Source organism: Hydrogenophaga sp. GW101-3F08 (assembly GCF_059424585.1).
In genome coordinates this window covers 1-226217 of the sequence record NZ_JBWKZP010000008.1, presented here as the reverse complement: position 1 = coordinate 226217, position 226217 = coordinate 1, and the positions used below count along the sequence as shown (strand labels likewise).

Below are 226217 nucleotides of genomic sequence, written 5' to 3'. Positions count from 1 at the left end.
ACTTTAGCGAAACCTGGTCCCGGCCAAAATCAGACAGTCGAATGAGAAAGGCGAACGTCATTTTTCAGCCGGCAGTGTGCCGTGTAATATGACACAAGAGATTCTGGATCTTTGCCGTGCGTGGTAGTTTTCCTTGAGCCGAAAATGTGTTATCCCGATCCGATGCGGGCACATAAGGTTCTCGCCTCATACTTGGGTGGCTAATGATGTTCTTGAACTCAGGAAAGAAAATAGCGGAACAAATTCAGGTTCTCATCAATGGAGAGGTCACTGATCCAGTTAGGTTGGCTGTCGCTTTCTGGGGTGCTGGCGCGGACTATAAGCTACAAGGTGCTTGTCAAGTAATTTGCGACTTGGAGTCAGGCGCATGCAATCCCGAAGTGATACGCAAAATTCGCAAACGCAACAATTGCGTAGTTCTGAAGCTATCAGGGCTTCATGCAAAGGTGGTAATTAGCTCTGCTGGTGCGGTGGTTTCGTCGGCAAACATGTCATCCAATGGCCTGGGTGCAGAGGGCGCCGATCCAAGCGGAACAATTGAGGCGGGATATTTTGTGTCAGCAACTCAGCCAGACTACAAGGAAATTGTTGCGTGGTTTGATGAAATTTGGAGAATGGCAACCGAAATAACAGAACTTGATCTTGCTCGGGCAAAGAAAAAATGGGATTTCCGAATCCAAGATGTACCTATCTCATTCTCGGTGAAGCCGGAGCCAGAAATCTCCACTTTTGATATTGATCCATACAGTTTGTTAGAGGAAAGGATCGACGTCAACGATAGGCTTCGTGCGGTAAAGCAAGATGTATTTAGTCGACTTAAAGGTGCACTCCCTGATGTTGAGCATCGTCGGCTGGGGAAGATTGCGACTTGGGCATGTCATCTTCTTCTTAACCGTGCAGGCATTTTGTTAGAACACTCTGCCGGAGACAGGGAAGGATCGGGGTTGGCGACAGATCAATGGATTGTGGATAGGTTTGGAAAACAGAGAAAGAATGAAACTGTTGTGAAGGTTGAAATACTTTTGACTGCAATTTTTCGGGATCCATTCTTCTCTGCCGACGTTAGGCGCGCCGCGAATCAAGTGCTGTCAGCCCCTCCCTGGACTGAAACCAATTTACCCTGTGGCAAGGAATGAAGGGCAACTTCACCGTATAACAAACGTTAACGAAGTCCAACTGGCCGACCGCAAAAGGTTGGTACCACCAGTCGCGCTGCAGGGAAACAGTCGTCGGAGTATCGAGACAACTCGGCAGCGACCCGAGGTCAGCTGTACCTCGCATAGCTGCCGCCCGGGCCAGCGCTGGGGGCCGAATCGAGCGTCGGCTTGATGGGGATGCCGAGAGCGCGCCTGACGGCGGCGACCGGCTCCAATCGCTGCATTTCAGACACGTTGGTCGCACGCCTAACCTCCTGAAACTGGAGAGACAAGAAACTCGTGGTAGCAGCCGCGCAACCGCACTTCAGCCCAAATCACCAAAGTTGCACTACAACTTTGGTGATTTGTTAGCCTAACTTTGAATGTGCCCACCGGGTGAAATCTCGCTGGCGCACCACGGCGTGCTGTTTCTGGATGAATTGCCGGAATTTCCCCGCGCCGCGCTGGAGGCCCTGCGCGAACCGCTGGAAAGTGGCCACATCCGCATCTCGCGGGCCGCCATGCAGAGCGAGTTCCCGGCGCGCTTCCAGCTCGTGGCCGCCATGAACCCCTGCCCCTGCGGCTTTCTGGGCCACCCCACCCGGGCCTGCCGCGACACGCCCGACCAGATCTCGCGCTACCAGGGCAAGCTCAGCGGCCCGCTGCTCGACCGCATCGACCTGCACGTGGAAGTGCCGGCCCTGCCCTCCGACGACCTGCTGCACGGCGCGCTGGGCGAGAGCAGCGAAACGGTGCGCGAACGGGTGCAGACCGCGCGCGACCGCGCCCAGCAGCGCCAGGGCCACACCAACCAGGCGCTGGCGGGCGCGGCGCTGGACGAACACCTGCAGGCCGACGCCACCGCCCTCAAGTTCCTCAACACCGCCGCCGCCCGGCTGGGCTGGAGCGCACGCAGCACCCACCGCGCCCTGCGCGTGGCGCGCACCATCGCCGACCTGGCGGGCAGCGATCTGGTGGGGGTGGGCCACGTGGCCGAAGCGGTGCAGTACCGGCGGGCGCTGCGGTCAGGGGGTTGAGGGCCCCGCGTCCGGCGCCACGAGCGCCACCCTCGGCGTTGCCGGCGCGGCTTTCTCGCGGTTCGTGCCGAACCACCAGCCGCCCGCCGCCGCACTCGCCAGCACGAGGCCCACCAACACGAGCCGGCCGGCGTTCGGCCCCCGGGCCACGGGCGCGGCCTTGCGGCTGGGCGTCGCCAGCGCGGGGAGCAGGGAGGCGCGGCAGGTCCGGCAGGCCGTGGCGGCCAGCGGGTTCTTGGACTGGCAGGCCGGGCAGGTCTGCAACAGCCCCGCGGCCTGGGTGGGGGCCTGGGGCTCGTGGCGTGGGGCCGAGGGCTTGGCCCCCAGCGGGGTCCCGCAACCTTGGCAGAACCGCGCTCTGTCCCCGTTTTCAGCCCCACATGCTGCACACACCGCCATGAATCACCTGTCGTTTGAACCGTTCCTGCAGGGTTTCTAGCACCGCCCGGCGCCGCGGCCCGCCGCCGGCCCGCAAGCGGGCGTGGCGCCGGGATGGGCGGTTGAAACGCCCGCGGACGGCGCCAAAAAGGAGAACCAAAGCGGGATACTCGGAACCCGCACGCCACCCGGACCCGACCACCATGAGCATCGAACTCTCCAAAGAAGCCCGCCAGCAGGCCACCACCTCCATCGAGCGCTATTTCCGCGAACACATGGACGAGCCCATCGGCAACGTGGCCGCGGGCGGGCTGCTGAACTTCTTCCTGAAGGAGATCGGCCCGAGCATCTACAACCGGGCCGTGGCCGACGCGCAGGAGCGCCTGCTGGGCCGGGTGCAGGAGCTGGACATCGAGGTGCACGAAGACGAGTTCGGCTACTGGAAGGCGGCCAGCCGCCCGCCCCGCGGCCGCGGCTGACGCCCAACGGCGGCGCCTGGGCACCGAGCGGGCGCCCGCACTGCCCATACTTCACCCCCGAGACCCTATCCCCAACCACAACAACGGAGACAACCCGATGAAGCCCTCCTCCCTGCTCCAGCTGATACTGGCCACGGCGCTGCTCGCCGCCACCAGCGTTTCCGGCGCGGCCACCGCCTTTGAAAAAACCACCACCCTGGCGGGCAGCACGCTGGTGATGAACGGCACCGGCACGCGCTACAAGGCGATCTTCAAGGTGTACGACATGGCGATGTACCTGCCCGCCACCGCAAAGACCTCCGAGGCGGTGCTGGCGCTGCCCGGCCCGAAGAAACTGAGCTTCGTGGCGCAGCGCAAGGTCTCGGGCACCGACCTGGGCCTGGCTTTCCTGCGCGGCCTGAAGGACAACAACCCGCCCGAGCTGATGCGCAAGCACACGCTCTCGACCACGCGCCTGATCGACATCTTTTCGGGCAAGAGCCATGTGGACGAGGGCCACACCTTTGCCATGGAGTTCGTCCCGGGCAAGGGCACGCAGTTCTTCATCCAGGGTGTGGCCCAGGGCGATGCCATCGACGACGCGGAGTTTTTCCAGATGGTGCTGCGCATCTGGCTGGGCAACGACCCGGTCGACATGCGTCTGAAGGAAGGCCTGCTCGGCAACTGAGCGCCAGCTTCGAGCGGTGGCGCATGCCGGCCGCTTCCGCCCCCCAGGGACTCCCATGACACTCGACCACCTGAACGCCGCCCACGCCATCCCCGATCAACTGGCCTTCATCGCCGGGCCAGGCGGCCTGCCGCTGATCGAGGTCCACAACGCGCACGCCAGCGCGCAGGTGTCCCTGCACGGCGGCCAGGTGCTGCGGTTCCGCCCGCACACGGCCAGCGCCGACCTGCTGTTTGTGAGCGAGCGCGCCAGGTACCAGGTGGGCACGGCGATCCGGGGCGGCGTCCCGGTGTGCTGGCCCTGGTTTGGCCCCGACCCCGAGGGCCTGGGCCGGCCCAACCACGGTTTCGCGCGCACAAGGCTGTGGTCGGTCGCTGGCACCACCGCCCTGCCCGACGGCGCCACGCGCATCGCGCTGGCGCTGACGGACACACCCGACACCCGGGCGATCTGGCCGCACGGTTTCCAGCTGATGCTGGAGATCACCGTCGGCCCGAGCCTGCGGCTGGCACTGCTGACCCGCAACACCGGCGGCCAGCCGTTCACCACCACCCAGGCGCTGCACAGCTACCTGGCGGTGGGCGAACTGGCGCGGACCGCCGTGGCCGGGCTGGACGACTGCCCCTACCTCGACAAGGCGGCCGGCGCCTCGGGCGCGTTGCGGCAGCAGCTGGGCGCGGTCACGTTCACGGCCGAGGTGGACCGCATCTACACCGGCGCCCCCGCCGCTTTGAGCGTGCAGGACGGTGCCGGGCAACGCACGCTGCGCATCCGCAGCGAAGGCAGCCGCAGCGCCGTGGTGTGGAACCCCGGGGCCACCCTGGCGGCCGGCATGGCCGATCTGGCGGACGACGAATACCAGCGCTTCGTCTGCGTGGAAACCGCCAACGTGGCGGACGACGCGGTGACGGTGCTCCCGGGTGGCGAACACCGGCTGGTGACAGAGATCGGCTGGCAGGCCGGCCTGGGCTGAACGCGGCGGTGCAAGGAATCGGAGGCGGAACGAAGGCCTTCCAGCCCCCTCAATTCACCCCGTCCAGGGCCTTGTTCAGATCGGTGCTGATGTCGAGCCGGGCCGGCCACCACTGGCCGTCGCTGCTCTTGTAGAAATAGGCGCTCCAGATCAGCGGCGTCTGCGGGTATTTGCCCAGGTACATCAGGCGCATGAGGGAGGGGGCGAGGCTCCATTCCCGCACCTTCTCGAAACCGCTCGCGGTGCCCAGCGTGGGCAGCACGGTCTTGAGCTGTTGCTGCATCATCAAAATCTGCGGCATGGCCACGCTGGCCCCCGGGCTGGGCCGGAAAAACGCCTGCACCGCCGGCTCCACCCCCTGTTGCTCCAGCTGGAGCAGGAAACCTTCCATCTGCTCCGTGGGCGTGGCCGCGCGGGCCACCGCCGCGAACCACAGCAACGCGGCCCCGATCACCATGCTTTTTTTCATCGCTTGACCTCCCTGGTCTTGTCCGTTGTGGACAGCTGCATGGTAGCGATTCGGGCCCACACCACAAGCCCAATCGGGGCGCCCGCCCCGGGGAGGGACGTCACGGACCCGTTCAGCGCGAACGGCCCGCGCCGCCAGCCGCGCTTTGCAGGGCGATCAGTTGTCCAGCTTGCGGCGGCTCGCTTCTTCCATTTCGCGGAACCGGACGCAGATCGGGTCGCGGGCGAAAGACGGTTTGCGGCACTCGCGGATGCGGCACAGGTCGCGCGCGAAGAAGTTGGTGCTGCCGGCGCAGGCCAGCTCCACCGTGGCGGCGGACGCCGCGGGCGGCGGAGTGGTTTCGGTTTTCGCCTCGGCCGGTGTCGCCGTGGCGGGTTGCGGCGACGGTGCCGGCGCAGGCGTCGGGGACGCGGCCGCCGCCGCGGTGGCTTCGGCGCGGCGCCGGGCCTGCTCGGCGCGCCGCCGCTGTTCCGCCGCCATGGCCGCTCGCTGCTGCTCCAGCGCGGCGGAGCGGGCCTGGTCCTCGCGCTCCAGGCGCTCCAGCGACAGGCGCAGGCGCTCGGCCTCCGAGAGATGCGTCTCGCTGCCCGGCGCCGTTGAGGCCGTGGCGAGGTCCGGCACGGCCGGTTCGGGGGCGGGCACCGGGGCGGGCGGCGCCGGTTCGTTCGCGGAAGCGGCGGGCACTGTGGCCTCGGGCGTGGCGGCCAGCGAGGCCGGGTCGCTGGTGTTGCTCAGTTTCCACCAGGTCCCAAGGCTCGCCAGCACCAGCACGACCCCCACCAGCAGAACGCCTGCGCGCTGGCGGGTGCCGCTCCCGGGAAGCTCGGGCATGGGGTGGTAGGCCACCGACGGCGGAACCAGGGGCACGCCGCAGGCCTGGCAGAACCGGGCTTTGGCCGGGTTGCGCACCTTGCAGGTCGGGCAGATGTGTTCTGGAAGCGCGCCGCCGCGCGTCGACGCGGCCTCTGGCGGCAATGGCGCAGCGCAGCCCCTGCAGAACTTCGCCTTGTTCCTGTTTTCTGTTCCGCAAGCCTTGCACACCGCCATGATCTACCCGTCACTTGAAGTCTGGGCACTTTCTAGCACAGTGCGCCGATGCTGTGTCCCCGCAGGTGGTCGAGCGGGGGAATCTCCCATACAAACGGTTACAAGTTGGGCCCGAGCCAGCGCCGCAGTTCGCTGGCGGCCACGCCGCTGCGCTCGGCCAGGTCCTGCACCTGGTCTTCCCCGATCTTGCCGACGTTGAAGTAGCTGCTGTCCGGGTGGCTCAGGTAGAAGCCGCTCACGCTGGCCGCGGGCGTCATGGCCAGGCTTTCGGTCAGCGCCATGCCGATCTCGTCGGCCTGCAGCAGCGCGAACATGGCGCGCTTGACCGAATGGTCGGGGCAGGCCGGGTAGCCCGGTGCGGGGCGGATGCCCTGGTATTTCTCTTTGATGAGGTCTTCGCTGCTGAGCGCCTCGTCGGCCGCGTAGCCCCAGAGGTCGGTGCGCACGCGGTGGTGCAGGCACTCGGCGAAGGCTTCGGCCAGGCGGTCGGCGAGCGACTTGAACAGGATGGCCGAGTAGTCGTCGTTGGCGTCCAGGAACTGCCGCTCCTTCTTGTCGGCGCCCAGGCCGGCGGTGACGGCGAACAGGCCCACATAGTCGTCGGCCACCCCCTTGGGCGCCACGAAATCGGCCAGGCAGCGGCTGGGGCGCAGCACGCCGTCCACCTCCTGCTTCTCCGTCTGCTGGCGCAGGCCGTGCCAGGTGAGCGCCACCTGGCTGCGGCTCTCGTCGGTGTAGAGCTCGATGTCGTCGTCGTTGACCGTGTTGGCCGGGTACAGGCCGATCACGCCGTTGGCGCTGAGCCAGCGGCCTTCGATGATCTTCTTGAGCATGGCCTGCGCGTCGGCGAACACCTTGGTGGCCTGCTCGCCCACCACCTCGTCGCTCAGGATCGCGGGGTAGGGGCCGGCGAGGTCCCAGGTCTGGAAGAACGGGCCCCAGTCGATGTATTTCGCGATCTCGGCGAGATCGAAGTTCTTGAACTGGCGCTTGCCGATGAATTTCGGCTGGGTGGGTTGGTGGCTGGCCCAGGCGGATTCGGGAGAGCCCTCACCCCTGCCCTCTCCCGCCTGCGGGAGAGGGGGCAAGGCGGGGAGCCACTTGTTGGCGCGCGCCTTTTCCAGCGGCCACAGCGGCACCTGCTTCTTGTTGGCGTGCTGGGTGCGCACCCGGTGGTAGTCGGCGTTGAGCTCGGCGATGTACTTCACCCGGCTGTCGCCGATCAGGCTCTGCGCCACGCTCACGCTGCGCGAGGCGTCGGGCACATAGACCACCGGGCCTTCGTAGTGCGGCGAAATCTTCACCGCCGTGTGCACGCGGCTGGTGGTGGCGCCGCCGATCAGCAGCGGAATGCCCTTCTCGCGGAAGTGCGGGTCCTTCTGCATCTCGCCGGCCACATACTGCATCTCTTCCAGGCTGGGCGTGATCAGGCCGGACAGGCCCACGATGTCGGCGCCCTCTTCCTTGGCCTTGGCCAGGATCTCGTGGCAGGGCACCATCACGCCCATGTTCACCACCTCGAAGTTGTTGCACTGGAGCACGACGGTGACGATGTTCTTGCCGATGTCGTGCACGTCGCCCTTCACGGTGGCGATCACGATCTTGCCCTTGGGTTTCACGTCCGCGCCCGCGGCCTGCTGCGCCAGTTTCTCGGCTTCGATGTAGGGCAACAGGTGGGCCACGGCCTGCTTCATCACACGCGCGCTCTTCACCACCTGCGGCAGGAACATCTTGCCCTGGCCAAACAGGTCGCCGACCACGTTCATGCCGTCCATCAGCGGGCCTTCGATCACGTTGAGCGGGCGGCCACCCTCGCGCTCGATCTCGCGCCACATCTCTTCGGTGTCTTCGCTGATGAACTCGTTCATGCCGCGCACCAGCGCGTGGCTGAGGCGCTCGCGGATCGGCAGCGCACGCCACTCGTTCTTCTTGCTCTCGTCCTTGGCACCGCTCTTGGCGGTCTCGGCCACCTCCACCAGGCGCTCGCCGGCGTCTGGGCGGCGGTTCAGCACCACGTCCTCAACACGCTCGCGCAGTTCAGGCTCCAGCTCGTCGTACACGCCCACCATGCCCGCATTGACGATGCCCATGTCCATGCCGGCTTTGATCGCGTGGTACAGGAACACGGTGTGGATCGCCTCGCGCACCGGGTCGTTGCCGCGGAAGCTGAACGACACGTTGGACACGCCGCCGCTCACCTTGGCGCCCGGCAGGTGCTGCTTGATCCAGCGCGTGGCGTTGATGAAATCGACCGCGTAGTTGTTGTGTTCTTCGATGCCGGTGGCGATGGCGAAGATGTTGGGGTCGAAGATGATGTCTTCGGGCGGGAAGCCCACCTCGTCCACCAGGATGCGGTAGGCGCGCTCGCAGATCTCGACCTTGCGTTCGTAGGTGTCGGCCTGACCCTTTTCGTCGAAGGCCATCACCACGGCCGCCGCGCCGTAGCGCTTCACCAGCCGCGCCTGGCGCTTGAACTCGTCCACGCCCTCTTTCATGCTGATGGAGTTGACGACGCCCTTGCCCTGCACACAGCGCAGGCCGGCCTCAATCACCTCCCACTTGGAGCTGTCCACCATCACCGGCACGCGCGCGATGTCGGGCTCGCCCGCGATGAGGTTCAGGAACTTCACCATCGCGGCCTTGCTGTCGAGCATGGCCTCGTCCATGTTGATGTCGATCACCTGCGCGCCGTTTTCCACCTGCTGGCGCGCCACGGCCAGCGCCTGCTCGTACTCGCCGTTCAGGATCATGCGGGCGAAAGCCTTGGAGCCGGTCACGTTGGTGCGCTCGCCCACGTTGACGAACAGGCTGCCCTCGCCGATGCGCAACGGCTCCAGGCCGGACAGCAGCATGGGCGGCACGGCGGCGGCGTGGGACGGGGCGGAAGCGGTGGAATCGGAAACAACGGACATGAGGCTCACCAGGGTTGCGGGCAAAAACTGGTGAGCGCCGTTGGGGGTCTGTACGACCAGCCAGGGCCGTGTGGCCCCGACGTCTCAAGCCTGACACCGGGTGCGGGCATCTGGCCGATGCCCCCGGCGCTGCAGCGCTCCTTGAGAGGGGGTGATTTTAGCCGCCAACGGCGCCAGGCACGGCGCTGGTGCGATGTTTGCTTGTGCTCCCGCCAACCCCTCCCACGCCCATGCCACCCCACCGCACCGACCCCGACACCCCCGGCACCGACTGGCACGCCCAGGAGCTGCTGCTCATGCGCGAGGTCATGAAACTGGTGGGCCGCAGCCTGGCGCCGGCCTTCGTGTTGCGCGAAATGCTGCACCTGATGAGCGAGCTGCTGGGCCTGAACCGGGGGCGCATGGTGCTGGCCGACGAGGCGGCGCCGGGCGCGGAGCGCTCCGCGTCCATCCGCCACGCCTATGGCCTCACCGCCGACGAGGCGGCGCGCGGCGTGTTCCGCTGGGGCGAGGGCATCACCGGCCGGGTGCTGGCCAGCGGCTTGCCCGCCATCGTGCAGGACGTGGACGCCGAGCCACTGTTCCTCTTTCGCACCGTGGCGCGCGCCCAGCTGCCGCCGCAGACCGTGGCCTTCATCGCGCTGCCGATCGAAGTGAACGGCGCCACCGTGGGCGTGCTGGCCTGCCACCGCATCCGCAGCCGCCAGCGGCACCTGAACGACGACCTGGCGCTGCTGCGCATCCTGGCCACGCTGGCCGGCCAGTTGCTGCAGCTGGAGCAGTTGGTGGCCGAAGAGCGGCGCCAGCTGGCCGCGCGCAACGAGGCGCTGGAGCGCGCGATCGACCTGGGCAGCGCGCGCTACGGGCTGATCGGCCGCTCGCCCGCGCTGCTGCGGGCGCTGGGCGAGCTGGAGCGCGTGTCGCAGTCGCAGGCCACGGTGCTGCTGCTGGGCGAGTCGGGCACCGGAAAGGAGCTGTTTGCCCGCGCGGTGCACCTGGCCAGCGGCCGGCGCGACCAGCCGTTCATCAAGGTCAACTGCTCGGCGATTCCCGATACGCTGTTCGAGTCCGAACTGTTCGGCTACGAGCGCGGCGCCTTCACCGGCGCGAGCACGGCGCGTGCGGGCTGGTTTGAGCAGGCCAACAGCGGCACCATTTTTCTGGACGAGATCGGCGAGCTGCCGCTGGCCATGCAGAGCAAGCTGCTGCGCACCCTGCAGGAAGGCACGCTGGTGCGCCTGGGCGGCACGCGCGAGATCCGCATCGACGTGCGACTGGTCGCGGCCACCAACCGCGACCTGGCGCGCGAGGTGCAGGCCGGCGGCTTCCGGCAGGATTTGTATTACCGGCTCAACGTGATCCCGATCCGCCTGCCCAGCCTGCGCGAGCGGCGCGAAGACGTGCGCGCGCTGGCCCTGCATTTCGTGAGCCGCGCCAACCAGGCGCACCAGCGCAACGTCAACCTCGCGCCCGACGCGCTGGCGCGGCTGGAGGCGCACGACTGGCCCGGCAACATCCGCGAGCTGGGCAACCTGATCGAGCGCCTGGTGCTGCTGGCCGACCACACGCTGGTGACGGCCGCGGCGCTGGAGCGCTTCATGCCCGAGGCGCTGGCGGGCGCCCGGCCCGCGCCCGCCTCGGCCCCGATACCGCCGGCCCTGCCCGCAGGCGCCGGGCTGGTGCGCGACTACCAGAGCGCCACGTCACACGACCCACAGACCTTGCAGGACGCGCTGACCCGCCACCAGGGCAACCAGTCGCGGGCGGCGCAGAGCCTGGGGTTGACGCTGCGGCAGTTCGGCTACCGGCTGCGCAAGGCGGGGTTGCGGTGAAGGGCCGACGTGAAAGATGACCGTGAAAGCCCGCGCTCGGGATGTGTGACAGCATCAGCGCTGTTCCCCCAGACTTGACCGAAGCCACCATGAAAACCATTGACGAGATGCTGAACCTGGCATTGCTGACCCCCGATGAGCATCAACAAATCAGCAGCTGGATCGCACAGGCCGACACGCCCGACGAGATTTTGAAGATGCCGCCCTTGCTGTGGCGGGCCGTCGAACGGGCCAGCGCCGTCATGGGCATCGACGAAGACCTGATGCGTCCGCCTGCGCTGGATGCGGATGACCTGGTTTGCCGATAGACGAAGTGCCGAACGGGTTGCGGGACGATTCATCTGCCAAGACGACTGGGGCGAACATGTCACTCATCAGCCAGGAGCGGTCTGTGGACCAAGAACAAGCAATCACTCATGTCCTTCGGTTAATCGACTGTTTACCGTAGTTCCGTCACGGCCACTGAGCGACGGTTATTGCTGGAACCAAAGTTATTCAACGCAAATATTGGGCGAGCTTCGTAGTCGCCGCCCACCCCGATATATGGCGGTGCGGACTTATGAATTCTGTCTGAGCGAACAAGCTGGCTAGTAGCCTGCCACATCTGCAGCCTCTCATGCCTTTAAGCTCGGTGTGGCAGAGCTAGGAGGGCCATACGGAACTTCTGATCTTCTGCAACTCTGGACACATGAGGTAAGTGGAAGGGTACAAGATCTTCGCCTGTTTCTTCAACTCCTTGTGGAGCAAAGACTTGAGTTCGTTGAAGACGATCTTCCCTCTGCGCCACGTCACAGGATCACTGTCATAGTCCTTGAAGGCCGCAGTAGCGAGCTCCCCGGCGTTGTGAGCCGGTCCGCCGTTTCGGGCTCTGATCGCTGCCTCGGTTCTAATATTAACTAGAGCGTTGATCGATTTTTCTCTCGTTGCGGATGTCGCCTCATCGATCAGCTCCTGTGCTCGCGCAGTAGTTAGTTCGGGATTAAGATGTGCAATATGGTTTGCATTGAGAAAATAGCTTTCGACATCGCTTAAGGCTGTAACAAAAGCGTGAGCATCTATCTTGGCGAGATCCTCTTCGATCTTTGCAATAGCGATATCATCCAAGTAGTCACGATCTCGGTGAAGTACAAACCTTACGTTTGGCGCTTTATCCAATAGGAAACTTCGCAAAACCTTGGCAGCGTCGATTTTCGAACAACCTGCATACGGGCGGACATCAATTTTTTGAAGTGGAAAGCTGTTACTGCTCAACACCGCTTTCAGTGCATCCAAAGACTCCTTCTTGCTATCCTCTGTCGCCACTAAACATGTGAATTGACCGTTCGCAAAGTAGTCCACAGAATCCAGCGCGCCTAGCTCCATTAGCATGGCGGGTGTGGATACTGCGTCATAGGCCACCTTCTTACCATTGCTAACCCAAATGACTTGCGCTCTATCTTTAAGTGCGTCCAATACATGTCGGGAGTGCGTGCTGAACAACGCCCGAAATCCTCGATCCTCTGCAAGGGTCGTAATTAGTTCACAAAGCGCTCGCTGGTTGTTTGGATGCAGATGCGAGTCCGGCTCGTCGAGAATAAGGACCTCCGGACGAAAAAGTGTGATGTAAGCCAGGATCTGACTGGCCTGCAAAATCGACGTCCCTGCAGCATCTATCGGTAGACGTGGCATTCCTGGTTGCGTGAAAAACACCTGGATATTTTCGTCGCGTTCTCTGTCAAAATGAATTTCGAATGAGATACCAGGAAACAGCGCTTGCATGTCCTGTTGGAAACGTTTAAGTGGACCTCGAAATCTGGAAAATTCGTAGCCCCAATATGGGACAGGCTTTCCTTCCACCTTTTTCTTTTCGTAATTTTCCCTCAGTCTCTTTTGTAGCTCCGCCCTCTCACGTAAGTCAGCCTCAGAGATCATTAGCAGAACATTCCGGAGCACTAAGTTTGCATCTCCTCGGGCAACAATCCGCCGAACCACACCGGGGGACATATACCGCTCTTCCTTGGCGATCCCGGCGAGTCCAGGCGCATACACGGTAAATGGACGGTCCAAATTCATCAGCCGCTCGCCCACAAGTTTCCCTGAGAGAGACACTGCGATATTTCGGTTTCTGCCCCGCCGAACGGCGACGCGGCACATGCTCCCATCGGACATTACGACCTCTACCTCAATCTGCCCAGCGGCCGCCTCGTACAGCTGCCCTCCGTGCGCTAGTGCGAGCACGTCCGCAATTGGCGAGTAGAGGAGTTGCGAGGGGTTGAAAGACAGTTCGAATTTGTCAGCCCCCCATTTGACGCCTTCCCCAACAAGCTTGGCAGTCTGTGCCACTGAGACAGCGAAATGCAATGCCTGAAGCACACTACTTTTGCCAGAGTTGTTCGCACCAATTAGCACGGCCGTATCGGAAAGGTCAAGCTCGAAGTCTTTTAATTGTTTAAACCGCTTCAAAGCAACCTTAGCAATGTTTGTCACTGGCATCCTCACTTTGTCTTTTGTACGACGGGTATGCGTCGCGCAAATTTCGACCGTGCCTAACAAACGCGCGGCAGCGTTGCAAGGTTGTTTAAGATCATCCGGCCACTTTATCAGCAATGCCCCCAAGTGCTGGAGTGCATCCCTATACAACGTGCATAGGCAGAGGTGCGATCCTACAACGTCGCTCAAATCTGGAGAACGTTCACCTCGCCAGTTTGCACACATAAACCTACCGACCGTTCCTGACACGTTGACCACGCCCGAATGGCTGTAACTTTGCAGGGACCGTGAGCTTGAACGCTGCCACCGCCGACCCAAACCGCTACTTACCAGTTAGTGATCCGGCGCATTGAATACCCGCACCGAGTCGAACCCGGCCTTGACCTCCCATTTGCCACCCAGGTCCACTGCAAACCGCAATACCGCCACTGTGTTGACATTGTGTCAACACAGTGGCAATCGCCCGCAGCGGCGATCCTCAGCGCAATCTTGCGAAAACCCCCATAAAACCAGCAAAATCAACGGCTTGCGCACGTTGACCCCACCGCCCGCCACCCTGGCACGACCGTTGCAAAAGAGCACCCAGGCCATCCTGCCTTTGCCCTTTTCAAGAGGTCCCCATGAGCATTGAAGCCACCCTGATCGCACCCGATCAACTCGCCACGCTGCAAGCCGCCGAACCGGTGGTGATCATCGACACGCGCGACGCCGACACCTTTGCCGCTGGCCACATCCCCGGCGCGGTGAACCTGCGCGAGGTGTTCACCTTTCTCGCCACCTCCACGCCCGAGGGCCTGCAGGCGCTGAAGGCCACCTTCGCCGAAGCGCTGGGCAAGGCCGGTCTCTCGGGCGCCGAGACGGCCGTGTTCTACGAAGACGCGATGAACAGCGGCTACGGCCAGTCGTGCCGCGGCTACTACCTGTTGACCTGGCTGGGCTACCCCAAGATCAAGGTGCTCAACGGCGGCTTCAGCGCCTGGAAGGCCGCCGGTCTGCCGGTGTCGACCGCAGCGGCCACGCCCGTGCCCGCCACCTTCCCCGAGCTGCCGATGAGCGACGTGATGCTGACGCAGGCCGATGTGCAGGCCGCGCTGGGCACCAGCACCGTGTTGCTCGACGTGCGCGACGTGGACGAGTGGATCGGCGACAGCTCTTCGCCCTACGGCAAAGACTTCGCGCCGCGCAAGGGCCGCCTGCCGGGCGCGAAGTGGATCGAGTGGTACCGCTTCATGAAACCCTCGGCGCAGGGCCCGGTATTCAAGACGCCGGACGAGGTGAAGGCCGAGTGCGCCACCGCCGGCATCGCGCCCGACGACACGGTCTACCTGTATTGCTTCAAGGGCGCGCGTGCGTCCAACAGCTTCCTCGCGCTCAAGCAGGCCGGCTTCTCCGACGTGCGCATGTACTTCGGCTCCTGGAACGAGTGGTCGCGCGACGAGAGCCTGCCCATCGAGACCGGTCTGCCGGTGGCCAAGTCCAGCAAGCCCGCCAGCCTGGCGCTGGCGGCCTGAACCGCTTTCTTTTCAACCCGTTTTTCACCTTTCTGGAAACCCCATGTCTTCCACCGACACCCTCGACCCCACCGCGCCCGTGACCACCGTCAAGGCCTACCTGCGCCCCATCGACGCCAAGGGCCTGGCCGACTTCGCCGCGGGCGGCAAGGCCAACCCGGCGCGGCGCGGCACCAACAAGGTCCACACCGTGATGGAGGGGCAGTACCGCTCGCTGTCGCACGTGGGCGAGAAACACGTGGTGGTGGTGGACGAGCCGCTGCACCTGTTCGGCGAAGACACGGCGCCCGCGCCGGGCGAGATCGTGCTCTCGGGCCTGGGCGGCTGCATCGCCGTGGGCGTGACGGCCGTGGCCACCTGGAAGGGCGTGAAGCTGAGCAAGCTGGAGGTGTTTCTGGAAGGCGACATCGGCAACCCGGCCGCCTGGGGCGCCGGTGGTGCGCTGCAGATGACGCCGCCGCAGATGGGCTTTCAGGCCATTCGCGTGAAGGTGCTGGTGGAAGGCGACGCGCCGCGCGAGGTGCTGGACGAGATCGTGCAACACGCGAACTTCTATTCGCCGGTGGCCAACACGATGCGCAACCCGATTCCGTTTGAGATCTCGATGGCTTGAAGTTTTTAGCTCCCTCCTCCTCTGGGGGAGGGTGGGGGTGGGGGCATGCATGAAGCGGCGTTGCCGGCGCGCGGGCCCCCATCCCCGCCTTCCCCCAGAGGGGGAAGGAGCGAACTCCCCCGTTCGCCCTGAGCCCTTCGACGGGCTCAGGACAGGCCCTGTCGAAGGGCCCCCACCCACTGGACCCGCCATGAACCCCGCCGACCTGCCCCCCGAACTCGCCACCCCACCCGCTGGTCTCATCGACGCGGTGCGCGCCATCGCGCAGGGCCCGCTGGCCGAGCAGGCCTACGCCATCGACCGGGGCGCCTACCCGGTGGACGTGATGCAGCAACTGGCCGCAGCCGGCGCGATGAGCGCGCACCTGCCGCAGCCGGATGGCACGCCGGGCGACTACGGCCTGGCCATCCTGGCCATGGCCGAGGCGGCCAAGGTCTGCGGCGCCACGGGCTTCATGATGTGGTGCCAGTGCGTGGCGGGGCTGTACATGCAGGCCTCGGGCAACCCGGCGCTCACCGGCGAGCGGCTGGCGCGCCACGTGCGCGGCGAGACGCTGGGCGGCACCGGCCTGTCGAACCCGATGAAGAGCTTTGCGCAAATCGAAAGCCTGCTGCTCAAGGCCACACCGGTCGAAGGCGGTTACCGCGTCAACGGCACCCTGCCCTGGGTCAGCAACCTCGGGCCCGACCACTACTTCGGCGCCATCGCCTCGGTGCAGATCGACGGCGCCTGCGCCGGCCGCGAGATGATGTTCATGCTGCGCTGCGACGCGCCCGGCGTCACGCTCAAGGCCTGCCCCGAGTTCTCGGGCATGGAAGGCACGGGCACCTACAGCGTGCACTGCAAAGACCTGTTCGTGGGCATGGACGACGTGGTGGCCGACCCGGCCAAGCCGACCATCGCGCGCATCCGCGGCGGCTTCGTGCTGCTGCAGTGCGGCATTGCGGCCGGCATCATCCAGGGCGCGATCGACAGCATGTGGGCGGTGGAGGGCCAGCTCGGCCATGTGAACCAGTACCTGGAAGACCGGCCCGCCGAACTGCAGGCCGAGTTCGACGCGCTGGTGGCCCGCATCATGAAGCTGGCACAGACGCCGTTCGACACCTCGACCGACTACTTCATCGACGTGCTCGACGCGCGCGCCCACGGCGCCGAGCTCTGCCTGCGCGCCGCCAACTCCGCGCTGATGCACCAGGGCGCGCGCGGCTACCTGATGAGCAGCGAGGTGCAGCGCCGCGTGCGCGAAGCGCAGTTCGTCGCCATCGTCACACCGGCCATCAAGCACTTGCGCAAAGAGATCGCGCGGCTGAGCGCCGAGGAGATGCCGGCATGAGCGCAGGCGCCTCCATGAACGCCGCGCCCGCCAACGCAACGCCCCTTGCCGCAGCGGCCGCCGCCCTGCAAGCGCTCGCCCCCGCTGCAGCGCATGAAGTGGCCAGCGTGGGGGCTCCATTCAACAAATACATCTGCCACGCCTGCGGCTACATCTACGACGAGGCCGAGGGCGACCCCGACAGCGGCCTGGCCGCCGGCACGCGCTTCGAAGACATCCCCGACGACTGGGCCTGCCCGCTCTGCGGCGTGACCAAGAGCGACTTCGAACCCTACAGCGCGCCCAGCCTGGACGAGCTGCGGGCGCGCGCCGCCGGCGCGGCCCCGGTGGCGATGCGCGGCGGCACACCGGGCGTGGTCATCGTCGGTGGCGGCCGCGCCGGCTGGCAGATGGCCGAAGCCCTGCGCGCGCTCGACGCCGCCCTGCCCATCACCCTGGTGAGCGCCTGCGCCGCCGATGTGTACGACAAGCCCCTGCTCTCGGTGGCCGTGGCGCGGCAGATGGACCCCGGCAAGCTGGTGAAAGAGACCGGCACCGACGCCGCCAAGCGCCTGGGCGTGCGCCTGCTCGCCCACACCGACGCCGTGCGCATCTGCCCCGACACGCGAAGCCTGCGCACCACACGCGGCACGCTGCGCTACGACCAACTCGTACTGGCCCACGGCGCGCAGGCCGCGCTGCCACCCGCGCTGCCCGCTGCGTACTGCTGGCGCATCAACCACCTGGGCGCGTACCAGCGCCTGCGCGCCGCGCTGGGCGACACGGCGAAAGACGTGGTCATCGTCGGCGCCGGCCTGATCGGCAGCGAGCTCGCCAACGACCTCGCGCTCGGCGGCCACCGCATCACCCTGCTCGACGTGATGGCCCAGCCGCTCGCGCGCTGGCCGGGTGAGCAGGCGGGCGCTCCCCTGCTGGAAGCCTGGAAAGACCTGCCGATCCGCTTCGTCGGTGGCGTGCAGGTGGCCGGCGTGGAGAAGCTGGGCGGCGGCTACCGCATCACCACCGCCTGCGGCCAGAAGTTCGCAGCCGACCAGGTGATCGCCGCCGCCGGCCTCACGACCCCGCCGCGCCTGGCGCACAGCGCCGCACTGGCCTGGAACAACGGCATCGCCGTGGACGCGGCCACGCTGCGCACCAGCGACGAGCGCATCCACGCCCTGGGCGACTGCATCACCATCAACGGCCAGGCCAGCCGCTTCATCGAGCCCATTGCACGGCAGGCGCGGGCGATTGCGGCGCACATCTGCGGGGGTGAGCCGGTGCCTTACGAGGCGAAGCCCGCGGTGGTGCGGGTAAAAACCACCTCGCACCCGATGACGCTGCACTGATTCGAAACACCCCCGCAGCGCTTCGCGCTACCCCCTTCACAGGGGGTGGGGAAAAGCCGGCCCGGCGGTGCCCTGGGCGGCTCCGTTTCATGCCGCGGGGCGTGGTATTCAAGGCCGCCGAAAGCGCCCACCCCGCCACAGCGGCCAGCCGTATTCAAGCAACGTTGAATGTGAAGCCAACGTTTTAAAGCCAGCTTTAAAACGCGCCTTCAAGACTCCGGCGCCGCATGCGCCTTCGCGAACGCCAGGATCACCTCGCGCACGATCTTGCGTTGCGGGGCCGGCAGCTTCAGGAAGGCTTCGAAGGCCTCGCGCTCCTGGTAGCCCACGCCCTCGTCCCAGCGCTGGCGGCGCTCCTGCACCGAGTGGCGCACGGTCACGCCAAAGCGCAGCACCTCGGGCTCCAACCCCAGCCAGTCGGCCAGCACCTGCAGCTTTTCCTGCGACGGGATGGCCTCGCCGCGCAGCCAGCGGCGCACCCCCTGCAGCGTGACCGAACGCCCCCAGTAGCGCGTGTTGAATTCGCGTTCCAGCACCACTGGGCGCAGCGCATAGCCCGCCTGGGTCATGGCATCGCGCAGGCGCTGGGCAAACTCCGCTTTTTCGTTCATGAACAGGAAAGTAAGTTTCGAGCAACCTCCTGAACACCTTTTGGTTGTTGTTTTGTTAAACTTTTTGTTCACACCAGGGGGAACAAAAAGCCATGAAGAAGTCACTGCTCCTGCGGCTGCCCGACATCGTTGCCCACGGGCACCGGCAGGCCAGCCACTTTCTGGACGGTCTGGACGACCGGCAGCGCATCGCATGGCACCCGCGGCACCGGGCATTGTCCGCCCACGGCGCCGCGCACCACCTCGACCACCCGGACCACCCCAGCCGCGACCACCGCGATCACCTGGTGTGTGGCGACGATCTGGCGGTGCTGGCCGCGCTGCTGGCCGGCCACCCCGCCCTGCCCCGGCTGCGTGGCCGGGTGGGTCTGATTTGTTTTGACCCTGGCCCGGACGCCCCGGCGGCGCGCGCCGGCAGCGCGGCACAGGCCGACAAGGAGCGCCTGACCGGGCTCACGCTGCGGCTGCTGCTCATGCGCGCGCTGCTCGCGGACACCGGCTTCATCCGCGTGCGGCTCGGGCAAGACCCGGCGGGTTGCGCCCGGCTCGTGGTGGACACGGTGTTCGGCTCGGAAAACAGCGCGCAGGACATCCTCTGGCACACCCCGCCCTCGCCGCGCATGGCCAGCGCCGCCCTGCGCCATGGCCTGGTGCATGTCTACGCCAAACACCGGCGCCGCGTCGAGCCCGTCCTGCCCGGCCCGACGGTGCCCTGGGGCCCGTCGTCCAGCCCGGCAGAGGCCATGCTGCGCCACTTGCTGGCCGTGTCCACCGCGCCGGGCGACACCGTGGTGGCGTTCAACGCCGGAGCCGAGATCGCCGCGGTGGCCGCGCCCTCGGCGCGCCAGTGGGTCATCACCGCGCCGGACGCGTCGGCTTGCGATGCCCTGCACCAGCGCCTGAGCGCCCGGGGTGCGCGGCCGTTTTTGCGGCAGGCCGTGTGGTGAAGCCCCCCGGCGGCGCTCAAGGCGGTCTGGAACCTGGAGACGCTCAGGGCGCTGACGCCAAAGGGCCCATCCCGTACCGGGTCGTCAGCAGCACCTGGATCCTTGCGGCAATGGCCACACATTCACCGGGCTCCAGCCCCCTGAACTGCGCGCACCAAGCGTCCGACTGGGCAAACGCCGGAAACCGGGGCGGCTCGCCCCATTGCCAATCGGGATGCGTCGCCTGCGGGCTTCGTCCAAACACATGCAGGTGCATCTTGCGATGGAGCCGAGGGGTTTTGGGGCCCACGGGCTGGGCCAGCGCATTGAGCGCGTTGTTGCCGGCCTCCCAATAGTTCAGGCACCCGCCGTCGAGCTGCGGCAAGGTGTCCAGCATGGCCTTTCCGGTGGCGGCCACCAGACAGGCCCAACGGGCCAGCTCATCGGGCGTCAACTCGCTTCGTTCCCAGACCGGTCGGGGCGGGTTGACCAGCAGGTGCCCGCCGTCCCTGCCATGGTTCATCGGGCGCTTCGGCAGACCCACGGTGCCGCCCGCGCACACAACCAGGGTGTGATGCATGTCCAATTCAAAGTCTCCAAAAAAAGGTGGATGAAAAAACCGGAACCGGTTTTCCATGGCGGCGGGGGTGGTTCGTCTCAATCGCTGCGCCGCTTGACGCAGGCCAGTGCCGTGCCCGCCAGCAGCAGCGCCGCACCGCCATAGATCCACTGCGCCGGCGCAATGGGCAACAGCAGGCCCGCGAGCACGGGGCCGCCGCCCGCCCCCATGTCCCGCCAGACCGACCGCGTGGCCAGGGCCTGTATGCGCCCAGGCCCCGGTGTGCGAAGCGCGACCAGCGGTGGCAGCAGCGGCAGCAAGAGGGCGCGCAGGATCACGATGGCCAGTGCGCAGGTCCACAACCAGCCGAAACCAAAGCCCACGAGGGCGACGGACGTCAGCACCGAGAAGACCACCAGCAGGACTTCCGGGCCGTGCCTTTCCGCCATGTGCCCGCCCGCCGAACTCAGCACGATTTCCGCCAGGTAACGGACCGACAACAGCAGGCCCGCCACGACGACCGGATGGCCCGGCAGCAGGTCGCGGCCCAGGTACGACAGGCCGATGATGAACAGGCCGTCCAGCACCAGGCCTTCAACAAAAGAAAAACTGTCCAGGCTGCCCGGGCGCCTGGCCCACTTTTTCCCCGACGGCGGTTCGGCGTGGGGGACGGTGGGCAGCTGGCGCGCCACCCGCACCCCAGCCAGCGCGGCGATCGCGAACAGGAAAAAGATCGCTTTGGGACCCAGCCACAGCGCACACACACCGCCCAAGGGCAGCGCCAGCATCGGCCCCAGGGCCGTCACCGCGCGGGAACGCCCGGCCCGGCGCGCGGCGCCCGCCGGTTCGGCCGTGGCCAAGGCCTGTGTGGTCAGGTTCAGCGCGGCGAACGCCAGCCCCCACAGCAGCCGAAGGCACAACAAGGCGACGAAGCCGGTGACCGTGGCATACCCCAGCGCGCACACCGCAGCGGCCAGCGCCGCCAGCGTGCAGGTGCGCCGCTCACCGTGGCGGGCGTAGAACCGCGCCACCGCCCCATACCCGGCGATGCGCACCAGGCGGTTCGCGGCCAGCAGCATCCCCGCTTCGGGCAGGCTGACACCAAACGCGGGCGCGAACATGGGCAAGAGCAGGTAGAGCACCGTGTCTCCCGGCAGTGACAACCCGAGCACCCAGGCCGCATGGCGCGAGTCGCGGTCAGAGCTTGAAGGGAGGGTGGGCGCTGGCATGGGTGCATGGTGCGCAACACCACCACGCTCGACAAACGGTATTCCTGCGCGGTATGCGTGAGAAAATCGCACACATGTTGCCCCGCCTGCCTCCGTTGAACGCGGTCCGTGCTTTTGCGGCGGCCGCGCGCCATCTGAGCTTCACCCGGGCCGCGCTGGAACTGCACGTGACGCACAGCGCGATCAGCCGCCAGATCCAGGCGTTGGAGGCCCACCTGGGCGTGGCCCTGTTCGAGCGCAAAACCCGGCAGGTGCTTCTCACGGCCGCCGGCCACCAGTTCCATGCGCAGATCGGCCCCGCCCTGGAGCAGATTGGCTCGGCCGCCGAATCGCTCAGGGGCAGCGCGCCACCGCGCACCGTGAAGATCAACGTCCGGCCCACGTTCGCGGTGCGTTGGCTGATCCCGCGGTTGCCGGGGTTTGTGGCCCTGCACCCGGACATCGAGCCGCAGGTGATGACCAGCACCCTGCCGCCCGACAAGGCGCAGGACGCGTTCGACCTGGCCATCCGGCGCGGCACCCGGGGGTGGCCGGCCGCGATGCAGATCCACCCGTGCCTGGAAGACGAGGCCCTTGTCGTGGGATCGCCCGCGCTGTTTGCCCGGTCTCCGGTCACTGACCCCGCGTCGCTGGCGTCCCATGTTCTGCTGCTGTCCAGATCGCGCAGCAACGACTGGGAGCACTGGAAACAGCGGGCGAACGTGCCCGGGTTGAAGCCCGCCGGTTGCCTGCAGTTCGAGCACCTGCACTTTGTGCTTCAGGCCGCCGTGGATGGGCTGGGCTTCGCCTTGGCGCCGACATCCCTGATCGCCCATGACGTGGCGTCGGGGCGTCTGGTCTGCCCTTTGCCCGATGTGCGGATGGCACTGAGCAGCCACTGCGTCGGTGTGGCCCCGAACGCGAGCCCGCAGACCCAGCGGTTTGTCCAGTGGCTTTTGGAAGAGATGAAGAGATGAAGAGATGAAGACGAAGGCCCCGTCGGGATGAGCTGAGAGCGATCATCCACGACACCGATCTGGCTGCAAAGCGACCCCGCCGCAGCCCTGGCCTCTGGCTCCGGCTCAGCTTCCGACGGGAACGATGGGAATGTTCCGCCGCGCCGGCCGCTCCGCCCGCGCCCGCAACTGTCCGCACCCCCCATCCACGTCCTGCCCGGCCGACTGGCGCAGCTTGGTCAGGATGCCGCGGCGGTGCAGGTGGCGGGCGATGGCCGCCGCCTTCTCCCAGCTCGGGCGCGTGAACGGCATGCCCTCGACGCTGTTGAACGGGATCATGTTGAGGATGGCGTACTTGCCCGTGAGCAGGCGCACGATGCCGTCGAGCTCTTCATCCGTGTCGTTGATGCCGCCCAGCAGCGTCCACTGGTATTGAATGGGGTAGTCGGTGGCGCGGGCGTAGACCTCGCCCGCTTCCACCAGCTCGTCCGGCGTCATGCGCGGCGCGCGCGGCAGCAGCCGCTCGCGCAGGTCGGCCCGGGTGGTGTGCAGCGAGAGCGCGAGCGCCGGCTTGACCGGGCCTTTGGGCAGGGTTTCGAACACGCGCGGGTCGCCCACGGTGGAGAACACCAGGTTCTTGTGGCCGATGTTGCCAGCCGTGCCCAGCAGCTCGATCGCCTCCATCACGTTGTCCAGGTTGTGCGCGGGCTCTCCCATGCCCATGAACACCACCTTCTTCACCGGCCGCAGGCTGCGCGCCAGCGCCACCTGCGCCACGATCTCGGCGCTGCCCACCTGGCGGATCAGGCCGGTGGTGCCGGTCATGCAGAACACGCAGCCCACCGCGCAACCGATCTGTGTCGAGACGCAGACGCCGTCGCGCGGCAGCAGCACGGTCTCGACCATCTGGCCGTCGCCCAGCTTCACCAGCAGGCGCGCCGAGCCGTCTTCGCCGGGGTGTTGTGATTCGAGCCTGGCGAGCGCGGCCAGGTCGGCCTCGATGGCGGGCAGTTCAGCGCGCAAGGTAGCGGGCAGGAAGTGTTCGATCTGGCGCTTGCCCGCCGTCTGCGGCAGGGCCAGGCTCCACAGGCGGAGCACGCGGTGTTCGTGTTTGGGCAGGGCGCCGAGCGCTCGGAGTCGCTCGCGCAAGGTCTGGATGCGCATGGAGGGTATTGTCCCCCCGCGCCGTCTTCGGCATGTGCTGGGTAACTGCCCTGCGCTCGCTGGGTTTACGGCTTCGGCAGACAATCCTTTTTCAAAGGAGACCCCCACGATGAAATCCGTGTCCCACATCCAGCGCAACCCGCACGGCCATTGGGTCGGCGACGGCTTTCCGGTGCGCAGCATCTTTTCGTACGACCACAACCCGGCCGCGTTCTCGCCCTTCCTGCTGCTCGACTTCGGCGGCCCCACCAGCTTCGACCCGACCCCGAAACGCCGCGGCGTGGGCGCGCACCCGCACCGCGGCTTCGAGACCGTGACCATCGTCTACGACGGTGAGGTCTCGCACCGCGACTCCACCGGCGCGGGCGGCACCATCGGCCCGGGCGACGTGCAGTGGATGACGGCCGCGGCCGGCATCGTGCACGAGGAGTTCCACAGCGAAGCCTTCGCCCGCAGCGGCGGGCCGTTCCAGATGGTGCAGCTGTGGGTCAACCTGCCCGCGCGCCACAAGATGGCGCCGCCCGGTTACCAGGGCATCACCGCGGCGCAGACGCCCACGGTGGACCTGCCCGACGTGAACGGCCAGGGCGCCGGCACGGCGCGCCTGATCGCGGGCTCGCTGCTCGGCGCGCAAGGCCCGGCCAGGACCTTCACGCCCATGCAGGTGTGGGACGTTCAGATCAAAGCCGGCCACACCGTGACGCTGCCAGCGCCCGAGGGCCACACCACGGTGCCGCTGGTGCTCAAGGGCCGGGTGAAGACGCAAAGCGGCGCCGAAGCCACCGACGCCGAGATGATCGTCTACGAACGCGCGGGCGAAGGCGTGACGCTCACCGCCGTGACCGACACCACCCTGCTCTGGCTGGCCGGCGAACCGATCGACGAACCGGTGGTGGGCTATGGACCGTTCGTGATGAACAGTGAGGCGGAAATCCACCAGGCTTTTTCTGATTTCCAGAGCGGCCGGATGGGCAAGTTGTGATACCCCCTGCGCCGCCTGCGGCGTCACCCCCCAGGGGGCGCACCTGGCGGCCCGGCAAAGCCGGTTCCGCGGGTGCCTGGGCAATACCCTCCGGCGCCCGCTCTTTGAATATCGGGAAATGCCTTGAAGCCCTGACACGAAGGAGAACACGATGCTTGAAATGGTGATCAACGCCCGCGCGGCCGACCTCGGCCACGGCCTCCAGGTGCGGCGCGTTCTGCCGTTCGCGAAACGCCGACAGGTCGGCCCCTTCGTCTTCCTGGACCACGCCGGCCCGGTGCCGCTGCCGCCGCAGTACGACCGCGCCGCCGACGTGCGCCCGCACCCGCACATCGGCCTCTCGACCGTGAGCTATTTGCTCAGCGGCCAGATCACGCACCGCGACAGCCTGGGCGTGCTGCAGGTGATCCGCCCCGGCGAGGTGAACTGGATGACGGCCGGGCGCGGCATCTCGCACAGCGAGCGCTTCACCCACCCCGACTCCTACGCCGACGGCGGGCTGGAGCTGATGCAGCTCTGGGTGGCGCTGCCCGAGGCCGACGAAGAGTGCGAACCGGCCTTCACCCACTACCCCGCCAGCGACCTGCCGGTGATCGAATCGGAGGGCGTGTGGATGCGCCTGGTCGCCGGCAGCGCCTACGGCGAAAGCAGCCCGGTGCGCACGCACTCGCCGCTGTTCTACCTGCACACCGAGTGGCAGGACGGCGCCAGCAAGGCCCTGCCCGGCGGCCACCGCGAACAGGCGGTGTACGTGGCCAAAGGCGAAATTGAGCACGCGGGCGAGGTCTACCAGCCAGGCCAGCTGCTGGTGTTCGGCGACGACGTGGACGCGGTGATCACCGCCCGCACGCCCGCCACGCTGATGCTCTTCGGCGGCGAGCCATTGGGCGAGCGCCACATCTTCTGGAACTTCGTGTCGTCGCGCAAAGAGCGCATTGAGCAGGCCAAGGCCGACTGGGCTGCCGGCCGCATCCCGCTGCCGCCGGACGACAAGGACGAGTGGATTCCGTTGCCCGGCTGACTTTCCGTTTGAAGGTGTTTGAGGTATTCTTACCAAACCACCATCGATCGTGATAGAGCCAGAAAATGCCGACGACCGCCACCCTCTCCAGCAAGTTCCAGATATCCATTCCCAAAGCCGTTCGCGAAGAACTGCATTGGAAAGCCGGGCAGGAATTCGTGTTCATCCCCAAAGACAAGGGCGTTCTCATGATGCCGGTGCCACAGCTTGAAGAGCTGGCCGGCATCGCCAAAGGCGCGCGCAAAGAAGACTACCGCGACCGCAAGGACCGCTACTGATGGCGGCACCCTTGCGCGTGGTCGATACCTCGGCGTGGATCGAGTGGCTGGTGGCTTCGTCCGTTGGGAAAAAACTGGCCAAAGAGTTTCCCGACAAGGCCCTCTGCATCGTGCCCACCATCGTGCAGCTGGAGCTGTCCAAATGGCTGTGGCGCGAGCTCGGTGAAGCGCAAGCCGATCAGGTGATCGCCTACACCCTGAAATGCCGGGTGGCATCACTGGACACGGCGACGGCGCTGCTCGCAGCCGATCTGCACCGCCAGCACAAACTCGCCACAGCCGACGCCATCGTCTACGCCACTGCCGTGCAACACGGCGCCGAACTGTTGACCTGCGACGCGCATTTCAAAGGCTTGCCGGGCGTGGTGCTGTTCCCCAAATCGGCTGCTCGTTAAGACCCGTGCTGGCAGTGCCCCGATGCTTCCGTGCATCCCGCCAGCGCAGCGCGCCATCAAAGACCCAGCTCGGTCAACCCGGGGTGATCGTCGGGGCGGCGCCCCAATGGCCAGTGAAACAAGCGCTCACTCTCATGGATCGGGCGGTCGTTGATGCTGGCGTGGCGCTGCTCCATGTAGCCCAGTTCGTTGAACTGCCAGTTCTCGTTGCCGTGCGAGCGGAACCACTGCCCCGAATCGTCGCGCCATTCGTAGACGAAGCGGACCGCGATGCGGTTGCCGCCAAACGCCCACAGCTCCTTGATGAGCCGGTAGTCGAGTTCCTTCGCCCACTTGCGCACCAGGAAGGCGTGCACCTCGGCCCGGCCCACCGGGAACTCCGCGCGGTTGCGCCAGCGCGTGTCCTCGGTGTAGACCTTGACCACACGGTCAGGGTCTCGCGAATTCCACGCGTCCTCGGCCCCGCGCACCTTTTGCGCGGCGGTCTCGGCGGTGAAGGGTGGCAGCGGCGGGCGCGGGTCCATCAGTACTGCTTGTAGGGGAGGAATTTCCCGGACATCACGATGTTCACGCGGTCGCCGTTCGGGTCGGCCTGGCGCTGCAGGTCCATCTTGAAGTCAATGGCGCTCATGATGCCGTCGCCGAACTCTTCGTGGATCAGCTCCTTGAAGGTGGTGCCGTACACGCTCACCAGTTCGTAGAAGCGGTAGATCAGCGGATCGGTCGGCACGCTGGTGGGCAGCGAGCCCTTGTAGGGCACGACCATCAACCACTTCTGCTCTTCGACGCTCAGGCCGAAGAGCTTGCCCAGCGCCTTGGCCTGCGCCGGCGTGGCCGTCATCTGGCCCAGGCACAGGGCCGTGGTCCATTCCTTGGACTGGCCCACCTTCTTGGCCACGTCGGCCCAGCTCAGGCCTTTGCTGACTTTGGTGGAGATGATCTTTTCGGTGACGTCGAGTCGGCTCATGTGTTGCCTCTTGAAGTGATGGAAGTGAAGGAAAGAAAACGTCAGTGGGCTTTCGCTCGGGAAACCAGAAAGTCCACGATGTGGTTGCGCAAGTCGTAGTAGCCATCCAGGTGGTGCAACTGCGCCCGCGTGCGGCTGCGTGGCAGCGGGTTGACCACCACCTCGGCCATGCCGCCGGGCACATACCCCTGCCCGGTTTCCTGGCCGTTGGTCATGAGCAGGATGCGATCGGCCAGCAGGATGGCTTCGTCCACGTCGTGCGTGATCATGAAGACGGTCTGGTGCGTCTCGCGCACGATGGCCATCAGCTCGTCCTGGATGGTGCCGCGCGTGAGTGCGTCCAACGCGCCGAAGGGCTCGTCAAGCAGCAGCATCTTGGGCTGGATGGCAAACGCACGCGCAATGCCCACGCGCTGCTTCATGCCGCCCGAGAGCTGGCTCGGCTTCTTGTCGATGGCGGGCAGCAGGCCGACCATGGCCACGTGCTTTTCCACCTGTTGATTGATCTGCGTCTTGTCCCACTCAGGCCAGCGCGACTTGACGGCAAAGGCAATGTTCTGCCGCACGGTGAGCCAGGGCATGAGCGCGTGGCTCTGGAACACCACGCCGCGCTCCAGGCTGGGGCCGTTGATCTCCCGGCCGTCCATGAAACAGTGGCCGCTGGTGGCGGTGTCCAGCCCCGCGAGCACGTTGAGGATGGTGGTCTTGCCGCAGCCGCTGTGGCCGATGATGCAGACGAACTCGCCTTTGTCGATGGCGAAAGACACGTCGGCAAACACCGGCTTGTCCGCCTGGTAGGCCTTGGCGAGCTGTTCGACTTTCAGGAAACCGGACATCGGGGCAACCTTTTGAATGGGGTCGTTCACAGGAACCGCGAGGACCGCGCTCTCGCGCACGCTGGTGTCACTCCACATAGGTCACCGCCTTCTGCAGTTGCGCAAACACCAGGTCGAGCAACATGCCGACCACGCCGATCAGCAGCACGGCGAAGATCACGTTGGTGAGCGAGAGGTTGTTCCACTCGTTCCACACGAAGTAGCCGATGCCCGTGCCGCCCACCAGCATCTCGGCCGCCACGATCACCAGCCAGGCGATGCCCATGCTGATGCGCATGCCGGTGAGGATGGTGGGCGCCGCGGCCGGCAGGATCACCTGGAAAGCCTTGCGCAGCGGGTTCACCTCCAGCGTGCTGGCCACGTTGAGCCAGTCGCGCTTGACCCCAGCCACGCCAAACGCGGTGTTGATCAGCATCGGCCAGATCGAGCAGATGAAGATCACGAAGATGCCGCTCACGTCGGAGTCCTTCAGCGTGTAGAGCGCCAGCGGCATCCAGGCCAGGGGGCTGATGGGTTTGAGCACCTGCACGAAAGGGTTGAAGGCCTTCTGCATCAGCGGCGACATGCCGATCAGGAAACCCATCGGCAGCGCCACCGCCATCGCGAGCAGGAAGCCCAGGCCGACACGGCCCAGCGAGTGCGCGAGCTGGATGCCGATGCCCTTGTCGTTCGGCCCCTTGTCGTAGAACGGGTCGGACAGGTGCGCCCAGCTCGCCCTGGCCACCTCGATGGGCGGCGGGAAGCCGCTGCTCTTCTCTGCCCCCGGGTCCTTGCCCATCATCTTGGCGTACTCGATCTCTTCGGCCGTCATGCCGGCCGAAGAACCGCCGATGGATGGCCCGGAGGTCGCGAGCTGCCAGGCGCCGATGAAGCACGCGAAGATCAGCAGCGAGACCACCGCCGCGCGCAGGTTGAGGCTCGTGGTCTTCATGTCAAGCCTTCGAAATCGGGAAGCTCTTCAAATACGCGTCGGCCTTGGCGGGGTCGAACTCCTTGCCCATGATGGTGTGCTTGGCGTAGGTGGGGCCGGCCTTGAACTCGATGCCCAGGTCCTTCATGTGCTTGCGCGCATCGGTGATCAGGAACACCTTCTCGGCGATCTGCTGGTAGTTCACATCCCCCTTCACATAACCCCAACGCTTCATCTGCGTGAGCATCCACACGGCCATGCTCTGCCAGGGCATGGGGTCGAAGTCGGCGCGATCGGGCACGTTCTGGATCTTGCCCAGGCCGTCGGCGAACTTGCCGCTGAGCACCTGGTTCAACACGGCCTCCGGCTGGTTCAGGTACTGGCTGGGCGCGATCACCTTGGCGATGAGTTCGCGGTTCTTCGGCTGGCGCGCCATGGCCGCAGCGGTGAGCACCGCGCGGTACAGCGCGGCGAAGGTGTTGGGGTTCTTCTGGATGAACTCGGTGCTGGTGCCGAAGGCGCAGCAGGGGTGGCCGTTCCAGAGGTCCTTGGTCAGCACGTGGATGAAACCCACCTCGTCAAACACCGCGCGCTGGTTGAAGGGATCGGGGCCGAGGAAGCCGTCGATGTTGCCGGCGCGCAGGTTGGCCACCATCTCGGCCGGCGGGATCACGCGCAGCTGCACGTCGGTATCGGGGTTCAGGCCGTTCTCGGCCAGGTAGTAGCGCAGCAGGAAGTTGTGCATCGAGTAGTCGAACGGGATGCCGAACTTGAAGCCCTTCCAGTTCTTCGGGTCGCGGTTGTCCTTGTGTTTCAGGGCCAGCGTGATGGCCTGGCCGTTGATGTTCTGGATCGTGGCCACGTTCATCGGCGTGGCGTTGCTGCCCAGCCCCATGCTGATGGCCAGCGGCATGGGCGAGAGGAAGTGCGAAGCGTCGTATTCCTTGTTGATCATCTTGTCGCGCACCAGCGCCCAGCCCGCGGTCTTGGTGACCGAGACATTCAGGCCCTGCTTCTGGTAGAAGCCCAGCGGGTGCGCCATGATCAGCGGCGTGGCACAGGTGATCGGGATGAAGCCGATCTTCAGGTCGGTCTTCTCCAGCGCACCCTGCTTCTCCTGCGCCATGGCCTGCATGCTGGCGACAGGCAGCACGCTGGCAATCGCCGCCATGGCCGTTCCCTTGCCCACCGCGCGCAGGAAGCGGCGGCGCTCTTCGTCGTGCGGGAACAGCGCCTTCACCAGCGTGGCTTCGATGAACCCATGGCTGTAGGCCTCGAACTCGGCGCTCTCGCTGCGGCGGCGCAGCTCAATGGCCGCGCTGTCGGCCGCCACCTCGGCGTGGTGGTCGGCCACGCTGTGGTCGCGCCCACAGCTGCACTTCATCATGAGCGGTCGATCGGCGTTGTAGGGATCGAAGAATTCGGACATGGCGCACCTCGTGAGTTGATGACGGGGTGTGCATTGCAAGCGACGGGCCAGAACCCATGCCAGACGGGGCCGATCGCCGCCCCTTGCCGCATTTCGCAGACGCCGCACCGACTCGATGTAGGGCCAGCCCTACAAGAGCGGCCGTTTCAGGGCGTTTTGGGCGAGCGCGCGTGGCGCTCGGCGTACAGCGCGAGCTCCACATCGTTCTTGGTGCCGGTCTTTTCCAGGATGCGCGCCCGGTAGGTGCTCACCGTGTTGGGCGCCAACCCGAGCTGCGCACCAATTTCGCTCACGGTCTGCCCTTGCGTGAGCAGGCGGTAGACCTGGTGTTCGCGGTGCGAGAGCGCTTCGGGCCCGGCCTGGGCACCGACCTGGCCCACGGCGGCGGCCAGCGCCTCGGCCGTGGCCTGCGTGAGGAACACCCCGCCGGCGGCCACCTTGCGCACCGCGGCAAGCATGTCGTCGGGGTCGGCGCTCTTGTTGAGATAGCCCGAGGCGCCCATGCGGATGCAGCGCACCGCGTACTGTTTCTCGGGGTAGGTGCTGAGCATGAGCACCGGCAACCTGGGGTGCTCGCGCTTGAGCGCCTGCAGCACGTCGAGCCCGTCGATGCCGGGCATGGCGATGTCGAGCAGCACCAGGTCGATCCCGGCACGCGCCTGCAGCGCGGCCACCTGGGCCAGCACCTCGGGGCCGCTCTGCGCCTCGGACACCACCAGCACGTCGGGCGCCTCGGCCAGCACCTGCTTGAGCCCTTCGCGCACGATGCGGTGGTCGTCACCGATCAGCACGCGGATGGTCTCGACGATCACGGTGGGTTCTGCGTTCATTCGGTCACCTTTGTGTTGGGCACCGCGGCGCGGGCTGGCCTGGAGCGGCCCGGCGCGGTGTTCATGAAACGTTTTCTGGGGGCAGCGCCAGCGTGAGGCACATGCGCGTGCCCCGACCTGGTGCGCTGTGGATGTCGATGCGCCCGCCGAAGTGCCGCGCGCGCTCGCGCATGCCCATCACCCCGTAGGCGTCCGCCGCCTCGAAGGCCTGGGCCGGCGCGCCCACGCCGTCGTCCTGCACCGCAAGGCTCAGCTCCGCGCCGCTGCGCGCGATGGCCACGCCCAGGTGCCGCGCCCGCGCGTGGCGCCCCACGTTGCTGAGCATTTCCTGGAAGATGCGGAACACCGCCATGGCCAGCGGCTCGGGCAGTTCCAGGCGTTCGTCCACCGCCATGCGCCAGTCCAGCGCCAGCTCGGCCGAGGCCACGAACTCCTGCGCCTGCCACTCCAACGCTGCCCACAGGCCCTGGTGGTCCAGGATGCTGGGGCGCAGGTCGGTGATGATGCGGCCCACGTTGTCCACCGCGTTCTCGATCAGGCGGCTCATGTTCTGGCACTTGCAGCGCATGCGGCTGCGCATGTCTTCGGCCGCGTCGGGGCTGCGCTGCTGCTGCTCGGACAGGCGCTTGTCCATCCAGTTCACGTCCATCTTCAGCGCCACCAGCAGGCTGCCCAGCTCGTCGTGCACCTCGCGCGCGATGCGCGTGCGCTCGTCCTCGCGCACGGTTTCGGACCAGGCCGCGAGCTCGCGCACCTGGCGCAGCGCGGTCTCCAGCGCCTGGGTGCGCTCGCGCACGCGGCCCTCCAGCTCGTCCTTGGCGCGGCGCAGCGCGTCGGCGGCGCGCTTGCGCTCGGTGATGTCCACAAAGGTGATCACCGCACCGCGCACTTGGCCGTCTTCCACGATGGGGTGGCTGGAGTACTCCACCGGAAAGGCCGTGCCGTCGCGGCGCCAGAACACCTCGCTGTCGATGCGGCAGGGCAGGCCCTGGCGAAACGCGTTGAAGATCGGGCACTCGGCCTCGGGGTAGTGGCCGCCGTCGGCGCGCGAGTGGTGGGTCAGCCCGTGCATGTTGAGCCCCAGCAGCTCCTGCGGTTCGTAGCCGATCATGCGCGCGCCCGCCTCATTGATGAAGACGCAGGCGCCGTCCAGGTCCACGCCGTAGATGCCCTCGCCGGTGGACGCCAGCAGCAGGGCCAGCGGGTCGCGCCAGGCGTCGGCGGCGACCGGACGCGGATGCAGGAAGGGGGCTTCGACGGGCATGGCGCAGCGGGTTGGAGGTTGGAGAAGGCCTAGCAATGGATATGCCACACACACGCGGCCGCTGCGGCGGTTCACAATAGGCGCCTTTGCGCTCCGGCGCCCCTCCCTTCATCGCGGCCCCGCAGCCGCCCTCCATGGCCCTGTTCGACAAACTGTTCGCTGCCCGTCGCAAATACGACGCCCCCGAGTCGCGGCTGCCCGAAGAGCGGCAGGCGCTGGTGGCCGGCTCCGACATCGCGCACGAGGCCGCGCGCATGCTGCGCGCGCCCACGGCGCTGATGCAGCTCAGCGAGGCCGAGGCCATGACCGTGGTGGGCTTCATGCGCCCGCGCCGCTTTCACAGCGGCACCACGTTCATCCACCAGGGCGACGCGAGCGACACCGGCTTCATGGTGCTGGTGCTTGACGGCGAGGTGACGGTGGAGTCGCTCACGGTCAGCCGCACCGAGCCGGTCACGCTGCGGGTGCTGGGGCCGGGCAGCCTGATCGGCGAGATGGCGCTGGTCGACGGCGCCGCGCGCTCGGCCTCGTGCGTCGCCAGCACCGACGTCCGCTGCGCCGTGCTCACACGCGATGCGCTCGAAACCCTGATCCGGGAACAGCCCGCCACCGGCGCCAAACTCATGGCCGCCGTGGCCCAGCGCCTGAGCGAGCGCCTGCGCGAGAGCGGCGACAAGCTCAGGCTCTACACCCAGATGGTGCAGGCCATGCAGGAAGAGATCGAGCGGCTCCTGCCGGAGGACTGAGCCCCATCGGGGCCGGGCTGTCTCAGGTGTTCGGCGCCGTCTTGTGGCTCCAGACCATGGTGATCGCCAGGATGCCCAACACCACACCCAGCGACACCGCCACCGGGATCTTGAACACGTCGATCAGCACCATCTTGCCGCCGATGAACACCAGGATCACGGCCAGGCCATAGTTCAGCAGGTGGAAGCGGCTGGCCGCCGCCTGCAACAGGAAGAACATCGCGCGCAGGCCCAGGATGGCGAACACGTTGCTGGTCAGCACGATGAACGGATCGGCGGTGATGGCGAAGATCGCCGGGATCGAGTCCACCGCGAAGATCACGTCGGTCAGCGCCACCATGGCGATCACCATCAGCAGCGGCGTGGCGATCTTCCTGCCGTTCTCCAGCGTCCAGAACCGCTCGCCGTCGTAGTGCCGGCTCACCGGCAACAGTTTGCGCAGCAGCTTCAGGGCCGGGTTGTCGTTCAGGTCGGGCTCCTGGCCGGCGGCCAGCCACATCTTCACACCCGTGAGCACCAGGAAAGCACCGAACAGGTACAGCAGCCAGTGGAACTCCGCCAGCAGCCAGCCGCCCACCAGGATCATCCCCGTGCGCAGCACGATGGCGCCCACGATGCCGATCATCAGCACCCGCTTCTGGTAGGCCGCGGGCACCGCGAAGTAGCTGAAGATCAGCAGGAAGACAAAGATGTTGTCCACCGCCAGGCTTTTCTCGATCAGGTAGCCGGTCAGGAACTCCAGCGACTTCTCGTTCGCCAACGCGGTCGAGCCGGTGCTGTCCTTCACCGCCCACCACAGCAGGCCATTGAACAGAAAACTCAAGCCCACCCAGATCAGCGACCAGTTGACCGCTTCCTTCACGCCCACGGCGTGGGCGCCCTGCTTCTTGAGCACGACGAAATCGACAAACAGCGCCGCCAGCACGAAGCCGACGAACACCAGCCAGAGCCACAGGGGCGCGATGGTTTCCATGAATGACAAGACCTTTTCTGAACGGACGGTGTTGATGAACAAACACCCTCCAAGGTCTGGCCGGAGCCGGGCGTGGCGCCCGACCCGGGGTTTCCGGTGGCCTAAATCGCAAGCGATCAGGCCACGTATTGACGGAAACCCCACCCGCCGGGGCCGGGCTGTGCGTCCGGAGGCGGGTTGGTTACTCCCCTTGATGGGAAGCCGCGATTGTGGGGGGCCGAGGCGTGTGCGGCAAGGTGAAGGACCTTCAGAAATCTCCTGAAGGTCGGCTTCGGCGGGCGCTGTCCACGCAAGATGCGCACGCGAAGGGAGCAACGTCTACTCCCTCCATGTTTCGATTGCTGACAATTTGACGCTTCATTTCTTCTGCCAGGTGGCGATGACTCTCTGGAGTCCAGGTTCGTCACATGGAGGTTCTGAAATGAGTTTCACAGACGACATTGAAGCGTGGTTGCTGGAGGTTGACCTCTGGACCCCGCGTGAAACGGAAGACCTGGTCGCTGCGCTGCGGCAGGGCCACACCGTGGGCATGTTCGAGTTCACTTCCAGTCGCCACGGCCAGCGGTGCTTCATCAAGACGGCCCACGTCGACCGCATCCTCGTGCTGGCGACCAGCCAGGCCCGGTCCGACATGGTTGTGCTGCTCACCCGGTCCCTGGACGGGGCCAACGACGGAAGCAAACCCATGGCGCACTGGTTCGCCCCATCCACCTTCGCGGCTCAAACCGGTACGGCATCCCGGCTGATGTAGGCGCGACAGCTTCCGTCCGCACCCGTTCAGGCGGCTGCGGTGGCCTCTCGGTAGAAAGGGGAACGACCTTGCGCCAGGTGGCGTGGCGCCTGACTCGCCACCGCCTCATGGATCGCCCCGATGTGCTGCGGCGTGGTCCCGCAGCAGCCGCCCACGATGTTCACCAGCCCCTCGGCGGCGAACTCGCGCAGCAGGCGGCTGGTCACGTCCGGCGTTTCGTCGAAGCCGGTGTCGCTCATGGGGTTGGGCAGGCCGGCGTTGGGGTAGCAGCTGATGAAGGTGTCGCCCGCGACCTTGGCCAGTTCCTGGATATAGGGGCGCATCAGCGTGGCGCCCAGGGCGCAGTTCAGGCCCACGGCCAGGGGCTGGATGTGGCGCACGCTGGCCCAGAAGGCGGTGACGGTCTGGCCGCTCAGGATGCGGCCGGAGGCATCGGTCACGGTGCCGCTGATGATGACGGGCAGGCGCTCACCACTGTTTTCAAAATACTCGTCGATGGCGAACAGCGCGGCCTTGGCGTTGAGGGTGTCGAAGATGGTTTCCACCAGCAGCAGGTCGGCCCCGCCTTCGACCAGCGCTTCCACCTGCTCGTAGTACGCGGCACGCAGTTGCTCGAAACTGACGTTGCGGGCACCGGCGTCGTTCACGTCGGGACTGATGCTGGCGGTCTTGGGCGTGGGGCCCAGGGCGCCGGCGACGAAGCGCGGCTTGTCGGGCGTGCTGAACTTGTCGCAGGCCTCGCGGGCGATGCGGGCCGAGGCCAGGTTCATCTCGCGCGCCAGACCCGCCATGTCGTAGTCCTCCTGCGCGATGGTGGTCGCGCCGAAGGTGTTGGTCTCGATGATGTCGGCGCCGGCGGCCAGGTAGCCCTCGTGGATGTCGCGGATCACGTCCGGGCGCGTCAGGCTCAGCAGCTCGTTGTTGCCTTTGACGTCCTTGTGGAAGTCCTTGAAGCGCTCGCCGCGGTACTGCGCCTCGCCCAGTTTGAAGCGCTGGATCATGGTGCCCATGGCACCGTCGAGGATGGCGATGCGTTGCTGGAGGATGTCGGGCAGCGCCTGGGCGCGGGTGTAGGCGGTCGGTTTCATGCCCCGATTGTAGGAAGACACCGGCACACCCGCGAGGCCTGCGGGCTTTGGCTGTGCCGTCAAGGCCCGGCCAACACGCCGATGCGGTAGGTGGTGAGCAACTGGGTCGCCTCGGGCGAATGCGGCCGGCCCTTGGTTTTGGTCTTGTAGGCCTCCGATGCTTCTTTGCCGCACCAGGGCACGATGACGCTGGGCCGGGTCGGGTGCTCGGGCAGGTAGGCGGTGAGGTCGTAGACCGCGCCGTCGATGGCCATCCAGCAGTCCGTCTCCACCGCATGTCGGGCCACGTCGGCGAGCGCGTAGCGCTTCTCGGCCACCACCGACGCTTTGGCGGGCGCGGGGGCGGTGGATGTGCCCGTGGCGGCGAACACCGTGATGGCGATCCAGAAGAGAGCGGTGGCCAGCAGAACCAGTTTGCGCATGATGTTTCACCTGAAGTCAAAGCACTCGAAATGAACGTGGGACGCGGCCACGCCGCGCTCGCGCAGCCGCTGAACGGCCGCGCCCAGCAGGCCGGGGGGGCCGCACAGGAAACAATGCATCCCACGCAGTTCATCCGCATCGGGCAAGAGCTGGCCGAGGTCCGGCGTGGTGTCGCCGGTGTCGACGATCTGCAACCGGAGCCGGGGTTGTGTCGCGGCCAGCGAGGCGAGTTCGGCCGCGTAGGGCGCGCCCGCATGGTCGCGGTGCAGGTAGATCAGGTGCACCGGGTGCGCCAGGGGGCCGTTGCGCAGCGCGGCGACAAAAGGCGTGATGCCGATGCCCCCCGCCAACCACAGGCTGGGCCCTGCGCCATCGGCAAGGAAACGGCCAAACGGTCCCTGCACGCGGGCTTCGGTGCCGGGCTGCGCCTGCTGCAGCCGCTGCGTGCAGTCGCCCAGGGCCTTGATGCCCAGCACCAAGCGGCCATCGGCGCCCATGGCGCTGATCGTGAAGGGGTGGTATTCGCCGCAACCCTGGAAGCGCGGGCCGGCCAAGAAAGCGGCCAACACGAACTGCCCGGGCTGTGCGCCCAAGGGGCGCGCCAAGGGCTGCAGCGTCACTTCGACGGTCGACGGCGAGAGCTGTTCGACGCCCCGCACCACGTAGGGCAGCGCACCCAGCCCCTGGTCGGCGCGGAACACCCGCCACAGCAGCAAGGCCAGCACCAGCACCGGCACCGCCAGCAGCACGCCATCCAACCCCAGCAGCACCAGATGCGCCGCGCCCACGACGACGGACAGCGAGAGCAGGTGGTGCAGCTTGCGCCAGACGGCGTACGGCAAGCCAGGCCACAGCGCGATCAGCAGGCCGGCCATCATGCACAGCAGCGACACCCACCCCGACCAGACCGGCCAACCCTGTTGCCACGGCGCGAGCGTGGCCCAGGCCACCGCGGGCGATTCGGCCCAGGCGCTGGCCGCCAGGGCCAGCGGGTGCGCCAGCAGCGCCAGGTAGGCCCACACACCCAGCCGGTGGTGCCAGCGGTACATGGGTTCCAGGCCACCCAGCCACCGCGCCAGCCGCGGCTCGCGGACCATGAGCAGCAGGCTGGCGAGCAGCAGGCCACAGCCCACCCACCCCGCGACGATGCCGCCGGCGCGCAGCCGCGGCACATCGGACGGGAAGGCCCAGAACACCAGCGTGCCGACCCCCATCGCCCCGATCAGGGGGTTCCACAGGGACGAGGGGCGAACCGGGTTGCGCATCGGTGGGCTCTAGGGTTGGGTGGCCGGCGGGCGCAGGTGTTCGCAGATGTCGCGGCGGCCCGGCTGCAGCGTCTGTCCACCGGCGCGGGCCCGGGCCTCCATCTGCGCGTGGTGGCGCAACTGGTAGGCGCGGCACTCGGCGAGGTTGGTGAAGGCGCGCACCGCGGCCTGGTGTTCGAGCCGCTCTTTGGGGGTCATGAGCGCCCACCCACGGGTGTTGCCCTCGCTCGCACGCCATGGCCCGGCAGCGCTGGCCGTGCCGACACAGATCAGAAGCAGGAAAAAGAACTGGCGCATGGTTCCGCTTTCAACGGAACCAGCATCGCAGACGCCGGGATTCCGATCTTGACGCGGCTCAAGAAAACGCCAGAAGCGCCTCCGACGCCGGCCTCACGGCCGATCCGCTCCGACGGATGAGCCCGGCGATGGTGGACGGGGCATGCCCGACAATAGGCGCCATGAAACACCTGCTCCCGAAGGAAGCCTGGGCCTGGCTGCAAGCCGAGACCGAGCGCCGCGCCGCGCTGGGCCAGGAACCGCCGCTGTTCCTCGACGTGCGCATGGAGATCGAGTCGCTCTACGTGGGCCGCCCGCCCGGCGTGGAGAACATCCCCTGGTACGAGTACCCCGACCTCACGCCCGACCCGGTGCGCTTCGCCGCGGCCGTGGCCGCCGAAGCGGGCGCCAAGGACCGGCCGATCCTGCTGATCTGCCGCAGCGGCAAGCGCACGCTGGACGCGGGCGTCGCGCTGGTGGCGGCCGGCTTCACCGACGTGACGCACGTGGTGCACGGCTTCGAGGGAGACCTGAACGACACCTTCAAGCGCTCCAGCCTGAACGGCTGGCGGTACGACGGCCTGCCCTGGGAACAAATGTGACCGCTGCCTTGGGATCACCCGCTGGCGTTGTTGCCACCGCTTGCCGTGCTGAAGCACTGTCTGCGCGCTGGCGCCTAGCCATCGGGTGCCCCAAGCCACCGGTTTCGCACCGCACTTCACATGATTGACATCTCCGAAAACGGCGAAACCCTCGAAGCCTGCGCCGGTGTGCTGCAGGAGGTGTTTGGCTACGACGCCTTCCGGGGCCCGCAGGCCGACATCGTGCGCCACGTGAGCGAGGGCGGCGACGCGCTGGTGCTCATGCCCACGGGCGGCGGCAAGTCGCTCTGTTACCAGATTCCGGCGATCGCGCGAGAGCGCGCCGGCCACGGGCTCACGGTGGTGGTCTCGCCGCTGATCGCGCTGATGCACGACCAGGTGGGCGCCCTGATCGAGGCCGGCGTGTCCGCCGCCTTCCTCAACTCCAGCCTCACGGGCGAGCAGGCCCAGCAGATCGAAAAGCAGATGCTGCGCGGCGAGCTGACCCTGCTCTACGCCGCGCCCGAACGCCTGACCACGCCGCGCTTCCTGGCGCTGCTCGATTCGCTGCACGAGCGCGGCAAGCTCAGCCTGTTCGCCATCGACGAGGCGCACTGCGTGAGCCAGTGGGGCCACGACTTCCGGCCCGAGTACCGTGCGCTGGTGGTGCTGCACGAGCGCTTCGCCGGCGTGCCGCGCGTGGCGCTCACCGCCACCGCCGACGACCTGACGCGCGAGGACATCGTGACGCACCTGCAGCTGCAGGACGCGCGCCGCTTCGTCAGCAGCTTCGACCGACCCAACATCCGCTACACCATCGTCGAGAAGAAGGACGGCTCCGCGCAGCTGATGCGCTTCATCCGCGACGAACACACCAGCGCGCAGGGCCACGACGCGGGCATCGTCTACTGCCAGTCGCGCAAGCGGGTGGAGGAAGTGGCGGGCATGCTGAACGACGCGGGCTTCAACGCCCTGCCCTACCACGCCGGCCTGGACGCGGCCCTGCGGCAACGCCACCAGGACCGTTTCCTGCGCGAAGAAGGCCTGATCATGGTCGCCACCATCGCCTTCGGCATGGGCATCGACAAGCCCGACGTGCGCTTCGTGGCCCACCTGGACATGCCCAAGAACATCGAGGGCTATTACCAGGAGACCGGCCGCGCCGGGCGCGACGGCGAGGCGGCCAACGCCTGGATGGTCTACGGCCTGCAGGACGTGGTGAACCAGCGCCGCATGATCGACGAAAGCCCAGCGGCCGACGAGTTCAAACAGGTGCTGCGCGGCAAGCTCGACGCCCTGCTCACGCTGGCCGAGGCCAGCGACTGCCGACGCACGCGCCTGCTGGCCTATTTCGGTGAAGCCAGCACGCCCTGCGGCAATTGCGACAACTGCATCAGCCCGCCCGCATTGGACGACGCCACCGAGTCCGCGCGCAAGCTGCTCTCGTGCATCTACCGCGTGCAGCAGTCCAGCGGCATGGCGTTTGGCGCCGGCCACATCATGGACATCCTGCGCGGCAAGGTCACCGAGAAGGTGACGCAGTACGGCCACGACAAGCTCAGCACCTTCGGCATCGGCGCCGACCTGGGCGAAACGCAGTGGCGCGCGCTGATGCGCCAGCTGATCGCACGCGAAGCGATTCACGTCGACTCGGCCCACTTCAACACCCTGCACCTGGCCGACGCGGCGCGCGCCATCCTCAAGGGTGAGAGCCAGGTCTGGCTGCGCCAGCTGAGCGAGAAGAAGGCCTCGTCGCGCAGCAAGAGCGCGCGCGCCAGCCAGACCGCGCGGGCGCCGGACGGCCAGCCGCTCAGCCTGTCCGAACGCGACTGCCTGGACGCGCTCAAGGCCTGGCGCGCCGAGGTGGCGCGCGAGCACAACCTGCCGGCCTTCGTGATCTTTCACGACAGCACGCTGCGCGCCATCGCCGCGCAGAAGCCCCGCACGCTGGCCGATCTGGACGGCATCGCCGGCCTGGGTCAGAAAAAGCGCGAAGCCTACGGCGCGGACGTGCTGCGGGTGGTGAGTGCTTTCGATTGAGTGGTGGCGGCCCATGGCGGCCGTTGTGTCAACCATCGTCTGACGCCCGGAAAACGGCCCGACCACTCGTCGGGCAAGTAGATGTGTTTGGGCTGCGCAGGGTCAAGGCGGGGCGCCGTTTGCCGATGTCTACTGTGAGCCCGGAACCACCATTTCGGGGCCCGTGAACATCACGCGATGGAGCCCATCATGTTTTTCAAACTGCCCTGGTTCAACAGCCTCAAGGCCAGACACGACGAGAAGTACCGCGACACGCAAGTGCTCGAAATGGACTTTCTCGTGGACGAGTTTCACGACGCGATGGCCGACATCCAGGACCCGATGCGCACCCGGCTGCACGCAGCGCTGATCTCGTGCGAGAACCCCAAGGACCTGTGGTTCCTGCGCGGCAAGCTGTTCAACCTGATTTCCAAACACCACTGCGAGTTCGTGGCGAACGAGCGTGTGGCCCGCCTCGACCAGAAGCTGCGCTTCTTCGTGGGCCACCACCCGGACCACTCGCCGGAAGAGCTGCCGTCGGGGCCGATGGCGTTGATGCACTGAGCCCGCGCACCGGCTTTCGAACGTCTCCGCCGCCCGGTTTCCCGGGCGGTTTTTTTTCGCCCTTGCTAAAGGTCCAGCACCAGCCGGGCGCTGCGGGCGCGTGAGCAGCAGGGCAGAAACTGGTCGTTGGCGGCCTGCTCTTCGGGCGTGAGGTAGTGGTCGCGGTGGTCGGGCTGGCCGCTTTTCACCCGCGTGAGGCAGGTGCCGCACACGCCCTGTTCGCACGACATGGGAATGTCCAGGCCGGCGTCGAGCAGGGCCTGCAGGGCGGTGGTGCCGGCCCGCACCGGAATCACCCGCCCGCTGCTGGCGATCTCGATGTCAAAGGCCGCGTCCTGGTCGCTCGCCACCGGAGCGGCGCCAAAGAACTCGTAATGCAGGCGCTCCTCGGGCCAGCCCTGGGCGCGCGCGGTGCCGAGCACCGCGTCCATGAAGCCCTGCGGCCCGCACACGTAGAGGTGGGTGCCGGCATCGCAGGCGCTCAGCAGGGCGGCGATGTCCAGCTTCTGCGCGGCGTCGCCGTCGTCGTGGTGCAGCCGCACCTGGCCGGCGTAGGCCGCCGCACCCAGGCGCTCGACGAACGCGGTTCGCTCGCGCGAGCGGGTGCAGTAGTGCAGCTCGAACGCCGCGCCCTGCGCGCTCAGCGCCTCGGCCATGGCCAGCATGGGGGTGACGCCGATGCCACCGGCCAGCAGCAGATGCCGTTGCGCCTGGGCGGCCAGCGGGAAGTGGTTCTTGGGCGCGCTGATGCTCAACACGTCGCCCTCGTGCACGGCCTCGTGCACGGCCTGCGAGCCGCCACGCGACTGGGCGTCGCGCAGCACCGCGATCTGGTAGCGCCGCGTGTCGCCCGGCGTGTTGCACAGCGAGTACTGGCGCACCAGGCCGCCGGGCAGGTGCATGTCGAGGTGTGCCCCCGCGGTGAACGCTGGCAGGGGCAGGCCCTGGGGGTGCTCCAGTTCGAGGCTGCAAATGTCCTGGGCTTCCTGGCGCTTGCGCGCCACGCGCACCGTGAGCGTGTCGCCGGCGGTGGTCATGGGGATACCTGGCTTTCGGCGGCAATCACCCGGTCGATCACGCGGCGCGACTGCACGCCACCGGTGTCGATGTTGAGCTTGAGCAGCCCGCGCTGCGGCCAGGTCAGCAGGTTGGCCTGCTGGCGCTCCAGCATCTCCAGGTCTTCCGCGAAGATCTTGCCCTGCCCCTCGCGGATCTGCGCGGTGAGCGCCTTGTCCTGCGGGTTGAACTGGCGCGCCATGCCCCAGAAGTAGTGCATCGAGGTGTCGGTCTCGGGGGTGATGAAGTCGATCACCTGGCTGTAGACCTTGTGCTCCTTGGGCGCGTTGTAGCCGCCGTGGCCGGCGTGGGCCACGCCCACCTCGATGATCACGTGGCTCGGCGGCGTGAAGCGGCAGATCTGCCAGCGGTCCACCGGCACGTCGTCGGCCAGGTGGTTGGCGCGCAGGGCCATCTTCCAGAACGGCGGCGCCATGATGTTTTCCATGTAGCGGCTGGTGATCACCGTGTCGCCCTCGACCACGGTCTTGCAGGGCGTCTCGTCGATCTCTTTCTGGCCGATGCTGGTGGAGTGCACATAGGTCTCGTGCGTCAGGTCCATCAGGTTGTCGACCATCAGCCGGTAGTCGGCCTTGACGTGGTAGAGGCCACCGCCGTAGGCCCACTCGGGGTTGTCGTACCACGCCATGTGGGGGATCAGGGCCGGGTCGGCGAGCGCGGCGTCGCCGGGCCAGACCCAGATGAAGCCGTAGCGCTCCTGCACCGGGTAGCTCTTGATGGCCGGAAAGCCGCCCACGCGCTGGCCGGGCATGGCCACCGTCTTGCCGTTGCAGCCCATTTCCAGGCCGTGGTAACCGCAGACCAGCTTGCCTTCGCTGACGTAGCCCAGCGAGAGCGGCGCGCCGCGGTGCGGGCAGAAGTCTTCCACCGCCGCGACCTCGTTGGCGGCCACGCGGTAGAACGCGATGCGCTCGTTGCAGATGGTGCGGCCCAGCGGTTTCACGTCGATCTCGTCGGGCGTGCAGGCCACGTACCAGGTGTTTTTCGGGAACATGATGGCGTCTCCTTGTTCAGTATGCTGAATGTGATTCATTGTACTGAATGAAAGACCGCAAAAACAAGCGGCCCGATCCCGGGTTAACCCTGATCCGGGCCGCCGTCCGTCGGGTCGTTGAGATGCACGAACTTGCGCAGCAGGCGCAGGAATTCGACCTGTTCACCGGGCGTGAGCGAGCCCAGCAATTGGCTGTACATGGGGTTGACCTTGGGCAGCATGGCGTCGAGCACCGCCTGGCCTTCGGGCGTGAGCAGCAGGCGCCGCTGGCGCCGCGCCATGAGCTCGCGCACGATCCAGCCCTTGCCTTCGAGGCGCGCGGCGATGTCGGCGGTGGTGGAGGTGTCCAGGGCCACGCGCTGCGCCAGCGTGACCTGGTCGATGCCCGGCTCGTGCTGCAGGGCGCGCAGGATGGCGTATTGCACCGGCGTGATCTGGCGCCCGTGCGTTTCGTGAAAGGTGGACACCGCGATCTGGTGCGCGCGGCGCATCAGGTGACCGGGCTCGTTGAAGAGCTCGATGACCTCGGTGGGTGTTCTGGCATTCATGGCGGCGGCAGGGGGTCGAGACGGGTCGGCGGACTATAAACCCGCGCCGCGCGGCGCCCGGCGGGCGCGTGGGGTTTCAACTGTCGAGAAAGCCGATGCCGCGCGCCTCGCGCACCTCGGGTTTGATGCGGTGCTCGGCTTCGAGCTGGGCCATGAATTCGTCCGGGGCAAGCTCGGCCGCCAGGATCTCCATCTGGCGTTTGACGGCCGCGAAATCGCCCGGGCAGAGCTGGTCGAGCCGGGCCAGCCGCGTGGCCAGCGCCGCGTCCAGCCGCGACGCATCGCCGCCCAGCGCCTCGACCACGAACATGGTCTCGCGCTGCGCCGCCGTGAGCGGCTTGAAGCGGATCTTGAAAGTGAAGCGCCGCAGCGCCGCCTGGTCGATGCTGTCCATCAGGTTGGTGGTGCAGATGAAGACACCGGCGAAGCGCTCCATGCCCTGCAGCATCTCGTTGACCTCGGTCACCTCGTAGGTGCGCTGAGCACCACGACGGTCCTGCAGGAAGCTGTCGGCCTCGTCGAGCAGCAGCACGGCCTTTTCGGCCTCGGCCTCGCGGAACATGGCGGCCATCTGCTGCTCGGTCTCGCCCACGAACTTGCTCACCAGATCGCTGGCGCGGCGGACCATGAGCGGGCGCTCCAGCTGCTGGGCGATGTACTCGGCCAGCGCGGTCTTGCCGGTGCCGGGCGCGCCGTGGAAACACAGGCAGCCATGGCCGCGCGCCTTGAGCGCGCCGATGATGCGCGCCGGCTCGTAGCGCGACTCGACGTTGAGCATGTCCAGGCTGTACTGCGTCACGCTGGGGCGCTGCACCGTGTCGGGCGCGCGGCCCAGCGCGAGGTCGGCGTTCTTGAGCTGGCGCTCGATCAGGTCGTCGAGCAGGGCCGGGCCCGCGCCTCGCGCCGGGGCCTTGGCCGAACGCCGGGCCGCCGCCTTGGCCGGGTGCGCCGCCAGCTGGGCGAAGCGCACCGCGGTGCGGATCTGCGCGGGCGTGAGGCCCTTGCGCTCGGCCAGCCGACCCACCAGGGCGTCGGACACCGGCACGTCTTCCAGCGTCTTGCGCACCAGCTGCTCGCGCGCGCCGGGCGGCGGGCTCTTGAGTTCGAGGTGGTAGGCGAAGCGGCGGCGGAACGCCGGGTCGATCTGCTCGATGCGGTTGGTGACCCACAGGGTGGGCACGGCGTTGGTCTCCAGGATCTGGTTGACCCAGGCCTTGCCGCTGACGCTGCCGGTGTGGGGCGCGCTCACGTGCTCGGCCCGCGCCATGATCTGCGCCGCCTCGCTGGAGATCGGCGGGAACACGTCTTCCACCTCGTCGAACAGCAGCGCCGAGTGCGCCGTGCCCTTGAGGAACACCTGGGCGATCTGCAGCGAGCGGTAGCGGTCGCGGCCCGAGAGCGCGTTGCCGTCGCGGTCGGCGTACTCCACCTCGAACAGCTCCAGCCCCGCGGCCTGAGCCACCACGCGCGCCAGCTCGGTCTTGCCGGTGCCGGGCGGCCCGTAGAGCAGGATGTTGACGCCCGGCTCCTTGCGCGCCACAGCCTCGCGCAGCAGGCCCGAGAGCAGGCGCACGTCTTCGCCCACGAACTCGAAGTCTTTCTCGCTCAGCGTCGAGCGCGCGGCCGGCCGCGTGAACACCGCCATCAGCTCACTCTGCGTGCGGTACTCGCGCATCAGCACCGGGGGCAGCTTTTCGCTGACCTTCATGAGGTCGGCCAGGTCGGTGATGTTGTGCTCGGAGATCAGGTTCTCCACCATGCCGATGCGCTCCAGCCGCGAGCCCGCGCGCAACGCCTCGCCGACCTCGCTGGCCTTCACGCCGGCCACGTCGGCGATCGCCGCGTAGGCCTCGGGCGCGTTGTTCACCTTGAACTCGACCAGGATGGAGCGCAGGTCGCGCTGGTAGCGCGCCAGCGTGCCGTACAGCAGCAGGGCGCGCTCGGCGCGGTTGAGCTGCAGCAGGCCGGCCAGGGCGTCGATGTTCTTTTCCACCAGGGTGGACTGCTTCTTCAGCGCGTGGCTCAGCCACTCGCCCGTGACCGCCAGCACCGCGAGCAGGTCCTTGGGCGACTCCTTGGCGTATTCGTCGAGGTAGAAGAACAGCGTGCCTTCTTCATAGGGGCCGCGCCAGACACCGTAGCGCTCCATGAAGGCGCCCATGGTCAGGTGGTCGTGTCCGCTCCAGAGCTCGTTGTCCTTGCAGCGGCGCTCCAGGAATTCGCGCAAGCGCGTGAGCACGGTCAGCGGCCAGACCAGGTGCCGCCCCGCCAGCGACAGCAGGGTGTTGAGGTCCCGGCGCACGTTGAAGCGCGGCCCCTGGCGCGCGGCCAGGGTGAGCACGAAATGCGAACACATGAGGTCGAGCACCGGCGCCTGGCGCAGGCCATGCGGCACAAACACGCGCCCCTCGCGGGCATCGGGCAGGCCGCGCACCAGCGACGCGGCGTGCTCCCCCGTGCGTTTGTTCATCCGGTCACCTCCAGACGGCGTTCCATTCCAGCGATGCGACGCCGGGGCCCCCCGGCATTCAAGCGGACCATAACCCAGCTTGATCAATCATGGAAGAGCGTGATGGAGCGCGTCCGTGCAATTTATCGGGCTTTCCCCAAACCCATTTCGCGCGACAGACAGGCCACAATCGCAGCATGCTGGAACGACACGATATCGAAGCCGCCGCGCAACGGCTGACCGGGCAGGTGCTGGACACCCCCTGCGTCGAATCGCGCACCCTTTCGCAGCTCACCGGCTGCCAGGTGTTCCTGAAATTCGAGAACCTGCAGTACACGGCCTCGTTCAAGGAACGCGGCGCCTGCAACAAGCTCGTGCAGCTCAGCGCCGAGGAGCGCGCTCGCGGCGTGGTGGCCATGAGCGCGGGCAACCACGCCCAGGGCGTGGCCTACCACGCGCAGCGCCTGGGCCTGCGCGCGGTCATCGTCATGCCGCGTTTCACGCCCGGCGTGAAGGTCGAGCGCACGCGCGGCTTCGGCGCCGAGGTGGTGCTGCACGGCGACACGCTCGACGAAGCCCGCGCCCACGCCCGGGAGCTCTCCGCCAACGAGGGCCTGGTGTTCGTGCACCCCTACGACGACGAGGCCATCATCGCCGGCCAGGGCACGGTGGCGCTGGAAATGCTGCGCGCCCAGCCCGACCTGGACTGCCTGGTGGTCGCCATCGGTGGCGGCGGCTTGATCGCGGGCATGGCCACGGCCGCCAAGGCGATCCGGCCCGGCATCGAGGTCATCGGCGTGCAGACCGAACGTTTCCCCTCCATGTACAACGCCATCAAGGGCACGCACCTGCCCATGGGCGTGAGCACCATCGCCGAGGGTATCGCCGTGGCCTCGCCCGGCCAGATCACGCAAGCCATCGTGCGGAGCCTGGTGGACGACCTGCTGCTGGTCGACGAGGGCGACATCGAGCAGGCGATTGTGATGCTGCTCGAAATCGAAAAGACCCTGGTCGAGGGCGCGGGTTCGGCCGGGCTGGCCGCGCTCATCAAACACCCGCAGCGGTTCGCGGGCAAGAAGGTGGGCCTGGTGCTCAGCGGCGGCAACATCGACCCGCTGCTGCTGGCCTCCATCATCGAACGCGGCATGGTGCGCGCCGGCCGGCTCGCGCGCATCCAGGTCAACGCGCGCGACGTGCCGGGCAACCTGGCGCGCATCACCGCCATCGTGGCCGAGGCCGGCGCCAACATCGACGAAGTGCACCACCAGCGCGCCTTCACCCTGCTGGCGGCGCAGAACGTGGCGGTCGAACTGGTGCTGCAGACCCGCGGGCGCGAGCACATCGCCGAGGTGATCCGGCAGCTGCAGGCGCACGGCTTCGAAGCGTCGCTGGTCTGACGTTGATCAGGCGCTGACACCCCTCGTCAGGCGCGCTGCAAGGCGCCCTGCGCCATCTGGGGCGGCCGTTCCGCCACCGATGCCCATCGCTGATTTGCTCGCATCTTGGACGCGAGCCGCGACATCCACCGCACACCACGGCCCATCCACAACACATCCGCCAACGACGGTGTAACGAGATGTGGGGCCGCCCTCCAGAGGTTGACGCTGGGCCTGGCTCACTTGCATCATGGGCGCCCCGACCGGGGTCAACCAACGGAGGAGTTTCATGAACATGAATGCCTTGTGGGATTCGCTGCAGAGCACGCTCGGGACCCACATCCCGCAGCTGCTGGGCGCACTGGCCATCTTCATTCTGGGCTGGCTGATCGCGGTGGTGGTGCGCGCGGCGGTGCGCAAGAGCCTGGGCTTCGTCGGTGTGAACCACCGCTTCGGCAAGCTCACCGGCACTGGGGTGGACATCGAGGGCGCGGTCGCGCTGGGTCTGTTCTGGATCGTGATCCTGCTCACGCTGGTGGCGGTGTTCAATTCGCTGAACCTGGCGATCGTCTCCGGCCCCTTCTCGGCCTTCACCACCCAGCTCTTCGAATACGCGCCGCGCATGCTCGGCGGCCTGGTGCTGGCCCTGGTGGGCTGGCTGGCGGCGAGCGTGGTTCGCGCCGTGACGCAAAAGCTGCTCGACAAGACCTCGCTGGACGAAGCGCTGTCCGAACACGCCGACATGTCACCCATGAGCGAGAGCCTGGCGGGAGCGCTGTTCTGGCTGGTGATCCTGCTGTTCGTGCCCGCCATCCTGGGCGCGCTGCAGATGGAGGGCCTGCTCGACCCGCTGCGCGCCATGGTGGCCAAGACGCTGGACATGCTGCCCAACGCCGTGGCCGCCTTCGTCATCGGCGGCGTGGGCTGGATCGTGGCCACGGTGCTGCGCAACCTCACCACCAACCTCTCGCGCACCGCCGGGGTGGACAAACTGGGCGGCCGGGCCGGGCTGGCCGACACCGTGCGGCTCTCAAGCGTGATCGGTCTGCTGGTGTTCGTGGCGGTGTTCCTGCCCTCGCTGATCGCGGCGCTGGACGCCCTCAAGATCGAGGCCATCTCCCGGCCCGCCACCAATATGCTGGGGCTGATCATGGACGCGGTGCCGCACATCATCGCGGCCGGCCTGATCCTGGTCGTCACCTGGCTGGTGGCGTCCTTCGCCAGCAAGCTGCTCGCCAGCCTGCTGGCCACGCTGGGTTTTGACACCCTGCCCGCGCGCGTCGGCCTGGCGCACGCCTTCGTGAACACCAGCGCCTCCACCGCCGTGGGCCGTGTCGCGCTGTTTTTCGCCATGCTGTTCGCCACCGTCGAGGCGGCCGCGCAGCTCGGCTTCGCGCAGGTCAGCGACATCGTGTCCACCTTCATCCGTTTCGGCGGCGACGTGCTGCTGGGCTCGGCCGTGCTGGTCATCGGCTTCTGGCTGGCCAATCTGGCCCACGACGCGATCGACCGCGCCAGCGGCCCCGGCACCCAGGGTCTGGCCCGCGTCGGCCGCTTCGCCATCCTGGCGCTGGTGATCGCCATGGGGCTGCGCGCCATGGGCATCGCCGACGACATCGTGAACCTGGCCTTCGGCCTCACGCTCGGCGCGGTGGCGGTGGCGGTGGCGCTCTCCTTCGGCCTGGGCGGGCGCGAGGCCGCCGGCAAGCTGATGGAGCACTGGCTGGCCCGATTCCGGCGGGGAGAATGAGGGCATGACCGAACCCCACGCCCCCGCTCTCACCACCGAGGCCCTGCAGCAACGCCTGTCCGACTGGTTCGCGCCCTGGGTCCAGGCGCTGGGCCTGCGGGTGGAGTCGTTCGCCGACGGCGAGGTGACGCTTCGCCTGCCGCAGAACGAGCAGCTCAGCCGCGTGGGCGGCATGTTGTGCGGGCAGGCCATGATGTCGGCCGCCGACACCGCCATGGTGCTGGCCATCGTCACCCAGCTGGGGGACCAGCGCCCCATGACCACGGTGCAGCAGAACACCAGCTTTCTCAAGCCCCTGTCGGGGCAGGACGCGCGGGTCACGGCGCGCGTGGTCCGCGCGGGCAAGAGCCTGGTGTTCGGCGAAATCGACATCAGCGGCGCCAGCGACGGCCGCAGCGTGTGCCGCGCCAGCACCACCTATGCCCTGCTGTAGTCCCCGGATCCCCCTGAAAACGCCCCGAACGCCGCCGCTCGCCGGCATCTGCCTATAAAATCGGCGTTGATCTAGATCAAACCTTCCGGAGATTCCATGTCGCACCCCGATCACGCCAGCCCCACCGACCAGCCGCAGGATGTGGTCGAGTCCATCGTTCCCATGATGCCGCTCGTGCTGCCCGTGGCCGGCGCCGTGTTGATTTTCCTGCTGGCTTTCATTGCCGTCTTCATGGCCTGAGCCCCTGGCCAGCCCATCAGGCCGAACGCCCCCCGGGGCCTTCGGCCTTTTTCTTGGCCGCACGGCCAAGAAAAAGGCCCCGGATGTGCCGCAACGGCACGTCAATCCATGCATCAGGTTATGCGGGTTTTGCATGTAACTTGCCGGTAACTGACCGGGTGCTTTCATAAAATTGGGGCACAGGCCGACACGCGGAACAAACACCGGGTCCACAGACCCCCTTTTTGCCCTTCGCGCTGCACCCGCAATCCGCACGCAGCCCCGAGCGCCGACCGCCCTTCTCGCACGAGAGACCTTCTCTACAGCCGCCCGCCTACTTTGCTGTGGCCCGCGGCTGTTGCCGTCTCTTGTGCCTGCCGATTGACAAACTTCTGGAGCCATTCCCATGAACTCTCCCGCGATGCAGGGCCTCAACCTCAACCAACCCGCCTACGTCAAGAACGCCCGCCTGGTCGCCTGGGTCGCCGACATGGCCGCCCTGTGCAAGCCCGACACCATCCACTGGTGCGACGGCAGCGACGCCGAATACAACCGCCTGTGCCAGCAACTGGTGGACGCCGGTACCTTCAAGAAACTCAACCCGGCCAAGCGCCCCAACAGCTTCCTGGCCTGCTCCGACCCCTCGGACGTGGCCCGCGTGGAAGACCGCACCTACATCTGCGCCGAGAAGAAGGAAGACGCCGGCCCGACCAACAACTGGATGGCCCCGGCCGAGATGCGCCAGACGCTGCAGCCGCTGTTTGACGGCTGCATGAAGGGCCGCACCATGTACGTGGTGCCGTTCAGCATGGGCCCGCTGGGCTCGCACATCGCCCACATCGGCGTGGAACTGACCGACAGCGCCTACGTGGCGGTGAACCAGAAGCTCATGACCCGCATGGGCAAGGCCGTGTACGACGTGCTCGGCACCGACGGCGAGTTCGTGCCGTGCATGCACACCGTGGGCGCGCCGCTGGCCGAAGGCCAAAAGGACACCACCAGCTGGCCTTGCAACCCCACCGTCAAATACATCGTCCACTACCCCGAAACCCGCGAAATCTGGTCGTATGGCTCGGGCTACGGCGGCAACGCCTTGCTAGGCAAGAAGTGCCTGGCGCTGCGCATCGCCTCCAACATGGGCCGCGACCAGGGCTGGCTGGCCGAACACATGCTCATCCTGGGTGTGACCAATCCCCAGGGCAAGAAATACCACGTGGCCGCTGCCTTCCCCAGCGCCTGCGGCAAGACCAACTTCTCCATGCTGGTGCCGCCCGAGGCCGGTTTCGCCGGCTGGAAGGTCACCACCATCGGCGACGACATCGCCTGGATCAAGCCCCACGCCGACGGCAAGATGTACGCCATCAACCCCGAAGCGGGTTATTTCGGCGTCGCCCCCGGCACCAACATGCACACCAACCCGAACTGCATGCGCTCGCTGGACAAGGACGTGATCTTCACCAACGTGGCGCTGACCGACGACGGCGACGTGTGGTGGGAAGGCATGGAAAAAGACACCGGCACGCTGCCCGACCACCTGATCGACTGGCAGGGCAAGGACTGGACGCCGGCCATCGCCAAGGCAACCGGCGCCAAGGCCGCGCACCCCAACTCGCGCTTCACCGTGGCCGCCACCAACAACCCGGCCCTGGACCCGCAGTGGGACGATGCCAACGGCGTGGCCATCGACGCGTTCATCTTCGGCGGGCGCCGCTCCACCACCGTGCCGCTGGTGACCGAGGCCCGCAACTGGATGGAAGGCGTGTACATGGCCGCCACCATGGGCAGCGAAACCACCGCCGCCGCCTTCGGCGCCCAGGGCGTGGTGCGCCGCGACCCGTTCGCCATGCTGCCCTTCTGCGGCTACAACATGAGCGACTACTTCCAGCACTGGCTCGACATGGAGCACAAGCTGGAGGAATCGGGCCACACCCTGCCCAAGATCTTCTGCGTGAACTGGTTCCGCAAGAACGCCGAAGGCAAGTTCGTCTGGCCGGGTTACGGCGACAACATGCGCGTGCTCAAGTGGATGATCGACCGCCTCGAAGGCCAGGCCCAGGGCACGGACACCATGTTCGGCATTGCCCCGAACTACGCCGAACTGAACTGGACCGGCCTGGACTTCAGCGCCGAACAATTCAAGACCGTGACCAGCATCGACAAGGCCGCCTGGGTGGAAGAGCTCAAACTGCACGACGCGCACTTCGAGCAGCTGGCCTACCACCTGCCCCAGGCGCTGGTGGACACCAAGGCGGAGCTGCAGAAGCGCCTGGCTTCGCTCGCCTGATCACGCCCCCGCCCGCAGCGCTTCGCGCTACCCCCAAGGGGGCGACACCGGCCAGCCGTCCTGAGCTTGTCGAAGGGTGGCCCGGGCTGGACCGTTTCATGCGGACGCACGTGCCACAGGCAACAAAAAAGCCACCGGGTTCCGGTGGCTTTTTTGTTGCGGGTCGGTGCCCGGGCCGGCGGCTCGCCGGCTGGAGGGTCAGACGTAGTACAGATGGACGTTGCGGCTGCGCTGCTCGATCAGGCGGCTCACGAAACGGTCCCAGGCCCCGCCTTGCGGGGCGGCGGGTGCGGCGTCGGCCTCCATGCCCAGCGGCGCCAGGGCTTCGCTGAAACCGGCGGGTTCGGCCACCACCTCGGTGCTGGCTTCTTCGGCACGCATGCGGGCACACAGCAGATCGTTCATCACGCGCGGGTCCTGGCGGGCGATTTCCCACATGCGGGCCTCGGCGCGGGCTTCGGCCAGCGCCTGGGACCAGCCGTCGAGCGAACGCAGGGCGCTGCGCGCCAGGTTGCGTGCGGCGCCGGCGAACAGGGCCAGCCCGGCAAAGACCACCACCCACAGGAACACCCAGGCCAGCAACAGGTGGCCGTCGGCCCAGGTGCTGATCAGGCGGTCGGCGAGCACCACCATCGCCGCCACGGCGGCGGCGAGCAAGAGGGCGGCCAGACCGCGCGAACCGTCGAAATGGCGGCGGGCCTGGTAGGTGCCCGTGTTGGTGCCGGCACCGGATGAGGGCCGACCCAGGGAAACAGAAGAAGAGGTTGCAATGCTGCTCATGGAAGACTCCTTGAAAAGGAAAGTGTCTTGTGGACAGGGAGAATTTAGGGTAAACCCTCATGTCACGCCAATTTATTTTTGTGATGTATTACATTCACATTCATGATGAATGAGCGAAACTTCCGCACCCTGGACCTGAACCTGCTGCGCGTCTTCGACGAGGTGATGACCGAGCGCAACCTCACCCGGGCCGCCCACAACCTGGCCATGACGCAGCCGGCGGTGAGCAACGCGCTCAAGCGGCTGCGCGAGACGCTGGGCGACGAACTGGTGCGGCGCTCGGGCTACGGCGTGGAACCCACACCGCTGGCCACGGCCCTGTGGCCCACGGTGCGCGACGCCCTGCAACAGCTGCGCGAGGTGCTCGCCCCGGGCACCTTCGACCCGGCCACCGCGCACAACGCCTTCGTGCTGGCCATGGCCGACGCCACCGCCGCCAAGCTCGTGCCCGGGCTGGTCGACATCCTGGAAAACGAGGCCCCGGGGGTAAACCTGCGCATACTGCCCCTGACCACGCGCGACCCACGCGACCTGCTGGAGTCCGGTTCGGCCGACCTGGCCATCGGCCATTTCCCCGGGGTGCTGGCCGAACTCGGGGCGCTGCACCTGCAGGAGAACAGCCCGCGCTTTCTGCACCAGCGCCTGTACGACGGCGAGTACGTGGTGGTGATGCGCCGCGACCACCCCCTGTCCCAGGGGCCGCTGAGCCTGGACGACTACTGCCAGGCGCGCCACCTGCTGGTGAGCTTCTCGGGCCGGCCGTTCGGTTTTGTGGACGAGGCCCTGGCCGGGCTGTCGCGCCAGCGGCGCGTGGTGCTCACGGTCAACCAGTTCTTCACCGCGGGCCGGGTCGTGGCCACCACCGACCTGCTCACCGTGCTGCCGCGCCATTTCGTGGGCGCCACCGGCATGGAGCACGAACTGGCGCTGCGCGAGCTGCCACTGCCGGTGCCGGCGGTGCACGTGGACGCGCTCTGGCACCGCCAGGCCTCGCACAGCAGCGCCCACCGCTGGCTGCGGCAGACCGTGGAGCGGGCGTCGATCCTGGGTTTCCGTGCCGATCATCCGCCCACCTATCCGACAATGGGCCCATGAACATCCAGCTGCTGAGCGACCTGCACCTCGAAGCCAACCCAGGCTTCGTCGCCACCCCGGCGCCCGGCGCCGACCTGCTGGTGCTCGCGGGCGACGTCGGTTCGTACCAGACGCGCCGCGACGGCAGCATGATGGCCGAACCCGACTGGGGGCTGCAGCGCTTTTCCCCGCTGCCCCAGTACGCGGGCTGGCCGGTGCCGGTGCTGTTCCTGCCCGGTAACCACGAATACGACGCGCTCGACGTGGACGACGCGCACCGCGAACTGCGCCGCAGCTGCGAGCGGCTGGGCATGGTCTGGCTGGAGCGCGAGACCCTGGTGCTGGACGGCATCCGGTTTGTCGGCACCACGCTCTGGAGCGACTACGACGCGCTGGGCAAGACGGTGACACCCTCCGGCAACGGGGATCTGGAACAGCGCGAGAAGGCGTTTCGCGCCGCCAACTTCTACCTCAGCAAGATGGCCGGCCAGCGCCATGGCCGGCTGTTTGACGCCCAGGCCATGCGCGAACTCGGGCTGGAATGCCAGCGCTGGCTGCGCGAGGCCCTGGCCCAGCCGTTTGACGGCCCCACCGTGGCGGTGACGCACTTCGCGCCCACGCTGCACAGCGTGGACCCGCGCTACGGCCTGAGCCCGGGCACGGCGGGTTTCTGCAACGCGCTCGACGAGCTCCTGCCGCTGGCCGACGTCTGGCTGCACGGCCACCTGCACCACGCGATGGACCAACAGGTGGGCCGCTGCCGCATCGTGGCCAACCCGCTGGGCTACGCGCACAAGAACGAGCAGGACGGCTTCCAGCCCACGGGCCTGATCCGGGTGCCTGGGGCCGCGTCGTCCGAGGCGGCACCGTCGGAAAGTACCTACGCCGGCCCGGCCCCATGACCCTACACTCGACCCAGTTCAACTGACAAGGAGACCCCGATGAAAGTCCTGCTCGCGGTGGATGGCAGCCTCTACACCAAAAAAATGCTGGCCTACCTGACCACGCACGACGAGGTGTTCAGCGCCAAAAACGAGTTCACCATCCTGACCGTGCAAGCGGCGCTGCCCCCGCGCGCGCGCGCCGCCGTGGGGGCCGAAATCGCCAACAGCTACTACGCCGACGAAGCCACCAAGGTCACGGCCCCGGTGGTCAAGTTCCTGCAGCGGCACGGCATCGAACCCAAGGTGGTGCACAAGGTGGGCTCGGCGGGCGAGCTGATCGCCAAGACCGCCACCACCGGCAAGTTCGACATGGTGGTGATGGGATCACACGGCCACAGCGCTTTGGGCAACCTCGTCATGGGATCGGTCACCACCCAGGTGCTGGCCCATTGCTTGGTGCCGGTTCTTCTGATCCGTTAACCCCCCCCCCCCGCGCCGCCTGCGGCGTCACCCCCCAAAGGGGGCGGCACTGGCGGCCCGGCAAAGCCGGTTCCGCGGTGCCCTGGGATGAGCTCCCCCTCGGCGCACACAGGGTCTCTCCGGAGCGCGTGCCCTGACCCAGGATGCGGTGGAACCGGCTTTGCCGGGCCACTCGCATCGCCCCCTGGGGGGTGACGCCGCAGGCGGCGCGGGGGGAGTCGAATCGGGGTCACCTCCTGCGCAGTCCGTCGAAACAGGTGCTCAGCACCATCTCGATGATCTGCTCGTGGCTGTACAGCCCGGACCCTTTGAGGAAGCCGAGCACCGGGTCGCAGGCGCGGGCGTACAAGGTGTAGAGCACCGCGATCGGTGGCAGCGCCGGGTTGAGGCTGCCATCGGCCTGGGCCGCGCCGATCCAGGCGCCCAGCCGTTCGCTCACCTCCATCAGCCCGTCCACGTAGCCCTTGTGGGTGGTCAGGGTCGCGCGCAGGCTGGAGTTTTCGCTTGGCAGGGACGGCATTTCGCCGGCGAGCTGCACCTCCATGGTCCAGCGCGCCGCGTCGCGCAGCAGCGCCAGCGGCGCACGCGAGGCATCGAGCCCTTCCAGAAACGCACGGGCCCGCTCCATCACGCGCGCCATGGCCGCGGCGGCCAGGTCTTCCTTGCTCGGGAAATGTTTGTAGAGGCTGGCCTTGGCGATGCCGACCTCGACCGCCACTTCGTCCACCGTCATGGCGTCGAACCCCTTCTCGGCCAGCAGCCGGTTCACGGCCGCGACGATGGCGTCTTCGCGCGCGATGTGCATCTGCTCGCGGAAACTGCGTTTGGGCGGGGTGCCGGGGCGGGGAGTGGGGACGGCGCTGGCCATGGGGGTCCTCTGGATGGAGCGGGGATTCAGAGCCCCCCGACTCGACGGTGAGGTCGATTATCCGACCAGGAAGTACCTTTGCAGCCGAACGGGTCTATTTCGATACCCGATGAATCAGGCTTTGCCGACCCGCAGGCTGTGGGCCGCCGCCTGCCGCAGGGCGCTGCTCAGGGCGTCCAGCACGTCCGAACTCAGGTTCCAGCAGTGCCAGTACAGCCCCACGCCCAGCCGGTGGCGCGGGGCCAGGTTGACCAGCTCACCGCTGGCGATGAGCTCGCGCACCCGCAGCTCGGGCAACACGCTCACGCCCCAGCCGGCCTGCACCGCTCGCACCTGGCCTTCGCTGGACGGCACGAAGAGCTGCTTGAGCATGACGCGCGGCAGGCCGAAGGACTGGGTCACGAACTCGTGCTGCAGGTGGTCCTTGCGGTTGAAGGCCACGAACGGCACCTTGTGGAAGTTGTGGGCGTTCAGCCCCTTGGGACAGTGGCTCGCGGCGTAGTCGGCCCGCGCCACCACCACATAGTCCATCGCGCCCAGCGGCTCCATCTTGCAGCCGCGCAGCGCCTGGCCCAGCGAAGTGACGCAGCCCAGCACCTGGCCTTCGCGCAGCCACTCGTGGGTGAACTCCTGGTCGTCGGTGATGATCTCGATCGGCAGGCCGCCCTGGGCCAGGGCGTCCAGCGCGGGCAGCGCCCAGGTGGCGATGCTGTCGGCGTTGATGGCGACCGAGATGCGCTCTTCCTCGCGCCCGTTGCCGGTGGAGCTCGGTGCGAGCTCCTTGAGGTCTTTTTCCAGGTCGGCGCGCAGCAGCCGCATCATCTTGGCGTGCTTGAGCATGAGCTGCCCGGCCGAAGTGGGCTTCAGGGGCCGGCTGCGCACGATCAGCACCGTGCCCACCTGCGCTTCGAGCGCGCGCAGCCGCTGCGAGACCGCCGACTGGGTGATGGACAAGCGCTGCGCGGCGCGCTCGAACCCCCCTTCTTCAATGATGGCGGCCAGGCATTCCAGGGCGTCGGGATCAAAAGTGCTCATGCGGTGAAAGGGGTGTGGAGGCGATCGGTCTTCATTAGCAGATCTGATGACAAAAATTTTAGGTTAATTTCGCTTCACTTGCGTCGGGGTTTTTCCCATACTCGCGTCCAGTTGTCCCATTATTTTTCTGGAGCGGATCATGCAAGTCGTCGTCTTGGGTGCAGGCATCATTGGTGTGAGCACCGCGTGGCATCTGCTGCAGCGGGGCCACGCGGTCACACTGGTGGATCGCCAGGCCGATGCCGCGCTGGAAACCAGCTTTGGCAACGCGGCACAGATTTCGGTGAGCTATTGCGAGCCCTGGGCCAACCGCGAAGCGCCCCTGAAGGCGCTGAAGTGGCTGTTCGACCCCGAAGGCCCGCTCAAATTTCGCCCGCAGCTGGACCCGGCGCAGTGGCTCTGGGGCATGCAATTCCTGGGCCAGTGCAACGACGCCGCCTTCGAACGCAACGTGGCGCAGCTGGTGGCGCTGGGCAGCTACAGCCACGCGGCGCTGAAAGACGTGGTGGCCACCACCGGCCTGCAGTACAACCGCCTGACCAAGGGCATCGCCCACTACTACACCAGCCAGAAGTCGTTTGACGAGGCGGGCAGCGCCGCCGAGCTGATGCGCCGCCACGGCGTGAACCGCAAGGTGGTCAGCAAGGACGAGCTGCTGAAGATCGAACCCGCGCTGCGCGGTTTTGCCGACCGCATCGTGGGCGGCACCTACACCGAGAGCGACGAGTCCGGCGACTGCCTGCTCTTCACCCAGAAGCTCGCCCAGCTGTGCCGCGACAAGGGCATGCAGTCCCTGATGGGCCACGACATCCTGCGCATCCAGTCGCGGGGCAACGAGGTGGACGCGGTGAGCGTGCGCGACCGCGCCACCGGCCAGACGCGGGAGCTCAAGGCCGACGCCTTCGTGGTCGCCGCCGGCTCCTACTCCACCGCGCTGCTGCAGCAGGTGGGTGTGCGCGTGCCGATCTACCCCGGCAAGGGGTACAGCGCCACGCTCAAACTGCTCAAGCCGGAAGCGGCGTCCCAGGTCAGCCTGCTGGACGACCAGCTCAAGATCGCCATCTCGCGCCTGGGCAACCAGCTGCGCGTGGCCGGCACCATCGAGCTCGGCGGCTTCGACCTCTCGCTGGACACGCCGCTGGCGCGCACCCGCGCGCAGATGCTGGTCAAGCGCATCGAGCAGGTGTTCCCCGGCGTGGCCGACACCCGCACGCCCGAAGAAGGCGGCGACCCGCAGTTCTGGTGCGGCCTGCGCCCGGCCACCCCGACCAACATCCCGCTGATCGGCCGCACCAAGGTGGGCAAGCTCTGGGTCAACGCCGGCCACGGCACCCTGGGCTGGACGCACGGCGCCGGCTCGGGCAAGGCCCTGGCCGAACTCATCAGCGGCGAAGTGCCGGCGATGAACTTCGGCTTCTACGGCGTGGCACCGCGCAGCGCCCCGGTCCAGGCCACCAGCGCCCCCGCGGGGCTGCCCAGCCAGGCCTGAGGGAGCCCGGTCCCGGCCGGTGACGGCCCCTCACCCAAGGAAAAGCCCGCGACGCGGGCTTTTTTGCGTGTGAAAGCGCCCGGCCCCTCAACCGGTCTTCTTCGCCTTCACCGGCACCACCTGGCCGGCCGGCTCTCCGGGCACGATGCGCTCGCTCATCCAGCGCAGCAGGTCCAGCCACATCTGGCGGACTTCCGCGTCCAGCGGGGTGCGCAACGCGCTGGGCAGCTCGATGGTGACGACCGGCATGCCTTTGTGCACGCCGCCGTAGTTGCCCAGGCTGCCGGGGAAGATGCCGACCTGGTCCAGGTAGAGCCGCCCGAGCTGGGGCGGGGGCACGCCCGGGCCGTCGAAATCGAGCACGCCGTAGGGCGCGTGGATGCTGACGATCAGGTCGGGCTGGAAGCGCTCCATCTCGTCGTGCAGGTAGCGCGACTCGGGCTCCGACAAGGGGCTGGGCCCGGGCCAGCGGCGCGGGTCTTTGCGGGTGCGTTTTTCCCAGTAGACCTTGGCGTCGCGCGCCCAGTTCGGCGTGGGAAAGTTGCGGTTCAGGTCGACGCCGCGCGCGTTCATGCGGGTCGCGGGCCGGACCATCAGGCCGTCGGGGTTGAGCGCCGGGATGAAGCGCCAGTGGGCGTTGGACGGCGTCTCCAGCGCGCGCTGGATCCAGTGCAGCGCCACCGAGGCGGACGAGAGTTCGTCGCCGTGCATGGCCCCGATCACCAGCACGCGGATGCGCGCCTCGGGCGCGACCACGTCGCGCGCGTACAGGGTGCGGCCCTGGAAGGACCGCCCCACCGTGGGCTTGAGCTGGGCGGCCGCGCACAGCGGCGCCTTGACGTTGGGCAGCCGGGCCACGAACTCGGTGCAGGGGTCCTGGCCGCCGGTGCTCGCAGCCGGTGGCTGCCCGGGGCCGCTGCGGGCGCCGGCCGCGGCCATGGCAACGGCCGGCAGCCACAACAGGCCCAGGGCCAAGCCCCGCCAAGGCAGGCCACGCAGGGGTCGGGGCGGGAGGGGAAATCGCATCCGGGCATTCTAGGGAGCGCCCCGCCCGGCCGGGGGGCCCGGGGCAATGGCCCCGGGCTCACCCGCCCTTTTCACGGGTTCTTTTCACTCGTCCTTTTCGCCGGCTTCGTACAGCGTCTCGCGGCCCATGCGGTCGAGGATCAGTTCGGCCGTCCAGGGCAGCATGAGCGCGCCGCAGCGGCTGTCGCGGTACAGGCGCTCCAGCGGCAGGTGCTTGAGCATGCTCTGGCCGCCGCAGGTACGGATCGCGAGGCGCGCGATGTCGTTGGCGCCTTCCATCACGCTGTAGTGCGCGGCGTACAGGCGCATCTTCTCGTCTTTGCTAGGGTTGGGTTTCGCTTCGGCGATGGCGCGGGCGAAGATGCTCTTCATGTTCTCCAGCTGGATGCGCATCTGCGCCACCGCGATCTGTTTGGTGGGGAACTGGCGGCGCTTCACGGGTGGCTCGCCAGGCACCTCGCCGCGCAGGTACATCACCGTGAAGTCGTAGGCGGCGTTGGCCACGCCCAGGTAGGTGGGCGAGAGCGTGAAGAACATGGCGGGCCAGGTCTGCGCGCCCTTGAAGTAGATGCCGCGCGGCATGAGCTGTTCGGCGTCGCTCACGAACACGTCCTTGAACGCCAGGTTGCGGCTGACCGTGCCGCGCATGCCGAGCGGGTCCCAGTCGCCGCTGATGGAAAAGCCCTCGGACTTCGCGGGCACGCTGATGTAGAGCGTGTCGCGCGCGTCGGGGTGGTGGTCGCCCTTGTCTTCGGTGCAGAGCACGCCGTAGTAGTCGGCCGCGCCGGAGAGGCTGGCCCAGATCTTTTTGCCGTTGATGAGCCAGCCGCCCTCGACCTTCTTCGCCGTGGTGCCGAAGGGCGCGCGCCCGGCGGCGGCGGCCGTGCCTTCGCTGAAGGGCTGGGCGTAGAGCGCGCCCTGGTTGACGATGCGGCCGAAGTGCAGCTCGCGCCGGGCCGCGTGTTCGCGGCGTTGATCGTCGGTCATGGGGATGCCGTCGGCCAGCACGCCGGTCCACATGGTCGAGCAGATGTGCATGTTCCAGGTGAGCGCGGTGGCGCCGCAGAAGCGGCCGATCTCGGCAGCCACCATCATGTAGGTGGTGTAGTCCGCGCCCAGGCCGCCGTGCGACGTGGGCACGCAGAGCTTGAGGAAACCCGCCTCGCGCAGGTCGTCGTAGTTGGCGAACGGGAAGCTGGCTTCGGTGTCCCACTGCGGGGCGCGCGCGGCGAACTTGTCGCGGCCCAGCGCGTGGGCCTTGGCCAGCAGCTCGCGCTGCAGCGGCGTGAAGGCCATGTCGCCCACGGCGGGGGTGAAGTCCAGGCCGGTGTGGGGGTTGACGGGGTTGTTCATGGGTCTTGTCTCCTCTTCGGGTGGGTCGTGTTCAGTGCAGATCGGGCCGCGACTTCGGCGGCCGCTCGCGCAGGAAGTCCAGCAGGATGCGGTCGAACTCGTCGGGGGCTTCGAGGTTCATCAGGTGGCCGATGCCGGCCATCTCCACGTAGCGCGCGTTCGGAATCTGCTGCGCCATCCGCTTCATCACCGACGGTGCGGCCACGCGGTCGAACTCGCCGCCGATCAGCAGCGTGGGCACGCCGATGTGGGCCAGCGCGGCCTGCCGGTCGAAGGTGACGATGCAGTCCAGCGCGCGCCGGTAGGTGGCGGCCGGCACGCGCGCCATGCACTGCTCGGCCAGGCGCACGCCTTCGGGCAGCGAACCCGGGCCGACCATCTGCGGCACCAGCCTCAAAGCCATGTCGGCCATGGACTGGCCGGCGTCCAGCGGCGCGGTGCGCTGGCCGATGAACTGCCGCGCCCAGGCCTCGGCGTCGCGGCCGTCGTTCCGTTTGCCGAAGGCCGCCGAGGTGCCGCAGAGCACCAGCTTGCTGATGCGATCGGGTCGCCGCGCGATCACCTCCTGCGCCACCATGCCGCCCATGCTGTGGCCGACGAGCACCACGGAGCCCCCACGCTCCGCCGCTGCGCGGGTCGCTGCCCCAGAACGGGGAAGGGCCCCGGTCTTCGCCAGGTCCGGGGGCTGATCCGGCTTGGGGCGGCCCTGCGCCGGATCGTCCCGCTCGCCCACCAGCGCATCGATCAGCCTGATGCACGCCTCAGCGAGGCCCTTGAAGGTGTAGGGCTCGATGGGCGCGCTGTGGCCGTAGCCCGGCATGTCCCAGGCCACGGCGCGGTAGCCGACCTCGCCCAGGGTCTCGACCTGCGGCGCAAACGCCAGGTGCCCGCCGCCGATGCCGTGCAACATGAGCACGGTGGTGGCGCCGTCGCCCAGGGTGGTGAATCGGGGAATGCTGTTCACGCCACGACCTTTCCGGCGTCGACCACCACGGTGCCGTCCAGCGCCACGCTGCAGTTCCGCATGGGCCAGTCGAAATGGCCTCGCGTGTAGCGCCCGGCGGTTTCGTTGGCCCCCGTGCTGTAGAGGAAGTTGCCGGCGAAAGCGCGCAGTTCGGTGCCGTTGAAGTCGCGTTTGTCGTAAAGCGCCATGCTGTCCCAGCGAGCGGCGTCGTTCAGGCCGTAGCCGACGTGGCTCACCGCATACGCAGGACCGGGGGCCCCCACGCTCCGCCGCTGCGCGGGTCGCTGCCCCCCGAGGGGGCGCGTTTCGCCTTGGGGCGGCCCGGCGGCAAAACCATCCGCCTCGCCCCATGCGGCAAAGTACGACCGCAGCAGCTCGGCATCGACCCCCGTGCCCTCGATGCGCGTCACGTGGTCGTTTTCAATGGTCAGCGTGATCGGCCGCTCGATGTAGCGCTTGAAGGTCAGGTTCACGTCGCCCTCGGCGAGCACCAGCGTGCCGTTCACGCTGCCCGCCGCCGGGAACGCCAGCACCAGGCCGCCGGGCCAGTGGGTCAGCGTGCCCGGGCGGGTGGTGCTGCCCCAGTTGCCGCCGGCCACCGCGCCTTGCAGCGAGATGGCGAGATCGGTGCCCGCGGATGAGGTCACGCGCATGGCCTTCGCGCCCCGCAGGCGCTTGACGTGGTCTTTCACCCGCGCTTCGGTCGCGTCGTCGGGCAACAGGCGCGCCAGCGCCTCGGGGTGTTCGTTGCTCACGTAGACGATGCGCGGCTGGGTGCTGCCGTTGCCCCGCAGGATGGCGGGCAGCTCGGGCGCGTGCATCAGGCCTTCGACGGTGCAGTCCACCACCAGGGTGCAGGCCTGCAGCGCCGCGATCACCGGGCCCAGTTGCTGGATGGCGGGTGTGGCGCCGGTGGAGCGCGCCACCGGCTCGCCGCGGGTGAACACCGACGGCAGGGTGAGCGTGAAGGCATCGGCACCGATGCGGGCCGCCGCCAGCCGCGCCAATTCCAGCAGCACCGGGCGGCTTTGGGTTTCGCCGAGAATGGCCACCGTGTCACCGGCTTGCAGCGCGCAGCGCCGCAACACGGTTTCGAAAGCGTCGATCCAGGCGGGTTCGGTCCGCTCCTGAAGCATGAGGTCTCCCCCGCGCCGCCTTCGGCGTCACCCCCTCGGGGGGCGATGCCTGTGGCCCGGCGGAGCCGGTTCCACGGCATCCTTGACGAAGGCACGTGCGCTGAAAAATGGTTTGATCAACCCTGAGCTCTTAAGGTTGAGACAGGTCCGAAGCGCATTATTCATGAATTTTCATATAAATTCCACGTATGTCCCCTGCCCGCTCCGCCGGCCACCAGGCACGGCCTCCCGACTTTTCCCCGCGCGACTTCCGCACGGCGCTGGGCATGTTCGCCACGGGCGTGACCATCGTGACCGCGCGCACCGCGTCCGGTGAACTCGCGGGGCTGACCGCCAGCTCGTTCAACTCGGTCTCGCTGGACCCGCCGCTGGTGCTCTGGAGCCTGGGGCGCGCGGCCGGCTCGATGGCGGTGTTTGCCAACGGCCAGCACTACGCCATCAACGTGCTCGCGGCCGACCAGCAGGCGCTGGCCGAGCGCTTCGCCGCGCGCGACGTGGACCGCTGGCAGGGCGTGGATTTCGTCGAAGGCGTCAGCGGCGCGCCGCTGCTCACCGGCTGCGTCGCCACCTTCGAGTGCTTCAACCGCAGCCAGTACACCGAGGGCGATCATGTGATCTTCGTCGGCGAGGTCGAGCGCTGCACGCGCCGCGCCTCCGCCTCACCCCTGCTCTACCACGGCGGGCGCTTCTACACCGAGCACCCGCTGCAGGCCGACCCCAGCGCGCCGCAGCCCACCGACGGCCGCTTCGTCGGCAGCTACCTGGGCTACCTGCTCGGCCAGGCCAACCACGCCGTGTACCGCGACTTTGAGAACGCGATCACGGCCCAGGGCCTGACCCACATCGCCTGGCGCGTGCTGGCCGTGCTGCACGACGCGGCGCTCGCGCCCGGTGCCGCCGGCCTGCAGGGCAGCCTGCCCCTGGGCCAGCTCGCGCACGACGTGCTCGCCAAACAACCCACCGTCACCAAGCTGGTCCAGCGCATGGCCGAGGACGGGCTGGTCGAGCTGCTGGCCGATCCGGCCGACCAGCGCCGCACCCTGGTGGCCACCACCGCCAACGGACGGCGCATCGCCGCCGCGCTGATCGAACAGGCCCGCCAGCAGGAAACCACCCTGCTCTCGCGCTGGTCGCCCGGCGAAGCCGAGACGCTCAAAAGACATCTGCAGCGCCTGGCCGAAGGGCGCTGAACGCCCCTTGCCCGTGCGACAGCGCCAGCGCGGCGTGCGCCCCAACCCTCCCGATCCATGACCCCCGTCCAGCGCAAAGACCACCTCGACACCCTCGCCATCACCCTGCTCGTGGCCTGCTGCGCCTTCTGGGGTTTCCAGCAGATCCTGATCAAGTTCGCCTCGCGCGAGATCCCGCCGCTGTGGCAGGCCTCGGTGCGCATGTGGGGCGCCACCGCCCTGCTCTGGCTGTGGTGCCAACTGCGCGGCGTGCCGCTGTTCAAACGCGACGGCTCCTTGTGGGGCGGGCTGATCGTGGGTCTGCTGTTCGCGGGCGAGTTCTGTTTCATCTATATCGGGCTCACCCACACCAGCGCCTCGCGCCTCACTGTGTTCCTCTACACCAGCCCGTTCTGGGTGGCGCTGCTGCTGCCGCGCTTCGTGAAAAGCGAACGGCTGCGGCGCATCCAGTGGATCGGCCTGACGCTGGCCTTTGCCGCCGTGGCGGTGGCTTTCAGCGAGGCCTTCCTCCATGGCTCGATACCGATGGACCCCCACGCTCCACCGCTGCGCGGGTCGCTGCCCCCCGGGGGGGCTGGCCCGGCTTGGGGCGGCCCGGCGCCGGTCCCCGGCCAATGGATCGGCGACGCCATGGGCCTGGCCGCCGGCATGCTCTGGGGCCTGACCACGCTGGCGATCCGCACCACCCGGGTGGCCACGGTGGTGGCCGAAAAATCGCTGTTCTACCAACTGGGCGTGACCGCCGCGGTGGCCCCGCTGCTCTCGCTCGCGCTGGGCGAGACCTGGAGTTTCGAGTACTCGGCCCTGGCCTGGGGCTCGGTGTTCCTGCAGACCGCCGTGGGCGCCTTCGCCAGCTACCTGACCTGGATGTGGATGCTGCGCCACTACCCCGCCACGCAGATGTCCACCTTCACCTTCCTCACCCCCGTGTTCGCGCTGGTGTTCGGCGTGGTGCTGCTGGGCGAGCCGTTGACGCTGCAGCTGGTGCTGGCGCTGCTGGGTGTGGCGGCGGGGATTGTGTTGGTGAGCCGCAAGGGATGATCACCCTGATACTTCCGCCGCGAAGTCATTGTGATTACCACAGGCCAACGGACGAACACGACTGTCCATCGATGGCGCCATCTGGGAACAAAAATGTAAGCCTTTAGAATCCGTGCCTTTTCAGAGTAACAAGTTTTAACAAGTGAAAACAAGGCATGGGGGAGGCCCACTGAGGAGGGCTATGGGGTGGGTTGCGTGCAGCTTGGTCATGGGAACCACCTGGGCGCAAGCCCAGGAGGGGTTGCCGGATCCATCCATCGAGTTGCGCCGTCAGCAGGAAAGCGAAGCGGCCCGACGCGCATTGGCCACACCGGAAGCTGCACAGGCGCCCAAAGACCTGAGCACACAGGACGAACAACGCCTGCCTTCGGGTGAGCAGCCCTGCTTCCAGATTCAAGAAGTACGGCTCAGCGGGCCAGACGCCGGCACTTTTGCCTGGGCCACCAATGGCATCAACGGCGCCACGGGGGACGACTCTCCGCTCGGTCGCTGTCTGGGCGTCGAGGGCATCAACCTGATCCAGAAGCGCCTGCAGAACACCATCATTGCCCGGGGCTACGTCACCACGCGGGTGATCGTGGAAAACCAGAACATCGCCAGCGGCGTGCTCAACTTTCACCCCATCGGGGGGCGACTCGGGGAGCTGGAGGTGTCCGAGTCCGCGCGCGGGCATATCCGTGCGACAACGGTGCTGTCCGCGCAGCCTGGTGACCTGCTCAACCTGCGCGATGTGGAGCAGGCTCTGGAGAACCTGCAGCGCGTGCCCACGGTCAACGCAGACCTGCAGATTGCACCTGGAAAAGAAGCCGGCCAGAGCAATCTGCAGCTGAACTGGACCCAGGCACGCCAGTGGCGCCTGAGCACGTCGCTCGACGATGCCGGCAGCGACAGCACCGGCAAATTCCAGGGCAACGCCACGGTCTCGGCAGACAACCTGCTGGGGCTGAGCGATCTGGCCTATGTCAGCCTCACCCGGGGTTTCGGTGGCAGAGAGGGTCCGTCGCCCAAGGGCAGCCAGGCCCTGGCCGCGCACTACTCGGTGCCATGGGGCTACTGGCTCTACAGCGTCAACCTGAGCCGCAACGACTACCACCAGACCATTGAGGGCGCCTTCGACACCTACCGCTACTCGGGCCAGAGCGACAACATCGAGTTCAACGTCGACCGGGTGCTCTGGCGCACCAACCGACATGTGACGACCACCCACGCCAGCCTGCAGCGCCGGACCTCGAACAACTTCATTGACGACACCGAGGTGCTTGTCCAGCGAAGGGCCGTTGCCTCTCTGGCCTGGGGCTTGTCTCACCGCTTGTACTGGGGCCCGTCCACCATCGACGGCAATTTGACGCTCAAACAAGGCCTCAAGGGCCTGGGCAGTCTGCCGGCCCCGGAAGAAGCCTTTGACGAGGGCACCAGCCGCTACCGCCTGACGACCGCCAGCCTGAGTGTTCTGGTGCCGTGGAAGGCGCAAGCCGACGCCTGGAACTACCGCAGCACCGTGCGCCTGCAAAAACACCACACGCGTCTGACGCCACAGGATCGCTTCAGCATCGGTGGGCGCTACACCGTGCGCGGCTTCGACAACGAAGCCTCGCTGGTGGCCGAAAGCGGGGTGCTCTGGCGCAACGAACTGAACTGGTCACCGGCCTGGGCACCTGGGCATTCACCCTATCTGGGCTGGGACATGGGACGTGTCTCCGGCCCGTCGACCGTCAACCTGCCAGGTACCCGCCTGTCCGGCGCGGTTGTGGGCATCAAGGGCCTGCTCGGTGGATTCCAGTACGACGTCTTCTGGGGCAAGCCCATCAGCAAACCCGCCGAACTCAAGGCGGCGTCCAGCACCTGGGGCTTCATGTTGCACCGCTCGTTCTGACGAGACGGCGCCAGTCGCCGGAAACGTCCGGCACACAACGAAATCGATTGAGGGAGTGAGCACGTGAACAAACACTGTGGACGCTGGGTATTCAGCAAGATCCGGGGTTGCCTGATGGTCGTGGCCGAAGCGGCCAGGGGACAAGGCAAAGGGAGCCACAACCGCGGCGAGCGACGCGGCCCTGCCGTCGGCGGCGCCAGCGGCACCGTTCGCCTCGTCAATACCCTGGCCCTGTCAGCCATGCTCACCCAGAGCCTGCTGCAACCCTTGCAGGCCATGGCGCAGATCCGCGCCGACAACACCGCCCCCGGCGCTCAGCGCCCCACCGTGCTGACCACCGGCAACGGGCTGCCGCAGATCAACATCACCACGCCCAGCACCGCCGGTGTCTCGCGCAACCGCCTGTCGCAGCTGGACGTGGACCGCCAGGGCGCCGTGGTCAACAACAGCCGCACCAACGCCCCCACGCAGATCGGCGGCTGGGTCCAGGGCAACCCCTGGCTGGCCACCGGCGAAGCACGTGTGATCCTGCTGGAGGTCAACAGCAACAACCCCAGCCACCTCAACGGCTTCATCGAGATCGCCGGCCAGCGTTCCGAGATCGTGATCGCCAACCCTGCGGGCCTGCAGGTCAACGGCAGCGGGTTCATCAACGCCAGCCGCGCCACGCTGACCACGGGTGAGGTGAACGTCCAGGAAGGCCGCCTCGACGGATTCACGGTGCGCGGCGGCACGATCCAGATCGGTGACCGGGGCTTCGACGCCAGCCTGACGGACTACACCGGCATCCTGGCGCGCGCCGTGCAGGTCGACGGCCCCCTGCACGCCCAGGAACTGCAGATCGTCACCGGCGCCAACGACATCGACGCCCTGCAACAAAACCACCAGACCATTGCCGCCAGCGGATCGCGCCCTGCTTTCGCGCTGGACGTGTCCCGTCTGGGCGGCATGTACGCGGGCAAGATCACGCTCATCGGCACCGAAGCCGGCGTGGGCGTGCGCAACGCCGGCGCCATCCAGGCCGGGTCTTCCGGCCTCACCCTCAATGCCCAGGGCGACCTGATCAACCCCGGCCATATCGGCTCGCAAGGCAACGCGCAGATCGACAACAACGGCCGCTTCGACAACCGTGGCACCCTGGCGGTGGCCGGCCATGCCCAGCTGAGGCCCACCGCGGGCCTGGACAACAGCGGCCAGATCCAGAGCCGCGGATCGCTCAGCGTCCAGACCAGCGGCAACATCACCAACAGTGGCGGGATGTCCGCCGGGCAGAACACCACCCTGAGCGCCCGCGACATCGGCAACACCGGGCAGATCTCGGCCGGTGCCGATGCGCACATCAACGCCAGCGGCCAGCTCGACAACAGCGGCTCCATCAGCGCCGCCAACAACCTGGACCTCAACGCCACCCAGGTGAACAACCGTGGCCAGTTCAACGCCGGCAACCTGCTGCAGCTGAGCTCCGCCTCGCGCTTTGACAACGCGGGTTCCATCGTCGTGAACGGGTCCGTGCAGGTCCAGGCTCCGCAGGGCATCGGCAACACCGGCGCCATCATGAGCGAACACAGCGTGCTGCTCAACACCTCGGCCGGCATCCGCAACGAAGGCCAGATCCTGGCCGACGGCGCCGTGCAGCTCCAGGCCGGTGGCGCGGTCGACAACAGCGGCAGCATCTTGGGCGACACCGGCGTGACGCTCGACGGCGCCACCACCTTCAACAACAGCGGCGAGATCTTCAGCGGCGCGCACAACCGCATCAACGCCAGCGAATACATCGACAACAGCGGTCGGGTGGTGGCCGATGGCGACCTGCGCTGGCAAAGCACCCAGGGCATCGACAACACCGGCCAGGTCTATGCCGGCGGCCAGCTGCAGATGCTCACCGGGCAAGCCATCGACAACCAGGGCCTGATCGCAGCCCGCGGGCATGTGGACCTCTCCACGTCCGCCAGCGACGGCCGCATTCACAGCGGCAATGCATCCGTGATCGCCGCCGGCATGGCGCCCGACGGGTTCGTCGGCCCTGGCCAGGGCAACCTGACCCTGCAAGGGGGGCAGGACAGCACCGGCAGCGTGAGCCTGCAGGGCCAGACCCTGGCCGGTGGCCAACTCAAGGCCACGGCCGGTGGCATCGACCTGCGTGGGCAAGACATCCTGTCGCAAGACATCGACCTGCGCGCCACCGGCGCGGACATCCAGGCACAGGGCGCCAGCCTGCAGGCCATCAACCGCCTGAGCCTGGACGCCCAGGGCCAGCTCAAGACCACCGACGGCACCCTCAGCGCCAGCCAGGTCAACATCGGCGCCGCCCAGTGGCAACACGAACGCGGCACGCTGCTGCAAACCGGCACCGGGGCCGACCTGGCCATCGCGGTGGATGGACCGGTCAACGCCCAGGGCGCCACCCTCCTGGGCAACGCACAAGACCTCCAGATCGCCGCCCAGAGCATCGACCTGCGCGACGCCACCGTCGTGCACGCGGGTGCTGGCGAACTCGCGCTGCGCAGCCAGGGGCAAACCCAGCTCGACCGCGCCGCGGTGGCCACCGGCGGTCAGCTGAGCCTGAGCGGCGCGCAAGTCTCGGCCACCCAGGCACAGATCACCGCCACCGGCCAGAGCCAGCTGCAGGCCGGTGGCGCCGTGCTGGCCTCGCAGGCGCTGCTGAGCGCCGGCCAAGGCATGCGGATCACCGCCGCCAGCCTGGAGGCCGACGCCGCCGCCTTCAGCGCGCAGGACGACCTGCAACTGCAGGTGCAGGGCGACGTGCAGGCCGACGACACCGTCATGGCGGCCAACGGCGCCCTGTCGCTGAGCGCTGCCAACCTGTCCAGCGAGCGCAGCCAGATGGCCGGCGTCAGCGGCCCGGTGACGATTCAGGTCACGGGCACCTTCAACAACCGCGAAGGCAACATCCAGAGCCTGAGCACGGTGGACATCCAGTCCCGAGGCCTGGACAACACCCAGGGCCTCATCGCTGGAGAGTCCATCACCATCGACGCCCAGGATGGCGCGCTGGGCAACAGCGACGGCGCCATCCTGGCCAACGCGGGCCTGAGCCTGACCAGCGGCGCCATCGACAACCAGCGCGGCGTGCTGCAAGGCGGTGCCGACGTGAGCATCACCGTGGGTGGCAGCGCCGCCACCGGCCTGGACAACCGCGCAGGCCAGGTGCTGGCCGGCGGCAGCCTGAGCGTGACCAGCAGCGGCGCGTTGGACAACCGCGCCGTGACGGGCACTTCGGGCACCACCCGCTCCACCGTCGCCGCCGGTGGCAACACCAGCCTGCACACCGGCGGCATCCTCAACCAGGGCAGCGACATCAAGTCCGCCCAGGACCTGGACATCCGCACCGGCGCCGGCGCGCTCGACAACCGCCAGATGGGCCTGGTGGCGGCCAGCGGCCAGCTCACGATCCAGACCGCCCGTCTGGACAACAGCGACACCCAGCAAACCGTCAACGGCACCCTGAGCGTGCAGGGCGTGCAGGGCCAGACCGTCGAAGTTCAGGCCACCGACGTGATCAACACCCGAGGCGCCCTGCTGGCTGTGGACGATCTGCGCATCACCGCCTCGGGCCAGATGGAGAGCACCGGCGGCCTGCTCTCCAGCACCCACACCCTCAGCATCAAAGACCCCCTGACCCAGGACGGCCTGAACGCCAGCGGCAAGACCCTGTCCGTCGTCAACGGAGCGGGTGGCCTGATCGTCGCCAACGGCCAGCTCACGCTGGACGCGCGCAGCCTGGACAACGGCGGCACCATCGCCAACGCCGGGCGTGCGCAAACCCAGCCCGACGGCAGCACCGCCACGGTCGATGGCGACGTGCACGTCACGCTCAGCGCGGGGCTGAACAACCGCAGCGGCGCGGTCATGCAAGCCGCCAACGACATGGCACTGGCCACCGCGGCCACGCTCACCAACGCGGGCACCATCGAAGCGGCCCAGGTGCTCAACGTCGTGGCCCCCGACATCCACAACCAGAGCACCGGCGCCCTGCGCGCGGGCCTGATCGACCTGCAGACCGGCACCCTGAACAACCAGGGCCTGGTCAATGGCAGCTTCACCCTCATCCAGGCCGGCACCGTCAACAACACCGGCGCCGGGCGCATCTACGGCGACCAGATCTCCATCGCGGCCAACAGCCTGAACAACCTCGGCGGCGCGGGCACCGACCCCGTCATCGCCAGCCGGGGCGACATGGACCTGGGCGTGGGCAGCGTCACCAACAAAGACGGCGCCCTCTTGCTCACCGTGGGCGACCTGCGCGTGGGCGGCGCGCTCGACGGCGCCGGACAAGCCACCGGCAGCGCCGGCGCCTTCGTCAACAGCAGCGCCGAAGTCGACGTGTTTGGCAACCTCACCCTCCACGCCGGCAGCCTGCAGAACGTGGACGGCCACGGCCAGAGCTACTCCAGCAGCACCACCGAACACATCAAGGAATACCTGCCGGTCGACCCGGGCCACCCGCAGTACCAGCAGCCCCTGGGCGAGGCCACCGGCCAGATGGACTGGCGCCTGGAATACGACGAGCAGTACCGCGCCGACTACGTGCCCGACGACGGCAGCCCCGTGATCGCGGCCAACCAGTGGCTGATCGACGAATACGACCGCACCACCACCACAAGCGGCAACACCGGCAGCGCCCCGGCGCGCATCAGCGTGGGCGGCAACATGACGGTCAACGCCAGCAACACCGTCAACGACAAGAGCACGATCCTGGTGGGTGGCAACTTCTCCCTCACGGGCTCCAGCCTGCAGAACATCGACGGGTTCCGCTCCATCACCGTCACCGAAGACAACGGCACATCCCAGCTGTCCTACACCGAAGAGCGCTGGTACGACTGGCACCACCGCCAGCGCCGCTTCTTCAGTGATGCGGTCGAGCGCGAGTTCTCCCAGCAGACCCAGTACGAAGAACTCTCCGCCACGCTGGCGGTGCACACCAACCCCAACCACGGTGCGCGCCGCGCCGGCGCGGCCGAGGGGGTGAGCGTGGCCAGCCAGACCAGCGCCCAGACCGCCAGCACGGGCAGCACGCTCAACACCAACGGCAGCACGCCCACCCCCCAGCTGGGCCAAAGCGGCCCGGGCGTGGTGGTGCGCACCCTGCCCGGCGGCGTGGCCAACCCCGGCGCGGTCAGCGGCGCGGGCGCCACCGCCGCCCAGCAGGTCAACGCCCCCGCCGTGCGCGTTCCCCTGCCCAGCAACGCCCTGTTCCAGCTGCGCATCGGCGCGCCCGCGGGCTACCTGGTGGAGACCGACCCGGAGTTCGTGCAGCAGCGGCGCTGGATCGGCTCGGACTTCATGCTCACGCAGCTGGATCACGACCCCGCCACCCAGACCCAGCGCCTGGGCGACGGCTTCTACGAACAGAAGCTGGTGCGCGAGCAGGTGGCCCAGCTCACCGGGCGGCGCTTCCTGGGCAGCTTCACCAACGACGAAGAGCAGTACCGCGCGCTCATGAACGCGGGCGTGGCCTTTGCCCAGGCCCATGCGCTCAAGCCCGGCATCGCGCTCACCCGCGAGCAGATGGCCCAGCTCACCAGCGACATCGTCTGGCTGGTCGAGCAAGAGGTGCAGCTGCCCGACGGGCGGGTGCAGCGTGTGCTGGTGCCCCAGCTCTACGCGCTGGTCGAGCACGACACGCCGACCCTGCGGCCCGGCCTGATCTCGGCCAAGGGCATGGACATCAACCTCACGGGCGGCCTGTTCAACTCGGGCACCCTGGCCGCGCGCGAGAACCTGGCCATCAACGCCGCGGACATCACCAACGTGCTGGGCACGCTGCAGGGTCAGAACGTCAACCTGCGCGCCTCGGGCGGCATCACCAGCATCCTGGGCCAGATCGCCGCGCGCCAGAACCTCACCATGAAGGCCGGGGGCGACATGGTGTTCGTGGGCGGGGGCATCAAGGCCGGGGGCAACGCCCGGCTCAGCGCTGGCGGTGACTTGTTGCTGCTGGCCTACGACACGGGCAAACAGGTGCGCGCGCAGTCCCCGCGCGATGAGGACGGCAAGCCCGTGGGCAAGGGCCCCGAGTGGAGCTACGAGCGCAGCACCTACAACCAGACCGGGGTGGACATCAACGTCGGCGGCAGCCTCAAGGCCAGCGCCGGCAAGAACCTGGTGGCCCAGGGGGTCAACGCCCAGGTCGGTGGCAGCACCAGCCTCAGGGCGGGCGGTGACATGCAGCTGACCACCGCGCAGCGCGGGCATGTGGACAGCTACAGCTTCTTCAACCGCTACAAGTCCTCGGGCGACTTCATCAAGATCGAGCAGCGCATCGAGAACCGAGACATCGAGCTGACCAACAGCGGCAACAGCTGGAGCAGCGGGGGCGGCATGAACCTCAAGGCCGGGGGCAACCTCAGCCTGGTGGGCGCGCAGATCAAAGCCCAGGGCTACAGCGCCAGCGCGGGCAAGAACTACGAGGAGCGCGCGGCCTACGACGTCAAGGAGCGGGTGAGCGTCCAGTCCATCGAGCGCAGCGGGCCGGGGGTGTACCTGGCGGACTTCAACAACAACATGCTGGCGCTGGCGACCCTGGGAGACCGCGGCGGCAGGACCGAGAAGGACCGCACCGAGACCCACATCGACTCCACCCGCACGGCCATCGTGACCGACATCAACGCCGGCTCGGGCACCGTCAGCCGCAACGTGGGCGGCGATGCCCTGATTGAAGGCTCGGTGATCCGGGGTGGGCGGATCAACCCGCTGAGCGCCGGCGGCAAGGTCACGGCCGTGGCGGCCATGGACACGCGCCACGTGGAGGACAGCGTGTTCACCAGCACCATCCGCTGGCAGAGCACGAAGAGCAAGGGCAGCATTGAGCAGACGCTGCACATGCCCGAGATCCACGGCACGATCCCGCCGGGGGTGAGCCCGTACCAGGGCGCCGGTGGGGTCTCGGTGCAGTTGCCCAAGGGCGCCAAGGTCAGGCAAGCCATCGAGACGCTGTCCCAGGAGCCGGGCCAGGCGTACCTCAAGGCGCTGGGGGAGAGGAGCGACATCGACTGGCAGCGCGTGGAGGCGCTCAACAAGAGTCTGGACTTCTCCAAGTCGGGCCTGACGCAAGAAGCCACCATCGTGGTGATCATCGTGGTGTCCATCCTGACCTATGGTGCGGCCAGCAGTGCGGGCGGAGCCGCCGCCACCACAGTGGGCGCTTCTTCCACCGGCGCCGTGGCCGCAGGCTTTACCGCTGGCTTCTCCTCCCTGGCCTCCACCGCGGCGGTGAGCCTGATCAACAACAAGGGCGACATCGGCGCGGTGCTCAAGGAGCTGGGCAGCTCGGACAACGCCAAGGGCCTGCTGCTGACCATGGCCACGGCCGGGCTGACGCAGGGCATCCTCTCCGGGACCGGGCTGGACACGGTCAACGCCAATTCCAGTGTCGGCCAGCTTCTCGCCAAGAACACGGTGCAGGGCATCACCAGCGCGGTGCTGGAGAGCGCGGTGATGGGCACCAGCCTGGAGGATGCGCTCAAGAACAACTTGCAGGGCGCGCTGATCAACACCCTGGCGGCCAAGGGGGCGGACGAGATTGGCGACGCGGCGCAGGCCGGGCAGATCGACGCGCTGGGCAAGAAGCTGGCGCACGCGCTCTTGGGCTGTGCCGTGGGCACGGCCACGGCCGGCAGCAGCAGCGGCTGCGCCCCCGGGGCCACGGGCGCGGTGATCGGGGAGATGGTGGCCAGTTGGTATGGCGACGGTCAGGGCCTGGGCGATCTGGAAGACAAGCTCGCCAAGGACCCGAACAACGCACAGCTCAAGGCCCAGGTCGATCAGATCCGCAACACCGTCACCGAGCTGGCCAAGCTCTCGGGCGCGGGTGCTGCATTGCTCATCGGCGGCGATGCCTCCACCATGCAGACCGCCATGGGCACCGCGCAGAACGCGGCGGTGAACAACTACTTGAATCACAACAAGCCCAGCCGGTTGGCGCTTTCGGAGGTTGAGAAATACGATCGCGCTGTGGCCGAGTGCAATGCAGGAGACCCGGCCGCATGCGGCCGGCGTGACGATCTGGCCAACCTTTCGCGCCAGAGAGATCGGGAACTCCAGCAGGCATGTGGTGGCGCCGGAGCCAGCGAAGCGGCCTGCGCAATCAAGGTGCAGGAAGCCCAATCAATGGGCAATGTGGTGAGCGGCAGCTACGGTGGGCTGGTCTACGCCAACAGCACCAACGGCGCCACGGCGCTGAACACATCAACGATTGGACCGGTCACACGCCCGGACAACCTGCAGGATCAGTTGGGACAGAGCACGGCTGATGGGCTGCTGCTGGCGATGCCTGGGCCAGAGGACTTGCTGATCGGGAGCATGATCACCTTGGGTAGCAAGGTCGCCACGGTCGTGGTCGAGAATGGGCAGAAGCTGCTTCGGTTTGCTGATGGATCGTCGGTCAAGGCTAGCCCCTTGATTGGAAGCGGGGCAAATGGGGGAGTGGGTTCGGCTGATGGATTAGCCTTCCGCACTGATTTGCAAAGCCACCTGATTGGTCCTGATGGATTTACTAAGTCCGGTCAACTGAGTGGCACCCACAACCTTACCAATGCGACAAACGCGTTGGACACTATGGGAGCCACATACACATTGAAACCAACCGGTACTGCGGGTGTTTATGAACTTCCATATACCTACACCAATCCAGCAACAGGAAAGGTGGTTTCTGGCAGTAAGACCGTATATGACCCCGCTGTGTTTAGCGATCAAACGTTAATCAATAACGCGCAGCAAGCGGGCCAACAGGCATGGACGCAATACTTGCAAAATCCAACAGTCAGGGTTATTGATGGTTCGGTAGGCGGGATCAATTTCCGCTCCTACATCAACGTTGATAAAAATGGAAATGCGTTTATCGGCAACGTACATCCAATCAAGTAAGGAGCTTCAGCATGGACTATTTGCAACAGGCTTTTGGAGGCCTAAATCCACAGACAGATCAAGATGCCGCAGTCAAGCTTGCCCTAAACGTCATTCTGATGGATGGGCGACTGCGCGAGTTGTCGTGCTTACTGATCGATGGTCACGATATCGGTGGAATTGAAGGAGAACCAGGGTGGATGATTGAGCGTCGTGATACCGGTCCCGCTGGAGAGCTTCCATATTATTCAGAGTGGCCCATAGATGCGCGATTCCATGTGCACGTAGAGCCGACAGCATTTGAGCTTGCTTGCCCGGATATGTTTATGGCCACACATGACTTCAATAACTACGTTGGAAGGGCGATAGAAGCATATTTATCGAGAAACCCCACAGAAACAGAGATGGCGCAATTGATCATTTCGCAGCTAAAAACGTCAAGGTCAATCTGAAATTCAAAATCAATGGATTCTATCTCGGCATCCCTGCCTATTATTGTGAGACAATTCGTCTTGAATCTTGCAGGACTGGTGCGCGTGATAATGATTTCGCACAAAACTTGTGCATTGCGGGCAAATAAACATGAATGCTCGCAAGTTCTTTGAAAACGCGGGTAGTACACGCAATACAGCCGATATTCAAATCGAACTCAGCGGATGGTTGGTCATTGTTGATAATGATCCATATTTACTAAAGAAGCAATTACCTAAGGATTACAAGCAGGCAGTGAAGATAAAGCTCTCAGATAGAAATATTGTCTATGCTGTGCGTCAAGCAATCCTCTCTCTTGGTGGTGGCGAGAGTTTTGTTTTTCATAGGGCAAAAGTGATTGGTCTTTTGGCTGCTGGGATTTCGCCTGAAATTACTGCGGCCAGTTTGTACATCCAGGAACGTGGGCATGATGAATTGGCTTTTGTAGATATCACGCCAGCCGCAGTAGGTGCGGTAAAGACGCGCTATGAAGCAGCAATTGATTTTGATTTTTTCAAGGAGATGGGTGATACCTAAATAGCCGCTGCTTTGGGTGTGGAAACAACAACATCCATGACCACGCCCTTGGGCGTGGCCTCCGAGTTTGGCGGCAACCCGGTGACGGTGTTGGAGGCGTCTTCGGCATACGCCTTCAAGCGAGCGTGGCCAGCCAGAGCAGTGCCCATACCGCCAGCACGGGCAGCACGGGCAGCACGGGCAGCATGCTCAATACAGTGGGCGGAGTGGACATTGCCAAGACCGAGATTGCACCAGGTGTCTGGGAGCGACAGTACAACACACCAGATCGGATTGCCGCGGGCAAAGCCCCGCTAACCAAGACAACCTACGACATACGATGGAGTGACCAGCAAATCTTGGATATGTCCAAGCAGGCATCGTCACAAGTGTGGACAGAATTTCAAAAACTGGCGTTCAACCGTCTTCGAATGGCGTGACAACGCACATCAATGGCATACCGTTCGTAACCCTACTTAGCAAAGACAAGGCCGGCAACATCTCCGTGTACTCCCACCCTGGAAGGACGAAACCATGAGTCATGATTTGGATGGCGATCCAATTCGCTACCCCGGTCTATCGGTGCAACATCGTCTACCACCAAATGGCCCCTTTGGAGTCGCCACAATGCTTGTGCTTGGCGGGGTGGATAGTCGTTTTCGCGCTGGGCAGGTGTTGAGCACCGTTACGGAGCTGGTTTGTGGGAGGACGACTCTGGATGGTGCTGAACCAGCCGGCTACGAAATCGGCCAGTGGAAGCATCGGTTCATGTGCGATGAGGAACCTGAAAGCGAAGTGCCGGAAGATGCCTACTTCGCTTGGGTATCCCCGATGTTCTGGGACTACGACCCGCCTTTGGTGATCTACAACAAGGCGGAGTTCATGACACTGTTTGAAGATTGCTGCCGCAACTTCGTCACCGCGCATCCGGAGCGACGCGACGAGTTCGCCGCCGCCTTGGCGGCCAACGGAATGTCACTTTTCCCCACGGCAGATCGACCTTGAGTTCATGCCAGGACATGCAGCTGACCACCGCGCAGCGCGGGCATGTGGACAGCTACAGCTTCTTCAACCGCTACAAGTCCTCGGGCGATCTGATCAAGATCGAGCAGCGCATCGACAACCGCGATATCGAGCTGACCAACAGCGGCAACAGCTGGAGCAGCGGTGGGGGCATGAACCTCAAGGCCGGGGGCAGCCATAGGCGCCTTCCTGTTTCCAGTACATGCCGCCTTCGTACTGGCGAGCGAGCGCCTTCACACGGGTCAGCTCGGCCAGGATGGTCTGGGCGTCGATGACCTGGCGGGCGGCCTCGTCGGGTAGGGGGAGGTAGTTCATTCACCTGTCAGAAATAAAAAATGCGATCTAGCAGATGAATCATTTCAAATCAACAACCTACGGAAGCCAGTCACGGCCTTCCAGCCGTCCTTGAGCACGAGCAGGCCAGCCATCCGAGCACAAACTCTCGTCGATCCCCGCGTGATGACGGGAACCCGCTCAGGCGCGATGCAAGTTGGGGCAAACCTCACCGCAGGGGTTTTACGCCGAGACACCCAGCAGGGAAGCCAGCTTCAGCGTCGTGCCCCAGTTGCGGGTCGTGATCCCCCGACCGGCCTTGCCCAGCAGGGCCTCACCCGCCCTGCTCTCCAGGAGCCCGCCCGCGCAGTGCAGATACGCGGCGTGCTCCGTGACGGCGAGGCGCTCGCCGGGTTGCAGCAGCGGTCGCAGGGCATCGAGTTCCGCCAGCCGGGCCCGGTCCATCGCGAAGGCCACGAGGAAGCGTGGGTGCTCGGCTTCCGGTGGCGTCATCGGGTTGTCGGCCACGATGGCGGCGAACTCGGCCGTGGTCTTGACGATGACCAGCGTCGCGACACCGAAGCGCGCCTGAAGGGCGGACGCCACGTCTGCCGCCAGTCTGACCGGGCTGCGGCTCTTGGACGAGAACACCGCGTTGCCGCTGTTCAGAAGGGTCTGCACCTCGGTGTGACCCTGTTCCTCCAGCATGGCGCGAAAGTCGGCCATCGGCACGCGGTTGCCTTTGCCGACATTGACGCCACGGAGCAGAACGACGAAGCGGGGCATGGGTGTGGTCTCCCGCTCACGTCATCTCACGCGCCCTGCGGCCCCGCCAGGTAGTCCACCTTGCCCAGGTCCACCCCGTTGTGGCGCAGCAGCGCATAGGCGGTGACGACGTGGAAGAACATGTTGGGCAGGGCGTAGTGCTTCAGGTAGGCCTCGCCGGGCATGCTGCGGGTCTTGTCGCGGCCCACCGGGAACACGATCTCGGCGGCTTCGCGGCCGTCGATGGCCGTGGCGGGCACGGTGGCCAGCCAGTCCAGGGTTTTGGCGATGCGCGCCTTGAGTTCGGGGAAGGTGGTTTCGTTGTCCTCGAACTTCGGCGCCTCGATGCCGGCCAGGCGCGCGGTGCCGTTCTTGGCCGCGTCGCAGGCGATGCGGATCTGCGCGGTGAAGGGCAGCATGTCGGGTGCCAGGCGGGCGGCGCACAGCACGTTGACGTCGAACTTGCGCGCCGTGGCGCTGGCCTCGGCCTTCTCCAGGCAGTGCAACAGGTTGGTCAGTGCGGTCTGGAAGACGGGCAGGCTGGCGGACGAGAGTGTGATGGCCATGGGGGTTCCTGAAAGGGATGAAAGGGTCGGGAGCGCATGCTACGCGCCCCCGCGATCCCTTGCAGGCGGCGGGGCTCAGCCGTTCACACGAGAGCGTCGTCCGCCACCGTGGACCACCGCCGAAAGCGTTCCTGCAGGCGCTGCACCACCGGGGCCGCGGGCGGTGGGACGCTGGCGTAGGCGTCGCGGCCGTGCGGGGGCATGGCCCAGCGGGTGCTCAGCCAGGCGCCGCGCGCCGTGCCTTCGACTTCGTCCTGGCTGCGCACCACCGCCAGGGGCGCGAGCAGTGCGCTGAGCGCGGCCGCGTAGGCCGGGTTGTCGGCCAGCGGCCCTTCGAGGATCACCACGGACGAGGCATCGCCCTGTGGGGCGCGCGCCCGCAGCGCGGGGGGCAGCAGGTCGAGCAGGATGCGGGTGGTCATCATGGCGCAGTAGAGCGCGGCCAGGGCCGGCCGCAGGTGCAGGGGCACCACCTGGGGCGCGACGCCCATGGGCTGGTCGCCGCGCAGGATCTCGCCGGCCTGGCCGAAGAGGGTGTTGGGCCCGGCGTCGCTGCCGGGCAAGGCCAGCCACCCGGCTTCCAGCACCTCGTGCAGGGCGCGCTCGGTGGCCAGCGCCGGGTCGGCGCCGTGGCAGAGGTGGGCGAACTCGCGCCCGCCCATGAAGCGCGCGGTGGGCACGGGTTTGCCTTCGATGGACTGGTTGAAGAGCTGGTCGCGCAGCGGGTCGAGCGTGAGCGTGTCGGCGGGCACGCCGGGCGCCATGATGACCGTCCAGGTGCCGGTGGAGACGACGCTGGCGCCGGGCAGCGCGTGCAGGTGGCGCGCCAGGCAGGCGTTGCTGTCGTGCAGGCCGACGTGCACCTGGCAGCCGGCGGGCAGGCCGAGCGCGGTGGCGAGTTCGGGGCGCATCGGGCCCAGCGTTTCGTGCGCGAGGCGCAGCGGCGCGAAGCGCTCGGTCAGCCCCTGACGCACGGCCCAGGGGGCGAAGGCGTTGCGCGCCGGTTGCCACAGGTGGGTGTGGCAGCCCAGCGAGGTGGCTTCGTTGGCGACCGCGCCGGTGAGCCACCAGGCCCAGTACTGCGGATACGGCAGCCAGTGGCGCACGCGCGCCCAGTCCTGCGGCCGGTTCTGCTGCAGCCAGTAGAGCTGCAGGCCGGCGTTCAGGCCCAGCGGCAGCAGCGGCGAGCCGGTGACGTCGAAGCCGTCGAGCAGCGCGGTGTAGCGTTCGCGCCAGGGGCCGTAGCCGTCCCATTCGTAGTCCATGGGCGGCAGGGCCAGGCCGTGTTCGCCGATGGCGCAGAAGGCGGCGCCGTGGGTGGTGATGCCGATGCGGCCGATCTGCCGGCGCTCGGGCAGCGTGGGCATGGCGTCGAGCAGCCAGGCCCGCAGGGCTTCGGTGCCGAGCGCGGTGTAGCCGTCGGCCTCGACCGACGCGTTGGCCTGCACGCGGCGGGCCAGCACGTCGCCCTCGGCGTTGAACAGCACCAGCTTGGCGTTGCTCTTGCCGATGTCGAGCACCAGGGTGTGTGTGCCGCTGTCCATGGTCAATCGAGATGGAACAGGCACGGCAGGTCCTCGGCCACGGGCGAGCCGTCGGGGTGGCACCGCATGAGGTCCTTCATGTGCTGCCACCAGCGCTGCATCACCGGGTGCTGCGGCAGGCTGGCCATGGTGTGGCCCTGGCGGCGGCGCAACACGGCGAACAGCACCCCGTGTTCTTCGTCGAGGTAGATGCTGTAGTCCTCGATGCCCGCGTCCTTGAGCAGGGCCACCAGCTCGGGCCAGATGGCGTCGTGGCGGCGGCGGTATTCGGCCACACAGCCGGGGTTGAGGAACATGCGGAAAGCGTGTTTTTCGGTGGGCATGTCAGGCACTCCCTGCGGCCGGTGGCTTCTGGAAACGCGGGGCCAGGCGGCGCAGGTACTGGGGCAGCACCATGGCCACGATCAGCAGGCCGCCCACCACCATGGAGACCACGATGCCGGTGACGTTGAGCATGCCCATGGCAAAGGTGAAGCTGCCCAGCAGCACGGCCGCCAGCAGGGTGCCGACCACGCTGCCGCGCCCGCCCTGGATGGACACGCCGCCCAGGATCACGATGGTCACGGCGTCAAGCTCCCAGCCCATGGCCAGGTTGGGCCGCGTGCTGCCGATGCGCCCGGTCAGCAGCACCGCCGCCAGCGCCGCCATGATGCCGGCGAACACGAACAGGCCCAGGCGGTAGCGGTCCACCGCGATGCCGGAGAAGCGCGCGGTCACCGGGTTGGCGCCGATGGCGTAGATGCGCCGGCCGTGCACGGTGGCGTGCAGGAACAGGCCCACCAGCAGCGCCGCGACCAGCATGACGACAAACTCGATCGGCACGATGAGCCACGGCATATCGAGCAGGTCGCCCAGGTAGCCGTTGCCCCAGGTGACCAGGGTCTCGGGGTAGCCGGTGATGGCCTGGTCGCCCAACACCACCTGCGCCAGCCCCCGGTACAGCGAGAGCGTGCCGATGGTGACGACGATGGCGGGCAGTTTCCAGCGCGTGACCAGCCAGCCGTTGAGCGCGCCGCAGGCCGCGCCGGTGACCAGGGCCGCCAGCACCATGGTGCCGACGCCCGCGCCGGCCTGCATGGCAAAGCCCATGGCCATCGAGGCCAGGGCCATGGTGGCGGCGATGGACAGGTCGATCTCGCCGCCGATCACCAGCAGGGCCATGGCCAGCGCGATCAGCGCCTTCTCGGAAAAGTTGTAGGTGGTGTCGGCCAGCGCATAAGGCGTGAAGAAGCCTTCGATGCCCAGGCCGAAGCCCAGGTACACCAGCACGATCAGCGCGATGAGGATGCGCTCCCAGGTGTCCAGCGCCTTCATGCTTGGGCTCCTTGCGGGGTTTCGAGAATCTGGCGCCCCTGCGTGCGGTCGGCCCGCGCGTTGAGCACCACCGAGATCAGGATCACCGCGCCGGCAATGGCCTGCTGCCAGAACGGCGAGACCTGGATCACCGGCAGCGCGCCGTTGATGACGCCGATGAACAGCACGCCGAGCAGCGCGCCGGCAATCGTCCCGACGCCGCCGCCAATGCTCACGCCACCGATCACGCAGGCCGCGATCACCGTGAGCTCGTAGCCCGAGGCCAGTTCGGTGAAGGCGATCGAATAGCGCCCCACCCAGAGCAGGCCCGCGAGGCCGGCCAGCAGGCCCGAGAAGGTGTAGGCCATGACCAGGCGCTGGCGCACCGGGATGCCGGCGTACAGCGCCGCGTGCGGGTTGCCGCCGTAGGCGTAGAGCTCGCGCCCTTCGCGGCGCCAGCGCAGCAGGTAGGCGCTGACCAGCAACACGCCCAGCGCAAACCAGATCAGCGCGGGCAGGCCCAGCCAGTCCTCGCGCGGCAGGCCCTTGATGAGCGGGTGGATTTCGTGGTCGGAGATCCAGGCCCCGCCGCTGGCCACGAAGGTGGCGCCGCGGTAGGCCGAGAGCGTGCCCAGCGTGACCACGATGGGTGGCAGCGAGAACCGCATGATCAGCCAGCCGTTGACGGCGCCCAGCAGCGCGCCCACCACGCAGGCCATGAGCAGCAGCGCCGGCAGCGGCATGCCCGGCCAGGCGCGCGCGGCCAGCGCGCAGAGCATGCCGGTGAGCGCCAGGTTGGAGGCGACCGACAGGTCGACCCCACGGGTGAGCAGCACCAGCATCTGGCCCATGACCAGGATCACGAGGATGGCCGAATCGTTGCCGATGTCGAGCACGTTGCGCCAGCTCAGGAACACCGGCGCGCGCCAGCCCACGGCCAGCACGATGAGGACGATGATGGCCGCGAGCAGCCACTCGCGGCGGCGCGTATGGAAATGGGAAGACAGGCTCATGCGGCCATCTCCAGCACGTGTTGGTGGAGCGCCTCGGGCTCGATGCCCGAGGCCGCGGCCACGATGGTTTCGGCGTCGGCCTGGCCCTGTTCGTAGGTGGCCACCATGCGGCCCCGGCGCATGACCACGGTGCGGTGTGCCAGGTGCATCACCTCGGGCAGCTCGCTGGAGACCAGGATCACCGCCAGGCCCTGCGCCACCATCTCGGCGATCAGCTGGTAGACCGCCTGCTTGGCGCCCACGTCGATGCCCTTGGTGGGCTCGTCCAGGATCACGATGCGCGGGTTCAGCCCCAGCCACTTGGCGATCACCACCTTCTGCTGGTTGCCGCCCGACAGGCCCGACAGCGGCGTGTCCTGGCTCTCGGTCTTGATGCGCAGGCGCGCGATCATGGACTCGGCCAGCGCGGACTCGCGGACCCGGGACAACCAGGGTCCACGCGCGAGCGAGGCGGCGTTCGTGACCGGGCCGGCCAGGCCGGCAAGCGTGATGTTGTGGCGCACCGAAAAGTCCAGGATGCCGCCCTGGCGCTGACGCTCTTCGGGCACGTAGGCCAGGCCGGCGGCGATGGCGTCGGCGGGCTCGCGCACCTTCAGCGCCTTGCCGCCGACGCGGATCTGTCCACGCGCCAGCGGGTTCAGGCCCATCAGCGCGAGCATGGCTTCGCTGCGGCCCGCGCCCACCAGGCCATAAAAGCCCAGTATCTCGCCGGCGCGCAGCGAGAAGCCCAGGCCGTCGAATTCGGTGGGGTGCGAGAGGCCTTGCACCTCCAGCACCACGTCGCCCGCGCGGCGCGGGATGTGGGGGTAGATCTTCTCGATATCGCGCCCGGCCATGAGCTTGACCAGCTCGCCCTCGCGCGCGTCGGCGATGCGCCCGTGGCCCACCGAGGCGCCGTCGCGCAGCACCACGTAGCGGTCGGCGACGGCGAAGATTTCGTCGAACTTGTGGGTGATGAAGAGCACGGCCACGCCCTGCGCCTTCAGGCCCCGCACCAGGCCGTAGAAGTCGCGGATCTCGGCCTGCGAGAGCGCGGCGGTCGGTTCGTCCAGGATCACCACGCGCGCTTTTTGCGACAGCGCGCGGGCGATCTCGATCAGGTGGCGCTGCGCCAGGCTCAGCTGCTTGACCGGGGTGGTGGCGGCAAAGCCGGCGCCCACCTGGTCGAGCACGGTCTGGGCTTCGGTGTTCATGCGCGCCCAGTCGATGAACGACAGCGGCCCCAGCCGGCGCATGGGCTGGCGGCCGATGAAGATGTTCTCGGCCGCGCTCAGCTCCTCGAACATCACGGTTTCCTGGTGCACGGCCACGATGCCGGCGGCCTGTGCGTCCTGCGCGCGGGCAAAGCGCACCGGCTGGCCCCCCAGCTCGATGCGGCCTTCGTCGGGCTGGTAAACACCCGTCAGTGTCTTGACCAGCGTGGACTTGCCGGCGCCGTTTTCGCCGATGAGCGCGAGCACCTCGCCGCCCACCAGTTCCAGGTCCACGCCCTTGAGGGCGTGGGTGGGGCCGAAGCGTTTGTGAATGCCTTGTAGCCGGAGCCAGGCGGAGGGGTTCTCAGAGGTCATGGAGGCACATTGGAGCAAGAAACGACGACCTCAGGGCACCGAGGAACCGGCTTTGCCGGGCCTCTGGTGCCGTCCCCCTCCCGCCGAAGGCGAGAAGGGGGAAGACGCGAAGCGGCGCAGGGGGTTCCTCAAAAGATTTTCGCGAATTTGTCCACGTTGGTCGCGTCGTAGGTAAACGGCTCGGCCATGGCGGCTTCGCCGTTTTCGTCCAGCGTGGCCTTGCCCACGCGGCCCAGCGAAATCACCTCGCCCTTGCTGCCCTTGGCCGTGCCCTTCATGAAGGCGTGCACGGCGTGGATGGACGAGTAGCCCAGGTCGATCGGGTTCCAGATCGCGAACGACTTCACCGCGCCGCTCTGCACGTGGCCGGCCATCTCGGAGGGCAGGCCCAGGCCGGTCACGAAGATCTGGCCGACCTTCTTCTCGTCCTGCACGGCCTTGGCGGCCGCGGCGATGCCGACCGTGGTCGGGGCGACGATGGCCTTGAGGTTGGGGTAGCTCTTGAACAGGCCCTGCGCTTCGCGGTAGCTCTTGTCGGTCTGGTCGTCGCCGTAGACCACGTTGACCAGCTTCAGGCCGCTGTACTCGGGCTTGGCCAGCACCTTCTTCATCTCACCGATCCAGATGTTCTGGTTGGTGGCCTGCGCGGTGGCCGAGAGCACGGCGATCTCGCCCGTCTTGCCCACCACCTGCTCGCTCATCTTCACCAGCTTCTCGCCGATCAGCGCGCTGTTCGAGGGGTTGAGCTGCATCAGGCGGCCTTCCTTCTTCACACCCGAGTCGAACGAGATGACCTTGATGCCGCGGGCCATGGCCTTCTTGAGCGAGGGCACCAGCGCGTCGGGGTCGTTGGCGGAAATCACGATGGCCTTGACGTTCTGCGCGATCAGCGAGTTGACGATCTCGATCTGCCCTTCGGCGGTCGCCTTGGCCGGGCCGGTGTAGATGATCTCCACGTCCTTGAGCTCCTTGGCGGCTTCGAGCGCGCCCTGGTGGGCGGCGTCGAAGAAGCCGTTGCCCAGGCTCTTGACCACCAGGGCGATCTTGTCGGCGGCGAAGGCGGGCTGGGCCAGGGCAAGCGCCAGGGCGGCTGCGGTCAGTGCGAAGCGGGATTTTTTCATGTATGTCTCCAAAGGATGTCGTCGCGGTTGAAAAAGGCCGACCTGTCGGGGTCGATGTCCTGCCGTTGGTGATGGGAAACGCCAGCGGTCAAGATGGGTGGCCGGCCGGGGCGTCTCGCGCGCAGCCCCGGCCGGGGAATGGGTTCACACGATGCCGCCGCCACCGCCCACGGCGGCCGGGCGCTCGCCGGCCACCCGCTGGCGGTAGCCACTGGCGCGGTAGGCGGCCACCGGGTCGATGGCGCCACCGGCGTCCAGCCGCACGCGCTGCAGCAGCGGGGTCACGTCGGTCTGGAAGGCCTGCTTGAGCAGGTGGGTGGCGGTGAGCGCGTCGTTGGCGTCCTGCGCGGCGTCGAGCGCGGCGCGGTCCACCAGCAGGGCCTGCGCGTAACTGCGCTGCACCTGGATGGCGCTGGTCATCAGGCTCTCGATGGGATCGGTCACGTTGTGGCTCTGGTCCAGCATGTAGGCCGGGTCGAAGGCGACGCCTTCGTGCGCCGCGGCCACCAGTTCGTTGAACACCAGGAACAGGCGATACGGCGAGACGCTGCCCGCGTCCAGATCGTCGTCGCCGTACTTGCTGTCGTTGAAGTGGAAGCCCGCGAGCTTGCCGGCGGCGATCAGCCGCGCGACGATGAGTTCGATGTTCACGTTGGGCGCGTGGTGGCCCAGGTCCACCAGGCACTGCGCCTTCGGGCCCAGGGTCTGCGCGGCCAGGAAGCTGGAGCCCCAGTCCTGGATCACGGTGGCGTAGAAAGCCGGCTCGCAGATCTTGTGCTCCAGCAGCATGCGCCAGTCGCCCGGCAGCGCGGCGTAGATCTGCTGCGCGCTCTCCAGGTAGCGGTCAAAGGCGCGGCGGAAGTGCTGCTGGCCGGGGAAGTTGCTGCCGTCGCCGACCCACACCGTCAGCGCCTTGGAGCCCAGCGCCTGGCCGATGGCGATGCATTCCAGGTTGTGCGCCACGGCCTGGGCGCGGGTGGCGGCGTTGGTGTGGCTGAGGCTGCCGAACTTGTAACTGTGGGCCTGGCCGGGCTGGTCGCTGAAGGTGTTGGAGTTCATGGCGTCGAAGGCGAGGCCGGCGCTGGCCGCGGCTTGGCGCAGCTCGCTCCAGTCGCTGCACTTGTCCCAGGGGATGTGCAGGCTGACGGTGGGCGTGGCACGCGCCAGCTGCTGGATCACGCCGCAGTCCTGCAGCTTGTCGAACACATTGCGCGGCTCGCCCTGGCCAGGGAAGCGGGCGAAGCGCGTGCCGCCGGTGCCCACGCCCCAGCTGGGAATGGCGACGCCGAAGGCCGCGACCTGCTGGCGCACGGTCTCGATGTCGATCTGGCGCCGGGCCAGCTGTTCGCCCAGGTGCTCGTAGTCGCTCTGCACATGGCGCAACTGGGGTTCGTTGTGCGCCTCCAGCAATCCGTTGTCGATGGTCTTCATGTTGTCTCCTTGTTGAGCGGGTGCCTGAGCGCCCATCTCGTCCAGTGGACGCCGCGGAACCGGCTTTGCCCGGCCGCTGGTGTCGCCCCCTGGGGGGAAGCGCCGGCAGGCGCCTCGGGGGGTTATCTTGTAAATGCGGCGAGGTTGCCGGCGTCCACGTTGAGGATGTTGCCGGTGCTCTTGGCGCTGAGGTCTTCGCAGGCGAAGAAGTAGGTGGCCTCGGCGATGTCTTCGGGGAACACGCTGCGCTTGAGCATGGAGCGGTCGCGGTAGAAGGCTTCGAGGTCGTCTTCGCCGATCTTGTTGGCCTGGGCACGCTCCGCGCTCCACTGGCCGGTCCAGATCTTGGAACCGCGAATGACGGCGTCGGGGTTGACCACGTTGGAGCGGATGCCCAGCGGCGCGCCTTCGAGCGCGAAGCTGCGGGACAGCTGGATCTCGGCGGCCTTGGCCGCGCAGTAGGCGGTGGCCTGGTTGCTCGCGACCATGCCGTTTTTGCTGGCGATCATGACGATGGAGCCGCCCGTGCCCTGCGCCTTCATCAGCCTGAAGGCTTCGCGCGCCACCAGGAAGTAACCCGTGGCCAGGATGCTCTGGTTGCGGTTCCACAGTGCCAGCGTGGTTTCGTCGATGGGCGCGGCCGAGGCGATGCCGGCGTTGCTCACCAGGATGTCCACCCCGCCAAACGCCAGGGCGGCGCGGCCGTAGGCGGCGATCACGCTGGCCTCGTCGGTCACGTCGCAGCGCACGCCACGCACGTGGTCTTTGCCGTGGGCCTTGGCCAGGTCGGCGGTGACGCTGGCCAGCGCGTCCTCGTCGATGTCGGCCAGCACCACGCAGGCGCCCTCGGCCAGCATGCGCCGGGCAATGGCCTGGCCGATGCCGCCGGCCCCGCCGGTGACCAGGGCGACCTTGCCCACCAGTGGCTTGGGCTTGGGCATGCGCTGCAGCTTGGCTTCTTCGAGCAGCCAGTATTCGATGTCGAAGGCCTCCTGCTCGGGCAGGCCCACGTACTGGTCCACCGCATTGGCCTCGCGCATCACGTTGATGGCGTTCACGTAGAACTCACCGGCGATGCGGGCCGTGGCCTTGTCCTTGGCAATCGTCACCATGCCGATGCGCGGCAGCAGGATCACCACCGGGTTGGGGTCGCGCAACGCCGGGCTGTTGGCGCGCCGGCAGCGCTCGTAATAGGCGGCGTAGTCGGCGCGGTAGGCGGCCAGCAGGCCGTCCAGCGCGGTCTTGAGCGCCGGGCCTTCGAGCGTGTAGACCGCCTCGGGCACGATCAGCGGGCGGATCTTGGTGCGCAGGAAGTGGTCGGGGCACGAGGTGCCCAGCGCGGCCAGCGGTTCGAGTTCGGCCGAGTTGACGAACTGCATCACCTCGGGCGAGGTGTTCACGTGCAGCAGCTTGGGGCTGCCCTGGGCGGCCAGGCCGCGCAGCACGGGCAGCACACGCGCCAGCGTGGCCTCGCTCGCCTCGGTGGCCAGCGTGTCGAAGCGCGTGCCGCCGAACACCTGCACCTGGCGGCGCTCGCGTTCCCGCGACAACCAGGCCTGCGCGCGCTCGATCAGGTCCACCGTGTTTTCGTAGCAGGCGCGGGACGACTCGCCCCAGCTGAACAGACCATGGCCGCCGAGCACGATGCCGCGCAGGCCGGGGTGTGCGGCGTTGTAGGCGGCCAGGCGCTGGCCCAGCTCATAACCCGGGCGCAGCCAAGGTAGCCAGCCCACGGTGCCCTCGTACACCTGCCGGGTGATGGCTTCGCCGTTGGCCATGGCCGCGATCGCGATCACGGCGTCCGGGTGCATGTGGTCCACGTGCGCATAGGGCAGCGAAGAATGCAGCGGGGTGTCGATGGAGGCCGCGCGGGTATTGAGGTTGAAGGTGCAGTGCGGCAGGTAGGCCACCATCTCGTCTTCGTGCGCCAGGCCGCGGTACAGGCCCTTGAGCGCGCGCAGCTTGTCCATGTAGAGCGTGGAGAAGCCGTCGAGCTTCATGGAGCCCACGTCACCGCCCGAGCCCTTGACCCAGAGCACTTCCACGTCGGCGCCACTCAGGGGGTCGCGCTGCCAGATCTTGGCCGAGGTGTTGCCACCGCCGTAGTTGGTGATGCGCAGGTCCGAACCGAGCAGGTTGGAGCGGTACAGAAGCAGGTGGGGCTGGTCCATGCCGGCGGTCGCGGCGTCGTCCCACTGGGGAAAGGCTGGGGGGGTGGCTGTGTTCATGGGACGGGATGCTAGGCCGCGCCCCCAGTCCCGGCTATTGATGGAAATTGATCAAATCGATAACGAAGTCTTATATTCCAGCCCTGGCCGCGTCGGCAGCCGGGTGACGGCCAGCAGGGGCGCTGCTTTTATCCGGGAATGTCCTGAGGAGAAATCGAGATGATGGAATTGAAGGTCCGCCACTTGCGGGTGTTCGAGGCGGTGGCCAGCTGTGGCAGCTTCTCGCGCGCGGCCGAGCAGCTGGCGCTGACGCAGCCCGCTGTCTCGATGGTGGTGCGCCAGCTGGAGCAGGAACTGGGCACCGCCCTGTTCGACCCGACCGACCGCAAGCGCCTGAGCGACGCCGGGCAGGAGCTGCTGGGGCACGCCCGCATCATCCTGGCGCAGGTGCGCGCGGCCGAAGAAGCCATGGCCTTCTACACCGAGAGCGGCAGCACCGAGGCCTCGCGTGGCCTGCGCGGGCTGCTGCACCTGGGCGTGGTGCAGACCGCCAACTACTTCGCGCCGCGCCTGCTCAGTGAATTCCACCGGCGCCACCCCGACGTGCACCTCAAGCTCACGGTGGGCAAGCGCTCGGAGATCCTGGCCATGCTGGCCGAGCGGCGGCTGGACATCGCCATCACCGGTTACCCGCCGTCCGAGGCCGACGTGGAAGCGCACAGCTTCGCCCGGCATCCGCACTGCATCGTGGCGCCGGTGAACCACCCGCTGGCGCGGCGCGGCGCGCTGGAATGGACCGACCTGCGGCAGGAAGACTTCATCTTCCGCGAGCCCGGTTCGTCGACCCGGCTGTTCCTCGAACAACTGCTGCAGGCGCAATCGATCCAGGTGCGCCAGCGGCTGGAACTCTCGGGCAACGAGACGGTGAAACACGCGGTGATGGAGGGCCTGGGCATCAGCTTCCTGTCGGCCCACGTGTTCCAGGTGGAGCTGGAAGCCGGCCGCATCGCCGTGCTCGACCTCGCCGACATGCCCAAGTACATCGACTGGTGCTTCATCCACCGGCGCGACGTCACGCTCAACGGCGTGAACCAGGCCTTCAAGGACTTCGTGTTCGCGGAGGGGACGCGGATCGCGGCGTGTCTGGTGCGGGGATGAGCAAGGCCAATATCCAGGCAACAGTGGGCGCACACCCCAGAGTTACAAGGTCGGAACAATGTCCCACAACATGTGCGCGAACACGGGTGGCCAGAGGTCTTTGCGCCACACGTAGGCCATGGTGAAGACCAGGCCGAAGGTGAGGACCCACACGACACCCAGCGGGCCCTGGTAGAGGTGATACAACACCCGCGCCAGCAGCGGCAATCCCACGGCCACCGACAGGCCAAATCCACGCAGGCCACGCACCAGGACACCCAGCAGGAACACCTCCTCGAACGCGCCATTGACCATGGCGAGCGCAATGCGCGAGATCAACGACGTGTCATCGAAGCTGAAGCCAATGGCGTCCGTCGCACTGGCTGCGTTGAACAAGGTTGTGACGATGGCCCCGGACAGCCAGCACGCCAGAAACAGCCCCACACCGACCGTCGTGCCGCGCATGGTCGGATGCGGATACAGGGGTCCCAGATCGAAGCTTCGCGAACGCAGATACAGCAACGTGACCGAAGCCAACACCAATTCGATGAAAACCATCGCCCAGTTGCCGTCTTCCGAGAAGTTGGCGTCGGGGAACCCGGCCAACAAGGCCTGAAACGACCAGAGAATGAAGAGCCCGAAACAGAGGGTTGTGACCGTTGAGGCCTCCGGGAGCGAAAGGGTGGTCTTCTTGTCAGTGGGCATGGACGGTCAGGAGCATCTGACACGGCCTTCGGGACACGGCCTTTGGTCAGCTTGCACGGTGGTTGGAGCTCGCGCAAGCATAGGTCAAATGCCAGCAGAGGGCTTCCCTGCCCGCAGTCACCACCTCAGGCCCGGCTCACGAAAGCGCGGCCTCGTAGATGGCCAAGTCGGATTTGGAAAAGCAGCAGAAGATGACGGACTGCACCGGGCAGCCCGCTGCCAGCACCTGACGAACCGTCGCGACTGCCACCGTCGACGCTTCTTCGATGGGGTAGCCGAAGATGCCCGTGCTGATGCTGGGAAACGCCAACGATGCCACCCCGGCGGCAGCGGCCACCTCCAGCGACCGCCGGTAGCACGAGGCGAGCATTGGTGGCTCTCCATGCGCGCCGCCACGCCACACGGGCCCGACCGTGTGCACGATGAACCGGGCGGGCAGCCGATAGCCCTTGGTCAGTTTGGCGTCGCCCGTCTTGCAGCCCCCGAGCAGGCGGCATTCGTGCAGCAGCTCGGGCCCCGCGGCCCGGTGGATGGCCCCGTCCACCCCGCCGCCACCGAGCAGCGAGGAGTTGGCGGCGTTGACGATGGCGTCGACGCGCAGCTGGGTGATGTCGCCCTGGATGGCCTTCAGAAACATCGGTGGAAAAGCTGTCTTCAATCAGACCTTCTTCGCCAGCCCCAGCCGCTCGATGGTGGCCTTCTCGGCCTTGAAGGTGCGCTCGCCGTAGGCCGTGTAATCGGCGCTGTTCATGTAGATCACGGGCTGGAAGAACTTGTCGAGCGTGGCGAGTACGGCCGGGTCTTCCAGCGTCTTCTTGAAGGCGTCGTGCAGCACCTTCACCACCGCCGGGGCCATGCCCTTGGGGCCGCCGATGCCGAAGGGCGATTCGTTGATGGTGTCCCAGCCGCTTTCCTTGACGGTCGGCACGTCGGGGAAGGCCTTGTTGCGGTTGCTGCCCAGCGTGGCCAGCAGGCGCAGCTTGCCGCTCTGCACATGCGGCGCGAACTCGGTGGTGCCGCTCATCATGCGGATGTGGCCACCCAGGATGGCCTGCATGATCTCGGCCGAACCCTTGAACGGAACCGGGTTGAGCCGGATGCCCGCCTTTTCGCTGAACTCTTCGATGGCCAGGTGCGGCGTGGTGCCCGTTCCGGTGTGGCCGTACTCCAGCTGGCCGGGGTTGGCCTTGGCGTAGGCCACCATCTCCTTGAGCGTCTTGAACGGCGCGTCGGCCGTGCAGGCGATGCCGAAGGTGTAGCCGGTGAGGCAGACGATGTGGGTGAGGTCGGCCACCGGGTCGAAGGGCATCTTCTGCATGTGCGGCAGGCGGTAGATGCCCAGCGGCAGCTGCGTGAGCGTGTAGCCGTCGGGAACGGCGCCCACCATGGCGGCCGCGCCCAGCGTGCCGCCCACACCGGGTTTGTTCTCGATGATCACGGGCACACCCAGCGTCTTGCTGGCGCTGTCGGCGAAGGCGCGCATGACGCCGTCGCTGCTGCCCCCGGCGGGCCAGGGCGCGATCAGCTTGATGGGGCGTGAGGGGTACTTGTCCTGCGCAAACACATGGCTGGGCAGCAGGGCCGGCGCGGCGATGGCGGCCGCGGTGGTCAGCACTTGGCGGCGGTTGAAGGTGGCGGGGCGATGGGTGCTCATGGGTGTCTCCTGCGGGATGGAATGGACAGCCCCACAACATAGCCCGCCACGCCTGCGCCGTGAACCGGGGCCGCCCCATGGCATGCCGATTTTGGGTCACACACGCGACTGGAGGCCGCCCACCGACGCGGGCTGGCCATCCCAGGGAGGAACCGCGCGGATCTGCATGGCCGCAGGCGTTAGCATGGATGCCTCATGTTGATGCGCCACACCCCCCACCTGTCGTTGAGCCTGCTAGCGCAGGGCCGGGGTTTGTTCGCGCGCCAGGTGTGGCCTTCCGCCACACCCTGATCTCCCCGAACCCCGGCCCCACAACGGTCACCATCCCGGTGGGCCGCAGGGCGTTGTGCGCGTTTTCTCCCCCTCCATCACCCGGCACCGACCAGGTGCGACGCTTGCCCATTGCACAAACATGAACGAACACCTTCTTCGCGAACCTGCACCCATCCCCGCCCTCTGGGCCGACACCCGCGCCACCGGCTTCACCATGGCGTCCGATCCGTTGACCTGCAGCCTGCTGCGCACACTGGCCGCCGCGAAGCCCGGCGGCCGCTTGCTGGAGCTGGGCGCCGGCACGGGCCTGTCCACCGCCTGGCTGCTCGACGGCATGGACGCGGGGGCACACCTCACCACGGTGGACAACGACCCCTTTCTGCTCGCGGTGCTGCACCGCCACCTGGGCCACGACCCGCGGCTCACCGCCGTCTGCGCCGATGGCGATCCCTTCCTGTGTTCGTTGCCGGTCGCTTCGTTCGATCTCGTCTTTGCCGACACCTGGTCGGGCAAATACCGCCTGCTCGACGAAGCGCTGGCCTTGCTCAAGCCGGGAGGCATCTATGTCATCGACGACATGCTGCCGCAAGCCAACTGGCCCGAGGGCCACGCCGAGAAGGTCCGGCAACTGCTGGACACGCTGGACGGGCGCACCGACTTCCACACCACGCAACTGGCCTGGGCCAGTGGCATGGTGCTGGCCACACGGCGCGCCTGACCGGCACAGCGCCGACGGATGGAACGGTGGGTGGATGGTGTCGGGTTCTCCCCGATTCGGCCATTGACTTGGTTATCTAGAGTAACTATTCTGCGGAACGGTTCGAACCGCCCACAAGAACCCAGGAGACCTGCATGCACACACGCCCCCACCCTCGCGGCCCCTGGGCCTCGGTCGCGCTCACCGCGCTGACGATCACCACGCTCGCGGCCTGTTCGACCGCACCCCACCTGGCCCCCGGCGCCGCACTGGCGCCGGCCCGGCCGGCGAGCATGGCCGGTTGTGAGGCCCTGGCGGGCCGGCTCGCCGGGCTGGCCCACACCCGCATCCAGAGCGTCACGGCGGTGGCCGCGGGTGCGCTCAAGGCCGGCGCGCAGGACGTGGCCGCGCACTGCGTGGTGCTGGGCGCGATGCACGAGCGCATGGGCGCCGACGGCAAGACGCCCTACGCCATCGGCTTCGAGATGCGCCTGCCGCTGCGCTGGAACGGGCGCTTCCTGTACCAAGGCAACGGTGGCATCGACGGCTCGGTGCAGCCCGCGCTGGGCGCCTTCGGCGGCGGCCCGATCACCTCCGCCCTGCACCAGGGTTTCGCCGTGATCAGCTCGGACGCCGGCCACGACAACCAGCTCACGCGCGGCCCCGGCTTCGGCCTGGACCCGCAGGCGCGGCTCGACTACGGCTACCAGGCGGCAAGCTCACCCCCATGGCCAAGGAAGTGGTGCGCCGGGCCTACGGCAAGGCGCCCGACCGCTCCTACATCGCCGGCTGCTCCAACGGCGGTCGCCATGTGCTGGTGGCCGCCGCGCGTTACCCCGACATGTTCGACGGCTTCCTGGCCGGCGCGCCGGGCTACAACCTGCCCAAGGCGGCCGTGGCCAACATCTGGGGCGCGCAGCAGTACAAGAAGGTCGCCACCAACCCCAAGGACCTCGGCAGCGCCTTCACCCAGCCCGAACGCCAGACCGTGGCGAAGGCCGTGCTGGACCGCTGCGACGCGCTCGACGGCGCCCGCGACGGCATGGTGCAACACCCCACCGCCTGCCAGGCCGCGTTCAACCTGGCCCGCGACGTGCCCACCTGCAACGGCGAGCGCAACGGCAGCTGCCTGAGCAGCGCGCAGAAGGCGGCGATCGCGCCCATCTTCAGCGGCGCCACCACGCGCGACGGAAAACCCTTCTACGCCAGCTTCCCCTACGACGCCGGCCTGGCCAGCCCCGGTGTGGCCAACTGGGAGTTCAGCGCGCCGATCCAGCGCGACTCGGGCGCCGTGGGCCTCATCTTCGGCGCACCGCCGCAGAACCCGGCCAGCTTCAACGGCGAGGCCTTCGCGCTCAACGGCGACGTGGACGCGATGCTCGCTTCGGTGCAGGCCACGGCCGGGCCGTTCACCGAATCGGCCATGGACTTCATGACCCCGCCCGACGCCACCGACCTGGGCCGCGTGAAGGCCAGGGGCGGCAAGCTGCTGGTCTACCACGGCATGAGCGACGCGATCTTCTCGCCGCACGACACGCAGGCCTGGTACGAGGGCCTGGACCGGCGCACCGGCGGCGACCCGTCGGGCTTCGCGCGCTTCTTCCGCGTGCCGGGCATGGACCACTGCCGCGCCGGCCCGTCCACCGACCAGTTCGACGCGCTCGGCCCGCTGGTGCAGTGGGTGGAGCAAGGCATCGCGCCCGACCAGATCATCGCCACCGCGCGCGGCCCGGGTAACGCCGGCGAGCTCAACCCCGATGTGCCCGCCAGCTGGGCGCCCAACCGCTCACGGCCGCTGTGCGCCTACCCCAAGGTCGCCACCTACAAGGGCTCGGGCAGCCTCGAAGAGGCCAGCAGCTTCGCCTGCCGCTGAACGCCCGACTTCACACCGCCGCTTGCCGGGCGGCGAAGTCCACGTACCAGTCCAGGCAGCCCGGGTTGGCCATGGCTTCCTTGTTGATCACCTTCTCCAGCGGCTGGCCCAGCAGCAGCTTCTTGATCGGCAGCTCCTGCTTCTTGCCCGAGAGGGTGCGCGGGATTTCGGCCACCTGGAACACGGCGTTGGGCACGAAGCGCGGCGAGAGCGCGGTGCGGATGGCGGCGTTGATCTTCTCGCGCATCGCATCGTCCAGCGCCAACCCCGGGCGCAGCACCACGAACAGCGGCATGTAGCTCTCGCGACCGAGGTATTCGAGGTCCACCACCATCGAGTCCAGCACCTCGGGCAGCGCCTCGACCGCGCTGTACAGCTCGCTCGTGCCCATGCGCAGGCCGTGGCGGTTGATGGTGGCGTCGGAGCGGCCGTAGATCACGCAGGAGCCGTCGGGGTGGATGCGCAGCCAGTCGCCGTGGCGCCAGACGGCGCCGGCTTCGGCGGGCAAGTCACCACCACCGGGCTTGCGGCCGTGGCCGGGCGGGTACATGTCGAAGTAGCTGCCGAGCAGGCGCTGGTTGTCTTTGTCGCCCACGAAATACAACGGCATGGAGGGGATGGGTTGTGCGCAGACCAGTTCACCCACCTCGTCGATCACCGGCTGGCCCTGCTCGTTCCAGGCCTCGACCGCGCAGCCCAGCAGGCGGCACTGCATGCGGCCCGGGGTTTGTGGCAGCTCCCTGTTGCCGCCAATGAAGGCACCGGCGAAGTCGGTGCCGCCGGAGATGTTGCACCACCAGATGTCGCCGGCTTCATTTCCCTCTCCCTCTGGGAGAGGGTCAGGGTGAGGGCTGGGCGCGGCGAGGCCCTCACCCCCGCCCTCTCCCAGAGGGAGAGGGAGTGAACTTCCTCGCAGCTTGCGAAACTGCGCCGTGCCCCAGTTCTGCGCGTCCTCGGACAGCGGCGATCCCGTCGTGCCCAGCGCCCGCACCTTGGACAGGTCCCCACACGCCGCCAGGTCCACACCCGCCTTCATGCAGTTCGCGAAAAACGCCGCGCCAGCGCCGAAGAAGCTCACGCCGAGCTCGGAGGCGAAGCGCCAGAGCACGGTCCAGTCGGGCTTGTCTTTCGAGCCGCCCGGATTGCCGTCGTAGATGACGCAGGTGGTGCCGTTGAGCAGGCCGCTGGTCTGCGCGTTCCACATCACCCAGCCGGTGGAGCTGTACCAGTGGTAGCGCTCGCCCCAGCTGTTGGGCGCGTAGCTGCAGCCCACGTCGTTGTGCAGGGTCTTGAGCGCCAGCGCGACGATCATGGTGCCGCCGTGGCCGTGCACGATGGGCTTGGGCAGGCCGGTGGTGCCGCTGCTGTAGACGATCCACAGCGGGTGGTCGAAGGGCAGCCACAGCGGCTCGAAGGCGGTGGTGGCGGCGTCGTTGCGCGCCGTCGCTTCGGCGAAGCTGGCGCAGGGTGCGGACACGGCCAGGGCCTTCGCCACCGCGTCCGGGCCCTCGGCCAGGTTGGTGTGCAGGATCACATGGCGCAGCGTGGGCAGGGCCGCGCGCAGCTCGGCCACCACGCCCAGGCGATCGAAGTCCCGTCCGCCGTAGGTCACGCCATCGCAGGCGATCAGCGCCACCGGCTCGATCTGTTTGAAGCGGTCCAGCACCGCGTTGGTGCCCATGTCGGGCGCGCACACGCTCCACACCGCGCCGATGCTGACCACCGCGAGAAAGGCGACCATGGTCTCGGGAATGTTGGGCAGGTAGGCCGCCACGCGGTCGCCGGGCCGCACGCCCTGGGCCTGCAGGTGCAGCGCGAGCGAAGCCACCTGGCGCCGCAGCTCGGGCCACGACAGCTCGACGCGCCGGCCCTTCTCGTTGCGGCTCTCGATGGCCATGAAGCCCGCCGCGTGCGCGGGCGCCACGTGGCGGAACACCTGCTGCGCGTAGTTCACCCGCGCGCCCGGGAACCACTGCGCGCCGGGCATCACGTTCTTCGCCAGCACGGCCGTGTGCGGCGTGGGTGAGCACAGTTCAAAGTGGTCCCAGATGCTCTGCCAGAAGGCGTCGAGCTCGGTGGTGGACCAGCGCCAGAGCGCGTCGTAGCTGTCGAACCGCAGGCCGCGGTGTTCGGCCAGCCATTGCTGGTAGAGGCGGATCTGGGGGATGTGGGGCGCGGTGGGGTTCATGCGGACGGCTTCCTAGGGTGCGCCATTCTGGTTCGTGGCCTGCCGCAGCCGCACAAGGGTTTGTACGGATGTTCAATGTTTTTGTACAACCGTTCAATACCGGCCATGGTCACCGGCCCCGCCCCCACCCGCTCCAGACCCGCGCCCTCGCGCGGCGCCCCCCGGCCCGACCGCCAGCAGGCCATCCTGCTGGCGGCCGAGAAGCTGTTCGCGCAACGCGGCTACCACGGCGTGACGATCCGGCAGATCGCCGAAGAAGCCGGCGTGCCGCTGGCACTGGTGGGCTACTACTACGGCCCCAAACACGAGCTGTTCCACGCCATCTTTGCGCACTGGAACCAGACCATCGAGGAACGCCTGGCCGCACTGGACGCGGCGGCGGCGAACCCGCAAGACCCGCAGACGCTGACCCGCATCGTCGAGGCCTTCGTGAAGCCCGTGATCCGGCTGCGCAACAGCGAAGAGGGTTTCTATTACGCGCAACTGGTCGGCCGCGAGCTGGCCTACGGCAGCGCCGAAGCCGACCGCGTGCTGCGCGAGTTCTTCGACCCGATGGCGCACCGCTTCATCGCCGCCATGCACGCCGCCCTGCCGCACGCCCGCCTGGCCGACGTGGCCTGGGGCTACCAGTTCGCGCTCGGCGCCCTGCTGCACCACCTGGTCGACGACCGGGTGACGCGGCTGTCGCAGAACCAGAGCCGGGCCGGCGACCCCGAAGCCGCGGACCGGCTCGTGCGATTCATCGTGGGCGGCCTGCAGGCCGCCCTGCCCGCCCCCACTTTCCCCGTCCCGAAAAAAACCACCCCACCATCCCGTAGGAGACCCGCATGAAACGACGCACCGCCTTGGCCGCACTGGCCGCTCTCCCCGCCGCCGCGAGCCTGCCGGCGCTCGGCCAGACCATGCCCAAGGTGGTGTTCGGCTACACCGCCGTGACCGACTTCGCCTCGGTGTTCGTGGCGCTGGAACAGGGCTTCTTCAAGAAGCGCGGCCTGGAGGTCGAGGCCAAGTTCATCCCGATCAATTCCACCATCCCCGCCGCGGTGCAGGCCGACTCGCTGCAGATCGGCGGCCCCACGCCCAGCGTATTCCTGCAGTCGGTGGACGGCGGCCTGGACCACGTGGTCGTGGCCGGCGGCGGCGCCACTTCCAAGACCATCACCGGCTTCGGCCTGGTGGCCAAGGCCGGCAGCGGCATCCGCACCGCGCAGGACTGCCTGGGCAAGAAGATCGGCGTGCCCGGCCTGGGCGCCTTCCTGCACGTGACCTTCCGCGCCTGGCTCAAGACGCAGGGTGTGGACTTCAGGAAGGTGAACTTCGTCGAGGCCTCGTTCCCGCAGCACGGCGACCTGCTGCGCGGCGGCTCGGTCGACGCCGTGGTCAGCGCGGACCCGTTCATGAGCCGCATCACCGACACCGGCGTGGGCTATGTGGCGAGCTACTACTCGACCTTCCTGCCCGAAAACCAGCCGACCATCATCCACACCGCGCGCCGCGACTGGGCCGAGAAGAACCCGGCCGCCGTCAAGGCCTTCCGCGAAGGCGTGCAGGAAGGTGCGGCCTTCATGCTGCAGCCCAAGAACAACGAGGCGGTGCGCGCGGCCGTCGGCAAGTACATCAAGCTGCCGCCCGAGGTGCTGGCCAAGGTTCAGATCTCACCGCCCTCGCCCATGGTCACGGAAAAGCAGCTGAACTACTGGGTCGGCCTGATGAAGGACCAGGAAATGCTCAAGACCACACCCGATGTGGCGCGGCTGATCGTGAAGTGAGGCCCGGGTGTCCGAAACCGTCCTGCATTTCGATCAGGTCGCCATCACCCTCGGCGGCCGTGAGATCCTCTCGCCCACCGAGCTGAGCGTGCGACGCGGCGAGTTCGTCTGCGTGATCGGCCCCTCGGGCTGCGGCAAGACCACGCTGCTGCGCGCCGCGGCCGGTTTCGTGGCGCCCAGCAGCGGTGCCGTGATGCGCCAGGGCAAGCCGATCACCGGCCCCAGCCGCGAGGTGGCCTTCGTCTTCCAGGACTACGGCCGCGCCCTGCTGCCCTGGCGCACGGTGGCGGCCAACGTGAGCCTGGCCCTGGAAGCGGCGAAGGTGCCCGAGGCCGAGCGGCCGGCGCGCATCGCGAAGGTGCTGGACACCGTGGGCCTGGGTGCGCACGCCAGCAAGTACCCGGCCCAGCTCTCGGGCGGGATGCAGCAGCGGGTGCAGATCGCGCGCTGCCTGGCGCAGCGGCCCGACGTGATGATGATGGACGAGCCCTTCGGCGCGCTCGACGCGATGACGCGCGAGACGCTGCAGGACGAGCTGGCGCGGCTGGTGCGCGAGGAAGGCCTGACGGTCATGTTCGTCACGCACGACCTGGAGGAAGCGCTGTACCTGGGCGACCGCGTGATCGCGTTGCGCGCCAACCCGACCCCGGAGCGCCCCAGCCTCGCGGCGGTGATCGACGTGCCGCTGCCGCAGCCGCGCGACCAGATCGGCACCAAGGAACACCCGGAGTTCCTGCGGCTGCGGCGCGAGCTCTACCACTACCTGGGGCATGCATGAAGGCCCTCGTTTTCCCCGCCGTGCTGATCGGCGCGCTGGAGCTGTGGACCCGCACCGCGGGCCAGGGCAGCGACGCCATCGCGCCGCCGAGCGCGGCGCTCCAGGCGCTGGCGGGTGCGGCCACCGACGGTTCGCTCTGGAGCGCGACCGCGTTCACGCTGGGCAGCGCCGCCCTGGGCCTGCTGATCGGCGCGCTCGGCGGGCTGCTGCTGGGCACACTGCTGGGCCTGTCGCGCCGGGCGGCACGGGCGGCCTACCTGAGCGTCGAGGTGGCGCGGCCCATTCCCTCGGTGGCGCTGATCCCGCTGGCCATGCTGGTGTTCGGCTTCGGCCTGCGCATGGAGGTGAGCGTGATCGCCTTTGCCTGCCTCTGGCCCATGCTGGTGCTCACGCAGGCGGCGGTGCAGCAGGTCGAGCCCCGGCTGCTGGAGGTGGCGCGGGCGCTGCAGCTCACGCCGCTGCAACGCTTTGCCTGGATCGTCGGCCCGGCCATCGTGCCGCGCCTCTTTGTGGCGCTGCGCCTGGGCGTGGCGATCGCGCTGGTGGTGGCGGTCACGGTGGAGATCGCGGCCAACCCCAACGGCATGGGCTACGCGATGATGATTGCGCAGCAGAGCCTGGACCCCGCCCTGATGCTGGGCTGGCTGGCCTGGATCGGCGTGGTCGGCTACGCCATCAACGCCGGTGCGCTCGCGCTGCAGCAGCGGGTGGCTCGCCGCATGGGGGAGACGGCCGCATGAGCTCTCAAACCTTCAGACGGGTCAACGCCCTGGGCAGCGCGGCGGGCGCCATCGCCGTACTCGGCGGCTTCGTGGCCCTGTGGTGGCTGGCCAGCCGCAGCGGCTGGGTCAACCGCGCCTTCCTGCCCTCGCCGGCCGCCACGGCGGGCAGCCTGGTGCAGGGCCTGGCCGGCGGCGACCTGCTGGCCTACACCTGGGCCACGCTCAACCGCATGCTGCTCGGCTGGGTGCTCGCCAGCGCCCTGGGCATCGCGCTGGGCGCGCTGATCGGCAGCTCGCGAACGGCACGCGAGTGGATCGCGCCCACGCTCGAATTCATCCGCCCGCTGCCGGCCTCGGCGGTGATGCCGCTGGCCATCGCGCTGTTCGGCCTCTCGGGCGGCATGGTGCTGGCGGTGGTGGCCTTCGGCTCCATGTGGCCGGTGCTGCTGGCCACCCTGCACGGCCTGGCACAGGTGCATGTGCGGCTGCGCGAGGTGTCGCAGGCGCTGCAGCTGGGCCGCCTCGAATTCATCGCCAAGATCGGCCTGCCCAACGCGATGCCCGACATCCTCTCGGGCATGCGGCTGTCGATGACGGTCTCGCTGATCGTCTCGGTGGTCGGCGAGATGATCGCCTCGCAGGCCGGCCTGGGCCAGGCCATCCTGCTGGCCGCGCGCTCGTTCCAGGCCAGCGAGCTGTTCGCCGGCATCGTGCTGCTGGGCGCCATCGGCTTCGCGAGCAACGCCGCGCTGGCCCTGGCCGAACGGCGCCTGCTGCGCTGGCAGCGCCCCTGACTGTCCACCCGTTTTCAAGGAGTCCCCCATGCCCCGCAAATTCGTCGACCTCTCGATCTTTCTGGAAAACGACGTGCTCAGCGATCCGCCGGCCTTCGCGCCCAAGATCCAGTACTTCACCCACGAGCACACCTTCGAGCAGATCGAACCCTTCTTCCCCGGCCTGAAAAAGGAAGACCTGCCCGACGGCGAAGGCTGGGCGGTGGAGCTGGTGCAGCTCTCCACCCACAACGGCACCCACCTCGACGCGCCCTACCACTTCCACTCCACCATGGACAAGGCGCTGGGTGAGAAGAAGCCCGCCATCGCCATCCACGACGTGCCGCTGGAGTGGTGTTTCCAGCCCGGCGTGAAACTGGACTTCCGCCACTTCGCCGACGGCTACGTGGTCACGGCCGACGACGTGGAGGCCGAGCTCAAGCGCATCGGCCACACGCTCTCGCCGCTGGAGATCGTGGTGGTCAACACCCGCGCGGGCTCGCGCTACGGCCACCCGGACTACGTGGCCGCCGGCTGCGGCATGGGCTACGAGGCCACCATGTACCTGCTGGAGCGCGGCGTGCGCCTGACCGGCACCGACGCCTGGAGCTGGGACGCGCCCTTCGTGCACACCGCGAAGAAGTACGGCGAGACGCACGACGCCAGCCTGATCTGGGAAGGCCACAAGGCCGGGCGCGACATCGGCTACTGCCACATCGAGAAGCTGCACAACCTCGAAGCGCTGCCGCCCACGGGCTTCATCATCAGCTGCTTCCCGCACAAGATCCGTGGGGCCAGCGCGGGCTGGACCCGCGCCGTGGCCATCTTCGACGAGAAGCTGTGACCCCCCTGCGCCGCCTTCGGCGTCACCCCCCAGGGGGCGATGCCAGCCGACCGGCAAAGCCGGCTCGGCGGCATCCCCGGTTGGGCCTCTCCATGCGAGGTGAGTGGTGCTGCGGCAGCGTGAACAACTGACAGGAATCACCCCATGGAACTCAACCACACCCACGACGCCCAAGCCCGCAGCTGGCTGGCCTCGGCCAACGAAGCCGGCACCGACTTTCCCATCCAGAACCTGCCGTTCGGCGTGTTCCGCCGCGCGGGCTCGGACGAGGCCTTTCGTGGCTGCGTGGCCATTGGCGACCAGATCGTCGATCTCGCCGCCGCGGCCCGGGCCGGGGTGTTCGAAGGCCTGCCGCAACTCGCCGCGCAGGCCTGCTCGGACACCGCGCTCAACCCCTTCCTGGCCATGGGCCCGGTGGCCTGGCGCGCGCTGCGCCACGCGCTGTTCGCCGCGCTGCGCCATGACGCCGACGCCCAGGTGGTGGGCCTGTTGCACGGCTGCCTGCTGCCGCAGGCCGAGGCGGAACACGGCGTGCCCACGCACATCGCCAACTACACCGACTTCTACACCTCGATCCACCACGCCCGCAACGTGGGCCGCGTGATCCGGCCCGACGACCCGCTCACGCCCAACTTCCAGTGGCTGCCCATCGCGTACCACGGCCGCGCGTCGAGCGTGGTGGTCAGCGGCACACCGTTCCACCGCCCCATGGGCCAGGCCCTGCCCCCGGGCGCCAAGGCGCCCGTCTATGGGCCCTGCGCGCGGCTGGACTTCGAGCTGGAACTGGGCTTCTACATCGGCCCGGGCAACGCCCTGGGCGAGCCGATCCCGCTGGAGAAGGCGGAAGACCACATCTTCGGCGTGAGCCTGCTCAACGACTGGTCGGCGCGCGACCACCAGTTCTGGGAAATGGCGCCGCTCGGCCCCTTCCTGGGCAAGAACTTCTGCACCAGCGTCTCGCCCTGGGTCGTCACCCTGGAGGCGCTCGCGCCCTACCGCGTGCCCTTCGCCCACCCGGCCGACGAGCCCCAGCCCCTGCCCTACCTGGACGGCGCGGCCAACCGCGACCACGGCGGCCTGGACGTGCAGCTCGAAGTGCGGCTGGAAACCGCGTTGCACCGCGCCAAGGGCGTGGCCCCCGACCGCCTCTCGGCCACCAGCTTCCGCCACCAGTACTGGACCCTGGGCCAGATGGTGACGCAGCACACCGTGGGCGGCTGCAACCTGCAGACCGGCGACCTGCTGGGCACGGGCACCATCTCCGGCCCCACGCCGCCCGAGGCCGGCGCCATCGTCGAGCTCAGCCGCGGCGGCACGGTGGCCATCGATCTGCCCGGCACCGGCGAACAGCGCCGTTTCCTGGAAGACGGCGACAACGTGATCCTGCGCGGCTGGTGCGAGAAGCCGGGTGCGGCGCGCATCGGCTTTGGCGACTGCCGGGGTGAGGTGCTGCCGGCGCTCGCCTGATCGCGTGGAATTGCGTTTCTTCCGCGTGGCCTGACGCGGATCAAGGCCCGCGCACCGGCCGTGGCGCCATGATCGCCGCAGCCCTGTCCCGCCCGCGTCACGCCCGCCCCGCGCCTGCTGCAACGCAGCGTGCGGGCCTTCGGGCCACCCGGCAGAATCGCGGCCACCCGACACCCGGTTTCACCACCACAACAAGGAGTTTTCATGGGTCTGTTCCACTGGACGGAAAAATCATCGGCCACGCTCACGGGCGGCGGCGTCATCGGCCCCGACGAGCGCCTGCCCTGGCCGCAGACCGCCGTGATGGGCGTGCAGCATTTGATCGCCATGTTCGGCGCCACCGTGCTCGCCCCCATCCTGATGGGCTTCGACCCCAACGTCGCCATCCTCATGAGCGGCATCGGCACCCTGATCTTCTTCGTCATGACCGGCGGCAAGGTGCCGAGCTACCTCGGGTCGAGCTTCGCCTTCATCGGCGTGGTGATCGCGGCCAGCGGCTACGCCGGCCCGGGCCCGAACGCCAACATCGGCGTGGCGCTGGGCGGCATCGTCGCCTGCGGCGTCGTCTACACGCTCATCGGTGCGCTGGTGCAGGCCATCGGCACGGGCTGGATCGAACGCCTGATGCCCCCGGTGGTGACCGGCTCGGTGGTGGCCGTGATCGGCCTGAACCTGGCCGGCATCCCGATCAAGAACATGGCGCCCACCGGCTTCGACGCCTGGATGCAGGGCGTGACCTTCGTCTGCGTGGCGCTGGTGGCGGTGTTCAGCAGCGGCATGCTGCAGCGCCTGCTGATCCTCATGGGCCTGATCATCGCCAGCGTCATCTACGCCGTGCTCACCAACGGCCTGGGGCTGGGCAAACCGCTGGACCTGAGCGGCATCGCCAGCGCCGCCTGGTTCGGCCTGCCCAACTTCAGCGCGCCGGTCTTCAGCGGCAACGCCATGCTGCTGATCGCACCGGTGGCCATCATCCTGGTGGCGGAAAACCTGGGCCACATCAAGGCCGTGACCGCCATGACCGGCAAGAACCTGGACCGCTACATGGGCCGCGCCTTCATGGGCGACGGCGTGGCCACCATCGTGGCCGGCAGCGCGGGCGGCACCGGCGTGACCACCTACGCCGAAAACATCGGCGTCATGGCCGCCACCAAGATCTACTCCACCGCCATCTTCTTCGTGGCAGGCATCATGGCCATCCTGCTCGGTTTCAGCCCCAAGTTCGGCGCGCTGATCCAGGCGATTCCGCTGGCCGTGATGGGCGGCGTGTCCATCGTGGTGTTCGGCCTGATCGCCGTGGCCGGCGCCAAGATCTGGGTCGACAACAAGGTCGATTTCTCGAACAACAAGAACCTGCTCGTGGCCGCCATCACCCTGGTGCTGGGCACCGGCGACTACACGCTGCGCTTCGGCGAATTCGCCCTCGGCGGCATCGGTACCGCCACCTTCGGCGCCATCGGGCTCTACGCCCTGCTCAACCGCAAGGGCTGAGCGCCGCACGGCACCTCACGGCCTGTCCGCCCGCCGGGGCGGCAGGCCTTTTTTTCGCCGGCTCGCCGGCCCCGATGCGGGCAAACCCTCAGCCCTGCAGCAACGGGCTGTTACCCCAGCCGCCACCCACCGCCCAACAATCGAAGCCCGAACCCGTTTTCCAAGGAGACTCCCATGGGCAAGAAACTGTTGATGATCTGCGGTGATTACTGCGAAGACTACGAAACCATGGTGCCGTTTCAGGCGCTGCAGGCGGTGGGCCACACGGTGCACGCGGTCGCACCCGACAAGAAGGCCGGCGACTGGATCCACACCGCCATCCACGATTTCGAAGGCGCGCAGACCTACAGCGAAAAACCCGGCCACCGCTTCACGCTCAACGCCAGCTTCGCCGACGTGAAGCCCGAGGCCTACGACGGTCTGGTGATTCCCGGCGGGCGCGGCCCCGAGTACCTGCGCATGCACGCCAGCGTGGTGGCGCTGGTGAAACACTTCACCACCAGCGGCAAACCGGTGGCCGCCATCTGCCACGGCGCGCAGCTGCTGGCAGCCACGGGCGACATCAAGGGCCGCACCATCTCGGCCTACCCCGCCTGCCAGGTGGAGGTGGAGCTCGCGGGCGCCATCTACGCCCCCATCGCGGTGGACCAGGCCGTGACCGACGGCCCCTTCGTCACCGCACCCGCCTGGCCGGCCCACCCGGCCTGGATCGCGCAGTTCCTGGCGGTGCTGGGCACCCGCATCACGCATTGATGCGCATCCCCCGTGCGAAGCCGCCGACAATGCGGTTTCGTCCGCCCAACGCAGGAGTGTCACCATGTGTGAAGTCTTCATCAGCGCCGACCCCGAGAGCTACGCCAGCCGCACCCGCTCGGTGCGGCTGCACGGTGTGGTCACCAGCATCCGGCTGGAGAACCTGTACTGGGACGTGCTCACCGAGATCGGCGAGCGCGACGGCATGGCGGTGGTGCAGCTGATCGAGAAGCTGTACGACGAGCTGGTGGCCGCACGCGGCGGGGTGGGCAACTTCGCGTCCTTCCTGCGCGTGAGCGCGCTGCGCTACATGGCGCTGCAGGCGCACGACCGCATTCCCATGGACAACGCGGTGCCGATCCGCTCGCTGGACGCGCGCGCCGTGCTGCATGCGCTGCCGGCGCACTGGGCGCTGCCGCCCGCGGCGGCGTCGGGCAAGGTGGTGGCGCTGCGCCGCAAGGGCTGACACTGCCACGGCGCGGGCGCAGGCGACACCCGGCGCTGTGCGAGCCGGCGGGAGGCCGCTACAGTGTGGCGATTCGTCTCCCAACCCACCGCCCGTTCAGCCCCCCATGACCCTCTGGAAAAAACCCCTCTCCGTCGAAGAACTCACCGCCATCCACGTGGGCACCGCCGTGCAACACCTGGGCATCGAATTCCTGGAGGTCGGCGACGACTTCATCCGCGCACGGGTGCCGGTGGACACCCGCACCAAGCAGCCCTACGGCCTGCTGCACGGCGGCGTGAGCGTGGTGCTGGCCGAGACGCTGGGCAGCTGCGGCGCCGCCTACAGCTGCCCCGAAGGCCACCGCGCCGTGGGCCTGGACATCAACGCCAACCACCTCAAGGGCGCCACCAGCGGCTGGGTCACCGGCGTCACGCGGCCGGTGCACATCGGCCGCACCACCCAGGTCTGGCAGATCGACCTGACAAACGACGCGGGCGAGCTGACCTGCGTCTCGCGCATCACCATGGCGGTGCTGGCGCCGCGATGATCATGCATCGGTCTTTCGTTTCCACACGGGTCTCGGGCCTGAAAACCGGCGCTGTCGCGCTCTGCGCCGCCCTGTTGCTGGCGCTGTCCGCCTGCGGCGGAGGCAGCAGCGCAAGTACCGACAGCGGCACGGGCGGCGCGGGCACCGGCACCAGCAGCGCCCTGCCCTCGCAGTGCACCGGTTCGTGCAACGCGGCCACGCCGGTGCCGCCCACCGTCTCCAGCACCGGGGGCGAGGGCAATGTCACCCTGTACAGCACGGGCCCGAGCAACGGCGGCGCCTGCGGCTACGGTTCAACGAACATCCAGTCCTACGCCGCCATCCACGCCAACGTGGCGCCCGGCGATGGCCAGGGGCCGTGGCAGCACGGCAAGGTCTGCGGCCAGTGCGCCGAAGTCACCGTGCTCACCTCGCAGGGCCTCAAGACCACCACCGTGCGCATCGTGGACAAATGCCCCGACGGCAACTGCGGCATCGACCTTGGGGGCACCGCCCCCAGCGCGGTGATGGCCGACGGCTTTGGGCGCTACGCGGGCCAGTGGCGCTTCGTGGCCTGCGGCGGCCACCCCGGCGTGTCCGACGGCGCGCCCACGCTGAACGTGAAGGACGGCAGCAACCCCTGGTGGTCGCGCGTGCGCGTGCACAACCCCGCCACCGGGGTGGCCTCGATCGACTACCAGGACACCGGCAGTTCAGCGCACGGCAGCTTCGCCTTCGACACCACCAACGTCGAGAACGCGTACGAGGTTCCCATCGGCGCGGTGCTGCAGTCCAGCGCCGCGAAGTTCCTGATCACGGTGAACTACGTGGACGGCACGAAGGCGACCGTGCAGCTCAGCCCCGCGCAACTCGGCGCGGCGAGCGCGAGCTACCCGCTCCACTGAACCCCGCCAGCGCCACGCCATCCCGATGACCCGGCCGCCGGTGCGCAGCGGCCGCACCGACGACCCGGCCCAGCGGATGACACGGGCGCGCTGGGCTGCAAGGGTTGACATTTTTTCTGGTTCGTGCCGATATGCAGGGCGTACAGTCCGGCTTACCTCACAGCTCCCGCCATGGACCCCACCCCAGCCTCCCACAACGACGATCTCGGCCACTACCTGTCGATCATGGTGGATCAGGGGGCGTCCGACCTGTTCCTCTCCAGCGGCGCCGCGCCTTCGATCAAGGTGCAGGGCGTGGTCAAGCGCCTGTCCGAAACCGAGCTTGACGCCTCCCGCGTGCAGCGGCTGGCCTATTCGGTCATGCGCGAGACGCAGATCCGCGACTTCGAGTCCACGCTTGAATGCGATCTGGCCATCGCCATCGAGGGCCTGGGCCGCTTCCGCGTGAACGTCTACCGCCAGCGCGGCGACGTGGCGGTGGTGGTGCGCCACATCAACGCCCAGATTCCCACGCTGGACGCGCTCAAGCTGCCGGCGGTGCTCAAGAAGCTGTCCATGCTCAAGCGCGGGCTGGTGCTGGTGGTGGGGGCCGCGGGGTCGGGCAAATCCACCACGCTGGCGGCGATGATCAACCACCGCAACCAGTCCACCAGCGGTCACATCCTGACGGTGGAAGACCCGATGGAGTTCGAACACGCCCACGGCAAGTCCATCGTCGATCAGCGCGAGGTCGGGCTGGACACCCAGTCGTTCGACGAAGCGCTGCGCCACGCCATGCGCGAGGCGCCCGACGTGATCATGATCGGCGAGATCCGCGACCGCGAGACCATGCAGCACGCCATGGCCTACGCCGAAACCGGGCACCTGTGCGTGTCCACCCTGCACGCGAACAACGCCAACCAGGCGGTGCAGCGCGTGCTGAACTTCTTCCCCGAAGCGGCCCACCGCCAGGTGCTGATGGACCTGTCGCTCAACCTCAAGGGCGTGGTGGGCCAGCGCTTGATCCGTGGCGCGGTGGGCAAGCTGGTGCCGGCGGTGGAGGTGATGCTGCTCTCGCCCTACATCGCCGATCTGATCCAGAAGGGCCAAACCGACGAGATCAAGGAAGCGATGGCCAAGAGCAACGAGCTGGGCATGGCCACCTTCGACCAGTCGCTCTACGACCTCTACCAGCAGGGCGAGATCACCGCCGAGCAGGCAGTGGACAACGCCGACTCGCGCACCGACCTGTCGCTGCGCATCCGGCTGAACGCGGGCAAGCGGCCGGACACGCAGGGCCTTCGCATCGACTGATCGCTCAGTCGATCTTCACGTACTCGTAGTCCACCGGCTGCTGGTTGATGCCCATGCGCGGGGGTGCGATCCAGCTGGCGTATTCGCCGGCCCGGAGGCAGGGCTTCATGAGCGAGTGGATGAAGGCCATGTCGTCGCCATTGGGCAACCACTCGTCTTTCAGCGCGGCCCAGCTCTCGGCGCCCAGCAGCTCGCCAGCGGGGCTGATGGCGTGGCCGGCGAACTCGCCGATCTTGCGGTTGAAGCCCTTGTGCGGCTGGGTGAAGCGGAAGTCGATGCCCGCTTTCTCGATCGCCTTGTTCCAGCGGTCGATGCCGCCCTGGCAGTCGGCGATGTAGTCGTCGAGCAGGCGGCTGTTGATGGCGCGCAGCGCGGGCACGTCTTCCCACACCAGCTCGCCATCGACCACGCGTTGCACCTTGTAGGTGGCATCCTGCAACTGGTGGTCGTCGCCCGCGAGCTTGGCTTCGTTGAAGCGGCCCTTGAGGCCGGCGCTGAAGGCGTCGGCGGCGTTGGACGAGATTTCGGAGCCGAACAGGTCGCGCGTCACGCTCATGTGGAAGTTGGCCTTGCGCTGCAGCAACGGCAGGTCCACCACGCCCAGCGCGCGGATGCGCTCGGTGTCAAAGGGGTCGGTGATGCCGGCCTTGTTCATGGCGGCGCAGGTGGCCTCGATGGTGCGGCCCACGCCGGTCTCGCCCACGAAGAGGTGGTGCGCCTCTTCGGTCAGCATGAAGCGGCAGCTGCGGCTCAGCGGGTCGAAGCCGCTTTCGGCCAGCGCGGCCAACTGCATCTTGCCGTCGCGGTCGGTGAAGTAGGTGAACATGAAGAAGCTCAGCCAGTCCGGCGTGCGCTCGTTGAAGGCGCCGAGGATGCGCGGGTTGTCCTGCTGGCCGCTGCGGCGCTCCAGCAGGGCCTGCGATTCCTCGCGGCCGTCCTTGCCGAAGTACTTCACCAGCAGGTAGACCATGGCCCAGAGGTGGCGACCTTCTTCCACGTTCACCTGGAACAGGTTGCGCATGTCGTACAGGCTGGGCGCGGTCTTGCCCAGGTAGCGCTGCTGCTCCACCGAGGCCGGCTCGGTGTCGGCCTGCACCACGATCAGCCGCTTGAGCAGCGCGCGGTACTCGCCCGGCACCTCTTGCCAGACCGGCTCGCCCTTGTGCTTGCCGTGGGGAATGGTGCGGCCTTCCACCTGGGGGGCCAGCAGGATGCCCCAGCGGTACTCGGGCATCTTCACGTAGCCGAACTTGGCCCAGCCGGCCGGGTCCACGCCCACGGCGGTGCGCAGGTACACGTCGGCCTCCTGGAAACCCTCGGGCCCCATGTCCTGCCACCAGTCCAGGTAGCCGGGGTGCCAGCTCTCCAGCGCGCGCAGCAGGGTGCGGTCGGACGACAGATCCACGTTGTTGGGGATGGCGTCGTCGTAGCTGACTTCCACGAAACGGTCGCTGTTCACCGATTCCGGGGCTTCGATCAAGGTGTCTTCTGAGCTCATGGGGTCTCCTGGGTGGATGTGATGCACTTTAATGCCTGTTTTGAAACAAGCGATGCGTACTATCCTGCTTATCGCCAGGCACAGATTTGCGCCAGATCAAATACAGCCCAGAAATGGAGGTCGGGCCTCGGGCGCCCACCCCAGCGGCCAACCGGTCGTGAAGGTGGGGCCTCAGCGGGCCCGTTCGCAGCGCCCTTGCGCCGTCGCCAGGCCCCGGAAATCGCTGGTCCAGGTCTGGGTGGCGGTGTCGATCTGGATGCGCTCGTTGTCCAGCGCCGTGAGGACCAGCGTGCCCTGGACCGTGAACGTGTAGACCGGTATGCCGTCGATGTGCACGCTGCGCACGCGCCGCTGGTCGTAGCCGATGTCCACGGTGCGCACCCAGGGCGTGCGCGCGGGCAGGTAGACCGCCTCGCATACAAGGCCGACGCGCTGCGCGTCGCCTCCAGGGCGTTCCAGCGGGCCCGCGGCGCTGGCCGGCGCCTGGGTGCCGGCCAGCGCCAGCGCGGCCCACAGCACCGGGGCCATGGGTGGGCGGCGCACCGCGTTCACTCGGCGGCCCCGCGCGCCAGGCGCTCGCTTTTCCAGTACACGTCGTCGCCGCCGTTCATGCGGTTGAGCACGCGCGCGAGCACGAACATCAGGTCCGAGAGCCGGTTGAGGTACTGGCGCGGGGCTTCCTTGATCGCTTCTTCATTGCCCAGCGCCACCACCGCGCGCTCGGCGCGGCGCGCCACGGTGCGGCACACATGGGCCTGGGCCGCTGCGCGGTTGCCCGCGGGCAGGATGAACTCCTGCAGGCGCGGCAGCTGTTCGTTGTAGGTGGCCAGCGCTTCGTCCAGCGCGAGCACCGCGTCGGGCTTGAGCAACTCATAGCCCGGGATGGAGAGCTCACCACCGAGGTTGAACAGCTGGTGCTGGATCTCCACCAGCAGCGCGCGCACGTCGTCGGCCATGGCTTCGCACAGCAGCACGCCGATGTGCGAGTTGAGCTCGTCCACATCGCCCATGGCATGCACGCGCAGGCTGTGTTTGGACACCCGGGTGTTGTCGCCCAGGCCGGTGGTGCCGGCGTCCCCGGTGCGGGTGGCGATCTGTGTCAGGCGATTGCCCATGGGGGTCTCCTTGGTCGATGGGGTGGTGCGAATCCACGCATTGTGGAGGGGATTCGGGTGCGGTTACAGCAGGCAGGGAAATGTGTCTGAGGCAAGCAAGCTGTCAGTGAGGCAACCGCAGGCAAAACCATTGGCCCCACAGGCCCGTTTCCCTTGAAATGGACTGCCCCGCCACCTCGACGGCGGGTTCACGTTCAACACCCAAGGAGAAAGACCCCATGTTTGACCGCAAACGAATCGACCTGTTTGAAGCCCGCAGCGTCATGCTGTTCGCCACCCTCACCCTGGGCACGGCCGGCGCCACGTTCGCCCAGTCCTCCATGCCCGAGGCCCCGGTGAGCAACAGCGAAATCAGCGCCGCGTTCGCCACCGCCGACAAGGACGCCAGCGGATCGCTCAGCCGCGAAGAGGCCAAGAGCCTGCCCGCCGTGGCGGAGAGCTTCGCGCAGATCGATGTCAACAAGGATGGCGCCATTTCCATGGCCGAGTTCATGCGCGCCATGAAAGACAGCAAAGGCTGATGGCCTGAACCATCGGGGCACCATGCAGGCCATCGGGGGCTCTGCGCGGTGCCTGTGTCGGTGCACAACCCCGGCGGTAAACTGGGCGGCCCCAGGACTGGCCCAGAACGGAGACCGCCATGAACGCCCCCGAACACCTCGCCCATCTGACCCCGGAGATCCGGCAACGTGCGGTACCGGCCGCGTTGATGGCGGCCCTGCAGGACCGCTTCAAGGCCCAGTGCTCCACCGCACAGGCCGTGCGTGAACAGCACGGTCGCGACGAGTCGGTGTACGACGTGCCACCGCCCGCCGCCGTGGTGTTTGCCCAGAACACGCAGGACGTGGCCGACGCCGTGAAACTGGCCGCCGCACACCGCGTGCCGGTGATCCCGTTCGGCGTGGGCTCCTCGCTCGAAGGCCATTTGCTCGCGGTGCAGGGCGGCATCAGCATTGACGTGAGCCGCATGGACCAGGTCTTGTCGATCAACGCCGAAGACCTGACCGTGACGGTGCAGCCCGGCGTGACGCGCAAGGCCGTGAACGAAGCGGTGAAGAGCGAGGGCCTGTTCTTCCCCATCGACCCAGGCGCCGACGCCTCCATCGGCGGCATGGCCGCCACGCGCGCCAGCGGTACCAACGCCGTGCGCTACGGCACCATGCGCGAAAACGTGCTGGCGCTCGAAGTGGTCACCGCCAGCGGTGAGGTGATCCGCACCGGCACCCGCGCCAAGAAGAGCAGCGCCGGCTACGACCTCACGCGCCTGATGGTGGGCAGCGAAGGCACGCTGGGCGTGATCACCGAAGTGACGCTCAAGCTCTACCCGCTGCCCGAAGCGATCTCGGCCGCGACCTGCTCCTTCCCCACCATCGAGGCCGCGGTGCGCACCGTGATCCAGGTGATCCAGCTCGGCGTGCCGATCGCGCGCTGCGAGCTGATCGACGCCAACACCGTGCGCATGGTCAACGCGCACAGCAAGCTCGGCCTGCGCGAAGAACACATGCTGCTGATGGAGTTCCACGGCTCGCCCGCGAGCGTGAAGGAACAGGCCGAGACGGTGCAGGAAATCGCCGCCGACTTCGAGGGCAAGGCCTTCCAGTGGGCGACCACGCCCGAAGAACGCACGCGCCTGTGGACCGCGCGGCACAACGCCTACTTCGCGGCCATCCAGAGCAAACCCGGCTGCCGCGCCATCAGCACCGACACCTGCGTGCCGATCAGCCGCCTGGCCGACTGCCTGCTCGACTCGGTGGCCGAGGCCGATGCCTCCGGCATCCCCTACTTCCTGGTCGGCCATGTGGGCGACGGCAACTTCCACTTCGGCTATTTGATCGACCCGGCCATCCCCGAAGAGCGCGAACGCGCCGAGCAGCTGAATCACCAGTTGGTGGCGCGCGCGCTCAGACTGGAAGGCACCTGCACCGGCGAACACGGCGTGGGCCTGCACAAGATGGACTTCCTGCTCACCGAGGCCGGCACGGGCGCGGTGGACATGATGCGCAGCATCAAGCGTGCGCTCGACCCGGACAACATCCTGAACCCTGGCAAAATCTTCGCGCTCTGAGCGGCGCTTGCTGCACCGCGACTTGCAGGCGTCCTCCGAATGGGGTATCAGAGCAGCTTCGTCGCCGTCTGCGGCGGCCTGTTCCCGGGCCCTGGCACGACGCGGGTGGCTATACTTGAATACCAAATGTGTACCCAAAACACAGGGAGGTTACCTGCCATGAACCGTTTGCTGTTTTCCCTGCTGCTGATTGCTGTCACGGCCAGCGCACAGACGCCCGAACCGGGCGCCACCATCCGCATCTGCGACGCATCGGGCTGCTCCGACCGTCCGCGCAACTCGTCCACCTTCCGGGTGGAGCCCAACGACCCCGTCGCCGAACAGCGTCTGGCCGCCCTCACCCTGCTGGCCGACAAAGACCCTCGTGCGGCCTTCGACCTCGGCCTGCGCTATTTCCGCGGCGATGGCGTGGAGAAGAACAGCTACCAGGCCCTGCAGTGGATGCGCAGCGCGGGCGAGCGCGGCGTGGTGGGCGCTCAACTGGCGCTCGGGCGTTTCTATCTGATGGGGCTGGAGGAGATGGGCTCCGACCCCGCGGAGGCCGAAACCTGGCTCACCATGGCCGCGGCCAAGGGCAGCAAGGAGGCCAAAAAACTGCTCGCCGAGGCCACGGCCGCCAAAAAGGACGAGCAGCGGTACTACCAGTGGCGCGAGGCGCACCGCAAATCCTGGGCCGGCTACTGGTACACAGGCTACACCTACTACTGGCATTGGGGCCCCAGCGGCTGGTACGACCGCTGAAGTCCTGCAGATTCACGAACCCGTTCATCAAGAGAGAAAGTAGCTTCATATGACCTCGACCTCGACAACCCTCCGCTGGGCCGCTCTGGCCACCTCGCTGGCCCTGGCCGGCTGCGTCACCCCGGGTGGCGGCACCGTCTCCACCGGTGGTGGTGGTACCGCCACCACCGGCGCCGCCGCAGGCGGCACCAGCGTGGGCGCCAACAGCGGCCTGGAGCGCTGCGATTCGCCGCTGGGCACGCTGGCGGTGGACGACGGCCGTGGCAAGGAGTGGTACGCCAGCTTCGGCGAGGCCACCAAGGTCACCACCATCGAGCCGCTGATCCGTCTGGCGGTGCAGCAGTCGAACTGCTTCGTGATCACCTCGATCGGCAACAACCGCACCGAAAGCAAGATTTCGGCGATCACCGACAAGCAGCGCAACTCGGGCGAGTTCCGCGCCGGCTCCAAGCAGCAAAAGGGCCAGCGTGTCGCCGCCGACTACTACCTGGAACCCGCCGTGATCATCGACGACGAGTCCACCGGCCAGATCGCCGGCGCGCTCGGCGGCCTGCTGGGCGGGCGCAACCGCAACCTGGGCGTGCTGGCCGGCTCGCTGGAGAGCAAGGCCTCGGTGGTCACCATGACCCTGCTGGACATCCGCTCGGGCGTGCAGATCGCCATCTCCGAAGGCAACGCCACGGCCACCAACTACGGTGCCGCGCTCGGCGCCTTCGGCCCCAGCGCGGGCGGCGCCCTCAGCGGCTTCTCGCGCACCCCGGCCGGCAAAGCCACCGTGGCCGCCTTCACCGACGCCTACAACAACATGGTGATTTCGCTGCGCAACTACAAGGCGCAGGAAGTCAAGGGCGGCCTGGGCCGCGGTGGTCAGCTCAAAGTCGGTAACTGAGGTCCCCCCTGCGCCGCTTTGCGGCTTCCCCCCTAGGGGGACGATGCCCTTGGGCCGGCAGAGCCGGACCTTCGGCATCTGCTGAGGGACTGCCCCTCCTTCGAACAAGGCTTCCTTCAGGAGGCCTTTGTTTTTTGGGGCCCGATGACAGGCAGCGCAACCGGCGCGCCAATACCCCAAACCCAGAGGCGCCGAAGATCCGGCTCCGCCGGTCAAAGGGCGCCGTCCCCCTGGGGGGAAGCCGCGCAGCGGCGCAGGGGGAGTCAGCCCCTCCTGAGCTTATCGATCAAGCCGTTGAGCTCGTCCAGCGAGCCGAACTGGATCGCCAGTTCGCCCTGCTCTTCCACCCGGCCGTGGCGCTTGACGCGCTTTTTCACCCGCACCTCCACCTCGGCGGTCAGCAGGTCCGACAGCTCTTCTTCGACGCGCTTGATGTCGCGCGACTTCTCTTTCTTGAGCTTCTGCGGCGCCAGTTCAAACTCGGCGCTGAGTTTTTTCACCAGACTCTCGGCTTCGCGCACCGACATCTTTTTCGCCGCGATCTGGTTGCCGGCCGTGATCTGGGTCGCTTTGTCCAGCGTCAGCAGCGCGCGCGCATGCCCCATGTCCAGGTCGCCCGCCATCAGCATGGTCTGCACCGGCTCGGCCAGCTGCAGCAGGCGCAGCAGGTTGCTGGCCGCGCTGCGCGAGCGGCCCACGGCTTGGGCCGCCTGTTCGTGAGTGAGCCCAAACTCCTTCACCAGACGTTGTAAACCCTGGGCTTCTTCCAGTGGGTTGAGGTCTTCGCGCTGGATGTTCTCGATCAGCGCCATGGCCGCGGCGGCCTCGTTCGGCACGTCGCGCACCAGCACCGGCACGCTGTCCAGCCCCGCCAGCCGGGAGGCGCGGAAGCGCCGCTCGCCCGCGATGATTTCGTACTTGCCAGCGTTCGGGCCATCGATCAGCTTGCGCACCAGGATGGGCTGCATGATGCCCTGGGCCTTGATCGACTCGGCCAGTTCGTACAGCGCGCCCTCGTCCATGCGCGTGCGCGGCTGGTAGACACCCGGGACCAGTTCGGTCAGCGACAGGCTGGTCGGCGTCTGGTTGCGCTCGTTTTCCTGTGCGTCGGGCGAAGCGGCTTCCGCCACTTTGGGGCCCAGCAGGGCTTCGAGTCCGCGGCCTAGGCCTTTGGGTTTTTTGGTGACCATGGCATTCCTGAGCGTCAGTGTTTGTTCTGTTGAGCTTGTGCGTGCAAGGCAGGTTGTCGGGCAAACCACCGACGGAACCAGGCACGCTGCAAGAAATAGGCGACACCAACCGCCAGCAAGACCAGCAGCCAGTTGGTTTGTGAGAAGTCCGGTTGATCGGTGCGCACCGGCAGCTTGGTGGCCTCGACCAGGAACGCCACCTCCACCACGGACAGCCCCAACAGCCCGGGGCTGCTCCACAGGGGCAGGCGACGGGTTGTGTCGGCCTGTGTGGCTGGGCGCCTGCGCCGCAGGCGCAACACCACACCGCACACGACGCCGGCCAGGATGGCTGCCAGGAACAGTTTGCCAAAAAACAGGGCGACCGGAATACCGGCCAAAGACAGCATGCCGGCGAAAGCGTCGGCCACGACGGACGCGATCCCGAGGGTCGTTCCGAAGATTCCTGAACGCGTCGAATCCACGCCTGGGTGCGCCGGTGTCTTGTCGGACCACAGCTTCAAGCGCATGCGCCACCCTTTAACCCGGCCAGCAGTGCTTGCCCCTCGTCCCAGTCCCCCAAGCCCGATTCGGCATTGATGTGCCCCCGCTCGCCCAGGTCGATGAAACGTGATCCCCAGCTGTCGGCCAGCGACTGGGCCTTGTCGAACGTGCAGTACGGGTCGTTGCGGCTGCCCACCAGGATGCTGGGAAACGGCAGGCGCTGGCGGACGATGGGCGACCAGCTGGGCAACAGGCCGCGCAACTCTTCGCGTTCCGGATCGCCCGGCGCCACCAGCAGCGCGCCCTGCACCCGCCCCGTGCTGCGCGACACCTGGCCCCAAGCGGCGGTCAGGATGCAGCCCAGGCTGTGGGCCACGAGCAGCACCGGGCCATCGATGCCCAGGATCACGTCTTCCAGCCGCGCGATCCAGTCGCCGCGTCTTGGGGTCATCCAGTCGTGCTGCTCCACGCGGCGGTAGCCGTGCAGGGCCTCCCAGCGGCTCTGCCAATGGTCGGGCCCGCTGTTTTGCCAGCCGGGCAGGATGAGGACGTTGTCGGGTTTCACGTGAAACAGTTGCGGGCTAGAGCTTGCGGATGCGCTCGACCATTTCGGAGGCAAAGGACACGAAGGCCTGGCTGCCGCGCGCCGCCGGGTCGAACACCACGCCGGGCAGACCGTAGCTGGGCGCTTCGGCCAGGCGCACGTTGCGGGGGATCACGGAGTCGAACACCTTGTCGCCGAAGTGGGCCTTGAGCTGGTCGCTCACCTGCTGCTGCAGGGTGATGCGCGGGTCGAACATGACGCGCAGCAGGCCGATGATCTGCAGGTCGGGGTTGAGGTTGGCGTGCACCTGCTTGATGGTGTTGACCAGATCGGTCAGGCCTTCGAGCGCGAAGTATTCGCACTGCATGGGCACGATCACGCCGTGTGCGGCGCACAGGCCGTTGAGCGTGAGCATGCTCAGGGAGGGCGGGCAGTCGACCAGCACGAAGTCGTAGTCGGTGTCGACCGCCGCGAGCGCGGCCTTCAGGCGTTTGTCGCGCCGCTCCAGCTCGACCAGCTCGACCTCGGCCCCGGCCAGCTCGCGGTTGGCCCCGAGCACGTGGTAGCCGCATTTTTCCGACAGCACCGCCGCCTCCGCCACGCTGGCCGACTCCAGCAGCACGTCGTACACCGTCAACGCCAGGCTGCGTTTGTCCACGCCCGAGCCCATGGTGGCGTTGCCCTGCGGGTCCAGGTCCACCATCAGCACGCGCTGCCCCACCTTGGCCAGGCCGGCGGCGAGGTTGACGGTGGTGGTGGTCTTGCCGACGCCGCCCTTCTGGTTGGCGACACAGAAAATCTTAGCCATGCAAGGCCCCCAGGCAGGTCACTTCGGGTGCCGCGCCGCCGCTCCAGGAGGTACGCGCGGCTTGGGATGGCCCGGCACCACGCATGCCGTGGTGTGCGTTCATGACGGCAGGCCTCATTTGGAGATGGCCAGCTTGATGCCGAAGCCGATCAGGAAGATGCCGGCGAGTTTTTCCAGCGTGCGCGCGATGCGGGGGTTGGCGCGCATGCGCTCGGCCAGATGGTGCGTCAGCAGCACGACGATCAGGCCGTACAGGAAGGTGAGCACGGCGATGGTGGCGGCCATGGCGCCGAAGGTGAGCAGCCCCTGGTGGCTGGCCGGGTCCACGAACAGCGGGAAGAAGGCCATGTAGAACACGATGGCCTTGGGGTTGAGCAGGGTGATGGTGAGCGCCTGCTGGAAGTACTGGCGCGGACGGATGTTGAGCACGGGTTTGGCACCGGGCTTGGCGGTGAGCATCCGGAAGCCCAGCCAGGCGAGGTAGGCGGCGCCCAGCCATTGCACGGCGCTGAAGGCCGTGGGGTAGGCCGCGAGCAGGGCCGCCACGCCGGCCACCGCCATCCACATCAGCACCTGGTCGCCGGCGATGAGGCCGAAGGTGGCGGCCAGCCCGCCACGGGTGCCGCCCTTGCCGGTGGAGGTGATGAGTGCGAGGTTGCCCGGGCCGGGAATGGCCAGGAACAAGACAATGGCGGCGACAAACGCGCCGTAATCTGCGATGCCGAACATATGAAAACCCCGGGAGTTGAGGGGCTGAGTTTACGTGACAGCCCTGCTCTTCTCTTGCGTGTCTTGGCTTGCGTTGCGTTTTGCGTTCGTGGCGTGTTCGCAGAGGGGGTTGGTCCGGGTGGGATTTCTCCGGCCCACGCTCGCGGGCGGAGGCTTTTGGCGCTCGACCGGGTTGGCGTCAACACCGCGCTGGCGCGCCCGCTCCGTGGCAACCGCGAATGGGGCCTGCGCCCTCCCACCCAAACCAACCCCCTCCAGTGGCCGAAGGGGCCATCGAACAGAAGCCCGCCCTCTGTCGCCACCCACAGGATGGTGGTGGCGTGCGCGGGCGCAGGCCCCATTCGCGGTGGCCACAGAAGGAGGCCCGCCGGCCCGGTGTTGACGACGTGAAGCGGGCAAACAGGTGAGTCGGCCCGCGAGCGTGGGCCGGAGAACGCGCATGACGCCACCGTCCTGCGCGAGGTCTCTGAGCGAGACACAGGGAAGAAAAGACTCAGGCCAAAGAAGCCGGACGAAGCCACACGATGCAACGCTCCGCATTCAGCCCCGGCACCACCAACTGTTCCACGTGAAACACCGACACCGACTCGGGCAGTGCGGCGATCTCCTCAGAAGGAAGTTTGCCCTTCATCGCCATCCACACCGCCCCCGGCTTCAGGGCCGACGCGGACCAGGCCGTGAAATCCACCAGCGAGGCAAAGGCCCGCGAGCAGACCACATCAAACCCTGCGCCCTCTTCCGCCTTCAACGACTCCACCCGCGCGTGCACGCCCCGCAGGTTCGGCAGTTTCAGGGCGGCGGCCGCCTGCTGGATGAACGCGGCCTTCTTGCCCACCGTGTCCACGCAGGTCACGTTGATCTGCGGACAGGTGATGGCGATCACCACCCCTGGCAACCCACCGCCCGAGCCCACATCCAGCAGACGGATGCGCGGGTCGCTGCCCCAAGACCGGGAAGGGACCCGGTCTCCGCCGGGTCCGGGGACTGTTTCGCCTGGGGGCGGCCCGGCGACGGAACACGGCTGGCCGCCGGTCTGGCGCAGCAGCGGGCCGATGGCGGCCAGGCTGTCCAGCAGGTGGTGCGTCATCATCTCGGCCGGGTCGCGCACGGCGGTCAGGTTGTAGACCTTGTTCCACTTGGCGATCAGGTCCAGGTAGGCGAGCAACTGGTCGACTTGCGCCGATGACAACGCCAAGCCCAGCTCGCGCAGACCGGTTTCGAGCGTCGATTTCAACTCCGCACCACTCATGCCAAAACCCCACCCCGAAGCGTGAGCACACAACCAGAGCAGCCGTGGAACCGACCTTCGACAAGCTCAGAACCGGCCACAGGTTGCGTCCCCCTCCCGCCGCAGGCGAGAGCGGGAGAAGCCGCGAAGCGGCGCAGGGGGCGCTTCATTTCCACCCCCCCTTCTTCAGGTGGATCAGCAGCAACGAGATGCTGGCCGGCGTGATGCCCGAGATGCGCGAGGCCTGGCCCAGGGTTTCGGGCCGGTGCTTGGCCAGCTTCTGCCGCGCCTCGAACGACAGCGCGGCCACCTGCAGGTAGTCCAGATCGGCCGGCAGCTTCATGCCCTCGTGGTGCGCGGCGCGCTCCACTTCGTCCTTCTGGCGGTCGATGTAGCCCGAATACTTGGCCGCGATCTCGACCTGCTCCACCACCGGCGCATACAGCGCACCCAGTGTTTCACGTGAAACCACCGGGCGGGCATCGGCGTCGTCGGCCTTGGCCACGGGGTTGTACTTGCCGCCGTCCATGCCCAGCAGATCGGCGTAGCCCACGGCCGGGCGGCGCAGCAGGTCGAACAGGTTGTGTTCGTGTTCAATCGCCTTGCCCAGCACCCGCTCGCTCTCCGCCGCCGGCAGGTTGCGCGGGTTCACCCAGGTCGATTTCAGGCGCTCGGTCTCCCGCGCCACCGCGTCGCGCTTGCGGCTGAAGGCGTTCCAGCGCGCGTCGTCCACCAGGCCCAACTGGCGCCCGGCTTCGGTCAGGCGCATGTCGGCGTTGTCCTCGCGCAGCTGCAGGCGGAACTCGGCCCGGCTGGTGAACATGCGGTAGGGCTCGGTCACGCCCTGGGTCACCAGGTCGTCGACCAGCACACCTAGGTAAGCCTCGTCACGGCGCGGCAACCAGGCGTCCTTGCCCTGGCACTGCAGCGCGGCGTTCAGGCCGGCGAACAGGCCCTGGGCGGCCGCCTCTTCGTAGCCGGTGGTGCCGTTGATCTGGCCGGCGAAGAACAGGCCCTGGATCTGCTTGGTCTCGAAGCTGTTCTTGAGCGAACGCGGGTCGAAATAGTCGTATTCGATGGCGTAGCCGGGCCGCAGGATGTGGGCGTTTTCCAGCCCCGGCATGCTGCGCACCAGCGCGTACTGGATGTCGAACGGCAGGCTGGTCGAGATGCCGTTGGGGTAGACCTCGTGCGTGGTCAGGCCCTCGGGCTCCAGGAAGATCTGGTGGCTGTCCTTGTCGGCGAAGCGGTTGATCTTGTCTTCCACGCTCGGGCAGTAGCGCGGGCCGACGCCCTCGATCTTGCCGGTGAACATGGGGCTGCGGTCGAAACCGGAGCGGATGATCTCGTGCGTGCGCAGGTTGGTGTGGGTGATCCAGCACGGGATCTGCCGCGGGTGCATGGCCGTGTTGCCCATGAAGCTGAACACCGGCACCGGCTGGTCCGGGTTCATGCCGCCAGGCATGCCGTCGCCGGGCTGCTCGGCGCATTTCGACCAGTCGATGGTCCGGCCGTCGATGCGCGGCGGCGTGCCGGTTTTCAGGCGCGCCTGCGGCAGCTTCAGCTCCTTGAGCCGGGCCGACAGGCTGATCGCCGGCGGGTCGCCCGCGCGGCCGGCGGCGTAGTTGTTCAGGCCGACGTGGATCTTGCCGTCGAGGAAGGTGCCTGCCGTCAGCACCACGGTGCGGCTTCGGAAGCGGATGCCGACCTGCGTCACGGCGCCCACCACGCGGTCGCCCTCGACCATCAGGTCGTCCACCGCCTGCTGGAACAGCCAGAGGTTGGGCTGGTTTTCCAGCATGCGGCGGATCGCGGCCTTGTACAGGATGCGGTCGGCCTGGGCGCGGGTGGCGCGCACCGCCGGGCCTTTGCTGCTGTTGAGGATGCGGAACTGGATGCCGCCCTCGTCCGTGGCCAGCGCCATGGCGCCGCCCAGCGCGTCCACCTCTTTCACCAGATGGCCCTTGCCGATGCCGCCGATGCTGGGGTTGCAGCTCATCTGGCCCAGCGTCTCGATGTTGTGCGTGAGCAGCAGCGTGGCGCAGCCCATGCGCGCGGCGGCCAGCGCGGCCTCGGTGCCGGCGTGGCCACCGCCGACGACGATGACATCAAACTCTTGCGGGTACAACATGGTGAAAGCTCCAGGGCACGGCGGCTGGCGCGCTGCCCGACAATGCGGATGCGGTGTGTTTCACGTGAAACACCCGCCGCCCGGCCGGTGTGTGGCTCGGGCAACCCGCAATTGTCCCATCAATGCCCCTTCGCCGCCCACCCATGCCCAGCACCGCCCCACGCCCGACCGGTGAACCGGCGCTGGCCACCCTGCCCGGCCTCGGCCCGAAGTCGCAGGCCATGCTGGCGGCGGCGGGCATTCCCGATCTGGCCACGCTGCGGCGGCTGGGATCGGTGGCCACCTATGCCCGGGTGAAACACAGAGACCCGCGCGCCAGCCTCAACCTGCTCTGGGGGCTCGAAGCGGCGCTCACCGGCCTGCCCTGGCAGACCGTGGCACGCGAACACCGCACCAGCCTGCTGCTGGCGCTGGACGCGCTGAAAGAGTTCGGCGAGCCGAAGACACCCCGCCGCTGAGCGCTGGGCGCCTTTCGCCCAAGCCCGCGCACCACGCCCGACAACAACCCTGCGTCTCCGAGACCGGAGCCGCCAGGCCCACAATCGAAACCGCAACGCGGCCCAGGCCGTCCATCGACCGATCGGCATCGGCCGTCAACGTGAGCCCCAGGTGCGAGGCCGCTGACCGTGCCGCAACCGCATGGATGGCGCTTTCTCATGAACGCAGCGCCGCACACACACCAAGGCCCCCACATGACCAACCCCATCCCCCTCCTCGTTTTCGCCGGCAGCAGCCGCGCCCAGTCCTGGAACCGAAAGCTCGCCAGTGTCGCGGCCGAGGCCGCCCGCGCCGCCGGTGCCCAGGTCACCCACCTGGAGCTGGGCGACTTCGACCTGCCGCTCTACAACGGCGACCTGGAAGCGCGCGGCATTCCGCACGACGCGATCCGCCTGAAGGAAGTCTTCCACGCCCACCCGGCCTGGCTGGTGGTCTCGCCCGAGTACAACGGCAGCTACACCGGCCTGCTGAAGAACACCATCGACTGGGTCTCGCGCCCCGTACCGGGCGATCCCCTCTGGGCCAACGGCGGCAAGCCCTTCGCCGGCAAGGTGGTGGGCATGCTCTCGGCCTCGCCCGGCGCACTCGGCGGCCTGCGCAGCCTGAGCCACCTCGCGCCGCTGCTGATGAACCTGCAGTGCTGGGTGGCGCCCAAACAGTTCGCCCTGTCCAAAGCCAGCGAAGCGTTCGATGCCGACGGTCGGCTGATCGCCGAGACCGCCCGCCGCAGCGTGCAGGGCGTGGTGGACCAGGTGCTGCACGCGGCACAGCGCTTAGGATGAAACACCCCCGCCGCGCTTCGCGCGACCCCCTCAAGGGGGCGGCACTGGCCGTCCGGCAAAGCCGGCCCGGCGGTGCCCTGGGCTGGACCGTTTCATGCGTCGGGATGCGTGCTCCGGCACGAGTGAAACACCCCTGCAGCGTTTCGCGCTACACCCTCAGGGAACTTTTGCGTGCAACAGGATCTGCTCGCCCAGCAGTTCGTAGTTGCCGCCGAAGTGGTGGTCGCCCTTGAGCTGCACCGGGGTCACCAGCTCGGTCGAGGTCGTGGGGCAGATGGTGTCGCGGTCGTCGCTGCCGTAGAGGCAGGTGGTGGTGGCGGCCGACAGGCTGGCCAGCTCGGGCTTGAGCCGCAGGCCCAGGTGGTTGCGCACCACCCAGTTCGACAGCTTGAACTCGAACGATGCCTTCTCCCCCGGCCCGATCAGCACCGTGTGCGCCACCAGGCTCCGGGAGGCGCTGGACATCCGGTTCAGCGCAAACGGCAACACGTCGGCCCCCTGGGAGTAACCGATCAGCACCACCCGGCTTTTCTTCCATTTCACGGCGTAATGGCGCAGCAGCCGGTCCAGGTCGCTGGCCAGCCCCTGCGGCGTGCGCTGCTTCCAGAAATAGCGCAACGAGTCCAGCCCGACCACCGGCACACCGCGCGCGGCCATGACGGCGGCCACCTTCTTGTCCAGGCCGGCCCAGCCGCCGTCCCCCGACACCAGCACGGCAAAGACGTCGGACGGCACGCTGGACGGCACCTCCACCAGCGGCAGATCGGCGATGTCGCTGCCGGCGCCCGGCGGCTTGAGCACCACCGCCGCCGTGAGCTGGCGGTAGGCCGCCTGGTAGGCCAGCAGCGCCGCCTTGCCGGACAGCACGCCGTGCTCCGCCCCCGGTAGCGAGACCAGTTCGGCCCCGGGCACCTGGGCCACGAAGGCCTGGACGGCCCCGGCCTCGCACACCTTGTCGTCGCTGCTGTGCAGGGCGATCCAGGGTGCCCGCAGCTTGCCGGCAGGCTGCAGAGTGAGCGCACGCTTGTCAGCCTGCTGTCTGAAATGAACGCCCTCGCCCTTGCACAAGGGTTTGGAAAACACCAGCTCGGGGCAGAAGCCCAGCGACAGGGCGCCAGCGAAGGTGCCTTCGGGCGCCTGGGCGAGCAGGGCGTAGGCCAGGCTGGCGCCCGACGCCTGCCCCACCAGCAGCGGCGGGTAGTAAGCCGGCAGGCGCGCGTAACCCTGCAGGAAGTGCGAGAGGTTCTCAAAATCGCCATCGGGCAGGGCGCAGTCGCCGCCGTCTTTCTCCAGCAGGGCCAGCAGCTGCGGCGTGCTCACGCCCGCCACCACCGCGCCCTGCTCCACCAGCGGTTTGGCCATGGCGGCCATGGCGGGCGTCCAGCCGGCCTCCCCCGAGAGCAGGATCGCGAACGACTTCACCTCGCCTTTGGGGCGGTAGAGCGACACGTCCTTGAAGCGGCCGTGCGAGATTTTTTCCTGCGCTTGCGCCGGGCCCGGCACGGTCAGCGCACAACAAAACGCCAGCAAGGCGGTGGCAAAGGTGTTCATTTGGACATGACCCGTCGGAAGCCGCCGGCGATCAGGGCGGCGATGTCGGTGAGGATGATGAAAGGCGCCAGCCCGCCCGGCGCGGTCAGGTAGCGCGGCTCCCAGACCGGGTCGAACTTCGCCTTGAAGGCGCGCAGGCCCTGGAAGTTGTAGAAGTTCTCGCCGTGGTTGAACAGCAGGCGCGCCAGGCGCTGCCAGTTGGGCGCCAGCGGGTGCTGGGCCATGCCCGCCAACGGCACCATGCCCAGGTTGAAGCGCTGGAAGCCCTGGGCCTGGAAGTGCAGGATCACCTGGGCAAACAGGAAATCCATCGAGCTGCGCGGCGCGTCGGGCAACTGGCGCATCAGGTCCACGCTGGCCTCGACCTTCTGGTCGGTGCACATCAGGGTGGCAAACGCCACCACCCGGCCGGCCTGCCGCACCAGCGCCACCGGCTGGCCCAGCACGTAGTCGCGCTGGAACGCGCCCAGCGAAAAGGCCTTCTCGGCCGTGCTGTGGTCGTTCAGCCAGGCGTCCGACACCGCCTGCAGCTCGTCGAACACCGGCGCCGCCGCGCCGGGAGGCAACACCTCGAAACCCAGGCCCTCGCGCTGCGCCCGCGCCACGCCGTGGCGCAGGTTGGCCCGCTGCTTGCCCTGCAGGCTGAAGCCCGGCAGGTCCACCAGGGCGCACTCGCCCAGCTTGTAGACGCGCAGACCGGCGTCCAGGTACACCGGCAGCGCCTCGGGCCGCACCTGGTAGAACGCCGCCCGCCCGCCGGACTCGCGCGCCTGCTCGACGAAGCGCCACACCAGCTCGGGCCACTCGCTGGCCGGCCCCACCGGGTCGTACAGCGCCACCCAGGAGCGGCCGCGCCGCCCGAACATGACAAAGGCCCGCTGCGACTCGGACAGCATCAGGCTCTTGTCGCCCATCATCACCAGCCCCGCGCCCGCCACCCCCTGCGCGCGCACGATGCGCGCCGCCTGCTCGAGCGCCTCGGCGCTGGGCTTGATCAACGCCGGGTGGGGCCGGCGCAGCAGCTGGACCAGGGCCACGATGAACGCCACCAGCGCCACCGCCACCATGGCCCGCAGCGAGCGCGGCGCGTGGCCGTCAAACGCAAACTGCCACCAGACCCGGTTCACGTAGGCAACGTCGCGGTAGACGAAGAACAGCAGGGCCCCGGTGGCCGCCACCACCACCGCCACCGCGGCCAGCCAGCCGCTGGTGAAGGCCTGTGAAAACAGCGCCGCCCGGCGGTTGAACTGCCGGCGCGAGAGCGCCAGGCTCGCCGTCAGCACGCCGAGCAGCACCGCCTCGGACACCGCGATGCCCTTGGGCAGGCAGAGCACCAGGCTCACCAGCGCCAGGATCAGGCCGGCCCACCAGGACGCGTCGAGCCGCAGGAACATGCCCCGGGCCACGAACAGCAGCGCCAGACCGATGATGCTGCCCAGGAAGTGGGCCGCTTCGACGATGGGCAGCGGCATCAGCTGCGCGAGCAGGGCGGTCGCGTCCCCGGTCGCCGGCGTCACGCCCGACACCAGCAGCATCACGCCGATCACGAAAGTGAAAGCCGACAGCAGCAGCGGCGACAGGCTGGCCGCCGCCCGCACCACCGGCGTGGCGGCGCCGCGCTGCAGTTCGGACAACACCAGCAGCGCCAGCGCCAACACCAGCGGCAGCAAGTGGTAGACGGCGCGGTAGAGCACCAGCGCGCTCACCAGTTGGTGGGCGGGCACCTGCGGGCCCAGGGCCAGCAGCATCACCGCCTCGAACACCCCCAGGCCGGCCGGCACATGGCTGATCACGCCCAGCGCGATGGCCAGCGAATAGAAACCCACGAAAGCCGGAAAGCCGATCGCCCCCTCGGGCAGCAGGAACCACAGCGCGGCCGCCGCCGCCACCACATCCACGGCCGAGATCAGCAGCTGCTGCGCGGCGATGGACGCGCTGGGCAGGCGCAGCGACCAGCCCGCCAGACGCAGATCGTCGCCGCCGCCGCGGCACACCCCGACAAACGCCGCCGCCGCCAGCAGCACCACCACGCCCAGGGCCTTCAGCAGCCCGGCCGACAGCCCCACCATGGACGCCACCGCCCCGGCACCCCACACCAGCGAGGCCGCGCCCACCACCACGATGCCCACGCCAAAACCGATGGCGTTGAACGCAATGGCGCGGGTGATCAGCCCCGCCTCCAGCCCCGCCGCGCCGTACAGGCGCATGCGCACCGCGCCCCCCGTGAGCACGCCCAGCCCCATGGTGTTGGACAGGGCAAAGGCGATGAACGAGGTCTCGGCCACCACGCGGTAGGGCAACCGGGCGCCCGTGTAGCGCAGGGCGGAGCGGTCGTAAAAGGTCAGCGCCAGAAAGCTCAGCGCCGTGGCCAGCACCGACAGCAGCAAGGCGAGCGGCGACGTGCCACGCACCGCCTCGACGATGGCGCCGTAGCTCAGCTCGGTCATCACCTTGTGCGCCGCCTGCACCAACAGAGCGCCCAGCAGCAAGGCGAGTGCGGCGTACAGCCAGAAGCGCCAACGGGTCAGTTGGGCCAGCAGCGTTTCGGGGGTGGGGATCTTCACGGAGTGGGCCAGGGCATCAAACAAATACAGAGGGTCATCGACACGCCCACCGCGATCTCAAGTTGGCGGCTGAGTGTAGCGCCGCGCACCCGGGGCGGCCATGGACAATCGGTGCCATGCCCGCATCCCCCGCGCCCACCCTCGCCTGCCGCCCCGGCTGCGCGGCCTGCTGCATCGCGCCGTCCATCTCCAGCCCCATGCCGGGCCTGCCCCACGGCAAGCCAGCGGGCATGCCCTGCCCGCACCTGGACGAAGCCCTGCGCTGCCAACTCTTCGGCCAGCCCGAACGGCCCAAGGTGTGCGGCTCACTGCCGCCGAGCCGGGAGATGTGTGGCGACGCACGCGAGCACGCGCTGCATTTCCTGGAACGGCTGGAACAAGCCACCAGACCATGACAAAGGCCCGCCGAAGCGGGCCTTTGCTGAATGGAAAAGACAAAAACACAAACCGTTCCGGTGCGCGTGTCTTTCCCAAGCACACGCCGTGGAACCGGCTCCGCCGGGCCACCAGCGTGGTCCCCCCTCCGGGGGGAAGCCACGCAGTGGCGCAGGGGGGAGCGATCCTGGGGGGTTACTGTTTCACGGCTTCCACCTGAATCACCAGACGCACGTTCTTCGGGAAGCCCCAGTCCACGCCGTAGTTCGCGCCGAAGGCGGTGCGGTCGATGGTGGCTTCGAAGTCGCCGCCGCAGACTTCGCGCTTGAGCATCGGGCTGTCGTAGCAGGCGAACTGGTTGGCCTTCATCGTCACCGGCTGGGTCTTGCCCAGCAGCGTCAGCTGACCTTCCACCGCGCTGACCTTGTCACCGGCGAAGACGAACTTGCTCGACACGAACTGGGCCTTGGGGTACTTGGCGGCGTCGAAGATGTCCGGGCTCTGCAGGTGCTTGTCGAACATGGGGGTGCCCGAGTTCACCGACGTCATGTCGATGCTGATGTCCACCATGCCGGTCTTGGCGGCCTTGTCGAAGCTGACCTTGCCTTCCTTCTTGTCGAAGCGGGCGCGGTTCACGCTGGCGCCGAAATGGCCGATCTCGAAGGTGGCGAACGTGTGCGTCGGGTCGATCGCGTACTCGGCAGCCTGGGCGATGCCGGCGGTGGACAGAACGGCCGCAGCGGCCAGCAGGGACAGGGATTTGCGCATGGTTGAACTCCTAGGTTCGGGTTGGTGAAAAGAAAAAAGCGCCAAAAAGCCTTCGGCGCGCGGGTATCAAGCCAAGGGCCCCGTGGAACTGGCTTTGCCAGGCCACCAGGGCCGTCCCCCCTTGGGGGGAAGCCGCGCAGCGGCGCAGGGGGGTCACAATTTCGGCACGCCCGTGAGCGCCAGCTTGAACTTCACCTGCACCTCGTCGGCCACCATCGAGGTGTCGGCCCACTCCTTCTCGCCGATGCGGAAAGCGAGGCGCTTGATCGGGAAGGCGCCGGTGGCGGTGGTGGTGGCGCCGTTCTGGGCCAGCGTGACGGGCACGACCACGTCGCTGCTCGCGCCCTTGATGCTGAGCTTGCCGGCCACTTCGTACTTGGTGGCATCGATGCGCTTGATGCTGCTGGAGGTGAAGGTGGCCTTGGGGAACTGCGCCACGTTGAACCAGGTCGCCTTGGGCAGTTCGGCGTCGGCCTCGCGGCTGATGCTGGCGCTGCCCGTGTCCACCGTGAAGGCGATCTTGCTGGTCGCGAGCTTGGCCGGGTCGAACGCCAGCTGGGCGCTGAAGCTCTTGAACTTGCCCTCGACCGGCACGCCCATCTGGCGGCTGACGAAGGCGATCTCGCTTTGCGCGGGCACCAGCTGCTGCTGGGCCTGGGCGGCCAGGGGCATCAGGCCGCTCAGCGCAAGACCGCAGATCAGGGGGAGGGATGTCGGGCGCAGGCTCATGTGGGGGCTTTCAAGGCGGGAAATCAAAGCAAGGAAGATCGTCGGGTGCGCGGGGTCTCAGCGACCGCCCCAGCCCATGCGCAGCAGCAGGCCGTCGCGGTCCACGAAGTGGTGCTTGAGCGCGCCGGCCACGTGCAGCAGCACCAGGGCCGCCATCGCATAGGCCGAGAGCCGGTGCAGGGGCTTGAGCCCCTCGGCCAGGGTCTCGCTCACCGGCACGAAGTCGGGCAACGGCCACAGGCCGAACAGCACGATGGGGAAACCGGCGGCCGAGCTGTAGGCCCAGCCCAGCAGCGGCACGGAGAAAAACAGCAGATACAGCCCACCGTGCGTGGCGTGGTGGGCCCCGCGCTGCCAGGCCGGCATGGCCTGGGCAATGGCCGCGGGCAACGCCGGCGGGCGGTGCACCAAGCGCCACATCAGGCGCACGGCGGTGAATGTGAGCACCAACACACCGGCCCATTTGTGCCAGCTGTAGAGCTTCAGGCGCTGGGGCGAGAACGGCAGGTCGGCCATGTACAGGCCCAGGGCGAACACCCCGATCAGGGCCAGGCCCAGCGCCCAGTGCAGCGCACGGGCGACGGGGTGGTAGCGGAGGACGGCGGCGTCAGACATGCCGGCAGTGTAGGCACCCGGTGCGGCGCCAAGCGTCAAACCGCTTGAAGCTTGAATTCAAAAAATTCGAACGAACTTAGCATTCCAGTTCGCATCTTCCGCTGCCACCGCGCTCCTACAATGCGCCATGCCCACTCCGCTCACGCCCGACCTGCTGTCGTTGTACCCGGCGCTGGGAGCGCTGCCGGCCCTGCTGCCCCGGCTCGCGGTGATGCAGGTGCCGGCCGGCACCCAGCTGTTTCGCGAGAACGAGGCCTGCCAGGGCTTCCCGATGGTGCTCAGCGGCGAAGTGCGGGTCTCCCGCAGCGCGGCCAACGGGCGGGAGCTGGAACTCTACCGCGTCTCGCCCGGTGAGATGTGCCTGGTGTCCTCGGCCGGCCTGTTCGCGGACCAGCCGCTCACGGCGCGCGGCGTGGCCACCTGCGAAACCCGCCTGACCCTGCTCTCCCCGGCGGATTTTCGCGCCGCGCTGACCGACGAGCGTTTTCGCGCCTACGTGCTGGGACTCTTTGCCGCGCGCATGGCCGACCTCACCGGCCTGATCGAGGCCATTGCCTTCCAGAAGCTCGACAGCCGCCTGGCCAGCGCCCTGCTCGGCCACGGCCAGCAGGTGCGCGCCACCCACCAGGCGCTGGCCGACGAGCTGGGCACGGTGCGGGAGATCGTGACCCGCCTGCTGCACCGCTTCGAGCGCGACGGCCTGGTCGAGCTCTCGCGCGAGTGCATCACCATCCGCGACAGCGCCGGCCTGCGCGCCGTGGCCACGTTCCAGTCGCGCTGATCCCCCGGCCAGCGCCGGGGCGCGTGCGCACCGGACCGGCTTTGTGACACAGGTCACATACCGCCGCCCGCCGAGCCGGTTCAATACGCCCAGCCCCACCGTGGCCCGGGCGCTGCACAGCGCCGAGCCGCGGTGGACCCGGTTCCCTTCATCCACTGGAGCATTCACATGAGCAAAAACGAAGGCGGCATCGACCGCATCCTGCGCATCGTCGCGGGCCTGGCCCTGATCGCGGCGGCCGCCACCGGCAACATCGGTGTCTGGGGCTATATCGGCGTGGTGCCGCTGCTCACCGGCCTGATGGGCTGGTGCCCGGTGTACACGCTGCTGGGCCTCAACACCTGTCCGATGAAGAAGTGACCCCCCGCGCCGCCTGCGGCGTCACCCCCCAGGGGGCATCACGAGCGGCCCGGCGAAGCCGGTTCCGCCGTGATCTCGGTTTGGGGCATTTCGCGCCGGATGAACCTCGTTTGCCGCATCGACGTGATGCGTCCGGCCGCGCGGTTCGGCTCGGCTATGGGTGCTGCCCGGGCATGCCGACGAACGCGACCATGCCTTCCAGCACGGTGCGCAGGCGCACCAGTTCACGCGAATGGTTCAGCCGGGTGGACCAGGCCGCCATGCGGGACACGCGCTGCAGCCTTGGCAGCAGGTGGGCCAGGAAGGCCTGCAGACCGGATTGGCCGCGCTCGGCCGGGTGCGCCGCTTCGCGCGCCTCGCGGTAGGCGTTGAGCACCGCCAGCACCGCCTGCGGCCCCAGCGGCTCCAGGAAACGGGCCAACGACATCACCAGCTGCAGCGCGTCGTAGCGCTGCACCATCTCCAGCGACAGGCCGGGAAACAGGCGTTCCTCGAAGTCGATGCGGGCAAAACGCTGCCCGTCCCAGGTCAGGTTGCGGGCCTGCGCGCCCCCGTGCCATTGGCCGCGCGCATGAAACGCCGCCAGATCGGCACTGGCCGCGCACATCAGCGGCAGGCGCTCGGCCTCGGGCAGGCGGTGCAACAGGTGCTCCAGCGTGGTGCCCACATCGCCCGTCACCAGGGACTCGCCATCGAAGGCCACCACCGGGGGCACCCGCTCACCGGCCGCCGCCAGCGCCAGCAGGCGCTCATGCTCGTAGGCCAGCAGCGCCGCGCCGTCGGTCTGGCGCACCGCGCGCCAGGGCACCGGCACGCCCACGAAATGCGCGAACAGGTAGGCCCCGAGCGAATGGCCCAGGCCACGCAAGGGCCGCCGTGCGGTCTTGGTCCAGGTTTTGAGGGGGGGAGAGGTGTTCAAGACCCGCGATTATCCTGAAAACGCCCCGCCGGCCGGCGCCGACCCAGGCCGGGTCAGCCGGCGTCGGCGTAGCGCTGCAGCTCCCAGCCGCTCACCTGCTGCGCAAAGGCGTCCCACTCGGCGCGCTTGAGGCGCAGGAACTGATCACAGAAGGCCGCGCCCACCGCCTCGCGCAACACCGCATCGGCCCGCAGCGCATCGAGTGCGTCGTGCAGATCGCGCGGCAGCCTGGGCGGCATGGCCGCGCCGCTGGCCTGGCGCTGGTACAGGTCTTCGTCGCAGGGCTCGGCCGCGGGCAGCGCCCCGTCGATGCCGTCCAGCCCGGCGGCCAGCGTGGCCGCGAGCGCCGCATACACGTTGCACGAGGGGTCGGGCAGGCGCCATTCGATGCGCCCGGCCACGGTGCGCACGAGGCAGGTGCGGTTGTTGTCGCCCACCGTCTTCCACACCGGCGACCAGGTGGTGCCCGAGGCGCTCTCGCTGCTGGCCAGGCGCTTGTAGCTGTTCACCGTGGGCGCGCACAGCGCGGCCAGCGCATCGGCGTGGTGCAGCAGGCCGGCCGCGAACCGGTGGCCGGCCGTGCTCAGGCCCAGGGCGCCGGCCGGGTCGGCCATCACCGCGCGGCCGATGCCCTGCGCCGGGCCGCCCCAAGCAGGGCGCCCCCCTCCGGGGGGGACGGGCCCTGGCCCGGCGGGGGGAGCCTGGTCTTCCGTGAGGCTGAGGTGGAAATGCAAGCCGCTGCCCGGTGCGCCCGCGAGCGGCTTGGGCATGGTGGAAAAGCTGCAGCCGTGCTGCGCCGCCACCGCCTGCGCCGTGAGCTTGAACAGCTGGTAGCGGTCGGCGGCGGCCAGGGCCTCGTCGTGCCGGTAGTTGATCTCGTACTGGCCGATGGCGTCCTCGTGGTCCATCTGCTGCAGCTCGAAACCCAGCGCCGTGAGGTGGCGGCGCATGTCGTCGAGAAAGCCAAAGTTGCGGTGGATCGCCTTCAGGTCGTAGGACGGCTTGTCGAGCCGGTCTTCACCGTCGGCCACACCCCATCGGCCCTGCGGATCCTGCTTGAGCAGAAAGAACTCGGGCTCGATGCCCACATGGAAGGTCCAACCGCGTTCGCGCAGGCGGTTCAACTGGTGCTTGAGCAGCTGGCGCGAGCAGGTGTCCAGCGGCTCGCCGCCCGCAAAACCGTCGCACACCGCGTGCGCCACGCCGGGCATGAAGGGCAGCGGGCGCAGGCTCTCCGGCACCACACGCCCGAAATACTCGCTGCGCGCGCCCATGCGCGGCAGGCCCGTGCCCCAGATGCTGGGGCCGGCAAAACCGGCGCCGGTGGCCACCGCGCCGGGCAGGCCTTCGAGCGGCACCAGCTTGCCCTTGGGCGCGCCGTGCAGGTCGGTGAAGGTGGTGAGGATGGAATGGATGCCCTGAGCGCGCAGGGCGCCCATGCGCTCGGCCAGGGCGTGGTCGGCGCCGAGACTCAAGCCAGCACCTCGGCCATCGCCGCGTCGAGCACGCCCAGGGCTTCGGCGAACACGCTGTCTTCGATCGTCAGCGGGAACAGGTAGCGGATCACGTTGCCGTACACGCCGCAGGTCAGCAGCAGCAGGCCACGTTTGAGGGCGGCGGCCTGCACCCGCTTCGTGGTGTCGGCGTCGGGCGCGCCGGCCGCGTCCACGAACTCGCAAGCCACCATCGCGCCCAGGCCACGCACGTCACCGATGCGGGCGTATTTCGCCTTCGCGGCGTTCAGGTGCGCCACCAGCCGCGCGCCCAGCCGCTGCGCGCGCTCGGGCAGCTGTTCTTCGGCCATCACGTCCAGCACCGCGTGTGCAGCGGCAATCGCCAGCGGGTTGCCCGCATACGTGCCGCCCAGGCCACCCGGCGCCGGGCCGTCCATGATCGCGGCCTTGCCGCACACGGCCGACAGCGTGGTGCCGCCGGCCATGCTCTTGGCCAGGGTCATGAGGTCGGGCGACACGCCGTAGTGCTCCATGGCGAACATCCTGCCGGTGCGCGCAAAACCGGTCTGCACCTCGTCGGCGATCAGCAGGATGCCGTGTTGATCGCACAGCTGCCGCAGCCACAGCACCGCCTCCTTCTGGATCGGGTTGAAACCGCCCTCGCCCTGCACCGGTTCAAACACGATGGCCGCCACGCGCGAAGGCTCGATGTCGCACTTGAACACGTGGTCCATGGCGCGCTTCGTCTCGTCCAGCGAGGCCCCCTCCGCGGGGAAAGGCACGTGGTAGATCTCGGGCGGGAAGGGGCCGAAGCCCGCCTTGTAGGGCTGGACCTTGCCGGTCAGCGACACCGCGAACAGGCTGCGGCCATGGAAGGCACCGCCAAAGGCGATCACGCCGCTGCGCCCGGTCGAAGACCGCGCGATCTTGATCGCGTTTTCGATCGCCTCGGCGCCGGTGGAGAAAAACGCGGTCTTGACCTGGCCCTCGATCGGCACGATGGCGTTGATGCGCTCGGCCAGCGCCACGTACTCGGCGTAGGGCACCACCTGGTAGCAGCTGTGCGTGAAGCGCTGCAACTGCGCCGCGATCGCCGCCTGCACCTTGGGGTGCACGTGGCCGGTGTTGAGCACCGCGATGCCACCGGCGAAGTCGATGAAACGCCGGCCCTCGATGTCCCAGAGTTCGGCGTTCTTCGCGTGGTCAATGAAGAAGTCCCCCATCACGCCCACGCCACGCGGCGTGGCGTCCAGCCGGCGCTGGTGCCAGGCGGCGTTGGTGTGGGGCGCGTTCAGGTTTTCAGGTTTCTGCGGTGCGTTCACGGGGGGGTCTCCTTCAAAAGCGCACACAGCGGTGCGAGGTGTCTGATCCAAGGGCACCGCGGAACCGGCTTTGCCGGGCCGCCAGTGCCGTCCCCCCTCTGGGGGGAAGCCGCGTCAGCGGCGCAGGGGGGCGCCGGTTACACCGGCGAATCAATCCTTATCCAAGTTGTTTTGGTTTCCGTGTACTTGTCAAACGCGTGCAGCGACTTGTCGCGCCCCACCCCGCTCTGCTTGAAGCCACCGAACGGCACGGTGATGTCGTCTTCGTCGTACTGGTTCACGTGCACCGTGCCGGCGCGCAGCGCGCGCGCCACGCCGTGCGCCTTGTTGATGTCGCGCGTCCACACGCCCGCCTGCAGGCCGTACACACTGTTGTTCGCCTGGCGCACCACGTCGGCCGCGTCTGTGAAGCTCTGCACCGCGAGCACCGGGCCGAAGATCTCTTCGCGCGCGATCGCCATCTGTGGCGTCACCCCGTCGAAGATGGTGGGCTGCACATAACAGCCACCCGCCACCGGCGACGCCAGCGCACCGCCCGCGATCAGCTGCGCGCCCTCGCTGGTGCCCAGGGCGATGTAGCGCATCACGTTGTCGAGCTGCACCTGGTCGACGATGGCGCCCATCACCGTGCCCTTGTCCAGCGGGTTGCCCGGCTGGTAGTTCGGCACCAGCTTCAAGGCCTTCTCCAGGAACGCGTCCTTGATCGAGGCCTCGACGAACAGGCGCGAGGGTGCGTTGCAGCTCTCGCCCTGGTTGAAGAAGATGCTGCCCACGGCGGCCTCGACCGCGCGGTCCAGGTCCGGGCAGTCGGCGAACACGATGTTGGGCGACTTGCCGCCCAGCTCCGTCCAGGCGCGTTTCAGGTTGCTCTGCCCGGCCATCACGTGGATCTGCTTGCCCACGCGGGTGCTGCCGGTGAAGGCGATGCAGTCCACGTCCATGTGCAGCGCCAGCGGCGAGCCGGCCTCGGCGCCGAAGCCCGGCACCACGTTGAACACGCCGGGCGGGATGCCGGCGGCCAGCGCCAGCTCGGCCAGTCGGAGGGCGGTGAGCGGGCTCTTTTCCGACGGCTTCAACACCACCGAGTTGCCGGCGGCGAGGGCCGGCGCGATCTTCCAGGCCGCCATGATCATGGGATAGTTCCAGGGCACGATGATGCCCACCACACCCACCGGCTCGCGCGTGATCAGCGCCAGCGAATTGCTCGGCGTGGGCGCGATCTCGTCGTACACCTTGTCCACCGCCTCGCCGTACCAGCGGATGCAGTTGGCCGCGCTGTTCACGTCCACGGCGCGCGCGTACTTCACCGGCTTGCCCATGTCCAGGGTTTCGGTCAGCGCCAGCTCGTCGGCGTGTGCCAGCAGCTGATCGGCGAACTTGATCATCACGCGCTTGCGCTGCGCCGGCGCCATGCCGCTCCAGCGCCGGTCCTCGAACGCGGCGCGGCCGGCGGCCACGGCAGCGTCGATGTCGGCCTGGCCACCGCGCGCCACCTGCGTGAGCAGGCGGCCGTCCACCGGGGAAATGCAATCAAAGGTCTGGCCGTCGCGCGCGGCCATCCGTTCGCCGTTGATGACGGCGCGGCCGTCGAAACTGGGCATGCTGATATCGGTCATGGGAGGTTGTCCACTGCAGAAAAGTGGACCCATGCTACGCCGTTATTGCCCCGAATGCAGCATCCACTTCCGGCCCAATTCGACCATCCACTGGCGCGCATACGGCAGGCCACAGGCCCGGGTCATCTGACACAATGCCAGCGGCCCCGGTGCTTCAAGCTCTCTCGAAGACGCTGGTCGTTTTCGGGCTGTGGGGCATCCCCACGGCGACGATGGTTTGCTGGACACACGACGCGCGATCCGTGCTGCGCCGCTGGCGCAGGCCTGATAGCGCCAGACCCGCTGGTTGAGGCACCGGGGCCACCCTTTTTGCCCGCTGTCCCCCACCGATGACCCCCGCACACCACCGCCGCTGGCTGGCCACCGGGCTGGCACACGCCTTTCTGGCCGACCACGAGCAACCCGGCGCCCGCGCGCCCGAGGCCTTGCTGGCGCGCGCCAGGGTCTGCCTGGGCTGCGAGGGTGCGGCACCCTGGTGGCTGGAGTCGATGGCGCGAGCCGTCGCCACGCGCTGGGCGCGGCAGGGGCTGATCGACACGGTCGACAGCCTCGCGCAAATGCTGCTGCAGCGCCCCGAGTGGGCGCCCGACGAACAGGCCTTCGACGATGACGACGATGACGAGCCCAGCGACGGCACCACCCACCGCCCCGAACCCGTGCCTTTGGGGCAATGGGCCGTGCGCCACTGGCTGCTGCGGCCCGCGCGCATGGCCGCGCCGCCCTGGGGCCTGCGGCACATCGACACCCCGGCCCTGCCCACCGTCGCCGACTGGGCCGAATGGCTGGGCGTGGCGCCCGACCGGCTGCTCTGGCTGACGCACCCGTCCCAGCACTGGCGCGAGGGCAGCGAGCGGCCGCACGCGACCGTGGCCCCCCACTACAGCCACCGCCTGCTGCCCAAACGCAGCGGCGGGCTGCGCCTGATCGAGGCGCCCAAGGCCGAGCTCAAGCGGGTGCAGCGCCAGTTGCTCGACCGCCTGCTGGCCCAGCTGCCCGCGCACGACGCGGCCCACGGCTTCGTGCGCGGGCGGGGCGTGCACACGCACGCGCAGGTCCACGCGGCACAGCCCTGCGTGATCTCGTTCGACCTGCGCGACTTTTTCCCCAGCATCGGCGCGGCACGCATCCGCGCTTTCTGGCGCAGCTGGGGCTACCCCGACGACGTGGCCCGGATGCTGACGCAGCTGTGCACCACCCGGACCCCCGTGGCGGTGCGGGAACGCCTGCGCGAAGCCCGGGCGCTGGACCTACAGGCCGCCAAACGGCTCGCCGCGCCCCACCTGCCGCAGGGCGCGCCCACCTCGCCGGCGCTGGCCAACCTGTGCGCCTTCGGCTTGGACCTTCGGCTGGAGGGCCTGGCCCACCGCTTTGGCGCGCGCTATTCGCGGTACGCCGACGATCTGGTGTTTTCCGGCCCGGCGTCGCTGGCCCAGCGCTTTCGCCAGCTCCATGCCTGGGTCGGCGCCATCGCCGCCGACGAGGGCTTTGCCCTGCACCCCGGCAAACTGCGCTGCGCGCGGTCCCACCAGCAGCAGCGCATCACGGGGCTGGTGGTCAATACCCAACCCAACATCGCGCGCGCCGACTACGACCGGCTGCGCGCCGAACTGCACCGCGCGGCCCGCATGGGCCCGGTGGACGCGCAGCAGCGGGCCCATCTGCAAGGCCGCGTGGCCTGGGCCTGCCAGGCGCTGGCGCCCTCCCGGGTCGCCAAACTGCGGTCGCTGCTGGCCCAGATCACCTGTTAGCCCCCACGCTCCGCCGCTGCGCGGGTCGCTGCCCCCCAAAGGGGCTGGCCTTGCTTGGGGCGGCCCGGCGCTGCGGCCGCTGCTACACCACCGTCTGCCAACGCAGGCCGTGCGGCAGCGAACGCGGGCCAAACAGGAAGTGAAGCACACGGCGACGCCCCGTGCCCAGCGACTTGGACGATGCGTGCAGCAACAGCGGGCGCATCACCAGGGCGGCGCCGGCCTCGGCCTCGCAGACGGATTCCCCCAGGGCATCGCGGACGTCGGCCGCAGCGTCCGGCGCCAGCACCCCCTGCGTGTGGGAGCCCGGCACCACGCGCAACGGGCCATCGCGGGAACCGCAGCGGTCCAGGTGCAGGCGAACGGCGACCAGTTGCTCCAGCACCTCGACGGGTGCCTGCACAAACACCGCGCCCTCCTTGTGTGCCCACCCCGACCAGCCGGGGGCATCGACCCGTTCGGCCACCGGGATGCTGAGGTCCTGGTGCACGGGCACCAGCCAGTTGCGCGCGCTCGACTTCTCGAAGTAGGTGCACTGCACCGCCACGTGCTCCGGCGGAACCAGACGCCCCAGATCGGGGTGCTCGCGGATGCGCCGCGCCAACGCCGCACACCAGTCGGTCGACAACAGACAGCGGGTGCCGCCCGATGCGCCCACCGTCTGGCCATGGAGCGCAAGCGCATCCCCTTCGGCGGCGGGCAGCACACCGGGCACGCCGACGAACCCGTCGCGGGCAAACGACTCAAGCACCCTTTGCGGCCCGGCGCGCCCGCCCTTGCCCGCCCGCACTCAAGCGGTCGTCAGTGCGGCCAGCTCGGCGCGCGTGGCCGCCGCGATCTCGCGTTCGCGCTTGCGGGTCTGCCGCGCCACCCACACCGAGTAGCCCACGATCACGGTGGTGACGGTGGCGATCAGCAGCGTGGCGGCGGCGTAGATGGTCGGGTTGATGCCACGCCGCGCGTAGCCGAAGATCACCTGCGGCAGCGTGTTCACGCCCGGGCCGGAGAGGAATTCGGAGATCACCACGTCGTCGAACGAGAGCGTGAACGACAGCAGGAAGGCCGCCAGGATGCCCTGGAAGATGTTGGGCAGGGTGATCAGGAAAAACACCTGGAACGGCCGCGCACCCAGGTCCATGGCGGCCTCTTCGATGCTGCGGTTCATCTCCATCAGCCGGCTCTGGATCACCACCATGCCGTAGGCCATGCCCAGCAGGGTGTGGCCGAAGATGATGGTCAGCATGCCGCGCTCGGGCCAGCCAAAGGCGTTCTGCGCGCCCACCATCAGCAGCAGCAGCGACAGGCCGATCACCACCTCGGGCATCACCAGCGGCGCGTTGACCATGCCCGAGAAGACGGTGCGGCCCGGGAAGCGCCGGTAGCGCACCAGCACGAAGGCGGCGAAGGTACCGAGCACCGCGGACAACACGCCGGTGACCGCCGCCACCTTCACCGACAGCCAGAAGCCTTCGACGATCTTGGTGTCGCGCGTGAGCGCCTCGTACCAGCGCAGCGAAAAGCCGGTGAAGTTCGCGTCCTGCCGGGTGCTGTTGAAGCTGAACACCACCATGAAAAACAGCGGCAGGTACAGGAACAGGTACACCGCCGCCAGCCAGAGCTTGCCGAAGTGTTTTTCAAGAAGCTGTTTCATGTCACTTCTCCTCGGCTGTGAAGTGGTAATAAATGGCCAGGGGCACGATGATCAGCAGGATCATCACCACCGCCAGCGCCGACGCGCGTGGCCAGTTGTTGCTGGTGAACATCTCGTCCCAGACCACGCGGCCGATCATGATGTTTTCCGGCCCCCCGAGCAGTGAGGGGATCACGAACTCGCCCACGGCGGGGATGAACACCAGCATGAAGCCGGCGACGATGCCGGCCTTGGACAGCGGCACCGTCACCAGCCAGAAGGTCTTGAACGGCGAGGCGCCCAGGTCGTAGGCGGCTTCGAGCAGGCGGAAGTCCATCTTCACCAGGTTGGCGTAGAGCGGCAGCACCATGAAGGGCAGGTACACATAGGTCATGCCCACCAGCATGGACACGTTGGTGTAGAGCATCTGGATCGGCTCGTCGATGAAGCCCATGCCCATCAGGATCTGGTTGAGCACGCCCTGGTCGGCCAGGATGCCCTTCCAGGCGTAGACGCGCAGCAGGAACGAGGTCCAGAACGGCAGCATCACCATCATCAGCAGCGCAGGCCGCACGCTCGGCGCCGAGCGCGCGATGAAGTAGGCGAAGGGGTAGCCGATCAGCAGGCACAACACGGCGGTGCACAGCGCGTACCAGATGGAGCGCAGGTAGGCCTCGATGTAGATCGTCTGGAACAGCTCACCGCCCTCCACGTCGCGGAAGATGGTCCAGTAGTTCTCGTACTTCAGACTCAGGATGCCCGTCACCGGGTCCCAGATCGGCTTGAACGGGTTGATGCTCTCGCCCATGTCCACGAAGCTGATGTACAGCAGGATCAGGAACGGCAAGAGGAAAAACACGAACAGCCAGACATAGGGCACGCCGATGACGAAGCGCTTGCCGGGCATGGGGAGTGATGAAGTGGCCATCAAGAGTCTCCAGAAACTACAACCTAAGAGCGCAGCAACCTAAAACCAAGAACGCCGCGGAACCGGCTTTGCCGGGCCGCCAGCGTTGCCCCCCTCTGGGGGGTGACGCGAAGCGGCGCGGGGGGCCGGGATTGAAGTCAATCCCGGAGCACAACAGCTGCCCCATCGTCCCACCAGAAATGCACGTCGTCCTCCCAGGTGATGTCCGACAGGTCCTGGCGCGTGGTGTTGGCCTCGGTGATCTTCACGCGCGAGCCGTCGCTGGCCAGCACGATGTAGGTGTTGTACGAGCCGAAGTAGGCGATTTCCTTCACCCGGCCGGCGAACAGGTTGGGGCCCACGTTGTCGGGCCGCTGCTTGCTGATCTCGATCTTTTCCGGGCGCACGGCGATCGACACCGGCATGTTCAGCGTGCCGCTCACGCCATGGCCCACGTGGATCTCGCCGATGCCGGTGTGGGCCGCGCAGCGGTCGGCTTCGTCCACGCTGAGCCGGCCGGCGAACAGGTTCACGTTGCCGATGAAATCGGCCACGAATTTGTTGCGCGGGTGCTCGTAGATTTCTTCCGGCGTGCCCACCTGCAGCACCCGCCCCTTGCTCATGATGGCGATGCGGCTGGCCATGGTCATGGCCTCTTCCTGGTCGTGCGTCACCATCACCACGGTCACGCCCACGCTTTCGATGATGTTGACCAGCTCGAACTGGGTCTGCTCGCGCAGCTTCTTGTCCAGCGCGCCCAGCGGCTCGTCCAGCAGCAGCAGCTTGGGCTTCTTGGCCAGGCTGCGCGCCAGTGCCACGCGCTGCTGCTGGCCGCCCGAGAGCTGGTGCGGCTTGCGCTGGGCGTAGGGCGTGAGCTGCACCAGGGACAACATCGCGTCGGTGCGCTGCGCGATCTCGGCCTTGGGCAGGCCCTCGCGCTTGAGGCCGAAAGCCACGTTCTCCCAGATGTTCAGGTGCGGGAACAGCGCATAGCTCTGGAACATCATGTTCACCGGCCGGTCGTAGGGTGGCATGTTGGCCACGTCCTGCCCGCCGAGCAGGATGCGCCCCGAGGTCGGCTTCTCGAAGCCGGCCAGCATGCGCAGCAGGGTGGACTTGCCACAGCCCGAACTGCCCAGCAAGGCGAAGATTTCGCCCTTGCCGATGGAGAGCGAGACCTCGTCCACGGCCACCGCTTCGTCGAAGCGCTTGACCAGTTTTTCGGTGACGAGGTAACCCTCTTCGTAGGTGATGTTGCAGTGGGGTGCGGACATGCCGTCTCCTGGGGGTGGGTGGGCGCCAAGAAAAAGGGCTGTTCCTACACGTGGTACGAACAGCCCCGGGCTCGGGTCAGGTGGTGACCCAAACGTTCACTTGCCTTTTTTGAAGCCGTTGTAGACGTTGGCCATGGCTTCGCGCGCTTCGTTGGTGAAGCTGCTGGGCGGGATCATCTTGGCGAAGTAGTCGGCCTCGACAAAGATGGTCTTGTTGCTGGCGATCTCAGGCTTGACCTGCGCCACGCCCGCCTTGTTGCCGGTGGGGTAGCCCATTTCGTTCGACATCAGCGCGGCGTTTTCCGGGCGCAGGTAGAAGTCGATGAAGGCCGCGGCGTTGTTCGGGTGCTTGGCGTCCTTGGTCACGGCGATGGTGTCAAAGAAGATCAGCGCGCCGGTGGACGGCAGCAGGGCTTCGATCACGTCCTTGGAGCCGTTTTCGGTGGCACGGCCGGCCGCGATGTTGATGTCACCCGACCAGCCGATGGCCACGCAGGCCTTGCCGCCGGCGATGTCGTCGATCATGGTCGAGCTGAACAGGCGCACGTCCTTGCGCACCTTGGCCAGCATGGCGCCGGCTTCCTTGTAGTCGGCCGCGTCGTTGGAGTAGGCGTCCTTGCCGATGTAGTGCAGCGCCACCGGGATGATCTCGGTGGGCGAGTCCAGGTAGGCGATGCCACAGCTCTTGAGCTTGCTCGTGTACTCGGGCTTGAACACCAGGTCCCAGGCGTTTTCGGGCATCGGCATGCCGCCCAGCGCCTTCTCGACCTTGGTCTTGTTGATGCCCACGGTGGTGAAGCCCCAGGCCCAGGGGACCAGGTGCTTGTTCTCGGGGTCGGCCTTGGTCAGGGTGGCCATGATGGCCGGGTCCATGTTGGCCAGGTTGGGGATCTGCTCCTTCTTCAGCGGCTGCAGCAGGCCGCCTTCGATCTGGCCCTTGGCGAACACGGTGCCGGGCACGACGATGTCGTAGCCGGTGTTGCCCGCCACCAGCTTGGCGTGCAGGGCTTCGTTGGTCTCGAAGGTGTCGTAGTTGACCTTGATGCCGGACTCTTTTTCGAAGGCGGCGATCATGCCCTCGGGCACGTAGTCGGGCCAGTTGTAGATGTTGAGGACTTTTTCATCGTCGTACACCGGGCCGGCGGGCGCGGCCGGGGCAGCGGGTGCGGCCGCCACCGGAGCGGGTTCGGCGGGCGCGGCCACCGGCTCTTCTTTTTTGCCACAGGCGGCCAGCAGCATGGCCGAGATGGCCAGAACCAGAACGTGCTTTTTCATGGTGAGAGACACTCCAGAAAGATGAATTGAGATCCGACGGTTGACACACGACAGCGGCCGGTATCGGAATGCCCTGCGGGCATGCAATTTACAGACCAGCTTTGGCCCCGATCTGGGGCACGGAACACTGTAACAAAGAATCCCTCAGGCGAGCTGCCCGGCAGAGCGCAAATCGTCGAGCGTGGCGTCCAGGCAGTGCACGATCAGCGCCATCATTTCGTCGATCTGCGCGTGCGTCATCACCAGCGGCGGCGCGATGATCATGCGGTCGCCCACGGCGCGCATGATCAGGCCATTTTTGAAGCAGTGGCCCCGGCAGATCATGCCCACGCCCAGGTCGGCATCGAACATCGCGTTCGTGGTCTTGTTCTTCACGATCACCAGGCCGGCGACGAAGCCGCAGGTCTCGGCGCCGCCCACCAGCGGGTGGTCCTTGAGCTCGGCGAAACGCTGCGCCAGGTAGGGGCCGGTGTCGTTCCGGACGCGATCCACCAGGCCCTCACGCTCCATCAGCTCCAGGTTGGCCAGCGCCACCGCGCAGGCCACCGGGTGGCCGCTGTAGGTGTAGCCGTGGTTGAACTCGCCGCCCTGCTCGATCAGCACCTTGGCCACGCGGTCGCCCACCATCACGCCGCCGAGCGGGATGTAGCCGCTGGTCACGCCCTTGGCGAAAGTCACGAGGTCGGGCCGGTAGCCGAATTTTTCGTAGGCGAACCAGTGGCCCAGGCGGCCGAAGGCGCAGATCACCTCGTCGGAAATCAGCAAGATGCCGTACTGGTCCACGATGCGCTGGATCTCGGGCCAGTAGGTGGCGGGCGGGATGATCACGCCGCCCGCGCCCTGCACCGGCTCGGCGATGAAGGCGGCCACCTTGTCGGCGCCCACTTCCAGGATCTTGGCTTCCAGCCAGCCCGCCGCGCGGCGGCCGAAGTCGGCCTCGCTCTCGCCGGGCCGCGCGTTCTCGAAGAAGTACGGCTGCTCGATGTGCGTGATGTTGGGGATGGGCAGATCGCCCTGCGCGTGCATGCCGCTCATGCCACCGAGCGAGGCGCCGGCCATGGTGCTGCCGTGGTAGGCGTTGTTGCGGCTGATGATCACCTTGCGCTGCGGCTGGCCCAGCAGGTCCCAGTAGCGGCGCACCATGCGCACATTGGTGTCGTTGCTCTCCGATCCGCTGCTGGAGAAGAACACGTGTTCAAACTTGCGCCCGCCCACCACCGGCGCCAGCGCCGCCAGCTTGGTGGCCAGCTGCACCGCCGGCACGTTGGTGGTGTTGAAGAAGCTGTTGTAGAACGGCAGCGTCATCATCTGCTGGTAGGCCGCGTCGGCCAGCTCCTTGCGACCGTAACCCGCGTTCACGCACCACAGCCCGCTCATCGCGTCCAGGATCTTGGCGCCCTCGGAGTCCCACACGTAGATGTTCTCCGCCCGCGTGATCACCCGCGCGCCGCGCGAGGCCAGGCCCGCGTGGTCGGTGAACGGGTGGATGTAGTGCGCACTGTCCAGCGCCTGGATGGCTTTCGTGTCCTGCTGCTCGGCGCGGCGAACCAGGGCGGGCGGGGCGATGAGGGTTGAAGTGTTCATCACAGTCTCACAAGAGGAATGAGGGGAAGTCTTTCAAGAACGCCGCGGAACCGGCTCCGCCGGGCCGCCAGCGTTGCCCCCTGGGGGGTGACGCCGAAGGCGGCGCGGGGGGGTCAAACATGCAGAAGCAGGTGCTCACGTTCCCACGGAGATATGACTTTCATGAACTCGTCGAACTCCAGCTCCTTGATCTCGGTGTAGATGGTGATGAACTCCTTGCCCAGCACCTCGTGCAGGTCGGGTTCGCGGCGCAGCCAGTCCAGCGCTTCGCCCAGCGAGCGCGGCAGCGAGTACGGCGCCAGGTAGGCGTCGCCCTTCATCTCGGGCTTGGGCTTGATCTTGTTCTTCATGCCCAGGTAACCGCAGGCCAGCGTCATGGCCATCGCCACATAGGGGTTGGCGTCGGCACCGATGACGCGGTTCTCGACCCGGCGCGCGGCCGGGCTGGAGATCGGCGAGCGAATGCCCACGGTGCGGTTGTCGTGGCCCCACTCGATGTTGATCGGCGCGGCCGTGTGGCGCGAGAGGCGGCGGTAGCTGTTCACGTAGGGCGCCACCAGCACCATGGCCGCCGGGATGTAGCGCTGCAAGCCGCCGATGTAGTGGTAGAAGGCCTCGGACGCGGTGCCGTCTTCGTTGCTGAAGATGTTCTGGCCGCTGGCCTTGTCCAGGATGCTCTGGTGCACGTGCATGGCGCTGCCGGGCTCGCCGGCGATCGGCTTGGCCATGAAGGTGGCGTACATGTCGTGCCGCAGCGCGGCCTCGCGCACCGTGCGCTTGAAGAAGAACACCTCGTCGGCCAGGCCCAGCGGGTGGGCGTGGAAGAAGTTGATCTCCATCTGCCCCGCGCCCACTTCGTGGATCAGCGTGTCCACGTTGAGCTCCATCTTGTCGCAGTAGTCGTAGATCTCCTCGAACAGCGGGTCGAACTCGTTCACGGCGTCGATGCTGTAGGCCTGGCGCGAGGTCTCGGCGCGGCCGCTGCGGCCGATCGGCGGCTTCAAGAGCGTGTTCGGGTCGGTGTTGCGCGCGGTCAGGTAGAACTCCAACTCGGGCGCCACCACCGGCTCCCAGCCCTCGGCCGCGTACAGGTCGCAGATGCGGCGCAGCACGCTGCGCGGCGCGAAGGGCACCAGCTTGCCGGCGTGGTCAAAGCAGTCGTGGATCACCTGCGCGGTCGGGTCGGTGGCCCAGGGCACGATGCGCACCGTGGTCGGGTCCGGGCGCAGCTGCATGTCCTTGTCGGTCGGGTCCACCACGTCGTAGTACGGCCCGCTCTCGGGGAACTCGCCCGTCACCCCCATGCCCACGATGGCCTGCGGCAGGCGCATGCCGCGGTCTTCGGTGAACTTCTCGCGCGGCAGGATCTTGCCGCGCGCCACCCCGGTCAGGTCGGGCACCAGGCATTCGACCTCGGTCACGCGGTGCTCGTTGAGCCAGTTCTCCAGGTCGTTGAAGCTGTTTACTTTTTGGGAGGCTGTCATGTGCCGTTCCTTGTCGTTTCGCGGGTTGTGCCGGGTCGGAGGATTCGGGGCTTCAGGCGCCGATGGTGGCGCGGCTGCGGGCCAGATCGGCGGCCTGCAGGCGCAGGCTCTGGCGGGATCGGCAGGCGCGGCCGAACTCCTCGAAGATCGCGGCGTAAAACGGCGTCTCCCAGCAGCGCCATTCGGGGTGAAACTGCATCGCGTACGCGAAGGTGCGCGCACCCTTCACGGCAAAGGCCTCCACCACCCCGTCGGGTGCGTGGGCCATGGCCTCCAGCCCCGGTGCCAGCCGGTTGATGCCCTGGCCGTGCAGCGAATTGACCATGGTCTCGGGGCCGCCGGCCCAGGTCTCAAAGATGCTGCCGGGCTCGAAGCGGATCGGGTGGCTCGGCGCGTACTGCTCTTCGTAAGGCGCGGTCTTGGGTTCGCGGTGGTCCATCAGGCCGGGCACCTCGTGCACGCGCTGGTGCAGCGTGCCGCCCAGGGCCACGTTGATCTCCTGGAAGCCCCGGCACACGCCCAGCAGCGGCACGCCCTCGTGCACACAGGCTTTCACCAGCGCCAGCGTGAGCGTGTCGCGCTCCAAGTCCAGCGGCAGGCTGGGGTCGGCCACGTCCTCGTCGAAATGCGAGGGGTGCACGTTGGAGGGCGAGCCGGTCAGCATCACGCCGTCCACCAGGGACAGCAGCTCGGGAATCTGTTCGGCGTCGGCCAGCGGGAACATCACCGGCTGGGCCTGGGCCCCCACTTTCACGGCGCGGGCGTATTTGTCGCCCAGCAGCAGGAAAGGCATCTGGTGCCCGTGGTCGCCCATGAGGCGATGGTCGGCGGGCAGCCAGACCATGCAAGGCGGTTGGTTCATGGTGTCTCCAAACACGTGGCTTGATTGTGAGCAAACAATTGGATCACAATGAGGGCCAGTTGTGGCAAGTCCATGGTGCCACTTGAGAGCACCCCCTGCGCCGCTGCGCGGCTTCCCCCTGAAGGGGGACCGCACTGGTGGCCCGGCAAAGCCGGTTCCACGGTGCGTCTTGGTCAGGCATCTCGCTCCGAACAGTGCATTGAACACCTATTTCAGACACCCATGCTCTCCGAATTCCTGCTGACCGAGATGACCCGCCTGGGTGCGCAAGACGCCCTGCCCCTGCACCGCCAGCTCTACGAGGCGCTGCGGCGCTCCATGCTCGACGGCAAGCTGGGCGCGGGTGAGCGCCTGCCGTCCAGCCGCGACCTGGCGCAGGACCTCGGGCTGTCGCGCAACACGGTGGTGGCGGCGATCAACCAGCTCAGCGTGGAGGGTTACCTGGCCAGCCGGGTCGGCAGCGGCACCTATGTGAACGAGAGCGTGCCACGCACCCTGCCCGGGCGCGCCGCCCGTCGCCCGGGGGCGCCCGGGGCGCCGCCCGCCGGCACTGGCGGCGTGCCCACCGGCCGGCTCTCCACGCGCGGGCTGGCGCTGTCCACCACCTTCTGCGCCACCGAACTCGAAGTCCAGCCCTTCACCCCCGGCATCGCCGACTTCAGCGCCTTCCCGCTCCCGCTCTGGCAGCGCCTGCAGAACAAGCACTGGCGCATGACCTACCCGGACATGCTGGACTACAACGACTCCGGCGGCTACGCGCCGCTGCGCCGCGCCATCGCCGACTACCTGCGCGTGTTCCGCAGTGTGCAGCTCGACGCCGACCAGGTCATCGTCACCACCGGCACCCAGCAGTCGCTCGAACTCTGCGCCCGCCTGCTGGCCGACCACGGCGACACGGTGTGGGTGGAAGACCCGGCCTACTGGGGCGCGGTCAAGGCCTTCATGGCCACCGGCCTGGCCATCCACCCCGTGCCGGTGGACGACGAAGGCATACACCCCGGCACGGCCGACGACGCGCACCCGCCCAAGCTGATCTACCTCACGCCCTCGCACCAGTACCCCACCGGCGCCGTCATGTCGCTGCCGCGGCGCCACCAGCTGCTCTCCACCGCGCGCGCGCATGGCGCCTGGGTGCTGGAAGACGACTACGACAGCGAATACCGCTTTTCCGGCCCGCCCATCTCCAGCCTGGAAGGCCTGGACACCGATGGCCGCGTGTTCTACATGGGCACCTTCTCCAAGGTGCTCTACCCCGGCATCAAGCTGGGCTACCTGGTGGTGCCCAGGCCCCTGGTGGCCGCCTTCAAGCAGGCCCACTACGACCTCAACCGCCCGGGCCAGATGCCGCTGCAGGCCGCGCTGGCCGAGTTCATCGAGATGGGCCACTTCAGCAGCGCGCTGCGCCGCGCGCGCCAGAACTACGCCGAGCGGCGCCAGTGCCTGCTCGAAGCGCTCAAACCCGTGCTCGCCCCACCCGGCACCGAAGGCCCCTTCATCAGCGGCGCCGAGCAGGGCCTGCACCTGTGCCTGCGCCTGCCCGCCTCGGTGGACGACGCCGCGCTCGCCCAGCGCATCGCGCAACAGGGCCTGACCGTGCGCCCGCTCTCGGCCTACTGCCTGGCGCGCCACGACCTCAAGGGCCTGGTGATCGGCTACGGCTACGCGCCGCTCAGCGCGATCGAACGCTGCGGGCCGCTGCTGGCGGCCGAGGTGCGGCAAGCCCTGGGCGCCACCCAAGTCACAGGCTGACGGCGCCCTGTTCGAACCCGGGGCGTACGCCAGCGTACAGACCCCGGCACCGGATGGGCGCAGGCTCCAGGGCGACAACCCTCCTGGAGACAACCCCATGACTTCCCTCTCAAGAACCCTGCTGGCCGTGGCCGGCATCGCCTTCAGCGCCCAGGTGGCCGCCCAGGCCACCTTCTACGAACACCCGGACTTCGCCGGCCGCTCGGTGCGCGCGAACGAAGAAATCACCCGGTTCGACCGCTACAGCTTCAACGACCGAACCTCGTCCGTGGTGATCGTCGGCGACCGCTGGGAGATTTGCGACGACGCCGGTTTCCGGGGCCGCTGCGTGGTGCTGCGCCCGGGCGAATACCCCTCGCTCGCCGACATGGGACTGAACGACCGCATCTCTTCGGCGCGCGTCATCGACCGCAACGACCGCGTGGACGACGACCGCTATGCGCCGGTTCAGTCCGATGCGCAGGTCACGTTCTATGAGCGTGAAGGCTTCGACGGCCGCTCCTTCACCACCACCGGTGCCATTCCCAACTTCCGCCGCTACGGCTTCAACGACCGAGCCTCCTCGGCGGTCGTGGTCGGCGAACGCTGGGAGGTCTGCGAGGACAACCGGTACCGCGGCCGCTGCGTCGTGTTGCGCCCCGGGCGCTACCCGTCGCTGGAAGCGATGGGCCTGGACAACGAGGTCACCTCGGTGCGCACCGTGGCGCGCAACGTGCGCATCCGCGACGATCGCTATGCGCCCGCACCCGGGCCCGCACCGGCCGACGGCCAGGTCACCTTCTTCGAGCGTGCGGGTTTCCAGGGCCGCTCCTTCACCACGGAAGAGGCGGTCGCCAACCTGGAGCGGGCCGGCTTCAACGACCGCGCCACCTCGGCCATCGTGATCGGTGAGCGCTGGGAGGTCTGCAACGACACCCGGTTCAGCGGCCGCTGTGTCGTGCTGCGCCCCGGACGCTACCCGTCGCTGGAAGCGATGGGCATGAACGACCGCATCTCGTCCGTGCGAACCGTCGAGGGCCGTGGCCGCATCGACGACAACCGCTACGCACCACAACCGGTGGCGGTCTACGACAGCCGCCGCCGCGACGGCGAACGGCTCTTCGAAGCCCCGGTCACGTCCGTGCGGGCCGTGCTCGCCACCTCCGGGCAGCGCTGCTGGGTCGAGCGTGAACAGGTCCAGAGCCAGCGCGGCAACCCCAACGTGCCCGCGGCCCTGGCCGGCGCCCTGATCGGCGGCATCCTGGGCCACCAGGTGGGCGGCGGCAGCGGCAAGGACATCGCCACCGTGGGCGGGGTGATCGCGGGTGCCGCGCTCGGCGCGCAGGTCGGTCGCGATGGGCCGGCCGCCACGCAGGACGTGCAGCGCTGCGAAAACACCCCCGGCGGCGCGCAGCCCGCGTTCTGGGACGTGTCCTACCACTTCCGCGGCCAAGACCACCGCGTCCAGATGGCCATGGACCCGGGCGACACCATCACGGTGAACGAACGGGGCGAGCCGCGCCAGCCGTGAATCAAAGCGCGTCGCGCAGCCGGTACCAGAGCATGCCCAGCGCCAGGCTGGGCGTGCGCAGCAGTGGCCCGCCGGGAAAGGCGTGGTGCTTCAGGCGCGCGAACACGTCGAAGCGCCCGGCCTGCCCGGCCACGGCCTCGGCCACCAGCTGGCCCGCCAGGCCGGTGAGCGCCACGCCGTGGCCGCTGAAGCCCTGCAGGTAGTACAGGTTGTCGCCCAGGCGGCCGAAGTCGGGCGCGCGGTTCATGCTGATGTCCACGAAGCCGCCCCAGACGAATTCGACCGGCACGTCTTTGAGCGCCGGGAACACCGCGCCCATGCGCCGCGCCATCACCCCTTTCAGATCGGGTGGCGTCATGGTGGTGTAGCTCACGCGCCCGCCGAACAGCAGCCGGTGGTCGGCGCTGAAGCGGAAGTAATCGAGCACGAAGTTGTTGTCGCAGACCGCCGCGTGGTGCGCGATCAGGCGCTCGCACAGGGCCGGGTCCAGCGGCGCGGTGCCGATGATGTAAGTGCCCACCGGCATGATGCGCGGCGCGATCTCGGGCGCCAGCCGCGGGCCGTGTTCGGGCAGCATGCAGTTGCCCGCCAACACGCCGAAACGCGCCCGCACCAGGCCGTTGGCGGTGCTCGCCACCAGCGCGGTGCCCCGCTGCAGGCCGGTCACCGGCGAGCCTTCGAAGATGCGCACACCCGCGGCCTGGGCGGCGCGCGCCAGGCCCAGCGCGTACTTCAGTGGGTGCAGGTGGCCCGAGCGCTGCTCGTGGAACGCGGCCAGGTAGCGCGGGCTGTCGACGAAGCGCGCCACGTCGGCACCCTCGGCCCAGGCACAGGGCACACCGCGCCGGCTGTGGTCGTCGCATTCCTCGCGCAACGCGCGCGCCTTCTTCGCCGACTCGGCCACGTAGGTGTAGCCACGCCGCCAGTCGCAATCGATGCCGTGGATGGCGACGCGCTGCCCGATCAGGTCCACCGCCTCGACCGACATGTCCCAGGCGCGCTGCGCGTCGGCCGCGCCGAGCTGCTGCTCAAACGGTGCCTGCCCACTCGCATACCCCACGATCGCCTGGCCGCCATTGCGCCCGCTCGCGCCCGAGCCGATCCGGTCGGCCTCCAGCAGCACCACCGACAGGCCGCGTGCGCTGAGCTCCAGCGCGGCGGAGAGGCCCGCGAAACCGCCGCCGACCACCACCACGTCGGCCACCACCGCCCCTTGCAGCGGCGGGCAGGGCTCGGGGCGCTGCACGCTGGCCTCGTAGTAGCTGGTCTGGTTGAGCTGGGTGTCGGAGCCGAGCAGGGAACGCGCAAACATGTCAAAAGACCCTCGTGTGAATGACGGACCCACATGCCGAAAGCCGGCCAGCCACCCGTGCACCCGTGGAACCGGCTTCGCCGGGCCACAGGGTGCGTTCCCCCTCCCGCAGGAGAGGGGGGAAGACGCGCAGCGGCGCAGGGGGGTGCTTCATCGCTTCGCGATCTGGCCGCACAGGTAGGTCCACACGAAACTGGCCGCGGCGTTGCTGGTGAGCTCGGCGTGGTCGTAGGCGGGGGCCACCTCCACGCAGTCCATGCCGATCCAGTTCAGATCGGCCAACTCCTCGAGGAAGCTCAACACCTGCGAACTCGTCAGCCCACCGGGCTCGGGCGTGCCGGTACCGGGCGCAAACGCCGGGTCCAGCACGTCGATGTCCAGCGTCAGGTAACACGGCCGCTGGCCGAAACGCGCGCGGATCGCGTCGATGGCGGGCCGCAGCGCCGCACCGTCGAGCCCACGCAACGCGCGCGCCGTGAAAATCTGCCCGCCCTGGTCGGCCACGTACTCGCGCGCGGCGCGTTCGCCGCTGGAGCGGATGCCGATCTGCACCGTGTGCGCCGGGCTGATCAGCCCCTCCTGCAGCGCCTCGTAGGTCCAGGTGCCGTGGCCCGAGGGCTCACCGAAGTGGTCACTCCAGGTGTCGCAGTGCGCGTCGAAATGCAGGCAGGCCAGCGGCTCGCCGCCGCCGTATTGCGCCTTCGCCGCGCGCAGCAGCGAGAGCGTCACCGAATGGTCGCCGCCGAGGAACACACAGTGGTGTTTCGCCATCAGCGCCGCGGCCTGTGCCTCGATGGCGGCACGCACCTCCGGCAGCGGCGAGGCGTTGGGCAGGCGCATGTCCAGCGCATCGCCCAGCCGGCCCAGCGGCGACACGTCGAACACCGGGTGGATGCCGTCGCACAGCATCAGGCTGGCCGCGCGGATCGCCTGCGGACCGAAGCGCGCACCCGGCCGGTTCGTCACCACACCGTCAAACGGCACACCGGCCACGGCAAACGGCTGACCGGCCAGCTCGGGGGCCCCCAGAAAACGGTTGGTGTTGTTGGCGTAGGCGAACTGTCCCGTGGCCATGCTGGTCCTTGGTGTGGCGGTGCTCGAAATTGGAACCTCAAGATACCAACAAACCAACGACGACATGAGGCCAATTGAAGGCCCTGGCCACCATCCACCGGACGCACCGCACCAAAACCCCAGCGCCCGGCAGGGTACCGGGCCCCCCGCTAGCATGCCTGCAGCCCGGTGCCCCACCACCGCGGGACCGGCCCCGACTCACACACACCAACACACCCGAGGCAACCTCCATGAAGCTCTACTACTCCCCCGGCGCCTGCTCGCTCTCGCCCCACATCGCCCTGCACGAAGCCGGTCTGCCGTTCGAAGCCATCCCCGCGCCCACCAAGACGCACCGACTGCCCGACGGCAGCGACTACCACCTCGTCAACCCGCTGGGCTACGTGCCTTTCCTCGCGCTCGACAGCGGCGAGACCCTGCGCGAGGGCCCGGCCATCGTGCAATACATCGCCGACCAGGTGCCCGAAAAACACCTCGCGCCGCCAGCGGGCACCATGGCCCGTTACCAGCTGCAGTCCTGGCTGAACTTCGTCAGCTCCGAACTGCACAAGGGCTTCAGCCCGCTGTTCAACCCCGCTGTGCCGGCCGAAGCCAAGCAGGTCTTCAAGGACCGCCTGCTGCAGCGCCTGACCTGGGTGAACGGCGAACTGGCCGGCCAGCCGTACCTGATGGGCGAGCCGTTCACCGTGGCCGACGGCTACCTCTTCACCGTGACCAACTGGACCAAGCCCGTGGGCCTGGACATCGACGGCCTGACCCACCTCGTGGCCTACCGCAGCCGCGTGGCCGCGCGCCCGGCCGTGCAGGCGGCGATGAGCGCCGAAGGCTTGATTTGATCCCCCCCGCAGCGCTGCGCGCTACCCCCCAGGGGGCGGCACTGGCCGTCCGGCGGAGCCGGCCCGGCGGTGCCCTGGGTTGGCGCGTCTGTATGCGAACGGGCTGCATCGACAACTGAACGGCTGAACCGAATGCAATACGCGGCGTTCTTTCGCAACCTGAACCTGGGGCGGCCGAACTGCCCCACCAAGGCCCAGCTGGAGGACGCGTTCATGCGGGCTGGCGCGGCGTCGGCCGCGTCGTTTCTCACCAACGGCACCCTGGTCTTCACGGTCCCCTCGGCCGGCCGGGCGCACCGGGTTTTCGCCGGTGCCTGCGAGCTGCTGCGCGAGACCTGCGGCCTGCGCGAGCCGGGCTACGTCCGCAGCGTCGAGCACCTGGCCCGGCTCGTCGCGCTCGATCCTTTCGCTGCGGTGGACCGGGACCAGGTCTACGCCTGCTGCGTGACCTTTCTGCACCCCGACAGCGCGGCCGCGCCCGCCCTGCCGCTGACGTCGCCGCGTGGCGACGTTCAGGTGCTGCACTGGACGGGCCCGGAGGCGCTGAGCCTCAGTTTCAGGCCGGGCCAATCGCCGGGAAGCCCCAACGCGTTTCTTGAAAAGCTGCTCGGCCTGCCGGCCACCACGCGCAACTGGAACACCGTGCAGCGCCTGGTGCGCAAACACGCCGGACCGACCGACCGCTGAACCCGGGGCCTGGGTCTCCCAGCCGGGGCGGGTGTCCCTGAAAGACGCTCGGCCGCTCAGGCCGCGCACGCGTCCTGCCAGAGCCGGTGCCGCTGGTGGGCCAGCACATGCCCGATGTCGGCCTCCAGGAGCCGTTGGCGCTCCAGGGTCAGGTAACCGTCGATCAGCATCAGTTGCACCAGCTCGAACAACACGGTCTGGTCGGTCCAGCTCTGGCGTTCCAGCCAGCGCATGCCATCCAGGATGTCGCGCAGGCCCTGCGGATGGCCCGAGGCGTCAACGTCGTCGATGTTCAGCAACGCGGCACGCACCACGTCAAAGAGCCGGGCGTGCGCGCCGCCACCGTCCGCCGCGGGCGAGCCTTTGAGCGCCTGCATGAGGGACTGCAATACACGGAGCAACCGGGCGTGCTGGTCCCAGATGTCGCGCATGGTTTGGAGCTGCATGGTGTTTCCTGTGGGTCATCTCTTGAAAAGACAACCAAAGGATCACATAAAAACCGCCCATCCGGCATTGATGCGCATCAGTTGGGCACTTTGGTGCTCACTTTCCTGGCCATGCCGTTCAAAAAATCACACCCGCCGATGGCCGGCGGGCCCGCCTCCCGCCTCTCAGCTCTCGCCCAGCCCCACCGGCGCGGGGGCCAACATCACGATGCGGGTGAACAGGCGGTCGAACTGCGGATCGCGCGGGATGCGGCCGTTCAGCGGGTCCTGGTTGGTCGCGAAGGCGGCGTTGAGCGCGTGCCAGTCGGCGTCGCTCAGGCTGCGTTCGGCTTCGGGCAGCACCACGGTTTCCTCCAGCCGCATGTGCTCCAGGTAAAACGCCACGTAGCGCGCCACCTCGTCCTCGAAGGCCTGGCGCCGCGTGTCGCCCAGGTACTCCCAGGCCATCAGCAGGTGCATGAGCGCGCGCACGTTCTGCTCGCCCTGCATGTGGTCGCGTTCGAGCTGGTCGATGGCGGCCATCACGTGCGGCGCCACACGGGCCACGCGGGGAAACAGCAGGTCCGACTCCTTGGGGTGGTGGTGCTTTTCCGGAAACTCGTCGATGTAGAACAACATGGCGCGCAGCACGTCGAAAAAGCGCTCGTGCTGGCCCCCTTTGCCTTCGGGGTCCGGACCGCGCTTGACCATCTGCGTGAGCGATTGCAGCATGGCCGCCAGCGTGGCGTGTTCGTCGCGGATGACGCGCAGGGCTTCGTGGTTCAAGACATGTCTCCTGATTCGCCGACCGATGGGTCGGTCATTGCGAGAGGCTGACTATCGCCGACGCGCGCCGGGTGGTCCTTGATGCACGTCAAGAGCGAATGCCAACCTGCCAACCAACCCCCGCATTGAAGCACGTCATTACAAAAAGAAACGTTTTCAGGGCGTTAAAAATGCCCGATTTCCCCGTGCATTTTTTGCCCCGCCGGGCCAAGGTCAACCCGGTAAACACCAGGCTCGGGCAGCCCAGCGCGGCCGGCGGACGTTGGCGCGGCGTGTGTCGCCACATCCAAACCCGACCGTGGCCTGAGGCCGAATGCGGCAACGCCCGGCCTCACTGCGGGCAAAAACCCCGTGGTGCCCCATTTCATGGGTCACGGCTCGACCAATACGGCCTTATCACTTCCGTCTTATATCTACCTTAAAATTCACGATCCGTTACAAAGTCGTTCTGAACCGAGCGGCCCTCCGTACCGACCACCCTGGCCCGTCAGCACGACGGGTTTTTTGCGCCTTGAACCGCCGAGTTCGCCTCGGTTGCGCCCCCATTGCCTGGCAACCCGCCCACGCCCGATCCATGAGTCTGATGAACTATGTCGAACTGTTGAGCCGGTTCGTGTTTGATCTGGCCGCGATGCTCGTCCTGATCTTCCTGATCTACTACCCCCGGTACAAGCACAAAGAAACCGCCATCTCCGCGGCACTCTTCAACATATTCATCTTCGCCGTGCTGGCGATTCTGTCGAACCTTGAATTCGGCATGGCCGCGGGTTTTGGTCTGTTTGCCATCCTGGCGCTCTTCACGCTGCGCTCGGAGCCGATCAGCAAGTCGGACATGGCTTACTTCTTCGGCAGCATCTCGATCGCCGTCATCTCGGCGATCGATGGCACCAGCCTGATGCTGACGGCCCTGCTCACCGCGGCCGTGCTGCTGGGCGTCTTCATCATCGACCACCCGGAAATCCTGAAATCGGTCAGCCAGATCGACGTGAAGCTGGACTCCATCCCCGAGAACTTCATGTCCAGGCCCGAGGAATTCAAGGCGCTGCTGTCGGAGCGCCTGGGTGTGGAGGTGCTGTCGTTTCGCATCCGCAGTGTGTGCTACGTGACCGAGGTCATCCAGGCCGAAGTGGACTACCGCCCCAAATGATCCCGATTGAAGACCGCCTCGCGTCGTTCAGCCGGATCGACCTCACCGAACTCAATCGGCGGGCCGCGCTGATGACCCGCAAGGACACCAAATACCTGCTGACCTCGTCGCAGGTCCTGGCGTTCCTGGAACGGGCCGGGGGCCATTTCGACGTCCTGGACATCGAAGGAAAAACCGCGTTCGACTACAACAGCGCCTACTTCGATTCGGACTCGCTGCACTGCTTTCGCGATCACAACCAGAACCGGCGCAAGCGCATCAAGGTGCGGTACCGCCACTACGAAGACACCCAGCAGTTCTTCATGGAAATCAAGCTCAAGGGCGCCGGGGGTGAAACCGCCAAACTGCGCCGCCCGATGGCGCCCGAGCATTTCCATGCGCATCAACTTCCTCCGGAGCTGGACGACTACCTGAAGTCGGTGGTCAAGGCCCACCACCAAAAGGAACTCCCGCACAGCTACCGCAAGACGCTGCAGGTGCGCTACCGGCGCACCACCCTGATCGCCAAGGCGGGGCCGGAACGGGTCACGCTGGACAACCGACTCCGCTTTGCCCAGGACCATCGGGAGATCGCGCTGAGCGAGTCGCTCTGGGTGGTCGAAGTCAAGTCCCCCAAAGGGGTGTCCTCCACCGACCGCGTTCTGAAGAACCTGGGTGCCAAACCCGCCTCACTGTGTTCCAAATACTGCGTCGGGCTGTCGCTCACGTCCACCACGGCCAGATCCAGCCGCTTCACCCCCACGGTCAAAAAGATCTCGGCGCTGGGCTGACCGCCCGTACCACGCCCTCCACCCTCACGCTTGCGGCCCCGCGCCGCGCAACGCCCGCTTGTATGTCCCTGCACCGCACCGCCATTGCCCTGTCTGCCGCGCTGCTGCTTGCGGCCTGCGTCGAGTGGGGCGCACAACAGCCCGGGCGCAAACCGGTGGCACTCGATGAACCCACCTTTTCGCACGAGAGCGGCTTCTACGACTCGGACATCAGCGTGGCCCTGTCCCACCCCGATCCGACGGTGGCGGTGTATTACACGCTGGACGGCTCCGATCCCGACCCGGACAACGTCAATGGCACGACCTACCGCTACAAGCTGCAGTACCCCAAGGACCCCGGCGATCCATTCGGAGAGTTCCATGCGCAGACCTACCGGAGCGTCCGCTACAAGCACCCGATACGCATCACGGACCGCTCGAAAGAGCCCGACCGGATCGCCCGGATTTCGACCACGCTTCACGACGTCGAGCCCTACTACGTCACCCCGCTGATGGCGTTGAGCGCCACACAAAGGCGTGTCAACGACGCCGTGGAGCCGATCAACGGCGGACTGGCCTCCTTCAACCAGTCGATCCAGGACCGGCTGGGCACCACGGACTTTCAGCTGCCCGCCATTCCCACCATCGACCAGCGCCCCCAGGCACGGCTTCTGAAGGGCACCGTGCTCAGGGCCATTGCCGTCAAGAAGGGCGGCGCTCGCAGTGACATCGCCACGGCCAGCTACTTCGTGATCCCCCGCCAAACCTTCAAGCTGCCTGTGGTGTCGCTGGTGACCCAGGAAGACCGGCTTTTTGGCTACGAACAGGGCGTCATGGTGGCCGGCAAGACCTTTGACGACTTTCGCCGCAAATACCCCAGCCATCGCATCCGCGGTGGCACCGCCCCGGCCAACTGGCATGCCCGGGGCGACGACATTCCCGCCCACTTCCAGTATTTCCCGGCCGTCGAGAAACCGGAAAAAGCGAGCATGGACCAGCGCATCGGCGTCCGGGTCCACGGAGGGTTCAGCCGGTCCAACGCCAGCAAATCGCTGCGTCTCTACGCCCGCAAACGTTACGGCAAAAACAAGTTCCAGCACCCGGTCTTCGGGGAGGACCACAACCACAAGAAGCTGATCCTGCGCAACTCGGGCAACGACTTCCAGAAAACCATGTTCAAGGATGCCGCCGCACAGGCGGTGGTGCGGCACCTGAACATCGAGACACAGGGCTATCAGCCGGTCGTCACGTTCATCAACGGCGAGTACTGGGGCCTTTTGAACCTGCGCGAGTATTTCGACACCGACCACTTCTCGGAGAAATACGCCATCCCCGAAAAGGACATCGAGCTGGTGGAGAACAACGCGGTGATCGAAGGCGACCCGACGCACTGGAACCTGGTCATGGCCTTCTTCGAGAAGTCCGATCTGCGCCGCGAAGAAGCCTACCGCCAGGCCAGCAAGCTGATCGACATCGACAGCCTGATCGACCACCAGATCGCCAACATCTTCATCGGGAACGTCGACTGGCCGCACAACAACGTCAAGGCCTGGCGCTACCGGGGCAAGGCACCGCGGTACGCCAGCCAAGGTGTGCTGGACGGCCGGTGGCGGTGGCTGCAGTACGACGCCGATCTGGCCCTGACGATCCCGTCCGTCAACATCCTGGCCGGTGCCCTGCATCCACGGGGCACCAAGAATCTCGACGGCGTGGCGTGGTCCACCCTGTTGCTGCGAAAGCTCATGGAGAACGACGACTTCAGGACCCGGTTCATCAACCGGTTTGCCGATCTGCTCAGCACCACGTTCGACGCCGAACACACCTCCCGCACCGTCCTCCAGCTGCAGAACGACATCCGGCCGGAAATGCCGCGCCATCTTGAGCGCTGGAAGGTGCCTGCCAACGTGGACGTGTGGGCCCAGCATGTCCAGTCGATGCTGACCTTCCTGCGGCAGCGGCCCGCCATCCAGCGCGCACAGCTGATCGATCAGTTCCAGCTGAAAGGAACCTATTCCCTGACGGTCGACATCCCCGATGCGCGGCAGGGCCACATCCGGATCAACACCCTCCAGACACCCGATCTTCCGGACCATCCCGGGGCCGAAGGCGTGTGGACCGGCATCTACTTCTCGGGCGTCCCACTGGAACTGGAAGCCATCGCCAAGCCTTGTTACGCCTTCAAACGCTGGCGCGGTATCGACTCGACCAACGCCTTCGCACGGATCACAGCGACCCAGGACACGCAGGTTGCCGCCGAGTTCGAGCCGGTGTGCGCACCGTGAAACGGCCCGGAGGTGCATCGCCGGCCCAATCCGGCCAAATCGCCCCAACCCCCCGGACCACGAAGGCCCCGATGTCGACGGGCCGCACCGCCTTCGGCTCTACACCGGCGGCTTCCAGCGCTTGAGCAACAGGGCGTTGCTCACCACGCTGACCGAACTCAGCGCCATGGCCGCGCCGGCCAGCACCGGGCTGAGGTAGCCCAGCGCGGCCAGCGGGATGCCGGCGGCGTTGTAGGCGAAGGCCCAGAACAGGTTCTGCCGGATCTTGCTCACGGTGCGGCGCGAAATGTCGAGCGCGGCGGCCACCAGCATCGGGTCGCCGCGCATGAGCGTGATGCCGGCCGCGTGCATCGCCACGTCCGAACTGCCGCCCTGGCTGTGGCTCATGGCCAGGCCCACGTCGGCGGCGGCCAACGCGGGTGCGTCGTTCACGCCATCGCCCACCATGGCCACGGTGTGGCCCCCGCGCTGCGTCGCTGGCGCGGGCCGCGGCGCGGCGGCGGGATCGGAACCGTCCTGGCCGCCCTCCGCCGCCGCCAGCGCGGCCAGGCCCGGCGGGGCTTCGCGTTCGCCCCGCTTGAGCCGCTGCACCACCGCCGCCTTGTCGCCCGGCAGCACCTCGGCGATCACCTCGCCCGCCTCGGCCCGCAGCCCCAGGGTCTTGGCCATGGCCAGCGCCGCGCCCCGGTTGTCGCCGGACACCATGAACAGGCGCAGCCCCTGCGCGCGCAGCCCGGCCAGCGCGGCGGCCGCGCCGGGTTTGGGTTCGTCGGCGAACGCCAGCAGGGCCAGCGGCGCCCACGGCCGGGCGCCGTCCGGGCCGCCGTCGCCCTGCGCCGCGAGCACCGACACCGTCGCGCCTTCGGCCTGCAGCGCCTGCGCGCGCTCGGCCAGCGGGCCCAGGCTGGCGCCGAGCTCGTCCATCCAGCGCAGGCTGCCCAGCGCCAGCGGCGCGCCCTGCACCGTGCCCAGGCTGCCGCGCCCGGCCACCGCCTGCACGTCCTGCGCCGCGTCGGGCGAGACCACCAGTCCCCGCGACGCGGCGGCTTCCAGCACGGCGCGGGCCAGGGGGTGCGCGCTGTGCGCTTGCAGGGCCGAGGCCGCCTGCAGCACCGCCAGTTCGTCCACGCCCGGGCTGGCCTCGATCACCCGCAGCCGCGGGTGGCCGACCGTCAGCGTGCCGGTCTTGTCGAAAGCCACGGTGTCCACACGGTGCGCGATCTCCAGCGCCTGCGCGTCCTTGATCAGGATGCCGTGCTGCGCCGCCACACCGGTGCCGGCCATGATGGCCGCGGGCGTGGCCAGCCCCAGCGCGCAGGGGCAGGCGATCACCAGCACCGCCACCGCGTGCAGCAGCGCCTCTTCCATCGGCGCGCCGGTGTAGAGCCAGGCCCCCAGCGTGACCAGCGCAATCACCAGCACCACCGGCACGAACACCGCCGCCACCTGGTCCACCAGGCGCTGCACCGGCGCCTTGGCGGCCTGCGCGTCCTGCACCAGCGCGATGATCTGCGCCAGCACGCTCTGCGCCCCCACGGCGCGCACCCGCAGCTCCAGCGAGCCCTCGCCGTTGAGCGACCCGCCGGTGACGAAATCGCCCACGTCCTTGGTCACCGGCATGGGCTCGCCGGTCAACATGGACTCGTCGGCCTGCGAATGGCCCAGCAGCACCTCGCCATCGGCGGCGAAACGTTCGCCCGGCAACACGCGGATCCGATCGCCCGGCAGCAGCTCTTCCACCGGCACGTCGGTCGGCTCGCTGCGCTGGATCCCGTCGGGCATCAAGTGCGCGCGCTCCGGGCGCAGCGCGTGCAGCGCGCGGATGGCGCTGGTGGTCTGGCGCTTGGCGCGCGCTTCCAGCCACTTGCCCAGCAGCACCAGGGTGATCACCACCGCCGAGCCCTCGTAATACAGGTGCACCATCTCGCCGGGCTCGGCGCGCCACCACAGCCAGGTCGACAGCGCCCAGCCCGCCGTGGTGCCGATGGCCACCAGCAATTCCATGTTGCCGGTGAGCGCCTTGAGCGCGTGCCAGCCGGCCTTGTAGAAACGCGCACCGAGCCAGAACTGCACCGGCGTGGCCAACGCGAACTGCAGCCACGACGGCAGCATCCAGTGTTGGCCAAACAGGTCGCCCACCATGGGCAGGGCCAGCGGCGCCGAGAGCAGCAGGCCCGCGAGCACCGGCAACAGGTCCAGCGGAACGCTCATCCAGTGTTCGCCGACGTCGGCGTCCATGGCCTCCAGGGCGCGCGGCTCGTAGCCCGCGTCGCGCACCGCGCGGCGGATGCGTGCCACGGTCTCGGCGTCCTGCGCGCCGCTCAGGGTGACGCGCGCCGATTCGGTGGCCAGGTTCACGCTGGCCGCGCTCACGCCCGGCTGCTTCTTCAGCACCCGTTCGACCCGGGACACGCAGGAGGCGCAGGTCATGCCGCCCACCCCCAGATCGAGCTGGTACGAGGAAGAAAGGTTCGGGGCTTCTAGGGTTGCTGTGTTCATGGGATCTGTTCAAGCACACGCCGTGGAACCGCCCTTGGACAAGCTCGGGACGGGCCATTGGCGTGGTCCCCTGGGGGGAGACGCGCAGCGGCGCAGGGGGTAACGCCAAAGCCGCAGCATAAGCTTTCCCCCCGTGGGAAGGTCAAGCGGTAAGGTGTATCGCGAGGTGTATCGTCGGGGGCTTGACCTTGACACGGTGTCAAGCCTGAAGATACCGTTCCCCCAACCAGGAGCACCCCATGAACCAGATCTTTTCCGTGCAGGGCATGACCTGCGGCCACTGCGAAAAGGCCGTGACCACCGCCATCCGCAGCCTCGACCCCCAGGCCGAGGTGCGCATCGACCGGGGCCAGAACCGGGTGGAGGTGCAGACCGATCGGCCGCGCGAGGCGGTGGCCGAAGCGATCCGCGAAGAGGGCTACACGGTGGCGGCATGAAAACCGACGCCGGTGCCCTCGAACCCGCCGACGCGGGCGACGCCGCGCTGTCGGCGGTGAGCGCCTGGCCGGTCAACATCGGCACCGCCGCGCGGCTCAGCGGCATCTCGCCCAAGATGCTGCGCCACTACGAGTCGCTCGGCCTGCTGGCCGCGGTGACCCGCACCGACAGCAACTACCGCCAATACAGCCTGGCCGACGTGCACACGCTGCGCTTCGTCCGGCGCGCGCGCGACATGGGCTTCAGCCTGGACGCCATCGCCGAGCTCGTGGGCCTGTGGCACAACCGCCGGCGCAGCAGCGCCAGCGTCAAGCGCATCGCGCAGAAGCACCACGACGAGCTGGCCCAGCGCATCGAGGCGCTGCAGGCCATGCAGCGCACGCTGGGCGATCTGCTGTGCCACTGCCCCGGCAACGAGCGGCCCGACTGCCCCATCCTGGACGATCTGGCCCAGCTCTGAGGGGGTGCGCGATCCCGGCCCCGGCGGGCTCACATCGCCGGTGGCCAGCGGTGGGTTTCGCCCTGCCCTTGTTCGCACCAGGCGTGCAGCGCGTCGTACATCACCATCCCATGGCCGAGCATCTCCTGGTCGTCGGCGAAGCGCTTCGACAGCCCGAGCGAGAGCGCATACAGCCCCGCCGACTGCGGCGTGAGGTCCAGCCGCTCGGTGTCGGCGCCGCGCACGATGTCGGCGAGCTGCCGCAGGGCCGGCGTCTGCAGGTCGTAGCGCTCCAGGAAGGCATCAAAACTGCACAGCGGCCCCACGTGGCTCAGCGCCACCCCGGGGATGTCGAACGGTGTGGCCCCGGTCTGCTCGGCCACCCGCAGCACCTCGGCCGCGGGCACAAAAAGAAACCGCGCCCGCGGGTCGATGAAACGCGCCACCAGCCAGGGGCAGGCGATGCGGTCGATCTTGGGGCGCTCGCGCGTCACCCACTGTGAGCCCGAGGGCGTGGCCCCGGTCAGCGCCTGCACCGGGAACCCCGCCGCTTGCCAGCCGGCGAAACCGCCCTGCAGGAAGAAAGCCGACACGCCCATGGCGCGCAGGGCCGCGGCCAGACCCTGGCCGATCTCCAGGCCGTGTGCGCAGTACAGCACCACCGGCCCGGGCGACGGCACCAGGCTGTCTTTCCAATCCAGCCAGTGCGCCGGGTCGTGCCAGATCGCACCCGCGATCTGGGCACCCGCCTCCACACGGGCCGCTTCCCGCCGCACATCCAGCAGCACGGGCGCGGGGTTGCCGCGCAGCAGCCGGGACAGTTCATCCACCGAGATGGCATCCATGGTTCACTCCTTGAAACGGACAGACGCGCTCATCCCCACAAGCGCCACAACAACCCCAACACCGCGCAAGCCGCGATCACCTCCATCACCCCGCGCTTGAACCGCAGCAGCGCCACCGCCGCGCCCAGCGCGATCAGGGCCGAGACCGCATCGAACGGCCCGGCGAAACCCTGGGGCCACAACACGTGGTAACCGAAGAACAGCGTCAGGTTCGCGATCACGCCCACCACCGCGGCGGTGATGGCCGTCAGCGGTGCGGTGAACTTGAGGTCGCCGTGGGTGGACTCCACCAGCGGCCCGCCCGCGAAGATGAACAGGAACGACGGCAGGAAGGTGAACCAGGTCACCAGCGTCGCCGCCAGCGCGCCGGCCAGGAACAGGGCCTCGGGGCCCAGGACCGCCTTCACGTAGGCGCCGACAAAGCCCACGAAAGCCACCACCATGATCAGCGGGCCCGGCGTGGTCTCGCCCAGGGCCAGGCCATCGATCATCTGCACCGGCGTGAGCCAGCCGTAGTGCCCCACCGCGCCCTGGACCACGTAGGGCAGCACGGCGTAGGCCCCGCCAAAGGTGAGCAGCGCCGCCTTGGTGAAGAACCAGCCCATCTGCGTGAACGTGTGCTGCCAGCCCAGCAGCACCGTCAACAGGCCCATGGGCACGGCCCAGAGCACCGCGCCCACCACCACCACCCCCGCCAGCCGGCTCCAGCGGAACCGGGCGTGCGCCGGTGGCGGGGTGTGGTCGTCGATCAGCGCCGGGCCGTACGAGGCGCCGCTCTGCCCATGGCCGCCACCGGTGGCGAAGTGCCGGGGCGCCATCCGGCCCCCGACGTAGCCGACCAGGGCGGCGGCGGCGACGATGGCCGGGAACGGCACGTTGAGCGCGAAGATCGCCACCAGCGAGGCCGCCGCGATGCCCCAGAGCCAGCGGTTTTTCAGCGCCCGCGAGCCGATGCGGTAGGCCGCCTGCAACACGATCGCCGTCACCGCGGGCTTGATGCCGTAGAACAGCCCGGCCACCCAGGGCACATCGCCGTACGCGATGTAGACCCACGACAGACCGATCAGGATGAACAGCGAGGGCAGCACGAACAACACCCCGGCGACGATGCCGCCCCAGGTGCGGTGCAGCATCCAGCCGATGTAGGTCGCCAGCTGCTGCGCCTCCGGGCCGGGCAGCAGCATGCAGTAGTTCAGCGCGTGCAGAAAGCGCCGCTCCGAGATCCAGCGCCGGCGCTCCACCAGCTCCTGGTGCATCACGGCGATCTGCCCGGCCGGCCCCCCGAAGCTGATGAAGCCGAGCTTGAGCCAGAAGGCAAAGGCCTGCCAGAAGCTGGCCGCCTCGGGGGGCGCCAGGCCGGCTTCGGCGGTGGGCGTGGGGTTCATGGTGGGGGGTCGCCTGGGGTGAAGCTGGCCAGCAGGCCGTCGAACACGGCGTGGGCCGTGGCCAGCAATTGGTCGTCGTCGGTGATGGCGTCGCGCAGCCCGGCCAGCACGCTTTCCACGCCCGCCGCCTCGGGCGGCTGCACGCCGCCGACGTCGAGGAAATGCACCAGCTGGCCCAGGCGCACCAGCGCCGGCTGCTCCAGCCCGAAGCTGGCCAGCAGCACCTCGAACGTGACGCGGGCGCCGACGTGGCTGAACCGGGCGCCGTCGAAGTCGAAGCCCAGCGCATCGGCGGGGCAGTCGCGCGGGTCGGCCAGCCAGTGCAGGCGGGCCTGCCGGTCGATGAAGCGCTGGATCAGCCAGGCGCTGGCCAGCCGGTCCACCCAGGGCCGTTGCCGGGTGGCCCAGCTGCGGCCCTGGTGATCGGCCAGCGCCAGGCGGGCAATGGGGCCTTCGACGGCCCGCGGCTCGTCGGGGGCCGCCGCGCGGGCGCAGGCCAGCTCCAGCTCCACCACGGCGGCCTCGGCCTGGCGGCGGGCTTCGCCGGGGAAAAAGTCGATCTCGCCCAGGCTCCCCAGGGCCTTGCGCAGCTTGCGTGCCTGCTTGAGCGCATCGAGCGGCTTGTCCGTGCCCAGCGCCTGGCGCACCCGGGCCACCTCGGCGAGCAGGGCGGCGTAGTCCACGCTGCGGTCGAACAGACCCCGGAAATTCGCCTGCGGCGGTTCCTCCATGCGCAGCACCAGGGCGGTCCCGCCGGCGTCGCGCACATCGGCCGCCAGGCCGTCGAGCGTGGCGCGGCAGGTCCCGGTTTCGGGCAGCACGTACACACCGTCGCGCAGCACCGCCGCGCCCGAGGCCTTGAGCGCTCGCCAGGCCCGCATGCGCACGGTGGTGTTCTCGGTGGGCAGGCTGGTGATGAGGGATATCCAAAACATGATGTTTACTATTCTTCATTTTTGTAGAAAAGTAAACACATATTTTTCCCAAGGGAAACGGAACAAATCTTTACAGAGCGGCAGCACAGCCGCACAAGGCAGAAACACGCGGCGACCACACTGGCATCACTCCACGGCAACCCTCGCTTGTGGAAGCCCAGGTCCATCAGCATCTCCAGGAGTGATCATGAAACTGTCCCCGAAACGCGCCCTCATCGCCGCCGCCCTCGCCACCGCCTTTGTCGGCATCTCGGCCACCGCCATCGCCCAGGGCGCGGCTGGCGTGCCCAGCGACATGCGCGCCCAGCACATGGCGCAGCGCGTCGAAGCCGGCACCCCCGACGCACAACAAGCCGAGCAACGCCACGCCCAGCGCATGGAGCGCATGCACAAACGCATGGCCGAGCGCCAGGCCCAGCTCAAGGCCGAACTCAAGCTCAGCCCGGAGCAGGAAGCCGCCTGGAGCGCCTTCGTGGCGCGCACCGCCCCCGAGCCCCGGGGCCCCATGGCCGGCGCGCGTGAAGACTGGTCCAAGCTGACCACGCCGCAGCGCCTGGACAAGATGCAGGCGCTCAGGGCCGAGCGCGACGCGCAGATGGCCAAGCGCATCGACGCCACCAAGAGCTTCTACGCGGCCCTCACGCCCGAGCAGCAAAAGGTGTTCGACGCCCAGGCCCATGGCGGCTTTCGCCACGCCGGCATGAAGGGTGAGCGCGGCATGGGCCGCCACGGTGGGGGCATGGGCGGCCACCACGGCATGGGGGGCATGGGCTGCGACAGCCCGGCACAACCGCGCAGCTGATCGCCTTCGCGCGCCCCGTTGCCACCACAGCCCCGGCACGCCGGGGCTGTTTCACTTGACCTGAGTCAATCCGCACCCGGCGGCCAGCCGATAAGCTGCCCCGCCATGGACTTCGACCTCATCATCATCGGTGCGGGCCCCGCCGGCCTGTGCCTGGCGCGTGCGCTGCGCGGCAGCGGTCTGCGCAGCTGCCTCATCGAACAGCAGCCCCGCGAGTCGCTGCAGGACCCCGCTTTCGACGGCCGGGAAATCGCCCTGACCCAGCACAGCGCCGAGCTGCTGCGCCAGCTCGGCATCTGGCCGCTGCTGGGCGAGGCCCACGTCGCGCCGCTCAAAGACGCCCTGGTGCTCAACGGCGGCTGTGGCCCGAACCAGGCGCGCATGCTGATCAGCCACCGCCTGAGCCCGCGCTCCGAGCTCGGCCACCTGGTGGCCAACCACCACATCCGCCGCGCCGCCTTCGCCGCCGCGCTGGCCGACGGCGCCGGCGACGGCCCGCCGCCCGAGCTGCGCTGCGGCGAACAGGTCGTGCGCATCCACACCGACGCGCGCGCCGCCCAGGTCACCCTGGGCAGCGGCCAGACGCTCAGCGCCCGGCTCGCCGTGGCCGCCGACAGCCGCCACTCCAGCACCCGCCGCGCCATGGGCATCCCGGCCGACATGCACGACTACGGTCGCACCATGCTGGTCTGCAACATGACGCACGAGCAGCCCCACCACGCCACCGCCTGGGAGTGGTTCGACCACGGCCAGACGCTGGCGCTGCTGCCCATGAACCCCTGCCCCCGGACCGGCCAGCACCGCTCCTCGGTGGTGCTGACCCTGGCCAGCCACGAACTGCAGCCCCTGCTGGAGCTGGACGAAACGGCCTTCGGCCAGGCCATGACGCGGCGCTTCGGCCAGCAGCTCGGCGCCATGCGGCTGGCCAGCACGCGCCACGCCTACCCGCTGGTGGGTGTGTGGGCGCGCCGCCTGGTGGCGCAGCGTTTCGCCGCCGTGGGCGACGCCGCCGTGGGCATGCACCCGGTCACCGCGCACGGTTTCAACCTCGGCCTGCGCAGCATCGACACCCTGGCCAGCGCCCTGATCGCCACGCACCAGCAGGGCCAGGACATCGCCTCGCCCGCCCTGCTCGAACGCTACCAGCAGACCCACCAGCGCGCCAGCCGAGGACTGTACCTGGCCACGCACGCGGTGGCCACGCTCTACACCCGAGAACAGACGCCCGCGCGCTGGCTGCGCCACGCCATGGTGGGCCTGGGCGAGCGTTTCACCCCGTTCAAACGCGCCATGGCCGCCAGCCTGACCGGTCTGGCCTGAGCACCCGGACACCGCTTGCCCCCCATCCGCGCGGCGCACCTGAAAACCCCATTCCCCCACTCCCCGCTGCACGAAACCTTCGCACGGGGCGCATGATCTCCAGCCAGAACGACCCCCCATTGCCCCAGCCCGGCGCCCGGGTCACCTGAGGACCCAAGGGCGCGTGCACCACCGGCGCGAGAGCCCCATGGACAAACACTACCTCACCCCCCTGTTCCAGCCCGACACCATCGCGGTGTTCGCGGGCAAGTCCGACGAGCCCGAGACCCAGACCCCGCAAGCCCGGGGGCTGCTGGGCGCGCTGCGCGCGCAGCGCTTCAAGGGCACGCTGGTGTTCCTGGACATCCACACCACCGGCACCCTGGCCGATCTGGCGCAGACCCGCGCCGACCTGGCCATCATCGCCCTGCCGCCGCTGGAGGCCATCGCCGCGCTCGAAGTGGCCGGGCGCATCAAGTGCCGCGCCGCGCTGGTCATCGGCAGTGGCACGCCGGCCCTGGAGGCCGCCGAAATGCACCGCGTGGCGCGCCGCCACGGCATGCACCTGCTCGGGCCCAACAGCCTGGGCCTGCAGCGCACGCGCTGCCTGCTCAACGCCAGCGTGGCCGGGCCGCTGGCCGCGCCCGGGCCGCTGGCCCTGGTGTCGCAGTCGGGTGCGCTCACCGCCTCCATCCTCGACTGGGCCACCGAAAACGCGGTGGGCTTCTCCACCGTGGTCTCGCTCGGCCCCAACACCTCGGTGGACATCGCCCAGGTGCTCGACTTTCTCGCCTCCGACGCCCAAACGCACAGCATCGTCGTCTATCTGGAAGGCATCTCCAGCGCCCGCCGTTTCATGAGCGCGCTGCGCGCCGCCGCCAACGCCAAACCGGTGATCGTGCTCAAGGCCGGCCGCAAACCCGCCGGCAACCTGGCCGCACAGACCCACAGCGGCGCCATCGTCGGCGCCGACGACGTGTTCGACGCCGCCCTGCGCCGCGCCGGCGCGGTGCGCGTGCGCTCCTTCGTCGAGCTGTTTTCGGCCTCCAAGTGCCTGGCCTCGCGCTACCGCCCGGTGGGCAAACGCCTGGCCATCGTCACCAACGGCGGCGGCCCCGGTGTGCTCGCCGCCGACTGGGCCAACGAAATCCAGCTCGAGCTGGGCAAGCTCTCCCCCGAAACCGCCCAGGCCCTCAAGCCCCAGCTGCCCCCGCTGGCCTCGCTCAGCGACCTGATCGACCTGTCGGAAGAGGCCAACGCGGAGCACTACCGCGCCGCGATCGACGCCGCCGGCCACGAAAAGACGGTGGACGGCATCCTGGTGGTGCATTCGCCCAAGGCCGGCATCGACCCCACGGCGGTGGCCCAGGCCATGGCCGAGCTGAAAAAACGCCTGGGCAAGCCGCTGCTGTGCTGCTGGATGGGCAGCGCCTCGGTGGCCGCCGCGCGCGAGGTGCTGGCCAGCGCCGCCATCCCCAGCTTTCGCACGCCCGAGGCCGCCGTGGGCGCCTTCGGCAACATCGCCAGCTTCTACCAGAACCAGCAACTGCTGCAGCAGACCCCGCCGCCCCTGTCCGCCCTGGCCAAGCCCGACATCGAGGGCGCGCGCCTGCTGATCGAAAACGTGCTCACCGAGCGGCGCAAGGTGCTCACCGAAATGGAGTCCAAGGCCCTGCTCTCGGCCTTCCACATCCCGGTCACCCAGACCATCCTGGCGCGCAGCGCCAACGAGGCCATGATGATCGCGACCCAACTGGGCTACCCGGTGGCGCTCAAGATCGACTCGCCCGACATCAGCCACAAGAGCGACGTCAACGGCGTGGCGCTCAACGTCATGAACGCCGTCGGCGTGCGCGACATCTACAACACCATGATCCAGGCCGTGGCCAAGGTGCAGCCCGGCGCCCGCATCAACGGCGTGACGATCCAGAAAATGGCGCGCAACAAGCGCGGGCGTGAACTCAACGTGGGCCTGGTCACCGACGACCCCTTCGGCCCGGTGATCGCGTTTGGCGCCGGCGGCACCATGATCGAGCTCATCAACGACCGCGCCATGGAGCTGCCCCCGCTCAACCAGTTCCTGGCGCGCCGCCTGATCGACCGCTCGCGCGTGGCCGAAACCCTGGGCGAGTGGCGCGGCGCCAGCGCGGTGGACATGGACGCGCTGGAACACGTGCTGCTGCGCGTCTCGGAAATGGTCTGCGAGCTGCCCCAGCTGCGCGAGATGGACATCAACCCCATCATCGTGGACGAATCGGGTGCGGTGGCGGTGGACGCGCGCATCGTGATCGACAGCGCGCCGGCCACGGCGCGCAACTACGCCCACCTGGCCATCCTGCCCTACCCGGCGCGCTACGAGCAGATCTGGCCGCTGCGCGGCGGTGGCGAATACACCATCCGCCCGATCCACCCCGACGATGCCCAGATGCTGCAGGACCTGGTGCAGAACCTGTCGCCCGAGAGCCGCTATTTCCGCTTCGTGTCCTCGCTCAAGGAACTGCCCGCCTCCATGCTCTCGCGCCTGACCCTGATCGACTACGACCGCGAAATGGCGCTGGTGGCCATCCACCGCAGCCGCCAGACCGACGCCGAAGGCGAAACCGTGGAAACCGAGCGCGTCGTCGGTGTGTCGCGCTACATCACCAACCCCGACAAATCGAGCTGCGAGTTCTCGCTGGTGGTGGCCGACGACTTCAACGGCAAAGGCCTGGGCTCACGCCTGATGCTGAGCATCATGGAAGAAGCCCGCGACAAGGGCCTGGCCGAGATCGAGGGCCTGGTGCTGGCCAACAACCCCGGCATGCTCAAACTCATGAAGGGCCTGGGCTTCACGGTCAAGACCTTCCCCGAAGACGCCGACTTCAAACTGGTCACGCACAGCCTGTGAAACCCGGCCGGCCGGGTGACCGCGCCGGAACCCAGCCTTGCAACCGCCCACCCGGGCGGTTTTTCTTTGTCCCTTGCTATCTCTCTATCTTCTTTAATTCAAATTAGTAGCAGTAGTAGAAGGGCTCGTTTTCTGTGGACAAGGCGCTTTTCCCATAGCGCGACAAGCACTTGGCGACCGTACAAGCGTGTGCAAACCGCCCCGCTGCCCAAATCCCGAAACGGGGACAACCCGGCTTACGGCACCTCTTCTGTGGACAACGCAAGGCTTGTTCAAAAGTTAATCACAGGGTTGTGATCAAGCTCCAGGCGAAGGCCTGGCAGCGCCGGTCCACCACCGACCCCAAGCCCCGGCCGCCGCTTTCCGCCGCCTACGCAGGGCCGAACCTCTTTGGCCACGGTCAGGACGGCCAACAGGTCAGAAGAAGGCCCCCACCCCCACGAAGCACCCGGGAAGACCGCCTTGAGGCTTCCAACCGCTGGCCTGGGCCGTTCTTCGGACCACGGAAAGACGGCGCGGAACGCATTAGCGACCCGGACGGGGCCCGAAACACCCCCAACGCCCAGGAAAACCGCCACGCGGGTGGACCGCCAGGCCATGGTTCGGCCGGGCCGCCATCCCCGGGAGCCGGAACGAGGGGGAGCCCGGTTTCGTGGCTGTTCTCTTATCTCTTATTTCCAATTATTTAAATTAGTAGCAGTAGTAGAGAGGCCTGTTTTCTGTGGACAAGGCGCTTTTTCCCTAGCGCGACAAACACTTGATGACCGTACAAGCGTGTGCAAACCGCCCCGCTGCGCAAATCCCGAAACGGGGACAACCTGGCGTTTTCCACGGATTCTGTGGATAACACATGGCTTGTTATAAAAATATCCACAGGGTTGTTGTTAACCTAGGGCACCGCCGGGCTGGCTCTGCCGGGCCACTCGCATCGCCCCTTGAAAAGGACAGGCTCAGCGCGACCGACGTGAACGTTCTCCGGAGCGCGGGTGCCCCCAGTCCAGAACGCCGCGGAACTGGCTTTGCCAGGCTGCAGGCGTTGCCCCCTGGGGGGTCGCGCGCAGCGCGGCGGGGGGTTACCTCAAGCCAAAGCCCCAGGTCATGCCCAGGCCGTGTAGCAGCGTGGCCGCCACGGTGAGCACGAGCGCCGGCTTCAGCCGCTGGGGCTGCCGGGCGTGCCACAGCAGCCAGGCCAGCGCCGCCAGCGAAAAAGGCAGCGACACCAGGCCCCAGAGCGCCTGGGTGGGCGGGATCAGCAGCCAGACACTGAGTACCAGCCACAGGTGGGCGCCCACCACCAGACCCCCGTAGAGGGCACTGGCGCCCAACGGCCCGAGCCGCACCACCAGGGTGCGTTTGCCCACCTGGGCATCGGCCGCCGCGTCGGGGATGCCGTTGATCACCAGCAGCGCGGCCACCATCAGCGCAAACCCCGCGGCCGCGCTGGCCGGGATCACGAAGAACTGGCGCCGCTGCACATAGTCGGCGCCGACCACCACCAGAAACCAGGCCAGCGCCACCGTGAGCTCGCCCAGCCCGCGCGACATCAGCTTGAGCGGCGGCGCGGAGTAGGCCCAGGCCAGCAGCAGACCGGCCATGCCCAGCAGCAAGACCCCGCCCCCGGCCTTCACCGCCAGCAGCAGGCCGGCCGGCACCAGAAACAGCAGCAGGGCCTTGGCCAGATCGGCGGTTTCGGTTTCGCTCACCACGCCGCTCTGGATCAGCCGCGAGCCGCCGGTGAAGGGGAAGATGCCCTGGGTGTTGGCCGCGTCCGCGCCGTTGCGCGCGTCGTGCAGGTCGTTGAGCACATTGCCGGCGGCGTGGGCCAGCACCGCCAGCGCGGTGGCGCCCAGCGCCAGCGGCGCGTCGAACCCGCAACCGCAGGCCGCTGCCGTGGCCGTGCCCAGGGCACAGGCCACCACCGTGAGCAGCAGGAAGGCCGGGCGCGTCATGCGCACCAGCAGGCCCAGGCGCGCCAGCCGGGTCGGGTTGGGGGTGGGGGCATCGCTCATACAGGGGCCAGTATGCACCGGCCGCCGCGTTTGGGGGTCGGGACCATGGCCCGGGCGCCCGGGTCGTGTGGCGCGAAAACACGTGTGCTGACAGCTCTCACAGGAGGACACGTGCCCCCCTTGGGGGCCTGCGGGGTGGCTGGTAAACTGCCCGCTTCATAGGGCCTGGCAGCGGCTGGCCCCGATCGGCCCCCGTACTGCCCCATGTCCACCACCCTCAGCGCCAGCGCCCCCTCCACCTTCGAGATCAAGAGCGCCAACCTGCCGCTGGTGGCCCTGCTGCTCAAATCCGCCGACCTCACCCGCCTGAGCGCGGAGTTCGCCCAGCGCTTTGGCGACGTGCCCGATTTCTTCGACCACGACCCCCTCGTGGTCGATCTGTTTCCCCTGCAGGTGTTCGAGCCCGGCGCCGCGCTGGACGTGGGCGCCCTGTGCGCGCTGTTGCGCCAGTACCGCCTGAACCCGCTGGCGGTGCGCGGCGGCAGCGACGAACAGATGGCCCTGGCCCTGGCCGCCGGCCTCACGCCCGCGCCCGACGCCGCCGTGCAGCGCCCGGCACCGGCCGCCCCCATCACGGCTGCGGCCCCCCTGCCCGAACCTGTCGCCCAGCCGCAGCCGGCGCCCGGCGCCCTGGTCATCGACAAACCCCTGCGCTCGGGCCAGCAGGTGTACGCGCGTGGCCGCGACCTGGTGGTCATGGCCATGGTCAACCCGGGCGCCGAGGTGATCGCCGACGGCCACATCCACGTGTACGCACCGCTGCGCGGCAAGGCCATCGCCGGCGCGCGTGGCAACGTCGACGCCCGCATCTTCGCCCTGGCCATGGCGCCCGAGCTGATCTCCATCGCCGGCATCTACCGCACCAGCGAAGTCGCCCTGCCCGAGGCCATCCAGGGCAAGCCGGCCCAGGTGCGCCTGCTGCCCGGCCCCGATGGCGACAAGCTCGTGATCGATCCGCTGTCCGTCTGAGCGTCGGAAAGGTCTTTCGTCCATGCCCGCCCCGCACGCCCGAAACACACCGCCGTTCTGATACCGGCACCCACCCGCTCCTGTTGCCTTCCGTCTCCACTCGATCCTGAAAGACCCCTCACCATGACCAAAATCGTTGTCGTCACCTCCGGCAAAGGCGGGGTTGGCAAGACCACCACCAGCGCCAGTTTCTCCACCGGTCTGGCCCTGCGCGGCCACAAGACCGCCGTGATCGACTTCGACGTCGGCCTGCGCAACCTCGACCTGATCATGGGCTGCGAGCGCCGCGTGGTGTACGACCTGATCAACGTCATCCAGGGCGAGGCCAACCTGAACCAGGCGCTGATCAAGGACAAGCAGTGCGACAACCTGTACGTGCTGGCCGCCAGCCAGACGCGCGACAAGGACGCACTGAGCCAGGAAGGCGTGCACAAGGTGCTGACCGATCTGGCCGCCATGGGCTTTGAGTACATCGTCTGCGACTCGCCGGCTGGCATCGAGACCGGGGCCCTGATGGCCATGCACTACGCCGACGAAGCGCTGATCGTGACCAACCCCGAAGTCTCCAGCGTGCGCGACTCCGACCGCATCCTGGGCATGCTGGGCAGCAAGACGCAGCGCGCCATCGAGGGCAAGGACCCGGTCAAGGAACACTTGCTGATCACCCGTTACAACCCCGGCCGCGTGGCCGACGGCCAGATGCTCAGCCTGGAAGACATCCAGGACATCCTGCGCATCCAGCTCATCGGCGTCATCCCCGAGAGCGAAAACGTGCTCACCGCGTCCAACCAGGGCACGCCCGCGATCCACCTCAAGGGCACCGACGTGGCCGAGGCCTATAGCGACGTGATCGACCGCTTCCTGGGCGCCGAAAAACCCCTGCGCTTCATCGAGGCCGAGAAGGCGGGCTTCTTCAAGCGCGTGTTCGGAAGGAAGTGAGCATGTCCTTCCTTTCCTTCTTTCTGGGCGAGAAAAAGAAGACCGCCAGCGTCGCCAAGGAGCGGCTGCAGATCATCCTGGCGCACGAGCGCAGCGGGCGCAACGCCTCCGAGCCCGATTACCTGCCCGCGCTGCAGCGCGAGCTGGTGGCGGTGATCGGCAAATACATCAAGATCAATCCGGACGACATCAAGGTCATGCTGGAGCGCCAGGACAACCTGGACGTGCTCGAAGTCAAGATCGAACTGCCCGACCGCAAGTAGAGCGGCCAGCCAGGGCGGCGCGGTTCAACCGGCCGCTTCCTGAAGCACGGCAGCGGTCTCGGCCAGCGAAGGCATGCCCGCGATGGCGCCGCTGGCGCGCACCGACAGCGCCGCGGCCGCGTTGGCCCAGCGCAGCGCCGCCTCCAGCGGTTCGCCGCGCGCGAGCGCGGCGGCGAGCGCGCCGTTGAAGGTGTCGCCGGCGCCGATCGTGTCCTTCACCGTCATCGAATGGCCGGCCACGCGGTGCATCGGCCGACCCGCGCGGTGGAGCGCCGCGCCCTGCGCGCCCAGGGTCACCAGCACCGCGCCCACGCCTTGCGCCAGCAGCGCCTGGGCGGCCCGCTCGCGGTCGCCCTCGATGCCGCTGAGGGTGGCGAGTTCGGTTTCGTTGGGGGTGAGCAGGTCCACCAGCGCCGCCAGTTCCTCCGGCAGGGCACGCGCCGGCGCGGGGTTGAGCACCGTGGTGACCCCGTTGGCCCGCGCCAGGCGGAAGGCCTCCAGCGTGGCCGCCAGCGGCACCTCGAACGAGGCCACCACCACCCGGCTGGCCGCGATGCGGGCCGCGGCGCCGCGAATCTGGTCGGCGTCCAGGCCCGCGTTGGCCCCGGGGCTGACCACGATGCTGTTGTCCCCGTTGGGGTAGACCAGGATCTGCGCGACACCGCTGCTCTCGCCGGCCACCCGCCGCACGTGGGTGGTGTGAATGCCTTCGCGCCGCCACAGCTGCATGGCCATGTCGCCAAAGGTGTCCTGCCCGGTGCGGGCCACGATGTGCACCTCCGCGCCCTGGCGCGCCGCCGCCACCGCGGCGTTGCTGCCCTTGCCGCCGGGGCCGATGGAAAAGCCGTGGCCCATCAGGGTTTCGCCGCGCGCGGGCGGGCGCCCGGCGTGGGAAGTCAGGTCGGCGTTCCAGCTGGCGATGACCACGACCTGGCCGCTCACTGGAGTACCTTCGCCCTCCGGGCTGCGGTGCGAGCTTGCTTGGGAACGGCCCGGCGCGGCGCTCATGGCAGTCCGTACCCCATGGATTGCGGCAGCCACAGCACGATCTGCGGAAACAGCGTCAGCAGCAGCAGCAGACCCAGCAGCATGAGCAGGAAGGGCCAACCTTCGCGCAGCATGTCCTTGATGGGGATCTGCGTCAGCGCGTTGGTCACGAACAGCAGCATGCCAAACGGCGGCGTGATGAGGCCCACCATCATGTTGACGACGATCAGCACCCCGAAGTGCACCAGGTCCACCCCCACGGCCTTGACCGCCGGCAGCAGCATGGGCACGAACACCAGCAGCATGACGGCGGTGTCCAGGAAACAACCCAGGACCAGGAACACCACGTTGACCATCAGCAAAAAGGCCACCTGGCTGAGCGACTGGCCAGCCACCCACTGCGCCAGCGCCTGCGGCACGCCCTCGGCGGTGAAGGCGTAGTTCAGCATGAAGGCGCCGGCGATGATCAGCGTGATGACGGCGCTGGAGCGGGTGGACTCCAGCACCACGCCGCCCAGGCTGCGCCAGCTCAGGGCGCGGTAGACCAGGCCGGCGAGCACCAGCGCGTGCAGGGCCGCCACGGCCGCGGCTTCGGTGGGGGTGAAGGCGCCGCTGTAGATGCCGCCCAGCAGCACCACCGGCAGCGACAGCGGCAGCGCGCCGCGCCACAGCACCGAAGGCCAATCCTTCAGCGGCACGGGTTCGTCGCGTGGCATGTGGCGGCGGGTGGCGATGATGTGCACCGCGATCATCAGCACCACGGCCATCAGCAGGCCCGGCAGCAAACCGCCCAGGAACAGCGCCCCGACCGAGGTGCCCGAGACCAGCGCGTAGATCACCAGCGGGATCGAGGGCGGAATGATGGGCCCGATGGTGGCGCTGGCCACCACCACGGCGCCGGCAAAACCGGGCGAATACTCGGGCTTCTTGAGCATCTGCTTGATGGTCACCAGGCCGGGGCCGGCCGCGTCGGCGATGGCGCTGCCGCTCATGCCCGAGAACACCACGCTGACCAGGATGTCCACCTGCGCCAGGCCGCCGCGCATGCGCCCGACCAGGATGCGGCAGAAGTCGAAGATGCGCTCGCTCACGGTGCCGGCGTTCATCAGGTTGGCCGCCAGGATGAACAGCGGCACCGCCAGCAGCACGTAGCTGTTGTACATGCCGTTGAGCACCTGTTCGGCCATCAGGCCCATGTCTTGCCGCGTGGTGGCCAGGTAGGCCACGCCGCTGAGCAGCATGGTGAAACCGATCGGCGCGCGCAGCACCATGCCCAGGGACAACACGAGCAGCAGCGTCCAGAGTCCCGGGGTCATGCGTCGTCTCCGTCGCCGCGCAGGGCCCGCCAGGCCAGCCAGCCGTAGCGCACCACCACCGCCGCCAGCATCAGCACAAAGGGCATGAACACCCACATGAAGGACAGGCCCAGCACGGGTGTGCCTTCGCGGTCCATGAAGCGGATGTAGTCCCAGCTGCCCGGAATGGCGACGGCAGCCAGCACCGCCAGCATCGCGCTGCCCAGCACCCGCATGGCGCGGCGCTGGCGCGGCCCCACGCTGTTGTAGGCCAGGTCGAACACCACGTGCTCTCGTGCCTTGACCATGAAGGCGCTGGCCCACAGGATCACCCACACGTAGAGGATCACGGCGAGCTCGTCGGTCCAGGGCAGCGGGCGGTTGAAGCCGAAGCGCGCCGTGATCTGCACCAGGAACACCCCGAACAGCGCGGTGAAGAGCGCGCCACCGACGATGTCGGCGGCGCGTTGCGGCCAGCGTCGCATGTGCGCTTACTGCGTGGCGTTGATGCGGTCGAGCAGACCGGCCGGCCAGGTCTTGGCCAGGTCGGACTTCAGGTAGGTCTGCTGCACGTGGCTGCGGAAGGCGGCCACATCCGGTGTGACCACCTGCAGGCCCTGCTGCTTGAAGAAGTCCACGATCTGCGCCTCTTCCTTCAGGCGGTTCTCGTTGTTGTACGCGGCGGCGGCGGCGGCCGCGTCCTTGACCTTCTGCTGCTGGGTGGGGCTGAGCGCGTTCCAGGTCTTGTTCGACAGCGACAGGAAGATGCCGTCCACCAGGTGGCTGGTCAGCACCAGCTGTTTGGTGACTTCGTAGAACTTGGCCGCGCGCACGGTGGGCAGCGGGTTGTCCTGGCCGTCGATGGTGCCGGTCTTCAGGCCCAGGTAGACCTCGCCGAAGGCCAGCGGGGTGGCGGTGGCGCCCAGGGCCTCACCCAGGAACAGCCATTCCTTGGAGCCGGGCATGCGCAGCTTCACGCCCTTGAGGTCGGCCGGTGTCTTCACCGCGCGCGGCTCGCGCAGGTTGAGCTGGCGCGTGCCCAGGTAGATGGTGGACAACACGGTCACGTCCATCTTCTCGGACACCCGCTTGAACAGCTCGGTGCCGATGGGGCCGCCGAACACCTTCTGCTGGTGCGCCGGGTCGCGGATCACGTAGCCGGCGGTGAAGACGGAGAACTCGGGCACCAGCTTGGCGATGTCGAAGGCCGAGATGGTGGCCAGTTCGAGGTTGCCGCGCGCCATGGCGGCCGGCTCGGCGCCCTGCTTGAAGAGCGAGGCGTTGAGGTTGATCTGCACGTCGAACTCGCCGGGCGCGCTCTTGTCCAGCGACTCCTTGAACACGGTCCACATCTTGGCGTGCCAGTCGTCGGCCACGGCCGGGGTGGAGATGCGCATCGGAACCTTGGTCTGGGCCTGTGCGCTCAGTGCGGCGCCGCCCAGCAGCAGGGCGCTGGCGGTGGCGGCCAGCAGGCCGCGGCGCAGGGGGGAAGGGGTCATGGCTGTCTCCTCGTTGTGCAGGTGGAAGGAAAAAGGGGCTCGGAGGGGCTCAGTCGCGGGCCGCGTCCAGGCCAAAGGCCTGCAGGCGGCGGCGCAACTCGGCCTGTTCGCCGGCCGGCAGGGCCACCAGCGGCGGGCGCACCCGCAGCCAGCGCGCGTCGCCACCGCGTTCGGCCATCACGCCCTTGAGCGCGGGCATGAGCGAAAAACCGTCGAACACGGTGAGCAGGGCCTTGACCCGCGCCAGGTCGCGCGCGGCGTCGGGCCCGTCGGGCTGCGTCACCAGCCGGTGCACCAGGCGCGGCGCGAAGTTGGCCAGGCCGCTGATCGCGCCCGTGCTGCCCAGGCGGCCCAGCGCGGGCAGGTCGGGCTCGAAGCCCACGTAGACCGTGAGCGGCGGCATGAAGGCCTGGGCCAGACCCACCGAATGCGCTTGATCGCAACCGCTGTCCTTGATGCCGGCGATGGTGTCGGGGTACTGCGCCAGCAGGCTGCGGATGACGCCGTGCGAGAGGCCCACGCCCGCCACCTGGGGGATGTGGTACAGGTACAGCCGCAGGCGCGGGTCGGCCACGCGGTCGATCACCCAGCGGTAGGCGTCGATCACGCCCTGGTCCGACACGCCCTTGAAGAAGAACGGCGGCAGCACCAGGCAGCCGTGCACGCCCAGGTTCACGGCGTGCTTGGTCAGCGCCACCGTGTCGGTGACGGCCGCACAGCTGGTGGACACCATCAGCCGCTGCGCCGGCACGCCGCGCGCCACCAGCGCGTCGACGGCGGCCATGCGCTCGGCCACCGAAAACGAAGGGCCTTCGCCGGTGGTGCCAAAGGCGGTCACGCCGCCGCAGCCCGCGTCCAGCAGCGCCAGGGCGTGCGTGGCAAAGGCGTCGTGGTCGATCTCCAGCGACTCGGTCAGCGGGGTCAGCATCGCGGGCCAGATGCCGCGAAAAGCGTGGGTGTGGGCAGGGGTCATGTGGGTGGGTCCAGTGGCTCCGAAGACCAGGGCAGCGCGGGGCGCGGCAGCCCCAGCACGCGCCGGCGCGCGCTTTCGATGTGGTGCGTCAGCCGCTCGGCGACGGCGGCGGTGTCGCGCCGGCGCAGGGCTTCGATGAACCACAGGTGTTCCTCCATCGCGGCCAGCAGGATGTCGGCCGCCAGGCTGGAGTTCTCGAACTTGATCAGGCGCACCCGCAGGCTGTTGATGCGGTAGGCCTCGGAGATGAGCTCGTTGCCCATCGCGTCGATCATGTGCTCGTGCAGGCCCCAGTCCACCTGGGTGGCTTCGGCCAGCAGGGCCGAGTCGATGGGGCCGCGGCGCGCGCGGCGCACGATGGACCGGTGATCGGCCTCGATGCGCTCCAGCTCGGCGTCGCTCGCGCTGGTGGCAAACCGCACCGCGGCCTCGCGCTCCAGCAGCAGGCGCAGCTCGAAGGCGTTCTTGATCAGTTTCAGGTCCACGTTGGCGATCTGCAGCCCGCGCTGCGGCACGGTGCGCAGCAGGCCCTCGGCCTCCAGGCGCGGGATCAGTTCGCGCACCGCGCCCAGCGGCATGGCCAGCAGCTGCATCAGCTCGCGCTGCGAGATGAACTGGCCGGGCCGGATGTGCGCCTGCACGATCTGCTGGCGGAAATTTTCATAGGCCTGGGCCCGCAGGTTGGGCGCGCGCACGGGGGCTGCGGGCGGTGGGGGCAGGTGCGGGGTCATGCTGAGGGTTTTTACTGGTTGCTGACTGACATGTTAGTTCGACAATGGTTGACCGTTCACTGGTGGAAACCCTGAAACCCCGCCGGCCCTTCCAAGCCTTTCGGCCTTTCAAGTCCCCCAACCCGCCCGACGCCCAGCCATGACCCCCACCCCCGCGTTGTTTCCCGACCTGCTCGACCGCCTGCGGCAGGCCCTGCCCCAGGACCACGAACGCGCCACCCTGCTGGGCCGGCTCTGGCTGCCCGGCAGCGGCGCCCTGCCCATCACCCCGCACCAGGGCCGCCTGCTCGATCTCACGCCCCTGGCCCCCACCAGCAGCGAGCTGCTGGAACGCCCGCAGCCGGCCCAGGCCATCGCGCAGGCGGTGGCCGCTGGCGCGCGGTGCCTGGTCGCAGTACCTGGAGGTCGGCATCGGCCCCGACGCCGAAATCTTCACCAAGGTCCCGGTGCTGTCGGCGGTGGGTTGCGGCGCGCACGTGGGCATCCACCCGCGTTCCGAATGGAACAACCCCGAGCCGGAGATCGTGCTCACCGTCAACAGCCAGGGCCACACCCTGGGCGCGGCCCTGGGCAACGACGTCAACCTGCGCGACTTCGAGGGCCGCAGCGCCCTGCTGCTGGGCAAGGCCAAGGACAACAACGGCTCCTGCGCCATCGGGCCCTTCATCCGCCTGTTCGACGCGCATTTCGGCATCGACGAGCTGCGCGCCTGCGGTCTGCGGCTGGAAGTCGACGGCCCCGACGGCTTTGCCTGGCAGGGTGAAGGCAGCATGCGCGGCATCAGCCGCGACCCGCTCGACCTGGTGGCCCAGACCATCAACGCCAACCACCAGTACCCCGACGGCTTCATGCTCTTCCTGGGCACCATGCTCGCCCCCACCCAGGACCGGCGCGGCGCCGGGCAGGGCTTCACCCACGAGGTGGGCGACCGCGTCTGCGTCTCCACGCCCGCCCTGGGCACCCTGGTCAACCGGGTGCGCCACAGCTGCGACGTGGCGCCCTGGACCTTCGGCATCGCCGCCCTGATGCGCCAGCTCCGCCACGCGGCTTGAACGGCCCGCCATGGGCCGTGACGCCCGCTGCCGTGTCACGCCTGTCAGCCCGGCTGGCCCCGGCCTGTCTATGATGGCCCCATGCTGATCGAAACCCTGGGCGCCGCCCGCGATATGGGCCGCCTCAACACCATCCTGGGCGTGCTCATCCGCCATGGCTTTGGCGACAGCGTGCGCCGCCTCGGCCTGGCCGACCGGCTGGAGCGCGCCGGCCACGCCCTGAAATGGAACCACGCCGCCGACCTCGCGCGGCTGGAGCCCCCGGTGCAGGTGCGCCTGGCGCTGGAAGAACTCGGCCCCACCTTCGTCAAGCTCGGCCAGATCCTGGCCGGCCGCGCCGATCTGTTTGGCCCGGACTGGATCGCCGAATTCGAAAAGCTGCACAGCCAGGTGCCGGCCGTGCCGCTGGACGATCTGCGCCCGCAGCTGCGCGAAGACCTGGGCGACGAGCCCGAGGTGGTTTTTGCCCGCTTCGACGTGGAGCCGCTGGCCGCCGCGTCGATCGCGCAGGTGCACCGCGCCCAGCTGCACGACGGCACCGAAGTCGTCGTCAAGATCCGCCGCCCCGGCATCACCGACACCATCGAAGCCGACCTGCGCCTGCTCGCGCGCCTGGCCGTGCTGGCCGAGGCCGAGCTGCCCGCGCTCAAACCCTACCGCCCGCAGCAGCTGGTGCGCGAGCTCGCGCGCTCGCTCAGGCGCGAGCTGGACCTGGCCAGCGAGTGCCGCAGCGCCGAACGCATCGCCACCAACCTGGCCAGCCTGCCCTGGATCGTGGTGCCCAGGGTGCACTGGGCCCACACCAAAGAGCGCGTCAACGTGCAGGACCACGTGGGCGGCGTGCCCGGCAACCAGGTCGCCCTGCTCGACAGCAACGGCTACGACCGCAACCTGCTGGCCCGGCGCGGCGCGCAGGCCGTGCTCAAGATGATCGTGCAGGACGGCTTCTTCCACGCCGACCCGCACCCCGGCAACGTGTTCTACCTGGAAGGCAACCGCATCGCCTTCATCGACTTCGGCATGGTCGGGCGCCTCTCGCAGCGCCGCCGCGAAGAACTGCTCAACCTGCTGCTCGGCCTGGTCGAGCGCAACCCCCAGACCGTGGCCGACGTGCTGCTCGACTGGACCGGCGACGAACACGGCGTCAACCTCTCGCTGCTCGAAACCGAGATCGAAACCTTCGTCGACCAGTACCACGGCACCCCGCTGGCCCAGCTCAACCTGGGCCAGATGCTGGCCGACGTCACCACCATCCTGCGCGAACACCACCTGGGCCTGCCCACCGACATGGCCCTGCTCATCAAGGCCTTCATCACGCTCGAGGGCATGGGCCGCAGCCTCGACCCGGCCTTTCACATGACCACCGAGGCCCTGCCCATGCTGCGCCAGGTGCTGCGCGCGCGCTACCAGCCCAAGGTGGTGGCCAACCGCGCCTGGCAGACCCTGCGCCGCGCGCTCGCGGTGGCCGAACAGCTGCCGCACGACGTCTCGCGCCTGCTGCGCAACGCGCGCCGCGGCCGGGTGCACGTGGGCATCGAACTCGCGCACCTCAAGCGCGTGGGCGACCAGATCGACCGCGCCGCCAACCGCCTCACCATGGCCCTGGTGATCGCCGCGCTCATCATCGGCTCGTCCATCGTCATGACCGTCAAAGGCGGCCCCACCCTGTTCGGCCTGCCCGCCTTCGGCTTCATCGGCTTCGCCAGCGCCTTCGTGGGCGGCCTGTGGCTGGTGCGCGCGATCTGGCGCAGCAGCAAGGGGCGGGATGTGGGGGATGATTGAGGCGAGCAGGCGGCCCGGCAGGGACGCGCTGGCGATGCTTCCCGCGCGCACGTTTTTCCACATCGTGGTACATTAACGGGTTCGCCTTGGGCGACCGACCGCGTTCTGGCTTTGTTGCCCGGATGCACCACCCCCGGCAGAGGGGTTGTCGGTCCAGCCCCTCCATCGCGAGCCGCGTCAGCCTCCGCCCCCTCCTGGGTCGGCGCTGCCGCAAATGTTCTCCCTGCTGTTGCCGATGCCCCTGCCGTGGCTCGTGCTCCGGTTCTGGCTGGTGTTCCCGACACCGGGCCGGCGCCGGGTGATTCAGTCGGGCACCCCGGCGCTTGGGGCTGCCAATGTGTATTTCGGGCGTTTTCCTGCTGTGCGGTCCATGAGGCCGCGGCGTTTCGCCCTTTGATGTTTTTGATGATTCATACGATTTCCACGACCACAACAACGAAGAGACTGTCTCCTCTGACTCTGGGCAAGTACCGCATCGCGGCTTGCCCCCGGCCGCTGCCGTGCGGCCGTTTCGCCGCCCAGGTGTCCATCGCCAGCGGCTCGGGCAGCGCCTGTACCGACCGTGTCATGCGCTTCCACGATGATTTCCCCACACACGACGCAGCGGCGCACTACGCCGTGGCGCAAGGCATCGACTGGGTGAACGACGCGTTGCGCGCTGGCGTGCGCCCGGTCGCCTCGGCCACGATGCTGCCGTCTCCCCAGATCTGTATTTGAAGCAAAGGAGCCTCACATGGCCAAGGAAGAACTGATCGACATGATGGGCATCGTCAACGAGGTGCTGCCCGACACGCGCTTTCGCGTGACGCTGGACAACGGTCACCAGCTGATTGCCTACTCCGCCGGCAAGATGAAGAAGAACCACATCCGCATCCTCGCGGGTGACCGGGTTTCTCTGGAACTCTCGCCCTACGACCTGACCAAGGGCCGGATCAATTTCCGCCACATCGAGGGCCGCGGCCCGATGGTGCCGCGCAAGCCGCGCTGAGCACCGGGGCCACCGGCCGGGCCCGCGCCCGGCCCGGCCTCACATGCCCATGCCGCCGTCCACCGGCAGGCCCGCGCCGGTGATGAAGCGCGAGGCGTCGGAGCACAGGAAGACCACCGCGTCGGCCATGTCGCTCACTGTGCCCAGGCGGCCCAGCGGGGTCTGCGCCACGATGGCCAGCACGGCCGCATCGGGGGACTCGAACAGCCCGGCGCTCACCACGTCGCTGGCGAGCTTCATGCCCATGTCGGTGGGCACGAGGCCGGGGTAGATGCAGTTCACGCGCACCCCGTAGCCCAGTTGGCCGGCCTCCATGGCGCCCACACGGGTGAGCCGGTCCACGGCGGACTTGGTGGCCGAATACCCCGCGATGGCGGGAAACGCGATGGTGGCCGCCACCGACGACACGTTGACCACCGCGCCGCCCTGCCCGGCCAGGCCACCCGGGCGCATGGCGCGGAAAGCGTGTTTCATGCCGAGCGCGGTGCCGACGATGTTCACGTCGAGCATGCGGCGCAGCGCATCGGGGTCGATCTCGCTCACCAGGGCGGTGACCTCGACGCCAGCGTTGTTGATCAGGATGTCAAAACCCCCGAACGCCGCGTGCGTGGCGCTCACGGCGGCCAGCCAGTGGGCCTCGTCGCTCACGTCCAGATGAATGAACGCGGCCTGGGCACCTGTGGCTTGGATGGCGCGGGCGGTCTCCCGGCCCTGCGCTTCCAGCACGTCGCCGATCATCACCGCGGCGCCCGCTTCGGCCAGGGCCTGCGCCATGCCGGCGCCCAGGCCCCGGGCACCGCCGGTGACCAGGGCCTTGCGGCCCTTCAAATCGAACTGGGACATTCAACGCTCCTGTCAGGTGGATAGATAGCGGCCCGGCCGGGCCCGCCGCCACTCTATCCACCTCGCCCGTGAGCGCTGCGCCATCCCCTGTCGAGCTTGACACCGGGCGGCACCGGCCCGCCCCGGCGGCTTCAGCCCCTCATGAGCCCTGGTGCAGCGCCCGCCGCGCCCGTACCGCTTCGGCCAGGCCCTGCAGCACCGGCACGGTCTGCTCGAAGCTGATGCAGGCGTCGGTCACGCTCACGCCGTGCTGCAGCGGCTGGCCGGGCACGATGTCCTGCCGGCCTTCGTGCAGGTGGCTCTCGATCATCACGCCGGTGATGCGCGCGTCGCCCGCGGCGATCTGCCGCGCCACGTCGGCCGCCACCTCGATCTGCTTGCGGTGCTGCTTGCTGCTGTTGGCGTGCGACACGTCGGTCATCACCTGCTCGCGCAGGCCGGCGGCCTTGAGCAGGGCGCAGGCGGCGTCCACGTCGGCCGCGCTGTAGTTGGGCGCCTTGCCACCGCGCAGGATCACGTGGCAGTCGGCGTTGCCGCGCGTCTCGAAGATCGCCGCCTGGCCCATCTTGGTCATGCCCATGAAGGCGTGTGACGCCTGCGCCGCCTGGATGGCGTCGCTCGCCACCTTGATGCCGCCGTCGGTGCCGTTCTTGAAACCCACCGGACACGACAGGCCGCTGGCGAGCTGGCGGTGGCTCTGGCTTTCGGTGGTGCGCGCGCCGATGGCGCCCCAGCTCACCAGATCGGAGATGAACTGCGGCGAGAGCAGATCGAGGAACTCGGTGCCCACGGGCAGACCGATGGCCAGCACGTCCAGCAGCAACTGGCGCGCCAGCTCCAGCCCTTCGTTGATGGCGAAGCTGCCGTCCAGGTGCGGGTCGTTGATGTAGCCCTTCCAGCCCACGGTGGTGCGCGGCTTCTCGAAATACACCCGCATGACCACCAGCAGGTCGTCGGCCAGCGCGTCGGCCTGGGCCTTGAGCAGGCGCGCATAGGCCAGCGCCTGGTCGTGGTCGTGGATGGAGCACGGCCCCACCACCACGATGAGCCGGTCGTCCTGCCCGTGCAGCACGCGCGAGAGCGCGGCGCGGCTGCGCTCCACCAGCGCCAGCGCCTCGGGCGGCGTGGGCAGCCACTCCTGCAGCAGCGCGGGCGTGATGAGCGGGCGCACCGCGCCGATGCGCAGGTCGTCGATGCGGGTGGTGTCGTGGGTGGACAGCGGGGTGGAAGTGCGGTGGGCGTGGGTCATAGCCCGGTATTGTCGCGCGACCGGTTTCAGGGGCGGCGGAAGGCGGTGCTCTGGCGCGCCCAGTAGCGGCTGTTCAGATGGTCCAGCCGCACCGTGCCGCCGGTGGACGGCGCGTGCACGAAGCGGTCCTCGCCCACGTAGATGCCGGCGTGGAACGGCCGGCCGCTGCCAAAGATCACCAGGTCGCCGGTGCGCAGCTCATCCGCGTCCACCGGCTGGCCGAAGCCCGACAGCTGGGCCACCGTGCGCGGCGGGGCAACGCCGGCGCGGCTCTTGTACACATAGCCGATCAGGCCGCTGCAGTCGAAGCCGCCCTCCGGCGTGTTGCCGCCGTAGCGGTAGGGCGTGCCCACCAGGCCCAGCGCGTGGATCGCGATGTCGCTCGACTGCTCGTCCGAGAGCGAGCGGTAGACCGGCCCGCGGGTCGGCGGCGCGCTGCCGCAGCCGGCGATCAACAAGGAGGCGGTCAGGGCGAGGCAGGGCAGGACGAGGCGCATGAAACAGTCTAGCCCAGGGCACAGCCGGGCCGGCTATGCCGGACGGCCAGTGCCGCCCCCTTGAGGGGGACGCGCGAAGCGCGGCGGGGGTGTTCAATTCAGGTTGCACGCGCCCGAAAAAACTTCGGCAAGGCCGCGCGCGTGCAGGCCTGCAGCGCCATCAGGAACGCGTGGTCGGGCTCGGCCACGCCGTGGCGCGCGCGCAGATCGTGCTGGATGCGGCCCAGCAGTTCGTGGGCCATTTCGGCGTCGGCCAGGGCGCGGTGCGCCTGGCCCGTGCGCGGCAGCTGGAAATGGTCCACCAGCGTGCCCAGCTTGTGGCTCGGCACCTCGGGGTAGAGCCGGCGCGAGAGCAGCACCGTGCAGGCAAAGGGCTGGCGCGCGGGCAGGCCGGCGCGCGCGAGCTCGGCCACCCAGTAGCGGCGGTCGAACGAGGCGTTGTGCGCCACCATGGGCACTTCGCCGACGAACCGCGCCGCCTCGGCCATCACGCGCTCGGCCGGCGGCGCGCTGGCCACCATGGCGTTGGTGATGCCGGTGAGCTGGGTGATGAAGGACGGAATGCGCACACCCGCGTTCATCAGGCTCTGGAACCGGTCCACCACCCGGCCGCGCTCGGTGAGCACGATGGCCACCTCGGTGGCGCGGTCGCCCATGCCGGGCGAGATGCCGGTGGTCTCGAAGTCGATGACGGCGATGCGGGACATGGGCGAGGGGCGAAAGCCGCTCAGGCCTTCTTCAGGAACTCCGACTTCAGCAGCATGCTGCCCAGTTCGGTCTTGCAGTCCACGTTGTGGCCGTCGGCGCCGTCCACCAGGCGGATGCCCTTGATCTTGCTGCCCTTCTTGAGCACGCTCGACGAGCCCTTGACTTTCAGGTCCTTGATCAGGATCACCGAGTCGCCATCGGCCAGCGGGTTGCCGTTGGCGTCTTTCACCACGCCGCCACCGGCCTCGTCGTCGCTGGCGGCGGCCTCGGCCACCGGCCATTCAAAGGCGCAGTCGGGGCAGACGAAGTTCTCGCCGTCGGTGTAGGTGTTTTCAAGGCCGCATTGCGGGCAGGCGGGGGCGGTGTGGGGCATGGTGTTGTCGCGCCGGAGCCCGGGCTCTGGCGGTTGGGTAAAGCCCGGTATCTTAGAACGTGCGTGCGATCACCCTGGGAGGCGCGTGCCGCGCCGCTGGCGCGCCCCGCCTTATGCGAACACGGCCGTGCCCCGGGCCAGGTGGTCGCGCAGGCTTGCGAGCATCTCGCGTTCCGACAAGCCCTGCGCCCACGCCGGGCGCAGCTGGTAGTGGGGCTGGTCGACGATGGTGCTCCAGTTGCCGCCCCACTCCAGGCCCAGCTCCATGCCCAGCACGCCGACCGCCTTGTACTTGGGCGACTCGGGCAGGTACTTGTTGCCGCTGAACACCCCGATGTCGAACGCGATGCCGAAGTTGTGGTTCGAGTGGCCGCCGCGCGCGTTGGTCACCTTGGGGCCCGGCGCCGTGCGGCCCTTGGCGAACAGGGCGTCCTGCTCGGCAAACGAGCGCGTGCCGCTGATCACCTTGATCTGGATGCCGCTGGCCGCGGCCTTCTGCACCAGCGCCCGCGCCATCGGCTGCACCTCGGGCAGCAGCGTGGCGATCTGCGATTCGCTGCGCGCGTCTACCGGGGAAATGGCCGCTTGCGGGGCTTGGCCGTCGACCTTCTTCTTGACCAGCGCCGCGTAAATGGCGCCCCAGGTTTCCGGCCCCGCCCGGCCGTCCGCCTGCACCCCCAGAGCTTGCTGGATGGCACGAATCATGTCGGTGATGTCCATGGTCCCTCCGCCGTGAAAGCCTTCCCCGGCGGGGAAGCCGCTGTGGAACTGTAGGCGCGCGAGGGGGCCCCAACATCCCCAACCTGGGGGAGTCGGCCGGGGGCGGAACGCCTTGGGCCTCCGCGCTTTCGAACCCCGTTGGTACGGCACGCCTCGTGCTTGTTCCCCCGCCATGGACCCCACCGCTCCCACCCCCCAACCCGTTTCCGCTCCCGCCCCCCACACCCACTCCTGGCTTGACGACGCCCACGCCCTCGTCGCCGGCTCGCTGTTCGTCGCCCTGGGCATGACCATGTTCGGCCACGCCGGCCTGCTCACAGGCGGCGTGGCGGGCGTGGCCTTCCTGGCCAGCTACGCCAGCGGTCTCGCCTTCGGCCTGTTCTTCTTCCTGTTCAGCCTGCCGTTTTTCGTGCTCTCGTGGTACCGGCTCGGCCCGGTGTTCACCTTCAAGAGCTTCGGCGCCGTGGCGTTGGTGTCCGCCTGCACCACGCTGGCGCCCAAAGTGGTGCGCTTCGAGCTGCTCAACCCCTGGGTCGCCTCGGTGCTCGGCGGCTTCCTGATCGGCTTCGGCCTGCTCGCCCTGCTGCGCCACCAGGCCAGCGTGGGCGGCGTCAACATCCTGGCGCAATGGCTGCAACAGGCCAAAGGCCTGAGCGCGGGCAAGGTGCAGATGGGGGTGGATCTGGTGGTCGTGCTCGCGGCCCTGATGGTCGTGCCGCCCGTGCGCGTGGCGCAATCGGTGGTGGGCGCCATCGCCATCGGCGCCATCCTCGCGCTCAACCACCGGCCGGGGCGCTACCTTGGGGTTTGAGCGGGCTGTTGGGTGGTCTGCATGAAGACCCACCCAACGGCAAGGGACGGACCGATGGGGGTCTTGGGGTGGAGCACCCGCATGTCGAGATAATCCCACGAAGCGAATGCGGTCCTTGCGTTCCACATCCTCCTGTCGTATGTCAAATGTGCTGCGCGTTGCGCTTTGGGTGTGTGCTGTCGCGGCACTCGTTGGTGGCGCGTTCGCGTTGTGGCCGGTGTGTGTTCCGCTGTCCTCGGAGCAGGTCACAGCGTTTCAACCGCCCATCTCGGAGCGCAATGACACCTATCTGTTCGGTCCCATGTTTCAGCAAGACGCCGGGCAGTGGTACCAATGCAAGACCCGCATCGCCAGAGCGCTGTTTTTCTAGCGGCATGGACTCCCGGCGATACCCGTTGCGGCGAGCAACGTCTGGCGGTGGCCGCCCCAAGCCAGCCACCGCGTCACATCATTTCACTTCGCTCACGAACTGCGCCAGCGGGCGGCGCACCTTCTTCAGGTTCACCAGCCAGTCGCCTTCGTCGGCGCGGTAGCCCAGCGGCAGGATCGCGACGCTGCGCAGGCCGCGTTCGCGCAGCTTGAGGATCTCGTCGAGCTTGGCCGGGTCGAAGCCTTCCATCGGCGTGCTGTCCACCTCTTCAAAGGCGGCGGCGATCAGCGCGGCGCCCAGGCCGATGTAGGCCTGGCGCGCGGCGTGCTGGAAATTCACTTCGGCGTCGCGCTGCGGGTAGGTCTTGAGCAGCATCTGGCGGTAGTTCTCCCAGCCTTCGTTGGTGAAGCCGCGCTGTTCGTTGGTCAGGTCGAACATGTGGTTGATGCGCTCGGGCGTGTAGTTGTCCCAGGCGGCGAACACGAGCAGGTGCGAGCCGTCGGTGATCTGCGCCTGGTTCCAGGCGATGGGCTGGATCTGTTCGCGCACGGCCTTGCTCGTGACGACGATGATCTCGTAGGGCTGCAGGCCGCTGGAGGTGGGCGCCAGGCGCGCGGCTTCGATGATGCGGTCCACCTTGTCTTGAGGCACGGCCTTGGCCGCGTCCATCTTCTTGGTGGCGTAGCGCCATTGCAGTTTGTCGAGCAGGACGGGGGCGTGGGTGGGTTGCGACAGGTCGCTCATGGTATTTTCCGTTTTGGGATGGCGCCCACACAGCGTGGGCGGACGGGCGATCTTGTCGCAGTGCAGCAATGTCTGCTGCCTGTCGCGCAGAAGACGGCGCGGCTTCGCCCTGAACGGCGGGCGCTCAGCGCGAATCGCCAGGATCGGGTATAGGCCGCTGGCTCAGCGCGACACCCGCTCCCAGCGCAGGCCGTGTTTCTGCAGGTACTTGCGCAGGCGGTCCGCGTCGTTGACGACCGAGCGCTGGGTGCGCGAGCGGTCGAAGAGCGTTCGCCCGGCCTCCGAGAGCGTGCGCGAGGCACGGCACACACGCACCACGGCCAGGAGTTGCAGCTTGTCAAACAGATCGAGCTGGCCCAGCGCGTCGGGCTGCAGCAGGTCGGCCAGCTCGACAGCGTCGTCGGCCAGGCGGGCCACGTCGTCGGGCGCCTGGTTCATCTGCCAGAGCCAGCGCAGGCGCTGCAGCTCCGCCTCGACCAGCGGCACCGCGATGCGCCCGCCCTCGGCCAGCGTGCACAGCCGCGTCACGCTCGCGGCCAGGTCGCGGAAGTTGCCGCTCCACAAGGCCTCGGGCGACTGCGCAAAGCGCAGGTACAGCGCCTTGGCCTCGGCGTTGAAGCGCACCGCGCGGCCCAGCTCGGCGGCGCAGCGCGTCACCAGGTGGTCCACATTGGGCTCGATGTCCTGCGGCCGCTGCGCGAGCCCGGGCAGCGTGTACGACCACAGGTTGATGCGCGCGTAGAGGTCTTCGCGAAAACGCCCTTCGAGCACGTCCACGCGCAGGTCGCGGTTCGTGCCCGCGATCAGCTGGAAGTCGCTGCTCACCTCGCGGTCGCTGCCCACCGGGTAGAAGCGCTTTTCTTCCACCGCCTTGAGCAACATCGCCTGTTCGTCCAGCCCCAGCTCGCCAATCTCGTCGAGGAACAGCACGCCCTCGTGCGCCGTGCGCAGCAGGCCCGCGCGCTCGCTCACCGCGCCGGTGAACGCGCCCTTCTTGTGGCCAAACAGCGTGGACGCCGCGCCCTCGCCCTGCAGCGTGGCGCAGTTCACCTCCACAAAATCCCCGGCGACCTGGTGGCGCGATTTCTTCAACTCGAACATGCGCCGCGCCAGGTGCGACTTGCCCGCACCCGTCGGCCCGGTCAGCAGGATCGGCGCCTTCGAGCGCAGGGCCACCCGCTCGATCTCTTCGATCAGCGCGTTGAAGTGGGCGTTGCGCGTGGCGATGCCACTCTTGAGGAAGTTCAGCGCGTCGCGCTGCGCCTGGTCGAACCGCTGCGCCAGCCCGTCGTAGCGCGAGAGGTCCAGGTCGATCAGCGCGTAGCTGCCGGGGTTGGCGCTCGTCTGCTTCCTGGGCGGTGAGGTCTGCAGCAGGACGCCCGGGATCAGCCGCGATTCGGTCAGCAGGAACATGCAGATCTGCGCCACGTGCGTGCCGGTGGTGATGTGCGTCCAGTAGCGCTCCTTCTCGGGCTGGAAGGGGTACTGCTTCACCCAGTCGTAGAGCGCGCCATAGACCTCACCGAAGTCCCAGGGGTCGGCCATCGCCAGCGGCACGAGATTCACCGTGGTCTCGGGCGATGCGGTTGCGATGTCGTCCCTGACCTGTACAGCCAGACGGCGGTGAGCCGGCGAATGCAACAACTCCAGCCGGTGGATCACCATGTCCTCGTGCTGCACCAGCGAGACGGTGGGGCGCCACTTCTCCCAGCGGCCCGCGCCACCGCCGCTATCGAGCTGGGTGCCGAGAAATCCGATGACGACGGTTTTTGGAGTCATGGCTATCAATCTAAATAACTAGCCAAAAATATAGCTCATCTGTCAGTGGATCGAATAACGAAAAAAGCGATAGGTGGAAAAGTCTATTCAAATCAATGCACTTCCGGCCTGCTTCGCATTGGGCATTGGGTTGGCACGCATCTGGCAATAGAAGAAGCACCAGACGCCAGCGTCGAACGCTCACAGGCCAGGGTTGGGACGAAGGTCCGCCCTGCCGGTGCAGGAAGTCCGGAACCGTGGAGGTTCTGTCGATGCCCTGCATGCCGCACGGCGCGAACGTCTGGTTCGGCAAGGTCGTGGTGACCAACCCGCAAGGGCGTGTCGGGTTCGACTCCCGGCTTGCCACCACTGGTAGCTCAGTTTGGTAGAGCAGTCTTGAAAAAGACGTGTCGCAGGTTCGACTCCTGTCCATTTGCTCCGGTCGAAAGGCTGGAGCCTGTAAAGAAGAAGCGGTCGAAAGACCACCCGCCGAACGCGGGGCGAGGGACCACCGGTTGCGCTGCAACCCCAAGCCCACACCCCGTCAGTCGGTGGCGGTATGTGCCAGACCCGGGCACAGCCCGCGCCCGCAGCCAGCCCGCTGCCGCCCAGCAAGTGGCAGCAACCAAGGCGCACTGCAAGGCCCGCGGTTGTGCCCCCTGGTGCCCCGTCATCGCTGTAACGGCACCCCTATTGCAAGAAGCCGAAACGGCGAACCGAAGTGAAGTGAGGAAAACAAAATGATGAAGATCGAACGCATCACGGTGAAGAAAAACGAACGCGCCTTGCTGCTGCGCAACGGCGACTTCGAGCGCGTGCTGCGCAGCGGCACCCACTGGCTGTTCACCGGCCTGGATCGGTTGCGCGTTGAAACCTTTGCACTGGACCAGCCCGCCTTTCGCCACGCCATGGCCGACTACCTGATGGCCCAGGAACCTGAGGTGGTGGCGGCCGAGTTCGTGCGTGTGGAACTGTCTGAGCAAGAAGTTGGCCTGCGCAGCGACAACGGTGTGCTGGTGGAAATCCTGCCGCCCGGTACGCGCCGCCTGTTCTGGAAAGGCCTGGTGGATGTGACCGTGCAGGTGATCGATCTGCAAGCCGGTGCCGAGCTGCCGGCCGCCCTGGTGGCGCGCCTGACCCAGACCCAGCTGCGCCAACGCGCCGTGACGGGCCTGGAGGGTGTATTGCAGGTGCAGGTGCCCGAGGGCATGAGCGCGTTGCTGAGCATCGACGGCAAGGTTGACAGGCTGCTGGCAGCGGGCGCGTACGCCTTCTGGAAGTACGGCCGCAGCATCGCGGTGGAACTGGTGGACCTGCGGCTGCAGGCGGTGGAAGTGTCGGGCCAGGACATCATGACCCGCGACAAGGTGAGCCTGCGCCTGAACCTGAGCGCCACCTACCGCTACACCGACGTGCAGCGCGCCTTTGCCCAGTTGCAAAAGCCCGCGGAACATCTGTACCGCGAGCTGCAGTTTGCGCTGCGCGCCGCCGTGGGCACCCGCACGCTCGATGAGCTGCTGGAGAACAAGACAGTGATCGACGACGTGGTGAGCGCCTACGTGCTGCCCAAGTTGATGCCGTACGGTATCGCCCTGGAGAGCGTGGGTGTGAAAGACATCGTGTTGCCCGGCGAGATGAAGACCATCCTGACCCAGGTGGTGCAGGCAGAGAAACTGGCCCAGGCCAACGTGATCCGCCGCCGAGAAGAAACGGCTGCGACCCGCTCGCTGCTCAACACCGCGAAGGTGATGGAAGACAACCCCGTGGCGCTGCGCATGAAGGAGCTGGAAACGCTGGAACGTGTGGCCGAACGCATCGACAAGATCTCGGTGTTCGGCGGCCTGGACCAGGTGCTCAACGGGCTGGTGAAGCTGCGTTGAGCGGGCGAGGCAAGGGCCCCGTCCATCATCGGAGAAACCCACACCATGAAAAAGAACAAACCGCTTGCTGTCGCACCCGCCACCCGGCACCCCGAACTGGATGCTGCCGTGCAGAACCTGTACACGGTGTTCGCCCGCTACTCAGCGCCCACATTCCCACTGGATGTGTGCCTGGGCTGCTGCGTCGATGAACAGGTCGAGCGTGAGTTGCGCGAATGGCCCTTGCGCACGCTCACCGCGCACCACTTCTACCAGTACAACGGCTCGGCCAAGGGGCCGGTCCAGCCGGTGGGCGAGGTGAAGTACCTGCTCCCGCGCCTGCTCGAACTGCTGGCGCAAGGGGCTGAACTGCACCACTCGACCGAGCTGTATCTGGATCGACTGGGCCTTTGCGACCCGTCAGCATTTACCCCGGGAGAGCGTGAAGCCATCCAGCGGTTTGCGTTGATCCATTTTCGGGCAGGTCTCGAACAGTGGCCTATCGACAGCGGCTCGTTGTTCATGGGTGAGAACGCGTTTTCGATTCTTCTGATGTGGGAAATTGGTGGCGTCGACGTTTCGCCTTTGCTGGCGCACTGGCTGTCCTGCGGCAGCGAGGCGGCCACACTGCATTACATCGATGCGAGCCACTGGGACTTCTGGAAGGACGGAGGCACCTTCGCCAATGCGTTTGCCGACGAAAGAGGATCGCTCAAAGACGAGCTGCGCGACTGGATGACAGCCTCCGGAAACCGGCGGGTGTTTGCGCAACGCATCCTGGCGCTGGTGGAGAACGGTTTGCCAAACGACTGGCGTCCCACCTCCTGCTATGCCGATCTTCGCCGGCGTGCTGGTGAGGTGTTTGACGCCATTGCCGATTGAAGGAATTTGGAGAATAGGACTATGAAAACCAACTACAACACCGAACAACCCGAAGGCGGCGTGCCCATCAAGATGTGGACCCGGGGCGTGCCTGTCGAAGACGACGCGAAGAAGCAGCTGGCCAACGCCGCGCGCCTGCCCATCGTGTTCAAACACGTCGCGGCCATGCCCGACGTGCACCTGGGCATTGGCGCCACCGTGGGCTCGGTGATCCCGACCTTGCGCGCCATCATCCCTGCCGCCGTCGGCGTGGACATCGGCTGCGGCATGATGGCCTGCAAGACCACGCTCGCTGCTTCCGACCTGCCCGACAACCTGGGGCCGCTGCGTGCCGCGATCGAGAAGGCCGTGCCGCATGGCCGTTCGCCCAAGGGGTGGACGCGAGACGAAGGCGCTTGGGGAAACCCGCCTTCGCTGGTGGACCAGGCCTGGGCCACGCTCAAGGACGAGTTCGATGCGATCTGCGAGCAGTACCCGCGCCTGAAGAACACCAACAACCACAAGCACCTGGGAACGCTCGGAACCGGCAACCACTTCATCGAGGTCTGCCTTGATGAAGCGGGCGCCGTGTGGTTCATGCTGCACTCGGGTTCGCGTGGCGTGGGAAACGCGATCGGCACCACCTTCATCGAGCTGGCGAAGAAGGACGCCGAGCGCAACAACGTCCACCTGCCGGACCAGGATCTGGCGTACTTCGAGGAAGGCTCGCAGTACTTCGGCGACTACGTGCGTGGCGTGGGCTGGGCGCAGAAGTTCGCGCGCCTGAACCGCGAGGTGATGATGAAGAACCTGGTCGCCACCGTGCGTCAAGTCATCACCAAGCCTTTCGAGACGCACGTCGAGGCGGTGAACTGCCACCACAACTACGTGCAGAAGGAAACGCACTTCGGTGAAGAGGTGTTCGTGACGCGCAAGGGCGCGGTGAGCGCGAAGAAGGGCGAGCTGGGCATCATCCCGGGGAGCATGGGTGCGCGCAGCTACATCGTGCGCGGGCTTGGAAACCCGGAGAGCTTCGAGAGCTGCAGCCACGGCGCGGGCCGCGTGATGAGCCGCACCAAGGCCAAGAAGATGTTCACCGTCGAGGACCAGATCAAGGCGACCGAGGGTGTGGAATGCCGCAAGGACGAAGCCGTGATCGACGAGATCCCGATGGCCTACAAGGACATCGATGCGGTGATGGAAGCGCAGAAGGATCTGGTGGAGGTGGTGTACACGCTCAAGCAGGTGTTGTGTGTGAAGGGGTGACGCATGGAAGGTAGATCAGGGGGCGGAGCATGGACGAATTTTTGAAGCAACTGTTCGGTGAGGTCTACGACGACCTTGAAGACCCTTTGGGGGTGTGCTCCGACAGTGGGTTTGTGCGCGAGTCTGCGGTCAAGGCCCTGGCGTCTCGGCCGCAGCGCGGCACCTTGCCGGTACTGCTGGTGCGGCTCAACGACTGGGTGCCCCAGGTGCGCATTGCCGCCGGGGAGGCGGTGCGCTCCCTGATGCGCCCTGAGTTCCTGCCGGACTGGATGGCCTCCATCGACGCGGTGGTGGCGCTTGAGCGCACGCGTCGGACCAACCACACAGCCATGCTCAACGAGATCGCGGGTTTCCTGAGCCGCAGCGAGCACCTTTCACAGGTGATCGAGGCGTCGCGATCCGCAGGGCTTCACGGGCGGCGGTATGTGCTTGACCTGGCATGGCGGGCTGCGCAGGACGAGAGCGAGCGCGTCAGGTTGCTCGAACAGGCCTTGTTCGGTGACGACGTGGTCCTGGCGACGCAGGCGTTGTCGCGGGTAGAGGGGTTGACCTCGCCGGCGGCGCGGCGGCGTCTGTACGAAGCCGCCTGCCAGTCCCCTTGTGCACCTGTGCGCTGCGAGGGTGTGCGCTGGGCGGTGGAGCAGCCCGACGAGGCAACCGACCTCGTGGTTCGTCGCGCCTGTCTGGATGTGAGCCCCCATGTGCGTTGGTGGTGCTTGCGCTGGTTGCGTTCGAACGGAGGTACAGAGCGTGAGGTGGCCAATGCGGTGGCCGTGGCCGGTGATGCGCTGTTGCCTGCGCGCAAGCGCAGCACGGCCATGCAGTTCCTTGCGGAAGCGGATGTCAGCAGCGCTCTTGCCGTCAGCGAGCCTTGGCTCACCACCGAGTCGGCACGGTTGCGACGCGACGCGCTGTCTGTTCGCTTGGCGAACGGCTCGCATGACGAGAAAACCCGCTGGTTGAAGCAGGCGTATGCCGACCCATCGCCCAAGGTGCGCAGGCTGTTATTCGCCAAGGCCCATCGCGGTGTCTGGGCGCCCACGGTGGACGAACTGGTGGCGTCTGTACAGCATGAACAAACCCCTGAAGCGGTGCGTGCCTTGCTGTCCATGCGGCGCTTGTACGCTGCATGGGACAGCCTGCAGTGCTTGCTCCTGGTGTGGCCCCTGGGCATTCAACTGGGCATGGGGCCGGCGCTGGTCGGCGCACTGAAGGCATGGCCAGTTGAGAGCTGTGCGTGTCGCCACGGCCCCAACGCCGCGCAAACGACGCTTCTGGCGGCGCTGTGGTCAGCCCAGCGCACGCAGTTGGATGCTTCATTGCGGCAAACCATGGACTTCCACCTGAAGACGTTTGGCATCGAGTGAAAACCAAGCGCTGGGTGGATGGAGGCGCAGGAGGACTTGGTGAGGGTGTGTATGTTCTCGAGCAGGTGCTGTGTGTGGAAGGGTAGGTGGTGCCGCAGGGACGCCATCTTGAGGGGATGTGAGATGAAGAGCAGCAAACAGCGACGTGTGGAAATCAAGCAACTTCGACTGGCACGCGCGCAGCGTGCTCAGACGCAGTTGAAATCAATGTCTTTGGGCCGAGAGGGGCATGTGCCTGGCCTGGTGATGGCCGATACACAGCTTTTGAGTGTCCTGAACAACAGCTGTGTTTTCCCCGCGTTCTATGTGGACAAGGCTTTCGTTTGCGTCGATTGCTCCACCGAAGAGGTATGGACGGCGAAGCAGCAGAAGTGGTGGTACGAAGAGGTACAGGCTCCAATAGACAGCCAAGCCAAACGCTGCCTGGTATGCCGTCGTGCGCGCCGTTCGCGAATCAAAGAGGCGCTGGCGGTGCCGGGTGCCAACCGTCTCGCGCAAGAGGTCGAGGCGCTGCGCGCGCTTGGGGCCAAGCCGCCTGACGCAGCAGCGCTTGAACAGGTGGCCAATGCGCTGCAGAGCAAGTGGTGGGGGCACCGCGTGGTCGCGATTCAGGTTCTGGGTCGCTGGGGCGGTGCAGAAGAAATCGCGCAACTGCGGACGTTGGCCGCGTTGCGCCACACCGAGGGGTGTCACTATCGCTCTTGGGAGCGCGTGGCTTCGGACGAGGCGGCAGTAGCTTTGAGAAGCTTGGGAATCGATGTGGAACGGGGCGTCAAATGATGAAAGACAAAGAATTGGTTTTTGAAGAGTTCTTGCGTTCAACCCATCCGGTTGAGCCACACATGCGCGAGCAGGTCATGGCGCACCTGCGCGCCATCGAAGCGCAGCACAACGTCACCATCCTGTTCGCCTGCGAGTCGGGCAGCCGGGGCTGGGGTTTTGCGTCGCCCGACAGCGACTACGACGTGCGTTTCATCTACGTGAACCGCCTGCCGTGGTACCTCACGGTGGCGCCGGGGCGCGATGTGATTGAGCTGCCGATCAGTGGCGACCTGGACATCAACGGCTGGGACCTGCGCAAGGCGCTGGGGCTGATGCGCGAGTCCAACCCCACGCTGCTGGAGTGGCTGCGTTCGCCCATCGTGTACCGCGAAGAGGGTGAGCCGATGAGCCGCTTTCGCGCGCTGGCCGAGCGGGTGTTCTCCAACGCCAAGGGCTGGCACCACTACAGCTCGATGGCGAAGAAGAACTTCCGTGAACACCTGCAGGCCGACGAGGTGCGCTACAAGAAATACCTCTACGTGCTGCGCCCGCTGCTGGCCGCGCGCTGGATTCGTGAGCAGCCCGGCGTGCCGCCCATGCGCTTTGCCGAACTGGCGCAGCGCACCTTGCATGCCACCGCAGACGCCGCGCTGATCGCCGAGATCAACGCGCTGCTGGAGGTGAAGATGCGTGCCGGCGAGTCCGCGACCAGCCCGCGCTGGCCGGGCATTCACGCTTTCATCGAGGCCGAGCTGGAACGCAACGCCGCGGAACCGGTGCAGGCGCTGCCCGTGCCGGGCCATGCGCCGCTGGACGGGCTGTTGTTCGACACCGTTCTGCGGTGCGACCCCGAGGCGCGGGAGGGCGTGGCATGTTGACCATCGACGGCTCCACCGGCGAAGGCGGTGGCCAGATCCTGCGCACCAGCCTGTCGCTCTCCGTGATCACCGGCCAGCCGGTGCGCATCGAGCACATCCGCGCCAGGCGCCCCAAGCCCGGTTTGATGCGCCAGCACCTGGCCTGCGTGCTGGCGGCGCAGGCGGTGTGTGGCGCACAGGTGAGCGGCGCCGAGCTGGGTTCGCAGGCGCTGGTGTTCGAACCGGGCGCGCTGCGCCCCGGCGAACACGCGTTTGCCATCGGCTCGGCGGGCAGTTGCCTGTTGGTGCTGCAGACGGTGCTGCCCGCGCTGATGCTGGCCGGCGCGCCGAGCCAGCTCAAGCTCTCGGGTGGCACGCACAACCCGCTCGCGCCCAACTTCCATTTCATTGAGCGGGCGTTTCTGCCGCAACTCGCGCGTCTGGGCGTGAAGGTGGAGGCAACGCTGCGCCGCCACGGCTTCTACCCCGCTGGCGGTGGCGAGATGCTGGCGACCATCGAGCCTGCGGCGAGTGGGTTGCGGCCGTTCGATCTGCTGGAGCGCGGTGCGGTGGGCGCGCCCTTGGCCGAGTCGCTGGTGGCGGCGGTGCCGCGCCGCGTGGCCGAGCGCGAACTGTCCTTGTTGAAGGACGCGCTGGGCTGGCCGGACGAGCAGCTGCGCGTGCCCAACGTGCGGCAGAACGAGGGCCCGGGCAATGCGTTGATCGCGACGCTGCCGTTTGAGCACGTGACCGAGGTGTTCACCAGCTTCGGCGAGAAATCGGTGAGCTCGGAGCAGGTGGCCAGCCGGCTGCTGCGGCAGATCAGGGCCTACCAGGGCAGCACGGCGGCGGCAGGGCCTTACCTCGCCGATCAGCTGGCCTTGCCCTGGGCGCTGGCGGTGCACCGCAGCGCTCAGGCGGCGGCCTACACCTGCAGCGAGGTGACGGAGCGCACGCGCACCAACCTGGAGGTGATCCAGCGCTTTCTGCCGGTGACGGCCGAGGTGCTGCGGCAGGGGGCGAGCTGTTGGCGCGTCGCCTGGACGCCCCGTTAGTCCTGGGCGCTGGTTCGAACCATCTCAATCGCATCAAACGGGCACCTCACCGCGCACTTCGCGCAGCCGGTGCAGCCGGGCCCGTCGTGCAGCTGAGAAAACTTCTTCCAGTGCTCCACCTCCAGCGACAGCACATGCGGTGGGCACACCGCCACGCACCAACCGCAGCCGGTGCAGCGGGTCTTGTTGATGACAGGCAGGGCCTTGCGTTCGGTCGCCATGCCGGTATTGTGTGTGACCATGCAAGACGACATCCCCACCCTGCGCCGCATCCTCGCGCGCGACCACACCGTTGCCGTGGTCGGCCTCTCGGCCGAATGGCACCGGCCCAGCCACTTCGCCGCCAAGTACCTGCAGGAACACGGCTACCGCATCGTGCCGGTGAACCCGCGCTATCCCGCCATCCTGGGCGAGAAGAGCTATGCGCGGCTGGAAGACATTCCGTTTCCGGTGGACATGGTGGACGTGTTCCGTAAGGAAGAAGAGATCCCGGCGATCGCGCGCAGCGCCGTCGCCATCGGCGCCAAGACGCTGTGGCAGCAGCTGGGCCTCAAGAGCGAGGAAGCCGACCGCATCGCCACCGCGGCGGGCATGGATTCGATCTGGGACCGCTGCGTCAAGATCGAACACGCGCGCCTCTTCGGTGGGCTCCACTGGGCCGGCGTGAACACGCAGGTCATTTCGGCCAAGCGCCCCGTTTGAGGATTGCCGACATGGCCGACCGCCGCTTCCAGCCCGAAACCCTCGCCATCCACGCCGGCCAGATCCCCGACGCCGCCACCGGCGCGCGCGCGCTGCCGATCTACCAGACCAGCAGCTTCGTCTTCGACAGCGCCGAACACGCCGCCAGCCTGTTCAACCTGCAGACCTTCGGCAACGTCTACTCGCGCCTCTCCAACCCCACGGTGGCGGCGTTCGAAGAGCGCGTGGCCGCGCTGGAGGGCGGCCGCGCGGCCGTGGCCACCGCCAGCGGCATGGCGGCCGAAGCGCTCGCGCTCATGACCATCCTGCAGGCCGGCGACCACGTGGTGGCGGCCGGCGCGCTCTACGGCGGCAGCGTGACCATGCTCGCGGTGAACCTCAAGAAGTTCGGCATCGAAACCAGCTTCGTCGACGCGACCAGCCCCGACGCCTTCGCCGCCGCCATCCGCCCCAACACGCGCGCCGTGTTCGCCGAAACGCTGGGCAACCCGAGCATGGTCGTGCTTGACATCGCGGCCGTGGCCGACGTCGCCCACGCCCACGGTCTGCCGCTGATCGTGGACAACACCGTGCCCAGCCCCTTCCTGTGCAACCCGCTGAAACACGGCGCCGACATCGTCGTGCACAGCGCCACCAAATACCTCGCCGGCCACGGCACCACGCTCGGCGGCGTGGTGGTCGAAAGCGGCCGCTTCCCCTGGGACAACGGCAAGTTCCCCGGCATGACCGAGCCCAGCCCGGGCTACCACGGCGTGAGGTTCTACGAGACCTTTGGCGACTTCGGCTTCACCATGCGCTGCCGCATGGAAGGCCTGCGTGTCTTCGGCGCCGCGCTCTCACCCACCAGCGCCTGGCAGATCCTGCAGGGCGTGGAGACGCTGCCGCTGCGCATGGAGCGCCATTGCAGCAACGCGCTCGCCGTGGCGCAGTACCTGAAAGACGACCCACGCGTGGGCTGGGTCAACTACCCCGGCCTGAGCGACCACCCGCAGCACGACCTCATGAAAAGGCAGATGCGCGGCGCCTCCGGCCTGCTCGCTTTTGGTGTGAAAGGCGGGCTGGAGCAGGGCGTGAAGTTCATCGAGAGCGCGCAGTTCATGAGCCACCTCGTCAACATCGGCGACACCCGCACCCTCATCAGCCACCCCGCCAGCACCACCCACCGCCAGCTCGACGCGGCCCAGCAGCTGGCGGCCGGCGTGCCGCCCGACATGGTGCGGATCTCGGTGGGGCTGGAGCACATCGACGACATCCTTTGGGACATCGACCAGGCGCTGGCGCGGGCGGTCAGCGCCTGAGGCTCACTCACTCCCCCGACTTGAACGTGCGCGGGAACACCGTGGCGTGGTCGCGCTCGCGCAGGCGGTAGCCCATGGCCGGGCGGCCGTGGTCGCCGGTGACCATGCACACTTCTTCCAGGTAGTCCGCATCCAGCATGCGTTTGCGGAACGCGCTCTTGTCCAGCGGCCTGCCCAGCACCACCTCGTACACCCGTTGCAGCTGCGGCAGCGTGAAGGGCTCGGGCAGCAGGAAGGCGGGCAGCGAGGTGTATTCCACCTTGCTGCGCAGGCGCTCGATGGCGGTGCTCAGGATGGTGTTGTGGTCAAAGGCCAGGCGCCTGCGCGCGGCGGGGTCGCAGGGCAGCCACTCGGTGGTGAGGGGCCCACCAAGGTCGGTGTCCGGCTGTGCGATCAGCGCGAAATACGCGTGCGTGGTGGACCAGCCGCGCGGGTCGCGCCGCGCGTCGCCCCAACTGCCCAGCTGCTCCAGGTAGGGCGTGGCCACGCCGGTCTTGTCGCGCAGCTTGCGCTCGGCGCAGGCCAGCAGCGAGGCGTCGCGGTCCACATCCACGAAGCCGCCAGGCAGCGCCCAGCGCGCCGGGAAGGGCTCGCCCTCGCCCTCGGGGCGGCGCACCAGCAACACGCTGAGTTGATCGGCGATCACCGTGAAGATGACCACGTCGACCGTGACCAGCGGTCGCTCGAAGTCCGTTGCCTTGAAAACCACACGCGGGTTGGACATGTCTTGACACCGTTTGATGGAGTTGTACTATACAACCCATATAAGTTGTACAGTACAACTCAAAGTCCAGAACCTTCCATTTCCCCTACCATCGACCCAGGAGGACCCCATGAACCGCCAGATCGCCCTGCTGATCATCGACCCGCAAAACGACTTCTGCGACCTGCCCGAAGCCTGGCGCGGTATTGACCCAGTGCGCAACGTCGCCGCCGCGCCCGCGCTCCCGGTCAGCGGCGCCCACGCCGACATGCAACGCCTGGCCGAGCTCATCGACGCGGGTGGCGCCGGCCTCTCCAGCATCATGGTCACGCTCGACTCGCACCAGCGCTACGACATCGCTCACCCCACTTTCTGGCAGACCGGCGCGGGCGAGGCCGTGAGCCCCTTCACCGCCATCACCGCCGCGCAGGTGCGCGCCGGCAGCTATGCGCCGCGCGACCCCGCCGCACTGCCTCGCACGCTCGCCTACCTCGACACGCTGGAGCAGGCCGGCCGCTACACGCTCATGGTGTGGCCGGTGCACTGCGAGATCGGAAGCTGGGGCCACAACGTGCACCCCGCCGTGAAGGCCGCCTACAACCGCTGGGAGGACCAGCACCTGGGCGTGGTGCAGAAAGTCACCAAGGGCAGCAACCCCTGGACCGAACACTACAGCGCCATGCAGGCCGAGGTGCCCGACGCCGCCGATGAAGACACGCAGCTCAACCGCGACCTCATCGCGCAGCTGGACCGGGCCGATCTCATCGTCATCGCGGGCGAAGCCAGCAGCCACTGCGTGAAGGCCACCACCGAGCACATCGCCCAATACCTGCCCTCGCGCCAGCTGAACAAGCTGCTGCTGGTCAGCGACGCCATGAGCCCGGTGGCCGGCTTCGAAGCGCAGGCCCAGGCCTTCCTCGACGATATGCAGCGCCAGGGCGCGCGCCTGGCCACCTGCGCCCAGGTCCTTCCTCTGCTTCAGGCCAACGCCTGACAGGAACCGCATCAGGAGCCTTCATGGAACCCGTCATCACCAGCCTGCTGGACACCGACCTCTACAAGTTCACGATGTGGCAGACCATGCTGCACCGCTTCCCGCAGACGCAGGCGGAATACAGCTTCGTCTGCCGCAACCCGCCCGCCTACTCGCTGGCCGAGCTGCTGCCCCAAGTGAACGCCGAACTCGACGCCCTGTGCGCGCTCGGCTTTCGCGAAGACGAGCTGGCCTACATCGGCGGCCTGCGCTACATCAAGAGCGACTTCGTCGACTTCCTGCGCATCTTCCGCTTCCAGCGCAACTTCATCGAAGCGCGCGCCGAGGGCGATGCCCTGCGCATCGTGGCGCGCGGCCCGCAGGTGCACGTGATGGCGTTCGAGATCTTCGTGCTCGCCATCGTCAACGAGCTCTACTTCCGCCGCTTCGACCGTGCCGCGGCCGAAGTCGAAGGGCGTTTGCGCCTGCAGGCCAAGATCCAGCGGCTCAACGACCTGGGGAACGAGCCCGCGTTGCGCCACCCCTTCGAGCTGTTCGATTTCGGCGTGCGCCGCCGCTTCTCGCGCCGCTGGCAGCGCGAGGTCGTGGCCGCGTTCCAGGCCCAGGTGCCGCAGTTCTTCAAGGGCACGTCCAACGTCTTGCTGGCGCGCGATCTCGGCCTGGTGCCCATCGGCACCATGGCCCACGAGTACCTGCAGACCTATCAGGCGCTGGGCGTGCGCCTGCGCGACTTCCAGAAAGCCGCGCTCGAAGACTGGGTGCAGGAATATCGGGGCGACCTCGGCATCGCGCTTACCGACGTGGTCGGCATGGACGCCTTTCTCGCCGACTTCGACCTCTATTTCGCCAAGCTCTTCGACGGCCTGCGCCACGACTCGGGCGACCCGCTGGTGTGGGCGAACAAGGCGCTGGACCACTACCAGAAGCTGCGCATCGACCCGCACACCAAGCGCCTCGTGTTCTCCGACGGCCTCACCATCGACAGCGCGCTCGCGCTCTACCACGCGCTGGGCAACCGCACGCAGCTCGGCTTCGGCATCGGCACCCACCTGAGCAACGACGTCGGCCTCACGCCGCTCAACATCGTGATGAAGCTCACCAGCGCCAACGGCCAGCCGGTGGCCAAGCTCTCCGACTCGCCCGGCAAGACCCTGTGCGACGACCAGACCTTTCTCGCCTATCTGCGCCAGGTGTTCAAGGTGCCCACCCTCCAGGAGGCCACATGATCAAAATCACCCTCGCCCAGCTCAACGTCACCATCGGCGACATGGACGGCAACGTGCGCAAGATGATTGCCGCCGCCCAGCGCGCACGCGACGACGCGGCCGACCTGGTCGTGTTCTCCGAACTCTCGCTCACCGGCTACTACCCCGGCGACCTGCTCGACGAACCGCAGTTCATGGCCCGTGTGGCGGCGGGTTTCGCGGCCCTGCTCCAGGCCTCGCGCCAGATGCCCGCGCTGCACTGGGTGGTAGGCCTGCCCGCGGCGCACGCCGGCCCGGGCAAGCCGCTGCGCAACGTCTTGCGCGTGCTGCGCGGCGGCGAGGTGCTGCTCGAATACGCCAAGCAGCTGCTGCCCACCTACAACATCTTCAACGAGCGCCGCCACTTCGAGCCCGGCCCCGACGTGGCCAAGGTGCTGCGCATCGGCGGCGCGCAGGTGGGCTTCCTGATCTGCGAAGACGGCTGGAACGACGACGGCAGCGCCTACGCCGTCAACCCGTTCGAGCGCCTGCGCGATGCCGCGCCCGACCTGGTGATTTCCATCAACGCCAGCCCGTCCCACATCGGCAAGCGCGAGCAGCGCCACCAGATCTTCGCCGCCGCCAGCCACCGCAACCACCTGCCCATCCTGTACGTGAACCAGGTCGGCGGCCACGACCAGCTGGTCTACGACGGCGCGTCCTTCGCCGTCGACCCCAAGGCGGGCGTGGTGTTCGAAGCGCGCCGCTTCGAGGAAGACGTGACCACGCTGCGCATCGACGCCCACGGCTTCAAGGCCGCCGACGGCGAGCCGCTGCCCGCCGTGCCCGCTGACGGCCTGCCCACCATGGCCTTCTACCGCCAGCAGATCGTGCTCGGCCTGCGCGACTACGCGCGCCGCTGCGGCTTCACGCAGGCGGTGGTCGGCTCGTCCGGCGGCATCGACTCGGCCATCACCCTCGCGCTGGCGGCGCAAGCCTTTGGCCCGGAGCGCGTGACCGCCATCACCATGCCCTCGGTGTTCTCGTCGGCCGGTTCGGTGGACGACTCGCAAACCCTGTGCGACGGCCTCGGCGTGCGCCTGCACCGCCACTCGATTGCCGATCTCGTGCGGGGCTACAGCGCTGGTTTTGAAGCCGCCTTCGGCGCGCCGCTGCAAGGCCTGGCGCTGGAGAACCTGCAGGCCCGCATCCGCGGCACCGTCCTCATGGAATATTCCAACACCTGGGGCCACCTGTTGCTCACCACCGGCAACAAGTCGGAGATGTCGGTCGGTTACTGCACGCTGTATGGCGACACCAACGGTGGCCTCGGCCTCATCGGCGACCTCTACAAGACCGAGGTCTTCGCGCTCGCGCGCCACCTGAACGAGGCCTCGGGCCGTGAGATCATCCCGCGCGCCATCATCGAGAAGCCGCCCTCGGCCGAGCTCGCGCCCGACCAGCGCGACACCGACAGCCTGCCGCCCTACGAGGTGCTCGACGAGGTGCTCAAGCACCTGATCGAAGGCCACGGCCTGGTCCACGAGGAACGCGAACAGGTCGAGGCCTTTGTGGCCCGGCTCGTGCACCGGCCCGACGGCGCCGCGCTGGTGGACCGCATCCGCCGAATGGTTGCGCGCAGCGAGTACAAACGCCGCCAGGCCCCGCCCGTCATCCGCGTGCGGGCCCGCGCCTTTGGCTCGGGCCGTCAGATGCCCATCGCCGCGCAACATTTTTGAACACCATGAACGCCACCGAACACAAATTCACCGGCGCCGTCTGCATCGGCCGCTTCCAGGGCCTGCACCACGGCCAGCTCGCTGTCATTCGCCGCGCCTTGTTGCTCGCGCCGCGCGTGGTCATCGTCATCGGCTCCGCGTTCCAGGCGCGCACGCCCAAGAACCCGTTCACCTGGCAAGAGCGCGTCGAGATGATCCGGCTGGCCTTGTCGAACGACGAAGCCGAGCGCGTGGGCTTCGTTCCCGTGCGCGATTACTTCGATGGACGGCGCTGGGTCGCCGCGGTGCGCCAGGGCGTGCGGGCGCAACTGGGCGACTTGCCCGCGGGCCAGACCGTGCTCGTGGGCCACCGCAAAGACGCCACCAGCGAGTACCTGAGCGACTTCCCCGGCTGGCTGCTCGACGACGTGGGCAGCCAGGGCGACATGCACTCCAGCACCTTGCGCGACGCCTTCTTCGGCGCCGCCGGCCAGCCGCTGGAGCCCGCGCTCGCGGCCCTGGTCAGCCAGGCGCCGCCGTCCACGCTCGGCTTCCTGCGCGCCTGGGCACAGCTGCCCTGCTACCGCGAGCTCGCGGCCGAGTGGGCCAGCCTGCGCAGCGAACGCGCCCTCTGGGCCCGCGCGCCCTACCCGCCCGTTTTCGTCACCGTGGACGCGCTGATCGAATGCGCGGGCCACGTGCTGCTCATCGTGCGCGGCCGCGCGCCCGGCAAGGGCCTGTACGCGCTGCCCGGCGGCTTTCTGGAGCAGCGCGAGACGGTCTACCAGTCGGCCCTGCGCGAGCTGCAGGAAGAAACTGGCCTGCACCTGCTGCCTGGCGACATCGCCCATGCGCTCAAAGGCGTGCGCGTGTTCGACCACCCGGACCGCAGCCAGCGCGGCCGCGTCATCACCCACGCCCACCATTTCGATCTGGGCGCGCGCCGCCTGCCCGAGGTGAGCGGCAGTGACGACGCCTTGTCCGCCGCCTGGGTGCCGATCGGCGAGCTCGCCGCGATGGAAGACCGCTTCCACGACGACCACTTCCACATCCTCGACAGCTTCCTGGGCCTGACCGCATGACACACCGCTATCTCCAGGTTGGCCGCGCCCGCACGATCGCGCCCGAAAACAGGGCCACGGCGCTGCGGGCCGAGGGTCACCCGGCGCGGGTGCTGGCATGACGGCGGGCCTGGGCCTGCGAGGCATCCGCCGCCGGATCGTCGACGTTGGCCTGTACGAGCTGTTCGCCATCGCCGCCACCCCGCGCCGCTGCGTGCGCCGGGACGGTGCGCCGGCGACATGGAAAGCGGATTCGGCTGCCGGTGGAGGGAGCGCCGTGCGACGTCCCCCATGGGAGGGGCGCAAACGGCCCGCGTTCATCAAGGCAAGGGATGACGTTGCCCGGTGGGGGCTCCAGCATGGACCAGCCGCCCCAGCCCGGAGCGGCCCGCCCTCAACCCGCAGGAGAACCCCATGGTCACACAGACTGCCGTCCGTCCCAGCAAGAAAGTCCCCCAGGTGCGCGAGCTGCGCGTCGCGCTGCCCAGCGACATGCCCTTCGACAAGATCGTCGATGTGCTCAAGCAGACCCTCACCATCCCCGAACTCCCGGGCATCAAGGGTTGCCGGCCCTGCCTCTCGGGGCTGGACCGGTTTGTCTTCGAAGACATCGTCAACGGCCGCTTCCGCTGAGCGCCGGGGAGCTGCCATGCAAGCCTTGCCCAAGCTCGGCGTGGGCGTGGCCTTCCAGGCCCCGCTCAAAGGCCTGATCGAGCAGCCTGGCGGCGACTTCGACATGGTCGAGGTCGTTCCGGACATCCTCTGGACCGACCTCGGCCCGGGCCAGTGCCCGCGCTACCTCGACGACACCGAACACCTTGCCTGGCTCGATGGCGTGGCCCGCACCCTGCCCGTGATCCCCCATGGCATCGGCATGTCCATCGGAAGCGCCACCCATTTCGACGCGCAGCACCTGGCCCAGCTGCAGCGCTGGCACCAGCGCATGCGCTTCCCCTGGCACAGCGACCACCTGGCTTTCCACATCGCTGACCACGGCGGCGACGCCGTCAATGTCGGCATCACCCTGCCCCTGCCGCGCGACCAGGCCACGCTCGATCGGCTCAAGCCACGCGTCGCACGGGTCAAGGCCGCTGTGCCCACCCCCTTCCTGCTGGAAAACAACGTCTATTACTTCGACATCCCGGATGCCGAGATGGACGAAGCCCGTTTCCTCAACGCGCTGTGCCACCAGTGCGGCTGCGGCCTGCTGCTCGACCTGCACAACGTCTACACCAACGCCGTCAACCACGGCTTCGACGCCGTCGCGTTCGTCGACGAACTCGACCTGCGCCAGGTGGGCGAGATCCACGTGGCCGACGGCATGGTGCTCGACGGCTTCTACCTCGACGCCCACAGCGGCGCCGTGGCCGACCCGGTGTGGGCCCTGCTCGAACACGTGCTTCCCCGCTGCCCGAACGTCGGCGCCGTGGTCTTCGAGCTCTTCGGCTCCTGGTTCGAGGTGGTGGGTGAACAGCGCGTGCGCGCCGATCTGCGCCGCCTCAGACAGCTGTGGCAACAATGCCAGAGCCCGCGTCCCCCTCGCGCCGCGGCCAAGCCCATGGCCGCCCGCCGACCGGCCGTTCCGAAGGCGCTCAGCCCCGCGGTGCGCAGCACGGAGGGGGTCGTCCAGTGAGCGCCGCCACCTTCCAGAGCCTCATGGCCCAGCTCGTCATCGACCCCGCGTTCCGCCAACGTGTGCAAGCCAGCGGCTTTCCCGTCGATGCGGACCTTGACGCGCGCGAGCGCCAGCGCCTGTGGCACATCGCGGCCAGCCCCGGCCTGGACATCAATCACACGCTCCACAAGGGGTTCCGGTTTGGCAAGCTGCGGGCCTTGCTGCCGCTGACCTGCGCCTTGCTGCAGGGCACCCGGCTCCACACCGCCGTCGCCCGGTTCTGGGCGTTGCATCCGCCGCGCAGCTTCTACTTCCTGCCCGAAGCGATCGAGTTCTGCGACTTCCTCCTGGCGCAGCCCACGCATTCGAAGTACCTGCACGAAGTGGTCGGCTTCGAGCGTGCTCACCTCGAACTCCAGCGCGCACGAACCGGCGAGGCCCCTGCCCAGACCGTGCGCTTCGAGCACGACCCCAGCAAGCTCCTGGGCCCACTCGCCCAGGGCAAAACGCCCCTGGGCGTACCGCTGCGGCCCTGCACCGCCGTCGGCACGCTCGACGGCCAGGGCCAGGCGCAGTGGGTGCTTCAAGACGGAGCCGGCGACGTACCGACAGGCCCACTGCGGCGCCACCGCGCCGGAGGACAATCGCCCACATCCGCGTGCGCCCGAAGCAGACCATGAGCCTTCATCCCTCCGACGACACCCGCACCACCCTCACCCGCCACCTGCGCATCACCGGCCGCGTGCAGGGCGTGGGCTACCGCTGGCACATGACCGAGCAAGCCCGGCGCCTGGGCCTTATGGGCTGGGTGCGCAACCGGCTGGACGGCAGCGTGGAAGCCGTGGCCCAAGGCCCGGCGTGGGCGGTACAGGCGCTCATCGACTGGGCGCAGCGCGGTCCGAGCGGGGCGCGGGTGGATGGGGTGGTGCTGGGTGAGGCCGAGGGGGTGTTTGAGGGGTTTGAGCAGCGGGAGACGGTGTAGGCCGCCCGGAGCCTCCTGTGCCGACATCGCGCTGCAATTGTCGGGTGACAGGGAATGTGAAAAGTGATCCGTTGATCTTCAAGGGGTCTTTCAGCAACCTTGTCAGCGATCAAGTCCCGTGTGACACAGATCGTGAAGAAAGCCGGGATCCATGCCAAGACAAGTGGAAAAAACGTGACGGCTCATTTTCGGCGCGGAACGGTCGATCTGCGTTGCGAGCCGAGTTCCCGCCACACCTCCTGTCCAGACCACCTTTGAACTGTACGCCCGCATTGTGGTGAAGCCTGAACGGACTTCACCAAGTGAATACGCTCCGAGTTCCGTGCAGAGGCCTTGATCGGCATTTCGAGGCAGGTCAAGTCGTAGCACTTACCTTCAAGACATCGCGGCGAGTCGACCAACACCAGTGACTGCCAATCGGTAGCTCAGCATGCGCTGACTGATACCGTACAGCGAAGCTGCCTCTTCAGGCTCCATCCTACGTCGCTTGATATGCAACAGCGCTTCGCGCGGAAGAAGCAGACACCCAGCGAGCCAGTCAGCTTCATCCTCGTACTGCTTGTCGTAGTCCCGCAAAAGCATCATTCCCTCTTCGGAGACCTCGACCTCTTGTGCCGCATGGCCACGAATGATGTGGGACAGCTCGTGGATCAGATCACTGGACTGACGGCCAGCGCTATGCGACGAATTCAAGATGATGACCTGGCGTGGTCCCATGACCAGCGTGACTGCAGACCAGCAGCTCGGCGTGACGCCGTCGCTTCGCAGTAGGACAGCCAGTGACTCTGCTCTCAGCCCTGGCACCTCTTCAGGAGTCCACACGCGGATTCCCAAGTGATTGGCGAGCTTGCGCGCATCCAACGGATCGTGCGCAGCCAAGCCCAAGCCCAAGCCCAAGTCCTGTCGCCGTTGGACTGAGTATTTCTCACACCACGTCTTGAAACCGCGCTCGAACACCATCAGCCGTCTTGTTCTTCTTCCAGTATGGCGCGCTGCGCCGCTAGGATGAGTTCTCCCAAGGCTCGCGCACTGTCCTGCTTGATCGCTGACCGTTTCAAGCAGCACAACGCGTTTCGATCGCCAGGCGCGGCTTCACTGGAGGACCTCGCCGGCGCGCCGCCTAAGGTCGCCCGCTGGGCAGATGTGTACGGGCGGATGCGCAATGGTGACATTCAACGTAAGACATGTCCCGAGCAGCCCCATGAAGCGCCGTCGCCCGCATCCCCTTCGATGTCTCCGTCCGCTGAGGTGGGCGGTTCTGGGCATTGCTTTCGGCTGGTTCGCTAGCGCTATCCAATCGCTGATCTGCGGAATGCAACCGCACGGGGCGCGGTGCTCTCCTCGCATTCCAAGAATGGCGTATATGCAGGGGACAACCCATGATCCATGGAGGACATCTGTTGTGCTGCTGGGCCAGTGGCATGACTGGCGATGGTGGCCTCAGCGTTGACTACTCTGCTTGGGGTGAGCGACATCGGCTGAAGCGGGGCTGAGCACCCACAGCCGCAACGCCACCTGAATCTCCAGCGCGCGCAAGGCGTTGCCCCAATGTCCGATCAGCCCCTCGGCGGTGCTCAACCGCTGACGCATGGTGTTGACATGGATGCCCAGGCGATCGGCTGCGACCTTGGCGTTCTGATTGCAGTCGAAGTAGCTCAGCAATGTAGACACCAGTTCCGTTCCTCTTTTTTTGTCATAAGCGATCAGCGCGCCAATGTGACTCTCAAAAAACGTATGCAGGCTTGTTTGATCGTGTGTTTCGAAAAGCGTGGAATACAGCGCCAGTTCACTTTGTCCGATCACATGACCTTGGGCGCCGATGCGTGCCACCACCGGTAGCGCGCGCCGCAGCGCTGCGTTCAATACCGCAATATCGGAGACCTGAGCGATAGGTCTTGACGCCACACCGAGGAAAGCCGGACCAAAGTGCTGCCGGGCCAGAGCCTCCACTTCCCGTCGCATTTCGTCGACCCGCGACGTGGCACACAGCACGGTCAGCACGCCATCGACATTGTCATAAAGGGCCCGGGGCAACCCTTGAATGGCACGCAGCCTCCGTGCCAGGAGAGCGACATCCGCTGCACGTGACTCCAGCAGGATGATGGAGGTAGGGCGATGCAGATCAACGCCAAAGCGCTCGGCTCGATCACTTAGCCGAACCAGGTCATCTTGTCGAGGCGAGAGCAGATCGCGAAGCAAGCTCGACTGATCGCGATTCTGAGAAGCCTCGACGCGCTCGCGCGAAAGCAGCACGATGCCGATGATGCTGGCACTGCGTTCGAAGGTGCGAATGGCCACGCTGTCCAGCGCCTCGCTTCGAAACAACAGCATGGTGCCAAGCACGTCGTTGCCTCCGATGACGGCGTTCAATCGACACGTCTCCCCATCCGCTTCGAACGCCACCACCGAGCGTCCGGTGTGGCGACTTTCGCCCTGCGCCTGAAGCAGCGCCTCACTGTGTTCCCCGTGCGGGTGGTAGGCCGCAGCTCCCGATCCGCTGTACTGCTCACTCGTACCTCGACCGATGACTTCACCAGCTTCGTCAAGCACCAGAACAGCTCCACGCATGATCTGAGCCACCGACTGGCAAATCGCAGCCAACGGGGCGCCGCGCGCAAGCAGGCTGGTCAGTTGATCGTGCGCCTCCGCTGCCAACTGAACCTCCAACGTGTGGCGCTCAAGCTTCGCACGCACCGCCTCGGCACTGCGCAGCGCGGAACGAGCCTCTTCAAATGCCATGGCGTTCTTGATGGCCACTGCCGCATGCGTGGCCAGGGTGCAAAGGATGGAGATGTGATGCGCGGTATGGGCTCGGTGGTATCGGTCTGCCACGAACAACACGCCGATCACCTCACCTTCCCAAAGCATGGGAACGCCGACCAACGATGAAATGCCTTCGTCGCGAAAGGTTGCGTCGAATTGCGGGGCATGGGAGAACCGGGTGTCGTTCAGGTAGTCGGACGTGGTGAAAGGCAATCGAGTCTTCAGCACCACGCTGACGATGCCGACGTCACCGGTTGCCATCATCTGACCGGTACTGCTCGCAAGGGCGCCATCGGTGGTGAGTACATGGAACGCGTCCAGACTGGCGTCGTAGGCCGAGAGCCAAGCAACTTGTGAACCCAGCAAGCGTCGTGCGCGAGAAACCACAGCCTTCAACAGTTCAGGTAAATCCAGTCGACTGGAAAGGTCGCGCGCAGACTCAATCACAGCCAGCATCCCGCTCTCTCTCTGCTGCTGCATGTCCAGTCGGTGATGCACAGCCATGGTCATCCGCACCAGTTCGACCAGATGCGACTTGTTCGGAGTGTCAGGCGGCAAGGCTTCTACCTGCGCCATGCGGGAAGCCAGCTGTTCCGCAGAGGCGCCTCCGTGCAGGAGCGCTATGAGAGCTTCACCGATCCGCTCGGGTGTGTTGACCACGGGGCCATTGGACATGCTCGGCACTTCCGAAAAGGTGGTTGCTCAAATTTCGCGCAGGCTAGCAGATCAGATGTCACAGGTGAATCCCTTCTGACCTCAGGTTACCAAGGGTTTTCACTGAGTGCATGAACCACATCAGATCAAGCGGAAATCTGTGTGCCTCATACATAGACCAAGCCTTCCCGATCCGGGACAGTCTAGTCGTGCCGCGCAGTCTCGAAGACTGCCGACACAACCCGCACAGCCCAATCGATCAGCCATGACCATCCTGAACTCCCTTGTTCCCCCACCCGGCCTGCGCGTGCTGGTGACTGCTGGTGCCAGCGGCATTGGTGCCGCCATTGCTCGCGCGTTCAGCGAGGCTGGCGCTCGCGTCCATGTGTGCGACATCGACCGGGCGGCCATTGACCGCTTGGCCAACGAGCTCCCCGCGGTTACCGCCAGCGTGGCCGACGCGTCGGTCGAACGCGATGTGGACCTGGTCTTTGAGGATGTGATCGGGACCATTGGGGGACTGGATGTGCTGGTCAACAACGCAGGGATCGCTGGTCCCACGGGCCCGATCTACGAGCTCGACGCCAATCAGTGGCAACGCACGGTAAACGTCAACCTCAACAGTCAGTATCTGTTTGCGCGAAGGGCTGTGCCACTGCTCAGGCAGTCCAACGCCAACCCCTCCATCATTGCCATGAGTTCGGTGGCGGGTCGATTGGGTTATGCCTATCGCACACCCTATGCCGCGACCAAGTGGGCTGTGATCGGTCTCATGAAATCGTTGGCCATCGAACTCGGGCCGCAGGGTGTGCGGGTCAACGCCATCCTGCCCGGTGTGGTGGAGGGTGATCGCATGAACGCCGTGATCGCCGCCCGGGCGGCCACCACCGGTCTCAGCGTCGACGCCATGCGAGACGAATACCTGAAAAAGATCTCGCTGCGCCGCATGGTCACCGCCAACGACGTGGCAGCGACTGCGCTCTTCCTCAGCTCCCCCGCTGCCCAGAACATCACCGGCCAGGCCATCAGCGTGGACGGCAACCTCGAGTACCTGTGACGCACCCGCCAGCGGTACGCCTTTCCCCGTGTCAATACAAGGAGACTTCATGAAACTGTTCCAAATAGCCGGTGTTACCGCAGCCTGCTTCGCTGTCAGTGGCGCCGCCTCTGCCCAGACCGTCAAGATCGGCGTGATCGAAACGCTCTCGGGTCCGCAGGCCGCCTCCGGCCTGCTGTACCGCACGGCCGCGCGCTACGCCATCGACCGCATCAACGCGCAAGGCGGCTGGAACGGCCAGCCGGTGCAGCTGATGGAATACGACAATCAAGGTGGCCCGACCGGCGCAGCCGACAAGCTCAAGGCCGCCATCGCCGACGGCGTGCACATGGTCCTGCAGGGTGCCTCATCGGCCGTGGGCGGACAGATCACCGAAGACGTGCGCAAGCACAACCTGCGCAACCCGGGCAAAGAGGTGGTCTACCTCAACGTGGGCGCCGAGGCGCTGGAGCTGACCGGCGAAAAGTGCCATTTCCACCACTTCCGTTTCAGTGGCAACGCGCAAATACGCACCAAGGCACTGGTGCTGGCGATGAAGGAAGCGGGTTCCTTGGGCCAGCGCGTGTATTCGATCAACCAGAACTACTCCTGGGGCCAGGATATGGAGAAGGCCATCGCCGACAACGCCAGCCTGGGCGGCTACCAGGTGATCGAAAAGACGCTGCACGACACCAACAAGATTCAGGACTTTGCACCCTACGTGGCCAAGATAGATGCCGCCAAGGTCGACACCGTCATGACCGGCAACTGGTCCAACGATCTGCTGCTGCTGATGAAGGCCACCAAGGCAGCAGGCCTGAAGGCACGCTTTGCCACCACATTTCTGGACCAGCCTGGCAACATCGCCAACGCGGGTGAGCTCGCCATCGGGCACTTCATCGCCCATGCCTTCAACGCCGAAGCCGGTGGAGCTGCAGGCGACCAGTTCGCTGCCGATTTCCGCGCCAAGACCGGCTCGTTGCCAGTAGCCACCGACGCCCAGACGATTTTTGGCCTGGCCATGGTGGGCGAAGCGCTCAAGAAGGTGCCGGCCGCGGGCGGCCAGTTCAACGTGAACGCCTTCGCGCGCGCTCTCGAGTCCACCAGGGTCAGCACGCCCATGGGCGAGTTGGCCATGCGCGCGGACGACCACCAGGCGCTGCTGCCGATGGTGGTCTCCACCGTGGCCAAGGACGCCAAGTACAAGGCGGACAACACCGGCATGGGCTTCAAGCCGGTCAAGCGCTTCACGGCGGCCGAGGCCGCAACGCCAGCGCAGGCCAGCTGCAAGATGCAGCGTCCCAGCTGACGGCAGCTCTGCCCTTCGGGCCCCTGGCAGCGCCGTTCTTCCTTTTTCTTCTTTGACATCGGCCCGCCGACGGGCGCCTGCGGGCCCTGTCGCGGCCTCCACTTTTTGCTGGGACGCCCACACACATGGACACCCTCATCGTTTCCCTGCTCAACGGCACCATCTACGGCCTCTTGCTGTTCATGGTCTCGGCGGGCCTGACACTCATCTTCGGCATGATGGGCGTGCTCAACTTCGCCCACGCGTCCTTCTACATGTTGGGCGCCTACTTCGCCTATGCGCTGAGCGACGCGCTGGGCTTTGGCCTGGCGCTGGTGGCTGCCACGGTGCTGGTGGGGTTCGTCGGCGTGGTCGTCGAGCGCTACTTCCTGCGCCGCGTGCACCACCACGGCCATGCGCACGAACTGCTGCTGACCTTCGGCCTGTCCTTCATCATCGCCGAGCTGATCAAGCTCTTCTTCGGCAACTTTCCGGTCAACCACCGGTTGCCCGCCTTCCTGGACTTCCCGGCCTTCAGCATCGGCACGGCCAGCTACCCGGCCTACCGCCTGTTCATGGGCGGCGTGGCGGTGGCCATGTTCGTGCTGATCTACCTGCTGCTCACCCGCACCCGCGTGGGCATCGTGGTGCGCTCGGCCATCTACCGCCCGCGCATGGCCGAAGCCTTGGGCCACAACGTGCCGCTGGTCTTCATGAGTGTCTTTGGCGTGGGCGCCGCACTGGCCGGACTGGCCGGGGCGGTGGCTGGCGCCTTTTACACCACCAACCCCAACATGGCGCTGGAACTGGGCGTGATGGTCTTTGTGGTGGTGGTGGTCGGCGGTCTGGGCTCGCTCGAAGGCGCGATGCTGGCCTCGCTGCTGATCGGTTTGATCACATCGCTGGCGGTGGCGGTGGACGCCAGCCTGGCCGACATGCTGGCGGTGGTCGGCGCCCGCGAGTGGGCGCAAGGCATCGGCGGCTTGCTCACGCTCAAGCTCTCCAGCCTGGCGGCCACGCTGCCCTTTGCGTTGATGTTGCTGGTGCTGCTGGTCCGGCCCTCGGGTCTCATGGGTGAGAAGGGTTGATGCCATGAACGCACGCAAGTTTGTCTTCATCAGCCTGGGCCTGGGTGTGGCCATCCTGGCGGGTCTGCCCTGGCTGCTGTCCATGGGACTGCTCAACGCGGCCATCCAGATGCTGATCGCGGCTCTGTTCGCCTCGGCCTTCAACGTGGTCTGTGGTCAGGCCGGCATGCTGTCCTTCGGTCACGCGGCCTACTTCGGCATCGGCGCCTTTGCCACGGTACACGCCATGAACGCGCTAGGTGGCGCCGGGCTGCTGCCCACGCCGTTGCTGCCGCTGGCCGGCGCGGCCGCTGGCTTGCTGCTGGGCCTGGTGGCGGGCTGGTTCTCCACTCAGCGCACCGGCACCTACTTCGCCATGATCACCCTGGCCATCGCCGAGCTGCTGCACTCGCTGGCGCCGCACCTCAAGAGCGTTTTCGGCGGCGAGGCCGGGGTCTCCAGTATGCGCATGCCGTCGATGGGGTTCACCTTCGGCGCCACCACCGAGGTGTACTACCTCACGCTGGCCTGGGTGCTGGTTTCTCTGCTGCTGCTGTACCTGTTCACGCGCACCCCGGTCGGTCGCCTGGCCATGGGCCTGCGCGAGAACCGCCACCGCCTGGCCTTCCTGGGCTACGACACACACAAGCTCAGCGTGCTGGTGTTCTCCGTGTCCGCCATGTTCTCGGGCATAGCCGGCGGCCTGCAGGTCATCAACAACGAAGCGGCCAACTACGTGCTCTTCGAGGGAACGCTCTCGGCCGCTGCGGTGCTCAACACCTACATCGGTGGCGTGAGCACCTTCTTTGGCCCGGCGCTGGGCGCAGCGCTCATGACCTTCTTCGGCTATGCGGTCTCGGACCTCACGCAGTCGTGGCTGCTCTACCAAGGCATCCTGTTCGTGGTGGTCATGATGTTCATGCCCCAGGGTTTGGCCGGGCTGTTCAGCGGTTCGCTGCTGCTGTGGCGCCGCGTCGGTTTCTGGCGGCTGCTGCCGGTGCTGCTGGGCTTTGCCGGCGCGGTGGGGCTGCTGGGCAGTGGCACCGCCTTCTCGGTGGAGGTGCTGCGCCGCCTGTTCTCGCGCGACTACCGCGCCCTGCTGCCGGCCGACCCGGACGCAGCCTGGCCGGCGATCACGCTGCATGGCGTGGACTGGGCTCCCGCCGCGCCAAGCACCTGGCTCGTGCCGCTGGCCTTGCTGGCTGCAGGCGCTGCGTGCGTGCTCTTCACACGCCGCCAGTTGCTGGCCATCCACGACGCTACACCGACAGGCCCCTCCACCGCCACCGTTCAGGAGTCCGCATGAGCGAATCCATTCTGTCCCTGCGCGGCCTGAAGAAGTCCTTCGGGCCCACCGAGATCATCCGCGGCGTCGAGCTGAACTTGCGCCCGCAGGAGCGCCACGCCCTCATTGGCCCCAACGGCGCCGGCAAGTCCACCCTGTTTCACCTGATCTCTGGCAACCTCAAGCCAAGCGCCGGCGAAATCGTCCTCAACGGTCGGCGCATCGATGGCCAATCGCCCCAGGCGATCAACCGCCAGGGCCTGGCGCGCTCGTTCCAGATCACCAACATCTTCCCCAAGCTCACGGTGTTCGAGAACCTGCGACTGGCGGTCATGCGCTCGCACGGCCTGCAGTTCAACTTCTGGCGTTTCATCGACAGCAACCGGCGGGTGCGCGAGCAGACAGAGCGTCTGCTGGAGCAGGTGCGCCTGCAGGCCAAGGCGCAGATGCTGGCGGCCGAGCTGTCGTACTCGGAGCAGCGTTCGCTGGAGATTGCCATGACGCTGGCCTCGGACCCGCAGGTGATCCTGCTGGACGAGCCCATGGCCGGCATGTCCAACGAGGAAACGACCTACACCGCGCAGCTGATTGGCGAGGTCACGCAAGGCCGCGCCCTGCTCATCGTCGAACACGACATGCAGGTGGTCTTCTCCATCAGCGACCGCATCAGCGTTCTGGTCTACGGTCAGGTGATCGCCACCGGCACACCCGACCAGATCCGTGAGAACGCTGCAGTGAAGGAAGCCTATCTGGGCGAGGAGGTGGCGGCATGAACCAGCACAACACCCTGCTGAGCGTGGACCAGTTGCACGCGCACTACGGCAAGAGCCACATCCTGCACGGCGTCTCGTTGCAGGTTCGGCGCAATGAGGTGCTCAGCCTGCTCGGGCGCAACGGATCAGGCCGCTCGACCACGCTCAAGGCGCTGATGGGTCTGGTGACACCCAGCAGCGGCAGTGTCCAGCTTCAAGGGCGCGAACTCTCGGGTCAGCGGCCCTTTCACATCTGCCGCGCCGGCCTGGGCTATGTGCCCGAGGAGCGCGAGGTATTCGCCAACCTCACGGTCGACGAGAACCTGCGCATGGGCGAACAGCCCACGGTGGGCGACTCGGTGCGGTGGACCGTCGAGCAGATGTTCGACTACTTCCCGCGCCTCAAGGAGCGCCGCAACACCCTGGCCGGCAGCCTCTCGGGCGGTGAGCAGCAGATGCTGACCATCTGCCGCTCGCTGCTGGGCAATCCGCTGGTGCTGTTGATCGACGAACCCACCGAAGGCCTGGCGCCCAAGATCGTGGCCGCCGTGGGCGAGTGCATCCAGGACATGCACCGCCGCGGCGTCTCGGTGGTGCTGGTCGAGCAGAAGCTGGCCATCGCCCTGAAGGTGTCCACCCGCGTCTGCGTCATGGGCCACGGCAGCATCGTTTTCGAGGGCACGCCACAGGCCCTGATGGCCGACGAACAACTGCTGGCCGACTGGCTGGCGGTCTAAGCCAGAACACATCCCATTCATTCACTCGAACGCCCCCATGGACAAGCATCCAAACAAGGTCATCATCTCCTGCGCGGTCACCGGCTCGGTGCACACGCCCAGCATGTCGCCACACCTGCCGCTCACACCCGATCAGATCGCCGAACAGGCAATTGAAGCCGCGCATGCGGGTGCTGCCATCCTGCACCTGCATGCCCGCAACCCGGCCGATGGCAGCCCCACGGCCGACCCCAAGGTGTTCGACCAGTTCGTCCCGCGCATCAAGGCGGCCACCGATGCAGTGATCAACATCACCACCGGCGGCAGCACCCGCATGACACTTTCTGATCGACTGGCCTACCCCCTGCAGGCTCAGCCAGAGATGTGTTCGCTGAACATGGGGTCAATGAACTTCTCCATCCACACCGCCGCACGCAAGATCCAGCTGTGGAAGCACGCCTGGGAGAAGCCCTACATCGAAGGGATGGAGGACTTGATCTTCCGCAACACCTTTGCCGACATCAAGCACATCCTGAAAGTGCTGGGCGAGGACTGCGGCACGCGCTTTGAGTTCGAGTGCTACGACGTGGGCCATCTGTACACCCTGGCCCACTTCGTGGACGAGGGCCTGGTCCAGGGGCCGCTGTTCATCCAGTGCATCTTCGGCATCCTGGGCGGCCTGGGGCCGGACCCGGAGAACCTCTGCGTGATGCGCAACACCGCCGATCGCCTGTTTGGGCGCAAGGGCTACCGCTTCTCGGTATTGGGCGCCGGGCGCCACCAGATGCCGTTGCTGACCATGGGCGCAGTCATGGGCGGCCATGTGCGCGTGGGCCTGGAGGACAGCCTGTACCTGGGCCGCGGCCAATTGGCGCAGTCCTGTGCACAGCAGGTGCTCAAGATCCGCCGCATTCTTGATGAACTCTCGCTGGAAGTGGCTACGCCCGCTGAAGCGCGCGCGATGCTCGGCCTCAAGGGCGCGCAGGCCGTGGCCTTCTGACCCTCCTTTCAAACCAACAATCAACGGATCAACCAAGACATGAACAACAAGGTTTTGCAGAACAAAGTGGCCATCGTGACCGGTGCGGGTGGTGGCCTGGGTCGCGCCCATGCGCTGGAGCTGGCGCGCCATGGCGCGCGCGTGCTGGTGAACGACCTGGGGGGCGAACGCGAAGGTTCGGGCGCACGTGCGGTGGTCGAAGAAATTGTCCGCCGCGGCGGCGAGGCCCAGCTCAACGGTGGCGATGTGACGAAGTTCGAGCAGATGCAGGCCATGGTGGCCCAAGCGGTGAACGCCTGGGGTCGGGTCGACATCCTGGTCAACAACGCAGGCATTCTGCGCGACAAGTCGTTTGCCAAGATGTCGCTCGACGACTTCCGTTGGGTGCTGGAGGTGCATCTCATGGGATCGGTTCACTGCACCAAGGCGGTATGGGAACTGATGCGGGAACAACGTCACGGTCGCATCGTCATGACCACCTCGTCATCTGGCCTTTACGGCAGCTTCGGACAGGCCAACTATGGTGCGGCCAAGATGGCCCTGGTCGGGTTCATGCAGACACTGGCGTTGGAAGGCATGAAGCACGACATCCGTGTCAACTGCCTGGCCCCAAGCGCCGCCACCGGAATGACCGAAGGCATCCTGTCCGATGCGGACTTGGCTGGATTGGCCCCTGAAAAGGTCAGTCCGGGCCTTATCGCACTGGTGGCCGATGACGCCCCCACCCGCATGATTCTCCTGGCTGGAGCCTCCAGTTTCGAGTGCGCCCACATCACCATGACGCAAGGCATTCATGTGGACGAGGCTCACGACGCAGCGCATGTGGTGCGCAGTCAACTCGGTCAACTCCAAGACCGCACCAATGAAGTCGTACCTGCATCTGGCTGGGAACAATACAAGCATGAGTTGACCAAGGCAGGCGTGGACAAAGCGCGCCTTGGGTAAAGCCAAGCCCCCCGAGCGCCGATGACACCGCTCGACAAAAAGGAAGCAGACCCTTGCGACGGTTTCCCGTCACAAGGGTCATTTTCTATTGCCGAGGCATTTACTGGTGCGAGTAAAGCATCGTGCCCTTCGCGAATCCTTTCGCCTTGAAGATCCACGATCCTTCGCCGTTGTTGCCATCGTTGGTGAGAATCACCAACTCATCGCTGTCCGGGAAGAACCCGACGCTGGTCGATCGCATGTTGTGGCCTTGGTCGCGTTTGGGCAGCAGGATCTGACTGATGGCGATGCCGTTCTTGTTGAATACCAAAACGCGACCCTGCGAGTACATCGCTACATACACGTTCCCATCGCGATCCGAGCGCATCGAATCGGGCGCAAAGCCGTTGAAGTAGTACGGTGTAGCGGTCCCGAACGGGGCGATGGTCGTCGGCCCGCTCATCTCCACGCGGCGCAATTGTCCGGCCGCCAATTCGGTGGCCCACAGCACTTCGCCGTCCGGGCTCAGGCAGACGCCGTTGGCGATAGCCATGCCCGTGAGGATCGGCGTGATCGTCTTCATGTCGGGTGCGACGTAGTGGACGCCACCGATACGGTTGTTGGTATCGCCGCGGAAGTCCGTGAAGTAGAACCCCCCATGCTTGTCGAAGACCAGATCGTCTGGCAGATAGCCCGCGCTTGCCGGCACCACAGTGACCAGCCCCGTACCATCCGGATTCATCGAGAAAATGCTGCCGGTGTCCTTGAAGTTGCCAAGCCCGGCGACGAACAAGCGTCCGTCCTTGTGAATGGCGATGCCGGCCGATCCCAGGGTGTTCGCCGGATAGACCGTGCTCAACTGCTTCTTTGGGGTGAGCTTGAAGATGGTCCCACCGAACACATCCACAAACAGGAGGTTGCCCTGTCGGTCGAACGACGCAGCCTCAAGTTGCAGACCCTTGGGCGACACTTGAAAGTACGGTTCAGCAACCACCGTCTGCAGCCCTCGCTCGCTGGCCGGGACGGGGAAGGGCACATTCAGCCCTGGTGTGTAGCGTAGCGAACTGGTGGCGGCCGCAGCATGGGACACACCGCCGCAAAGCATGGCCCCTCCAGATGCCATCCCAACCAACTGCAGCACACGTGTGAGAGAGTCGCGCCGAGTAAGGCGTTCACCCGCCAAAGATGGCGGCGTTTTGAGTGCGATAGGGTTCACTGAGTCTCCTTGGTCGTGAAATTTATGAATGAGCCCTTGATGGGGGCCTCCTCAGTCTCTCGCGATCGCAACTCCGATCCAATGTGTGTTGCACACATAACGATTGTCCGTTTTGTGTTGTTGCCAGGAAGCTCAGCGCGTTATGACAGCTGTGGTCAAAAACCGCTGTATGGAGTTGTGGGGCATAGCAAAGCAAGCTCCCTAGTTTGGGCCTTTGTCTGATGATTGGGCCCAAAGGGAGTGCGTCATCATTACCCGAATGGCCCTAGGAGCAATCCGCCGCGATTCGGCAGTTGGTTGAGCATTTGAGAAAACGCGCCACTACACGGTGAATCGGCCGTTGTCATGGTCCATGCGCTGCGGGGATGAGTTGCAGCCAAGTGGGTGTGCATTTCCACCGTTATGGCCATTGCAGCCATGCAGTGTGAACTCCAACGCATTCGAAGACTGATCCTGCAACCGTTGGAGGTGAAGGTCAGACCAACAACCGGTCAAGATCAAAGTTGTCGGTCGACCGAAGAATCTGACTGACCGCAACCAGCCAATTGTGTTGAAAAACTCGGTTTTGACCCGCACCGTGGAGCCGGGCTGAATCCGCCGCGATCAGAGTTGAGTTCATTTCGCG

The 226217-nt window shown here is 67.6% G+C and carries 208 protein-coding genes, 1 tRNA gene, 6 pseudogenes and 1 riboswitch; of the genes and pseudogenes, 110 read left to right on the top strand and 105 right to left on the bottom strand.

Annotation, left to right across the window (positions count from 1 at the left end):
- Positions 1–203: 203 nt before the first annotated feature.
- Positions 204–1136 carry a phospholipase D family protein gene (locus AC07YZ_RS19745; protein WP_494795991.1) on the top strand — a complete coding sequence of 311 codons (933 nt, stop codon included), beginning with the start codon at positions 204–206 and terminating at the stop codon, positions 1134–1136.
- A gap of 392 nt (positions 1137–1528) precedes the next feature.
- Positions 1529–2173 (top strand): annotated as a pseudogene (locus AC07YZ_RS19740) (ATP-binding protein); the annotation flags it as partial.
- Here AC07YZ_RS19740 and AC07YZ_RS19735 read toward each other — a convergent pair.
- Positions 2162–2572: a double zinc ribbon domain-containing protein gene (locus AC07YZ_RS19735; protein WP_494795990.1), complete on the bottom strand. Its 411-nt coding sequence runs from the start codon at positions 2570–2572 to the stop codon at positions 2162–2164. The pseudogene AC07YZ_RS19740 and the gene AC07YZ_RS19735 sit on opposite strands and share 12 nt — an antisense overlap.
- Before the next feature lie 182 nt (positions 2573–2754).
- Between AC07YZ_RS19735 and AC07YZ_RS19730 the strand changes: the two genes are divergently transcribed.
- From AC07YZ_RS19730 to AC07YZ_RS19720, 3 genes are all read left to right on the top strand, one after another.
- Positions 2755–3030 (top strand): DUF2164 domain-containing protein, encoded by a 276-nt coding sequence (locus AC07YZ_RS19730; RefSeq protein WP_226490838.1) that lies wholly within the window; start codon positions 2755–2757, stop codon positions 3028–3030.
- 97 nt (positions 3031–3127) lie between these two features.
- Entirely contained in the window at positions 3128–3697 is a 570-nt protein-coding gene (locus AC07YZ_RS19725; RefSeq protein ID WP_494795989.1) for a chalcone isomerase family protein, read from the top strand.
- A gap of 55 nt (positions 3698–3752) precedes the next feature.
- On the top strand, positions 3753–4670 hold the full coding sequence (locus tag AC07YZ_RS19720) for a D-hexose-6-phosphate mutarotase (RefSeq protein WP_494795988.1): 918 nt from the start codon (positions 3753–3755) through the stop codon (positions 4668–4670).
- Positions 4671–4719: 49 nt separating this feature from the next.
- Here AC07YZ_RS19720 and AC07YZ_RS19715 read toward each other — a convergent pair whose 3' ends face one another.
- The 4 genes and pseudogenes from AC07YZ_RS19715 to metH all read right to left on the bottom strand — a co-directional run bounded on the left by AC07YZ_RS19715 (position 4720) and on the right by metH (position 9098).
- A complete protein-coding gene (locus tag AC07YZ_RS19715; RefSeq protein WP_494795987.1) occupies positions 4720–5139 on the bottom strand; it encodes a hypothetical protein in 420 nt (139 codons plus the stop codon).
- Positions 5140–5295: 156 nt separating this feature from the next.
- Positions 5296–6006: a hypothetical protein gene (locus AC07YZ_RS19710; RefSeq protein ID WP_494796017.1), complete on the bottom strand. Its 711-nt coding sequence runs from the start codon at positions 6004–6006 to the stop codon at positions 5296–5298.
- 12 nt (positions 6007–6018) lie between these two features.
- Positions 6019–6186, bottom strand: a pseudogene (locus AC07YZ_RS19705) (double zinc ribbon domain-containing protein); the annotation flags it as partial.
- A gap of 98 nt (positions 6187–6284) precedes the next feature.
- Positions 6285–9098 (bottom strand): methionine synthase, encoded by a 2814-nt coding sequence (metH, locus tag AC07YZ_RS19700; RefSeq protein WP_494795986.1) that lies wholly within the window; start codon positions 9096–9098, stop codon positions 6285–6287.
- Positions 9099–9123: 25 nt separating this feature from the next.
- Positions 9124–9247: riboswitch (S-adenosyl-L-homocysteine riboswitch) on the bottom strand.
- 81 nt (positions 9248–9328) lie between these two features.
- Here metH and AC07YZ_RS19695 point away from each other — a divergent pair.
- The gene (locus AC07YZ_RS19695; RefSeq protein ID WP_494795985.1) at positions 9329–10930 is read left to right on the top strand and encodes a sigma-54-dependent Fis family transcriptional regulator; all 1602 of its coding nucleotides are present in this window, start codon (positions 9329–9331) and stop codon (positions 10928–10930) included.
- Positions 10931–11019: 89 nt separating this feature from the next.
- Complete coding sequence (locus AC07YZ_RS19690) at positions 11020–11238, top strand: hypothetical protein (RefSeq protein ID WP_494795984.1); 219 nt, start codon at positions 11020–11022, stop codon at positions 11236–11238.
- Positions 11239–11572: 334 nt separating this feature from the next.
- On the opposite strand, the gene AC07YZ_RS19685 is transcribed toward AC07YZ_RS19690, so the two are convergent.
- Positions 11573–13525 carry an AAA family ATPase gene (locus AC07YZ_RS19685; protein WP_494795983.1) on the bottom strand — a complete coding sequence of 651 codons (1953 nt, stop codon included), beginning with the start codon at positions 13523–13525 and terminating at the stop codon, positions 11573–11575.
- 494 nt (positions 13526–14019) lie between these two features.
- On the opposite strand from AC07YZ_RS19685, the gene AC07YZ_RS19680 reads away from it, so the two are divergent.
- The 4 genes from AC07YZ_RS19680 to rd all read left to right on the top strand — a co-directional run bounded on the left by AC07YZ_RS19680 (position 14020) and on the right by rd (position 18184).
- Positions 14020–14910: a sulfurtransferase gene (locus AC07YZ_RS19680; RefSeq protein ID WP_494795982.1), complete on the top strand. Its 891-nt coding sequence runs from the start codon at positions 14020–14022 to the stop codon at positions 14908–14910.
- A 43-nt stretch (positions 14911–14953) separates the two neighbouring features.
- Positions 14954–15523 carry an OsmC family protein gene (locus AC07YZ_RS19675; RefSeq protein ID WP_494795981.1) on the top strand — a complete coding sequence of 190 codons (570 nt, stop codon included), beginning with the start codon at positions 14954–14956 and terminating at the stop codon, positions 15521–15523.
- 190 nt (positions 15524–15713) lie between these two features.
- Positions 15714–16856: an acyl-CoA dehydrogenase family protein gene (locus AC07YZ_RS19670; protein WP_494795980.1), complete on the top strand. Its 1143-nt coding sequence runs from the start codon at positions 15714–15716 to the stop codon at positions 16854–16856.
- Positions 16853–18184: a rubredoxin gene (gene rd, locus AC07YZ_RS19665; protein ID WP_494795979.1), complete on the top strand. Its 1332-nt coding sequence runs from the start codon at positions 16853–16855 to the stop codon at positions 18182–18184. The genes AC07YZ_RS19670 and rd overlap by 4 nt, the downstream gene beginning before the upstream one ends.
- 209 nt (positions 18185–18393) lie before the next feature.
- Here rd and AC07YZ_RS19660 read toward each other — a convergent pair whose 3' ends face one another.
- On the bottom strand, positions 18394–18795 hold the full coding sequence (locus tag AC07YZ_RS19660; RefSeq protein ID WP_494795978.1) for an XRE family transcriptional regulator: 402 nt from the start codon (positions 18793–18795) through the stop codon (positions 18394–18396).
- A gap of 92 nt (positions 18796–18887) precedes the next feature.
- Here AC07YZ_RS19660 and AC07YZ_RS19655 point away from each other — a divergent pair, with 92 nt between their 5' ends.
- The gene (locus AC07YZ_RS19655; protein WP_494795977.1) at positions 18888–19742 is read left to right on the top strand and encodes a hypothetical protein; all 855 of its coding nucleotides are present in this window, start codon (positions 18888–18890) and stop codon (positions 19740–19742) included.
- A gap of 43 nt (positions 19743–19785) precedes the next feature.
- Here the strand turns inward: AC07YZ_RS19655 and AC07YZ_RS19650 are convergent, their stop codons facing one another.
- Together AC07YZ_RS19650 and AC07YZ_RS19645 are read right to left on the bottom strand one after the other, a co-directional pair.
- Positions 19786–20301, bottom strand: coding sequence for a hypothetical protein (locus AC07YZ_RS19650; RefSeq protein WP_494795976.1), 516 nt, complete (start codon positions 20299–20301; stop codon positions 19786–19788).
- Between the two features lie 77 nt (positions 20302–20378).
- Positions 20379–21509, bottom strand: coding sequence for an MFS transporter (locus tag AC07YZ_RS19645; RefSeq protein ID WP_494795975.1), 1131 nt, complete (start codon positions 21507–21509; stop codon positions 20379–20381).
- Between the two features lie 74 nt (positions 21510–21583).
- Between AC07YZ_RS19645 and AC07YZ_RS19640 the strand changes: the two genes are divergently transcribed.
- Positions 21584–22465: a LysR substrate-binding domain-containing protein gene (locus tag AC07YZ_RS19640; protein WP_494795974.1), complete on the top strand. Its 882-nt coding sequence runs from the start codon at positions 21584–21586 to the stop codon at positions 22463–22465.
- Positions 22466–22570: 105 nt separating this feature from the next.
- Here the strand turns inward: AC07YZ_RS19640 and AC07YZ_RS19635 are convergent, their stop codons facing one another.
- Positions 22571–23608 (bottom strand): RNA methyltransferase, encoded by a 1038-nt coding sequence (locus AC07YZ_RS19635; protein ID WP_494795973.1) that lies wholly within the window; start codon positions 23606–23608, stop codon positions 22571–22573.
- 109 nt (positions 23609–23717) lie between these two features.
- On the opposite strand from AC07YZ_RS19635, the gene AC07YZ_RS19630 reads away from it, so the two are divergent.
- The 4 genes from AC07YZ_RS19630 to AC07YZ_RS19615 all read left to right on the top strand — a co-directional run bounded on the left by AC07YZ_RS19630 (position 23718) and on the right by AC07YZ_RS19615 (position 26284).
- Positions 23718–24590, top strand: coding sequence for a pirin family protein (locus tag AC07YZ_RS19630; RefSeq protein ID WP_494795972.1), 873 nt, complete (start codon positions 23718–23720; stop codon positions 24588–24590).
- A 151-nt stretch (positions 24591–24741) separates the two neighbouring features.
- The gene (locus AC07YZ_RS19625) at positions 24742–25611 is read left to right on the top strand and encodes a pirin family protein (RefSeq protein ID WP_494795971.1); all 870 of its coding nucleotides are present in this window, start codon (positions 24742–24744) and stop codon (positions 25609–25611) included.
- A gap of 65 nt (positions 25612–25676) precedes the next feature.
- Positions 25677–25889 carry an AbrB/MazE/SpoVT family DNA-binding domain-containing protein gene (locus AC07YZ_RS19620; RefSeq protein WP_226490816.1) on the top strand — a complete coding sequence of 71 codons (213 nt, stop codon included), beginning with the start codon at positions 25677–25679 and terminating at the stop codon, positions 25887–25889.
- Positions 25889–26284, top strand: coding sequence for a type II toxin-antitoxin system VapC family toxin (locus AC07YZ_RS19615; RefSeq protein WP_226490815.1), 396 nt, complete (start codon positions 25889–25891; stop codon positions 26282–26284). The genes AC07YZ_RS19620 and AC07YZ_RS19615 overlap by 1 nt, the downstream gene beginning before the upstream one ends.
- A gap of 56 nt (positions 26285–26340) precedes the next feature.
- Here the strand turns inward: AC07YZ_RS19615 and AC07YZ_RS19610 are convergent, their stop codons facing one another.
- From AC07YZ_RS19610 to AC07YZ_RS19580, 7 genes are all read right to left on the bottom strand, one after another.
- Positions 26341–26808, bottom strand: coding sequence for a nuclear transport factor 2 family protein (locus AC07YZ_RS19610; RefSeq protein ID WP_226490814.1), 468 nt, complete (start codon positions 26806–26808; stop codon positions 26341–26343).
- The gene (cynS, locus tag AC07YZ_RS19605) at positions 26808–27251 is read right to left on the bottom strand and encodes a cyanase (RefSeq protein ID WP_226490813.1); all 444 of its coding nucleotides are present in this window, start codon (positions 27249–27251) and stop codon (positions 26808–26810) included. The genes AC07YZ_RS19610 and cynS overlap by 1 nt, the downstream gene beginning before the upstream one ends.
- A 41-nt stretch (positions 27252–27292) precedes the next feature.
- On the bottom strand, positions 27293–28165 hold the full coding sequence (locus tag AC07YZ_RS19600; RefSeq protein ID WP_494795970.1) for an ABC transporter ATP-binding protein: 873 nt from the start codon (positions 28163–28165) through the stop codon (positions 27293–27295).
- The gene (gene ntrB, locus AC07YZ_RS19595; protein ID WP_494795969.1) at positions 28155–29018 is read right to left on the bottom strand and encodes a nitrate ABC transporter permease; all 864 of its coding nucleotides are present in this window, start codon (positions 29016–29018) and stop codon (positions 28155–28157) included. The genes AC07YZ_RS19600 and ntrB overlap by 11 nt, the downstream gene beginning before the upstream one ends.
- A gap of 1 nt (position 29019) precedes the next feature.
- Entirely contained in the window at positions 29020–30426 is a 1407-nt protein-coding gene (locus tag AC07YZ_RS19590; protein ID WP_494795968.1) for a CmpA/NrtA family ABC transporter substrate-binding protein, read from the bottom strand.
- Between the two features lie 146 nt (positions 30427–30572).
- Positions 30573–31256, bottom strand: coding sequence for a response regulator (locus AC07YZ_RS19585; protein WP_494795967.1), 684 nt, complete (start codon positions 31254–31256; stop codon positions 30573–30575).
- A 61-nt stretch (positions 31257–31317) separates the two neighbouring features.
- A complete protein-coding gene (locus AC07YZ_RS19580) occupies positions 31318–32520 on the bottom strand; it encodes a sensor histidine kinase (RefSeq protein WP_494795966.1) in 1203 nt (400 codons plus the stop codon).
- A gap of 134 nt (positions 32521–32654) precedes the next feature.
- On the opposite strand from AC07YZ_RS19580, the gene AC07YZ_RS19575 reads away from it, so the two are divergent.
- The gene (locus AC07YZ_RS19575) at positions 32655–33266 is read left to right on the top strand and encodes a cyclic nucleotide-binding domain-containing protein (protein ID WP_226490807.1); all 612 of its coding nucleotides are present in this window, start codon (positions 32655–32657) and stop codon (positions 33264–33266) included.
- Between the two features lie 22 nt (positions 33267–33288).
- On the opposite strand, the gene AC07YZ_RS19570 is transcribed toward AC07YZ_RS19575, so the two are convergent.
- Complete coding sequence (locus AC07YZ_RS19570; RefSeq protein WP_494796016.1) at positions 33289–34239, bottom strand: TerC family protein; 951 nt, start codon at positions 34237–34239, stop codon at positions 33289–33291.
- Positions 34240–34660: 421 nt separating this feature from the next.
- Between AC07YZ_RS19570 and AC07YZ_RS19565 the strand changes: the two genes are divergently transcribed.
- Positions 34661–34990, top strand: coding sequence for a hypothetical protein (locus AC07YZ_RS19565; protein ID WP_494795965.1), 330 nt, complete (start codon positions 34661–34663; stop codon positions 34988–34990).
- A gap of 26 nt (positions 34991–35016) precedes the next feature.
- Here AC07YZ_RS19565 and AC07YZ_RS19560 read toward each other — a convergent pair whose 3' ends face one another.
- From AC07YZ_RS19560 to AC07YZ_RS19545, 4 genes are read right to left on the bottom strand one after another with little or no spacing between them, the layout of a single operon-like run.
- On the bottom strand, positions 35017–36078 hold the full coding sequence (locus tag AC07YZ_RS19560; RefSeq protein WP_494795964.1) for a homocysteine S-methyltransferase family protein: 1062 nt from the start codon (positions 36076–36078) through the stop codon (positions 35017–35019).
- A gap of 59 nt (positions 36079–36137) precedes the next feature.
- Positions 36138–36500 carry a cytochrome b5 domain-containing protein gene (locus AC07YZ_RS19555; protein ID WP_494795963.1) on the bottom strand — a complete coding sequence of 121 codons (363 nt, stop codon included), beginning with the start codon at positions 36498–36500 and terminating at the stop codon, positions 36138–36140.
- A gap of 6 nt (positions 36501–36506) precedes the next feature.
- A complete protein-coding gene (locus AC07YZ_RS19550; RefSeq protein ID WP_494795962.1) occupies positions 36507–37766 on the bottom strand; it encodes a ferric reductase-like transmembrane domain-containing protein in 1260 nt (419 codons plus the stop codon).
- A gap of 9 nt (positions 37767–37775) precedes the next feature.
- Complete coding sequence (locus tag AC07YZ_RS19545) at positions 37776–38063, bottom strand: hypothetical protein (RefSeq protein ID WP_494795961.1); 288 nt, start codon at positions 38061–38063, stop codon at positions 37776–37778.
- A 161-nt stretch (positions 38064–38224) separates the two neighbouring features.
- Here AC07YZ_RS19545 and AC07YZ_RS19540 point away from each other — a divergent pair, with 161 nt between their 5' ends.
- The 3 genes from AC07YZ_RS19540 (at position 38225) to AC07YZ_RS19530 (ending at position 41206) form a co-directional block, all read left to right on the top strand.
- Entirely contained in the window at positions 38225–38644 is a 420-nt protein-coding gene (locus AC07YZ_RS19540; protein ID WP_494795960.1) for a rhodanese-like domain-containing protein, read from the top strand.
- A 120-nt stretch (positions 38645–38764) separates the two neighbouring features.
- Positions 38765–40663: a DNA helicase RecQ gene (recQ, locus tag AC07YZ_RS19535; protein WP_494795959.1), complete on the top strand. Its 1899-nt coding sequence runs from the start codon at positions 38765–38767 to the stop codon at positions 40661–40663.
- Positions 40664–40852: 189 nt separating this feature from the next.
- Positions 40853–41206 carry a hypothetical protein gene (locus tag AC07YZ_RS19530; protein WP_226490799.1) on the top strand — a complete coding sequence of 118 codons (354 nt, stop codon included), beginning with the start codon at positions 40853–40855 and terminating at the stop codon, positions 41204–41206.
- A 65-nt stretch (positions 41207–41271) separates the two neighbouring features.
- Here AC07YZ_RS19530 and AC07YZ_RS19525 read toward each other — a convergent pair whose 3' ends face one another.
- The 4 genes from AC07YZ_RS19525 to AC07YZ_RS19510 all read right to left on the bottom strand — a co-directional run bounded on the left by AC07YZ_RS19525 (position 41272) and on the right by AC07YZ_RS19510 (position 46295).
- Entirely contained in the window at positions 41272–42243 is a 972-nt protein-coding gene (locus tag AC07YZ_RS19525; RefSeq protein WP_494795958.1) for a PDR/VanB family oxidoreductase, read from the bottom strand.
- A complete protein-coding gene (locus AC07YZ_RS19520; RefSeq protein ID WP_226490797.1) occupies positions 42240–43277 on the bottom strand; it encodes a Rieske 2Fe-2S domain-containing protein in 1038 nt (345 codons plus the stop codon). The genes AC07YZ_RS19525 and AC07YZ_RS19520 overlap by 4 nt, the downstream gene beginning before the upstream one ends.
- A gap of 83 nt (positions 43278–43360) precedes the next feature.
- Positions 43361–43825, bottom strand: a complete 465-nt coding sequence (locus AC07YZ_RS19515) for a MarR family winged helix-turn-helix transcriptional regulator (protein WP_226490796.1) — start codon at positions 43823–43825, stop codon at positions 43361–43363.
- Positions 43826–43901: 76 nt separating this feature from the next.
- Entirely contained in the window at positions 43902–46295 is a 2394-nt protein-coding gene (locus AC07YZ_RS19510; RefSeq protein WP_494795957.1) for an ATP-binding protein, read from the bottom strand.
- Positions 46296–46471: 176 nt separating this feature from the next.
- On the opposite strand from AC07YZ_RS19510, the gene AC07YZ_RS19505 reads away from it, so the two are divergent.
- The 5 genes from AC07YZ_RS19505 (at position 46472) to AC07YZ_RS19485 (ending at position 52336) form a co-directional block, all read left to right on the top strand.
- Positions 46472–47671, top strand: a complete 1200-nt coding sequence (locus AC07YZ_RS19505; RefSeq protein ID WP_494795956.1) for a threonine ammonia-lyase — start codon at positions 46472–46474, stop codon at positions 47669–47671.
- 268 nt (positions 47672–47939) lie between these two features.
- Positions 47940–49400, top strand: coding sequence for a mechanosensitive ion channel (locus AC07YZ_RS19500; protein WP_494795955.1), 1461 nt, complete (start codon positions 47940–47942; stop codon positions 49398–49400).
- 4 nt (positions 49401–49404) lie between these two features.
- Positions 49405–49833, top strand: coding sequence for a PaaI family thioesterase (locus AC07YZ_RS19495; RefSeq protein WP_494795954.1), 429 nt, complete (start codon positions 49405–49407; stop codon positions 49831–49833).
- A 96-nt stretch (positions 49834–49929) separates the two neighbouring features.
- Entirely contained in the window at positions 49930–50073 is a 144-nt protein-coding gene (locus AC07YZ_RS19490) for a hypothetical protein (protein ID WP_226490791.1), read from the top strand.
- A 385-nt stretch (positions 50074–50458) separates the two neighbouring features.
- Entirely contained in the window at positions 50459–52336 is a 1878-nt protein-coding gene (locus AC07YZ_RS19485) for a phosphoenolpyruvate carboxykinase (GTP) (protein ID WP_494795953.1), read from the top strand.
- A gap of 198 nt (positions 52337–52534) precedes the next feature.
- On the opposite strand, the gene AC07YZ_RS19480 is transcribed toward AC07YZ_RS19485, so the two are convergent.
- Entirely contained in the window at positions 52535–53116 is a 582-nt protein-coding gene (locus AC07YZ_RS19480; protein WP_494795952.1) for a hypothetical protein, read from the bottom strand.
- Between the two features lie 105 nt (positions 53117–53221).
- Here AC07YZ_RS19480 and AC07YZ_RS19475 point away from each other — a divergent pair, with 105 nt between their 5' ends.
- From AC07YZ_RS19475 to AC07YZ_RS19465, 3 genes are read left to right on the top strand one after another with little or no spacing between them, the layout of a single operon-like run.
- Positions 53222–54211, top strand: coding sequence for a LysR family transcriptional regulator (locus tag AC07YZ_RS19475; protein ID WP_226494618.1), 990 nt, complete (start codon positions 53222–53224; stop codon positions 54209–54211).
- Positions 54208–55092, top strand: coding sequence for a metallophosphoesterase (locus tag AC07YZ_RS19470; RefSeq protein WP_494795951.1), 885 nt, complete (start codon positions 54208–54210; stop codon positions 55090–55092). The genes AC07YZ_RS19475 and AC07YZ_RS19470 overlap by 4 nt, the downstream gene beginning before the upstream one ends.
- A 39-nt stretch (positions 55093–55131) precedes the next feature.
- Complete coding sequence (locus tag AC07YZ_RS19465; protein ID WP_494795950.1) at positions 55132–55554, top strand: universal stress protein; 423 nt, start codon at positions 55132–55134, stop codon at positions 55552–55554.
- A gap of 229 nt (positions 55555–55783) precedes the next feature.
- Here AC07YZ_RS19465 and AC07YZ_RS19460 read toward each other — a convergent pair whose 3' ends face one another.
- Together AC07YZ_RS19460 and AC07YZ_RS19455 are read right to left on the bottom strand one after the other, a co-directional pair.
- On the bottom strand, positions 55784–56422 hold the full coding sequence (locus AC07YZ_RS19460; protein ID WP_494795949.1) for a TetR/AcrR family transcriptional regulator: 639 nt from the start codon (positions 56420–56422) through the stop codon (positions 55784–55786).
- A 114-nt stretch (positions 56423–56536) separates the two neighbouring features.
- The gene (locus AC07YZ_RS19455; protein WP_226490785.1) at positions 56537–57457 is read right to left on the bottom strand and encodes a LysR family transcriptional regulator ArgP; all 921 of its coding nucleotides are present in this window, start codon (positions 57455–57457) and stop codon (positions 56537–56539) included.
- 139 nt (positions 57458–57596) lie between these two features.
- On the opposite strand from AC07YZ_RS19455, the gene AC07YZ_RS19450 reads away from it, so the two are divergent.
- Complete coding sequence (locus AC07YZ_RS19450; RefSeq protein ID WP_494795948.1) at positions 57597–58946, top strand: D-amino acid dehydrogenase; 1350 nt, start codon at positions 57597–57599, stop codon at positions 58944–58946.
- Between the two features lie 87 nt (positions 58947–59033).
- On the opposite strand, the gene AC07YZ_RS19445 is transcribed toward AC07YZ_RS19450, so the two are convergent.
- From AC07YZ_RS19445 to AC07YZ_RS19430, 4 genes are all read right to left on the bottom strand, one after another.
- Positions 59034–59972, bottom strand: coding sequence for a M14 family zinc carboxypeptidase (locus AC07YZ_RS19445; RefSeq protein ID WP_494795947.1), 939 nt, complete (start codon positions 59970–59972; stop codon positions 59034–59036).
- An 84-nt stretch (positions 59973–60056) separates the two neighbouring features.
- Entirely contained in the window at positions 60057–61325 is a 1269-nt protein-coding gene (locus AC07YZ_RS19440; RefSeq protein WP_494795946.1) for an acyl-CoA dehydrogenase family protein, read from the bottom strand.
- A 31-nt stretch (positions 61326–61356) separates the two neighbouring features.
- A complete protein-coding gene (locus AC07YZ_RS19435; protein WP_494795945.1) occupies positions 61357–62289 on the bottom strand; it encodes an alpha/beta fold hydrolase in 933 nt (310 codons plus the stop codon).
- Positions 62286–63425 (bottom strand): 2,5-dihydroxypyridine 5,6-dioxygenase NicX family protein, encoded by a 1140-nt coding sequence (locus tag AC07YZ_RS19430; RefSeq protein WP_494795944.1) that lies wholly within the window; start codon positions 63423–63425, stop codon positions 62286–62288. The genes AC07YZ_RS19435 and AC07YZ_RS19430 overlap by 4 nt, the downstream gene beginning before the upstream one ends.
- 188 nt (positions 63426–63613) lie before the next feature.
- Here AC07YZ_RS19430 and AC07YZ_RS19425 point away from each other — a divergent pair.
- The 7 genes and pseudogenes from AC07YZ_RS19425 to AC07YZ_RS19395 all read left to right on the top strand — a co-directional run.
- Positions 63614–64132: pseudogene (locus AC07YZ_RS19425) on the top strand (flavin reductase family protein); the annotation flags it as partial.
- Between the two features lie 540 nt (positions 64133–64672).
- Positions 64673–65656: a DMT family transporter gene (locus AC07YZ_RS19420; protein ID WP_494795943.1), complete on the top strand. Its 984-nt coding sequence runs from the start codon at positions 64673–64675 to the stop codon at positions 65654–65656.
- 208 nt (positions 65657–65864) lie between these two features.
- Entirely contained in the window at positions 65865–67529 is a 1665-nt protein-coding gene (locus AC07YZ_RS19415) for a ShlB/FhaC/HecB family hemolysin secretion/activation protein (RefSeq protein ID WP_494795942.1), read from the top strand.
- A gap of 63 nt (positions 67530–67592) precedes the next feature.
- Positions 67593–76415, top strand: coding sequence for a two-partner secretion domain-containing protein (locus AC07YZ_RS19410; RefSeq protein ID WP_494795941.1), 8823 nt, complete (start codon positions 67593–67595; stop codon positions 76413–76415).
- A gap of 11 nt (positions 76416–76426) precedes the next feature.
- Entirely contained in the window at positions 76427–76846 is a 420-nt protein-coding gene (locus tag AC07YZ_RS19405; protein ID WP_494795940.1) for a hypothetical protein, read from the top strand.
- A gap of 130 nt (positions 76847–76976) precedes the next feature.
- Positions 76977–77402, top strand: a complete 426-nt coding sequence (locus AC07YZ_RS19400; RefSeq protein WP_494795939.1) for a hypothetical protein — start codon at positions 76977–76979, stop codon at positions 77400–77402.
- Positions 77403–77915: 513 nt separating this feature from the next.
- Positions 77916–78386, top strand: a complete 471-nt coding sequence (locus AC07YZ_RS19395) for a hypothetical protein (protein WP_494795938.1) — start codon at positions 77916–77918, stop codon at positions 78384–78386.
- 2 nt (positions 78387–78388) lie between these two features.
- Here the strand turns inward: AC07YZ_RS19395 and AC07YZ_RS19390 are convergent, their stop codons facing one another.
- The 12 genes from AC07YZ_RS19390 to AC07YZ_RS19335 all read right to left on the bottom strand — a co-directional run bounded on the left by AC07YZ_RS19390 (position 78389) and on the right by AC07YZ_RS19335 (position 90206).
- A complete protein-coding gene (locus AC07YZ_RS19390; protein ID WP_494795937.1) occupies positions 78389–78583 on the bottom strand; it encodes a hypothetical protein in 195 nt (64 codons plus the stop codon).
- Positions 78564–78719, bottom strand: a complete 156-nt coding sequence (locus AC07YZ_RS19385; protein WP_494795936.1) for a hypothetical protein — start codon at positions 78717–78719, stop codon at positions 78564–78566. The genes AC07YZ_RS19390 and AC07YZ_RS19385 overlap by 20 nt, the downstream gene beginning before the upstream one ends.
- Positions 78720–78920: 201 nt before the next feature.
- A complete protein-coding gene (locus tag AC07YZ_RS19380; RefSeq protein ID WP_494795935.1) occupies positions 78921–79463 on the bottom strand; it encodes a DUF1697 domain-containing protein in 543 nt (180 codons plus the stop codon).
- Between the two features lie 26 nt (positions 79464–79489).
- Positions 79490–80008 (bottom strand): DUF1993 domain-containing protein, encoded by a 519-nt coding sequence (locus AC07YZ_RS19375; RefSeq protein ID WP_494795934.1) that lies wholly within the window; start codon positions 80006–80008, stop codon positions 79490–79492.
- 83 nt (positions 80009–80091) lie between these two features.
- Positions 80092–81552, bottom strand: coding sequence for an FGGY-family carbohydrate kinase (locus tag AC07YZ_RS19370; RefSeq protein WP_494795933.1), 1461 nt, complete (start codon positions 81550–81552; stop codon positions 80092–80094).
- Positions 81553–81554: 2 nt separating this feature from the next.
- Positions 81555–81875, bottom strand: coding sequence for an L-rhamnose mutarotase (rhaM, locus tag AC07YZ_RS19365; protein WP_494795932.1), 321 nt, complete (start codon positions 81873–81875; stop codon positions 81555–81557).
- Position 81876: 1 nt separating this feature from the next.
- Positions 81877–82866: an ABC transporter permease gene (locus tag AC07YZ_RS19360; protein ID WP_494795931.1), complete on the bottom strand. Its 990-nt coding sequence runs from the start codon at positions 82864–82866 to the stop codon at positions 81877–81879.
- Positions 82863–83858 carry an ABC transporter permease gene (locus AC07YZ_RS19355; protein ID WP_226490767.1) on the bottom strand — a complete coding sequence of 332 codons (996 nt, stop codon included), beginning with the start codon at positions 83856–83858 and terminating at the stop codon, positions 82863–82865. The genes AC07YZ_RS19360 and AC07YZ_RS19355 overlap by 4 nt, the downstream gene beginning before the upstream one ends.
- On the bottom strand, positions 83855–85426 hold the full coding sequence (locus AC07YZ_RS19350; protein WP_494795930.1) for a sugar ABC transporter ATP-binding protein: 1572 nt from the start codon (positions 85424–85426) through the stop codon (positions 83855–83857). The genes AC07YZ_RS19355 and AC07YZ_RS19350 overlap by 4 nt, the downstream gene beginning before the upstream one ends.
- Before the next feature lie 128 nt (positions 85427–85554).
- Entirely contained in the window at positions 85555–86547 is a 993-nt protein-coding gene (gene rhaS, locus AC07YZ_RS19345; RefSeq protein ID WP_494795929.1) for a rhamnose ABC transporter substrate-binding protein, read from the bottom strand.
- Positions 86548–86691: 144 nt separating this feature from the next.
- The gene (rhaI, locus tag AC07YZ_RS19340; RefSeq protein WP_494795928.1) at positions 86692–87978 is read right to left on the bottom strand and encodes an L-rhamnose catabolism isomerase; all 1287 of its coding nucleotides are present in this window, start codon (positions 87976–87978) and stop codon (positions 86692–86694) included.
- Between the two features lie 122 nt (positions 87979–88100).
- Entirely contained in the window at positions 88101–90206 is a 2106-nt protein-coding gene (locus AC07YZ_RS19335) for a bifunctional rhamnulose-1-phosphate aldolase/short-chain dehydrogenase (RefSeq protein ID WP_494795927.1), read from the bottom strand.
- Between the two features lie 159 nt (positions 90207–90365).
- Between AC07YZ_RS19335 and AC07YZ_RS19330 the strand changes: the two genes are divergently transcribed.
- Entirely contained in the window at positions 90366–91304 is a 939-nt protein-coding gene (locus tag AC07YZ_RS19330; protein ID WP_226490762.1) for a LysR family transcriptional regulator, read from the top strand.
- Between the two features lie 42 nt (positions 91305–91346).
- Here AC07YZ_RS19330 and AC07YZ_RS19325 read toward each other — a convergent pair whose 3' ends face one another.
- From AC07YZ_RS19325 to AC07YZ_RS19315, 3 genes are all read right to left on the bottom strand, one after another.
- The gene (locus tag AC07YZ_RS19325; RefSeq protein WP_494795926.1) at positions 91347–91988 is read right to left on the bottom strand and encodes a CPBP family intramembrane glutamic endopeptidase; all 642 of its coding nucleotides are present in this window, start codon (positions 91986–91988) and stop codon (positions 91347–91349) included.
- Positions 91989–92124: 136 nt separating this feature from the next.
- On the bottom strand, positions 92125–92625 hold the full coding sequence (locus tag AC07YZ_RS19320; RefSeq protein WP_494796015.1) for an O-acetyl-ADP-ribose deacetylase: 501 nt from the start codon (positions 92623–92625) through the stop codon (positions 92125–92127).
- A 21-nt stretch (positions 92626–92646) separates the two neighbouring features.
- Entirely contained in the window at positions 92647–93642 is a 996-nt protein-coding gene (locus tag AC07YZ_RS19315; RefSeq protein ID WP_494795925.1) for a tripartite tricarboxylate transporter substrate binding protein, read from the bottom strand.
- Positions 93643–94054: 412 nt separating this feature from the next.
- Between AC07YZ_RS19315 and AC07YZ_RS19310 the strand changes: the two genes are divergently transcribed.
- Positions 94055–94633: an O-methyltransferase gene (locus AC07YZ_RS19310; RefSeq protein ID WP_226490760.1), complete on the top strand. Its 579-nt coding sequence runs from the start codon at positions 94055–94057 to the stop codon at positions 94631–94633.
- 134 nt (positions 94634–94767) lie between these two features.
- Positions 94768–96485, top strand: a pseudogene (locus tag AC07YZ_RS19305) (tannase/feruloyl esterase family alpha/beta hydrolase).
- A gap of 10 nt (positions 96486–96495) precedes the next feature.
- Here AC07YZ_RS19305 and AC07YZ_RS19300 read toward each other — a convergent pair.
- Positions 96496–98673, bottom strand: a complete 2178-nt coding sequence (locus tag AC07YZ_RS19300) for an acetoacetate--CoA ligase (RefSeq protein WP_494795924.1) — start codon at positions 98671–98673, stop codon at positions 96496–96498.
- A gap of 105 nt (positions 98674–98778) precedes the next feature.
- On the opposite strand from AC07YZ_RS19300, the gene AC07YZ_RS19295 reads away from it, so the two are divergent.
- The 13 genes from AC07YZ_RS19295 to AC07YZ_RS19235 all read left to right on the top strand — a co-directional run bounded on the left by AC07YZ_RS19295 (position 98779) and on the right by AC07YZ_RS19235 (position 110442).
- The gene (locus AC07YZ_RS19295) at positions 98779–99504 is read left to right on the top strand and encodes a TetR/AcrR family transcriptional regulator (protein ID WP_226490757.1); all 726 of its coding nucleotides are present in this window, start codon (positions 98779–98781) and stop codon (positions 99502–99504) included.
- Complete coding sequence (locus AC07YZ_RS19290; protein WP_494795923.1) at positions 99501–100442, top strand: ABC transporter substrate-binding protein; 942 nt, start codon at positions 99501–99503, stop codon at positions 100440–100442. Before AC07YZ_RS19295 ends, AC07YZ_RS19290 begins: the two co-directional genes overlap by 4 nt.
- A 7-nt stretch (positions 100443–100449) precedes the next feature.
- A complete protein-coding gene (locus AC07YZ_RS19285; RefSeq protein ID WP_494795922.1) occupies positions 100450–101220 on the top strand; it encodes an ABC transporter ATP-binding protein in 771 nt (256 codons plus the stop codon).
- Positions 101217–101960 (top strand): ABC transporter permease, encoded by a 744-nt coding sequence (locus tag AC07YZ_RS19280; RefSeq protein WP_494795921.1) that lies wholly within the window; start codon positions 101217–101219, stop codon positions 101958–101960. Before AC07YZ_RS19285 ends, AC07YZ_RS19280 begins: the two co-directional genes overlap by 4 nt.
- Positions 101957–102736, top strand: a complete 780-nt coding sequence (locus AC07YZ_RS19275; protein ID WP_494795920.1) for an ABC transporter permease — start codon at positions 101957–101959, stop codon at positions 102734–102736. The genes AC07YZ_RS19280 and AC07YZ_RS19275 overlap by 4 nt, the downstream gene beginning before the upstream one ends.
- Before the next feature lie 28 nt (positions 102737–102764).
- Entirely contained in the window at positions 102765–103559 is a 795-nt protein-coding gene (locus AC07YZ_RS19270; RefSeq protein ID WP_226490752.1) for a cyclase family protein, read from the top strand.
- 144 nt (positions 103560–103703) lie between these two features.
- A complete protein-coding gene (fahA, locus tag AC07YZ_RS19265) occupies positions 103704–105026 on the top strand; it encodes a fumarylacetoacetase (RefSeq protein WP_494795919.1) in 1323 nt (440 codons plus the stop codon).
- 204 nt (positions 105027–105230) lie between these two features.
- Positions 105231–106517, top strand: coding sequence for a solute carrier family 23 protein (locus AC07YZ_RS19260; RefSeq protein WP_226490750.1), 1287 nt, complete (start codon positions 105231–105233; stop codon positions 106515–106517).
- Between the two features lie 174 nt (positions 106518–106691).
- A complete protein-coding gene (locus tag AC07YZ_RS19255) occupies positions 106692–107270 on the top strand; it encodes a DJ-1/PfpI family protein (protein ID WP_226490749.1) in 579 nt (192 codons plus the stop codon).
- A gap of 64 nt (positions 107271–107334) precedes the next feature.
- Complete coding sequence (locus AC07YZ_RS19250; RefSeq protein ID WP_494795918.1) at positions 107335–107736, top strand: ribbon-helix-helix domain-containing protein; 402 nt, start codon at positions 107335–107337, stop codon at positions 107734–107736.
- A 106-nt stretch (positions 107737–107842) separates the two neighbouring features.
- Positions 107843–108265 carry a hotdog fold thioesterase gene (locus AC07YZ_RS19245; protein ID WP_226490747.1) on the top strand — a complete coding sequence of 141 codons (423 nt, stop codon included), beginning with the start codon at positions 107843–107845 and terminating at the stop codon, positions 108263–108265.
- A gap of 2 nt (positions 108266–108267) precedes the next feature.
- Complete coding sequence (locus AC07YZ_RS19240) at positions 108268–109149, top strand: expansin-like protein (protein ID WP_494795917.1); 882 nt, start codon at positions 108268–108270, stop codon at positions 109147–109149.
- A gap of 171 nt (positions 109150–109320) precedes the next feature.
- Positions 109321–110442 (top strand): PilT/PilU family type 4a pilus ATPase, encoded by a 1122-nt coding sequence (locus AC07YZ_RS19235; RefSeq protein ID WP_226490745.1) that lies wholly within the window; start codon positions 109321–109323, stop codon positions 110440–110442.
- Positions 110443–110446: 4 nt separating this feature from the next.
- Here AC07YZ_RS19235 and boxB read toward each other — a convergent pair whose 3' ends face one another.
- The 3 genes from boxB to AC07YZ_RS19220 form a co-directional block, all read right to left on the bottom strand.
- Positions 110447–111940 carry a benzoyl-CoA 2,3-epoxidase subunit BoxB gene (gene boxB / locus AC07YZ_RS19230; protein WP_494795916.1) on the bottom strand — a complete coding sequence of 498 codons (1494 nt, stop codon included), beginning with the start codon at positions 111938–111940 and terminating at the stop codon, positions 110447–110449.
- Between the two features lie 171 nt (positions 111941–112111).
- Complete coding sequence (locus tag AC07YZ_RS19225) at positions 112112–112468, bottom strand: hypothetical protein (protein ID WP_494795915.1); 357 nt, start codon at positions 112466–112468, stop codon at positions 112112–112114.
- A 20-nt stretch (positions 112469–112488) separates the two neighbouring features.
- Positions 112489–113055 (bottom strand): cob(I)yrinic acid a,c-diamide adenosyltransferase, encoded by a 567-nt coding sequence (locus AC07YZ_RS19220; protein ID WP_494795914.1) that lies wholly within the window; start codon positions 113053–113055, stop codon positions 112489–112491.
- A gap of 218 nt (positions 113056–113273) precedes the next feature.
- Between AC07YZ_RS19220 and AC07YZ_RS19215 the strand changes: the two genes are divergently transcribed.
- The 4 genes from AC07YZ_RS19215 to AC07YZ_RS19200 all read left to right on the top strand — a co-directional run bounded on the left by AC07YZ_RS19215 (position 113274) and on the right by AC07YZ_RS19200 (position 116750).
- Positions 113274–113576, top strand: a complete 303-nt coding sequence (locus AC07YZ_RS19215; protein ID WP_226490741.1) for an EF-hand domain-containing protein — start codon at positions 113274–113276, stop codon at positions 113574–113576.
- A gap of 119 nt (positions 113577–113695) precedes the next feature.
- Positions 113696–115120 (top strand): FAD-binding oxidoreductase, encoded by a 1425-nt coding sequence (locus tag AC07YZ_RS19210; RefSeq protein ID WP_494795913.1) that lies wholly within the window; start codon positions 113696–113698, stop codon positions 115118–115120.
- A 159-nt stretch (positions 115121–115279) separates the two neighbouring features.
- Positions 115280–115861, top strand: a complete 582-nt coding sequence (locus AC07YZ_RS19205; RefSeq protein ID WP_494795912.1) for a tetratricopeptide repeat protein — start codon at positions 115280–115282, stop codon at positions 115859–115861.
- Positions 115862–115910: 49 nt separating this feature from the next.
- Entirely contained in the window at positions 115911–116750 is an 840-nt protein-coding gene (locus tag AC07YZ_RS19200) for a hypothetical protein (RefSeq protein ID WP_226490738.1), read from the top strand.
- Positions 116751–117013: 263 nt separating this feature from the next.
- Here AC07YZ_RS19200 and AC07YZ_RS19195 read toward each other — a convergent pair whose 3' ends face one another.
- The 7 genes from AC07YZ_RS19195 to mnmG form a co-directional block, all read right to left on the bottom strand.
- Positions 117014–117940, bottom strand: coding sequence for a ParB/RepB/Spo0J family partition protein (locus tag AC07YZ_RS19195; protein ID WP_494795911.1), 927 nt, complete (start codon positions 117938–117940; stop codon positions 117014–117016).
- A 14-nt stretch (positions 117941–117954) separates the two neighbouring features.
- A complete protein-coding gene (locus AC07YZ_RS19190; RefSeq protein ID WP_494795910.1) occupies positions 117955–118449 on the bottom strand; it encodes a hypothetical protein in 495 nt (164 codons plus the stop codon).
- Complete coding sequence (locus AC07YZ_RS19185) at positions 118440–118988, bottom strand: RBBP9/YdeN family alpha/beta hydrolase (RefSeq protein WP_494795909.1); 549 nt, start codon at positions 118986–118988, stop codon at positions 118440–118442. The genes AC07YZ_RS19190 and AC07YZ_RS19185 overlap by 10 nt, the downstream gene beginning before the upstream one ends.
- A 16-nt stretch (positions 118989–119004) precedes the next feature.
- A complete protein-coding gene (locus AC07YZ_RS19180; RefSeq protein WP_226490734.1) occupies positions 119005–119775 on the bottom strand; it encodes a ParA family protein in 771 nt (256 codons plus the stop codon).
- Positions 119776–119889: 114 nt separating this feature from the next.
- A complete protein-coding gene (locus AC07YZ_RS19175) occupies positions 119890–120504 on the bottom strand; it encodes a LysE family translocator (RefSeq protein ID WP_494795908.1) in 615 nt (204 codons plus the stop codon).
- A gap of 493 nt (positions 120505–120997) precedes the next feature.
- Positions 120998–121753, bottom strand: coding sequence for a 16S rRNA (guanine(527)-N(7))-methyltransferase RsmG (rsmG, locus tag AC07YZ_RS19170; protein ID WP_494795907.1), 756 nt, complete (start codon positions 121751–121753; stop codon positions 120998–121000).
- 145 nt (positions 121754–121898) lie between these two features.
- Positions 121899–123863, bottom strand: a complete 1965-nt coding sequence (gene mnmG / locus AC07YZ_RS19165; RefSeq protein WP_494795906.1) for a tRNA uridine-5-carboxymethylaminomethyl(34) synthesis enzyme MnmG — start codon at positions 123861–123863, stop codon at positions 121899–121901.
- Positions 123864–124006: 143 nt separating this feature from the next.
- Between mnmG and AC07YZ_RS19160 the strand changes: the two genes are divergently transcribed.
- Both AC07YZ_RS19160 and AC07YZ_RS19155 read left to right on the top strand, forming a co-directional pair.
- Positions 124007–124321: a TfoX/Sxy family protein gene (locus tag AC07YZ_RS19160; RefSeq protein ID WP_494795905.1), complete on the top strand. Its 315-nt coding sequence runs from the start codon at positions 124007–124009 to the stop codon at positions 124319–124321.
- A gap of 234 nt (positions 124322–124555) precedes the next feature.
- Complete coding sequence (locus AC07YZ_RS19155) at positions 124556–125143, top strand: NADPH-dependent FMN reductase (protein WP_226490729.1); 588 nt, start codon at positions 124556–124558, stop codon at positions 125141–125143.
- 156 nt (positions 125144–125299) lie between these two features.
- Here the strand turns inward: AC07YZ_RS19155 and AC07YZ_RS19150 are convergent, their stop codons facing one another.
- Complete coding sequence (locus AC07YZ_RS19150) at positions 125300–126694, bottom strand: AcvB/VirJ family lysyl-phosphatidylglycerol hydrolase (RefSeq protein WP_226490728.1); 1395 nt, start codon at positions 126692–126694, stop codon at positions 125300–125302.
- A complete protein-coding gene (gene mprF / locus AC07YZ_RS19145) occupies positions 126691–129258 on the bottom strand; it encodes a bifunctional lysylphosphatidylglycerol flippase/synthetase MprF (protein ID WP_494795904.1) in 2568 nt (855 codons plus the stop codon). Before mprF ends, AC07YZ_RS19150 begins: the two co-directional genes overlap by 4 nt.
- Positions 129259–129374: 116 nt before the next feature.
- Between mprF and AC07YZ_RS19140 the strand changes: the two genes are divergently transcribed.
- The gene (locus AC07YZ_RS19140) at positions 129375–129653 is read left to right on the top strand and encodes a YkgJ family cysteine cluster protein (RefSeq protein ID WP_494795903.1); all 279 of its coding nucleotides are present in this window, start codon (positions 129375–129377) and stop codon (positions 129651–129653) included.
- Positions 129654–129828: 175 nt separating this feature from the next.
- Here AC07YZ_RS19140 and AC07YZ_RS19135 read toward each other — a convergent pair whose 3' ends face one another.
- The 3 genes from AC07YZ_RS19135 to AC07YZ_RS19125 form a co-directional block, all read right to left on the bottom strand.
- Positions 129829–130401 (bottom strand): YceI family protein, encoded by a 573-nt coding sequence (locus AC07YZ_RS19135; RefSeq protein ID WP_494795902.1) that lies wholly within the window; start codon positions 130399–130401, stop codon positions 129829–129831.
- Positions 130402–130554: 153 nt separating this feature from the next.
- Positions 130555–131130, bottom strand: a complete 576-nt coding sequence (locus tag AC07YZ_RS19130) for a YceI family protein (RefSeq protein WP_494795901.1) — start codon at positions 131128–131130, stop codon at positions 130555–130557.
- 57 nt (positions 131131–131187) lie between these two features.
- Positions 131188–131745 (bottom strand): cytochrome b, encoded by a 558-nt coding sequence (locus AC07YZ_RS19125; protein WP_226490723.1) that lies wholly within the window; start codon positions 131743–131745, stop codon positions 131188–131190.
- A 127-nt stretch (positions 131746–131872) separates the two neighbouring features.
- On the opposite strand from AC07YZ_RS19125, the gene AC07YZ_RS19120 reads away from it, so the two are divergent.
- Positions 131873–132526, top strand: a complete 654-nt coding sequence (locus AC07YZ_RS19120) for a Crp/Fnr family transcriptional regulator (protein ID WP_494795900.1) — start codon at positions 131873–131875, stop codon at positions 132524–132526.
- A 168-nt stretch (positions 132527–132694) separates the two neighbouring features.
- Positions 132695–132886 carry a YgaP family membrane protein gene (locus tag AC07YZ_RS19115; RefSeq protein WP_226490721.1) on the top strand — a complete coding sequence of 64 codons (192 nt, stop codon included), beginning with the start codon at positions 132695–132697 and terminating at the stop codon, positions 132884–132886.
- A 154-nt stretch (positions 132887–133040) separates the two neighbouring features.
- Here the strand turns inward: AC07YZ_RS19115 and AC07YZ_RS19110 are convergent, their stop codons facing one another.
- The 4 genes from AC07YZ_RS19110 to AC07YZ_RS19095 form a co-directional block, all read right to left on the bottom strand.
- Positions 133041–133805: a BUD32 family EKC/KEOPS complex subunit gene (locus AC07YZ_RS19110; RefSeq protein WP_494795899.1), complete on the bottom strand. Its 765-nt coding sequence runs from the start codon at positions 133803–133805 to the stop codon at positions 133041–133043.
- 53 nt (positions 133806–133858) lie between these two features.
- Entirely contained in the window at positions 133859–135280 is a 1422-nt protein-coding gene (locus AC07YZ_RS19105) for a type III glutamate--ammonia ligase (RefSeq protein ID WP_494795898.1), read from the bottom strand.
- A complete protein-coding gene (gabT, locus tag AC07YZ_RS19100; protein WP_494796014.1) occupies positions 135277–136554 on the bottom strand; it encodes a 4-aminobutyrate--2-oxoglutarate transaminase in 1278 nt (425 codons plus the stop codon). Before gabT ends, AC07YZ_RS19105 begins: the two co-directional genes overlap by 4 nt.
- A 164-nt stretch (positions 136555–136718) precedes the next feature.
- Positions 136719–138197 carry an aldehyde dehydrogenase gene (locus AC07YZ_RS19095; protein ID WP_494795897.1) on the bottom strand — a complete coding sequence of 493 codons (1479 nt, stop codon included), beginning with the start codon at positions 138195–138197 and terminating at the stop codon, positions 136719–136721.
- Between the two features lie 329 nt (positions 138198–138526).
- On the opposite strand from AC07YZ_RS19095, the gene AC07YZ_RS19090 reads away from it, so the two are divergent.
- Entirely contained in the window at positions 138527–139945 is a 1419-nt protein-coding gene (locus tag AC07YZ_RS19090) for a reverse transcriptase family protein (protein WP_494795896.1), read from the top strand.
- Positions 139946–140027: 82 nt separating this feature from the next.
- On the opposite strand, the gene AC07YZ_RS19085 is transcribed toward AC07YZ_RS19090, so the two are convergent.
- From AC07YZ_RS19085 to AC07YZ_RS19050, 8 genes are all read right to left on the bottom strand, one after another.
- Positions 140028–140696 carry a phytanoyl-CoA dioxygenase family protein gene (locus tag AC07YZ_RS19085; protein ID WP_494795895.1) on the bottom strand — a complete coding sequence of 223 codons (669 nt, stop codon included), beginning with the start codon at positions 140694–140696 and terminating at the stop codon, positions 140028–140030.
- Between the two features lie 39 nt (positions 140697–140735).
- Positions 140736–141596 (bottom strand): ABC transporter permease, encoded by an 861-nt coding sequence (locus tag AC07YZ_RS19080; RefSeq protein ID WP_494795894.1) that lies wholly within the window; start codon positions 141594–141596, stop codon positions 140736–140738.
- A 1-nt stretch (position 141597) separates the two neighbouring features.
- A complete protein-coding gene (locus tag AC07YZ_RS19075) occupies positions 141598–142503 on the bottom strand; it encodes an ABC transporter permease (protein WP_494795893.1) in 906 nt (301 codons plus the stop codon).
- A 137-nt stretch (positions 142504–142640) separates the two neighbouring features.
- A complete protein-coding gene (locus AC07YZ_RS19070) occupies positions 142641–143756 on the bottom strand; it encodes an ABC transporter ATP-binding protein (RefSeq protein ID WP_226490712.1) in 1116 nt (371 codons plus the stop codon).
- Positions 143757–143852: 96 nt separating this feature from the next.
- Positions 143853–145031 (bottom strand): extracellular solute-binding protein, encoded by a 1179-nt coding sequence (locus tag AC07YZ_RS19065; RefSeq protein ID WP_226490711.1) that lies wholly within the window; start codon positions 145029–145031, stop codon positions 143853–143855.
- Between the two features lie 144 nt (positions 145032–145175).
- Positions 145176–146615: an aspartate aminotransferase family protein gene (locus AC07YZ_RS19060; protein ID WP_494795892.1), complete on the bottom strand. Its 1440-nt coding sequence runs from the start codon at positions 146613–146615 to the stop codon at positions 145176–145178.
- 113 nt (positions 146616–146728) lie between these two features.
- Positions 146729–148099: a glutamine synthetase family protein gene (locus tag AC07YZ_RS19055; RefSeq protein WP_226490709.1), complete on the bottom strand. Its 1371-nt coding sequence runs from the start codon at positions 148097–148099 to the stop codon at positions 146729–146731.
- Between the two features lie 52 nt (positions 148100–148151).
- Positions 148152–148961: a gamma-glutamyl-gamma-aminobutyrate hydrolase family protein gene (locus tag AC07YZ_RS19050; protein ID WP_226490708.1), complete on the bottom strand. Its 810-nt coding sequence runs from the start codon at positions 148959–148961 to the stop codon at positions 148152–148154.
- Between the two features lie 222 nt (positions 148962–149183).
- Between AC07YZ_RS19050 and pdxR the strand changes: the two genes are divergently transcribed.
- Together pdxR and AC07YZ_RS19040 are read left to right on the top strand one after the other, a co-directional pair.
- Positions 149184–150710: a MocR-like pyridoxine biosynthesis transcription factor PdxR gene (gene pdxR / locus AC07YZ_RS19045; RefSeq protein WP_494795891.1), complete on the top strand. Its 1527-nt coding sequence runs from the start codon at positions 149184–149186 to the stop codon at positions 150708–150710.
- 97 nt (positions 150711–150807) lie between these two features.
- Positions 150808–152220, top strand: a complete 1413-nt coding sequence (locus AC07YZ_RS19040; protein WP_494795890.1) for a beta/gamma crystallin-related protein — start codon at positions 150808–150810, stop codon at positions 152218–152220.
- Between the two features lies 1 nt (position 152221).
- Here AC07YZ_RS19040 and AC07YZ_RS19035 read toward each other — a convergent pair whose 3' ends face one another.
- The gene (locus tag AC07YZ_RS19035; protein WP_494795889.1) at positions 152222–153532 is read right to left on the bottom strand and encodes an NAD(P)/FAD-dependent oxidoreductase; all 1311 of its coding nucleotides are present in this window, start codon (positions 153530–153532) and stop codon (positions 152222–152224) included.
- Between the two features lie 150 nt (positions 153533–153682).
- The gene (gene speB, locus AC07YZ_RS19030) at positions 153683–154606 is read right to left on the bottom strand and encodes an agmatinase (protein ID WP_494795888.1); all 924 of its coding nucleotides are present in this window, start codon (positions 154604–154606) and stop codon (positions 153683–153685) included.
- A 230-nt stretch (positions 154607–154836) separates the two neighbouring features.
- Here speB and gstA point away from each other — a divergent pair, with 230 nt between their 5' ends.
- Together gstA and AC07YZ_RS19020 are read left to right on the top strand one after the other, a co-directional pair.
- Positions 154837–155442 (top strand): glutathione transferase GstA, encoded by a 606-nt coding sequence (gene gstA / locus AC07YZ_RS19025; protein ID WP_494795887.1) that lies wholly within the window; start codon positions 154837–154839, stop codon positions 155440–155442.
- Between the two features lie 132 nt (positions 155443–155574).
- Entirely contained in the window at positions 155575–156129 is a 555-nt protein-coding gene (locus AC07YZ_RS19020; RefSeq protein WP_494795886.1) for a DUF1697 domain-containing protein, read from the top strand.
- Positions 156130–156185: 56 nt separating this feature from the next.
- Here AC07YZ_RS19020 and AC07YZ_RS19015 read toward each other — a convergent pair whose 3' ends face one another.
- Positions 156186–156575, bottom strand: a complete 390-nt coding sequence (locus AC07YZ_RS19015; RefSeq protein ID WP_226490693.1) for a hypothetical protein — start codon at positions 156573–156575, stop codon at positions 156186–156188.
- Positions 156576–156740: 165 nt separating this feature from the next.
- On the bottom strand, positions 156741–157340 hold the full coding sequence (locus tag AC07YZ_RS19010; RefSeq protein WP_226490692.1) for a hemerythrin domain-containing protein: 600 nt from the start codon (positions 157338–157340) through the stop codon (positions 156741–156743).
- Between the two features lie 583 nt (positions 157341–157923).
- Here AC07YZ_RS19010 and AC07YZ_RS19005 point away from each other — a divergent pair.
- The 3 genes from AC07YZ_RS19005 (at position 157924) to AC07YZ_RS18995 (ending at position 161518) form a co-directional block, all read left to right on the top strand.
- A complete protein-coding gene (locus tag AC07YZ_RS19005; RefSeq protein WP_226490691.1) occupies positions 157924–158487 on the top strand; it encodes a DUF4956 domain-containing protein in 564 nt (187 codons plus the stop codon).
- Positions 158484–159257 carry a polyphosphate polymerase domain-containing protein gene (locus AC07YZ_RS19000; RefSeq protein WP_226490690.1) on the top strand — a complete coding sequence of 258 codons (774 nt, stop codon included), beginning with the start codon at positions 158484–158486 and terminating at the stop codon, positions 159255–159257. Before AC07YZ_RS19005 ends, AC07YZ_RS19000 begins: the two co-directional genes overlap by 4 nt.
- Positions 159258–159319: 62 nt before the next feature.
- The gene (locus AC07YZ_RS18995) at positions 159320–161518 is read left to right on the top strand and encodes a CotH kinase family protein (RefSeq protein ID WP_494795885.1); all 2199 of its coding nucleotides are present in this window, start codon (positions 159320–159322) and stop codon (positions 161516–161518) included.
- Between the two features lie 99 nt (positions 161519–161617).
- Here the strand turns inward: AC07YZ_RS18995 and AC07YZ_RS18990 are convergent, their stop codons facing one another.
- A complete protein-coding gene (locus tag AC07YZ_RS18990; RefSeq protein WP_494795884.1) occupies positions 161618–164017 on the bottom strand; it encodes a heavy metal translocating P-type ATPase in 2400 nt (799 codons plus the stop codon).
- A gap of 239 nt (positions 164018–164256) precedes the next feature.
- Here AC07YZ_RS18990 and AC07YZ_RS18985 point away from each other — a divergent pair, with 239 nt between their 5' ends.
- A complete protein-coding gene (locus AC07YZ_RS18985; protein WP_226490687.1) occupies positions 164257–164454 on the top strand; it encodes a heavy-metal-associated domain-containing protein in 198 nt (65 codons plus the stop codon).
- Positions 164451–164915, top strand: coding sequence for a Cu(I)-responsive transcriptional regulator (gene cueR, locus AC07YZ_RS18980; protein WP_226490686.1), 465 nt, complete (start codon positions 164451–164453; stop codon positions 164913–164915). The genes AC07YZ_RS18985 and cueR overlap by 4 nt, the downstream gene beginning before the upstream one ends.
- A 29-nt stretch (positions 164916–164944) precedes the next feature.
- On the opposite strand, the gene AC07YZ_RS18975 is transcribed toward cueR, so the two are convergent.
- From AC07YZ_RS18975 to AC07YZ_RS18960, 4 genes and pseudogenes are all read right to left on the bottom strand, one after another.
- Positions 164945–165421: a chromate resistance protein ChrB domain-containing protein gene (locus tag AC07YZ_RS18975; protein ID WP_494796013.1), complete on the bottom strand. Its 477-nt coding sequence runs from the start codon at positions 165419–165421 to the stop codon at positions 164945–164947.
- A gap of 30 nt (positions 165422–165451) precedes the next feature.
- Positions 165452–165739: pseudogene (locus AC07YZ_RS18970) on the bottom strand (rhodanese-like domain-containing protein); the annotation flags it as partial.
- A 29-nt stretch (positions 165740–165768) separates the two neighbouring features.
- Positions 165769–167124 (bottom strand): chromate efflux transporter, encoded by a 1356-nt coding sequence (chrA, locus tag AC07YZ_RS18965; RefSeq protein WP_494795883.1) that lies wholly within the window; start codon positions 167122–167124, stop codon positions 165769–165771.
- A complete protein-coding gene (locus AC07YZ_RS18960) occupies positions 167121–168059 on the bottom strand; it encodes a chromate resistance protein ChrB domain-containing protein (RefSeq protein WP_494795882.1) in 939 nt (312 codons plus the stop codon). Before AC07YZ_RS18960 ends, chrA begins: the two co-directional genes overlap by 4 nt.
- A gap of 187 nt (positions 168060–168246) precedes the next feature.
- Here AC07YZ_RS18960 and AC07YZ_RS18955 point away from each other — a divergent pair, with 187 nt between their 5' ends.
- The 3 genes from AC07YZ_RS18955 (at position 168247) to AC07YZ_RS18945 (ending at position 173047) form a co-directional block, all read left to right on the top strand.
- The gene (locus AC07YZ_RS18955) at positions 168247–168861 is read left to right on the top strand and encodes a Spy/CpxP family protein refolding chaperone (RefSeq protein ID WP_494795881.1); all 615 of its coding nucleotides are present in this window, start codon (positions 168247–168249) and stop codon (positions 168859–168861) included.
- 105 nt (positions 168862–168966) lie between these two features.
- A complete protein-coding gene (ubiM, locus tag AC07YZ_RS18950) occupies positions 168967–170181 on the top strand; it encodes a 5-demethoxyubiquinol-8 5-hydroxylase UbiM (RefSeq protein WP_494795880.1) in 1215 nt (404 codons plus the stop codon).
- A 187-nt stretch (positions 170182–170368) separates the two neighbouring features.
- A complete protein-coding gene (locus AC07YZ_RS18945) occupies positions 170369–173047 on the top strand; it encodes a bifunctional acetate--CoA ligase family protein/GNAT family N-acetyltransferase (RefSeq protein ID WP_494795879.1) in 2679 nt (892 codons plus the stop codon).
- Between the two features lie 1073 nt (positions 173048–174120).
- Here AC07YZ_RS18945 and AC07YZ_RS18940 read toward each other — a convergent pair.
- A complete protein-coding gene (locus AC07YZ_RS18940; protein ID WP_494795878.1) occupies positions 174121–175056 on the bottom strand; it encodes a prenyltransferase in 936 nt (311 codons plus the stop codon).
- 204 nt (positions 175057–175260) lie between these two features.
- Between AC07YZ_RS18940 and minC the strand changes: the two genes are divergently transcribed.
- The 3 genes from minC (at position 175261) to minE (ending at position 177227) form a co-directional block, all read left to right on the top strand.
- Positions 175261–176025: a septum site-determining protein MinC gene (gene minC, locus AC07YZ_RS18935; protein WP_494795877.1), complete on the top strand. Its 765-nt coding sequence runs from the start codon at positions 175261–175263 to the stop codon at positions 176023–176025.
- Between the two features lie 123 nt (positions 176026–176148).
- Positions 176149–176964, top strand: coding sequence for a septum site-determining protein MinD (minD, locus tag AC07YZ_RS18930; RefSeq protein WP_068170594.1), 816 nt, complete (start codon positions 176149–176151; stop codon positions 176962–176964).
- Between the two features lie 2 nt (positions 176965–176966).
- Positions 176967–177227: a cell division topological specificity factor MinE gene (gene minE / locus AC07YZ_RS18925; RefSeq protein WP_068170598.1), complete on the top strand. Its 261-nt coding sequence runs from the start codon at positions 176967–176969 to the stop codon at positions 177225–177227.
- 24 nt (positions 177228–177251) lie between these two features.
- Here the strand turns inward: minE and rbsK are convergent, their stop codons facing one another.
- Genes rbsK through AC07YZ_RS18895 form a run of 6 tightly spaced genes read right to left on the bottom strand, consistent with a single transcriptional unit; the run spans position 177252 to position 182712 of the window.
- A complete protein-coding gene (gene rbsK / locus AC07YZ_RS18920; RefSeq protein ID WP_494795876.1) occupies positions 177252–178235 on the bottom strand; it encodes a ribokinase in 984 nt (327 codons plus the stop codon).
- Positions 178232–179530 (bottom strand): TRAP transporter large permease, encoded by a 1299-nt coding sequence (locus AC07YZ_RS18915; protein WP_226490674.1) that lies wholly within the window; start codon positions 179528–179530, stop codon positions 178232–178234. Before AC07YZ_RS18915 ends, rbsK begins: the two co-directional genes overlap by 4 nt.
- Complete coding sequence (locus AC07YZ_RS18910) at positions 179527–179994, bottom strand: TRAP transporter small permease (RefSeq protein ID WP_494795875.1); 468 nt, start codon at positions 179992–179994, stop codon at positions 179527–179529. The genes AC07YZ_RS18915 and AC07YZ_RS18910 overlap by 4 nt, the downstream gene beginning before the upstream one ends.
- Positions 179995–180000: 6 nt before the next feature.
- Positions 180001–181008: a sialic acid TRAP transporter substrate-binding protein SiaP gene (locus AC07YZ_RS18905; RefSeq protein WP_494795874.1), complete on the bottom strand. Its 1008-nt coding sequence runs from the start codon at positions 181006–181008 to the stop codon at positions 180001–180003.
- A 49-nt stretch (positions 181009–181057) separates the two neighbouring features.
- Complete coding sequence (locus AC07YZ_RS18900) at positions 181058–181981, bottom strand: dihydrodipicolinate synthase family protein (RefSeq protein ID WP_226490671.1); 924 nt, start codon at positions 181979–181981, stop codon at positions 181058–181060.
- On the bottom strand, positions 181978–182712 hold the full coding sequence (locus AC07YZ_RS18895) for a GntR family transcriptional regulator (RefSeq protein WP_494795873.1): 735 nt from the start codon (positions 182710–182712) through the stop codon (positions 181978–181980). The genes AC07YZ_RS18900 and AC07YZ_RS18895 overlap by 4 nt, the downstream gene beginning before the upstream one ends.
- 139 nt (positions 182713–182851) lie before the next feature.
- On the opposite strand from AC07YZ_RS18895, the pseudogene AC07YZ_RS18890 reads away from it, so the two are divergent.
- The 4 genes and pseudogenes from AC07YZ_RS18890 (at position 182852) to infA (ending at position 186534) form a co-directional block, all read left to right on the top strand.
- Positions 182852–183764 (top strand): annotated as a pseudogene (locus AC07YZ_RS18890) (fumarylacetoacetate hydrolase family protein).
- An 81-nt stretch (positions 183765–183845) separates the two neighbouring features.
- Positions 183846–185546, top strand: coding sequence for an ABC1 kinase family protein (locus tag AC07YZ_RS18885; RefSeq protein ID WP_226490669.1), 1701 nt, complete (start codon positions 183846–183848; stop codon positions 185544–185546).
- Positions 185547–185951: 405 nt separating this feature from the next.
- On the top strand, positions 185952–186263 hold the full coding sequence (locus tag AC07YZ_RS18880) for a hypothetical protein (protein WP_226490667.1): 312 nt from the start codon (positions 185952–185954) through the stop codon (positions 186261–186263).
- 16 nt (positions 186264–186279) lie between these two features.
- Positions 186280–186534 carry a translation initiation factor IF-1 gene (infA, locus tag AC07YZ_RS18875; RefSeq protein ID WP_056265133.1) on the top strand — a complete coding sequence of 85 codons (255 nt, stop codon included), beginning with the start codon at positions 186280–186282 and terminating at the stop codon, positions 186532–186534.
- A 39-nt stretch (positions 186535–186573) separates the two neighbouring features.
- Here the strand turns inward: infA and AC07YZ_RS18870 are convergent, their stop codons facing one another.
- The 6 genes from AC07YZ_RS18870 to AC07YZ_RS18845 form a co-directional block, all read right to left on the bottom strand.
- Entirely contained in the window at positions 186574–187377 is an 804-nt protein-coding gene (locus AC07YZ_RS18870) for an SDR family NAD(P)-dependent oxidoreductase (RefSeq protein WP_494795872.1), read from the bottom strand.
- Positions 187378–187516: 139 nt separating this feature from the next.
- Positions 187517–188626 (bottom strand): 3-deoxy-7-phosphoheptulonate synthase, encoded by a 1110-nt coding sequence (locus AC07YZ_RS18865; RefSeq protein ID WP_494795871.1) that lies wholly within the window; start codon positions 188624–188626, stop codon positions 187517–187519.
- 26 nt (positions 188627–188652) lie between these two features.
- Positions 188653–189123: a C40 family peptidase gene (locus AC07YZ_RS18860; RefSeq protein WP_494795870.1), complete on the bottom strand. Its 471-nt coding sequence runs from the start codon at positions 189121–189123 to the stop codon at positions 188653–188655.
- A 98-nt stretch (positions 189124–189221) separates the two neighbouring features.
- Positions 189222–189830, bottom strand: a complete 609-nt coding sequence (locus tag AC07YZ_RS18855) for a 3'-5' exonuclease (protein ID WP_494795869.1) — start codon at positions 189828–189830, stop codon at positions 189222–189224.
- A 20-nt stretch (positions 189831–189850) separates the two neighbouring features.
- Positions 189851–190204 carry a zinc ribbon domain-containing protein YjdM gene (locus AC07YZ_RS18850; RefSeq protein ID WP_226490662.1) on the bottom strand — a complete coding sequence of 118 codons (354 nt, stop codon included), beginning with the start codon at positions 190202–190204 and terminating at the stop codon, positions 189851–189853.
- A 111-nt stretch (positions 190205–190315) separates the two neighbouring features.
- Complete coding sequence (locus AC07YZ_RS18845; RefSeq protein WP_226490661.1) at positions 190316–190924, bottom strand: M15 family metallopeptidase; 609 nt, start codon at positions 190922–190924, stop codon at positions 190316–190318.
- A 172-nt stretch (positions 190925–191096) separates the two neighbouring features.
- On the opposite strand from AC07YZ_RS18845, the gene AC07YZ_RS18840 reads away from it, so the two are divergent.
- Positions 191097–191735 (top strand): DUF6198 family protein, encoded by a 639-nt coding sequence (locus tag AC07YZ_RS18840; RefSeq protein ID WP_494795868.1) that lies wholly within the window; start codon positions 191097–191099, stop codon positions 191733–191735.
- Between the two features lie 448 nt (positions 191736–192183).
- On the opposite strand, the gene AC07YZ_RS18835 is transcribed toward AC07YZ_RS18840, so the two are convergent.
- The gene (locus AC07YZ_RS18835) at positions 192184–192849 is read right to left on the bottom strand and encodes a nitroreductase family protein (RefSeq protein ID WP_494795867.1); all 666 of its coding nucleotides are present in this window, start codon (positions 192847–192849) and stop codon (positions 192184–192186) included.
- A 162-nt stretch (positions 192850–193011) separates the two neighbouring features.
- Complete coding sequence (gene rtcR, locus AC07YZ_RS18830; RefSeq protein WP_494795866.1) at positions 193012–194628, bottom strand: RNA repair transcriptional activator RtcR; 1617 nt, start codon at positions 194626–194628, stop codon at positions 193012–193014.
- 350 nt (positions 194629–194978) lie between these two features.
- Between rtcR and AC07YZ_RS18825 the strand changes: the two genes are divergently transcribed.
- The 8 genes from AC07YZ_RS18825 (at position 194979) to rtcA (ending at position 202634) form a co-directional block, all read left to right on the top strand.
- Positions 194979–195042, top strand: a tRNA-OTHER gene (locus AC07YZ_RS18825).
- Positions 195043–195347: 305 nt separating this feature from the next.
- Positions 195348–196487 (top strand): slipin family protein, encoded by a 1140-nt coding sequence (locus AC07YZ_RS18820; protein ID WP_226490655.1) that lies wholly within the window; start codon positions 195348–195350, stop codon positions 196485–196487.
- A gap of 45 nt (positions 196488–196532) precedes the next feature.
- Positions 196533–197348: a hypothetical protein gene (locus AC07YZ_RS18815; RefSeq protein ID WP_494795865.1), complete on the top strand. Its 816-nt coding sequence runs from the start codon at positions 196533–196535 to the stop codon at positions 197346–197348.
- Between the two features lie 21 nt (positions 197349–197369).
- Entirely contained in the window at positions 197370–198593 is a 1224-nt protein-coding gene (locus tag AC07YZ_RS18810) for an RtcB family protein (protein WP_494795864.1), read from the top strand.
- Between the two features lie 29 nt (positions 198594–198622).
- On the top strand, positions 198623–199960 hold the full coding sequence (locus AC07YZ_RS18805; protein WP_226490653.1) for a hypothetical protein: 1338 nt from the start codon (positions 198623–198625) through the stop codon (positions 199958–199960).
- A gap of 123 nt (positions 199961–200083) precedes the next feature.
- Positions 200084–200740 (top strand): zinc-ribbon domain-containing protein, encoded by a 657-nt coding sequence (locus tag AC07YZ_RS18800; protein WP_226490652.1) that lies wholly within the window; start codon positions 200084–200086, stop codon positions 200738–200740.
- Positions 200741–200802: 62 nt separating this feature from the next.
- Complete coding sequence (locus tag AC07YZ_RS18795) at positions 200803–201600, top strand: nucleotidyltransferase domain-containing protein (protein WP_494795863.1); 798 nt, start codon at positions 200803–200805, stop codon at positions 201598–201600.
- Positions 201594–202634 (top strand): RNA 3'-terminal phosphate cyclase, encoded by a 1041-nt coding sequence (gene rtcA / locus AC07YZ_RS18790; RefSeq protein WP_494795862.1) that lies wholly within the window; start codon positions 201594–201596, stop codon positions 202632–202634. Before AC07YZ_RS18795 ends, rtcA begins: the two co-directional genes overlap by 7 nt.
- Here rtcA and AC07YZ_RS18785 read toward each other — a convergent pair.
- Positions 202631–202855 (bottom strand): 4Fe-4S binding protein, encoded by a 225-nt coding sequence (locus tag AC07YZ_RS18785; protein ID WP_226494613.1) that lies wholly within the window; start codon positions 202853–202855, stop codon positions 202631–202633. The two genes, rtcA and AC07YZ_RS18785, sit on opposite strands and share 4 nt — an antisense overlap.
- Before the next feature lie 19 nt (positions 202856–202874).
- On the opposite strand from AC07YZ_RS18785, the gene AC07YZ_RS18780 reads away from it, so the two are divergent.
- Positions 202875–203336, top strand: coding sequence for a CoA-binding protein (locus tag AC07YZ_RS18780; protein ID WP_494795861.1), 462 nt, complete (start codon positions 202875–202877; stop codon positions 203334–203336).
- 11 nt (positions 203337–203347) lie between these two features.
- Entirely contained in the window at positions 203348–204634 is a 1287-nt protein-coding gene (locus AC07YZ_RS18775) for an O-acetylhomoserine aminocarboxypropyltransferase/cysteine synthase family protein (RefSeq protein ID WP_494795860.1), read from the top strand.
- Between the two features lie 7 nt (positions 204635–204641).
- Here the strand turns inward: AC07YZ_RS18775 and AC07YZ_RS18770 are convergent, their stop codons facing one another.
- Positions 204642–205358, bottom strand: a complete 717-nt coding sequence (locus AC07YZ_RS18770; RefSeq protein WP_494795859.1) for an NUDIX hydrolase — start codon at positions 205356–205358, stop codon at positions 204642–204644.
- A 109-nt stretch (positions 205359–205467) separates the two neighbouring features.
- On the opposite strand from AC07YZ_RS18770, the gene AC07YZ_RS18765 reads away from it, so the two are divergent.
- From AC07YZ_RS18765 to AC07YZ_RS18730, 8 genes are all read left to right on the top strand, one after another.
- Positions 205468–206331, top strand: a complete 864-nt coding sequence (locus AC07YZ_RS18765) for a cysteine hydrolase family protein (protein WP_494795858.1) — start codon at positions 205468–205470, stop codon at positions 206329–206331.
- Positions 206332–206354: 23 nt separating this feature from the next.
- Complete coding sequence (gene pncB / locus AC07YZ_RS18760) at positions 206355–207557, top strand: nicotinate phosphoribosyltransferase (protein WP_494795857.1); 1203 nt, start codon at positions 206355–206357, stop codon at positions 207555–207557.
- A complete protein-coding gene (locus tag AC07YZ_RS18755; RefSeq protein ID WP_494795856.1) occupies positions 207554–209254 on the top strand; it encodes an NAD+ synthase in 1701 nt (566 codons plus the stop codon). The genes pncB and AC07YZ_RS18755 overlap by 4 nt, the downstream gene beginning before the upstream one ends.
- Positions 209255–209259: 5 nt before the next feature.
- Positions 209260–210315 carry a bifunctional nicotinamide-nucleotide adenylyltransferase/Nudix hydroxylase gene (locus AC07YZ_RS18750; protein WP_494795855.1) on the top strand — a complete coding sequence of 352 codons (1056 nt, stop codon included), beginning with the start codon at positions 209260–209262 and terminating at the stop codon, positions 210313–210315.
- Between the two features lie 393 nt (positions 210316–210708).
- Positions 210709–210927 (top strand): hypothetical protein, encoded by a 219-nt coding sequence (locus AC07YZ_RS18745; protein ID WP_226490642.1) that lies wholly within the window; start codon positions 210709–210711, stop codon positions 210925–210927.
- A 16-nt stretch (positions 210928–210943) separates the two neighbouring features.
- Positions 210944–211927, top strand: a complete 984-nt coding sequence (locus AC07YZ_RS18740) for an MbnB/TglH/ChrH family RiPP precursor modification enzyme (protein WP_494795854.1) — start codon at positions 210944–210946, stop codon at positions 211925–211927.
- Positions 211924–212589, top strand: coding sequence for a hypothetical protein (locus tag AC07YZ_RS18735; RefSeq protein ID WP_494795853.1), 666 nt, complete (start codon positions 211924–211926; stop codon positions 212587–212589). The genes AC07YZ_RS18740 and AC07YZ_RS18735 overlap by 4 nt, the downstream gene beginning before the upstream one ends.
- Positions 212586–212891: an acylphosphatase gene (locus AC07YZ_RS18730; protein ID WP_494795852.1), complete on the top strand. Its 306-nt coding sequence runs from the start codon at positions 212586–212588 to the stop codon at positions 212889–212891. Before AC07YZ_RS18735 ends, AC07YZ_RS18730 begins: the two co-directional genes overlap by 4 nt.
- A 375-nt stretch (positions 212892–213266) precedes the next feature.
- On the opposite strand, the gene AC07YZ_RS18725 is transcribed toward AC07YZ_RS18730, so the two are convergent.
- Together AC07YZ_RS18725 and AC07YZ_RS18720 are read right to left on the bottom strand one after the other, a co-directional pair.
- Positions 213267–213851 carry an ImmA/IrrE family metallo-endopeptidase gene (locus tag AC07YZ_RS18725; protein WP_494795851.1) on the bottom strand — a complete coding sequence of 195 codons (585 nt, stop codon included), beginning with the start codon at positions 213849–213851 and terminating at the stop codon, positions 213267–213269.
- A gap of 480 nt (positions 213852–214331) precedes the next feature.
- Positions 214332–216329, bottom strand: coding sequence for a helix-turn-helix domain-containing protein (locus AC07YZ_RS18720; RefSeq protein ID WP_494795850.1), 1998 nt, complete (start codon positions 216327–216329; stop codon positions 214332–214334).
- Positions 216330–216573: 244 nt separating this feature from the next.
- Between AC07YZ_RS18720 and AC07YZ_RS18715 the strand changes: the two genes are divergently transcribed.
- The 8 genes from AC07YZ_RS18715 (at position 216574) to AC07YZ_RS18680 (ending at position 224397) form a co-directional block, all read left to right on the top strand.
- The gene (locus tag AC07YZ_RS18715) at positions 216574–217365 is read left to right on the top strand and encodes an SDR family oxidoreductase (RefSeq protein WP_494795849.1); all 792 of its coding nucleotides are present in this window, start codon (positions 216574–216576) and stop codon (positions 217363–217365) included.
- Between the two features lie 49 nt (positions 217366–217414).
- Entirely contained in the window at positions 217415–218653 is a 1239-nt protein-coding gene (locus tag AC07YZ_RS18710; RefSeq protein WP_494795848.1) for a branched-chain amino acid ABC transporter substrate-binding protein, read from the top strand.
- A gap of 125 nt (positions 218654–218778) precedes the next feature.
- Positions 218779–219720 (top strand): branched-chain amino acid ABC transporter permease, encoded by a 942-nt coding sequence (locus tag AC07YZ_RS18705; RefSeq protein WP_494795847.1) that lies wholly within the window; start codon positions 218779–218781, stop codon positions 219718–219720.
- A 4-nt stretch (positions 219721–219724) separates the two neighbouring features.
- A complete protein-coding gene (locus AC07YZ_RS18700; protein WP_494795846.1) occupies positions 219725–221005 on the top strand; it encodes a branched-chain amino acid ABC transporter permease in 1281 nt (426 codons plus the stop codon).
- Positions 221002–221757 carry an ABC transporter ATP-binding protein gene (locus tag AC07YZ_RS18695; RefSeq protein ID WP_494795845.1) on the top strand — a complete coding sequence of 252 codons (756 nt, stop codon included), beginning with the start codon at positions 221002–221004 and terminating at the stop codon, positions 221755–221757. Before AC07YZ_RS18700 ends, AC07YZ_RS18695 begins: the two co-directional genes overlap by 4 nt.
- Complete coding sequence (locus AC07YZ_RS18690; RefSeq protein WP_494795844.1) at positions 221754–222473, top strand: ABC transporter ATP-binding protein; 720 nt, start codon at positions 221754–221756, stop codon at positions 222471–222473. Before AC07YZ_RS18695 ends, AC07YZ_RS18690 begins: the two co-directional genes overlap by 4 nt.
- Positions 222474–222510: 37 nt before the next feature.
- Entirely contained in the window at positions 222511–223452 is a 942-nt protein-coding gene (kce, locus tag AC07YZ_RS18685; protein WP_494795843.1) for a 3,5-dioxohexanoate:acetyl-CoA acetone transferase, read from the top strand.
- A gap of 39 nt (positions 223453–223491) precedes the next feature.
- Positions 223492–224397: an SDR family NAD(P)-dependent oxidoreductase gene (locus tag AC07YZ_RS18680; RefSeq protein ID WP_494795842.1), complete on the top strand. Its 906-nt coding sequence runs from the start codon at positions 223492–223494 to the stop codon at positions 224395–224397.
- A 100-nt stretch (positions 224398–224497) separates the two neighbouring features.
- Here the strand turns inward: AC07YZ_RS18680 and AC07YZ_RS18675 are convergent, their stop codons facing one another.
- Entirely contained in the window at positions 224498–225592 is a 1095-nt protein-coding gene (locus AC07YZ_RS18675) for an SMP-30/gluconolactonase/LRE family protein (RefSeq protein WP_494795841.1), read from the bottom strand.
- Between the last annotated feature and the right edge of the window lie 625 nt (positions 225593–226217).

Bases quoted from the DNA above. Each gene is read 5' to 3' on its own strand.
- AC07YZ_RS19745 (WP_494795991.1), top strand. From the start codon at position 204: ATGATGTTCTTGAACTCAGGAAAGAAAATAGCGGAACAAATTCAGGTT.
- AC07YZ_RS19735 (WP_494795990.1), bottom strand. From the start codon at position 2,572: ATGGCGGTGTGTGCAGCATGTGGGGCTGAAAACGGGGACAGAGCGCGG.
- AC07YZ_RS19730 (WP_226490838.1), top strand. From the start codon at position 2,755: ATGAGCATCGAACTCTCCAAAGAAGCCCGCCAGCAGGCCACCACCTCC.
- AC07YZ_RS19725 (WP_494795989.1), top strand. From the start codon at position 3,128: ATGAAGCCCTCCTCCCTGCTCCAGCTGATACTGGCCACGGCGCTGCTC.
- AC07YZ_RS19720 (WP_494795988.1), top strand. From the start codon at position 3,753: ATGACACTCGACCACCTGAACGCCGCCCACGCCATCCCCGATCAACTG.
- AC07YZ_RS19715 (WP_494795987.1), bottom strand. From the start codon at position 5,139: ATGAAAAAAAGCATGGTGATCGGGGCCGCGTTGCTGTGGTTCGCGGCG.
- metH (WP_494795986.1), bottom strand. From the start codon at position 9,098: ATGTCCGTTGTTTCCGATTCCACCGCTTCCGCCCCGTCCCACGCCGCC.
- AC07YZ_RS19695 (WP_494795985.1), top strand. From the start codon at position 9,329: ATGCCACCCCACCGCACCGACCCCGACACCCCCGGCACCGACTGGCAC.
- AC07YZ_RS19690 (WP_494795984.1), top strand. From the start codon at position 11,020: ATGAAAACCATTGACGAGATGCTGAACCTGGCATTGCTGACCCCCGAT.
- AC07YZ_RS19680 (WP_494795982.1), top strand. From the start codon at position 14,020: ATGAGCATTGAAGCCACCCTGATCGCACCCGATCAACTCGCCACGCTG.
- AC07YZ_RS19675 (WP_494795981.1), top strand. From the start codon at position 14,954: ATGTCTTCCACCGACACCCTCGACCCCACCGCGCCCGTGACCACCGTC.
- AC07YZ_RS19670 (WP_494795980.1), top strand. From the start codon at position 15,714: ATGAACCCCGCCGACCTGCCCCCCGAACTCGCCACCCCACCCGCTGGT.
- rd (WP_494795979.1), top strand. From the start codon at position 16,853: ATGAGCGCAGGCGCCTCCATGAACGCCGCGCCCGCCAACGCAACGCCC.
- AC07YZ_RS19660 (WP_494795978.1), bottom strand. From the start codon at position 18,795: ATGAACGAAAAAGCGGAGTTTGCCCAGCGCCTGCGCGATGCCATGACC.
- AC07YZ_RS19655 (WP_494795977.1), top strand. From the start codon at position 18,888: ATGAAGAAGTCACTGCTCCTGCGGCTGCCCGACATCGTTGCCCACGGG.
- AC07YZ_RS19650 (WP_494795976.1), bottom strand. From the start codon at position 20,301: ATGCATCACACCCTGGTTGTGTGCGCGGGCGGCACCGTGGGTCTGCCG.
- AC07YZ_RS19645 (WP_494795975.1), bottom strand. From the start codon at position 21,509: ATGCCAGCGCCCACCCTCCCTTCAAGCTCTGACCGCGACTCGCGCCAT.
- AC07YZ_RS19640 (WP_494795974.1), top strand. From the start codon at position 21,584: ATGTTGCCCCGCCTGCCTCCGTTGAACGCGGTCCGTGCTTTTGCGGCG.
- AC07YZ_RS19635 (WP_494795973.1), bottom strand. From the start codon at position 23,608: ATGCGCATCCAGACCTTGCGCGAGCGACTCCGAGCGCTCGGCGCCCTG.
- AC07YZ_RS19630 (WP_494795972.1), top strand. From the start codon at position 23,718: ATGAAATCCGTGTCCCACATCCAGCGCAACCCGCACGGCCATTGGGTC.
- AC07YZ_RS19625 (WP_494795971.1), top strand. From the start codon at position 24,742: ATGCTTGAAATGGTGATCAACGCCCGCGCGGCCGACCTCGGCCACGGC.
- AC07YZ_RS19620 (WP_226490816.1), top strand. From the start codon at position 25,677: ATGCCGACGACCGCCACCCTCTCCAGCAAGTTCCAGATATCCATTCCC.
- AC07YZ_RS19615 (WP_226490815.1), top strand. From the start codon at position 25,889: ATGGCGGCACCCTTGCGCGTGGTCGATACCTCGGCGTGGATCGAGTGG.
- AC07YZ_RS19610 (WP_226490814.1), bottom strand. From the start codon at position 26,808: ATGGACCCGCGCCCGCCGCTGCCACCCTTCACCGCCGAGACCGCCGCG.
- cynS (WP_226490813.1), bottom strand. From the start codon at position 27,251: ATGAGCCGACTCGACGTCACCGAAAAGATCATCTCCACCAAAGTCAGC.
- AC07YZ_RS19600 (WP_494795970.1), bottom strand. From the start codon at position 28,165: ATGTGGAGTGACACCAGCGTGCGCGAGAGCGCGGTCCTCGCGGTTCCT.
- ntrB (WP_494795969.1), bottom strand. From the start codon at position 29,018: ATGAAGACCACGAGCCTCAACCTGCGCGCGGCGGTGGTCTCGCTGCTG.
- AC07YZ_RS19590 (WP_494795968.1), bottom strand. From the start codon at position 30,426: ATGTCCGAATTCTTCGATCCCTACAACGCCGATCGACCGCTCATGATG.
- AC07YZ_RS19585 (WP_494795967.1), bottom strand. From the start codon at position 31,256: ATGAACGCAGAACCCACCGTGATCGTCGAGACCATCCGCGTGCTGATC.
- AC07YZ_RS19580 (WP_494795966.1), bottom strand. From the start codon at position 32,520: ATGCCCGTCGAAGCCCCCTTCCTGCATCCGCGTCCGGTCGCCGCCGAC.
- AC07YZ_RS19575 (WP_226490807.1), top strand. From the start codon at position 32,655: ATGGCCCTGTTCGACAAACTGTTCGCTGCCCGTCGCAAATACGACGCC.
- AC07YZ_RS19570 (WP_494796016.1), bottom strand. From the start codon at position 34,239: ATGGAAACCATCGCGCCCCTGTGGCTCTGGCTGGTGTTCGTCGGCTTC.
- AC07YZ_RS19565 (WP_494795965.1), top strand. From the start codon at position 34,661: ATGAGTTTCACAGACGACATTGAAGCGTGGTTGCTGGAGGTTGACCTC.
- AC07YZ_RS19560 (WP_494795964.1), bottom strand. From the start codon at position 36,078: ATGAAACCGACCGCCTACACCCGCGCCCAGGCGCTGCCCGACATCCTC.
- AC07YZ_RS19555 (WP_494795963.1), bottom strand. From the start codon at position 36,500: ATGCGCAAACTGGTTCTGCTGGCCACCGCTCTCTTCTGGATCGCCATC.
- AC07YZ_RS19550 (WP_494795962.1), bottom strand. From the start codon at position 37,766: ATGCGCAACCCGGTTCGCCCCTCGTCCCTGTGGAACCCCCTGATCGGG.
- AC07YZ_RS19545 (WP_494795961.1), bottom strand. From the start codon at position 38,063: ATGCGCCAGTTCTTTTTCCTGCTTCTGATCTGTGTCGGCACGGCCAGC.
- AC07YZ_RS19540 (WP_494795960.1), top strand. From the start codon at position 38,225: ATGAAACACCTGCTCCCGAAGGAAGCCTGGGCCTGGCTGCAAGCCGAG.
- recQ (WP_494795959.1), top strand. From the start codon at position 38,765: ATGATTGACATCTCCGAAAACGGCGAAACCCTCGAAGCCTGCGCCGGT.
- AC07YZ_RS19530 (WP_226490799.1), top strand. From the start codon at position 40,853: ATGTTTTTCAAACTGCCCTGGTTCAACAGCCTCAAGGCCAGACACGAC.
- AC07YZ_RS19525 (WP_494795958.1), bottom strand. From the start codon at position 42,243: ATGACCACCGCCGGCGACACGCTCACGGTGCGCGTGGCGCGCAAGCGC.
- AC07YZ_RS19520 (WP_226490797.1), bottom strand. From the start codon at position 43,277: ATGTTCCCGAAAAACACCTGGTACGTGGCCTGCACGCCCGACGAGATC.
- AC07YZ_RS19515 (WP_226490796.1), bottom strand. From the start codon at position 43,825: ATGAATGCCAGAACACCCACCGAGGTCATCGAGCTCTTCAACGAGCCC.
- AC07YZ_RS19510 (WP_494795957.1), bottom strand. From the start codon at position 46,295: ATGAACAAACGCACGGGGGAGCACGCCGCGTCGCTGGTGCGCGGCCTG.
- AC07YZ_RS19505 (WP_494795956.1), top strand. From the start codon at position 46,472: ATGCTGGAACGACACGATATCGAAGCCGCCGCGCAACGGCTGACCGGG.
- AC07YZ_RS19500 (WP_494795955.1), top strand. From the start codon at position 47,940: ATGAACATGAATGCCTTGTGGGATTCGCTGCAGAGCACGCTCGGGACC.
- AC07YZ_RS19495 (WP_494795954.1), top strand. From the start codon at position 49,405: ATGACCGAACCCCACGCCCCCGCTCTCACCACCGAGGCCCTGCAGCAA.
- AC07YZ_RS19490 (WP_226490791.1), top strand. From the start codon at position 49,930: ATGTCGCACCCCGATCACGCCAGCCCCACCGACCAGCCGCAGGATGTG.
- AC07YZ_RS19485 (WP_494795953.1), top strand. From the start codon at position 50,459: ATGAACTCTCCCGCGATGCAGGGCCTCAACCTCAACCAACCCGCCTAC.
- AC07YZ_RS19480 (WP_494795952.1), bottom strand. From the start codon at position 53,116: ATGAGCAGCATTGCAACCTCTTCTTCTGTTTCCCTGGGTCGGCCCTCA.
- AC07YZ_RS19475 (WP_226494618.1), top strand. From the start codon at position 53,222: ATGAATGAGCGAAACTTCCGCACCCTGGACCTGAACCTGCTGCGCGTC.
- AC07YZ_RS19470 (WP_494795951.1), top strand. From the start codon at position 54,208: ATGAACATCCAGCTGCTGAGCGACCTGCACCTCGAAGCCAACCCAGGC.
- AC07YZ_RS19465 (WP_494795950.1), top strand. From the start codon at position 55,132: ATGAAAGTCCTGCTCGCGGTGGATGGCAGCCTCTACACCAAAAAAATG.
- AC07YZ_RS19460 (WP_494795949.1), bottom strand. From the start codon at position 56,422: ATGGCCAGCGCCGTCCCCACTCCCCGCCCCGGCACCCCGCCCAAACGC.
- AC07YZ_RS19455 (WP_226490785.1), bottom strand. From the start codon at position 57,457: ATGAGCACTTTTGATCCCGACGCCCTGGAATGCCTGGCCGCCATCATT.
- AC07YZ_RS19450 (WP_494795948.1), top strand. From the start codon at position 57,597: ATGCAAGTCGTCGTCTTGGGTGCAGGCATCATTGGTGTGAGCACCGCG.
- AC07YZ_RS19445 (WP_494795947.1), bottom strand. From the start codon at position 59,972: ATGCGATTTCCCCTCCCGCCCCGACCCCTGCGTGGCCTGCCTTGGCGG.
- AC07YZ_RS19440 (WP_494795946.1), bottom strand. From the start codon at position 61,325: ATGAACAACCCCGTCAACCCCCACACCGGCCTGGACTTCACCCCCGCC.
- AC07YZ_RS19430 (WP_494795944.1), bottom strand. From the start codon at position 63,425: ATGCTTCAGGAGCGGACCGAACCCGCCTGGATCGACGCTTTCGAAACC.
- AC07YZ_RS19420 (WP_494795943.1), top strand. From the start codon at position 64,673: ATGACCCCCGTCCAGCGCAAAGACCACCTCGACACCCTCGCCATCACC.
- AC07YZ_RS19415 (WP_494795942.1), top strand. From the start codon at position 65,865: ATGGGAACCACCTGGGCGCAAGCCCAGGAGGGGTTGCCGGATCCATCC.
- AC07YZ_RS19405 (WP_494795940.1), top strand. From the start codon at position 76,427: ATGGACTATTTGCAACAGGCTTTTGGAGGCCTAAATCCACAGACAGAT.
- AC07YZ_RS19400 (WP_494795939.1), top strand. From the start codon at position 76,977: ATGAATGCTCGCAAGTTCTTTGAAAACGCGGGTAGTACACGCAATACA.
- AC07YZ_RS19395 (WP_494795938.1), top strand. From the start codon at position 77,916: ATGAGTCATGATTTGGATGGCGATCCAATTCGCTACCCCGGTCTATCG.
- AC07YZ_RS19390 (WP_494795937.1), bottom strand. From the start codon at position 78,583: ATGGCTGCCCCCGGCCTTGAGGTTCATGCCCCCACCGCTGCTCCAGCT.
- AC07YZ_RS19385 (WP_494795936.1), bottom strand. From the start codon at position 78,719: ATGAACTACCTCCCCCTACCCGACGAGGCCGCCCGCCAGGTCATCGAC.
- AC07YZ_RS19380 (WP_494795935.1), bottom strand. From the start codon at position 79,463: ATGCCCCGCTTCGTCGTTCTGCTCCGTGGCGTCAATGTCGGCAAAGGC.
- AC07YZ_RS19375 (WP_494795934.1), bottom strand. From the start codon at position 80,008: ATGGCCATCACACTCTCGTCCGCCAGCCTGCCCGTCTTCCAGACCGCA.
- AC07YZ_RS19370 (WP_494795933.1), bottom strand. From the start codon at position 81,552: ATGGACAGCGGCACACACACCCTGGTGCTCGACATCGGCAAGAGCAAC.
- rhaM (WP_494795932.1), bottom strand. From the start codon at position 81,875: ATGCCCACCGAAAAACACGCTTTCCGCATGTTCCTCAACCCCGGCTGT.
- AC07YZ_RS19360 (WP_494795931.1), bottom strand. From the start codon at position 82,866: ATGAAGGCGCTGGACACCTGGGAGCGCATCCTCATCGCGCTGATCGTG.
- AC07YZ_RS19355 (WP_226490767.1), bottom strand. From the start codon at position 83,858: ATGAGCCTGTCTTCCCATTTCCATACGCGCCGCCGCGAGTGGCTGCTC.
- AC07YZ_RS19350 (WP_494795930.1), bottom strand. From the start codon at position 85,426: ATGACCTCTGAGAACCCCTCCGCCTGGCTCCGGCTACAAGGCATTCAC.
- rhaS (WP_494795929.1), bottom strand. From the start codon at position 86,547: ATGAAAAAATCCCGCTTCGCACTGACCGCAGCCGCCCTGGCGCTTGCC.
- rhaI (WP_494795928.1), bottom strand. From the start codon at position 87,978: ATGAAGACCATCGACAACGGATTGCTGGAGGCGCACAACGAACCCCAG.
- AC07YZ_RS19335 (WP_494795927.1), bottom strand. From the start codon at position 90,206: ATGAACACAGCCACCCCCCCAGCCTTTCCCCAGTGGGACGACGCCGCG.
- AC07YZ_RS19330 (WP_226490762.1), top strand. From the start codon at position 90,366: ATGATGGAATTGAAGGTCCGCCACTTGCGGGTGTTCGAGGCGGTGGCC.
- AC07YZ_RS19325 (WP_494795926.1), bottom strand. From the start codon at position 91,988: ATGCCCACTGACAAGAAGACCACCCTTTCGCTCCCGGAGGCCTCAACG.
- AC07YZ_RS19320 (WP_494796015.1), bottom strand. From the start codon at position 92,625: ATGTTTCTGAAGGCCATCCAGGGCGACATCACCCAGCTGCGCGTCGAC.
- AC07YZ_RS19315 (WP_494795925.1), bottom strand. From the start codon at position 93,642: ATGAGCACCCATCGCCCCGCCACCTTCAACCGCCGCCAAGTGCTGACC.
- AC07YZ_RS19310 (WP_226490760.1), top strand. From the start codon at position 94,055: ATGAACGAACACCTTCTTCGCGAACCTGCACCCATCCCCGCCCTCTGG.
- AC07YZ_RS19300 (WP_494795924.1), bottom strand. From the start codon at position 98,673: ATGAACCCCACCGCGCCCCACATCCCCCAGATCCGCCTCTACCAGCAA.
- AC07YZ_RS19295 (WP_226490757.1), top strand. From the start codon at position 98,779: ATGGTCACCGGCCCCGCCCCCACCCGCTCCAGACCCGCGCCCTCGCGC.
- AC07YZ_RS19290 (WP_494795923.1), top strand. From the start codon at position 99,501: ATGAAACGACGCACCGCCTTGGCCGCACTGGCCGCTCTCCCCGCCGCC.
- AC07YZ_RS19280 (WP_494795921.1), top strand. From the start codon at position 101,217: ATGAAGGCCCTCGTTTTCCCCGCCGTGCTGATCGGCGCGCTGGAGCTG.
- AC07YZ_RS19275 (WP_494795920.1), top strand. From the start codon at position 101,957: ATGAGCTCTCAAACCTTCAGACGGGTCAACGCCCTGGGCAGCGCGGCG.
- AC07YZ_RS19270 (WP_226490752.1), top strand. From the start codon at position 102,765: ATGCCCCGCAAATTCGTCGACCTCTCGATCTTTCTGGAAAACGACGTG.
- fahA (WP_494795919.1), top strand. From the start codon at position 103,704: ATGGAACTCAACCACACCCACGACGCCCAAGCCCGCAGCTGGCTGGCC.
- AC07YZ_RS19260 (WP_226490750.1), top strand. From the start codon at position 105,231: ATGGGTCTGTTCCACTGGACGGAAAAATCATCGGCCACGCTCACGGGC.
- AC07YZ_RS19255 (WP_226490749.1), top strand. From the start codon at position 106,692: ATGGGCAAGAAACTGTTGATGATCTGCGGTGATTACTGCGAAGACTAC.
- AC07YZ_RS19250 (WP_494795918.1), top strand. From the start codon at position 107,335: ATGTGTGAAGTCTTCATCAGCGCCGACCCCGAGAGCTACGCCAGCCGC.
- AC07YZ_RS19245 (WP_226490747.1), top strand. From the start codon at position 107,843: ATGACCCTCTGGAAAAAACCCCTCTCCGTCGAAGAACTCACCGCCATC.
- AC07YZ_RS19240 (WP_494795917.1), top strand. From the start codon at position 108,268: ATGCATCGGTCTTTCGTTTCCACACGGGTCTCGGGCCTGAAAACCGGC.
- AC07YZ_RS19235 (WP_226490745.1), top strand. From the start codon at position 109,321: ATGGACCCCACCCCAGCCTCCCACAACGACGATCTCGGCCACTACCTG.
- boxB (WP_494795916.1), bottom strand. From the start codon at position 111,940: ATGAGCTCAGAAGACACCTTGATCGAAGCCCCGGAATCGGTGAACAGC.
- AC07YZ_RS19225 (WP_494795915.1), bottom strand. From the start codon at position 112,468: ATGGCCCCGGTGCTGTGGGCCGCGCTGGCGCTGGCCGGCACCCAGGCG.
- AC07YZ_RS19220 (WP_494795914.1), bottom strand. From the start codon at position 113,055: ATGGGCAATCGCCTGACACAGATCGCCACCCGCACCGGGGACGCCGGC.
- AC07YZ_RS19215 (WP_226490741.1), top strand. From the start codon at position 113,274: ATGTTTGACCGCAAACGAATCGACCTGTTTGAAGCCCGCAGCGTCATG.
- AC07YZ_RS19210 (WP_494795913.1), top strand. From the start codon at position 113,696: ATGAACGCCCCCGAACACCTCGCCCATCTGACCCCGGAGATCCGGCAA.
- AC07YZ_RS19205 (WP_494795912.1), top strand. From the start codon at position 115,280: ATGAACCGTTTGCTGTTTTCCCTGCTGCTGATTGCTGTCACGGCCAGC.
- AC07YZ_RS19200 (WP_226490738.1), top strand. From the start codon at position 115,911: ATGACCTCGACCTCGACAACCCTCCGCTGGGCCGCTCTGGCCACCTCG.
- AC07YZ_RS19195 (WP_494795911.1), bottom strand. From the start codon at position 117,940: ATGGTCACCAAAAAACCCAAAGGCCTAGGCCGCGGACTCGAAGCCCTG.
- AC07YZ_RS19190 (WP_494795910.1), bottom strand. From the start codon at position 118,449: ATGCGCTTGAAGCTGTGGTCCGACAAGACACCGGCGCACCCAGGCGTG.
- AC07YZ_RS19180 (WP_226490734.1), bottom strand. From the start codon at position 119,775: ATGGCTAAGATTTTCTGTGTCGCCAACCAGAAGGGCGGCGTCGGCAAG.
- AC07YZ_RS19175 (WP_494795908.1), bottom strand. From the start codon at position 120,504: ATGTTCGGCATCGCAGATTACGGCGCGTTTGTCGCCGCCATTGTCTTG.
- rsmG (WP_494795907.1), bottom strand. From the start codon at position 121,753: ATGAGTGGTGCGGAGTTGAAATCGACGCTCGAAACCGGTCTGCGCGAG.
- mnmG (WP_494795906.1), bottom strand. From the start codon at position 123,863: ATGTTGTACCCGCAAGAGTTTGATGTCATCGTCGTCGGCGGTGGCCAC.
- AC07YZ_RS19160 (WP_494795905.1), top strand. From the start codon at position 124,007: ATGCCCAGCACCGCCCCACGCCCGACCGGTGAACCGGCGCTGGCCACC.
- AC07YZ_RS19155 (WP_226490729.1), top strand. From the start codon at position 124,556: ATGACCAACCCCATCCCCCTCCTCGTTTTCGCCGGCAGCAGCCGCGCC.
- AC07YZ_RS19150 (WP_226490728.1), bottom strand. From the start codon at position 126,694: ATGAACACCTTTGCCACCGCCTTGCTGGCGTTTTGTTGTGCGCTGACC.
- AC07YZ_RS19140 (WP_494795903.1), top strand. From the start codon at position 129,375: ATGCCCGCATCCCCCGCGCCCACCCTCGCCTGCCGCCCCGGCTGCGCG.
- AC07YZ_RS19135 (WP_494795902.1), bottom strand. From the start codon at position 130,401: ATGCGCAAATCCCTGTCCCTGCTGGCCGCTGCGGCCGTTCTGTCCACC.
- AC07YZ_RS19130 (WP_494795901.1), bottom strand. From the start codon at position 131,130: ATGAGCCTGCGCCCGACATCCCTCCCCCTGATCTGCGGTCTTGCGCTG.
- AC07YZ_RS19125 (WP_226490723.1), bottom strand. From the start codon at position 131,745: ATGTCTGACGCCGCCGTCCTCCGCTACCACCCCGTCGCCCGTGCGCTG.
- AC07YZ_RS19120 (WP_494795900.1), top strand. From the start codon at position 131,873: ATGCCCACTCCGCTCACGCCCGACCTGCTGTCGTTGTACCCGGCGCTG.
- AC07YZ_RS19115 (WP_226490721.1), top strand. From the start codon at position 132,695: ATGAGCAAAAACGAAGGCGGCATCGACCGCATCCTGCGCATCGTCGCG.
- AC07YZ_RS19095 (WP_494795897.1), bottom strand. From the start codon at position 138,197: ATGACCGATATCAGCATGCCCAGTTTCGACGGCCGCGCCGTCATCAAC.
- AC07YZ_RS19090 (WP_494795896.1), top strand. From the start codon at position 138,527: ATGACCCCCGCACACCACCGCCGCTGGCTGGCCACCGGGCTGGCACAC.
- AC07YZ_RS19080 (WP_494795894.1), bottom strand. From the start codon at position 141,596: ATGAAACAGCTTCTTGAAAAACACTTCGGCAAGCTCTGGCTGGCGGCG.
- AC07YZ_RS19075 (WP_494795893.1), bottom strand. From the start codon at position 142,503: ATGGCCACTTCATCACTCCCCATGCCCGGCAAGCGCTTCGTCATCGGC.
- AC07YZ_RS19070 (WP_226490712.1), bottom strand. From the start codon at position 143,756: ATGTCCGCACCCCACTGCAACATCACCTACGAAGAGGGTTACCTCGTC.
- AC07YZ_RS19065 (WP_226490711.1), bottom strand. From the start codon at position 145,031: ATGAAAAAGCACGTTCTGGTTCTGGCCATCTCGGCCATGCTGCTGGCC.
- AC07YZ_RS19060 (WP_494795892.1), bottom strand. From the start codon at position 146,615: ATGAACACTTCAACCCTCATCGCCCCGCCCGCCCTGGTTCGCCGCGCC.
- AC07YZ_RS19055 (WP_226490709.1), bottom strand. From the start codon at position 148,099: ATGACAGCCTCCCAAAAAGTAAACAGCTTCAACGACCTGGAGAACTGG.
- AC07YZ_RS19050 (WP_226490708.1), bottom strand. From the start codon at position 148,961: ATGAACCAACCGCCTTGCATGGTCTGGCTGCCCGCCGACCATCGCCTC.
- pdxR (WP_494795891.1), top strand. From the start codon at position 149,184: ATGCTCTCCGAATTCCTGCTGACCGAGATGACCCGCCTGGGTGCGCAA.
- AC07YZ_RS19040 (WP_494795890.1), top strand. From the start codon at position 150,808: ATGACTTCCCTCTCAAGAACCCTGCTGGCCGTGGCCGGCATCGCCTTC.
- AC07YZ_RS19035 (WP_494795889.1), bottom strand. From the start codon at position 153,532: ATGTTTGCGCGTTCCCTGCTCGGCTCCGACACCCAGCTCAACCAGACC.
- speB (WP_494795888.1), bottom strand. From the start codon at position 154,606: ATGGCCACGGGACAGTTCGCCTACGCCAACAACACCAACCGTTTTCTG.
- gstA (WP_494795887.1), top strand. From the start codon at position 154,837: ATGAAGCTCTACTACTCCCCCGGCGCCTGCTCGCTCTCGCCCCACATC.
- AC07YZ_RS19020 (WP_494795886.1), top strand. From the start codon at position 155,575: ATGCAATACGCGGCGTTCTTTCGCAACCTGAACCTGGGGCGGCCGAAC.
- AC07YZ_RS19015 (WP_226490693.1), bottom strand. From the start codon at position 156,575: ATGCAGCTCCAAACCATGCGCGACATCTGGGACCAGCACGCCCGGTTG.
- AC07YZ_RS19005 (WP_226490691.1), top strand. From the start codon at position 157,924: ATGAACTATGTCGAACTGTTGAGCCGGTTCGTGTTTGATCTGGCCGCG.
- AC07YZ_RS19000 (WP_226490690.1), top strand. From the start codon at position 158,484: ATGATCCCGATTGAAGACCGCCTCGCGTCGTTCAGCCGGATCGACCTC.
- AC07YZ_RS18995 (WP_494795885.1), top strand. From the start codon at position 159,320: ATGTCCCTGCACCGCACCGCCATTGCCCTGTCTGCCGCGCTGCTGCTT.
- AC07YZ_RS18990 (WP_494795884.1), bottom strand. From the start codon at position 164,017: ATGAACACAGCAACCCTAGAAGCCCCGAACCTTTCTTCCTCGTACCAG.
- AC07YZ_RS18985 (WP_226490687.1), top strand. From the start codon at position 164,257: ATGAACCAGATCTTTTCCGTGCAGGGCATGACCTGCGGCCACTGCGAA.
- cueR (WP_226490686.1), top strand. From the start codon at position 164,451: ATGAAAACCGACGCCGGTGCCCTCGAACCCGCCGACGCGGGCGACGCC.
- chrA (WP_494795883.1), bottom strand. From the start codon at position 167,124: ATGAACCCCACGCCCACCGCCGAAGCCGGCCTGGCGCCCCCCGAGGCG.
- AC07YZ_RS18960 (WP_494795882.1), bottom strand. From the start codon at position 168,059: ATGTTTTGGATATCCCTCATCACCAGCCTGCCCACCGAGAACACCACC.
- AC07YZ_RS18955 (WP_494795881.1), top strand. From the start codon at position 168,247: ATGAAACTGTCCCCGAAACGCGCCCTCATCGCCGCCGCCCTCGCCACC.
- ubiM (WP_494795880.1), top strand. From the start codon at position 168,967: ATGGACTTCGACCTCATCATCATCGGTGCGGGCCCCGCCGGCCTGTGC.
- AC07YZ_RS18945 (WP_494795879.1), top strand. From the start codon at position 170,369: ATGGACAAACACTACCTCACCCCCCTGTTCCAGCCCGACACCATCGCG.
- AC07YZ_RS18940 (WP_494795878.1), bottom strand. From the start codon at position 175,056: ATGAGCGATGCCCCCACCCCCAACCCGACCCGGCTGGCGCGCCTGGGC.
- minC (WP_494795877.1), top strand. From the start codon at position 175,261: ATGTCCACCACCCTCAGCGCCAGCGCCCCCTCCACCTTCGAGATCAAG.
- minD (WP_068170594.1), top strand. From the start codon at position 176,149: ATGACCAAAATCGTTGTCGTCACCTCCGGCAAAGGCGGGGTTGGCAAG.
- minE (WP_068170598.1), top strand. From the start codon at position 176,967: ATGTCCTTCCTTTCCTTCTTTCTGGGCGAGAAAAAGAAGACCGCCAGC.
- rbsK (WP_494795876.1), bottom strand. From the start codon at position 178,235: ATGAGCGCCGCGCCGGGCCGTTCCCAAGCAAGCTCGCACCGCAGCCCG.
- AC07YZ_RS18915 (WP_226490674.1), bottom strand. From the start codon at position 179,530: ATGACCCCGGGACTCTGGACGCTGCTGCTCGTGTTGTCCCTGGGCATG.
- AC07YZ_RS18910 (WP_494795875.1), bottom strand. From the start codon at position 179,994: ATGCGACGCTGGCCGCAACGCGCCGCCGACATCGTCGGTGGCGCGCTC.
- AC07YZ_RS18905 (WP_494795874.1), bottom strand. From the start codon at position 181,008: ATGACCCCTTCCCCCCTGCGCCGCGGCCTGCTGGCCGCCACCGCCAGC.
- AC07YZ_RS18900 (WP_226490671.1), bottom strand. From the start codon at position 181,981: ATGACCCCTGCCCACACCCACGCTTTTCGCGGCATCTGGCCCGCGATG.
- AC07YZ_RS18895 (WP_494795873.1), bottom strand. From the start codon at position 182,712: ATGACCCCGCACCTGCCCCCACCGCCCGCAGCCCCCGTGCGCGCGCCC.
- AC07YZ_RS18885 (WP_226490669.1), top strand. From the start codon at position 183,846: ATGCTGATCGAAACCCTGGGCGCCGCCCGCGATATGGGCCGCCTCAAC.
- AC07YZ_RS18880 (WP_226490667.1), top strand. From the start codon at position 185,952: ATGATTCATACGATTTCCACGACCACAACAACGAAGAGACTGTCTCCT.
- infA (WP_056265133.1), top strand. From the start codon at position 186,280: ATGGCCAAGGAAGAACTGATCGACATGATGGGCATCGTCAACGAGGTG.
- AC07YZ_RS18870 (WP_494795872.1), bottom strand. From the start codon at position 187,377: ATGTCCCAGTTCGATTTGAAGGGCCGCAAGGCCCTGGTCACCGGCGGT.
- AC07YZ_RS18865 (WP_494795871.1), bottom strand. From the start codon at position 188,626: ATGACCCACGCCCACCGCACTTCCACCCCGCTGTCCACCCACGACACC.
- AC07YZ_RS18860 (WP_494795870.1), bottom strand. From the start codon at position 189,123: ATGCGCCTCGTCCTGCCCTGCCTCGCCCTGACCGCCTCCTTGTTGATC.
- AC07YZ_RS18855 (WP_494795869.1), bottom strand. From the start codon at position 189,830: ATGTCCCGCATCGCCGTCATCGACTTCGAGACCACCGGCATCTCGCCC.
- AC07YZ_RS18850 (WP_226490662.1), bottom strand. From the start codon at position 190,204: ATGCCCCACACCGCCCCCGCCTGCCCGCAATGCGGCCTTGAAAACACC.
- AC07YZ_RS18845 (WP_226490661.1), bottom strand. From the start codon at position 190,924: ATGGACATCACCGACATGATTCGTGCCATCCAGCAAGCTCTGGGGGTG.
- AC07YZ_RS18840 (WP_494795868.1), top strand. From the start codon at position 191,097: ATGGACCCCACCGCTCCCACCCCCCAACCCGTTTCCGCTCCCGCCCCC.
- AC07YZ_RS18835 (WP_494795867.1), bottom strand. From the start codon at position 192,849: ATGAGCGACCTGTCGCAACCCACCCACGCCCCCGTCCTGCTCGACAAA.
- rtcR (WP_494795866.1), bottom strand. From the start codon at position 194,628: ATGACTCCAAAAACCGTCGTCATCGGATTTCTCGGCACCCAGCTCGAT.
- AC07YZ_RS18820 (WP_226490655.1), top strand. From the start codon at position 195,348: ATGATGAAGATCGAACGCATCACGGTGAAGAAAAACGAACGCGCCTTG.
- AC07YZ_RS18815 (WP_494795865.1), top strand. From the start codon at position 196,533: ATGAAAAAGAACAAACCGCTTGCTGTCGCACCCGCCACCCGGCACCCC.
- AC07YZ_RS18810 (WP_494795864.1), top strand. From the start codon at position 197,370: ATGAAAACCAACTACAACACCGAACAACCCGAAGGCGGCGTGCCCATC.
- AC07YZ_RS18805 (WP_226490653.1), top strand. From the start codon at position 198,623: ATGGACGAATTTTTGAAGCAACTGTTCGGTGAGGTCTACGACGACCTT.
- AC07YZ_RS18800 (WP_226490652.1), top strand. From the start codon at position 200,084: ATGAAGAGCAGCAAACAGCGACGTGTGGAAATCAAGCAACTTCGACTG.
- AC07YZ_RS18795 (WP_494795863.1), top strand. From the start codon at position 200,803: ATGCGCGAGCAGGTCATGGCGCACCTGCGCGCCATCGAAGCGCAGCAC.
- rtcA (WP_494795862.1), top strand. From the start codon at position 201,594: ATGTTGACCATCGACGGCTCCACCGGCGAAGGCGGTGGCCAGATCCTG.
- AC07YZ_RS18785 (WP_226494613.1), bottom strand. From the start codon at position 202,855: ATGGCGACCGAACGCAAGGCCCTGCCTGTCATCAACAAGACCCGCTGC.
- AC07YZ_RS18780 (WP_494795861.1), top strand. From the start codon at position 202,875: ATGCAAGACGACATCCCCACCCTGCGCCGCATCCTCGCGCGCGACCAC.
- AC07YZ_RS18775 (WP_494795860.1), top strand. From the start codon at position 203,348: ATGGCCGACCGCCGCTTCCAGCCCGAAACCCTCGCCATCCACGCCGGC.
- AC07YZ_RS18770 (WP_494795859.1), bottom strand. From the start codon at position 205,358: ATGTCCAACCCGCGTGTGGTTTTCAAGGCAACGGACTTCGAGCGACCG.
- AC07YZ_RS18765 (WP_494795858.1), top strand. From the start codon at position 205,468: ATGAACCGCCAGATCGCCCTGCTGATCATCGACCCGCAAAACGACTTC.
- pncB (WP_494795857.1), top strand. From the start codon at position 206,355: ATGGAACCCGTCATCACCAGCCTGCTGGACACCGACCTCTACAAGTTC.
- AC07YZ_RS18755 (WP_494795856.1), top strand. From the start codon at position 207,554: ATGATCAAAATCACCCTCGCCCAGCTCAACGTCACCATCGGCGACATG.
- AC07YZ_RS18750 (WP_494795855.1), top strand. From the start codon at position 209,260: ATGAACGCCACCGAACACAAATTCACCGGCGCCGTCTGCATCGGCCGC.
- AC07YZ_RS18745 (WP_226490642.1), top strand. From the start codon at position 210,709: ATGGTCACACAGACTGCCGTCCGTCCCAGCAAGAAAGTCCCCCAGGTG.
- AC07YZ_RS18740 (WP_494795854.1), top strand. From the start codon at position 210,944: ATGCAAGCCTTGCCCAAGCTCGGCGTGGGCGTGGCCTTCCAGGCCCCG.
- AC07YZ_RS18730 (WP_494795852.1), top strand. From the start codon at position 212,586: ATGAGCCTTCATCCCTCCGACGACACCCGCACCACCCTCACCCGCCAC.
- AC07YZ_RS18725 (WP_494795851.1), bottom strand. From the start codon at position 213,851: ATGGTGTTCGAGCGCGGTTTCAAGACGTGGTGTGAGAAATACTCAGTC.
- AC07YZ_RS18720 (WP_494795850.1), bottom strand. From the start codon at position 216,329: ATGTCCAATGGCCCCGTGGTCAACACACCCGAGCGGATCGGTGAAGCT.
- AC07YZ_RS18715 (WP_494795849.1), top strand. From the start codon at position 216,574: ATGACCATCCTGAACTCCCTTGTTCCCCCACCCGGCCTGCGCGTGCTG.
- AC07YZ_RS18710 (WP_494795848.1), top strand. From the start codon at position 217,415: ATGAAACTGTTCCAAATAGCCGGTGTTACCGCAGCCTGCTTCGCTGTC.
- AC07YZ_RS18705 (WP_494795847.1), top strand. From the start codon at position 218,779: ATGGACACCCTCATCGTTTCCCTGCTCAACGGCACCATCTACGGCCTC.
- AC07YZ_RS18700 (WP_494795846.1), top strand. From the start codon at position 219,725: ATGAACGCACGCAAGTTTGTCTTCATCAGCCTGGGCCTGGGTGTGGCC.
- AC07YZ_RS18695 (WP_494795845.1), top strand. From the start codon at position 221,002: ATGAGCGAATCCATTCTGTCCCTGCGCGGCCTGAAGAAGTCCTTCGGG.
- AC07YZ_RS18690 (WP_494795844.1), top strand. From the start codon at position 221,754: ATGAACCAGCACAACACCCTGCTGAGCGTGGACCAGTTGCACGCGCAC.
- kce (WP_494795843.1), top strand. From the start codon at position 222,511: ATGGACAAGCATCCAAACAAGGTCATCATCTCCTGCGCGGTCACCGGC.
- AC07YZ_RS18680 (WP_494795842.1), top strand. From the start codon at position 223,492: ATGAACAACAAGGTTTTGCAGAACAAAGTGGCCATCGTGACCGGTGCG.